Origin of the sequence: Modestobacter sp. VKM Ac-2984, assembly GCF_026967985.1 — a bacterium.
Taxonomy (GTDB): domain Bacteria; phylum Actinomycetota; class Actinomycetes; order Mycobacteriales; family Geodermatophilaceae; genus Modestobacter.
Map to the genome: position 1 here is coordinate 1 of NZ_JAPVBJ010000007.1, position 225975 is coordinate 225975.

A 225975-nucleotide genomic window follows, 5' to 3' on the forward strand; every position below is an offset into this window, starting at 1 on the left:
GGCAACCTCAGCCCCACCGACTACGAGACCATGCACCTGACACAGAACGAGGTGTCCGCCTGACGGGGGTCACTTCAGTTCCGCCAAGGGGATGTGGCCGCGGATCATGCTGGCCTGCTCACGGTGGCAGGCGTGGTCGGTGCCGTCGTGGCCAAGACCGCCCTTGGTGGGCCCCGGGAGTTGTGCTGCTTGTCGACCCGGTTGCGGTTCCGGCGAAAATTCACATCTCGCATGCGGCTGTCAGGACTTCGGCAAGTTTCTCGCCGCGAGCTCCAAGAGCGACGGCAGGTTGGCCGTGATGGTGCTGGATGCCCGGTCAATGTCATGCATCATGTTCGCGACGTGACTGTGGACGGACTGAGCGAAGTCAGCATCCGGCTCCACCAGGCTCTCGAGTCCTAGCCTTGCGTATAGACCCCGGAGCTTGCCCTGGTAGGAGGTCGCGATGGCCGGTGTCGACACCACCGCTGCAAGGATGGCCAGGTGCATGCGGCCGGTGACGACGAACTCCGCCCGGGCGCACAAAGTTCGCACGGCTCCCGGGTTCAAAATGCCGGGCACAACGAGAACCTGCTCAGGTTGCCCGACTCGTTCGCTGATCTGCTGCGCCAGCACTCCGTCGCTCGCCATTGAGCGGGAGTCGTGCGATAGAAGCACGAAGGACACGTCTGGCTGCGACCAGCGCTCTATGACCGATGTGAGTGCCGACACTTGGTCGATACGGTCCTCGAGCAGGTAGTTCGCGTTGAGCAAGATCACCCGGGAGTCGGGCCGCAACGTCAGCCACTCCTCCACCTGCGGCGGGAGCGTCTCTCGTGGTCCCGGCAAGAACGCCAAGTCCGCGACGTCGACCACCTTGCGGCCTCCGTCAGCCTTCAGGCGAGCTGCCGAGTCAGGGTCGCGGGCGCAGAGCGTCGCCGAGCGACACGCGCGCATGGCTGCGACAGCCCTCGGGTGGGGACTGGAGTTCCAGCTGAAACCAAGGACGCGGGAGTCCTTGCCTGCGCGCCCCAGTAGTTCGGCCAGCTGGAAGCGGCGCATGGACGAACGGACGCTGTAGACGCCATCCATCACGTCCGCCCCGATGACGGAGAAGGAGCGCGCCGCGGCGAGGTCGCCAGCAAGGGCTGCAACGGCTCGTACGTGGCGTCTCAACGGCCCGTACAGCAGGTCAGGAGCGACGACGACGCGGGTTCGATCTCGGAGGTCGTCGGGAATCCGCAGGACTGAGGTGGCATCTCGGACGATGACTAGGACCGGACCATCGACATGTCGGCAGAAGCTCTCGAGCATCGCTTGATCACCGACGCTCCCGCCACCGGGAGCAGCGATGAGCACATGCGCACCAGGGCCTTGACCGGCTGGCCTGGCCGTCTTCGCGCGAAGAACCAAGCGATCAACCCACTGCTCCACACTGGAGGCCATCAGCAACCGGGAGCGAGTGACAAGTCTGGACAAATCAGGGGCACGCACAGAACGCCTGCTCTCTCAGCGGCTCCAGGACGCCGTGACCCTAGCTTCCCAACACAGCACGGAGGCGTGCTGGTGCCGAGGGACACATCACGCCCGGGCGTGCTGTGCCGCGGATGGTGTAGGTGACATGATCGAATCCCTCACCTGAACCTGCCGCAGCATCTCGTGTCGGGTTGCCCGCAGCGACCGACGGCGGCCGCTCCGGGGGTGCTTACGGTCAGCGAGCCCCCATCGAGTCGTGAGGCCTCATGCAGAACAACGACATTGGCATCACCGAGGCGCGTCCGATGCCCGCGCCAGGTGATGTCGTCCCGGCGACAGTCGAGCAGGCCCAGTCGATAGGCGGGGCAGTTCGCAAGGGCGTCTTGTGGACGTCGCTCAGTCGGGTGGTCGTACAGCTTCTCCAGGTTGGCGTCACGGTGGCATTGGCGCGCCTCCTAGCCCCAGCGGACTTCGGCGCAGTGACCATCGTGACCAGTATCACGGGATTTGCCGCTCTCTTCGTCGAGCTGGGCCTTGTCTCCGCGCTCGTGCAAAGAAATTCCGTTGATGAAACGGTCCTGTCAACGGCGTTCTGGCTCAACGCGGTACTTGGCGTCGTCCTGGCGGTGCCCGTTGTGGCACTGGCTCCGGTGGCGGCTGCGCTCTTCGACACACCGTCACTCGTGTACCTCATGCCCGTGGCCAGCCTGACCTTCGTCCTGAGCCTCAGCGTCGTTCAGTCGGCCACCCTGCGACGCGCCTTGGACTTCAAGCGGCTCGCCAGGATCGGCATCGTCAACGCCGTTGCCAACGCTGTAGTGGCGGTCGCGTGTGCAGCGGCCGGCCTGGGAGCACTGTCCATAGTCTTGGGGACGGTCGCCGCCACACTGGTCTCCACGATCCAATCGTGGTGCTACGTGCCCTGGCGCCCGAAGGTGAGGCCCACCCGCCAGGCGCTCAGGGAGTTGTGGTCCTATACGCGAGGGCTCGTAGGGTTCGGATCGGTCAATTACTGGTCCCGCAATGCAGACAATCTGCTCATCGGGGGATTCCTCGGGACGACGGCCCTCGGCTACTACGGTCGCGCATATAACCTGATGTTGATGCCAGTCTCGCAACTGAACGCGGTGCTCAACTCGGTACTCTTCTCAACTCTCTCCCGTCTCCAGGCAGACGAGCAACGCTTTCGGCGCGCCTGGCTGTTGAGCGCGAAAGCCAGTTTCATGGCAGGGGCCCCGATCGGTATCGGCATGTCCGTAACTGCACCCGCACTCGTCGAAACCTTCTTCGGGGCGCGCTGGCTACCTATGGCCCCCGTGCTCGCACTCCTAGCGGCATCTGTCCCCCCACAGTTGATCGGGTCCGCGACGGGGTCGGTCTTTCAGGCTAAAGCCAAGAACGATCTACAGTTCCGACTTGGCTTGATAACGAGTTGCATCACCGTGGCCGCAATCCTTGGCGCACTGCCCTTCGGCATCGTCGCCGTGGCGGCGGCCCTTCTGGTCAAAAGTTGGACAAGCGTTCTAATCCCGTTGATTCCGACATTACGATTGGCCGGCATCAGCTTCCTTAATTTCCTGAGGGCGATCAGCTGGACGGGGATGTCGACCGTGGCCATGGGAGCTGCCGCCTGGGCGGCCGGGCATGCCCTTCGAGCGTCTTCGCCGCCACTTGTCCTCGGAGTTCAAGTCGCAACCGGCGTGATCGTCTACGGGGCCCTCATCATTGCCCGTGAACGACCGTTTATCCGTGAGCTGCGCGGCGCTAGGAAGCGCAAACCTTGACTCCAGTCTTTGGACCGTCGCAGGTTTGATGCCGCCCTTGAGCGGGGCGGCGATCATGCCGAGAAGTTGTCCCGCCCCGGGTTCAGTGGGGGCTCGGAACTGAGGCGGCGACGGTAGTCGCCGCGGTGTTGTGTCGGTAGCAGTTGTCCTCATGCTCGGCCGGTGGAATCGGGCCGATCTCGCCGCGCAGGCTCTCCGCGCAGGCACAGCCCAACGTCGACACCGGCATCGCCGTCTACTTCGCCGACCCGCACTCACCCTGGCAGCGCGGCACGAACGAGAACACCAACGGCCTGCTGCGCGAGTACTTACCCAAGGGCACCGACCTCTCCCGCTGGACCCCGGAAGACCTCCTCGCCGTCCAAGGCGCGGTCAACAGCAGACCCCGCAAGGTCCTAGGCTGGAAGACCCTGGCCGAGGTCCTCGACAAGCACCTGCGCTCGCTGCACCAGGCCGGTGCTGCGACGACCGATTAAGACCAGTCAGTACACCTTGCTGCATTCACCGAGCACCTCGCGCTGAGGAGCATCGTCCCCTCGATCGGATCGGTCGGGGACGCCTACGACAACGCCCTCATGAAGTCGATAATCGGGCTATGCAAGGACGAGTGCATCCGCCGCGGACCCTTCCGCCAATGTCCTATAAAGACGATCTTCGAGACACTCCACCCTCGACCACGTACCACCGGCTGAGTTTGAAGCAGTCCACCACGCTGGCATTACCAGGTCCCAACCGGAGCGCAACCCATATGTGGCCGGCAGAGAAACCGTGGCGGTTCACGACCGAGACTGCGGCTTTCCGACCAGTCCGGGTCGCCGAACGAAGTGCTCGACGATGAGCGGCTCCAGTAGATCGCCGAAGTTGTTGATGGGGGCGACGCATCGGTAGCCAGCGGGACTGGGGGCCACGGGGCGGGTGGGGTTCCAGGTGAAGAACTCGACAGTCACTGCTGTCCTCTTGCCGTCCGCAAGCGCAAGAGGGCCGTCGAAACCTTGTTCCGGGCGGATACGCGGCGACCTGCCCGCGCTCTGTCCTTGAGGGCATTGCGGACGGCGTGCCCCAGTTTGTCCCACGTGCGGTCATCGAGCCGTGGCGCATTAGACTTCGGGGCGGTCGCGGAACGGAGGCTGGCCTCTAGGTCGCCGGTGTATAGGTGGACCCAGTCGGCACCGACTTCGGCTTGCAGTTCCCGGAACACCTCTGTGTCGGGCACGATGACGGGGCGGTGCAGCGTTAGCGCCATGAGTGCCGCACCGGAATTCGTGACGCGTTGGTAGAACAGGACGACCACCTCGCTGCGTAGGATGGTCGTCACCAGCTGCTCGTCGCTCAGTCGCTCGTCGCACCACGTGATGCGCGGTGACCCTTGCACGAGACTGTCGAGATCCTTGCTATACGAGTCCTGGCGGCCCCTGCCCGCTATCTGCAAGGTCCAGTCGGGACTGGCCTGCCTAAAAGCCCCACACAGTTCCACGTAGCCGCGGTAGGCGCGCACCTCGCCAAACGAGAGCACTCGTCGGGACTCAGCTTCAACCTCCGGCTGGTCGATCACCGGGTATGCGGGATGCTTCATGTGCCGGACAGCGATGTCAGACTTGCTCCGTTGGCGAAGCTGCAATTCGGTACTCCGCGAAAGCACCCAGAACTCGTCGACCAGTCCCTCGAAGATCCGCAACATCCATCGGCTGGCGAAATCCTTCGACGAGTCGTGTGGCTCGAGGTTGTGCACCGTCCAGAAGATCAAGGCGCCGTGAGATCTGGCTAGAGCCACTGAAGCGAGCTTGACCGAGCATCGAGCGAAGCGCCGAGGGTCACGACCGATCCGCCCGAACAGCTCGTCTGGCCAATGGACGTGGACAGCGTCGAAGTCTCCGAAGGCCGCCCTGCCTGCAGCGAAAGGCTGAACATCCACGCCGACGCCGCGTACCGCTTGGGTCCACAGTGAGGGAAAGGCGTTGGCGTTCGGTGCATTGGTCGTGGACGCGGCAAGCAGCCGAAGCACCCGTCGGTCGGGGACCGGGCCCTGCGCCCGTAAGGCCGGCATTGTCGTGGCCTCGCCGCCCAAGCTCTCAGTCACGGCTCAATCGGCTCCTCAGTGTCGGCCAACCGTCACTACTCAAAGCACCTACCGCGCGACGATGTGGTGTTCCCGCTGGCAGGCTAGTCGGTGTGTCCCAATAGGGGGACGTGACCCTTGTCATGAGGCTAGGCCCGAGCTCTGCGGTCATCCGCAGCGTCCCGGACGCCCGCCTGCCCCAATGCTCGGCGTGCACGCCCGAGTCCGACCGGCCAGCTCCGCGTCAGCCGCGGCACGGCGTTGCTCGGCGTCGGCCCATGCCTCCAGCTGGAGCTCCAAGGTGCGGCAGTCGCATACGGAGACGCGACGGTCCGACGACGGATGCCTTAGAGACATGCTGACCTGACTACGGTGGCCGTGTGGCCGGGAGTGGGCGCTCCCGGGCTGTGCGATCTTCATAGTCCGGGAGGGGCATCTCGGCGTGTCCGACCGGAGCGAGCCGGTCACTGGGTGAGCACTATGCTCCATGCAACTCCGTAGGTGCTGACGTTGTCCTCGAAGAGCACGGAGGCCGGCGAGAGCGCGACGCCGTACCGGGCCTCATCTAGGTAGACATTCTTTCGGAACGTGATGTCGGTCAGGACAGCGTCACCGCGGACATTCACGCTGTAGTTGCCGCCTCCAAACCAGTTGCCCTCGAAGAGGGCACCGTCCAGGCGTTGGCTGCCAGTCTCCGTCCCGAGCATCACAGCGGCGTTGTTGAAGTCGCCGCTCGCGGTGTTCGTCGGGTCGAGGTTGTTGCGCCGGACGGTGATGTTGCCGCCCTCGGTGCTCTGAACAGCGTCACAGTGCAGGGTGCCCTGGCGTACCAGGTCGTGAATCCAGCTGTCCTCGATGAGCACGTTGAAGCTCACCCGGGCTCCGTCGCACGTTCCGTGGATGTCCACCCGGCGCAGGGTGTAGTTCCCCCAGCCGATGCCGATGTCGGCTTGGCCCAGACCATCAATCTCGACGTCCTCGACGACGAGGCCTTTCTTGCCCTTGGCGACGTCGATGACCCGGTTGTAGGTGGGGGTGGCGCAGCGGATCCGCGAGTTGCGGATGGTGACGTTGTCTGCCAGCACGAACACGCAGCCGTCGATGTCCAGGTTGCTGACCACCGCGCCCGGCGTGGTGATCCAAATCGTCCCGCTGGGGGTCAGGACCGTCCCGTCGGGCACGCCAGTGGTGAGCGCGCCCGGGGGCACGGTCACGGGCGCCTCCTCGTCGGCGGGCTGGGCCGGTGCCGGGGCGGGCGCCTCGAGAATGATCGGCTTGCGAACGGTCCACAACTGGGTGCCCGCACTGAACTGCGCGACGAGCGACACCGGGCCGGACCGTCCCGAGAGGTCGACGGGCACGTTCGCGCTCCAGCCTGATCGAGTCTTGACGAACGTCGTCGAGCTGCCGAGGGCTGTGGTGCCGATCGAGAGCACGACGGAGGTCATCGGGACGTCGGTGACGGCCTCGATCGTCACGGGAGCGGCCGGCAGCGTCGCGTTGTTCACCGACACACCCAGGTACTTCATGTACGACTGGGCCCCACCGGCCAGAGCGGGTGACTCCCCGCCGAGCAACATCAAGAGCAAGGTGCTCACGAGGGCCGAGCAGGTCAACACAAAGCGGCTTCTCACGAGGTCCCCTACCGGCCGAGACGACCGACCGTCGGTTCGTCCAGATAACCATCGGCGGGATGGTCTACTGGCTGAAGGCGGAACCGCTCCACTCACCAACTTGCGGTGCGCCGACCATAGTTCGGGTCGTCACACGCCCCGTCGGAACCGAGATCGGTCGGCTCAGCGGAGGTGGAAGGGCGGAGGAGTCGCCTGCGTGACTACCTGCGACGCCGACAGCTCCAGGTCGGTGAACTGCAGTTCGGCCGGCCGGCGCACGACGGCCAGGCCGCGTGCCGCCAGCATGTCGGCGATCTCGTCCTGATGTCCGTCGATGTGCTCTCCGCTGTCGGCGGCGCGAGGGACGATGACCGGGAGTTTGCCGGCCTGCAGACATGAGAGCACCGAGCCGGTGCCCGCATGGCTCACCACGACGTCGGCTGCCCGGATCTCCGCGGCCATGTCGCCCGCCGTCATGGTGCTCACCACTCGGCCGGGGAGGCCGGGTACGTCCGCGTCACCCACCTGCCACAGCACGTTCGCTGACTCCGGGAGGACGCGGCGTACCGCCTCGATCATGCTCGTGAAGGGGAATGACTTGGCGCTCCCCACCGTGACGAGCACACGTTTCGGAGCAGGTCGGCCCGGCCGCTGCTCGACCCCCCAGCCGTCGAAAACGCTCCCGGCGAAGTGCCACCTGCCGTGCGCCCACCCTCGGTGCTGTGTGTACAGGTGCACGCCGGGCACGGCGGACATCAACCGCCCTGTGAAGGACGGGCCGTCCACCCGGGTGGCGCTCTCGACGTAGTGGCTCGGGATGCGAGCGACGCGTGCCGCTGCCAGGAACGGGGGTGCCAGGCTTGACCCGGTGCTCACCGCGATGTCGAACCGCCGCCTGCGCAGGAGACGAGCGGCCTCGACCGTGTGCTCGACCAGCCGGCGTGCGTCCCGCGGGGAGCTGTAGGTGGCCCAGACGACGTCGTGACCCTCCAGCAGCGTCTCCGACTGGGCGGTCGGCACGGTCACCCAAGTTGCGTTGGTTGGGTCGATACCGAACCTAGGTGCGAGCTGCACCAGTTGGGACAGATGACCGCCGGCGGTGGCGATGAGCAGCGCGCTCATCGTTGCTCCGACTTCCTGCGCGGGTGTCGCCGGGACGGCTTGCAGCTCATCACGTGAGCGCCGGCTGGCGGAGTTGGCTGAACACGATGTCGCGGATCCGGGCAGTGAAGGCTTCCTGTGAGAAGGAGTCGGCGTGCTGTCGGATGACCTCTGCATCGAAGTCCGATACGAGGAACCGTCGAACGGCCGAGATGATGGAGTCGGCCGTCGGCTCGTCGATGAACTCTCCGGTGACCCCGGCGATCGTCGTCTCGACGTAGCCGCCCGCCCGCAGCGCCAGCACGGGCGTGCCCTGGGAGAAGGACTCCAGCGGCGTGAGGCCGAAGTCTTCGTAGGCACAGGCGATGAGTGCCTTGGCGTTTGCGTACAGCCAGGTCAACTGTGCGTCCGTCACGCCGGTCAGCCCTCGAAGCCGGTCGGGCCACTGCCCCTCTGGAAGCCCGCCGACGGCTATGAGGCGCTCGTCCGGCATCCGGGTGATGGCCTCGGCGACGACAGTCGTGTTCTTGTACCCCCGAGGCCGCCCGACCGTGAGGAAGTAGCTGCCCGGTTCGATCCCCGGGACCCGGTCCATCTTGGGTCGCACGGACATCGGCGGGTGCACGACCTGAGCCGGACGCCCATAGGTGCGCTCGACGCGCCGTGCGACGACGAGCGAATTGGCCAGGTACAGCTGTGCGGACGCGGCGGCCCTGCGGTCCCACCAGACCAGCGGGCGCCTCAGCAGCGTCGACGCCACTTTCTGCGCGCGGCCGTGCCGCTCGATGTACTCGCTGCTCTGGTAGAGCCAGCGGGCGGGATTGTGGCAGTAGACGATCTTCGGAGCCGTTGTGCGGATGCCGTGCGCCCAACCCGACGAAGAGCAGAGAACGACGTCGGCGTCATTGACCTGGACCGAGGCCCAGGCGGCAGCGAGAAGCGGCAGGGCACGCCGGGGATCGCGCCGGAAGGCGGGTACCGAGGAGAGCGGGGTCACCTCAATGTCGTGTCTCTCAAACTCGGGGTACGTCGATTCTGGCGCGTAGATGCTCGTGACCATCCGAGAACCTGGGAAAGCTTCGAGCAGAGCGAGTGCCACACGTTCGGCGCCCCCGCGTTGTGTCAAGTAATCATGCGCGATGACCACGCGAGGCGTCCGGGTCTCGGATCTCGTGTCGCTCACGGCCTGTTCTCCGCCTTTCAGGACGTCGGGACAGGGCGGCTCACAAGAGTTGCGCCGTTGTCATAGTCAACGGCGAGGCGACGATACCGCAATCGATGTGAGGCAGCTCACGAGCGAGTGCTGACATCCCCTTCTGACTCGTGGAACGACACTGGGCCTCGGCGTGGCTGCTTGCCCAGGTGGCTCGGCTACTACCTCGCTGAGTAGGGCGCGGCCCCCGGCCCGGGGGACGTGTGCAGCCGCGGCCATGGGGGGTCGCTCTCCACGGCCACGAGGAAGTGGTCGAACCCGGCAGCCTCGTTGGCGTGTGCGCTCCGCGCACCAGGCGTGCAACAGGGATTGCGTAGTGTCACTCGACTCGATGAGGAGTTGCGCTCCTGCTTGTGAAGCGACCGCGTAGGCGGGCGGCGGGTTCGAGTTGCGACTGGGTTCACCACGCGAGTGGGTCATGCGGTTCGGTCACTTGGGAGGTTCGTCAGAGCAGGTGAAATGCCCGTCCGTCAGTCGCGTTCCGCCGCGGGTTTGATGGAGGCTCTCAATCCACGTGGTGGTGAGAGTGATGGTGGTACCGGGGAAGTACCCCGACGAGCTGGGGGAGCGAGTGATCCCGGATGGCGGTCGACGCACAACGGAATCCAGCGACCTGCACCGGGGCGTTGCGGCGGGTGTGTGAGCAGCTGGGGGCATTCCGAGACGCTGCGCAACTGGGTCACCCAGACCGAGATCGAAGAAGGCGACCGGGCCGGCACCACGACAGGCGACGCCACTCGGTTGGTGGAGCTGGAACGGGAGAACCGGGAGCTGCGCCGGGCGAATGTGATGTTGAAGAGCGCGTCGGCTCGTCGAGTCGCTAACGCCTTTGGGATACGAATGTCACTTGGTGATGACTGCGCGGTGGCTCACCGCGTTGCGGTCTGGGAAGACTGGCGTGCTGATCGAGCTCGCGGCCGTTCGGCAAGACCTCATGGAACCCAGCCTGTCTGCACGGAACCCAGCCTGTCTGCACGGAACCCAGCCTGTCTGCTTGATTGCTTATGGCGCTGCCAGAGACGGGTCAGCGGGGAGTTTCGGGCAGCGCTTCACCTGCGAACTCTTCCGCATTCTGGCCCAGTGAGTCCGCCTGGAGGTAGCCCCACATCCGCTCGCCGGTGGTCGCGTCGAGGTAGACAACGCTCGCGGCGCCCTCCGTTCCGGTGCCCAGCACCGGTGCGGTGAAGAACTCGACGTCGGCCGGGGTGAGGCCGCGTAGTGAGTAGGCCAGCGACAGCAGGTCACCGTTGCCGAGAGCTGCATCGACGGCCACTGCGTTGGTGACCGACAACAGTGTCGAGTCGAGCTTGCCGGGGGAGGTGAAGACCTCCTGGCTGAACAGCTTGGTGAACATCGCTCGCAGGTAATTCTGCTGTCGCTTCACCCGGTCGAAGTCGCCTCCGGGTAGGTCGTAGCGCTGGCCGACGTACCAGCGGGCCTGGTCGCCGTCGAGGTGGTTGAGGCCTTCGGTGAAGGTGTACGGCCCGTTGCTCGTCGTCTCCGAGACCACGACGTCGACGCCACCGAGGTCGTCGGTCACCTGGATCAGGCCGGCGAAATCGATCGCCGCGTAGTGGTCGATCCGGACCCCGGTCAGCTGTTCGATCGTCTGGATGAGCAGGCTCGGGCCGCCGAGGGCGTAGGCAGCGTTGATCTTGTTCTTGCCGTACCCGGGGATGTCCACCCAGGAGTCGCGGGGGATGGAGATGACTTGGGCGTGCTCCCGGTCGCTTGCGAACCGCGCCAGCATGATCGCGTCGGAGCGGGCATCGGGCAGGTCACCCGGCGCGACCTCGGCACGGGTGTCCGAGCCGACCAGCAGGAACGTCACCGGATCGGCGATCGCTTCGGGCTGGTCGACTGGCGAGGCGGGGGTCGGGCGGGAGTCCTCATCGAGTTCGGCGAAGACGTTGCCGACCCGCGCGATGTTGCCGCCGTACCGGTTGCTGACGAACCACAGGCCGGTACCGATGACCAGGGCCAGCACCAGGGCCAGCGCGCCGAGGCTGATCAGCGTTCGCCGCACCCATCGAGGTCGCGAGCCGGTCTCGACCGTCTCTGCGTTTCCGCCGTCCGCAGCGGGACCGTCGTCTCGGGTTCGCTCGCTCATGCCCACCGCCCTCTCGCTCGATCGGACCCTAAGCGCGGAGGGCGGCGGTGGAGCGGCTACGGGCGGCAACCTCATCCGGGCGAGGGATGACCTCAGGCGCGAGTGTTGTCGGTGACGTTCGTCCCATCGGGCGACCAGTCCGCCGCGCTGGGTGACGACGGGTGGCGTCCGGTCACGTCCGTTGTCTACGGTTCGCGGGGGCTGGGCGCGTCGGGTGTCCGCCGGTAGGGGAGTGACACGCGCATGAAGATCTCGGTCATCGGTTGCGGCTACCTGGGCGCGGTGCACGCGGCCTCGATGGCCGAGCTGGGGCACGACGTCGTCGGCATCGACGTCGACCAGCCGAAGATCGACGCGCTGCAGCGGGCCAAGGCCCCGTTCTACGAGCCCGGGTTCGAGGAACTGCTCGGCACCTCCCTGGCGTCCGGGCGGCTGCGGTTCAGCACCGACATGGCCGACGCCGCCGACGCCGTCATCCACTTCGTCTGCGTCGGCACCCCGCAGAAGCGCGGCGAGTACGCCGCCGACCTACGCTTCGTCGAGTCGGCCGTCGAGGGTCTGCTGACGGCGCTCAAGCCGGGTGACCTCGTCGCCGGTAAGTCGACGGTGCCGGTCGGCACGGCGGCCCGGCTGGCGGAGCTGGTGGCCGACAAGGTGCCCGGGGCGATGTTGGCGTGGAACCCAGAGTTCCTGCGGGAGGGGTTCGCGGTGCAGGACACCCTGCACCCGGACCGGCTGGTCTACGGCCTGCCCGCCGGCCCCGACGGCGAGACCGCCCGGGCGATGCTGGATGAGGTGTACGCCTCGATCGTGGCGGCCGGCACCCCGCAGGTGGTCACCGACTACGCGACGGCGGAGATGGTGAAGACGGCGGCGAACTCGTTCCTGGCCACGAAGATCTCCTTCATCAACGCGATGGCCGAGCTGTGTGAGGCCACCGGCGCGGACGTGAAGCAGCTGGCGGATGCGATCGGGCACGACGACCGGATCGGCCGCAAGTTCCTCAACGCCGGCCTCGGCTTCGGCGGTGGGTGTCTGCCCAAGGACATCCGGGCGTTCATGGCCCGCGCCGGGGAGCTGGGTGCCGATCAGGCGCTGACGTTCCTGCGCGAGGTCGACAACATCAACATGCGCCGCCGGATCCGGATGGTCGAGCTGGCCCGCGAGGTCTGCGACGGGTCGCTGGTCGGCAAGCGGGTCGCGGTGCTGGGCGCGGCGTTCAAGCCCAACAGCGACGACATCCGCGACTCCCCGGCGCTCAACGTCGCCGCTCAGCTGCAGCTGCAGGGTGCCGCCGTACGGGTCACCGACCCGGCCGCCGGGGAGAACATCCGCCGCAGCTGGCCGCAGTTGGACGTTGTGAACACCCCGGAGGAGGCCGCAGACCGGGCCGATGCCGTCCTGATGCTGACCGAGTGGCAGCAGTACCGGGACCTGGACCCGATCGCCTTCGGAAAGGTCGTCGGGCAGAAGCGGATGCTCGACGGGCGCAACGCCCTCGACCGCGACCGCTGGGTGGCCGCCGGCTGGACCTACCGAGCCCTGGGCCGCCGCGCCGGCTGAGCTCGGCGTCTACCGGCGGGCGGTGGCCCGGTCCCGCGACGGGGTCGCCGCCCGTTGCCGGTGCGCGCCCACGCGGCGGACGGGAGCCGGGGCACTGGGTCCGCTGGGCCGCGGTCCCAGAGCCGGCGGCAGGTCGAACAGCCAGTTCGCCCACGGCCGGTCGGCCGTGAACGTCGCGACGGCGAACGGGATGCCGACGCCGGCCAGGACCGCCAGCGTGGCGATGACGTACGGCTGGTCGACCCCGAGCCGCAGGAGCACGACGCGCACCCCGGCGACGACCAGCACGTGGGCCAGGTAGATCGGCAGGGTGCGGCGGCCGATCGCGGCCAGCAGGTCGCGCAGCGGCGGCACCCGGGTCAGCAGCACCGAGACGGCGAGCAGCACGATAGTGCCGGCGACCGCAGCGCCCAGGCTCAGTGCCCGCTCGGCCAGGCCGACCTCGGCCGGCAGCGTCGACGGGACGACGTCGGCCTGCAGCAGAACCCCGAGCGAGCCGGCGCCGAGCAGCCCGGCCGCCGTCCAGACCCAGGGCGGGCCCTGCATCCACGCGCCCAGCCGGGCCAGCCCGACGACGGACCCGGCCGCCGCGAACGCCAGCAGCGAGAGCCCGGTCAGCCCGAACAGGCTCGGGTTCCAGCCCCAGGTGAACAGGCACACCAGCAGCAGCGCACCCCCGCCCAGCAGCCGGCGGGCCGGGTCCTGCCACGGCCGCAGCACCGCCAGCACCACCGCCGTCACGATCAGGAACGGCAGGAACCACAGGTGGGCGAACGGCTCCCACACCCGCCAGGTCGCCCCGGGCTCCCGCGGCACGTTCTTGACCTGGTTCGTCGCCAGCTCGGCCATGCTCTGCACCAGGTACCAGAGCAGGTAGAGCCAGAGCATCAGCGTGGCCCGCTCGCGGACGTAGCCGGCCGCCCCCCGCTTGACCACCGCCCGGGGCACGAACAGCCCGAGCAGGAACGCCAGGGCCGGCATCCGGAACAGGTAGAGCGCGGAGTTGACCACCTCGAGCGGGTGGTCGGTGGGGATCAGGCCGGCGTTGAGAATGCCGTCGATCGAGTGGTTGGCCGCGACCCCGATGATCGCCACGGCCCGCGCGACGTCGATCGCCGCCACCCGCTGCGGGCGGGCGGGGGCCTCGGTCACGCGGCAGAGCCTAGGTGTGGATCTTCCCCTGTCCACCCGGGGTGTGCAGACGTATCCGCAGGTCAGCGGCCCGTCTCCTGTTGTCCACCTGGCGTTCACCCGGAGGGATGACGCGTTCCGGCGTGATCAGCCGGGCCCTATCATCTGGACGCTGTTGCGGTCCGACTCCGCCGATGGCACGAGGGAGGACGCACGCGCATGAGCAGCTCGACAGGCCGGCCGGCCGGCACTGACCCAGGCGACGCAGGCACCCGGGCCGACACGTGGCCCGGGCCGGCGGCACCGCTGGCCTGGCTGTCCCGGCTCGCGCTCGTCGGCGCCCTCCTCGGTGGGCTGCTCGGCCTCCTGGTCGGGGTCTCCGCCGAGGAGCAGGTCACGGCCTCGGCCACCGTCGAGGTCGTCCCCGACGCCCAGGTGCTCAGCGGCCCGCTGCCGACCACCACGCAGACCGGCGCCGACGACTCCCTGGTCGCCGGCCAGCTCGAGGTGCTCGACGCGCTCCGGCTGAGCCAGGAGCCGCAGCCGGACGACGCGGTCACCGTCTCCGTCGCCCAGGTCGGCACCTCCGACGTCCTGCGGATCAGCGCCACCGCCCCCACCGCCGAGGAGGCCCGGCAGGCCGTGACGGCGCTGCTCGACGGCTACGTCGTCGCCCGCCAGGAGGCCGCCGGGACGGCGGTCACCGCCGCGCTGGCCGCGGTGCAGCAGCGGCTGGACGCCCTCGGCGAGCCGGGCGCGGTCAACAGCCCCGTCGCCCAGGAGGTCGAGCGGCTGCTCGCCGAGCAGAGCCAGCTCCAGGGCGCCGCCACCCGGGTCCCCGACCTGGTGCCGGTGCTGCGCGCCCCGACCCTGGACGAGGAGACCGGCGCACCGGCCGCGCTGCTGTCCACCGTGCTGGGCACCGTGCTCGGTGCCGTGCTGCTGCTGGCCGGCGGTGCCGTGTGGCGGGCCACCTCCGACCGGCTGTTCGACGCCCGGCTGCTGGTGGCGGCCGGGGTGCCCGTGCTGCTGCCGCGGCTGCCCGCCGGGCGGGTGCGCCACCGCAGCGCGCAGGTCCCGGCACAGCTGCCCCGGGCCGGCGCGCTCGCGGCCGCCCGGCTGCTCGCCCCGCAGGTGCTCGACGCTGGCATCCGCAGCCTCGTCGTCGTCGGTGCCGACGAGCGCGCCGGGGCCGCCGAGGTCGCCTGGGAGCTGGCCTGGGCGATCTCCTCCACCGGCGCCCCCGTCGTGCTGGTGACCACCGCGGCGCACGCGCACAGCAGCCGCCCGACCGCGTCGGCGGAGTTCCCCGGCGAGCAGGTGCACACCCCGCTGCTGACCGTCGTCGCCCTCCCGCCGCACGACGGCGACGCGGTGCTCGCCGCGACCGTCGCCCGGCACACCGCCGCCGGCCGGCACGTGCTGCTGCACGCCCCGGCGCTCACCTCCGTCGCCCGGTTCGACGAGACCGCCCGGCACGCCGAGCGGGCCGTCGTGGTCGTGGGGGAGGGGGTCTCCTCGCTGGAGGACGCGCTGGCCGCGGTCCGGGACGTGGCGTCGTCCGGCCCGGCGCTGCAGGGCGTCGTCGTCACCACCACCGGGCGGCACCTGGGGCGCGAGCGGCCCCAGCCGTCGTCCCCGCGGGCTGCGGAGGAGACGACGTCCCCTCGGCAGGAGCCCGTCGCCAGCGAGGCCTGACGGTGGCGGTCCAGGCGGGGGAGCAGACCCAGGAGGTCCGCCGGAGCTTCGGCCTGCGCATGGTCGTGGCCGTGCTCGGGCTGGTCGCCACCTTCCTGACGTCGGTGCTGGCCGTCCGCACCCTCGACGCCCGGGCGGCCACCGGCTTCCTGGCCGTGCTCGGCGCACTGATGCTCGGGCCGATGGTCGGCCGGCTGGGCCTGGGCCAGCACGCCATCCGGGCGATCGCCGCGGCCTCGACACCGGCCGAGGTGGCCGCCCAGGTGCTCGCCCACCTGCGGGCGGTCGCGCTGCTGAGCGTGGTCACCGCGCCCGCGGTCGCCTGGGTGGCCACCGCCGTCGTCCGGGACGACCGGGCGCTGGTCGTCGCGCTGGTCGCCGCGCTCATCGTGCTGGAGACGCTGCGGCTCACCATCAGCGACGTGTACGCCGCGGTCGGCCGGATCCGCTGGTCGGTCGCGGCCACCCACCACAGCCGCTCGGTGCTCGCCCTGCTCGCCATGGTCGTCGTCGTCCTGGTCCAGGGCGGCCGGACGACGCTGGTGGCGCTGCTGACCGTCTACGCCGCGACCTCCCTGGTGCTGCTGGCGGTGATGCTGCTCCGGCTGCCGCTGCGGGCCCGGGTGCGCGGCGCCCGCTGGTGGTCGCCGATGGCCGCCGCCGTCGCGGGCGGGGCCTGGCTGTTCACCGTCGAGCTCGGCGCCTTCCTGGTCGGCCGCGGCGACGTCTGGCTCGCCGGCTGGGCCTTCCCCGGCGACCAGGCGCTGCTCTACTCGACCGCCAGCGTGCTCGCCATGCAGGTGACCGTGCTCGAGGGGCTGGCCAACATCGCGATCACCCCGGTCGCCGCCCGGCTGGAGGCCCAGGGGCGGCGGGACCGGGTGCTGGCCCTACTGTCGGCGGCGGCCACCGTGTCCAGCGCGGTCACCGTGGTGCTGGTCGCCGCGGCCTGGCTGCTCGCCCCGCAGGTGCTCACGCTCTACGGCCCCGGCCTGGACGACGCCGCCCCCTACCTGTCCGTGCTCGCCACCGGCGGTCTCGGCATGGCCGTCTTCGGCTCCTGCGCGGTGCTGCTCGTGGTCACCGGCCACGGCCGCACCGCCGCCCGCGCCGTCGGCGTCGCGCTGCTGGTGGTCGTGCCCGCGGCCGTGCTCGCCGCCCAGCTGGGCGGCCCGCTGGCGCTGGCGCTGGTCAGCGCCACGGCGACCGTCGTGCTGTTCGGCTCCTACGCGGTCGTCTGCCGCCGGACCTTCGGGACGGCGCCGCTGCCCGGGCTGCAGCTGCGCCACAGCCTGCGGGTGCTGGCCGGCCGCGAGCCCGACGGCGTGGTCGCCCGATGAGCACCCGGATCACCGCCGTCCGGCCCCGGACGGCGGACCTCGGTGGCCGGCCCGGGGGCGTGTGGTGGCTCTCCCCGATCGCGCTCATCGGCCTGGTCGCGCTGCCCGCCACCTGGTTGAGCCTGGCCATCGCCGACGAGCGGTACCGCGCGCTGTGGGGCACCCCGAAGGCCGTCAACCTGGAGTGGACGCTGTGGTTCACCGCCGGCCTGCTGCTGTTCCTGGGCGGTGCCCTGCTGCCGGTGTTCCGCGGCGTCCGCCGGGTGCCGGGCTGGCCGGCGCTGTCGGCCGGTGACGTGGGCGTCCTCCGGCGCGCGGCGACGGTGCTGTTCTGGCTGACCATGGTCGGCTACGTCGCCTACGGCATCAACGCCGTCCGGGTGGGCCTGGACCCGGTCGTGCTGGTGACCGCACTGATCGACCAGGAGCTCTACGGCCTGGGCATCCGCGAGCAGCTGGGCACCGTGCCCGGGCTGACCACGATGACCCAGTTCGGCGTCGCCTTCGTCGTCCTGACCGGGGTGCTGGTGCTCGCCGAGGGGCGCCGGCCGCAGCACCTGCGCCGGCTGGCGGTGGTCGCCTTCCTGGCGCTGCTGCGCGCCTTCTTCGTCACCGAGCGCCTCGCCCTGCTCGAGCTGCTCGTGCCGCTGCTGGTGCTGGTGGTCGCCGGGATGTCGCGGACCAGCCGGGGCACCCGGCGGGCCGCGTTCCTGCCGGCGGTGCTGGCGCCGGTGGTGGTCGTGGTCTTCGCCGCCTTCGAGTACTCGCGCAGCTGGGTGTTCTACGCCGCGCAGGGCGGCCAGTCCTTCCCCGTCTTCGTGGTCGAGCGCTTCGCCGGCTACTACGTCACCGCCTACAACAACGGCGTGATCCGGCTGCTGCACCAGGAGCCGGCCGGGCTGCCCTACGACCTGTGGTCGGCGTTCTGGACGGCGCCGGGCATCGGCAGCCTGAACCTGTTCCGGTCGCTCACCGGCGTCGACCCCGAGCCGGCGTACACCCTCGCCCTCACCCAGTTCGGCAATCCCGAGTTCAACAACTACGGCGCCGTGGCCAGCCCCTTCGTCGACCTGGGCATCGCCGGCGGGCTGCTGTTCTTCCTCGGCGCCGGGCTGCTCACCGGCACCCTGCACCGCGCCCTGCGGGAGGGCCGGATCTGGGGCCTGCTGCTCTATCCGCTGTTCGTGCTCACCATGCTTGAGCTGCCGCGCTACTTCTACCTCGGCCAGGGCCGGGCCACCCCGGGGCTGGTCGCCCTGGTGGTGGTGGCGCTGCTGGTCAACCGCGGCCGACGCCGCCGCGCCGGAGCCGTGCGCTGATGGCCCGCCCGCTGCGCTACCTGCTGATCGGCACGCACGTCCCGCCGTCGGGCGAGGGCGGGGGGATGGTCCGCTACGTCGTGCAGCTGGCCCGCGCGCTGGCCGCCCGGGACGACGTGGAGCTGCACGTGCTGGCCGGCGCCGGCGCGCAGGGGGCCTTCACGCACCTGGTCGACCGCGACCGGGTGCACACCCCGCCCGGCCGCGGCCCGCTGGTCTCCGCCGTGGAGCGGCTGGCCGGCGCGCGGGTCGGCGGCCGGATGGACGTCGTGCACGGCACCAAGCACCTGCTGCCCCGCGGGGTGGCCGGCGTCGGGGTGCTCACCGTGCACGACATGCTGGCGCTGGACCGCCCGCACGACTTCGGCCGGGCCAAGCGATTGCTGGTCCGCCCGCCGTACCTGGCCTCGCTGCGGGCCGCCGACGCGCTGGTCTGCGTGAGCGCCGCCACCCGGGAGCGGCTGGTCAGCTACCTGCCGTCCACCGCCCCGCGCGCCTCCGTGGTGCACCACCCCGACGGCTCCTCGCTCACCGACGTCGCCGCCGAGGCCGTGCCCGAGCTGGCCGGCCGGCCGTTCGCGCTGGTCGTCGGTGATCCCTCCCCGCGGAAGAACGTCGGCCTGGTCGTCGACGCCTGGGCGCAGGTGCGCGCCGCCGTCCCCGATGCGGTGCTCGTGGTGGTCGGCCCGGACAGCTGGGGGCCCACCGACCGCGGCCGGGCCTTCGCCGAGCTGGCCGCCGACGGGGCGGTCGTCGCCCTCGGCCACGTCCCCGACGCCCGGCTGCGGTGGCTCTACGAGCGCGCCCGGGTCGTGCTGTGCCCCAGCCTCGCCGAGGGCTTCGGGCTGCCCGCAGCGGAGGCGCTCGGGCTGGGGGCGCCGGTGCTGACGTCGGAGGACCCGGCGCTCGCCGAGGCCTCCCCGGCCGGTGCCCAGCGGCTGCCCGGACGCCGTCCCGAGGTGTGGGCCGCCGCGATGGTGGAGCACCTGGGCCGGCCCCGGCCGCCGGTGCTGCTCCGGCCGGCCCGCCGCGGCTGGGACGACGTCGTCGAGGAGACCCTGGCGGCGGTGCGCCGTGTCCGCTGACGTGCGCGCCATCCTCTCCACCCCGGTGTACGGCGAGCCGCTCGGCGTGCTGCACGTCGCCGGCCCCGCCGAGCTGGTGACGGCCCGGGCGGTCGCGGGAGTGCAGACCGCGGCCGGCTGGCGCACCGGCGTGCTGGCGCCCGACGCGCTGCCGGAGGCGGTGCTGGACGACGTCGACGTGGTCGTGCTCTGGGGCCGGCGCGCCGCCGCCGGGCGGGACGTCGTCGCCGGCCGCCGGGCGACCGTCGTCGTCCTCGACGCCCGAGACGTGCGGGCGGTGCTGACCTCGCCGCTGCGCTGGGCCCGCGAGCTGCGCCGGACGGCGCGCACCAACCTGCTGCTGGTGCCCGCCGGCCTGGCCGAGCGCTACACCCGCTGGGGGCCGCCGGTGCCGCTGGCGCACCGCCCCGAGGGGCTGCCGGAGCAGGCCGCGGTCACCGTGCTGTCGGCGTGGACGGCGCGGGCGCACGCGTTCGGGGCGCGGCCCGCCGGCTGAGCCGGCGGGTCACCAGCCGCGGTGCTCGGGGACGGGGGAGCCGTCGTCGGAGACGTCGAACAGCCGCACCGCGGGGGACGCGTTCGTGTGGAACGGCCGCGCCGGGCCGCCGGTGAGCGAGATCCCGGAGAAGGTGACCCGCTGGACGCCCGCGCCCGGATCGGCGAGCACCCCGAGCTCCCAGCTGGCACCGGCCCGGGTGTCGGTGATCGCGAGGTCGCGGATCGTCACGTCGGCGGTCGTGGTGCCGCTGTTGCCGGCGTAGACCAGCACCGCGCCGTGGTCCTTGGCCGGGTTGGTGTTGGCGCCGGTCACCGTGCCGCGCGTGATCCGCACCCGGCGCGAGGGGAACGTGTAGTACGGGTCGCCCTCGCTACCGACGTAGACCGCGGCGGCGTCGGTGTCCCGGATCGCCACGTCGGTGTAGGTGATGTCGTCCCCGCCGACGACGGAGATGCCCCGGCCCCACGTCGTCCCGTCCACCTGCGGGGAGGAGATCTCCACCCGCGCGCACGGCACCCCGTCGGCCCGGTAGGAGACCACGGCGACCCCGTCGTCCCCGGTGTCGGTGGTCACCGGGGAGACGACCCGGCCGTCGTGCGCGCCGCCGGTCACGTGCACGCCGTCGGCGCGGCTGCCGACGACCGTCACCCGGTCCAGCAGGAAGTGCCCGGAGCCGTTGCCGACGTAGAAGCCGGCGGCCGCCGCACCCCGGACGTGCACGTCGCGCAGCACCACCCCGTCGGCGGAGACGCGGACCTTCATCTGCTCGTAGGCGTGGAAGCGCTCGGTCGAGGTGGCGAGTGCGAACGTCACCCCCTCGACGACCACGCGGTCGGCGTCGACGTGGAACGCCGAGCGGGTCTCCTGGGTGGCGGTGACGGTCGCGCCCCGGCCGAGGACGGTGAGACCGGGGGTGCGCACCCGGAGGACGTCGGAGTGCAGGTAGGTCGCGCCCGCGCGCAGCCGCAGGATGCTCCCGGTGGGCACGGTGTCCAGCGCCTGCTGCAGCGCGGCGGTGTCGTCGGTGACGCCGTCGCCGACCGCACCGAACCGCTCGACCGGGATGTCGCCGCGGGCGCCGGCGACCACCACGGCGTCCCTGGCACCGGCCGCCGCGGTGCCGGCCGCTGCGGTAGCGGACGCGCTCGAGCCGGAGGACGGGGCGGCGGTGGCCGGACCGGCAGCGGCAGGCGGCGGCGGAGGTGCGGACCCGGCGGCCGGTGCGGTGTCTGTTCCGGGCGCCGGCGGGGCCGCGCTCGGGTCCGTGGCGGTGGCCCCGCCGGCCGGGGGGACGGCGGTGGGCACGGCACTGGCCGGGCCTCCGGTGCGGGCGCTGGGCCGTGGCTCGGCCACCCCTGTGGACCCGACCAGGCACAGCGCCAGGAGCGCGCTCGCCACCAGCGCCCGGGACACCGTCCGCGGCCGGCGCACCCGCGAGGGGCTCATCGGGACCCCGCCAGGCACAGCAGGTGCTCGGCCACGGCGGTCTGGGAGGTGGCTGCGGCGAACCGGGTGGTCGCCACCGACCGGCCCGTCTCGGCCTCGCGGGCCGCGGTAGCCGGGTCGAGCAGCCGGGCGGTCAGCGCGTCGGTGAGCGCCTCGATCTCGAACGCCGGGACGGCGGCACCCGCACCACCGAGGGACGCAGCGATGCCGGCGACGTCGAAGGCGACCACGCTGCGCTGACCGGCCATCGCCTCCATCGCCACCAGCGGCAGCCCGGCCTCCCAGCGGGAGGGGACCGCGACGACGTCGGCGGCGGCGTACCACTCGGCCAGCCGCTCCCCGGGGGCGAAGCGGACCGAGCCGTCGGCCCGGGCGCGCAGCGCCGCCTCGTCCGGGCCGGCGCCGACGAGCACCAGCTGGGCGTCCGGCACGGCCCGTCGCACCCCGGGCCAGGCGGAGAGCAGCATGTCCTGGCCCTTCTGCCGGGCCAGCCGGCCGACGCACACCACGGTGGGCGCCGCGGGGAGCCCGAGTGCGGCGCGGGCGGCCGCCCGGTCCTGCGGGGCCCACAGCTCGGGCTCGACGCCGTTGGGCACCACCACCGACCGCCCGGTCAGGCCGGCGGCCCGCCCGGTCGCCAGCTCGGCCTCGCTCACGCAGAGGGTCAGGTCGGTCCAGCGCTGGGCGAACCGCTCCCAGCTGCGGGAGGCCGTCTGCACCGGCCCGGTGACCGCCTCGAACGACCAGGCGTGCGGCTGGAAGACCGTCGGACGCCGGCCCCGCACCGCCAGCCGCCCGGCCAGCCCGGCCTTGGCGCTGTGCAGGTGCACCACCTGGGGGTCCGTGGTCGCCACGACCCGGCGGAGCGCCGCCGCCTCGCCGGGCACCGACGGGCCGGGGGAGCGGCTCGCCCGCCACGGCACCAGCTCGGCCCCGGCGGCACGGACGGTGTCGGCGAGCCAACCCTCGCCCGGGCAGGCCACCAGCACCTCCCAGCCGCGGCGACGCTGGTCGGCGACCAGTCCGGCGACCACGCGGGCCACCCCCGCCTCGACCGGCTGGCTGACGTGCAGGACGCGCAGCGTCGGGTTCTCGGATCCGCCCACGGGTCGAGCATGGAGCCCTTGGCAACAGGCTGGCCGGACGACACCACGGACGTCCAGAAGGTGACCGAACTCACGAGGCTGACGGCAGGTGTACGGCAGGAAACGGCGGTATGGAGCCTCCTGCGCGTCGTCACTCTGCGCGAGTGCGGACCGGGTGATCGGTTCGATCGGGTGTGGTGCGCGCCACGGCGGCCGTTCCACCGGTGTCCCGGGCTCCGCTTCGGGGCTGGTCGACCCGAGCAGGCGGACCGTACGTTCCCCCGGGTCGGTCGGCGGGGTCTCCTCCCGACGGGCCGGCGGCGACCAGCTGCCGCGCTGACCAGGGAACCAACGACGTACGGGAGCCGGACCTTGTTGCTGCTGGAAGCGCCCGACGAGTTCGTCGAGCCCCGGACGGAGGTCGTCGCCCGCCGGCGTTTCTGGTCCGTGGCGCGCCTCCGGGGTGAGGGCACCGCCGCCCGCCGGGCCTGGCGGAAGACCTACGTGCGCCGGATCCTGCTGGGTGACGCCCTGGTCGCCGTGCTGGCCGCCCTGGTCGGTCGGCTGCTGCCCGAGCAGGGGCCGCTCGCCGCGCACGGCGCGCCCTGGCCGGTCGTCGTCCTGCCGCTGGTCTGGGTGGCCGCGATGGCGGTCGGGCGCAGCTACGAGGAGCGCTTCCTCTGGGTCGGCCCGGAGGAGTTCCGCCGGGTCTTCTTCTCCGCCGTCCTGCTGCTGGCGTCGGTGGGCACGGTCTCCTGGGCGTTCAAGCTCGAGGTCGCCCGCAGCTTCGTCGTGGTCGCGCTGCCCCTGGCCACGGTGCTCGGCCTGCTGCAGCGCTACGCGCAGCGCGCCTGGCTGCACCACCAGCGCATGCACGGCCGGTTCCAGCAGACCGCGATCCTGGTCGGCCACCGCACCGGCACGGCCGAGCTGCACGCCCAGCTGGTCCGCCAGGCCCAGCACGGCCTCCGGGTGATCGGCGTCTGCCTGCCGTCGGCCCCGCCCGCCGGGACCGTCTTCGACGGGCTGCCGGTGCTGGGCGGCTTCAGCGACATCGCCGACGTCGTCCGCCGGTACGAGGTGGACACCGTCGCCGTGCTGCCCTCACCGGAGCTGGACGGCGCCGCCCTGCGCCGCCTCGGGTGGGATCTGGAGACCACCGAGGCCGAGCTGCTGCTCGCCCCGGCGGTGACCGAGTTCGCCGGCCCGCGGGTGGGCATCCGGCCGGTCAACGGGCTGCCGCTGATGCACCTGGAGCGGCCGGAGTTCCGCGGGCTGCGCCGCGTCACCAAGGACGTCTTCGACCGGTCGGTCGCCCTGGCCGCCGTCGTGGTGCTGCTGCCGGTGCTGCTGGTGCTGGCCGTGGCGGTCGCGACCACCAGCCGGGGCCCGGTGTTCTTCCGGCACGAGCGGATCGGCCGCGCCGGCCAGCCCTTCCACGTGCTGAAGTTCCGCAGCATGGTGCCCGACGCCGACCAGCGGATGGCGGAGCTGATGGCGCAGAACGAGGGCAACGCCGTCCAGTTCAAGATGAAGCGCGACCCGCGGGTCACCCGGGTGGGGGCGGTCATGCGGCGGTGGTCGCTCGACGAGCTGCCGCAGCTGTTCAACGTCGTCGGCGGCACCATGTCGCTGGTCGGCCCGCGGCCGCACGTGACCCGCGAGGTCGAGCAGTACGGCTTGGACATGCGGCGCCGCCTGCTCGTCAAGCCCGGGATCACCGGCCTGTGGCAGGTCAGCGGCCGGTCGGACCTGTCCTGGGACGACTCGGTGCGGATCGACGTCCGGTACGTGGAGAACTGGTCGCTCGCCCTGGACCTGATGATCCTGGGCAAGACCCTCGGTGCGGTCGTCCGCGGCTCCGGGGCCTACTGACGCCGACCCGCCGCGGCGGCGCGGGAGCGGGGGGCCGGAGGATGGGCCCCCACCCCCGCCCGGACGGAGACCGACGTTGACCGGCACCGATCACGACCTCGCCCGCACGCTGGCCACCCAGGCCGGCGAGCTGCTGCTCACCGTGCGCGGGCGGGACTTCGCCGACGCCGCGGCGCGCAAGGCCGCCGGCGACGGGGAGTCCCACCGCTGGCTGGCCGAGCAGCTCGCTGCGCTGCGCCCCGGGGACGCAGTCCTGTCCGAGGAGGGCGCCGACGACGCCCGCCGGCTCACCGCCGACCGGGTCTGGATCGTCGACCCCCTCGACGGCACCCGGGAGTTCTCCGAACTGGAGCGCAGTGACTGGGCGGTGCACGTCGCGCTCTGGGAGCGGGGCGACCTGGTCGCCGGGGCCGTCGCCCTGCCGGCCGAGGGCACCACCCTGAGCACGTCCGCCGTCGACCCGCCGCCGGCCCGCCCGGAGGGCCCGCTGCGCCTGGCGGTGAGCCGCAGCCGCCCGCCGGCCCTGGTCGCCGACCTCGTCGCACAGCTCGCGGCCGAGCCGGTGGCCATGGGGTCGGCCGGGGTCAAGGCGATGTCCGTCGTCCGCGGGGCCACCGACGCCTACGTGCACGGCGGCGGCCAGTACGAGTGGGACTCCGCCGCACCGGTCGCGGTGGCCCGGGCCGCCGGGCTGCACGCCAGCCGGCTCGATGGCTCCCCGCTGCGCTACAACCGGCCCGACCCCTACCTGCCCGACCTGCTCATCTGCCGACCGGAGTTCGCCGACCAGCTGCTGGCCGCCCTGGCGGCGGACGCCCGGGGCTGAACCTCTCGGAATCGGCAGCCCCGACCCGGTCAAGCACCGGTGCGGAGCTGCCGATCACGAGGACATGCCGTGGTGGGGGTGGGTGCTCGTCGGGTGGACGACGCTCGCGATCGTCGTCGCCGTGCCCCTGGGCATGGCCCTGCGGATCGCCGAGCTGCGTTCGCGGGGGCAGACCGGCCCGCTGCTGACCGGCCTCCGCTCCGCCCGGACCCGCCCGCGGCGACGCCGGCTCCCCGTGCCGCCGCTGTCCGCCGCGCTCATCGGCGTCGGGCTCAGCCTGCAGGCCGTCGGCCTCGGGCTGCGGATCGCCGGCAACGACCGGGGCGCCGCCCGCTACCTGTCCATGGACGCCCCGCTGTCGATCCCGCGGATGTGGGTCACCGCCCTGCTCGCCACGGCCGCCGTGGCCGCCTTCGTCGGCGCCGCCCGCGCCACCGAGCGCCGGCCGTGGTGGCTGGGCGTCGGTGTCGTCGCGGCCCTGGTCGCCCAGGTCAAGGGCGGCGGGACCGTGCACGTCGAGGCGCTGCGGACCGCCGGTCTGGCCGGCCGGCCGGTGCTGGCCACCGCCGTCAGCGCCGGCATCGCCGCCGTGACCCTCGCGGTGCTCTGGTGGCTCAGCCGCACCGAGCGGCGCGACCGCCGGCGGGTGATGACCGCCTTCGGCATCTACGCCGGGGCCGCCGTCGTCCTGTCCGGCGTCTCCTCCGTCGTCGGGTCGGCGTCCGGTGGGTTCCCGTGGGCCGCCGTCGCGACGTTCGTCGAGGAGAGCGGCGAGGTCGTCGGCGCGGTGGCCGTGCTCACCGCCGTCCTCGTCGGGGTCGCACCCCGGCTCGTACTCCCGGCCGACTGGGCGCTGCGCCGCCGCGCCGACGCCGAGACGGTCGACGCCCCCGGTCAGCTGCCGGCCTGGCGCACCGGCCCCGAGCGACTGCCCGGCTGGCCCGGCTCCTGACCGTCAGTCCGCGACGAGGTGCTCCAGCACCCGCCGGGCGCTCTCCTCGGGGGTCAGGTCGCGGGTGTCGATGGTCAGCTCCGCGTCCGTCGGCTCCTCGTAGGGGTCGCTGATCCCGGTGAAGCCGGTGATCTCCCCGCGCCGCGCCTTGGCGTACAGCCCCTTGCGGTCGCGCGCCTCGCACTCGGCCAGCGGGGTCGCCACGTGCACCAGCACGAACGAGCCCGGCCCGGCCTGCTCCTCCACCAGCCGGCGGGCGTCGGCACGGGTGGCGGCGTAGGGCGCGATCGGTGCGCACACCGCCAGCCCGCCGTGCTTGGCGATCTGCGCGGCCACCCAGCCGATCCGGCGCACGTTGGTGTCCCGGTCGGCCTGGGAGAAGCCGAGCCCGGCCGACAGGTGGGTGCGCACCACGTCGCCGTCCAGCAGCGTCACCGTCCGGCCGGCCTCCAGCAGCAGCTCCACCAGGCGCCCGGCGATCGTCGACTTCCCGGCACCGGAGAGCCCGGTGAACATGACCACCCGGCCACCGGTGCGCAGCGGCGCCGGGTCGATCCGGTCGCTCAGCAGCTGCGCGCCGTAGGCGGCGGCGACCTCGGCCCAGCCGGCCTCCGGTGCCGCGGCGGTCACCGGCACGGGGACGACGACGAGCTCACGGCCCTCGGCCCACGGCGCCCAGGCCGCCGCGGCCAGCGACAGCGCGGCCGAATCGGGCGAGGTGCCGGCCGCCGGGATCAGCACCAGCAGCCGGTCGGGCAGGTCGGTGCCCTCGGCGGGAGGTCCGCCGACCCAGGCCCGCGGCGTTGGCCAGCCCCGCTGCGCCAGCTCCGCACGGACGGCGGAGGGAGCCCGCCAGCGCGGGATCTCCCGGACGGCCAGCCCACGGTCGTCCCGGGTGGCGACCAGCACGCCCTCGGCGTCCTCCAGCTCGGCGGCCGGGGGCACGGCGGGCGCGCCGACCACGAGGTCGAAGCCGTACCGCGCGAGCGCGGCGAGCTCGGTGTCGGTCAGTCGGGCCCGCGTCTGTGCCATGGCAGGGAGTCTGGCAAGCGCCGGGTCACCGGGCCTGACCCGGCCGGGTGCGGACGTCACATGCCGGGACGGACGACCCCGCAGCGGCAGGCGTAGAGGGAGGCGCCGCTGAACGGGTCGTCCCCGGCGCGGCGGTAGTGGTGCAGGTGCGCCGACGACGGCCGCGTGCGGGCCGGGCGGAGCACCGAACGCAGCCCAACGGCAGAGGTGGGCGGCGGCGATGCGAGGAAGCGCACGGGCCGAGTGTGGAGCCCGTCGGCCCGCCGCGGAAGAGCCCGGGCACCAACAGCAGATGAACTGCATCACCCGGACGAGGTGGCCCGGACGGGTGGTCGACGGGCGGGTGGTCACCGAGCGTGGTCGGCGCCCACCGCCGCTGCGCCCGGTCGGCCGGACGCAGCGGCGGTCGAGGTCAGCGGGGCGCAGGCTCGACCGGGTCGCGCGGGGTGCGCTCATCGGCAGCCCGCCGAGCGGCGAAGTCCGACTGCAGGGCGTCGGCGAGCGCGAGGGCGGAGTCGGCGGGACCAGCGACCGGAGCGTGTGCAGTACGCGTCATGGCAGAAAGCTAGGACGCGGCTGTGGTGCGGGGACGGCGACACACGGTCGGCGTCCGTTGCGAGTTCGTGACGGCGTGCCCGCCCTGTCACACCGGAACGCTCAGCCCCGGTGCGTGCGCGCGAGCAGCTCCTCCGCTGAGCCGGTGTTGATCACCCGGTCGGCCGGTACGCCGCACTCGACCGCCCGGGCGCAACCGGCGTCCTGCCAGTCCAGCTGGCCGGGGGCATGGGCGTCGGTGTCGATGGCGAAGTCGCAGCCCAGCTCCACGGCCTGGCTGAGCAGCCGCCGGGGCGGGTCGAGGCGCTCGGGGCGGGAGTTGATCTCCACCGCCGTCCCGTGCTCGACGCAGGCGCGGAAGACGGCGTCGGCGTCGAACTCGCTCTCCGGCCGGGGGCGCTGGGTGCCGTTGCGCTGCTTGCGGCCGATGACCAGCCGCCCGGTGACGTGCCCGAGGACGTCGGTGTGCGGGTTGGCGACCGCGGCCAGCATCCGCTCGGTCATCTGGGCGCGGGGCGCACGCAGCTCGGAGTGCACGCTGGCGACGACGACGTCCAGCCGGCCCAGCAGTTCGTCGGTCTGGTCCAGGGAGCCGTCGGCGAGGATGTCGCACTCGATGCCGGTGAGGATGCGGAAGGGTGCCAGCTCCTCGTTGAGCGCGGCGACCACGTCCAGCTGCTGCTCCAGCCGTTCGGGGGTGAGCCCGTTGGCGACGGTGAGCCGCGGGGAGTGGTCGGTGAGGGCGAGGTACTCGTGGCCGATGCCGATCGCGGCCTCGGCCATGTCCCGGATGGGGCTGCCGCCGTCGGACCAGTCGGAGTGGGCGTGCAGGTCGCCCTTGAGCGCGGCCCGCAGCGCGGCGGCGTCGTCGGCCAGCGGGGTCAGCTCGGCGTGTGCCTCCTCGAGCTTGGCCAGGTAGGCCGGCAGCTCGCCCCGGTGCGCCTCGACGACGACCGCCGCGGTCTTGTCGCCGATGCCCTTGAGGTCGGTGAGCGTCTTCGTCGCGATCCGGCGGTCGAGTTCCGCGTCGTCCAGGGCGGCGACGACGGTGGCCGCCGTCCGGAAGGCCTGCACCCGGTAGGACGGCTCGCGGGCGCGTTCCAGGAGGAAGGCGATCCTCCGGAGCGCGCCCGCGGGTGTCAGTGCCGTGCTCATGCGGTCAGCTCAGTGCGTGAGCTTCTTCGCCTGCTTGGTGGCCCGCTTCTGCGCCTTGGCGGCCCGCTTGGAGGCCTTCGTGTAGCTGGCCTCGGCCGCCGCGGCGGCGACACCGGCGGTGCGCTTGGCGCGCCAGCCCACCGACGGCTTGCCCTCGGTGTCGACGGCGGCGATGAGCAGGCCGCCCATGATGCCGACGTTCTTGATGAAGTTGCTGGTCTGCCCGAAGCGCTCCTTGGGGTCCTCGTGCTCCCAGAAGCGGTGGCCGGCCAGCGTGGTGGGCACCAGCGAGGTGGCCAGCGCGAGGGCGGAGAAGCGCGGGAACCGGCCGAGGGCCAGCAGCGAGCCGGCGCCCACGTGCACGCCGGCGTTGATCTTGACCCACTGCTCGACGTCGCGAGGGACCTCGACGGGGAGCTGCTTGTCAGCGATCTCGGTGATCTGTTCGACGATCGGTGCTGCACCGGGCACGCGCGACTGCGGGTTCCGGAGGGTGTTGATCCCCCCGTAGATGAACGTGGCGGCGAGCATCGGCCGGGCGATCCGGCGGACCAACATCTGTGACCTCTTCCCATCGGTGACGTCAGCGGTGCGGTGCCCTGGTCGAGACCTGGGCAACCGCTGCATCGGAACCGTAGTGAGAAGTGGCGATCACCGCCGGGCGAGCGACCCCCTGCGGGAGGGGGTCGGAGGTCAGCGGCTGGGCAGCGGGCTGCGCGCGCCCAGGACGTCGGCGACCGTCAGGTCGGCGGGCAGGCCCACCAGGTGGTCGGTGAACGGGGCACGCTCATCGGCCATGCGGACGCACCCGCCGATGACGAGTGCGACGACTCCGGACACGGCGGCCCACGACAGGGCGACGACAGCGACGATCACAGGTACTTCGTACTGCGCACAGGCCGTGGTCAGGCCGGTGTCCGCAGGGCAGAACCTGACCAAGCTGGGTGATCGTCGTTGGGGGATCGCGCACGGGCGGTGCCTGTCGGTCGCCCGGACGGGACGGGTGGGTCGGGAGGATGACGCTGTGACGGGTGAGGTGTCGGGAGCGCAGCCGGCACCGTCGGCCGCACTCCCTCGCTCGGCCCGCTGGGTGCTGGCGCCGGCGGGGATCGGCGTGCTGCTGTTCGCCGTCGGGCTGCTGGTCGAGGTGCGCTGTGCGGTCGACCGGTGCCTGGACGGCGGGTGGTCCCGGTTCTTCGCGTTGGACGCTCCGGGCGCGCTGCCCCGGCTGTTCACGGCCGCGGTGTTCCTCGCGGTCGGCGTGACCGCCGCGCCCGCCGTCGCCAGGTCGGCGGGGCGGGCGCGGTGGTGGTGGGCGGTGGTCCTGGGCGTCGGCGTCGTGCTCGGGACGGCGAAGGGGGCCAGCGCCTCCTCGGCGGCGGAGCAGAGCGGCGGCAGGTACACCACGTTGGTCGTGGGCGTGCTGCTGTCGGCGGTCGGCCTGCCGCTGCTGTGGCGGGCCGGACAGCGCTGGGCGGTGCGCGGGGCGACCCCGGTGACTCTGGCGTTGACCGGTTGCGCGGTCGCGGTGCTGGGGCTGGACCAGGTGACGGCGCTGGTCAGGTGGGTGTCGGGCTCACCGGTGGCCCTGGCGGTGGCGACCTGCCTGGAGGAGGGCGGGGAGGCGGTGGCCGCACTGCTGCTCCTGGCTGCGACGTGGGCCTGGCGACCCGACGTCAGTCGTAGGGGTTGGTGAGCACCGAGCGGGCCTGCCGGACGGTGAAGGTGGTCGGTGCGCCGTCGGTGGTCGTGGTCCCGGGGACGTCGGCGCTGACCCCACCGTCGACCGAGTAGGTCGCGCCCCAGGTGGTGGTGAGAGAGGCCGTGTAGGTGCCCGAGGAGTACTCGTGGGTGATGGTCTGGTCGGGGTACGCGGCGCCCGGATCGGTGGTGGTCAGGGTGGTCCCGTCGCCGGTGCGCCAGGTGTAGCTGATCGCGTTGGCGGTGATCAGGACGTCGAACCCGCGGATGTCGACCGTGAACGTCTGGGTCGTCGGGCTGTCGGTGAAGAAGATGACCGGCAGGCCGACCAGGGCCTCGCCCGGTGGCTGCTGGCGGGTGGTCAGCTGGGGGAGCGGGAGGGTCTGGAAGTAGCGGAAGACCTCCGCCGCCGACGGCGGCGGATTCAGGTCCGTGACATCGACACACCCAGCGAACTGAGTGGCCCACTGGCCGTATGGGTTGCCGGGCGAAACTCCTTCCGGAGGCGGCACCCCATCGACTGGCTGTCCGTCTGACCTAACGAGGCGCTGTGACTGAACGACGTAAAAGTCCACAACCCTATCTGGCGACTGTTCGCACGTCTGAGCGCTGGGCTGGCAGGCGCCCAGCTCCACGTCAGTCACTTGGCATTCTGTTCGAAGGCGCCATCGTTTCTCCGGGGCCTCAGAAAGAGCATTGCTTGCGTAGGCGGTAGTGTCGCGAACTTCGAAGAAGGATGCAGTGAGTGCTCCTTCGCCGACTCCGACAGCCGGTTCGTCTCCACAGGACAGTCGGCAGGACGGTGCGGCCGCTGTAGGTGTAAAGATAGCCAAGGCTGCCATACCCAGTACCGCGACAAGGCTGATGCGTCGCATGTCAGCCGAACGAGATCGACGACACGACCCAGTGGTCGGCGTCCCAAACGGTCGATAGACCGGCAGGTAGGGAACTCAACTGCGGTGATTCCAAATCTTCGATCGGCCGACCATCGCTATCTAGGACTGAGAGAGGCGCCTGGTCGACTACGAACGCCACCTCTCCGCCCTCGGGCGTCAGCACCGCGGGGCCAATCGAAGTGATACTGAGTGCGCCTCCCCGGTAGGCGCGGCCTGCGGCACGGTCCTTATCGGCGTCGGCGGCTATGCGGTCGCACGTCCCGCAGTTTCGGCTGAGTTCTCTGAGGTGTGCTGCATCGAGATCGTTGCCAAGGTGGTTGATTAGGGAGATGTAGTAGGCAGCAAACTCCTCGACTCCCCTAGGTGTCTGTTCGCGGGCTTCCTCGGGCATGGGGAGATCAGGTGGGCCGAGGGGTGGGAGCGCCTCACTGGTCTCGCTCGACGACGGGGCCGCCTCGGGCAGGGTCTCGTTCGCCGTCTCCCCGCGGGAGCAGCCGCCGAGCACGGCGATCGCCACGGCCGCTGCCACAGCTGCCCGAACCGGCCGCATGCGTCGTCCTCCTGCTCCACCCGACTGAGGTCGTGAGGAGAGTACGCAGGTCAGCGGCTCGCCGCGTCGCCCGAAAGGTCGAACTGTGGACGCTCGTGCTCTGGTGCAGCAGTGCAGCCAGAGCACTAGCACCGCCAGGTGCAGTACGCGGTCCGTCGGTCGGCGCGCCGTAGGGGGCCTCGGCCCCGGACTCTCGGTCGCGCCACCCTGGCCACCTGTCCCGGTTCCGGTGGTGACCTGATCCGCCCCTCCATGGCGTGGGGCGCCCCCCGCGCTCGGGGCGGCGCGCGTGGACGGTGGACGTCGAGTACCCGGTCTCGCTGGTGGAGGCAGCCGGGCCGCGGCCGTGGGCGCCGGCTACGTGCTGGCCGGCTCCTCCCGGCGCACGCGCCTCCAGCGCTGACCGGCCAGTGCGACCCCCCAGCCGAACGCCATCCCGGCGACCACGTCCCCCGGGTAGTGCACGCCGACGTGCACCCGGGACCACCCCACTCCGAGCGCCAGCGGCGCGATCAACGCTCCGGTCACCGGGCTCTCCAGCGCGACCCCCGTCGTGAAGGCCGCCGCGGACGCCGAGTGCCCGCTCGGGAAGGACGACGAGTGCGGTGCCCGCCGCAGGGCCCGTTCGACCTGCACGGTCGCCGGCTCCGGCCGGACCCGGCGGAACACCCGCTTGACGACGGCGTTCACCAGCACGCTCGACACGGCCGTCGACCCCAGCCCGCGCAACGCGGCCCGGCGCAGCTGGCCAGGCTGCAGTGCGAGGACGACGCCAATCAACGCCCAGAGCTTGCCGTGGTCCGCTGTGACCGTCAGCCGGCGCAGCCACCGGTCGGCCGGCGTCGTCGGCAGTCGGCCGATGCGCTCGAACAGCGTCGCGTCCCAGTGGCGGGGATGGAGCACCCGGCGTCGTCCCTCAGGTGCGCTGGCGGGCGCGGTACGCGGCGACCGTGGAGCGGCTCGCGCACGTGTTCGAGCAGTACCGCCGGCTGGCGTTGCGGGAGGTGTCGACGTAGACGTGCCCGCAGCCCTCGGCCGAGCAGACGCCCAGGCGCTGCCAGCCGTGTTGCACGACGACCTGGGACAGGCCCATCGCCACGGTCGTGGTCAGCTGCTCGACCACGCCGGCGTCGGGGCGGGCGTAGTGCAGGTGCAGCTCGCCGTCGTGGTCGGTGGCGTACGGCTTCGGCGAGGCCAGCGCCAGCAGGCCGTTCAGCCGCGCCATCACCTCCGGTTCGCTGTCGGCCTCGGCGACGTCGCGCACCAGCGACGACGTCTGCCCGACCGCGGTGGCCTCAGTGGGCCCCAGCTCCAGCGCCGTCCCGGTGGTGAACCACTCCTGGTGGGCGACGAGGAACACCTGCACCCAGTCCGGGGCGTCGCGGTCGGCGTTGGCCAGGTCGATGGCCAGTTCGACGGCGTTCGACCCGTAGGTGTCGTAGTCCATTTGACTCCCTACTCGTTGGTCCATAGCCTTCGGCGCCTGTAGGGGTTCAACAGCTTCTGACCACCTACAGATTCCCTTCTCGCACGTCTCGAAGTGAGCTCAGTCATGCGTTCGTACCTCGCCGTGTGGCGGCTGCCGTCCGCCCCGGTGCTCCTGTTCGCCGGGTTCGCCGGACGACTGCCCTCCTCCATGGTGCCGCTCGCGCTGCTGCTCATGGTGCAGGAGCAGACCGGCTCCTATGCGATCGCCGGCAGCGTCGCGGCCACGTACGGCGTCGCCATCGCGGTGATGGCCCCGGTGCTGGGCAGGCTGGCCGACCGGCGCAGTCCTCGCCAGGTGCTCCTCGTCCAGTCGGCGGCCTACCCGCTGCTGCTGGCGCTCATGGGCGCCGCTGTCCTGGGTGGCGCATCGCTGCCCTGGGTCTTCGCGGCCGCGGCCGCCGTCGGGGCCAGCACCCCGCTCGTCTCCGGCACGGTCCGGGCGCTCTGGTCGCGGGTCGATGCCCGCGTCCGCCCCACGGCCTACGCGCTGGACGCGACCGCCACCGAACTGGTGTTCGTCGCCGGCCCCACGCTGGTCGCGGCGCTGACGTTCCTGACCCGGCCGGCGGTGGCCCTCGGCGTGGCCGGTGTGCTGGGCGTCCTCGGCGCGCTGGGGGTCGCCACGAGCGCACCGATGCGCGCCTGGCGTCCGGTGGTGCCGGAGCGCCGCCCATTGCTGTCGACCGTGACCGCGCCGGGCATGCCGCGCATCCTGCTGAGCGGCACCGCACTGATGTTCGGCGTCGGCGGGCTCGAGGTGGCGGTGCCGGCGTTCGCCGACGACGCCGGCTCGCCCGGCATGTCCGGCCTGCTGCTCGCCGTCTGGGCGCTGGGCTCGGCCGGGGGTGGCCTCTGGTTCGGCGCCCGCGTGGTCAGCGCCTCGCTGCCCCGCCAGTACCGCTGGTGCCTGCTGGGCGTGACGATCGGCCTCGCGCCGCTGGCGGCCATCTCCGACCCGTGGGTGCTGGGCGCCCTGCTCTTCCTGGGCGGGACGGCGATCGCGCCGACCCTCACCGTGCAGAGCTCGCTCGTCGGGTCGATCGCACCGGCGTCGGCGGTCACCGAGGCGTTCACCTGGCTGTCGACCGTGACCTTCGGGGCGTCGGCGATCGGCGCGGCGGTCGGCGGTGCGCTGATCGAGACCTCGGCCGGCGTGGCCGGCGCGCTGGTGATGGCCACCGGTGCCGCGGCGCTGGCCGTGGCGGTCACCCTCGTGCCCGGGCGGCGTCCTGACCTGCCGGTCGTCCCTCAGCGGGACGTCGTCCCGGCCTGAGCGACGGCGGCTCCCGACCCCGGTTGGGAGCCGCCCACACGCGCTGGTAACCTTTCCCCTCGGTGGTTCCGGGGCAACCCGGTCCCCGGGAGGCTTCGCCTAGTCCGGTCTATGGCGCCGCACTGCTAATGCGGTTTGGGTTCATCCCCATCCCGGGTTCAAATCCCGGAGCCTCCGCGCGACAACTGAACACGCACCACGCGCCCGTAGCTCAACGGATAGAGCATCTGACTACGGATCAGAAGGTTAGGGGTTCGAGTCCCTTCGGGCGCACGTCTGGTTGAGACAGCACCACGGCCCCGCACTCCTGGCGAGTGCGGGGCCGCAGTGTGTTCTGGGGTGTTTCAGGCCGGGGTGGCTCCGCCGTGCCGCGCGCCCAGGTCGGCGAAGACGTCGGCGTTGAGCCGGAAGGCCAGCGACACCTCGGCGATCACCCGCTCCTGCTCCGCCGCACTCCACGGTGCGGCGTCGAGCGCGGCCCGGTAGTCGTCCTTGAACGGCTTGGGCTTGGGGATCTGGTCGAACACGTAGAACTGCAGCCCGTCCTGCTCCAGGTCGAAGGTGCGGCCGACCAGCCGGCGGATGATCTGCCCGCCGGACAGGTCGCCGAGGTAGCGCAGGTAGTGGTGGGCCACCAGCCCGGCCGGCCAGTCGAAGGCCACCTCCCGCAACCGGGCCACGTACCGCTCGGTGGCCGGCAGGATCGCCAGCTCGCGCCGCCACTGCGGCCCCAGCAGGAAGGCGAGGTCCGCCTCCAGCGCGGGCAGCCGGACCAGCCCCGGGTGCAGGAACGGGCGCACCTCCGGGGAGTCGGCCTGGGCCTCGGCCGCCTCCTCCAGCACGGCGTAGACCGCGTGGCTCTGGCCGAGGAGGTCGGCGTAGGCGGTGCGGGGCAGCTCACCGGCGAGCAGTGCGGTGACGAACCCCGAGCCCTCCGCCGCGGTGTGGTCGGCCTGGGTCGCCTCCTTGAGCCGGGCGGCGAACCCGGGGGTGGCGGCGAGCGTGCGGGTCATCGGTGGGTCCCTCTGGTCGTCATCACGGGCGTGGAGCCGGCGGGGGAGTGATGGGGGCCTGGTCGGTGCGCGTCCGTCGGCGTCGACGTGGCCTCCACCATGCCGCGCCGACCGCCAGGAACACCAGCACGGACGTCGTCCGGCTGGCCGTGCGGCCCGGTTCAGCGGGGGCGCAGCACCGTCTTGGTCACCTGGCCGGCGGCGACCAGCACCCCGTCGACGCTCGCATCGGCACGCAGGAACGCCACCGACCGGCCCAGCCGCAGCAGCGTGCCGGTCAGCCGTACCTCTGCGCCCGGCTGCACCGCGCGCAGCAGCGAGCTCGTCGCGTCGTGCGTCACCGCGTTCTCACCCGGGCCGAGGTGGGGGAGCAGGTGCACGTAGGCGGCGACGTCCAGCAGGGCGGCCACCAGCCCGCCGTGCAGGACCCCGCCGTTGTTCAGGGCGGGGGGTCCGACCGGCAGCACCAGGCCGGCCGCGGGGTCGGCCGGGTCGGCCAGTCGCAGGCCGAGCCAGGCGTGCAGCGGGACGTCGAGCACGCCCTGGACCCGTTCGGTCAGCAGCTCCTGCGCAGCGGTCACCCGAGCGACCGTACGGCCCGGTTCCGGCGCTCCGCTCCGTGTGGGCGGCGGCATGACGAAGATGACGATCGCATTGAGATGTGCTCAGGGCGTGCATGGACCGGGGATCCGGGAGCACGGTGGAGAGCAACCCACCGTGGCCGGCGGGCAGGAGCCGGCTGCGCACGTCAGGAAGAGGTGCAGGTCATCGCCGGAGCAGGACGGCCCCCCGGTGGCCAGCCCTGGCTGTTGCCCGCTGCGGAACCGGTCTCCACCCGGTCGCGCGGCCGCACTGTCCTCATGCTCCGCCTGGTGGTCGCCCTCGTGCTCGCCGGCGGGCTGGTCGCCGGGGTCGTCGCGCCCTGGATCGGCGGGGCCAGCGCGCTGGCCCAGCGGGGAGCCGACCTCGTCCGTCCCCTCGAGACCGCCGCCGTCGACACCCGGCTGCCCGGCAACACGCGCGTCCTCGCCGCGGACGGCTCGCTGATCACCGAGTTCTACACGCACAACCGGCGCCCCCTCACCGGCGAGCAGATCGCCCCGGTGATGAAGGACGCGCTGATCGCCATCGAGGACGCCCGGTTCCGTGACCACCCGGGCGTGGACTCCCGTGGGCTGCTGCGTGCCCTGGCGCGCAACATCGCCGCCGGCGAGGTCGCCGAGGGCGGCTCGACGATCACCCAGCAGCTGGTCAAGCAGTTGCGGCTGCAGACCGCCGAGGACGCCGACGGGCGGGCCGCCGCCACGGCCGACACGGTCGGGCGCAAGCTGCGGGAGGCGCAGATCGCCCTGGCGGTGGAGGAGCAGTACTCCAAGGAGGAGATCCTCACCCGCTACCTGAACACCGTCTACTTCGGGAACGGCGCCTACGGGGTCGCCGCCGCCGCGCAGCGCTACTTCGCCACCACCGCCGACCAGCTGACCCCCGCCCAGGCCGCGATGCTGGCCGGGCTGGTCCGCAGCCCGGCCTACTACGACCCGGTGACCGCGCCGGAGCCGACGAAGCAGCGCCGGGACCTCGTGCTGCGCCGGATGGCCGAGGTCGGCCTGCTCGACCAGGCCGCCGCGGACGCCGCCCGGGCCGAGCCGCTCGGCGTCGTCGACGGGGGCAGCGCCCCCAACGGGTGCACCGAGGCGACCATCGGCGGCTTCTTCTGCGGCCACCTGCTGAAGGTGCTCGCCGAGCAGTACGGCCTGACCACCGAGCAGCTGCAGGCCGGTGGGCTGACCGTGCAGACCACGCTGGACCCGGCGCTGCAGCGAGCCGGGGACGCCGCCGTGGTGCAGACCCTGGCACCGGAGGACCCGCGCGCCGCCGTCTACGTGAACGTCGAGCCCGGCACCGGCCGGGTGCTGGCCATGTCGGTCAACCGCCGGTACGGGCTCGACCCGGCCGACCCCGCGCAGACCACGTTCGACCTCCCGGCCGCCGCCGGTCAGGGCGCCGGCTCGACGTACAAGGTGTTCACCGCCGCGGCCGCGCTGGAGCAGGGCTTCGGGCTGGACTTCGAGCTGTCGACGCCGGACCCCTACGTCTCCAGCGTCTACCGCGACGGGGACGGTCCCTACGACGTCGAGAACGCCGGCAACTACCCGCGCCGGCTGGACATGGAGCAGGCCCTCTACCGCTCCTCCAACACCTACTTCCTCGCCCTCGAGGACGCCCTGGGCAGCGTCGAGGCGCCGGTCCGGGTCGCCCAGCGGCTGGGGTTGTCCAGCCTCGACCCGATCGCCGACCAGATCGTCGCGGAGAACCGTGGCTCGTTCACCTTCGGCGCCGAGCCGACCAGCCCGCTGGCCCTGGCCAACGCCTACGCCACCCTCGCCGCCCGGGGCACGCACTGCGAGCCGCGGCTGGTCGAGGCCGTTCTCGACCGGTCCGGCGAGCCGCTGACCGGGCCGGACGGCCAGCCGCTGGTCGGTGCGCCGCAGTGCACCCCGGAGGTCATCGCGCCGGGGATCGCCGACACGCTCAACCACGCGCTGCGCAAGGACGTCGAGCCGGGCCACCCGGGGCAGACCGGTCGCCGGGCCTTCGTCCCCGGCCACCAGATCGCCGGCAAGACGGGGACCAGCCAGGGCAACTACTCGGTCACCTTCGTCGGCTACACCCCGCAGTTCGCGGCGAGCGTGATGGTCTACGACCCGGTCCGCAACCAGGACGTCGGCGGGTTCGGTGGCGGCAAGGCGGCCACCATCTGGCACGACGCGCTGGCGCCGGTGCTCACCGGCCGGCCGGTCGCGGCCTTCCCGCCGCCGGACCCGCAGTACGTGCGCAGCGAGCGCGCCACCGTGCCGGGCGGGTGCGTGGGCGCCTGGGCGGACGGGTGCAGCGGGCTGCTGGCCGAGCGCGGCCTGGAGGTCGTCCGGGTGGTCGTGGACGGCGCCCGGCCCGCCGGCCGGGTGGTGGGGCTGACCCCGTCGGGCGGCCGGTCCGTCCCGCCGGGTGGCCAGGTCAGGATGTTCGTCAGCAACGGGGCCGACTACGCGCCGCCCCCGCCGCCGCCACCGGTGCGCACGCCCGCACCCCGCCCCGAGCCGACGCCGGAGCCGGCTCCCGCACCCGTGCCCAGCCCGGCACCGGAGCCGAGCCCTGAGCCCGCCCCGGAGCCGGTTCCCGCGCCGGAGCCGACGCCTGTGCCGGAGCCGACCCCGGTGCCGGAGCCGACCCCCGTGCCGGAGCCGACCCCCGGGCCCGAGCCCACCCCGGTGCCGGAGCCGACCCCCGGGCCCGAGCCAACTCCTGGACCGGACCAGACCCCTGCGCCGGAGCCTGTTCCCGAGCCGACCCCGGACCCTGCTCCGGTGCCTGAGCCGGAACCCGCTCCCGAGCCGGCACCTCAGCCGGAGCCCGCACCGGCCCCTCAGCCGGAGCCCGCACCGGAGCCGGCACCTCAGCCGGAACCCGCACCTCAGCCGGAGCCCGCTCCGGAGCCCGCCCCCCAGTCGGAGCCGGCACCTCAGCCGGAGCCCGCACCGGAACCGGCGCCTCAGCCCTGACCTGCGCACCAGTCGGAGCCGGGCCGGCCGGCTGACGGCGGAGCGACGTGTGGTGGGCGGGAGGCCGGTCCTGACGGTCTGGCCGCGTTGGTCGGTCTCTCCAGCAGTGGAGAGCCAGTAGTAGCCGGCTCTCCCGCCCGCACCAACTGTGACCCACGGCACAATCGGACGTCAAGAGGCTGGCGGTGAGCCCCCGTCGCCACGCGGCACCACCAGCACCGGCACGGTGGCGGCGCGCAGGATCTTCGTCGCCGTCGAGCCGAGGAACACCCGCCCCGCCGGCCCGAGCCGCGAGGACCCGATGACCAGCACGTCGCCGGGGGCCCAGGTCACGGCGGCCACCGCCCCCGCCCAGCCGGCGCCGTGGCCCTGCACGGTCTCCGGGGTGGCGTCGGGCCCGGGCCAGTCCGCGACGACGTCGTCCAGCGAGCCCTGCACCCGACCGGCCCACTCCTCGCTGACCACCTGCTCCAGCGGGAGGCCGGTCTCCGAGGGCAGCAGGGCGGCGCGTTCGGGCACGAAGGTCGCCAGCCGGACCGGCACGCCCCAACGGCCGGCGAGGACGCGGGTGGCCGCGAGCGCGTCGGTGGAGCGGGCGGCGTCGGCCCACGTGCAGGTGAGCCGGGTGGGCTCCGCCGGCGCCGACCACGCCCGCGGGGCCAGCGCCAGGGGCACCGGCGAGCTGTGCAGCAGCGGTTCGGCGACCGAGCCGGCCGCGAACCGACCTTCCGGCGCCTCGGTCGCGGCGCCGAGCACCAGGACCCGTGCCTTGTACCGGTGGGCCGCCTCCACCAGCCCGGCGGGCACCGAGGACGCCGGGACGACGGCGGTGCGGACGTCCTCGACGCCCGCGGCACGCAGCGCGGTGAGCGCCTCCGCGTGCCGGGTGGCGGTCAGGGCGGCCCGCCACTGCCGGTACTCGTGGTCCAGTCGGGAGATGGTCCCGTCCGGCGGGTCGAGCGGCACGACCGTCGTCACGACGACCGGGGAGCCCTCCGCACCGGCCAGCCCAGCGGCCAGCCGGAGTGCGGCGTCGTCCCCGCCGCTGTGCTCGGCGGCCTCCCAGCCCAGCAGGACGGTCATCGGACGCCGGGCTGCGGGGAAGCGGTCACGATCCGCACTGTCCCCCGTGTGCGCCGCCCTGACCACCCCGGACGGTCATCTCGTCCCGGCGGGCGTCAGGGGCGGCGGCGCAGGACCTCCCGGGAGAGCTGGTCGACGGCGGTGTGCCCGGTGAGCCCCAGCGTCAGGTCGAACTCGCCGAGCACGTCCTCGACCACCTGCCGGACGCCGTCCTCGCCGGCCACCCCCAGGCCCCACGCGTAGGGCCGCCCCAGCAGCACCGCCCGCGCGCCCAGGGCGACGGCCACCAGCACGTCGGCGCCGCTGCGCACCCCGCTGTCGAACAGCACCGGCACCCGGTCGGCGACGGCGTCCACGACGTCGGGCAGCGCGTCCAGGGCGGCGATCGAGCGGTCGACCTGCCGCCCGCCGTGGGTGCTGACCACCACCCCGTCGACGCCCTCCTCGACCGCCCGCCGGGCGTCGTCCGGGTGCAGGACGCCCTTGAGCACGATCGGCAGCCGGGTGCGCTCGCGCAGCCAGGCCAGGTCGGCCCAGGTGATCGACGGGCGGGAGTAGATGGACAGGAAGGTCTCGACGGCGGCCCGGGGGAGCGGGGACCGCAGGTTCTCCACCAGCGGGCCGGGCCAGGCGCGGGCCATCCCGACCAGCGCCCGGACCGCGGCGAGATTCGGTCGCGGCTGGGGGTCCCGCGGTGCGCCGGCCGCCGCGGCCCGCTCCTCGACCAGCCGGCGGAACACCGGGTCGGAGGTGTACTGCGCGATGCCCTTGCCCAGCGCGAACGGCAGGTGGCCGAGGTCCAGGTCGCGCGGGCGCCAGCCGAGCATCGTGGTGTCCAGCGTGACCACGACGGCGTCGCAGCCGGTGGCCTCGGCCCGACCCAGCAGGCTCTCCACCAGCTCGTCGGAGGTGGACCAGTACAGCTGCATCCACCGCGGGCTGTCGCCCATCGCCGCTGCGGTGGTCTCCATCGGCACCGAGGCCTGGTTGGAGAAGACCATCGGCACCCCGACCGCCGCCGCGGCCCGGGCGACGGCGAGGTCGCCCTCCGGGTGCACCAGCTCGAGCGCACCCACCGGCCCGAGCAGCACGGGAGCGGGGATCCGGCGTCCGAACAGCTCGACCGAGGTGTCGCGGCGGCTGACGTCGCGCAGCACCCGGGGCACCACGGACCAGTGGTCGAACGCCGTCCGGTCGGCCCGTTGGGTGGCCTCGTCGCCGGCGCCGCCCGCGACGTAGCCGTAGGCCCGGGCGTCCAGCCGGCGCTTCGCCTCCCGGGCCAGCGCCCGGTACACGGTGGGCACCCGGGGGTGCCTGCCGTAGACGCCCGCCCGGTAGACCACGTCCTGCCGCCGCCGCCCGGTCCCTGCCGCTGAGGTCATCAGCTCACCGTAGTGACCGAGGTCTCCCCGCCGGCCCCGGCACCGCCACCGGCGGGACCAGGCGCTGGTGGCGGCCGCGCGCGGGTCGACCCGCCCGGTCGACACGCCCGTGGCGACACGCCAGTGGGACGGGAGTGACGGGTGTGGCGGACTCGCAGCTGGTCAGCGCCGCGGGGCATGGTGGAGGCAGTTGCTGGGCAGGACGACTGCACGTCGCAGAGCAGTCGTCCACCGGGCGCTGGAGAACGGGGGACCGCCGTGCCGCTGACGCGCCCGGTCGCCCGCCCGGCGCTGACCGCCGGCCTCGCGCTCGGCGCGATCCTGGTGGCCGGGGTCGCCGCGGCCGGTCCAGCCGCTGCGCTGGAGGACCCGCGGCGCCCGACCGCGTCGGTCACCCACGGCCCCAGCTGCGGCCCGGCCGTCGTCCGGGTCCAGGTCACCAACGGCACCGAGCCGCACCGGGTCGCCCTGGTCTTCGACGGGGTCGAGCAGCAGGACGTCGCCGACCTCGACCCCGGCGAGCAGGTGGAGCTGACCAGCGAGGACGTCGACTGGGGCGTCACCGTCGAGGTGTCGGTGACGGTCGCGGACCCGGACGGGACGGTGGAGCAGCCGCTGCACTTCCAGACCTACACGCGGCCGAGCGAGGAGGACTGCGCGGCGGTCATGCCGCCGCCCACCCCGGTGACGCCGACCCCGACGTCGGATCCGTCGACGCCGACCGCCACCCCGGGGCCGTCGACGCCACCTCCGTCGAGCCCCCCTCCCTCGACCCCCGAGCCCTCGACCCCTGAGCCCTCGACCCCCGAGCCCTCCACTCCTGAGCCCTCGACGGCCGAGCCGTCGACCCCTGCGCCGTCCAGCACGACGCCCCCTCCCGTGCCGGCCAGCCCGACGCCGGCCCCCGTGTCGTCCAGCACGACGCAGTGGCCCAGGACCCCGTCCCTGCCCGCGACGCCGCTGCCCACCGCAGCGGACCGCACCACGTCGGCACCCACGGCCTCCAGCGGTGCGCCGTCGAGCACGTCCTCGACGGAGGCCGACGCCGGGTCCGGTGGCCCGTCCCGTTCCAGCGGTGACGCGAGCTGGTCCCCGGTGGCGTCGGTGTCGCCGGGCGGGGTGGTGACCGTGCGGGCCAGCGGCTTCCTGCCGGGTGAGCCGGTCGAGGTCCGCCTGGCCGGCGACGGGGAGCTGCTCAGCACCGTCACCGCGGCGGCCGACGGCAGCGTCGAGGCGGTCGTCCAGATCCCGCGCGGTGTCGCGCTGGGTGAGGCCACGCTGGAGTTCGTCGGCGGCGAGTCCGCGGCGACCGCCGAGGTCGACCTGGAGGTGGCCGCCCGCGCCGCGCCGGTGACCGAGCAGACCGGCCAACCGGTGGTGCTCGCCGCCGGGCTGGCCCTGCTCACCGCGGCCGGCGCGATCGGGCTGGTGGGTGTGCGCCGGTCGGGGAGCGGGCACCCCGGGGGGCGACGGTGAGCGGGCAGTCCGGTGGACGGCACCGGGACGAGCGCTGCGAAGGAGACGTGGACCCACCGATGGACCAGCCTGCGGACCGGCTGCACGACGGCGCACCACCGCGGGGGGTGCCCCGGGACGTGCGGGGCCTGGCCGCCGCCGGACCGAGCGCGCCGGAGACCTGGCTGCGGATCGTCCAGGTGCACGACCGGATCACCCGGCGGGTCGACTCGGCGCTGCACCGCCAGCACGGGTTGTCGCTCACCGGATTCGAGGTGCTGCGCCGTGTGGCCGAGTCCCCGGCGGAGCACGCCTCGATGGGCGACCTGGCCGAGGCGGTCGGCCTCTCCCGGCCGGGGATCACCAGCACCGTCAACCGCCTCGTCGAGGACGGGCTGGTCACCCGCGAGCGACTGGACGGCGACCGGCGGCTGCTGCACGCCCGGCTGACCGACACCGGCCGGGACCGCGTCCGCGCGGCCATGTCCACCCACGACGACCTGGTCGCCCACCTGCTGACGATGCTCGGCGACGACGCCGCCGTGGTCACCGATGCGCTCGCCCGGGTGTCCTCCGCGACCCGTCGCCCGCGCTGAACGAGGGCCCCGCCGCCCACCCCGGCCGCCGCCCGTCGTCCCTGCTGCTCACCCTGACCGGGTCCGCCACGTCCGGGTGGACGGCCGGACAACTTAAAGCCCGTAGTGTTTCGGAGACGATCTTCGGGGCACGATTCCGGACATGTCCGGTGCCCTCTGCAACTGCACGGTCGTCGTACCGACGATCGGACGGCCGTCGCTGGGCGTTCTCCTCGACGCCCTGGCCGACGCCACCGGCCCGCGTCCGGCCGAGATCGTGCTGGTCGACGACCGGCCCAGCGGCGAACCGCTGCGCCCGGAACGCCCGGGCCTGCCCCCGGTCCGGGTGGTGCGCACCGGCGGTGGCGGGCCGGCGGTGGCCCGCAACCTGGGCTGGCGCACCGCGCGCACCGAGTGGATCGCCTTCCTGGACGACGACGTCGTCCCCGACCACGACTGGTTCGCCCGGCTCGCCGATGACCTCGCCGCCCTGCCCGCCGACGCGGCCGGCACCCAGGGCCGGGTGCGGGTCCCGCTGCCGGACGACCGCCGCCCCACCGACTGGGAGCGCGGCACCGCGGGGCTGGCCACCAGCAGCTGGATCACCGCAGACCTGGCCTACCGCCGGTCCGCACTGGCCGCGGTCGGCGGGTTCGACGAGCGCTTCCCCCGGGCCTTCCGGGAGGACTCCGACCTGGCGCTGCGGATCATGGACACCGGGTCGGCGCTGACCCGTGGCGAGCGGTGGATCACCCACCCGGTCCGACCGACCGACCGCTGGGTGTCCGCCCGGGTGCAGGCCGGCAACGCCGACGACGTCCTCATGCGCCGGCTGCACGGGCCGACCTGGCGGGCGCGCGCCGACGCCGCCGTCGGCCGCCGTCCCCGCCACCTGGCCGTCACGGCGGCGGCGGTGGCCGCCCTCGGGCTGGCCGCCGCGGGGCGGCCGCGCGCCGCGGCGCTCGCGGCCCTGGGCTGGGCCGCCGGCACCGCCGAGTTCGCCTGGGCGCGGATCGCCCCCGGGCCACGGGACCGCGCCGAGGTCACCACCATGCTCGCCAGCAGCGCGCTGATCCCGCCGCTGGCCAGCTGGCACTTCCTGCGCGGCGCCCTGCAGCACCGCACCGTGATCCCGTGGCGCGGCCTGCCCGACCTGGTCCTCTTCGACCGCGACGGCACGCTGGTGCACGACGTGCCCTACAACGGCGACCCGGCCCAGGTGCGCCCGGTCGACGGCGCCCGCGAGGTGCTGGACGCCCTCCGCGCGCGCGGCGTGCGGATCGGCCTGGTCACCAACCAGTCCGGCGTGGGCCGGGGGCTGATCACCCGGGCGCAGGCCGATGCGGTCAACGCCCGCGTCGCCGAGCTGCTCGGCCCCTTCGACACCGTCCAGGTGTGCGCGCACGCGCCCGAGGACGGCTGCGACTGCCGCAAGCCGGCTCCCGGCATGGTCAAGGCCGCCTGCGCCGAGCTCGACGTCGACCCGTCCCGCGTCGTCGTCATCGGTGACATCGGTGCCGACGTCGAGGCCGCCACCGCGGCCGGTGCCGCCTCGGTCCTGGTGCCGACGACGGTCACCCGCCCCGCCGAGGTCACCGCCGCGGCACACCGGGCGCCCACCCTGGTCGACGCGGTCGAGGACGTGCTGGCAGGCGCCTGGTGACGCGCACCGTCCTGGTCGCCCGGCTGGACAACGCCGGCGACGTGCTGCTGCAGGGCCCGCTGGTGCGCGCCGTGGCCGCCGGCGCCGACCGGGTGGTCTTCCTGGCCAGCCCGCAGGGCACGGCGGCGGCCGAGCTGCTGCCCGGCATCGACGACGTGCTGACCTGGCACTGCCCGTGGATCGACGGCTCGCCGCAGCCGGTGGACGCCGAGGACATCGCCGCGCTCGCCGACCGGGTCCGCGCCCTCGGCGTCGAGGAGGCGGTGGTGAGCACCAGCTTCCACCAGTCGCCGCTGCCGCTGGCCCTGGTGCTGCGCACCGCGGGCGTGCGGCGGATCTCCGCGATCAGCGTCGACTACCCCGGCTCGCTGCTCGACGTCCGGCACCGGGTGGAGGACGACCTGCCGGAGCCGGAACGGGCGCTCTCACTGGCCCGCGCCGCCGGCTTCGAGCTGCCGGCCGGGGACGACGGGAAGCTCGCCGTGCGCCGTCCGCTGCCGGCCACCGGCCAGGAGCCGGGCTACGTCGTCCTGCACCCCGGTGCCTCGGTGCCCGCGCGGGCCTGGCCGGTCGAGCGCTGTGCCGAGGCGGTCGAGGCGCTCACCGACGCCGGCCGGCGGGTGCTGGTCACCGGCGGGCCGGGGGAGCGGGCGCTGACCGCGGCCGTCGCCGGCCGGCGCGGCACCGACCTCGGCGGGGCCACCACGCTGGCCGAGATGGCCGCGCTGCTCGACGGTGCGGCCGCCGTCGTCGTCGGCAACACCGGCCCGGCGCACCTGGCCGCCGCCGTCGGCACGCCCGTCGTCTCCCTCTTCTCCCCGGTCGTCCCGGCCGTGCGGTGGGCGCCCTACGGTGTGCCCACCGTGCTGCTCGGCGACCAGTCCGCCCCGTGCCGCGACACCCGGGCCCGCGAGTGCCCGGTGCCCGGTCATCCCTGTCTGACGTCGGTGAGCCCAGCCGACGTCGTCGCCGCCGTCGACAAGGTGGTCGCACCATGAACGTCCTGCTCTGGCACGTGCACGGCTCCTGGACGACGTCGTTCGTCCAGGGCACCCACGACTACCTGCTCCCGGTGACCCCGGATCGCGGCCCCGACGGCCTGGGCCGCGCCCGCACCTGGGAGTGGCCCGCGTCGGCCCGCGAGGTCACCCCCGACCAGCTGCGCGACGAGGACGTCGACGTCGTCGTGCTGCAGCGCACCCGCGACCTCGAGCTGGTCCGCGAGTGGCTCGGCCGCGAGCCCGGCCGCGACCTCCCGGCCGTCTTCCTGGAGCACAACGCCCCCGACGGGGCGGTGCCGAACACCCGGCACCCGCTGGCCGACCAGCGCGAGATCCCGATCGCCCACGTCACCTTCTTCAACCAGCTCTTCTACGACAACGGCAGCGCCCCGACGACGGTCATCGAGCACGGCATCGTCGACCCGGGCGAGCGGTACACCGGCGAGCTGGCCCGCGCCGGCGTGGTGGTCAACGAGCCGGTCCGCCGGGGCCGGTACACCGGCGGCGACCTGCTGCCGCTGCTGTCCGCGGCCGCGCCGCTGGACGTGTTCGGGATGGGCCTGGCCGGGCTGCACGAGCGCTACGGGCTGGACCCGGACCGGGTGGGCCTGTACGACGACCCGCCGCAGGCCGCCATGCACGACGAGCTCGCCCGCCGCCGGGTCTACGTGCACCCGGTGCGCTGGACCTCCCTGGGACTGTCGCTGCTGGAGGCGATGCACCTGGGCATGCCGGTCGTCGGGCTGGCCACGACCGAGGCCGTCGAGGCGGTGCCGGCCGAGGCCGGGGTGCTCTCCACCCGGCCCGAGCGGCTGGCCGAGGCGGTCCGGCACTTCGTCGCCGAGCCGGACGCCGCCCGGCTGGCCGGCAAGGCCGCCCGCGCCGCGGCGCTGGAGCGGTACGGGCTGGACCGCTTCCTGGCCGACTGGGACACGCTGCTGAGCGAGGTGACCCGATGAGGATCGACCTGGTGAGCGAGCACGCCTCGCCGCTGGCCGCGATCGGCGGCGTCGACGCCGGCGGGCAGAACGTGCACGTGGCGGCGCTCGCCGCCGGCCTGGCCCAGCGTGGGCACCAGGTCACCGTGCACACCCGCCGGGACGACGCCGCGCTGCCCGACCGGGTGACCACGGCGGACGGCTACGACGTCGCGCACGTCGCCGCCGGGCCCGCCCGGGTCGTGCCCAAGGACGAGCTGCTCCAGCACATGGCGACCTTCGCCGACGTGCTGCGCGCCGAGTGGTCGACGACCCGGCCCGACGTCGTGCACGCGCACTTCTGGATGAGCGGCCTGGCCTCGGTGCAGGCCGCGTCCGGCCTCGGCATCCCGGTGCTGCAGACCTTCCACGCGCTCGGCTCGGTCAAGCGCCGGCACCAGGGCGACGCCGACACCTCGCCCGAGCAGCGGATCGACCTGGAACGCGGGCTGTGCGCCGACGTCGACCACGTGGTCGCCACCTGCAGCGACGAGGTGTTCGAGCTGCGCCGGCTCGGGCTGCCCAGCGACCGGGTGTCGATCGTGCCGTGCGGCGTGGACACCGACGAGTTCACGCCGGACGGGCCGGTCGCGCCGCGCTCCGGCCGTCCCCGGCTGCTGGTGCTGGGCCGGCTGGTCGAGCGGAAGGGCCAGGAGGACGCCGTCCGGGCGCTGGCCGCCGTCCCCGACGCCGAGCTGGTCGTCGTGGGCGGCCCGCCGACCGACGAGCTGGACACCGACCCGGAGGTCTGCCGGCTGCGGGCCGTCGCCGCGGAGCTGGGGGTCGCCGACCGGCTGGTCTTCACCGGCGCGGTGTCCCGGGCCGACGTGCCGGGCTGGATCCGCTCGGCCGACGTCGTCCTGGCGGTGCCCTGGTACGAGCCCTTCGGCATCACCCCGCTGGAGGCGATGGCCTGCGGCCGGCCGGTCGTGGCCACCGCCGTCGGCGGGCTGGTCGACACCGTCGCCGACGGCGTGACCGGCGACCTCGTCCCAGCACGTGACCCCGACGCCCTCGGGCAGGCGCTGGCCGCCCTGCTCGCCGACGACGAGCGGCGGGTCGCCTACGGCGCCGCCGGCGTCACCCGGGCCCGGACCCGCTACCGCTGGTCCCGGGTCGTCGCCGACACCGACGCCGTGTACCGGCAGGTGGTTTCCGCCCGGACCCCGGTGGAGGCCGCCCGATGAACCCCCTCGCTGGAAGGACCGTCATGAGCACCGCACCCTCCTCCGACCTCGAGGTCGTCTCGCCCGACACCTGCACGCACCTCACCGGGCACGACCACGTCGCCTCGCTGCGCACCGCGCTGCGCGGCCTCGACGAGCAGGTCGAGACGCTGGACCGCTGGGGCCGGCTGCTCGCCGACGTGCTGACCGGGCCGTCCCGCGGCCGGCTGCTGGCCGCCGGGAACGGCGGCAGCGCGGCGCAGGCGCAGCACCTCACCGCCGAGCTGGTCGGCCGCTACCGCGCCGACCGCCCGCCGTTCTCCGCGATCTGCCTGACCGCCGAGACCTCGTCGCTGACGGCGATCGCCAACGACTACCCGGCCGACGAGCTGTTCGCCCGGCAGGTCGAGGCACACGGCCGGGACGGCGACGTGCTGGTGCTGCTGTCGACCAGCGGCCGCAGCCCCAACGCGGTCGCCGCGGCCCGCCGGGCCCGCGAGTGCGGGATCACCGTGCTGGCGATGACCGGCCCGGCGCCCAACCCGCTGGCCGCCGTCGCCGACGAGACGGTCGCCGTCGACTCGCCGTGGACCGCGACGGTGCAGGAGTGCCACCTCGTCGCGCTGCACCTGCTGTGCGCCGCCTTCGACGCCGCCGTGCTCGCCGACTCGCCCCGGATCTCCACCCGCAGCCACGTCGAGGTGGTCTCGTGACCCGCGGGGTCTCCCGGCCGATCGTCGTGGTCGGTGACGCCCTGCTGGACGTCGACCTCGTCGGGACGGCGTCCCGGTTGACCCCCGACGCCCCGGTGCCGGTGGTCGAGGACGTCGAGACCCGCGAACGCCCGGGCGGGGCCGCACTGGCCGCCGTGCTCGCCGCACGGTCCGCCGGCGGCCGGGAGGTCGTGCTGGTCACCCCGCTCGCCGACGACGAGGGCGCCGCCCGGCTGCGCGCCCTGCTCGACGGCCGGGTCCGGCTGATCGAGATCCCGGCCAGCAGCACCACCCCGGTCAAGCAGCGGATCCGGGTCGGTGACCACTCCGTCGCCCGGCTGGACAGCGGGGGAGCGGTCGCCACCTTCGGCGCGCTCCCGGCCGCCGCCGCGACGGCGATCGGGGACGCCGCCGCCGTGCTGGTCGCCGACTACGGCCGCGGCACGACGTCGGCCCCCGACGTGCGGGCCGCGCTCTCCGCCGCCTCGGGCCCGGTGGTCTGGGACCCGCACCCCCGCGGCGCGGAGCCGGTGCCCTCGACCCGCCTGGTCACCCCCAACGGTGCCGAGGCGACCCGGGCAGCCGGCCTGGACGTGACCGGCGAGGGGCTCGCCGCGGTCGGCGCCCGGGCGGAGGCGCTCATCGCGCACTGGGGGGTCGGCGCCGTCGCGATCACCCTCGGTGCCCGCGGCGCCCTGCTCTCCTACGGCGAGGGCGCGCCGATGGTCGTCCCCGCCACCCCGGTCACCGGCGGTGACCCGTGCGGCGCCGGTGACGCCTTCGCCGCCGCGGTCACCGTGGCCCTGGCCGGTGGCGCGGTCACCGGCGAGGCGGTCACCGCCGCGGTCGCCGCGGCCGGGGCGTTCGTCGCCCGCGGCGGGGCCACCGCCTGGGACGCGGAGCCGGCCGTCGCGGACCCCGACACCGACGCGCCCCGCCCGGCGCCCCGGCTGGCCGCGGTGCTGGACCGGGTGCGCGCGGCCGGGGGCACCGTCGTGGCCACCGGCGGCTGCTTCGACCTGCTGCACGCCGGGCACGTCGCCACCCTGCAGGCCGCCCGCGGGCTCGGCGACTGCCTGGTGGTCTGCATCAACTCCGACGACTCGGTGCGCCGGCTCAAGGGCCCGACCCGCCCGCTGGTCACCGCTCCCGACCGGGCGCGGGTGCTGGAGGCGCTGGAGTTCGTGGACGCCGTCGTCGTCTTCGACGAGGACACCCCGGCGCAGGTGCTCGAGCAGGTGCGCCCGGACGTGTGGGCCAAGGGCGGTGACTACGCCGGCGCGGACCTCCCGGAGGCCGCGGTGCTGCAGACGTGGGGCGGGCAGGCCGTCGTCCTGCCCTACCTGGACGGCCACTCGACCACCGCCCTGGTCGAGCGCTCCCGCGTCTGGTGACCGACCCCACGCCGACAGAGATGGCCATTCCTGTCGACGGGCAGCCGGTGGCGGTGGTGTTGCGGCCGCTGGGGTTGGGGGACCTGCTCACCGGGGTGCCGGCGATCCGCGGCATCCGGGCCGCGGTGCCCGACCACCGGCTGGTGCTGGCCACCACCCGGGCGCTGGAGCCGCTGGCCGCGCTGATCGACGCCGTCGACGAGGTGCTGCCCGCCGTCGAGCTCGAGCCGCTGGACTGGGCCGGCCCGCCGCCGGAGCTCGCCGTCGACCTGCACGGCAAGGGCCCCGCCTCGCACGTCGTGGTGGCCGGCCTGCGCCCGCAGCGGCTGCTCACCTTCGACAGCCCCGGCTACCCCGGGCCGACCTGGTACGCCGACGAGCACGAGGTGCGCCGCTGGTGCCGGCTGGTCTCCGAGGGGCTGGGCGTCGACTGCGATCCGGACGCCCTGGACCTCACCGTCCCGGACGTCGAGCCGCCGGTGCGGGACGTCGCGGTCGTGCACCCGGGGGCGGCGTTCCCGGGCCGGCGCTGGCCGGCGGAGCGGTTCGCCGCCGTGGCCCGGCACCTGGCCGCCCAGGGGCTGCAGGTCGCGATCACGGGCGGCCCGGCCGAGCGGGAGCTCGCCCTGGCCGTGGCCGCGCAGGCCGGGCTGGGGGACGGCGCCGTGCTGGCCGGCCGGACGACGTCCCTCGAACTGGCCGCCGTGGTCGCCGCCGCCCGGGTGGTGGTCTGCGGGGACACCGGGGTGGCCCACCTGGCGACCGCCTACCGCCGTCCGTCCGTGGTGCTCTTCGGCCCGGTGTCACCGGCGCTGTGGGGGCCGCCGCCCCGCGCCCAGCACGTCGTCTGCTGGTACGGCGACGGCACCGGTGACCCCTGGGGGACGACGCTGGACCCCGCCCTGGCCACGGTCACCGTCGACGAGGTCACCACAGCCCTCGACGCCCTCCTCGCCCGCACCTGATCCGGCCCCTCTGCAGGGTGGGGGCAGAGGGGTCCTTCTTCAGCCGCGGCGGCGGATGGCGTCGAACAGCACGCCCTGCAGGTCCTCGGGGTCCAGTGCCTGGTAGGCCGCACCGCCGGTCGCCTCGCCGATCTGCTCCAGCGCGGCGAGGTCGGCGTCGGGGCCCAGCGCGATCCCGATGACCTTCACCGGGCGCTCCGGGTCGGCCTCGGCGCGCAGGGTGTCCAGCAGGGCGGGCAACTCGATGGCCGCCGCGTCGTCGTCGTCGGTCCCGTCGGTGATGAGGACGACGCTGTTCACCGCGTTCGGGTCGTAGGCCTCCCGCGCGGTGCGGACGGCGGCGAGGGTCGTGTCGTACAGCCCGGTGCCGCCGGGGGCGAGCAGGTTGGGCAGGGTGTCGAGCTGCTCGTCGACCAGCTCCCGCTGCGTCCGGCCACCGGCGTCGGCCCCGAGGGCGCGCAGCGGGGCCAGCTCGACCCAGTCGCGCTCGCCGTCGAGCTGGTAGGCGAAGCCCCAGACGCCGCCGGAGTAGGAGTCCGGCAGCAGGGTGAGTGCGCTCTTGGTGGCGTCGCGAGCCAGGGTGGCGCGGGTGCCGTCGCCGGCCGGGGCGTTCATCGAGGTGGAGACGTCGATGACGGTGAGCAGCCGGGACGGGGTGGCCAGGCTGGACAGCCGGCCGAGCAGGGCCTGCACCGCGGCGGCGTCCAGCTCCAGCGCCTCCGGCGCCTCTGCCTGCACACCGGTGCCGGGGCCGGCGCCCTCGGGCGCGGTGCCGGCGGCGTCGCGGAAGCCGGCGGCCCGGGCCTGCTCGCCGGCCGAGGCGGCGGTCAGCGCGTCGACCACGGCGTCCACGGCCGCGGAGTCCTCCTCGGCTGAGGGCAGCCGCAGCACCGGGTAGTCCAGGGACGGAGAGCCCTCGCTCGGGTAGATCGCGACGAGGGAGTCGGAGCCGGCGGCGCGGTTGGCGGCCAGCACCTCCTGCTCGCTGACCGGCACCAGCGGTGCGTCGGCCCCGTTCTCGGTGCCGGTGGCCAGCGCGTCGGCGACGGTCGGCACGTCGCCCCGCCCGGCGGCCAGCACGGCCTCGACGACGGCGTTGTCGGCGTCCTCCCCACCGCCGAGCGACTGCCGGACGGCGGCCAGCACGGACAGCCCCTCGGCGCTGGCGGCCAGGTCGGGCACGGCCAGCGGTCGGCCGGTGGTCAGGGCCTCGCCCCAGCTGGGCGCATCGTCGGTCCAGCCCAGCTCGTCGGCGGCGGCGCGGCTGGTGGCGAGCACCAGCGGTGAGGTGGCCAGCGACCCGGCCACCTCGAGGTCGGCGCTGCTGGCGCGGGCGGCCCACAGCGAGGAGTCGGGCACCCACACCTGAGGGAGTGCGTCGGCGCCGAGGGAGCCCAGGGCGGCCAGCGTCTGCAGCGGCTCGGTGGCCTCGACGTCGGCCACGGCGCACGCGTCGCCGCCCAGCGGCAGCGGCTCGGCCAGCAGCTCCCGGACCAGCGTGTCGAGCTCGGGGGCCACGGTCACCCGGACGGTCTCGGGCTCGTCGCAACCGGCGGCCTCCGCCGTCCCGGTGTCCGGGCCGGTGGCCCACCAGGCGACGCCGGCGATCAGGGCCAGGGCGACCACGACCGCGAGCCCGGTGAGCAGGGCCGGTCGGCTGGCCGTCCCGGAACGGGCGGGAGTACGGGCGTGCCGCCCCATCTGGGTTCTCCGTCGTGTCTGGTTCCGTGCAGGCGCCCTGCGGTGACCGCGGGGCCGACGCGGGCATCGCGTCGTCTCGGCACTCTACCCAGTTCTGGGGGACAGACGGTCGGCGTTCAAGCCCACAGCGTTCGGCCGATCACGCTCCGTCGCCGGTGCGGCAGACCAGGTCAGCCGGCCCGGGCCGCGTCACCGCGCTGGGCGGCGAACCACTCCACCGTGCGCCGGAGCCCCTCCTCGGAGGGCACGCTGGGCTGCCAGCCGAGCACCTCGGTGGCCAGGGTGGTGTCCGGCCGGCGCACCTTGGGGTCGTCGACGGGGAGGTCGACGAAGCCGACCTCGGACGCCGACCCGGTGAGCCGGACGATCCAGCGGGCCAGCTCCAGCATCGACAGCTCGTCGGGGTTCCCGATGTTCATCGGGCCGGTCGCGGAGCTGAAGGCCAGCGCCAGGATGCCGCGCACCGTGTCGTCGACGTAGCAGATGGACCGCGTCTGGGAGCCGTCACCGGCGACGGTCAGCGGCCGCCCGGACAGCGCTTGGCCGACGAACGCGGGGATGGCCCGGCCGTCGTCGGCGCGCATCCGGGGGCCGTAGGTGTTGAAGATCCGCACGATCGCGGTGTCGATGCCCTGGGAGGTGCGGTAGGCGGTGGTGAGCGCCTCGCTGAAGCGCTTCGCCTCGTCGTAGACCCCGCGCGGACCCACCGGGTTGACGTTGCCCCAGTAGTCCTCGCGCTGGGGGTGCTGGAGCGGGTCGCCGTAGACCTCCGATGTGGAGGCCAGCAGGTACCGGGCGCCCTTTTCCTTGGCCAGGCCCAGCGTGTGCAGGGTGCCCAGGCTGCCGACCTTGAGGGTCTCGATCGGCATCTTCAGGTAGTCCAGCGGGCTGGCCGGGGAGGCGAAGTGCAGCACCAGGTCGACCGGTCCCGGCACGTGCACGTAGTCGGTGACGTCGCAGCGGACCAGCCGGAAGCCGGGGCGCTCCATCAGGTGCAGCACGTTCTGCGGGGAGCCGGTCAGGAAGTTGTCCAGGCAGACCACCTCGACGCCCCGGTCGAGCAGCTGCTCGCACAGGTGCGAGCCCAGGAACCCGGCACCCCCGGTCACCACTGCCCGGCGGATCTCCCGCGTGCTCCGCACTGCTCCCTGCACCGCCATCTGCCGCTCCCGTTCTGCCGAGCCCACGCCGTGCCCGGCGGGTCCCCGCGGCCCTACCCGGAGATCAACTCGCCGACACTTCGATGTCGAAGCGTCCTGGTGCCGGACGGCCGACGGGCCGCCGGCCTCCCGTGGGGAGACCGACGGCCCGTCGGTGGGACCCGTCCGCTGGACGAGGTCCGGGATCAGTCCATCACCGACTCCTCGTTCGGGATGCCGTTCTCCGGCACCTCGGCCGGCTCACCGTCGAAGTCCTCGATCGGTGCGTCGCCGATGTCGGTCAGCTGCACCGGCTCGACCTGCTCGGTGGTGTCACCGGTGATCCGGCTGATCGACATGCCGGCGGTGCCCATGTGGCTCTCCTCGGAGTAGCGGAACGGTGCGAGCACCGGCCCCTCCCAGTCGCCGCCGGCGATCTCGATGGCCTCGATCAGGTCGTCGCGCGTCGGGTTCTGGCCGGCCGCCTGCAGGGCCTGCACGGTGGTGTAGGCCTGCGCCATGCCGTAGATCCGGTAGTTGGTCAGCTCACCGTCGCCGCCGCACTCGTCCCAGATCCGCTGGAACTCCTGCACCCACGGGTTGTCCGGCTCGTCGACCGTCGGCAGGTAGTCGGTGGTCAGCGCGCCGTCGAGCAGGCTGGCGTCGCTCACCGTGCCCTGCGAGAAGTTGTTCAGCAGGTTGCCGACCAGCGTCGGGTCAGAGCCCACGTTCGAGTAGAACCACTGCGGGTCGTAGCCCAGCTGCAGCGCGGTCAGCTGCGACAGGGCGGTGTAGCTGGGCACGTTGAAGCCGACGACGAAGTCGGCCCCGGCGGCCTGCAGGGCGGCGATCTGCGGGCCGACGTTGGTGTTGCCCGGGGTGTAGCGCTCGGCGGCCACGATCTGGTCGTCGATGTACTGGCGGATGCCGGCCTCGCCGTCCTCGCCGAAGTCGTCGTCCTGGAGGAAGAGCCCGACCTTCGCGTCCGGGAAGTTCTCGGCGATGTACTCACCGATGATCTTCCCCTCGCTCTCGTAGTCGGTCTGCCAGCCGAAGGTGTAGGGGTTGGTCTCCGGGTCCGCGCCCCACAGCAGGGAGCCGGAGGAGACGAACAGGTCGGGCACGCCCTCGCTGTTCAGGAAGTCCAGGACGGCGCTGTGCGTCGGGGTGCCGAGGCCGCCGACGATGGCGAAGACCTCGTCCTCCAGAACCAGCTGGTTGACCACCTGGCTGGTGGTCGTGGGGTTGTAGGCGTCGTCGCGGTAGATGTAGTCGATCGTCCGGCCGTTCACCCCGCCCGCCTCGTTGAGGCAGTCGAAGTACGCATCGGCCCCGGTCGGGATCTCGCTGTAGCCGGGTGCGGCCACCCCGGTGAGCGGGAAGTGGGCGCCGAGCTTGATCGAGTCCTCGGTGATGCCGATGTCGGAGGCCTCGTTGGCGCTGGCGTCGCCGCCACCGCCACCGCCGCCGTCCCCGCCGCCGTCATCGCTCCCGCCACAGGCGGCGAGGGTGGAGGCGGCGGTGGCTGCGGCGATGGCGGTCATGAGACGTCGAGAGGATCTGGACAACGGTTCTCCTCTGGTGCTGTCCGGGCATCGTTGCCCGGGGGTGTGTGGGGGGTCGTGGGGCCGGGAGCGGCGGTTCGGTCTGGTCGTCCTCACCCCCTGCTCGACTGGGCGGCCGACCGCTTCGCCTGGCGGGTGAGCCAGCGCATGCGGAGGGTGCCGACGACGCCGGCGGGGGCGAAGATCATCGCGACGATGAGCACCACGCCGTAGACGAACGGCGCCAGCTGGGCGGCCTCGGTGTTGTCCAGGCCCCAGCCGGCACCCAGGTCGGTGACGAACGGCGGCAGGAAGACCAGCAGCGCCGAGCCGAGCAGTGCGCCGAGCAGGCTGCCCAGCCCGCCGATCACGATCGCCGTGAGCAGGGCCAGGGAGAGGACCAGAGTGAAGCCGCTGGGGGCGGCCAGTCGGACGACGAGGGCCAGCACGCCGCCGGCCAGCCCGGCAGCCGCCGCGCTCACCACGAAGGCGAGCACCCGCCACGCGCCGAGGTTGATCCCGGCGAGCTCGGCGGCGACCTCCTGGTCGCGCACCGCGCGCCAGGTGCGGCCGATCCGGCTGCGGATCAGGTTGGCCAGCAGGAAGTAGGTGATCAGCAGGCAGATGGCGCCGAGGTAGGCCAGCCACTTCGTGTTGGTCGCCGAGTTGCCGGAGACGGCGCTGATGAAGGACTCGAACGCCTCCGGGGCCCGGGGGGCCCGCACCCGCATGCCCTGCTCGCCGCCGAGGACGTCGTGGAAGTAGATCGCCAGGCCGGGCAGGCCGACGGCGAGGGCGAGGGTGGCGCCGGCCAGGTAGGGGCCGTGCAGCCGGGCGGCCGCCACCCCGACCAGGGCGCCGACGGCGGTGGCCGTCACGATCGCGGCCAGCAGGATCAGCGGCAGCGGCAGCGGCTCGTCGGCGGAGAGGAACAGCGCGGTGGTGTACGCGCCCACCGCCATCAGGGCGCCGTGGCCCAGCGAGATCTGGCCGTTCATCCCGGTCAGCACGGTCAGCCCGCCGGCCGCGATGGCGTAGTAGGTCAGCGTGGCCAGCTGGGAGTTGGTGAACGGGTCGGTGATCTCCAGCAGCACCACCGCGCCGACGGCCGCGAGCAGCAGCACCAGCAGGTGCCGCAGCAGCGTCGACTGGGGGAGCAGGCTGCGCCGCCGGCTGGCCGTGGGCTGGTCGGCTCCGGCGGTCGCCTCGGTGGGGGCCTCCTCGGCGGTCTTGCTGCCGGTCGTCCTGCCCTCGGCGGTCGTGTTCGCGGGGCTCTGCAGGTCGCTCATCGTCATGCCCTCCGGGCCGTGCTGCTGGCGAAGAGGCCACCGGGCCGCACGAGCAGCACGACCATCAGGATGACCAGGGCGGCGACGTTGACCAGGGCGCTGCCCCGCTCGACGTAGCCGCTGACGTAGCTGAGGGCCAGGCCCAGGATCAGCCCGCCGACGATGGCGCCGATGGGGGAGTCCAGCCCACCGAGCACGGCGGCGACGAAGCCGAAGACGATCAGGCTGTCCATGTAGGCGGGGTAGACGAACTCCCCGCCGGCGATGAGCAGCCCGGCCAGCGAGCCGACGACGGCGGCGAGCGCCCAGCCCAGGGTGAGCATCCGGCCGACCCGCACGCCGAGCAGCCGGGCGACCTCCTGGCCGAACGCCGAGGCGCGCATGGCCAGGCCGATCCGGGTGAACCGGAAGAGCACCACCAGCAGCGCCATGGTGACCAGCACCGCGGCGATCACCCAGACGCTGTTCGGGGTGAGGGCGATCCGGTTGTCGCCGACCTGGAAGCCCTCCAGGCCGAACGGGGTCGGGAAGGACTGGAACGCCGAGCCGAAGACGATCGCGATCGCGGCCTGGATGGCGACGAAGAGGCCCAGGGTCACGATGACCGCGTTGAGCTCCGGCCCGCCCTCGACGGGCCGGATGACGACCCGTTCGATGATGGCGCCCAGCAGCAGCCCGGAGAGCAGGGCGACGATCAGCGCGACCCAGTAGGACTGCCCGGCCTGGATCAGCGCGAGCGCGATGAACGTCGTCGCCGCCGCCATCGAGCCCTGCGCGAAGTTGACGATCCGGGTGGACCGCCAGATCAGCACCAGGGCGAGGGCGAAGGCCGAGTAGACCATTCCCTCGGTCAGCCCGGTGAGGGTGACGTTCACGAAGTACTGCACGGAGGAGGTGCCTTCCTGGCGGTGCGGAGCGGACTCGGGGAGAGGTGGGTCAGAAGCCCAGGTACGCGTGCCGGAGGTCCTCGTCGGCCATCAGCGTGCGGGCGGAGTCGGTCACGACCACCCGGCCGAGGTTGAGGACGACGCCGACGTCGGCCACCGACAGGGCGCTCCGGGCGTTCTGCTCGACCAGCAGGACCGACAGCCCCTCGCTGTCGACGAGCCGGCGGAGCAGGCCGAAGATTTGCGCCACGATCCGCGGGGCCAGGCCCAGCGAGGGCTCGTCGAGCAGCAGGATCCGCGGCTGGGCCAGCAGTGCCCGCCCGATCACGAGCATCTGCCGCTCACCCCCGGAGAGCACGTGCGCCGGCTGGTCGCGGCGCTCGGCGATCCGCGGGAACAGGTCGTAGATGCGGTCGTACTCGCTCTTCTCGACCTTGCCGCGGAACAGCGCCCCGACCCGCAGGTTCTCGTGCACCGTGAGCTCGGAGATGACGCCGCGCCCCTCGGGCACGTGGGCCATGCCCCGGCCGACCATCGACTCGACGGAGGCGGTGGTGATGTCCTCCCCGGCGAGGGTGACCCGGCCCGAGGAGGCCCGGACCAGCCCGCTGACGGTGCGCAGCAGGGTGGTCTTGCCGGCGCCGTTGGCACCCAGGACGGCGGTGATCCGGCCGGCGTCGGCGGTCAGCGAGACCCCGTCGAGTGCCCGGACCGCCCCGTAGGAGGAGGTGAGGTCCTCGATCTGCAGCAGGGCGGGAGCGGTGGCGGTGTCCCCGCCGGTCGCGACCGCGGTGCTGCCGTGTGCCCGGGTGTCAGCCATGGTGGCGCCCTCCGTCGGTGGGGGTCGTGCCGGCCGCGTCCTCCTCGGCGGTCACCTCGTCACCGAGGTAGGCCTCGGTGACGGCGGGGTCGGCCTGCACCTCGGCCGGGGTGCCGGCGGCGATCTGCCGGCCGGAGTCCAGGACGGTGATCCGGTCGCAGACCCGCATGACCAGGTCCATGTGGTGCTCCACCAGGAGCACGCTCATCCGGCCGGAGAGCGTGCGGATGAGCTCGCCGAGGTCGTGCATCTCGTCCTCGGCGAGACCGCTGGCGGGCTCGTCGAGCAGCAGCAGGTCCGGTGCGGAGACCAGAGCGCGGGCCAGCGCGACCCGTTTCTGCACCGGGTAGGGGAGCCCACCGGGGTAGCGGCCGGCGTGCTGCTGGGCGCCCAGGTCGCTCAGCGCGGTCATGGCCCGGGCGCGCAGCTCCCGCTCGTCACGGTCGGAGCGCGGCAGGGCGAACAGCGCGGAGCCGAAGCCGGCGCGGGCGTGCCGGTGGGCGCCGATCATGACGTTCTCCAGCACGGTCATGCCGGGGAAGAGGCCCACGCCCTGCAGGGTGCGCGCGATGCCCAGGCCGGCCAGCTGGTGCGGCTTCAGCCGGCGGAGGGGCTGACCGCGCCAGGTCATCTCACCCGCCGTGGGGCGCACGATCCCGCAGGCGACGTTGAACAGCGTCGTCTTGCCTGCGCCGTTCGGGCCGATGAGCCCGTGCACCTGGCCCGGCTCGACCACCAGCGAGACCTCGGAGAGTGCGATCACGCCGCCGAAGGCGACGGTGATCCCGGTCATCTCCAGGCTGGCGGAAGGGGCGCGGTCGGTGTCCGGGGCAGCGGTGCGGTCGATCGCAGTGCTGCCTGCAGTCGGGGTCGGCTGCGCCAACGGGCCCACGGCTCCTTTGCCTCGGGTGCCCCGTCCGCCGGGCATGGCGCGGCGAACAGGTGCCGGATGATCCGACCACCCGAGCGTGCGGTGCGGTGAGTGCGGTCACAATGGGCGCGGAGCACAGCGATCACTCCGATTGCTTGTGCAGTGTGCCGTGTGTCACAGAAGGGGGGCGGGGTGCAACCGTTCCGACCTGAGGTCTCCGCGCGGCTGGCCCAGCTCGCCCCGCCGCTGCTCGGGCAGCTCGACGAGATGACCTCCCGGATGATCAGCATCCTGGAGCGCACCGAGGGTGCGTACACCGAGCAGGGGCCCGTCGTCCGGGCCGAGCTGTTCGAGTCCGGCCGGGCGAACCTCGAGCGGGCGGTGCGCACCCTGATGGGCGACGCCGACGACGGCGGCCGCGGTGCGCTGGCCGCGGCCCGTGAGGTCGGGCGGCGCCGGGCGATCCAGGGCGTGCCGCTGGAGACGGTGCTGCGCGCCTACCGGCTGGGCGGGCAGGTCACCTGGGAGGCGTTGCGGGCGACGGCCCGGGCCGCCGAGGCGCCCGGCGACAGCGACGTCCTGCTCGAGGTGGCGGGGTCGGTCTGGCACGTCAACGACGTGCAGTGTGCGGCGCTGGCCGAGGCCTACCGGACCGAGGAACGCCGGCTGGCCGGCATCGACGACCAGGCCCGGCAGCAGGTGCTGGACGGGCTGCTGGGTGGCCGCGGGGGTGACCCGGTGTTCGTCCGGACGGCCTCGGAGCTGCTGGCCCTGCCGCTGGACGGCCGGCTGGTGTGTGCCGTCGCGCCCCCGGACGAGTCGGGGGGGCCCAACCTCACCGACCCCGGCGCCCGGCTGCTGAAGCGGGGTGTGCGGTCGGTGTGGGGCTGGCGCTCCGGTGCCCAGGTCGGGGTCGTCGCGCTGGGCACCCGTCAGGTCGGCGACGTGGTGACCTGGCTGGCGGAGCTGGCCGCCGGCCCGGTGGGCATCTCCGCCGTGGTGGACGGCGCCGCGGCGGTCGCCTCCGCCTGGCGGCTGGCCGACACCGCGGCCCGCACGCTGCCCCCGGGCCAGCCGCGGGTGGTCACGATCGACGACCGGTTGCCCGAGGCGCTGCTGAGCAGCTCACCGGAGATCGCCCGCCGGCTCGTGGAGCAGTCGCTGGGCCGGCTGCTCGACCTGCCCGCCGACGAACGCGACGTGCTGCTGGACACGCTGACCGCGGTGCTGGCCTCGGACGGATCACCGACCCGGGCCGCCGACCAGCTGTACTGCCACCGCAACACGGTCATGCACCGGCTGCGCCGGATCGAGCAGGTCACCGGCCGGTCGGTGGCCGACCCCCGGTCCCGGCTGCTCTGGCAGCTGGCCCTGCTGGGGGCCGACCACCACCGCTGACGGGCCGGGGGTCGCCGCTACTGGAGGTAGTTCTCGACCTGGGGTTCCGGGCGCGGCTGGGCCTCGTCGGGGTCCTCGCCGTACTGCCGCTTGGCGTCCCGCTGGCGGATCAGGTCCCACAGCTGGTCGCGCTCCTCCTCGATCTGCCGGAGCCGGGCGCGTTGCTCGTCGGTGTGCTCGCTGGCGTCGCGGAGCGCGTGCTCCTCCTCGACCAGCGCCTCGATCTTGCTGCGGATCTCCTTGTCGTCCATGGCGGTCACCTTGCCCGGTCCGGGCGTCTCCCACGCGTGCGGATCACGCCCGATCCGGCACCCAGCCCTCGACGAACGCCGCCAGCCGCCGGGTGACCGCCCCGCCGGCCCGGCCCAGCGCGAGCAGCGCGGCCCGGTCCAGCGGGACCCGGACCGTCCGGCGGCCGGCGTCGGCGACCCGCACCGCGTGCCCGTCCTCGACCAGCTCGGGCCAGGGGCGGTCCAGCTGGGCCCGGACCCGGTCCAGCGCCGCAGCCGCCGGCCCGGCGTTGCCGGTCACCAGCGCGGTCACGAACGCCGGGTCGCTGCCGATCACCCGGGTGGCGTCGCGGAAGCTGCCGGCCGCCAGGGAGAGGGCGAGCGGACCGGCCTGCCCGGCGGCGGCGGCCACCGCCGCGGCCAGCAGGTGCGGGACGGCGCTGATCGCCGCGACCGCGTCGTCGTGCTCGGCGGCGGTCACCGGGACCACCTCGGCGCCGACGGCCAGCGCGATCTCGGCGACCCGCAGCCAGCGCCGCAGATCGGTGTCCGCCTCCAGGCACAGCGCCCACCGGGCGCCGGTGAAGAGCGTGGGGTCGACGGCGGCGTGCCCGGAGCGCTCGGTGCCGCACATCGGGTGCCCGCCGACGTACCGGTCCCCGTGGACGGCGCCCAGCTCGGCCAGCACCGGCGCCTTCACCGAACCGAGGTCGGTGACCGTCGCCCCGGGGTCGATCCGCAGCCCGGTCAGCGCCGTGCCCATCGCCGGGAGCGGGACGGCGAGCACGACGACGCCGGTCAGCTCCTGGCGGATCTCGACCCCGGTGTCCTCCGCCGCCTGCCGGGCGGCCGGGTCGACGTCCCAGCCGGAGACCGGCCGGCCGGCCGCGACCAGTGCCGCGGCCAGCGAACCGCCCAGCTGCCCGAGGCCGACCACCGAGACCGGCGGCGCCGGCATCGTCGGGACCGGGAAGGAGCCGGTCACGGTGCCTGCTCGCCGTCGGTCGCCGGGCCGGTCTCCCACGGGGTGCCCAGCCGGAACACCCGGGCCAGGGCGGTGGCGACCGGCCGACCGTCCGCGGTGGCCGCGTCGATCCGGTAGACGGCGGTGCGGCCGGTCCGGTGCAGCTCGACCCCCTCGGCGACCACGTGGTCGCCGGACCGGCCGGCGGAGAGGAACTCGGTGTGCACGTCCTGGGCGACGGCGATCGTGCCGTGGCTGTTGCTCACCGCGGCGTGCACCACGTCCAGCAGCGCCATCGTCGCGCCGCCGTGGGCGGTGCCGACCGCGTTGAGCAGGCTCGGGCCCACGGTCATCGACGCGCGGGCGTAGCCGGGCCGGACCTCCTCCAACTCGATGCCCAGGTGCGCGGCGAGCGGATCGGCGGCGAGGGCGGCGAACAGCGCCGGGGCGACGGCGGGGACCTCGACCGGCGCGCTGTCGTCGGGGAGGGCGTCGGCCATGATCTACAGGCTATGGCCCCTCCCTCCGACTCCGGCACCTCGCTGCAGGAGAGCTTCACCGTCCGGGTCAGCTCGGCCGCCGGCCGCTGGCAGTGCGAACTCCTCGCCGCCGATGCCGACGACGAGTTGCCGGCCCTGGAGCGGGCTCTCGGCGACCCGGGCGCCGCCGGCTGGCCGGGCCCGTTCGTCCTCGTCGTCGACAGTCGGCTCTACTTCGTCGTGCTGCGACACGGACCGGGCGGCATGGTCCGCGCGCTGATCTCCGACGCGACCTTCCAGGAGCACCTGCTCGCGGCCGAGGTGGTGGAGCGCTACGGCATCCCGGTCGAGACCGGCACCACGATCGACGACGCCTTCGACGCCGACAGCCAAGGCCGGCCCGGCGGTGACCTCGACGTCCTGGCCGACGCCGGGCTCCCGGCCGAGGAGCTCAGCCGGCTGCTGGACTCCGAGGAGCTGTGGGCCGACGAGGTGGTGCTGGCGATCGCCGAACGGCTGGGCTTCGCCGACGAGCTCACGGCGGTGGCGGCGCCGTGAACGCGCGTGCCGGCAGCCACGTCCGTGCCGTCGTCTTCGACCTGGGTGGCGTGCTCACCGAGAGCCCGCTGACCGCCTTCGCCGCCTACGAGCAGGAGGCGGCGCTGCCCGCCGGGTTCATCGTCGGCCTCAACAGCACCGACCCGGACACCAACGCCTGGGCCCGCTACGAGCGCCGGGAGCTCGACGAGCCGGGGTTCCGGCGGGCCTTCGAGGCCGAGGCCGCCGCCGCCGGGCACCCGCTGGACGCCGGCCGGGTGCTCGCCGCCCTGGCGGGGGAGCTGCGCCCGGCGATGGTGACGGCGGTGCGGCGGCTGCGGACGGCGGGACTCCCGCTGGCGCTGCTGTCGAACAACGTCGCGCCGATGCAGCGCACCGGCCGGCTGGGCGAGCTGCTGGGGTTGTTCGACGCCGTCGTCGAGTCCTCGGTCGAGGGGGTGCGCAAGCCCGAACCGGCGATCTACCCGCTCGCGGTCCAGCGCCTGTCGCAGGCGGTCGGCCGGGAGCTCGCGCCGTCCGACTGCGCCTACCTGGACGACCTGGGCATCAACCTGAAGCCGGCCCGCGCGCTGGGGATGCACACGGTCAAGGTCGTCGACCCCGCCGCCGCGCTCGCCGAGCTGTCGGCGTTCACCGGCCTGGACCTGACATGACCTCTCGGCGCAGTCGTGCTCTGGCTGCACCGGTGCGCCAGAGCACGAGCGGCGGCGAGGCACGTCTGCAGGCAGGCCGGCGATGACCGACGACGAGGCGATGCTGCGGGCGCTGGAGCTCGCGGCCGCCGCGCAGGAGTGGGGCGACACGCCGATCGGCGCCGTCGTGCTCGGGCCGGACGGGACGGTGCTGGCCGAGGCGGCCAACGAGCGGGAGAAGCAGGGCGACCCCACCGCGCACGCCGAGGTGCTGGCCCTGCGCACCGCCGCGGCGGTGCACGGTGACGGCTGGCGGCTGACCGGGGCGAGCCTGGTGGTCACGCTGGAGCCCTGCACGATGTGCGCCGGGGCGAGCGTGCTGGCCCGGGTGGCGCGGGTGGTCTACGGCGCCGACGACCCGAAGGCGGGGGCGGCCGGTTCGTTGTGGGACGTCGTCCGGGACCGGCGGCTCAACCACCGGCCCGAGGTGACCGGCGGGGTCCGCGCCGAGGAGTCCGGCGCGTTGCTACGTGCTTTCTTCCGCTCGAAGCGGGGCCTGTAGTCTGTCCGGCGGTGGCGTGTCCGAGCGGCCGAAGGAGCACGCCTCGAAAGCGTGTGAGGTGCAAGCCTCCGTGGGTTCAAATCCCACCGCCACCGCCAGTGTGATGTCGCAGGACATCCCGGACGCCCGGACCCACGGAATGTGGGTTCGGGCGTCTGTCATCTCCGGGTGGGGCCGGGTGGTCGGCCGGTGGGCTGGTAGTCGCGGGCCGGGTCGATGGTGAGCTCGCGGAGGAGTTCGCCGGTGGAGGCGTCGATGACGCGCACGTTCAGGTCCTGGACGAGCAGCAGGACGTGGGTTCCGTAGTGGGTTCGGCCGACGCCGATGTGGTGGAGGCGGCCGGCCAGTCGGAGGGTGACGCAGCCGGTGGAGTCGATGCGGTCGGTGCGTACCCGGTCGTGGGTGTCGCGGCTGCGGTCGGCGCCGGGGCCGGCTTTCGGCCGCGCGGTGTAGGCGGTGGTTGGGGTGGCCCGATGGGGCAGGGATCGGTGCGGGCGGTGGCAGTTGTAGGTGTCGACGAAGACGTCGATCAGGGCTTGTAGGGCGGTGAGGGTGGCCGGCTGGTCGGGTCGGGCGAGCAGCCACTTCTTCAGCGTCTGCTGGAAGCGTTCGACCTTGCCGCAGGTGGTGGGGTGGTTGGGCCGGGAGTTTTTCTGCGTGATGCCCAAACGGCGGAGTTCGTGTTCGAGGTGGTTGCGTCCGCCGCGGCCGCCGGCGAAGCGGGTGGTGTAGACGGTGCCGTTGTCGGTGAGCGTGGAGGCGGGGTAGCCGTGCAAGTCAGTGGCCTGGCGGAAGGTCTTGAGCACGATCGGGCCAGTGATCCGGACATGGGCGGTGACGTGCAGGGCCAGCCGGGAGTGGTCGTCGAGCCAGGTGATGATCTCGATGTCTGCGCCTGGGGTGCCGTCGGGGTTGATCAGCCGGTAGTGGGTGAAGTCCGACTGCCAGGTCTCGTTGGGCTGGTCGGCGGCGAAGCGGATGTAGGAGGACTTGGGCCGCTTGGCCGGTTCGGGGGTGACCGCGCCGGCGCGGGTGAGGATCCGGTGGATCGTGGCCCGGGAGAGGTTGGTCTGGTGGCGGTGGGTCAGGTGCCAGCCGATGGTGTCCGCGCCGGCGTCCAGCCCCGACTCGGCCAGCTCCTTGCGTAGTCGCAGCACCAGTTCCACCGTGGCCGGCGCGGTAGCGGCCGGTGAGCTGCGTGGCCGCCGGGAGCGGGGCTCGAAGGCTGCGTCGCCCTCGGCTCGGTAGCGGGCCAGCAGCTCATAGAGCCAGGACCGGGAGACCCCGTAGGCCTCGATGACCTCGGCCGGGCTCCGGCCCTCCACCTCAACAGCCGTGATGACCAGCCGCGCCTTCGACATGGTCGACCCTCAGCCGAGGGTCCGGCATGACCTGCGACATCAGTCCGGCATGTCGTGAGACACCTGTCCGGTATGTCCTGATCCAGGACACCACCGCCACCGCCAGTCCAGAACGGCGGCGCCCCACTCGGGGCGCCGCCGTTCTGGCGTCCCTGGGGTCCGTCAGACCGGGACGTCGTAGTCGATGAGCAGCCGGCCGTCGTCGCCGCGGACCAGGGTGATCTGGTGCTGCTCGGGTCTGACCGTGCCGTCGCGCTCGGTGAAGGTCACCGGCATCGAGGCGACGAGCGACCCGTCCTGCGCCGACACCGGCCCCCGGGTGACGCCCTGGAAGCGGTTCCAGAAGGCGAGGTAGGCCGACCGGGTGCCGATCTCCGCACGCAGCCGGGGCCCGGTGCGCTCCCAGGCTGCCTCGGGGTCGCCGGGCAGCAGTGCGTAGTAGCTGGTGACTGCCTGCACGACCTCGGCCGCGGAGCCCGGTGCCGGACCCGCGGGCGTCGGCGTCGGCGTCGCGGTGGGGGGCGGGGTGGGCGTCGATGGTGGTGGGGTCACCGACGGCGTCGGGGCGGCGGAGGTCGGCGAGGGCGTCTCTGACGTCACCACCGGTTCCTCGGTCGTCGGCGTCGGGTCGGCGGACGACGGTGCCGGGTCGGCGGACGACGGTGTCGACGGTGCACTGCTGGCCTCGACCGCCGGGGTCCGGCCGTCGTTCCGGGCCTCGAACCAGACCGCTCCCAGCGTGCCGGACAGGGCGAGGAGCACGATCGCGGCGGCGACGACCAGCCGGGGCCGGCGGCGCCCCGGTGGGGGTGTGGGTGGAGGGGGCCGGTCGGCGGCGGGCGGCGCGCCGGCCGCCGCCGCAGCCGGCGGCGTGGCCGCGGCTGCGCCTGGCTGGTCTGTGCTCTCCGGCTGTTCGCCCGTCCCCGGCCGGGCCTGCGTCTCCGGAGCCGGAGGCGCGTCGGCCGGGGGCGCCGGCTGGGCGGCGGCCGCCCCAGCGGGGGTCCCGGTGGTGGGGGTCCCGGTGGTGAGAGGCCCGGCCGTGGCGGATGCGGTGCCGGGGGAGTCGGTGCCGGCGGGTGTGGCCGTCGCGCCGGTGGTCGCCGCGCCGGGCACCGGGCGCAGGTCGGCCAGCGTCGGCAGCAGCGACGTGCGCGCGGCGAGCACCTCGGTGACGTCGCGGTCCCGGCCGGCAGCCAGCTTCGCCAGCTGGTCGCGCGCCTGGGACATCGTCGGCCGCTTCGCCGGGTCGTTGGCCAGCATCCGCATCAGCGGCCGGGTGAGCGGCCCGGCGTTCCTCGGCCGGGCCACGTTGCCCCCGGCGACCCGGTGGAGCATCTCCAGCGGGTTCTCGGTCATCCCGAACGGCGGCGTCCCCTCCAGGCAGGCGTGCAGCGTGGCACCCAGGGAGAAGACGTCGCTGGCCTCCCGGGGTTCCTGCCCGCGGGCGACCTCGGGGGCCAGGTAGGCCGGCGTCCCCTTGACGACGCCGGTCTGGGTGAGCGAGACGTCACCGCGAGCCCGGGAGATGCCGAAGTCGGTGATCTTCACCAGGCCGGCGCTGCGCTGACCCTCGCCGATCAGGATGTTGCCCGGTTTCACGTCCCGGTGGACGACGCCGGCGGCGTGCGTGGCCACCAGCGCATCGGCGACCTGTGCACCGATCTGGGCCACCTGCTGCACGGGCAGCGTGCCCCGTTCGGCCAGCACGCTCGCCAGGCTCTGGGAGGGCAGGTGCTCCATGACCAGCCAGGGCGTCCCGCCGTCGTCGACCATGTCGTAGACCGCGATGGCGTGCGGATGGGTCAGTCGGGCGGCGATCCGGCCTTCGCGCATGGCCGCTTCTCGGTGCCCGGCGGTCGCCTCCGGGTCGCTGCCGACCGGGATGAGCACCTGCTTGACCGCGACGTCCCGGCCCAGCAGCTCGTCCCGAGCGAGCCAGACCGCGCCCATGGCCCCGCCACCGAGTCGGGACCGCAGCAGGTAGCGCCCGGCCACCCGGGCGCCCGGCGCCGTCACCCCAGCCCTGCTCGCACGCCGACCGGGCCGCGGGTCAGGCGGAGACGGGCGCCCCGTACCGGCGCGCGTACTCCGCCTGGGCCCCCTCGGGCAGCGCGTCGTAGAGCTCGCCCAGCTGGTCGACCGAGCTCTGCGGCAGCTCGTCGAACAGCTGGCGCCAGCTCGGCGGCTCGTCGTGGCTGCGGGTCAGCAGCAGCTCCCACGCCCGGGTCTGCCGCTCGCGCTGCGCCCGCCCGGCGACCAGGCTGGAGAGGTACTGGTCCTTGGCGGCGTCCTTCTCGGCGCGGGTGGCGTCGGGCGGGAGGTCGCTGGGGTCGGTCTCCTCCAGCGCGGTGACGATCGCCGCGACCACGTCGGGGCGCACCTGCTCTGTGCTGCTCATGTCGGTCCTCCCGGTGTCCGGTTCCGTTCGGCGGTCGCCGTCCCGTAGATCACTCAACCACTCTCCGGCCCCGCAGGCTGCTCGGGTGGAGGGGAGCGGCTGACTGCCGCTGAGCCGCCCGGTACAGTGGCCCCCGCACTGGAGGATTCGCCTAGTGGCCTATGGCGCTCGCTTGGAAAGCGGGTTGGGTGCAAGCCCTCGGGAGTTCGAATCTCCCATCCTCCGCAGGTAGAGCGCCGTCACGGCGCCGAGCATGAGTGATCCCCCGGCCAGCGCGGTCGGGGTGAGCCGCTCCCCGAGCAGCCCGGCCGCCAGCGCGGTCGCGGTCAGCGGCTCCAGCAGGGTCACGATCGAGGCGACCGCGGCCGGCACGGCCCGCACCCCGGTGAAGAAGAGCCCGTACGCCAGCGCGGTCGGCACGAGCCCCAGGTAGACCAGCAGCGCCAGCCCCAGCGGGTCGGTGGTGAGGTCCAGCCCGGCGGCCAGCGCCACCGGGGTGAGCGCCACGGCCCCCACGGCGAAGCCCACCGTCGTCGTCGGCACGCCCGCCGGCGCACCGGCCGACAGCAGCACGACCGCGGCGTAGGCGACCGCGCAGCCGATCGCGGCCAGCGCACCCAGCAGGACCGCGTCCCCGCCGTCGCCGCCCGCGGAGACCCCCACGAGCAGCACCAGCCCGGCCAGGGCGACGACGAGGGCGACGCCGGTGGCCCGGTCCGGGCGGCCGTGCCCGAGTGCGGCGGCACCGACGGCGACCAGCAGCGGGGCCAGGCCGAGGGCGACCAGCGTCGCGATGCTCACCCCGGCCGTGGCCACGGCGGCGAAGTACGCGCTCTGGTAGGCCGCCAGCCCGGCGCCGACCCCCGCCAGTCGCCAGCGCAGGGCGCGCGACCACGGGACCGCCGGGGCGGCGGCCCCGGAGGAGGTCCGCCGGGCGAGCAGGTGGACGGCGAGCAGGGCGAGCGCGCCGACGGCCATCCGGTGCCAGGCGACGTCGAGCGGGTCGAGGTCGGTGCGGTCGGCGACCAGGTCGCCGGTGATGCCCGCGGTGCCCCAGCACAGCGCGGCCAGGACGACGAGCAGGAAGCCGCGGCTGGACGGCGCCGGCGGGACGGGCTGAGGGGTGCGCCCGGTCATGCGCCGGGAGCGTACGGGGAGGGCGGCTCCGGCCTCGGCGGCGTCCTCTACAGTGGACGGCGACCCCTCGTGCGGCGTCACCCTGTGAACCTCCCCAGGGCCGGAAGGCAGCAAGGATAAGCGGGCTCTGACGGGTGTGCGGGGGGTCCTTTCTCTCTCCCGGCCCGTTCACATGCTCCTCCCAGGTTCGTGCGCTCTGATGCACCCACCTTCGAGCGGGGGAGTGGCCGTGCCCAGTCGTCGTACCTGGTGGATCACCGGCGGGGCAGTGGCGGTGGTCGCCGCAGGGGCCATCGGCGGACCGTTGATCTACGCCGCCCTCGCGGAGGACGCGCCGCCGGCGGAGACGGTGCAGGCGCAGCCGCAGGAGGTCGAGCTCGCCGCGGACACCGACGGCACCTGGACCATCGCGCCGGAGTCCACCGCGGGCTACCGCGTCGACGAGGTGCTCAACGGTGCCGACGTCACCGTGGCCGGCACGACCGACCAGGTGACCGGCACCGTCGTCGTCTCCGGTGGGGACCTCGCCGACGCCGACGTGACCGTCGACGTCGCCTCGATCAGCACCGACAGCGGCCGCCGCGACTCCTACTTCCGGGACAACGTGATGGACGTCGCCGCGAACCCCACCGCGGTCTTCTCCGTCACCGAGGTGGCCGACCTCCCCGAGCTCAGCGGCACCCCGGTCACCGTGCCGGTCACCGGCGAGCTGACCCTGGCCGGGGTGACCCAGCAGGTGCAGACCGAGATGTCCGTGGTCCGCACCGCCGAGGGGATCGACGTCTCCGGCGCCGTGCCGGTGACCTTCGCCGACCACGGCATCGAGCCGCCGGACCTGGGCTTCGTCAGCGTCGAGGACTCCGGCTCCGTCGAGTTCTTCCTGCACCTGGCCCAGTGACATCGCCTCGGCCTCGTCCAGAGGCTCGCCGCGAGCCTGCGAGTGGTGAGGGGGACGAGGTCCTTTGAGTAACCTCGCGGCGTGGCTCTGGCGCTCTACCGCAAGTACCGTCCGGCGACCTTCGCCGAGGTGGTCGGGCAGGAGCACGTCACCGCGCCCCTGATGAACGCGGTGGACGGCGGGCGGATCAACCACGCCTACCTGTTCAGCGGGCCGCGGGGCTGCGGGAAGACGTCGTCGGCGCGGATCCTGGCCCGCTCGCTGAACTGCGAGCAGGGGCCGACCTCCACCCCCTGCGGCGTCTGCGGCTCGTGCATCGCGCTGGCCCCCGACGGCCCCGGCTCGATCGACGTCATGGAGATCGACGCGGCCAGCCACGGTGGTGTCGACGACGCCCGCGACCTGCGCGAGAAGGCGTTCTTCGCCCCGGTGCACAGCCGCTACAAGGTCTACATCGTCGACGAGGCGCACATGGTGAGCTCGCAGGGCTTCAACGCCCTGCTCAAGGTGGTCGAGGAGCCGCCGGAGTTCCTGGTCTTCGTCTTCGCCACGACCGAGCCGGAGAAGGTCCTCCCGACCATCCGCTCGCGCACCCACCACTACCCGTTCCGGCTGGTGCCGCCCAGCACGCTGCGCGGCCTGCTGGAGAGGACGTGCGCGGCCGAGGGCGTCACCGTGGAGCCGACGGTGTTCCCGCTGGTGGTCCGGGCCGGCGGCGGCTCGGTGCGCGACTCGCTGTCGATCCTCGACCAGCTGCTGGCCGGCGCCGGCCCCGAGGGGGTCACCTACCGGTCGGCCGTGGGCCTGCTCGGCGTCACCGACGAGGCGCTGCTCGACGAGGCGGTCGACGCGCTGGCCGCCTCCGACGCGCCGGGCGTCTTCCAGGCCGTCGACCGGGTGGTCGAGGCCGGGCACGACCCCCGCCGGTTCGCCACCGACCTGCTCGACCGGCTGCGTGACCTGATCGTGCTGGACGCCGTGCCCGAGGCCGGCGGCAACGGCCTGCTCGACAGCCCGCCCGACCGGATCGACGTGATGAGCCGGCAGGCCCAGGCGCTGGGCGCCGCCACGCTCTCCCGGCTGGCCGACACCGTGCACGAGGGCCTCACCGAGATGCGCGGGACGACGGCCCCCCGGCTGCTCCTGGAGCTCGTCTGCGCCCGGATGCTGCTGCCCGGGGTCGACGGCTCGGCCGCAGCCACCCTGCAGCGCCTGGAGCGGCTGGAACGGCGGATGTCGATCGCCGGCGAGCACGCCGGCCGCCCGGAGGCCGCCGCCGTCCCGGCGCCGGTGCGCGAGCCCGCCCGCCCGGCCCCGGTCCAGGCACCGCCGCCCGCGGTCCACACCCCGGCGGCCCCGGCGGCTCCGGCGGCTCCGGCCCCGCAGGCTGCGGCCCCGCAGGCCCCGGCGCCGGAACCCGTGGCGCCCCCCGTCGCTGCGCCGACCAGCCGGCCGGCGTACGTCCGTCCCTCGCAGGCCCGGTCCGCGCCGGCCGCCCCCACCCCTGCCCCGGCCTCCCCGCCGGCCCCGGAGGGGGACGACGGCTGGCCGGTGACCGCCCGCCCGGGCACACCCGCCCCGGCGCCGGCGGCTGCCCAGCCGCCCGCCGCCCAGCCGCACGCCGCCGAGCCGCCACGGCCCCGGTCGGAGAGCGCGCCGCCGTCCGACGTCCCGTTGCCGCCGGAGCCCACCGACGACGAGGACTGGCCGCAGCCGGCTCGTCCGGCGGCGGAACCGCCCCGCGCCCCCGCGCCGGCCGCGGACGCCGGCGCTGCCCCGGCACCCCGGGCCGCTGCGGAGTCGGCGCCGGCGCCCCGCGGCGGCGAGCCGACGCCGCTGGTGTCGGCCACCGCTGCCGAGCCGGCCGATGACGGTGCGCTGACCACCGCCGACGTGCGGCGGATCTGGCCGGAGCTGCTCAAGGTGGTGCGCGGGCACAAGCGCACCACCGAGGCCCTGCTCAAGAGCGCCCAGGTCCACGACCTGACCAACGGGGTGCTCACCCTGGCGGCCACCTCGCCGGCGTTGGCCAAGATGCTGGGCGACGACCTCAACAAGGACGTCATCCGGCAGTCGCTGCAGGAGCTGCTCGGCGTCCGCTGGAAGGTGCAGGCCGTCGTCGACGGGGGACCGGGGCAGCCCGGGGCTGCCGGCGGTGGCTCGGGGGGCGGGGCGCCGGTGTCACCGGAGGCGGCGCGGGCCGCCGTGCAGGCCGCGGAGTCCGCCGAGGCCGACGAGCTGATGGCCGAGCGGGCCGCCGACGCGGCCTCCGGCGACACCGCGGACGCCGCGCCGGCGCTGGACCCCGAGGCCGCCGCGCTCCAGCTGCTGCGCACCCAGCTCGGTGCGCGACCGATCGACAGCTGACCGGCGCGCCATTCCCACGGCGAGGGCCGGGGCTTCCTACGGCGAGGACCGGGGCGGCGCGGAACGCTGGGCGAGCCGGCGCACCCACGGGTCGACCAGCCGCGGCATCAGCGGCCCCAGCACGGCCAGGATCAGCACGTAGGCGGCGACCGTCGAGCCGAAGGCCGCCGGCACGCTGCCCAGCACCAGGCCGGCGATGATGATCGAGAACTCCCCGCGTGCGACCAGGGCCGCCCCGGCGCGCACCCGGCCGGGCGGCCCCACGCCGGCCCGGCGGCCGGCGACCCACCCGGTGCCGAACTTGGTCACGATCCCGACCGCGGCCAGTGCCGCTGCGGGCAGCAGCGCGGCGGGCAGCTGCGAGGGGTCGGTCGACAGCCCGAAGAAGACGAAGAAGACCGCGGCGAACAGGTCGCGCAGCGGGGCGAGCACGTCCCCGATCCGCTCGGCGACCTCACCGGAGAGGGCGATCCCGAGCAGGAACGCACCCACCGCCGCCGAGACGTGCACCGCCTCGGCGGCGCCGGCGACCAGCAGCGCCAGACCCAGCACGCGCAGCAGCAGGATCTCGTTGGACCGCGCCCCGACGAACCTGGTCACCGTGTTGCCGTGGCGCACCGCGACGGCCAGCACGGCCGCGAGGGTGGCCAGGGCGACGCTGACCGACAGCAGGGCGTCGCCGGTGGTGGTGGCCGCGACGACGCCGGTGAGCACCGGGAGGTACGCGGCCATCGCCAGGTCCTCGATGACCAGGACGCCGAGCACCGCCGGGGTCTCCCGGTTGCCGAGCCGGCCGAGGTCGGTCAGGAGCTTGGAGACGATCCCCGACGAGCTGATCGCGGTGACGCCGAACAGCGCCAGCGCGGCGGTGGGCCCCCAGCCCAGGAACAACGCCAGGGCGGCCCCGGGCAGGCCGTTGAGCAGCAGGTCGACGACCCCGACCGGCGCCTGGCGGCGCAGGTTCTCGACCAGGTCACCGGCGGTGTACTCCAGCCCGAGGACGAGCAGCAGGAGCACGATGCCGACCTCGGCGCCGGTGGAGAAGAAGCCCTCGGGGGCGTCCAGCGGCAGCAGCCCGCCGGTGCCGAACGCCAGCCCGGCGAGCAGGTACAGCGGGATGGGGGACAGGCCGATCCGGCCGGCCAGCGAGCCGAGCAGCCCCAGCCCGAAGAGGACGGCGCCCAGCTCGAGCAGCAGGACCGCGGTGTGCCCCAGGTCCATCAGCGGGGGTTCAGCAGGTCACCGACCGCTGCGACGCCGTCCGACGTGCCGACCACGACCAGCCGGTCCTCGGCCTGGAACCGGAAGTCCGGGGTGGGCGAGGCGATCATCTCCTCACCCCGGACGACCGCGACGACGGAGGCGCCGGTGCGGGTCCGGATGGCCGCGTCGCCCAGGGTCGCGGCGACGTAGGGGGAGCCGGGCTCGATCGGCACGCCCTCGGTGGCCAGGCTCTCCACCTGCTCACGCAGCCGGGACAACCGCTCGGTGATCCGCGGGGCGCCCAACAGCTCGGCGACGACCTCGCTCTCCTCCGCGGTCAGCTCGATGGTGGCCGCCGTGGCGTCGGGGTCCCGCTCGTCGTAGAGGACGACGTGCCGGGCGCCGTTGCGCTGGGAGATGACGCCGACCCGCCGGCCCTGTGCGGTCACCAGGTCGTGGCGGAGCCCGATCCCGGGCAGTCGTGTCTCCTCGACGTCCATCGGTGTCCTTGCTCCTGTCTCGTCGCGGGCGCAGGTGAGGTCCCCGCCGTCGGCGCTCATCGTGCCCCGCCGGGTGGTCAGCCGGCAGCGGTCCTTGGTCCCCGGTCCAGTGCCCGGAAGCGGGCCAGCGCGGCGACCGAGACCACCGGGCCGGCGGCGAGCAGCACCAGCGTCCACCGCCAGGTGACCAGGTCGGCCAGGTAGGGCAGCGCGCTGATGGTCACCGTGGTGAGCAGGAACCCGGTCGCGGTCTGCACGGTGAGGGCGGTGCCGACCCAGCGCCGGTCGGAGACCTCGCTGAGCAGGGTGGAGAACATCGCCGAGTCGGCGATGACGCTGGCCCCCCAGACGCAGACGAAGACGGCGAGGGCCGTGGTCGGCCAGGACCAGGCCCACGGGGAGAGCAGGCAGCACACGCCGCTGGTGGTCACCGCGACGGTGGCGACCGGCGCCCGCCCCCACCGGCCGGCGAGCCAGCCGGCCAGCACGCAGCCGGCCGCGCCGCAGATCCCGAACGCGACCAGGGCCAGCAGGGCGATCCGGGCGGTCGGCAGGGCGGGGTCGACCACGTCCCGGGAGGCGGTGATCCACACCGCGGCCCAGGTCCAGAGCGCGTAGAGCTCCCACATGTGCCCGAGGTAGGCGAGGTTCACCAGCCGCGGCCGGGCCGACCGGAAGCCGTCGAAGGCCTGGGCGGCCCGCGGGCGGCTGCCCACCGACAGGTGCGGCCCGGCGCGCAGCAGGACCACCGCCAGCAGGGCCGCGACCGCGCCGCTGGCCGCGGCGGCGACCAGCACGGTCCGCCACGAGTCGCCGAGCACGCCGACCAGCAGCTGGGGCAGCAGCGAACCGAGGGTGAGCGCGCCGACCAGCACGCCGAGCGCCAGCCCGCGCCCGCGGGCGCCGAACCACGAGGCCATCAGCTTCATGCCGATCGGGTAGACCAGCGCGAGGCCCATCCCGGTCAGGAAGCGCAGCGCGACGCCGAGCAGCGGCCCGTCGGCCAGGACGGCGACGCCGAGGGTGCACGCGGCGGCGGCCCCGGCCCCGGTGGCGAGCAGCCGCTCGGGGCGGACCCGGTCGGCCAGCCCGGTCGTCGCCGAGGCGAGCGCGCCCACGACGAAGCCCAGCTGCACGGCGACGGTGAGGCCGACCCCACCGGCGGTGCCGAGCTCCCAGTCGCGGCGCAGCACGGGCAGCACGGCGGAGGCGGAGAACCACACGGCCAGGGCCAGCACCTGGGTCAGCGCGATGAGCGCCAGCTGCGACCACGGCCCGGTGCGTGCCCCGCCCACGGTGCCGCGGACCTGCACGCCGTCACCCGTCACGGGGCGACCCTGCCACCGAGCCCGGGCACGCCCCAAGTCGGCTCGCGGGCGCGGTGCGTGCGGCGGACTGTCGGTGCCAGCACCTACGCTCGGACCATGCGACCCGGTGGCCAGCCCGACATGCAGCAGATCATGAAGCAGGCTCAGCAGATGCAGCAGCAGCTCGCTGCTGCGCAGGAGGAGCTGGCCCGCGCCGAGGTGACCGGTTCGGCCGGTGGCGAGCTGGTCACCGTGACCATGACCGGCAGCGGCGACGTCACCGCCGTCACGATCGCCCCGGCCGCCGTCGATCCCGACGACGTCGAGACCCTGCAGGACCTGGTGGTCGCGGCCGTCCGTGACGCCCAGCGCGCCGTCGGCGAGCTCACCGCCTCCACGATGGGCCCGCTGACCGGCGGTCTCGGTGGCGGGCTGGGTCTCCCCGGCCTCTGATCCACCCGGGTGCGCACACCGCCACCCGCAGCGAAGGAGAACCGTGTACGAGGGCGCTGTCCAGGACCTCATCGACGAGCTCGGGCGGCTGCCCGGCGTCGGTCCCAAGAGCGCGCAGCGCATCGCCTTCCACCTGCTGGCCGCCGAGTCGACCGACGTCGGCCGGCTCGTCGCCGCCCTGCAGCGGGTGCAGGCCGAGGTCCGGTTCTGCGTGACCTGCCACAACGTCGCCGAGGCCGAGCAGTGCCGGATCTGCCGTGACCCGCGGCGCACGCTCGACGTCATCTGCGTCGTCGAGGAGCCCAAGGACGTCGTGGCGATCGAGCGGACCCGGGAGTTCAAGGGCCGCTACCACGTGCTCGGCGGGGCGATCAGCCCGATCGAGGGGATCGGCCCCGACGACCTGAAGGTCAAGGAGCTGATGACCCGGCTGATGGACGGCCAGGTCACCGAGCTGATCATCGCCACCGACCCGAACCTGGAGGGCGAGGCGACCGCCGCGTACCTGGCCCGGCTGGTCGGCCCGCTGGGGCTGGCGGTGTCCCGGCTGGCCAGCGGGCTGCCGGTGGGCGGTGACCTGGAGTACGCCGACGAGGTCACCCTGGGCCGGGCGTTCGAGGGCCGCCGCCGCATCGACGCCTGAGGAAGGACCCCGCTGCCCCCCCACCACTCGCAGGCTCGTGGTGGGCCCCTGCAGCGGGGCCGTGCCAGCACGTCAGCGGGGGAGGCCGTCGGCCGACGGATCTCAGGGCGGGGCGGTGGTTGAGCGATCCATCACAACCCTGGGGTCGTGGTTGGCATCCGGAGCGGAGGCAGGCCATCCTCGGGTGGTGGTCGGGCCAGGTTCGTTGACGCGTCGTCGCGCCATCGACCTCATGCGCCTGGCCGGCACGCTCTGTCGGTGAGCCGACACCCCTGACCGGAGGTCCGCGCCGCGCCGTTCGGCGCCGAGCCAGCTGGACCCCGGCAGTGGAGAGCTGTGCCCGCCGTCCGCTCCACCTGCGAGGACCCCCGTGATCGAGCTGTCCGACGTCCGCAAGGTCTTCCCCGCCCGCCGCACCGCCGGCGAGGTGGTCGCCCTCGACGGCGTGAGCCTGTCCGTCGCCCGCGGTGAGTTCGCCGGTGTGGTGGGCCCCAGCGGCTCGGGCAAGAGCACCCTGGCCCGGCTGGTGAACCTGCTCGAGCGGCCCACCTCGGGGACGGTCACCGTGGACGGCCGGGTGCTGACCGACCTCGACGCCGCCGGTGTCCGCGAGGCCCGCCGCAGCATCGGCATGATCTTCCAGCACTTCAACCTGCTGGACTCCCGCACCGCGGCCGGCAACGTCGAGCACCCGCTGGAGCTGGCCGGGGTCGGCCGCACCGAGCGCCGCCGCCGGGTCGCCGAGCTGCTGGACCTGGTCGGCCTCGCCGACCGGCACGACTCCCGGCCGGCCCAGCTCTCCGGTGGGCAGAAGCAGCGGGTCGCGATCGCCCGTGCCCTGGCCGCCCGCCCCTCCGTGCTGCTCTGCGACGAGGCGACCTCGGCCCTGGACCCGGCCAGCACGACCGGCGTGCTGGAGCTGCTGCGCCAGGTGCGCGCCGAGCTGGGGCTGACCGTGCTGCTCATCACCCACGAGATGTCGGTCGTCCGTGCGGTCTGCGACAGCGCGGTGCTGATGAGCGACGGCCGGGTGGTCGACGGCGGTCCGCTGGCCGAGGTCCTGGCCCGGCCGGACTCCGCGCTGGCCGCCCAGCTGGTCCCGGCGCCGGCCGGCCCGGAGACCGGCGACGGCGCGCTGGTGCAGCTCACGGTCACTGACGCCACCCCGCACGGAGCCGTCCTGCAGACCCTGACCGCCGAGCTCGGCCTGTCGGTCGAGGTGGTCGGCGGGTCGGTGGAGACCGTCGCCGGCCGGCGCTTCGGCCGGCTGCTGCTGCGGGTCGAGGGGGACGACGGCCGGCTGGACCCGGCGCTGGTCCGGCTGCGGGCCGGTGGCGCCCTGGTGGAGCGGACCGCCGCCGGTGACCCGCGCCCCCAGCCGGACGCCGACGACGGACCGCGACCGGAACGCGAGCCCGACGTGCAGCGGCTCGCCGACGCCCCGGACGTGCAGCGGTGAACGACTGGTCCCGGATCGCCCCGCAACTGGTCGACGCCACCGGCGAGACGCTCTACATGGTGGGCGTCGCCACCGCGCTGACCGTGCTGCTCGGCGTGCCCCTCGGCGTGCTGCTGACCATCACCGCGCCCGGGGCGCTCGCCCCGCACCCGCTGGTGAACCGGCTGCTCGGCCTGGTGGTCAACCTCGGCCGCTCGCTGCCCTTCATCATCCTGCTGGTCCTGGTCGCCCCGGTCACCCGCGGCATCGTCGGCACCACCATCGGCTCGACGGCGACGATCGTGCCGCTGACCATCGGCGCCGTCCCGTTCCTGGCCCGGCTGGTCGAGACCAGCCTGCGCGAGGTCGCGCACGGCAAGGTCGAGGCGACGCTGGCCATGGGCGCCCGCCGCCGCGACGTCGTCCGCACCGTGCTGCTGCCCGAGGCGCTGCCGTCGCTGGTCGCCGGCGTCACCGTCACCGTCGTGGCGCTGATCAGCTACTCGGCCATGGCCGGCGCGATCGGCGGCGGCGGGCTGGGCGACTTCGCCATCCGCTACGGCTACCAGCAGTTCCGCACCGACATCACGCTCGTGACCGTCGTCCTGCTGCTCGTGGTGGTGCAGCTCCTGCAGTGGGCCGGCGACCGCTGGGCCCGCCGGCTCGCCACCTCCTGACCGTCCGTCCCCGTACCACGAGGAGAGAGAACTGATCATGCGTTCGAAGAACCCCCTGGCCGTTGCGGCCGCCGCTGCGACCGCCCTCGTCCTGAGCGCCTGCGGCGGGGGCAGCGCCGAGCTGTCCGCCGAGGACGAGCCGTTGCAGGTCGGCGCCTCGCCGGTCCCGCACGCGGAGATCCTGCGCTACATCGACGACGAGCTGGCCGACGACGCCGGCCTGGACCTCGAGGTCGTCGAGTTCACCGACTACGTCCAGCCCAACGTCGCCCTGGACGACGGGTCGATCGACGCCAACTACTTCCAGACCATCCCCTACCTGGAGGAGCAGGAGGCCAACGCCGGCTACGACTTCACCGCCCTGGAGCCGGTGCACATCGAGCCGCTGGGCATCTACTCCGACTCGCTGACCGACCTCGCGGCCCTGCCGGACGGCGCGACCGTGGCGATCCCGAACGACCCGACCAATGCCGGTCGAGCGCTCGAGCTGCTGGCCGCCAACGACCTGATCACGCTGGCCGACACCGGTGACGCCGCGCCCACCGCACTGGACATCGAGGGCAACCCGAAGGACCTGCAGATCACCGAGGTCGAGGCGGCGCAGCTGCCCCGGTCGCTCGTCGACGTCGACGCCGCCGTGATCAACGGCAACTACGCGATCGACGCCGACCTGGTGCCGGCCGAGGACGCGCTGGCCCTGGAGGAGGCGGAGGGCAACCCCAACGCCAACCTGCTGGTCGTGCGCGCCGGCACCGAGGACGACGAGCGGATCGGCCAGTTGGAGGACCTGCTGCACTCCGACGAGGTGCGGACCTTCATCGAGGAGAACTACGAGGGCGCGGTCATCCCCGCCTTCTGAGCCGTGCCGGTGGGGTCAGGGCTCGACGACGACGTCCGGGCCCCGCCGGACCGCTCGGCGGACCCGCAGCCGGAACACCTGGCCGAATCGCTTGACCAGTCCGGAGTAGCCCGGCGTGGGCCCGTGCCAGCCGAGGAAGCCGCGCGGCCCGGAGACCATCTCCCCGGTGGAGAGGTCGTAGCGGGCCTGGTGCCACGGGCAGACGAGGCAGCCCTCGGCGTCGATGTGGCCGTCGGCCAGGTCGGCGAGCTGGTGCCGGCAGCGGCGGGAGACCGCGGCCAGCCGGTCGCCGGTGTTGGCCACGGCCCACTGTCCGGCGGGCCGCACGGCGCCGGGGGGCAGGTCGGCGGCGGGGACGCGGTCGGGCACGGGGCCTCCTGATCTCGGGCGGGCTGGTCTCGGGCGGTGCCCGAGCCCCTACCCGCTGCAGCGGCGGGCAGACGTGGCGCGCCGAGCCGGTCGGACTGTCGGTGCCCGGTGGGACGGTCGGCCTCCCGACTCGAGGAGCAGCCATGCCCACTCGCACCACGCCCTGGCCGTCCGGCACGCCGTGCTGGGTCGACCTCGGCACCCCCGACCCGGACGCCGCCCGGTCGTTCTACGCAGCGGTCCTCGACTGGACCTACCGCGACCCTGGCCCCGATGCCGGCGGCTACCTGATGTGCCTGAGCGGCGGGCACGAGGCGGCCGGGCTGGGTCCGCAGCAGGACCCGGCCGACCCGCCCCGCTGGACGACGTACTTCGCCACCGAGGACGCCGACGCGACGGCCGCCGCAGTGACGGCGGCCGGCGGCGGGGTGCTCGCCCCGCCGATGGACGTCGGCCCGGCCGGCCGGATGGCGATCGTCACCGACCCGCAGGGGAGCCCGTTCGGGCTCTGGCAAGCCGGCACCACCACCGGGGTGCAGGTGTTCAACGAACCCGGCGCACTGGTGTGGAACGAGGCCGCCGTCGACGACCCGACCGCGGCGCAGGAGTTCTACACGGCCGTCTTCGGCTTCGCCTGGGAGGAGATCCCGGACGCCGGCGGCTACTGCACGTTCGCGACCGGTGATCGCCCGCTGGGCGGGCTGAGCGGGGTGGTCGAGGGGCTGCCCCGGGGCTGGAGCACCTGCTTCGCGGTGGCCGACACCGATGCGGCGGTCCGGGCGGTGGAGTCCGGCGGCGGGAAGGTGCTCATGCCGGCCGAGGACACCCCGTTCGGTCGGTTCGCCGTCGTCACGGACCCGTGGGGGGCGGTGTTCTCGGTGATGGAGGTCGCCGAGGAGTGAGACGTCGGGTCGGCGTGGCCACCGTCGCGGGGGCCGACCGGGGGTCGGCCGGCGGTGCCGTAGCCCTCGGCCACCCCCAGCACAGCGTGATCGGCGACGATGGACCCATGCGTCTCCTCTCCCGGCTGCTCGTCCCGCTGGTCGTCGGTGTGCCCGCCGTGTTCCTGGGGGCGGCTCCGGCCCTCGCCGCCGAGCCGTTCGCGCCGACCGAGCAGCTCGTCGATGAGGCCGACGTGCTGAGCAGCGCGGAGGAGGACGAGGTCGAGTCGGCGCTCCAGCAGCTGGAGGCCGAGGAGGGCACCGAGCTCTACGTCGTCTACGTCGACTCCTTCGAGGGGGCGGACGCAGAGAACTGGGCCAGTCAGGCCTTCGATGCCGGGCTGGGTGACAACGCCGTGTTGCTCGCCGTCGCCGTGCCCACGGAGACCAGCGAGGGGCAGGTCAGTTTCGATGCCGGTGACGCGGCCGGCCTCGCCGACCGGGCGGAGCTGCAGCAGTTGGTCGACGACGTGGTGCTGCCGGAGCTGCGACAGGAAGACTGGACGGGGGCGGCCACGTCGATGGCCGTGGCCTTGCAGGGCGACGGGGCCGGTACGGCGACCGGGGCCGATGGGGGCGGTGACGGCGGCGGGGGAGCGCTGGCCGTGCTGGTCGGGATCGCTGTCGTCGGCGGTGGCGGGTACGCGCTGATGAAGAGCCGGCGGCGGAAGAAGCAGCAGGCCGCCGCTGCCCGCGCCGCGGAGGAGCGGGCCGCCGCCGAGGCCGCGGCCCGCGACCCGCATCACGGCACCTCCACCGAGCAGCTGACCTTCCGGGCCAGCCAGGAGCTGCTCGACCTCGACGAGGCGGTCAAGACCTCCGAGCTCGACCTGGCCTACGCGCGGTCCCAGTACGGCGAGCAGTCGGTCGCCGGCTTCCAGGACGCCCTGGACCGGTCCAAGGGCGAGCTGTCCCAGGCGTTCGCACTGCGCCAGGAGCTGGACGACGAGTTCCCGGAGGACGAGCCCACCCAGCGCCGGATGCTCACCCAGCTGCTGCAGCTCACCGCGGCGGCCGACGCCCGGCTGGCCGAGCAGGCCGAGGCGTACGCGGAGCTGCGCCACCTGCAGGACTCCGCACCCGAGACGCTGGCGGCGCTCACCCCGGCGATCCAGGGTGTCCGTGACCGGATCCCGGCGGCGGAGCGCACCCTGGAGGACCTGCAGCAGCGCTACGCCCGGACGGCCTGGTCGCCGGTCGCCGACAACGTGATCGAAGCGCGTACCCGCACGGACCTGGCCGAGCAGGCGGTGGCCTCCGGACAGGCGGAGCTCGACGCGGGTCGGCCCGCCGGGGCGGTCCCGGCGATCCGGGCGGCCGAGGACGCGCTGGCGCAGAGCCGCACCCTGCTGGACGCGGTCGGCCGGCTGGCCGACGAGCTGGCCGCCAGCGGCGCGCGGTACGACGAAGTGCGGGCGGAGACCGAGCGGGACATCGCCGAGGCCCAGGCGATGCTGTCCCGCAACGTCGACACACCGGGGCTGCGGGAGCAGCTGGCCCGGGCCGAGCGGGCGCTGGCCAGCAGCGCCGCGCAGCTGCAGCCGCGCGACGGCGAGCTGCCCGACCCGCTGGCCGTGGTCCGGCGGCTGGACGAGGCCGACCTCGCCCTGGAGGCGGCGCTGGAGCCCGCGCGCGACGTCCGGCAGCAGCAGGAGCGGGCCAGGTCCCACCTGCAGCAGGCGATCCGCGCCGCTGACTCGTCGGTCACCGTCGCCGGTGACTTCATCTCCACCCGGCGAGGCGCCGTCGGAAGCCCTGCGCGCACCCGGCTGGCCGAGGCCGAGCGGCACCTGGACGAGGCATCCCGGTCCGCCGCGGCCGACCCGGTCACCGCGCTGCGGGAGGCCCAGCGGGCCGACGGCCTGGCGCGGCAGGCACTGACCGCTGCCCAGCAGGACGTCGAGCAGTACATGGCCGGCGGCTACGGCGGCCGCCCCGGCTACGGCTCGGGTCCCCGGCGCGGCTACGGAGGCGGGGGCTTCGCCGGCGGCGTGGCCGGCGGGGTCGCCGGTGGAGTGCTCGGCAGCATCCTGCTGGGCGGGCTCGGCGGCGGCTACGGCGGTGGCTTCGGCGGCGGCGGCGGGGGCGACTTCGGTGGTGGCGGGGGCTTCGGCGGCGGGGGCGACTTCGGTGGTGGCGGGGACTTCGGCGGCGACTTCGGTGGTGGCGGGGACTTCTGACCGCCCGGTCCCCCGACGGCCACCTCAGCGTCCTGATCCGGTCACAACACGGTCACGCCTTGTCCTCCCGCGTCCCACGTCGTGGGATGGGTGTGTTAGTCATGCATCTCCACAAGCCACCGGCGGCTGCGGTGGCGCATCGTGGCGCCCGCAGACCGCCACCCCATGAGAACGAGGTAGCGGATGAACTCCGTGTCCAGGAGTGGCCGGCGTGCGCTGGTCGCCACAGCGGGCATCACGGCGACGGCCCTGGCGCTGTCGGCGTGCGGCGGCGATGACGGGGACGGCGGTGGCTCCGGCGGCGGCGGCGACTCGCTGATCGTCGGTACCACCGACAAGATCACCACGATCGACCCGGCCGGTTCGTACGACAACGGCTCGTTCGCCGTGATGAACCAGGTCTACCCGTTCCTGATGAACACCCCGCTGGGCAGCCCCGACGTCGAGCCGGACATCGCCGAGTCGGCCGAGTTCACCTCGCCCACCGAGTACACGGTGACGCTGAAGGACGGGCTGACGTTCGCCAACGGCAACGAGCTCACCGCCTCGGACGTCAAGTTCTCCTTCGACCGGATGGTCGCGATCAACGACGAGAACGGCCCGGCGTCGCTGCTCTACAACCTGGACAGCGTCGAGGCCCCGGACGACACCATCGTGGTGTTCAACCTGAAGTCCCCCGACGACCAGGTGTTCCCGCAGATCCTCTCCAGCCCGGCCGGCCCGATCGTCGACGAGGACGTCTTCGCCGCCGATGCGCTGACCACGGACCAGGAGATCGTCGAGGGCAACGCCTTCGCCGGCCCGTACGCGATCACCAACTACGACCAGAACAACCTCGTCTCCTACGAGGCGTTCGACGGCTACCAGGGCCTGCTGGGCGCGCCGGAGACCGAGACGGTCAACGTCCGCTACTACGCCGACTCGTCGAACCTGAAGCTCGACGTCCAGGAGGGCAACGTCGACGTCGCCTTCCGCAGCCTGACGGCGACCGACGTCGAGGACCTGCGCAGCGACGACTCCGTCCAGGTCGTCGACGGTCCGGGCGGGGAGATCCGCTACATCACGTTCAACTTCAACACCCAGCCCTACGGTGCGACGACGCCGGAGGCCGACCCGGCCAAGGCCCTCGCCGTCCGGCAGGCCGCGGCGCACCTGATCGACCGCGAGGAGCTGGCCGAGCAGGTCTACAAGGGCACCTACACGCCGCTGTACTCCTACGTGCCCGAGGGCCTCACCGGCGCCGTCGAGCCGCTGCTGGAGCAGTACGGCGACGGCTCGGGCGCCCCGGACGTCGAGGCGGCCCGGCAGGTGCTGGAGGCGGCCGGTGTGCAGACGCCGGTGGAGCTCGACCTCCAGTACTCCAACGACCACTACGGCCCGTCCTCGGGTGACGAGTACGCGCTGATCAAGGACCAGCTGGAGTCCAGCGGCCTGTTCACGGTGAACCTGCAGACCACCGAGTGGGTGCAGTACTCCAAGGACCGCGTCGCCGACGTCTACCCGGCCTACCAGCTGGGCTGGTTCCCGGACTACTCCGACGCCGACAACTACCTGACGCCGTTCTTCCTGACGGAGAACTTCCTGGCCAACCACTACTCCGACCAGCAGGTCAACGACCTGATCCTGGAGCAGGCCACCACCGTCGACCCGGCCGAGCGGCAGGCCCTGATCGAGCAGATCCAGGCCGAGGTCGCCCAGGACCTGTCGACGCTGCCCTACCTGCAGGGTGCCCAGGTCGCCGTCACCGGGACCGACGTGCAGGGCGCCGAGGACACCCTCGACCCGTCCTTCAAGTTCCGTTACGGCGCCCTCAGCAAGGGCTGATCGAGCCGGATCAGAACGCCCCGGGTGACCCGCCGTCCGCGAGTTACCCGGGGCACCGGCATGTCCGCCGCCACCTCAGGCTGGGAGAGATGACCACCACCACGACCGAACCCACCGGGGGCACCGCCGATCCCGTCGGTGCCCCCGACCCCGCGCCCCGGCGCCGGCGCAAGGGCAGCGGAGGGCTGGGCAGCTACCTGCTGGTCCGGTTCCTGCTGATCTTCCCGACCATCTTCATCCTGGTCACGACCGTCTTCTTCCTGATGCGGGCCACCGGCGACCCGATCACCGCCGCGCTCGGCGGGCGGCTCCCAGCCGACCAGCTGGCCGAGCGGGTCCGGGAGGCCGGGTACGACCGGCCGCTGTTCACCCAGTACCTCGAGTACCTGGGCGCCCTGGTGCAGGGCGACTTCGGCACCACCCTCAGCGACCGGCGGCCGGTCCTGGAGGTGCTGACCACCTTCGGCATCGCCACGCTGGAGCTGACGGTCTACGCGCTCATCGTGGCGTTCATCGTCGGCATCCCGCTGGGCATGCTGGCCGCATACTCCCGGGACCGCTTCCCCGACGCCGTCCTGCGGGTCTTCGCGATCCTCTGCTACGCGACGCCGGTCTTCTTCGCCGGCCTGCTGCTCAAGCTGGTCTTCGCCTCCGGGCTGGGCTGGCTGCCGGTGGCCGGCCGGGCCTCGACCGGTACCGAGATCGAGCTGCAGTTCCTGGACAACCCGACCGGCTTCTACCTGATCGACGCGATCCAGACCGGCGACTGGGACGTCATCTCCGACGTCCTGGAGCACGCCGTCCTGCCCGCCATCGCCCTGGGCCTGCTGACCGCCGGGATCTTCCTGCGGCTGGTGCGCACCAACGTGATCGGCACGCTGGGCACCGGCTACGTGGAGGCCGCCCGCTCGCGCGGCGTCGCGGAGTCCCGGCTGCTGCGCAAGCACGCCTACCGCCCTGCGCTGATCCCGATCATCACCGTCATGGGCCTGCAGATCGCGATCCTGCTCGTCGGCGCCGTGCTCACCGAGACGACGTTCGAGTGGAAGGGCCTGGGCTTCCAGCTGGCCCAGTACCTGCAGGCCCGCGACTTCGTGGCCGTGCAGGGCATCGTCGTCCTGCTGGCGGTCATCGTGGCCGTCACCAACTTCATCGTCGACATCATCGCCGCGCTCATCGACCCCCGGGTGAGGTACTGACATGGCCACGGCGACATCCGTGCCGACCGAGGCCGGCCCGGCCGGCGAGCCCGACGCGACGCCGGCCCGCCGGCGTCGCTCCTGGCGCCAGCTGCCGATCGTCCACCAGCTCGGGCAGAGCGTCGGCCTGCAGCGCGGCATGCTGGTGGCCGGGCTGGTGCTGATGGGCGTCTTCCTGCTCACCGCGCTGTTCGCGCCGCTGCTCGCGCCCTACGAGTACGGGCAGCTGCGCGACGCCGAGGGCCTGTTCGGGGCCCAGCAGTCGCCGTCGGGCGACCACCTGCTCGGTACCACCGTGGGCGGGTACGACGTGCTGTCCCGGGTGATCTGGGGCTCCCGGACGGCGCTGTACGTGATCGTCGTCGCCGTCCTGCTGTCGATCGTCGCCGGTGTGCTGCTCGGGCTGGTCTCCGGCTACTTCGGCGGCTGGCTGGACCGGGTCCTCGTCGTCATCGCCGACGCGATCTACGCCTTCCCGGCGCTGCTGCTGGCGATCATCGTGGCGATCGTGATCAGCGGCGGGCAGTCCAGCCTGTGGGGCGGCATCCTGGCCGCGGCCATCTCGATCACCGTGGTGTTCATCCCGCAGTACTTCCGGGTGGTCCGGGCGGAGACGGTGCGGATCAAGGCCGAGGCCTTCGTCGAGTCCGCCCGGGTCATCGGTGCGAGCAACCGCCGGATCATGCTCCGGCACGTGCTGCGCAACGCCACCCGCACACTGCCGCTGATCCTCACGCTGAACGCGTCCGAGGCGATCCTCACCCTCGCCGGCCTGGGCTTCCTCGGGTTCGGCATCGAGGCCACCGAAGCCGCCGAGTGGGGCTACGACCTGCAGCAGTCGCTGTCCGACGTGACCAGCGGCATCTGGTGGACCTCGCTGTTCCCCGGTCTGGCGATCGTGCTGGTCGTGCTCGGCCTGACGCTGGTCGGCGAGAGCCTCAACGACCTGGCCGACCCCCGGCTGCGCACCCGCCGCCGGGTGGCCGACCAGGAGCCGGCGGAGGAGGGCGAGGTCGCCGCCGTCCCCGGCGGCGCGCTGACCAGGGGGCCGGCGGGCGTCGGTGGCCTGGGGGTCACCGTGGCCGGCGAACGACCCGGGACGCCGGCCTCGGCCGGTGCCACCGGTGCCGAGCCCGCCGACGGGCAGGTGGCCGGGCCGGACGTGACCGGCCAGGACGGAGGAGGGACCCGCTCATGAGCGTCGTCGACATCAAGGACCTGCAGATCTCCTTCGCCACCGATGCCGGCACCGTCACCGCGGTGCAGGACGTCACCCTCGCCGTCCAGGCCGGTGAGGTGCTGGCCATCGTGGGGGAGAGCGGCAGCGGCAAGACCGTCACCGCGCGCAGCATCCTGGGGCTGCTGCCGGAGACCGCGCGGGTGCGCGGTGCGGTGGTGCTGAGCAGCAAGGACGGCACCGACGAGCACGACGTCGTCCCGCTGTCCGGTGCGAAGCTGCGCGAGGTCCGCGGGCAGGACGCCGCGATGGTGTTCCAGGAGCCCTCGACCTCCCTGAACCCGGTCTACCCGATCGGCTGGCAGATCGCCGAGGGGCTGCGGGCGCACGGGGAGTACAGCAAGAAGGAGGCCCGGGCCAAGGCGATCGACGTGCTGCGCCGGGTCGGCATCCCCGACCCCGAGGACCGCGTCGACCACTACCCGCACCAGTTCTCCGGCGGGCAGAAGCAGCGCATCGTCATCGCCCAGGCGCTGGTGCTCGACCCCGGCGTGATCATCGCCGACGAGCCGACGACGGCGCTGGACGTGACGGTGCAGGCCGAGATCCTGGAGCTGCTGCGCCGCTGCCGGGACGACTTCGGTGCCGCCATCGTGCTGATCACTCACAACATGGGCGTGGTCGCCGACCTGGCCGACCGGGTCGCCGTCATGTACCAGGGCCGGATCGTCGAGCAGGCCGACGTGCGCACGCTGTTCAGCGCACCGAAGGACCCCTACACCCGGCAGCTGTTGGCCGCCGTCCCGCGGCTCGGGCAGGGCGTCGAGCGGACCCGGGAGCGGGCCGCCGGGCGCGCGGCCGGCTGGGAGCGCGCCGCCCCCGTCGTCGAGGCGAGGGACCTGCGGATCGTCTACCCCGGCCGGATGCGCCGCCCGGACTTCGTCGCCGTGGACGGCGTCAGCTTCAGCATCCGGCCGGGTGAGGTGCTCGGTCTGGTCGGGGAGTCCGGCAGCGGGAAGACCACCATCGGGCGGGCGATCGCCGGGCTGACCAAGGTCAGCGACGGCTCGCTGGCGGTGCTGGGCACCGAGATGAACGGGATGAAGGAGCGCCCGTTCCGGCCGGTGCGCGAGCGGATCGGGTTCGTCTTCCAGGACCCGGCGTCCAGCTTCAACCCGCTGCTCACCATCGCCGACGCCGTGGCCGAGCCGCTCGTGGTGCACAAGCGGGCCAAGGACCCCCGCGCGGCCCGGCCGCGGGTCGACGAGCTGCTGGAGGCGGTGCAGCTGCCGAAGGCGTTCGGCGACCGGTACCCGCACGAGCTCTCCGGCGGGCAGCGGCAGCGGGCCAGCCTGGCCCGGGCGCTGGCCCTGCAGCCCGAGCTGCTCATCGCCGACGAGCCGACCTCGGCGCTGGACGTGTCGGTGCAGGCCCGGGTGCTGGAGCTCTTCGCCGAGCTGCAGCGGGAGCTGGGGTTCGCCGCGCTGTTCATCAGCCACGACCTGGCCGTCGTCGACCTGCTCGCCGACCGGATCGCGGTGCTCTACCGCGGCCGGCTGGTGGAGGAGGGTACGGGGGCCGAGGTGCTGGGTGCGCCGAAGCACCCGTACACCCAGCGGCTCATCGCCTCCCTGCCGGTGCCCGACCCAGACGAGCAGGCCCGCCGCCGCACCCACTGGAACACCCTCCGCGCCGCCGAGTGAGCTGGAGGGGCCGAAGTCGCGACTTCGGCCCCTCCAGGGCTCGGGCCCCTGTCCGGCACGGAGCTCGCGCCGAGGCGACGGGTAGGTGACCACCGGGGGAACGGTCCCCTGTCGATGGCTGATCCCGGGGCCGGCTGGGCACAGGCCGGGTGTGACCCTGCTCGAGCTGCTGGCTGGACTCGTCCTGCTCACCGCCGGCGGGGAGCTGCTGGTGCGCGGGGGCTCGGCCCTGGGCCGCGCGGTCGGCATCTCACCTCTGGTCATCGGGCTCACCGTCGTCGCCTTCGCCACCGCAGCACCCGAGCTGGCTGTCTCGCTGGGTGCCGCGCTGACCGGTGCCGCAGGGATCGCGGTCGGCAACGTGGTCGGCAGCAACATCGCCAACGTGCTGCTGGTCGGCGGGCTCACCGCGGTCGCCGCGCCGCTGGCCGTCGACCGGAAGCTGCTGCGTGGAGACCTGCCGGCGCTCCTGGGCCTGTCCGTCCTGCTGTTCCTGCTCGCCATCGACGGCACCGTCGCCCTGTGGGAGGGGCTCCTGCTGGTGGTCCTGGCTGTCGCCTACCTCAGCTGGAAGGTGCTGGCCGGTCGGCGCGAGGAGGCCCCGGACGCGACCGAGGACGAACGGCCGCCGCTGCGGCCTCGCACGGTGCTCGTGCCCCTCGGGATGCTGCTGGTCGGCATCGCCCTCCTGGTGGTCGGCGCGCGGATGCTGGTCTCCGCCGCGACCACGATCGCCGCCGCGTTGGGGCTCTCCGACCTGGTCATCGGACTGACCGTGGTCGCTGTCGGCACCTCGTTGCCCGAGTTGGCCACGACGGTGGTGGCTGCGCTGCGCGGTCAGCGGGAGATGGCGCTGGGCAACATCGTGGGCAGCAACGTGCTGAACATCGGGGTGGTGCTCGGGCTCACCGCGGTCGTCGCCCCGGGTGGCCTCCCGGTCGATGCCTCCGCACTGCGTCTGGACCTGCCGGTCATGATCGCCGTCACGCTCGCGTTCGTGCCGCTGCTGCTCACCGGTGCCAGGCTGGTCCGCTGGGAGGGCGGGTTGCTGCTCGCCTGGTACGCGATCTACCTCGCCGTCCTCGTGCTCCCGGCCATGGGATCGGCGGCCGCCCCGGCGTTCACCGCGGTGGCGCAGTGGGGGCTGCTGCCGCTCACCGCCATCGGGCTGGCGGTGCTCACCGTCCGGGAGGTCCGGACACGGCGACGGGCCGCCACCACCGGCTGACCCGCGGGGTCGGTCAGCGGGTGCGGCCGCGGGGCTTGAGGGGGAGCGGGGGCAGGGCGGGGGCGCCGAGCCGCTGGCCGTCGAAGCCGGGGACGTCGGCGAACCGGTCGCCCTCGGCCCACTGCTCGGCGTACTCGGCGATCTCCTCACCCGAGCGGCCGACGAAGTTCCACCACATGACGATCCGCTCCTCGAACGGCTCGCCGCCCAGCAGCAGCAGCTGGGCGGCGTCGTCCGTGCGCAGCCGCACGGTGCGCCGGCCCGAGCCCAGGTAGAGCATCGCGCCGGGGGTGAGCGGCACGCCCTCCACGTCGGCGGTGCCCGACGCGGTGAGCAGCGCGTACTCGAAGTCCGGCTCCAGCGGCAGTTCGACGTCGGCGCCGGCGGAGAGCGCCAGGTCCACCCCGACCAGCGGGGTGTGCGCCGTCCCCGGTGAGGTGGCGCCGGCCATCGCGCCCATCAGCACGGTTGCCTGCACCCCGTCGGAGTCGAAGCCGGGCAGTGCCGTGTGGTGCTCGAACGCCGGGGCGACGTCCCGGACGCCGTCGGGCAGCGCCACCCACAGCTGCGCGCCGTGCAGGTACCGCGGGTGTACCGCCGGCGACTGCTCGGCGTGCGCGATCGCGTGTCCGGCGGTCATCAGCGCCAGCTCCCGCGGCCGGATCAGCACGTCGCTGCCGAGCGAGTCGCGGTGGTGCACCTCGCCGTCCAGCAGCCAGGAGACCGTCTGCAGCCCGGTGTGCGGGTGCGGCAGCACCTGCATCCCCGCGGAGCCGAACACGTCGTCGGGGCCGTAGTGGTCGACGAAGGCCCAGGCGCCGACCAGCCGCCGGCCGAGCGTGGGCAGCAGCCGGCGGACGTGGGTGGCCTCGCCGAGCAGGACCTCCTTGCCCGGCAGCAGGTCCAGCGCCGGCCCGGCCGACGCCTGGGCGCGCCCGCCCAGCTCGTGCGGCGCGGGCCGCGGCTCGAGGTTGCTCATGGCCGCCTTCCTACTCGCTCAGACCGTGCACGTCACCGTGCGCGACCCGGGCGGCCGGGATGGTGCCGAGCCGGCCGGCGGAGGCGTCGGTCATCGCGTCCAGCACCTCCTGCCGGGTGTTCATCACGAACGGCCCGTACATCGCGATCGGCTCCCGGATCGGCAGCCCGCCGAGGACGACGACGTCGAGGTCCGGCGTGCGGGCCTCGGCGTGCCGGTCGCCGGGCCGGGTGCCGTGCACGGTCACCGTGTCGCCGGGGCCGAGGACAGCGAGCTGCCCGGTGTGCACCGGGGCGCCGTCGACGCCCACCGAGCCGGAGCCGGAGAGCACGTAGACGAGCGCGTTGAAGTCCGGCCGCCAGGGCAGGTCCAGCGAGGCACCGGGGGAGACGGTCGCGTGCACCATCGCCATCGGCGTGTAGGTGCTGCCCGGGCCGCGGTGCCCGCCGACGTCGCCGGCGATCACCCGCAGCAGCGCGCCGCCGTCCGGGCTGGTCAGCAGCACCGACTGGCGGGCCCGCAGGTCCTGGTAGCGCGGCTCCACCCACTTCTGCGCCGCGGGCAGGTTCACCCACAGCTGCAGGCCGTGGAACAGCCCGCCGCTGAGCACCAGCGCCTCCGGTGGCCGCTCGATGTGCAGGACGCCGCCGCCGGCGGTCATCCACTGGGTGTCGCCGTCGCTGATCGTGCCGCCGCCACCGTGGCTGTCGGCGTGCTCGAAGGTGCCGTCGAGGAGGTAGGTGACGGTCTCGAAGCCGCGGTGCGGGTGCCACGAGGTGCCCTTGGGCTCCCCGGGCGCGTACTCGACCTCGCCCATCTGGTCCATGTGCAGGAACGGGTCCAGGGCGCGCAGGTCGACCCCGGCGAACGCGCGCCGGACCGGGAAGCCCTCGCCCTCGAAGCCGGACGGCGCAGTGGTCACCGAGCGCACCCGGCGGCGCACCGTGCGGGGTGCGGGCAGGGGGACCCGGGCGAGGGTGGTGGTGTCCTCGACGGTCACGGCGGGCATGGCGGCCTCACTTCTGTTGAGGGCTCAACTACGTGGCCACTGTAAGCCGCCGCGACCGGCCTGTCTTCCCCGTCAGGGTGACCGGCCGGTGCGCCGGCGCCGGTCGGCCGCGTCGGCCAGCAGCAGGAAGGCCTGCGCCTCGGGGGAGTGGCCGGGCCGGTCGAAGTGCGGGGCAGCGCTCGCGCCGGTGACCCGGCCGAGCTCGTCGACCCGGTCGCAGACGGCGGCGAGCAGCGACTCCCCGAGGTCCCCGTACCGGGCGGGCAGCCAGCCCTCGGCCGCGCCGGTCAGCGCCGCGAACGCGAACATCGACGCGACGTTGGTGTCCGCCGGGGTGGCCGGGTCGTCGAGCACGTCGCCGAACAGGCCGTCCGGACGGCGCAGCGGCAGGACGGCGTCCAGCAGCGCGCGCACCTCACCGGCGACCGTGGTGCCGGCGGCCCCCGGCAGCCAGCGCACCGCCCGGGCTGCGCCGGCGGCGACCCAGCCGTTCCCGGTGCCCCAGGCGCGCGGGTCGGCGAACGCCCCGGCGTCCTCGTCCCAGCGGGCCGCCCACAGACCGGAGACCGGATCGCGCAGCCGGGCGCGGTGGCCGGCCAGTTGGGCGACCGCGGCCGCGCCGTCGCCGCGGCAGGCGAGGAACGGCACCACCATGTGGACGGTGTCGGCCCACACCTGGCGGCTGCCGACCAGGTGGAACAGCGTCCCGTCTGCCGCCCGCGGTGCACCGGCACGCAGCCAGCCGTGCTGGCGGGCGGCGGCCGCGGCCAGCGCCGGGTCGCCGAGCCGGTGGGCCAGGGAGTCCACGAACTCACCGAGCGCCGCGCCGTTCACCGCGCAGGCCGGGTCCAGCTCGGCCAGCCGGCCGTCGGGCAGCTGGCGGGCCACCGCGTCGTCGACCAGCGCACGCAGCGCGACCGCCGCGCCCGAGTCGTCGAGCACGGCGGCCGTCAGCCCCTGGTCCCAGGAGTGCCGCTGGACCACGAGCAGGCAGCACAGCACCCGCTCGCGGACCTCGTCGGTCAGCACCGTCAGGTGCCGGTCACACGCCGTCCTTGGCGCTGCGGATGACGTCGGCGTAGGTGAGGGCGCTGTCCTTCGGCGTCCGCACCTGGGTGTCGTAGTCGACGTGCACCAGCCCGAAGCGCTGCGCGTACCCGCGGGCCCACTCGTAGTTGTCCAGCAGCGACCAGGCGAAGTAGCCGCGGACGTCGGCGCCGGCGTCGATCGCCTCGGTCATCGCCGCCAGGTGCCGCAGCAGGTAGTCCACCCGCTCGGGGTCGTGCACCTGACCGTCCGCGGAGACCTCGTCCGGCCAGGCCGAGCCGTTCTCGGTGATGAACATCGGCGTGCCCGGCGCGATCCCGGAGATCCGGGTGAGCAGCGCGGTGAACGCGTCCGGGGAGATGCCCCAGCCCATCGTGGTGGTCGGGCCCTCGGGCGCGAGGTCCTCGACCCGCTCGGCGCCGATGAAGGTCGGGTGCTTGCCGCTGGGCTCGCTGAGCCCGCGGACCGTGGACTCGAAGTAGTAGTTCACGCCCAGCCAGTCCACCGGCGTGGAGATGACCTCCAGGTCGCCGTCCTCGATCGGCAGCGGGGCGCCGGCGGCCGCCAGGTCGGCGACGACGTCGGCCGGGTACTCGCCGGTGGCGATGGGCACCAGGAACATCCGGTTCTGCTGCCCGTCGAGCCGGCGGGCAGCGTCGACGTCGGCGGGGGAGTCGGTCGCCGGCGACATCGGCGTGAAGTTCAGCGTGATGCCCAGGTGGTCGGCGCCCTTGTCGCGCATCACCTGGGTGGCCAGGCCGTGCCCGAGCAGCAGGTGGTGCACCGCGCGGGAGGCCTCGACCGGGTCCTGGTGGCCAGGGGCGTGCTGGCCGGCCATGTGGCCCAGCAGCGAGCTGCACATCGGCTCGTTCAGCGTCGACCAGTGCGGCACCCGGTCGCCCAGGGCGTCGTACACGATGCCGGCGTAGTCGGCGAAGCGCAGGGCGGTGTCCCGGTTCGTCCAGCCGCCCCGGTCCTGCAGCCCCTGCGGCAGGTCCCAGTGGTACAGCGTGAGCCACGGGGCGATGCCGGCCCCGAGCAACTCGTCGACCAGCCGGCGGTAGAAGTCCAGGCCGCGCTGCTCGATCGCACCGGCCCCGGTGGGGAGCACCCGGGACCAGGAGACGGAGAACCGGTAGGCGTCCAGGCCCAGGTCCTTCATCAGCGCGACGTCGGCCGGGTAGCGGACGTAGTGCTCGACGGCGACGTCGCCGGTGTCGCCCTGGAACGTCTTGCCGGGGGTGTGGCTGAAGGTGTCCCAGATCGACGGCCCGCGGCCGTCGACGTCCACCGCACCCTCGATCTGGTAGGCGGCGGTGGCGGCGCCGAAGACGAAGCCGGGCGGGAAGGTCAGCCCGGCAGCGGTCTGCGGGCGCACGTCGGTGGAGGTCATGACAGGTGTGCTCCTTGCGAGGACGTGGGGGACCGCACGGCGAGGTCAGGCCGTGCGGGAGACGTCGTGGTGGCCCCCTGCAGGGGCCCGCCGCGAGCGTGCGAAGGGTGGGGGCAGGGGGCTTCTTCAGTCGACCCGTTGCTGGGTCTGGGCGTCGAACACGTGCACGGCACCCCGGTCCGTGCTCAGCCAGAGCTGCTGTCCGGTGGTGACGCCCGACCGTGGCTCGGTGCGCACCACGAGGTCGGCGGAGTGCAGGACGTCGTCCGGGGCGTCGGCCAGCGAGGTGTAGAGGAAGGCGTCCGAGCCCAGCTGCTCCACCACGTCGACCCGCACCGGCAGGCCCTCGCCGGGGCCGGCCAGGCGCACGGCCTCGGGGCGGAACCCGACGGTCACCTTCCCGTTGCTCGCGGCGGCCCGGGTCAGCTGGTCCCGGGGCACCGGCAGCACCGCGCTGCCGACCTGGACGCCGCCGTCCACGGCGTCCCCGGTGACCAGGTTCATCGCCGGCGAGCCGATGAAGCCGGCGACGAACACGTTGGCCGGCCGGTCGTACAGCTCACCGGGGGTGTCGCACTGCTGCAGGACGCCGTCCTTGAGCACCGCGACCCGGTCGCCCATGGTCATCGCCTCGACCTGGTCGTGGGTGACGTAGACGGTGGTGGTGCCCAGCCGGCGCTGCAGGGCCGCGATCTGGGTGCGGGTCTGCACCCGCAGCTTGGCGTCGAGGTTGGACAACGGCTCGTCCATCAGGAAGACCTGCGGGTTGCGGACGATCGCCCGGCCCATGGCCACCCGCTGGCGCTGGCCACCGGAGAGGGCCTTGGGGCGGCGGGCCAGGTAGGGCTCCAGGTCCAGGATCTTCGCCGCCTCGCGCACCCGGGTGGCCCGCTCGTCCTTGCCGATGCCGGCGAGCTTGAGCGCGAAGCCCATGTTCTCCTCCACCGTCATGTGCGGGTAGAGGGCGTAGTTCTGGAACACCATCGCGATGTCCCGCTCCTTGGGCGGGGAGTCGGTGACGTCCCGGTCGCCGATCACGATCGACCCGGTGTCGACCTCCTCCAGCCCGGCGAGCATCCGCAGCGAGGTGGACTTGCCGCACCCGGAGGGTCCGACCAGGACCAGGAACTCGCCGTCGGCGATCTCCAGGTCCAGGGCGTCGACCGCCGGCCGTTCGGCCTTGGGGTAGATCCGGCTGGCCTGCTGGAAGGACACGGTGGCCATGGTCAGGCACCTCTCGGGAGGGGGGAGGAAGGGGAGGACGGAGCTGTACCGCGGGTCATCCCTTCACCGCGCCCTGCATGATGCCGCCGACGATCTGCTTGCCCAGGATCGTGAAGACGATCAGGACGGGCAGGGTGCCCAGCAGCGTCCCGGCCATGATCACCGAGCGCTGCGGCACGTAACCCGAGCCGAGTCCGGCCAGGGCCACCTGCACCGTCGGGTTGGCGGTGGTCAGCGCGATGAGCGGCCAGAAGAACTCGTTCCAGGCGGTGAGGAACGTGAGCATCGCCAGCACCGCCATCGCCGGCCGGGCGACCGGGACGACGATCGACCAGAAGATCCGGAAGGTCGAGGCGCCGTCGACCCGGCCGGCCTCCAGCAGCTCGTTGGGCAGCGCGGAGATCAGGTACTGCCGCATGAAGAAGACGCCGAAGGCGCTGACCAGCGTGGGCAGGATGACCGCCTGCAGCTGGTTCACCCACTGCAGCTCGGCGATCATCATGAACAGCGGGATCACCGCCAGCTGGGTCGGCACCATCATCGTGCCGATGACCAGGCCCAGGAGCACGCCCTTGCCGCGGAACTGGAGCTTGGCGAAGGCGAACCCGGCCAGCGTGCAGAAGAGCACGGTGCCGACGGTGATGCTGCCGGCGACCAGGACCGAGTTGAGGATCGCCTTGCCGATCGGCGCCTGCTCGAGGGCCGCCTGGAAGTTGTCGAACAGGCTGGCGTTGGGCAGGAACGGCGGCGGGGTCGCGGCGATCTCGGCGTTGGTGTGCGAGCCCGCCACCAGGGTCCAGTAGAGCGGGAAGATCGACACCAGCGCCACCAGGGTCAGCAGCGTGTAGGTGACCGGGCCGGGCTTGCCGGCCTTGCTGCCGCCACGGCGGCCGCGGCGGCGGACCGCGGGGGCCGCCGGGGGTGCGTGCCGGCCGGTCTCGGTGACGGGGGGAGCGAGGGTCGCCATGCCGGTCTCCTACCGGTCTGCCCGGTTGCGGAGGCGGCCGATGACGGCGTTGACCCCCACGATCACCAGGATGATCATGAACATGGCCCAGGCCGTGGTGGCTGCCTGACCGATGTGGAAGTTGCTCCAGCCCTGCTGGTACATCAGCAGGCCGAGCGTCTGGTACTGCCCCGAGGCGCCGCCGGAGGTGGTGCCGTTGCCGGCGAACAGCAGCGGCTCACCGAACAGCTGGACGGCGCCGATGGTCGAGACCACGATCGTGAACAGGATCGTCGGGCGCAGCGACGGGATCGTGACGTGCAGGAACTGCTTCCACTTGCTCGCGCCGTCGATCTCCGCGGCCTCGTACAGCTCACCGGGGATCGACTGCATCGCGGCCAGGTAGATCAGTGCGTTGTAGCCGGTCCAGCGCCAGGTGACGATCACCGCGATGGCGACCTGGCTGCTCACCGTCCCGGCTTCCCAGTCGATCGCCTGCAGGCCGACGGCCTCCAGTGCGGTGTTGATCAGGCCGTAGTCGCGGCCGAAGAGCTGGGAGAAGACGAGCGTCGCTGCGGCGATGCTGGTCGCGTAGGGCATCAGCATCACGGTGCGGAAGAAGGTGCGGCCGCGGAGCTTGTAGTTCAGCAGGTGCGCCAGCCCCAGGGCCATGCACAGCTGCGGCACCGTGGCCAGGATCCCGATGGTGAGGGTGTTGCGGGCGGCGTTCCAGAAGAACTCGCTCTGCAGCAGGTCGCGGTAGTTCTCCAGGCCGACCCAGGTGCCGCCGTTGATGTTCGACAGGCTCGTCTCGTGCAGCGAGACCCAGGCGGTGTACATGAACGGGTAGAGGCTGAACGCCGCGAAGACCAGGAAGAACGGTGCGACGTAGGCGTAGCCCCAGCGGTTGCGGGTCAGCTGCCGGCGCTTGCGCGGGCGGGCGGGGGACGTGGCGGCGGGGGCCGGTGGTGGTGCGGCGATCGCCGCTTCCCGGACGGTGCCACTCGCGATGGTCATGCAGTGTCCTCGACGGTGTGGGTGGGCGCGGATCGGGCCGGGCGGGTCCCGGGGGCGCGAGCGGGCCGGGACGGCGGGGGCCGGTGCAGGTGCCCGGGAGCGGGTGACGCTCCCGGGCACCGCGTCCGGTCGGCGGTGCGCTGTGCTGAGCCGCAGGCTCAGCCGCCGGTTGCCTGCTGCGCGGCCTTCAGTGCGTTGTCCCAGCCCTCGTCGGGGTCCGCACCGCCGGAGGCGATGTCGGTCAGCGCCGTGGTGAACGCCTCCTGGATCTGGGTGTCGTACGGGCCGATCGGGGTGCGCTGGATGTTCGCGGCCGACTCACCGAAGATCTCGCCGGTCGGGGCGTTGTTGAAGTACTCGTTGGTCGCACCGACGACCTCGGGGTCCTCCGCCGCCTGCGGGCTGGAGGGGAAGTGCGCCGCGCGGGTGAACATCTTCACCTGCTGCTCCGGAGCCGTCAGCCACTCGACGAGGTCCTTGGCCGCCTCGGCGTTCGGGCCGTCCTCCGGGACGGCGAGGAAGGAGCCGCCCCAGTTGCTGGCGCTCTCGTCGGCGCCGGGCAGCGGGGCGATGTCCCAGAGGCCGGCCCCGGTCTCACCCATCTGGGAGTTGATGTACCCGAGCATCCACGCCGGGCAGGCGATCGTGGCGAACGCACCGTTGGAGAAGGCGGCGTTCCACTCGTCACCGAACTGGCTGAGGTTGGCGGTCAGCCCCTCGTCGGCGGCCTGGCTGGCGTAGTCCCACGCCTGCTGCACGCCGTCGCTCTCGGCCGGGATCGGGTTGCCCTCCTCGTCGTTGTAGGCCAGGTCGCCCTGGTACACCGAGGAGGAGAAGATGCTGGCCGGGCTGTCGACGAACGCGCTGTCGGCGGGCTTGGTCGGGGAGGCCATGTACTGCTCGGCGACCTCGATGTAGGCGTCCCAGGTCGGCCAGAGCTCGGCGACCTCGGCCCGGTCGGTGGGCAGGCCGGCCTGCTCGAAGAGGTCCTTGCGGTAGCACATGGCCTGCGGGCCGATGTCGGTGCCGAGGGCGATCGTCTCACCGTCGGAGGTGGAGGCCTGGCCCCACTTCCAGTCGTAGAAGTTGCCCTCCAGCTCGTCGGCGTTCTCCTCCGCGGCGAAGTCGACGAAGGCGTCGGCGTGGTTGCGCACCACGTCGGCGATGAAGCCGATCTCCAGGGCCTGGACGTCGTCCAGCCCGGAGTTGGCGGCCAGCCGGGTCTGCAGCGACTTGTAGTACGCGGCGGACTGGGCGACGTTGTTCTGCTTGATCGTGACGTTCGGGTGGAGCTCCATGTACTCGTCGTAGAGCCCCGCGTTGTCCAGGTCCATCGTGCCGAACGTGCCGACGGTCAGGGTCACCGGAGCGTCGGGGTCGTAGTCGGCGGCGTCGGCGCTGGCGTCGTCGGAACCGCCACAGCCGGCGGTCAGCAGGACCGCGGCCAGGGCAGCTCCCCACGCCGCCCTGCTCTTCGTGGAATGGAACATCTGACCTCCTGGGTCGGCCCGGGACGCGTGCTCCGCTGCATCGTCCACCGGGTGCGTGAGAACGCTCTCACGGCCGTGGCGATCAGAGTGGTCTGGGCCACACGAGGCTGTCAAGTAACGGGTGGGTAACGGCTGGGGTCTGTGCGGGAGCGCTCTCACAGTGGCACGATGGCGACCACCCCCGGAGCACTGGAGACCCATGACCGACATCAGCACGCGGCCGGCGTCGCCGACGCTGGACGAGGTCGCCGTGCTCGCGGGCGTGTCCCGCGCCACGGTCTCGCGGGTGGTCAACGACTCCCCGCGGGTGAGCCCGGAGGCCCGGGCGGCGGTGCACTCGGCGATCGCCGAGCTGCGGTACGTGCCCAACCGGATGGCCCGCAGCCTGGTCACCCGGCGCACCGACACCATCGCGCTGGTCCTCAACGAGCCGAACACCCAGGTCTTCTCCGACCCGTTCTTCGCCAGCATCGTGCGCGGCGTCTCCGCGACCCTCGCCGACACCGACCTCAACCTGGTGCTGCTGACCGCCCAGGACGAGCGGGAGCAGCAGAAGATCGGCCGGTACGCGCGCCAGGGCCACGTCGACGGCGTGATCCTGATGTCGGTGCACAGCAACGACCCGCTGCCCGACATCCTCGCCGATGCCGGCATGCCCCTGGTCATGTGCGGGCGGCCCTTCGACGACCGGGCGGTCGCCTACGTCGACGCCGACAACCGCGGCGGCGCCGAGGCGGCCACCGCCCACCTGATCGCCACGGGCCACAGCCGGATCGCCACGATCACCGGGCCGCTGGACATGATCGCCGGGGTCGACCGGCTCGCCGGCCACCGCGCCGCGCTCACCGCCGCCGGGCGGCAGGTGCACCCGGAACTGGAGGCGGAGGGCGACTTCACCGAGGTCGGGGGCGCCCGCGCGATGGAGTCGCTGCTGGCCCGCGACCCCGAACTCGACGCGGTCTTCGTGGCCTCGGACCCCATGGCGGTGGGTGCGCTGCGCGCGCTGCGCGCCGCCGGCCGGCGGGTCCCCGAGGACGTCGCCGTGGTCGGCTTCGACGACGCCGCCGTCGCCGCCCGGTGCGACCCGCCGCTGACCACGATCGCGCAGCCGCTGACCGACATGACACCGCTGCTCACCGAGCTGCTGCTGCGCCAGATCGAGGGCGTGGGCGAGCCGGCGGAGTCCCGGGTGTGCCACACGTCGCTCGTCCGGCGCGCCTCGGCCTGAGGGAGGACCGGCACCTCCGGGCGTCGAAACGCGTGGGACACACGCCCTGTCTAGGTTCGTCCCATGGCGGACCTGTTCGACGGCTACCCGCTCGGGGAGCAGTGGGACGAGATGTTCTCGGCCCCCGGCCAGCCCCGCGCTCCCTACACCGGCCTGTTCAGCTCGCTGCAGCCGATGTCGGGGGAGGAGCTGGCCGCACGGGCCGACGTCCTCTCGCAGACCTACCGCGACGCCGGGGTGACCTTCGCCCACGCCGGGGAGGAGCAGCCCTTCCCGCTGGACATCGTGCCGCGGGTGATCGGCCACCAGGAGTGGTCGGTGATCGAGCGCGGGGTCACCCAGCGGGTGCGTGCCCTCGAGGCCTTCCTGGCCGACGTCTACGGCGCCGGCGAGGTCTTCACCGACCGGGTCGTGCCGCGCAGCGTGGTCACCACCAGCGCGCACTTCCACCGGGCCGCGCACGGGCTGGTCCCGCCCAACGGCGTCCGGGTGCACGTCAGCGGCATCGACCTGGTGCGCGACGAGGCCGGTGACTTCCGGGTGCTGGAGGACAACCTCCGGTCGCCCTCCGGGGTCAGCTACGTGATCACCAACCGGGCGGCGATGACCTCGGTGCTGCCGGAGCTGTTCGGCGACCACCGGATACAGCCGGTCGCGGAGTACCCGGGCCGGCTGCTCGCCGCGCTCAAGGCGTCGGCGCCGTCCGGGGTCGGCGACCCCACCGTGGTGCTGCTGACCCCCGGCGTCTACAACTCCGCCTACTTCGAGCACGCGCTGCTCGCCCGGCAGATGGGCGTCGAGCTGGTCGAGGGCCGCGACCTGGTCTGCTCCGGCGGTCAGGTCAGCATGCGGACGACGGACGGCCAGCAGCGGGTCGACGTCATCTACCGTCGGATCGACGACGAGTTCCTGGACCCGGTGCACTTCCGCTCCGACTCGGTGATCGGCTGCGCCGGCGTGCTCAACGCCGCCCGCGCCGGCCGGGTGACGATCGCCAACGCGGTGGGCAACGGGGTCGCCGACGACAAGCTGCTCTACACCTGGGTGCCCGACCTCATCCGGTACTACCTCGGGGAGGAGCCGGTGCTCGCCAACGCCGAGACCCACCGGCTCGACGACCCGGACACCGTCGAGTGGGTGCTCGCCTCCCTCGACCAGCTGGTGCTCAAGCCGGTCGACGGCTCCGGTGGCAAGGGCATCGTGATCGGGCCCCGGGCCGACGAGCAGACGCTGGCGGAGCTCGCGGTCAAGGTGCGCAGCAGCCCGCGGGACTGGATCGCACAGAAGCCGATCGGCCTCTCGACGTCCCCGACGCTGATCAACGGCCGGATCGCCCCGCGGCACGTGGACCTCCGGCCGTTCGCGGTCAACGACGGCACCGACGTCTGGGTGCTGCCCGGCGGGCTGACCCGGGTGGCGTTGCCCGAGGGGGAGCTGGTGGTCAACTCCAGCCAGGGCGGGGGCTCGAAGGACACCTGGGTGATCACCCCGCCGCGGCCGTCGGTCGAGCCGGCTCCCGAGCACGACGTGACCCGGATCGAGTTCACCACCGAGGACCTGCCCGTCGATCCGCCCGCCCAGGACCCCGGGCCGCCCAACGAGGACGCCCTCGCCCAGTCCCAACAACAACAGCAGGCGGTGACCACCACCAAAATGGCCATTTTGGCGGAACGGGACGGCGGGGGACGGGGGGGTGCGCGGTGCTGAGCCGGATCGCGGAGTCGCTGTTCTGGATCGGCCGCTACGTCGAGCGCGCCGACGACACCGCCCGGATCCTCGACGTGCACACCCAGCGGCTGGTCGAGGACCCGTGGATCGACGAGCAGAAGGCCTGCGCCAACCTGCTGGCGCTGATGGGGGTGCCCTGCCCGCCCGAGGAGGCCGACACCGAGCGGGTGCTGGCCACCCTGGCCTTCGACCGGGCCAGCCCGAGCTCGATCACCGGGGCGCTGTCGGCCGCCCGGGAGAACGCGCGCGGCGCGCGTGAGGTGCTCTCGGCGGAGATCTGGGAGTCGCTCAACGTCACCCACAACGCCCTGCCCCAGCAGCGCACCATGGCCCGCCGGTACGGCCCGCACTCGATGTTCCGGTTCGTCCGGGAGCGCTCGGCGATGGTCTTCGGCCTGGCCGACGCCACGATGAGCCGCGACGAGGGCTGGCTGTTCCTCGTCCTGGGCCGATCGCTGGAGCGGGTCGACATGACCGCCCGGATGCTGTCCACCCGGGTGCTGGCCGGTGACGCCGCGCCGTCCTGGACCCTCGTGCTGCGCTCGACCGGCGCCTACGAGCCCTACCTGCGCACCTACCGGGGCGCGGTGAACTCCAGCCGCGCGGCGGAGTTCCTGCTGCTGGACCGGCTCTTCCCGCGCTCGGTGTTCGCCTCGCTGGAACGGGCGGAGGGGTGCCTGGCCGAGCTGGAGCGGGTGAACGTGCGCGAGGGCCACCGGATCGGCGTCGCCGGCGAGGCGCACCGGATCGTCGGCCGCGCCCGGACCATGCTGGAGTTCATGCAGACCGACGAGATCCTGGCGCGGCTGCCGGCCCGGCTCGACGAGCTGCAGCGCACCTGCTCGGCGGCCAGCGAGGCGGTCACGAACCGGTTCTTCACCGAGCAGGCACCGCAGGTCTGGGTGCCGGAAGGCGTGGGGTGAGCACGGTGCCGCAGCGCCAGAGCCAGTCGCAGTCGCAGGTGCAGTCCGGCCCGGTGCGGGTCCCGGGGGACCGGTGGCGGCTGCAGGTCGTGCATCGCAGCGCGTTCCGCTACGGCGGGCCGGTCCGCTCCTCCTACAACGAGGCGCGGATGACCCCGGAGAACAGCAGCCGGCAGACCACGCTGCGCTCCCGCGTGGAGATCGAGCCGCTGGCCACGGTGCACGCCTACCGCGACTACTGGGGGGCGACGGTCACCGCCTTCGACACCCACGGCCCGCACACCGAGCTCGTCGTGCAGGCCACCTCGGAGGTGGAGGCCGGGCCGGAGCCGCACGTCCCGGACGCGGTCGACTGGGCCGACCTCGCCACCGCGGACCTGCGCGACCGGTACGGGGAGATGCTGCGCCCCACCCCGCTGACCGCGATGGACGACCCGGTGGTCGCCGAGGTCCGGGCCGCCGTCGGGGACGCCGGGCCGCGCGAGGCCGCGCAGCTGGTCTGCGACTTCGTGCACGAGCACATGGCGTACCTGACCGGCTCGACCAACGTGAAGACCAACGCGATGCAGGCGTGGACGCACCGCAAGGGCGTCTGCCAGGACATCTCGCACGTCTCCGTCGGCCTGCTCCGCGCCCTGGGCCTGCCCGCCCGGTACGTCTCCGGGTACCTGCACCCCCAGCCCGCAGCGGAGATCGGTCAGTCGGTCACCGGCGAGAGCCACGCCTGGGTGGAGTGGTGGGACGGCGGGTGGTCCGGCTACGACCCGACGAACTCGGTGGAGATCGGACCCCGGCACGTCACCCTGGCCCGGGGGCGCGACTACTCCGACGTCCCGCCGCTCAAGGGCATCTTCTCCGGCCCCCGGAGCGAGGGCTCGAGCGTGACCGTGGAGGTCACCCGCCTCGCCTGAGCGGGCGGCGATGAGTCCTGCCGTCGTCGGCGGTCTCTCCTGACGACACCCACGTCGGAGGAGTTCACGTGCAGCAGCTGCTCAGGGTCCACAACGTCATGCTGTCCCGTGACGGCTTCGGTGCAGGGGAGCACCAGAGCCTGGAGCGGCCGTTCGGCCACGCCGACCCGGCGGTGCTGGGTGCCTGGGCCTTCGCCACCGCGAGCTGGCCCAACCGCACCGAGCCCGGCGGCACGCGCGGCCTGGACGACCTCTTCATGCGTGAGTTCGGGCGCAACATCGGCGCCGAGATCATGGGCCGCAACAAGTTCGGGCCCCAGCGCGGACCATGGCGCGATCACGAGTGGCGGGGCTGGTGGGGGGACGAGCCGCCGTTCCACACGCCGGTGTTCGTGCTGACCCACCACCCGCGGCCCTCGTTCTCGCTGTCGGACACGACGTTCCACTTCGTCGGCGGCGAGCCGGCCGCGGTCCTCGAGCAGGCGAAGGAGGCGGCCGACGGCCGTGACGTCCGGCTCGGCGGGGGAGCCACCACCATCCGGCAGTTCCTGGACGCCGACCTGGTGGACACCCTCCACGTGGCGGTGTCCCCGGTGGAGCTCGGTGCCGGTTCCCGGCTGTGGACGTCGCCCGACGAGCTGTGCGACCGGTTCCACCTGGAGGTCGTGCCCAGCCCGAGCGGGGTGACCCACCACCTGTTCTGGCGGCGCTGACGGCCCGGCGGTCCCGGGCTGGCGGGAGCCGGCCCGGCGGACCTGGGATGCTGGGTGGTGATGAGCGCACCCCTGAACCTGGTCAACCTCGAACGGGTGCACAAGGCACACGGCACGACGGTCATCCTCGACGACGTCTCCCTCGGGGTCGCGGCCGGTGAGCGGATCGGCGTGGTCGGCCGCAACGGCGGGGGCAAGTCCACCCTGCTCGGCGTCCTCACCGGCACCCAGGAGCCCGACTCCGGCCGGGTCACCCGCCGCAGCGACCTGGCGATGGGCGTCCTCGACCAGACCGGCACGCTCCCGCCCGGGACGACGGTGCGCGACGTCGTGCTCCCGCCCTCCCGGTTCGCCGCCGAGCACGAGTGGGCCGGTGACGCCGCCGTCCGCTCGGTGCTCACCGGCCTGGAGCTGGACCGGATCGGGCTGGACTCCCCGGTCGCCCCGATGTCCGGCGGTGAGCGGCGCCGGGTCGCGCTGGCCGCCCAGCTGATCCGCCCGCTGGACCTGCTCGTGCTCGACGAGCCGACCAACCACCTCGACGTGGAGGGCGTCGCCTGGCTGGCGGAGTACGTGAAGGCCCGCACCGGTGGCCTGATCGTCGTCACCCACGACCGCTGGTTCCTCGACGAGGTCTCCACCACCACGTGGGAGGTCGCCGACGGCAGCGTGCACGCCTACGAGGGCGGCTACTCGGCCTACACGCTGGCCCGCGCCGAGCGGTCCCGGATCGCCAACGTGACCGAGGAGCGCCGGCTCAACCTGGTGCGCAAGGAACTGGCCTGGCTGCGCCGGGGCCCGCCGGCCCGCACCAGCAAGCCGAAGTTCCGGATCGAGGCGGCCCAGGCGCTGATCGCCGACGAGCCGCCCGCCCGCGACACCATGGCGCTGGCCGGCTTCGCAGCCCGGCGGCTGGGCAAGACGGTCTACGACGTCGAGGACGTCACCTACACGGTGCGCGGCCGCGGTGACGACGCCGAGGACCCCGCGGGTCCGGCCGACCCGGGCGGGCCGCGGGAGCGCACGCTCTTCCACGACCTCACCTGGCACGTCGGCCCGGGCGACCGGATCGGCGTCGTCGGCGTCAACGGTGCGGGCAAGACCTCGCTGCTCAAGCTGCTCGTGGGCGAGGCGCAGCCCGACGCCGGGCGCGTCGTCGTCGGCCAGACGGTGTCGGCGGCGTACCTGTCCCAGCACGTCACCGAGCTGGACCCCCGGCAGCGGGTGCTGGAGGCGGTGCAGGACGTCGCCCGGATCGCCAAGATCGGCAACCAGGAGATCTCCGCGTCCACGTTGGCCGAGCGGTTCGGGTTCGCCGCCAACCGGCAGTGGACGCCGGTGGGCGACCTCTCCGGGGGTGAGCGGCGCCGGCTGCAACTGCTGCGGCTGCTGATGGCCGAGCCCAACGTGCTGCTGCTCGACGAGCCGACCAACGACCTGGACATCGACACGCTCACCGCGCTGGAGGACCTGCTCGACAGCTTCCCCGGCACCGTGCTGGTGGTCAGCCACGACCGGTACTTCGTCGACCGGGTCTGCGACTCGGTGGTCGCGCTGATGGGCGACGGGTCGCTGGCCGCGCTGCCCGGCGGGGTGGAGGAGTACCTGCGGCGCCGCGCCGCCGGGGAGGCCGCGCTGCCGGGGTCGGGTGCTGCGGCGCCGGTCGGGAGCACCCCGGCACCCGCGCACAGCGCCGCCGATGCCCGGGCCGCCCGCAAGGAGGCCTCCCGGCTGGAGCGCCGGATGCTCAAGCTGGACGCCGACGAGAAGAAGCTGCACGAGCAGCTCGCCGCAGCGGCCACCGACTACGGCCGGGCGGCCGAGCTCGACGCCCAGCTCAAGGCGCTGCAGGCGGAGAAGGAACAGGTCGAGACCGACTGGCTGGCCGCGGCGGAGGTCGCCGACGCCTGACCGGGCACCACCTCCCGGGCCCCGCCATGAGACAGCTCACGGCGGGCCCCGGAGGTGGCCGTTCGACTCGCCGCGACCGGCGGCGCCCAGGAGGATGGGGCACAACGCTCGAACGCGCTGATCGACGGGCGTGCTCGCTGCCCGCCTGCCTGAGAACCGACCGGAAGGGACCCGTTGGGCCTGCTGCTCCTGCTCCACCTCCTCGCCGCGGTCGGAGCTCCGCTGCTCGTGCGGTGGTGGGGACGACAGGCGTTCCTGGCCCTCGCCCTGGTCCCGGCCGCCGCGTTCGGGTGGGCGCTGACCCAGCTGGGCACCGTCGTCGGTGGGGGAGACGTCCGGGAGACGTTCACCTGGATCCCGGCGCTGGACCTGCAGTTCGCCCTGCGGCTGGACGCCCTGGCGCTGACCTTCGCCGCCCTGGTCACCGGGGTCGGCGCGCTCGTGCTCGTCTACTGCGCGCGCTACTTCGAGCCCGACGAGGAGGGCGTCGGCCGGTTCGCCGGCGTCATGACCGCCTTCGCCGGTTCCATGCTCGGCCTGGTGCTGGCCGACGACGTGCTGCTGCTCTACGTCTTCTGGGAGCTCACCACCGTCTTCTCGTTCCTGCTGATCGGCGGCTCGGGGGCGAAGCTGGCCGGACGGCGGGCGGCCAGCCAGGCGCTGCTGCTCACCACCGCCGGCGGCCTGGCGATGCTCGTCGGGCTGCTGATGATCTCCTCGGCCAGCGGCAGCCGCCTGCTGTCGGAGATCGTCGCCGACCCGGGCAGCGGCACGGTGATGGTGGCCGGCACGATGCTCGTCCTGGCCGGTGCGGTCACCAAGTCGGCGATGGTGCCCTTCCACTTCTGGCTGCCGGCCGCGATGGAGGCGCCGACCCCGGTCAGCGCCTACCTGCACGCCGCGGCGATGGTGAAGGCCGGCATCTACCTGGTCGCGCGGCTGGCACCCGGTCTGGCCGACGTCCCCGGCTGGCGGCCGGTCGTGCTCGGGCTCGGTGTGGCCACCATGCTGATCGGCGGCTGGCGCGCCCTGCGGCAGAACGACCTCAAGCTCCTGCTGGCCTTCAGCACGGTCAGCCAGCTGGGCTTCCTGATCACCATGGTCGGCGCCGGCAGCCAGGAGCTGGCCGCGGCCGGCCTGGCGATGACCATCGCGCACGCGCTGAGCAAGTCGACGTTGTTCCTCTCCGTCGGGGTGATCGACCACGCGACCGGGGTGCGTGACCTGCGGTTGCTCTCCGGCCTCGGACGGCGGATGCCCGTCCTGGCCGGCATCGCCACGCTGGCCGCCGCGAGCCTGGTCGGGTTGCCCCCGTTCCTGGGCTTCGTGGGCAAGGAGGCGGCGTTCACCGCACTGTGGGAGGGCGGGCTGCCCGACCGGGTCAGCGCCGTCGTCGTCCTGGTCGGCCTGGTGCTGGGGTCGGTGTTCACCGCGGCGTACTGCGCCCGGTACCTGTGGGGGGCGTTCGCGCGGAAGCCGGGCCTGCCGGAGACCGCGCCCGCCGAGCTGGAACACCACCCCGGACCGCTGTTCCTCGCCGCACCCGCCGTCCTCGCGCTCGCCGGCCTCGTGGCCGGCCCGGCCAGCCCGGTGCTGGACCACCTGGTGGCCGCCTACGCCGAGACCCTGACGCTGATCGCCCCGGAGGCCGAGCACCTCGCGCTCTGGCACGGCCTCCAGCCGGCGCTCGCACTGTCCGCGGTCACCCTGCTCGGTGGCGCTGCGCTGTTCGCGTTCCGGACACGGTTCATGCGGTTGCAGCACCGGCTCGCCGTGGGCGCGTCCGCCGACGAGGGCTACTGGAACACCCTGCAGGCCCTGGACCGGCTCGCCGTCCTGGTCACCGGGACGACGCAGCGGGGGTCGCTGCCGGCCTACCTGGGCACCATCCTCGTCGTCGTCGTGGCGCTGCCCGGGTCGGTGCTGCTCCTCCAGGCGCCCTGGCCGCAGGAGTGGCGGGCCTGGGACACGCCCCTGCAAGCCCTGGTCGGTGCGGTGGTGGTCACCGCCGCGATCGTGGCGATCCCGTTGCAGCAGCGGCTGTCCGCGGTGCTCGTGGTCGGCGTGACCGGCTACGGCCTCGCCCTGCTCTTCGTGCTGCACGGCGCCCCGGACCTGGCGCTGACCCAGTTCCTGGTCGAGACGCTGAGCCTGGTGGTCTTCGTGCTGGTGCTCCGCAAGCTCCCCGCGGACATCAGCGAGCGGCACCGCCCCGCCGAGCGCACCGGCCGGGCGGCGCTGGCCGTCTGCGTCGGACTGCTCATGGCCGGTGTCGGCGCCGCGGCGCTGGGCGCGCGCACGGCCACCCCGGTCTCCACCGACATCCCCGAGCTCGCACTGGAGGAGGGGCACGGGGAGAACGTCGTCAACGTCATCCTGGTCGACATCCGTGCCTGGGACACCCTCGGTGAGCTCTCCGTGCTGGTCGTGGCGGCCACCGGCGTGGCCAGCCTGGTCTTCCTCCGCAGCCGCACCGGTGGGGTGGACCGGCCGGACGAGGAGGACACCGCCGGGGACGACCCGGGCACGGCCCGGCGGGCGCCCAAGAGCCGGTGGCTCCCGGCGAGTTCGACGCTGGCGCCCCAGCGACGTTCGGTGGTGCTCGAGGTGGCCACCCGGTTCCTGTTCCACCCGATCGTCGTGTTCTCGCTCTTCCTGCTGTTCGCCGGGCACAACCAGCCCGGCGGCGGGTTCGCCGGGGGACTGGTGGCCGGGCTGGCCCTGGTGCTCCGCTACCTGGCCGGTGGCCGCTACGAGCTGGGCGAGGCGGCTCGGGTGTCCCCGGGCGTGCTGCTCGGCGGCGGTCTGCTGCTGGCCGGCGGCACCGGGCTGGCCAGCCTGCTGCTGGGTGGTGCGGTGCTCGAGTCCGCCTACTTCTCGGCCGAGGTGGCGGTGCTCGGCAGCGTGAGCCTGCCCACCGCGCTGTTCTTCGACATCGGCGTCTACCTCATCGTCGTCGGCCTGGTCCTGGACGTGCTGCGCAGCCTCGGTGCGGAGCAGGACCGCCAGGAGGACGAGGAGGACCCGATCACGGCCGATCCTGAGGAGGTGATCGCCCGATGACCCCCACCATCGTGCTGCCGGTCGTGATCGGTGGCCTCTACGCGGCGGGTGTCTACCTGCTGCTGGACCGCAGCCTCACCCGGGTGATCCTGGGCTTCATCCTGCTCGGCAACGCGACGAACCTGCTGCTGCTGTCCGCCAGTGGCCCGGCCGGGCTGGCTCCGCTGTTCGGGTACGCCGAGCCCGAGGAGATGAGCGACCCGCTGCCGCAGGCCCTGGTGCTCACCGCCATCGTCATCACCTTCGGCGTCACCGCGTTCCTGCTGGCGATGGTGCACCGGTCCTGGCGGCTGGTCCGGCAGGAGGTCATCGAGATCGACGAGGAGGACCGGCGGGTCGCGGCCCAGCAGGGCATGGACGCCGACGACATGGACCCCGACCAGCTCGCCGCGGAGGACCGTCCGGCCGGGAAGGGGAACACCCTGCACTCCGACGTCGAGGTCGAGGACCAGTTGGCGCACCGGTACGGCGAGTTCGCCTCCGACGATGTCACCCTGCCACCGACCCGGCGGGGCGAGCAGTGATCGGCGACCTCGCGCCGTTGCCGGTGCTGCTGCCGTTGCTCGGCGCCGCCGCCGCACTGCTGGTCGGCCGGCACCCGCGGATCCAACGCGCGGTCAGCATCGCGGTGCTGGCCGCGGTGGTGGGCGTGTCCGTCGCCCTGCTGCTCATCGCCGACGCCGAGGGGGCGGCTGCGGTCGCTGTGGGTGACTGGCCGGTCCCGGTGGCGATCATGCTGGTGGTCGACCGGCTCTCGGCGCTGATGCTGGTGGTGGCCAGCACCGTGGGCCTCGGCGTGCTCGTCTTCGCCGTGGGCCAGGGCACGGCCGACGGCGACGAGGAGACGCCGCTGTCGATCTTCCACCCGACGTTCCTCGTCCTGATGGCCGGTGTGAGCTACGCCTTCCTGGCCGGGGACCTGTTCAACCTCTACGTGGGCTTCGAGGTCCTGCTGACCTCCAGCTACGTCCTGCTCACCCTGGGGGGCTCCGCACCGCGGATCCGGGCCGGCATCACCTACGTCGTGGTGAGCCTGCTCAGCTCCTTGCTCTTCCTGGCATCGATCGCGCTGGTCTACGCCGCGACGGGCACGGTCAACCTGGCCCAGCTGGCCGGCCGGCTCGGCGAGCTCCCCGACGGCACCCAGCTGATGCTGCAGTCGCTGCTGCTGATCGCCTTCGGCATCAAGGCGGCGGTCTTCCCGCTGTCGGCCTGGTTGCCCGACAGCTACCCGACCGCGCCGGCCCCGGTCACCGCCGTGTTCGCCGGGCTGCTCACCAAGGTCGGCGTCTACGCCATCATCCGCACCCAGACCCTGCTGTTCCCCGGTGGTGCGCTCGACGACGTGCTGATGTGGGCCGCCCTGGCCACCATGCTGGTCGGCATCCTGGGCGCGGTGGCGCAGAGCGACATCCGGCGGATCCTGTCCTTCACGCTGGTCAGCCACATCGGGTACATGATCTTCGGGATTGCGCTGGCGACCACGGCCGGCCTGGCCGGTGCGATCTTCTACGTCGTCCACCACATCGCCATCCAGACGACCCTCTTCCTGGTCGCCGGGCTCATCGAGCGGCGGGGCGGCACCACGTCGACGGCCCGCCTCGGCGGGCTCGCCACGGCGTCCCCCTTGCTGGCCGTGCTCTTCTTCGTGCCGGCGATGAACCTGGCCGGCATCCCGCCGTTCTCCGGCTTCATCGGCAAGGTGGGGCTGCTGGACGCCGGGGTCGCCGTCGGCGGCTGGCAGGTGTACGTGCTGATCGGCGGCGCGGTCGTGACCAGCCTCCTCACCCTGGTGGCCATGTCGCGGGTCTGGACCCGGTCGTTCTGGCGGCCGCCGACGCAGGCTGCCTCGGCGGACACGGCCGCCGCCGCAGCCCAGGACGCCGGACCGGACGACGCCGAGGACGCCCCCGCGGGCGGCGACGAGCCGGCCGACGAGCCCCTGCCCGTGCCCGAGTCGCTGGCCGGTGGGGCGACCTCCACCACCACCGCCCGCCGGACCGGACGCCGTGGCGCCTGGCAGCGGCACGTCGCGGTGGCGACGGCGGATCCGGTCGGGGGAGAGGGGCAGCCGAGTGGCCGCGCGAAGGACTCCCGGCCGTCGACGCGCCCGCTGCCGGCGGTGATGATGGCGGCCACCACCACGATGGTGCTGCTGACCGTCGGCCTCACGGTGATCGCCGGACCGTTGTACGGGATGACCGAACGGGCCGCCGGTGACCTGCGGGAGCGGACGCCCTACATCGAGGCCGTCTACGGCGAGGAGGGGGACGGATGACCATCGACTCCCCGATCCGCCGGCTGCCGCTGCTGGTCTGGTTGGTCCTCATCTGGAACCTGCTCTGGGGCACCTGGTCCTGGGCGAACCTCATCACCGGGGTGCTGGTCGCCCTGGCGGTGACCGTCATCCTCCCGCTGCCTGCCGTCTCCGGTGGCGCCCGGCTGCACCCGGTGGCGGCGCTGTACTTCCTCGGTCACTTCCTGGTGAACCTGAGCGTCTCCAGCGCCCAGGTCGCCTGGCAGACGCTGCGCCCCAGCGGGATCCGGCAGAGCGCGGTCCTGCTGGTGCAGCTGCGCACCGACTCCGACCTGCTGCTCAGCATCATCTCGCAGACCCTCACGCTGGTGCCCGGGTCGATGGTGCTGGACCTGGACCGGCGGCGGATGAGCCTGGGCGTCCACGTGCTGGACGTCGGCAACGAGGACGACGTCGAGCGCCAGCGCGCGGAGGTGCTGGCGACCGAGCGACGGGTGGTGCGCGCCTTCGGGTCGGCGGAGGACATCGCCCGGCTGGACCAGGACCCACCCCAGGGGCGCGCCGCCGCCCCCGCCGACGCGGAGACCGTCCGATGACCGTGGTGGCGGTGCTGATCTACGGGATGCTGGGGCTCGGCGCCGTCCTGGCGATGGTGCGCCTGGCGCTGGGCCCCTCGCTGCTGGACCGGGTGGTGGCCACGGACTCCATCCTGGTCATCGTGGCGGTCGGTCTCGCGGTGCACGCGGCCCTGCAGCGGGACCCCACGGTCGTCCCGGTGCTCGTGGTCGTCGCCCTGCTGGTCTTCGTGGGCGCCATCTCCGTCGTGCGCTACGTCGGCGGCATGCTGCTGCGCACGGGGGCGGACGACGACGAACTGGGCGGCTCACCCGCGGCTGAGCAGGTCGATGGACGCGAACGTGGGGGGAGATCGTGAACGACTTCGACTCGGTGTCCGACTGGATCGCCGCAGCCTGCCTGCTCGCCGGCGCGTTCCTCTGCCTCACCGCCGGGGTCGGCCTGCTGCGTTTCCCCGACGTGCTGTCCCGGATGCACGCCGGCACCAAGCCGCAGGTCATGGGCGTCCTGCTGATCATGGTCGGAGCTGCGATCCGGCTCACCGACTGGTCGGTCACGTGGATGCTGCTGCTCGTCGCGGTGTTCCAGATGATCACCGCACCGGTCAACGCGCACATGGTCAGCCGGATCGCCTACCGGCGCCGGCACGTCGTTGCAGAGCAGCTGTTCGTCGACGAGCTCGGGGTGGCCCCCCGTGGCGGCGAGGTGCAGGCGGGGGAGCGTGGCCGGCGTGGCGATGAGCCCGCGGACGCGCCGGCCGGCCAGGGGTCGGAGACGCAGATCGGCGACGGCGACGGGCTGGACGACCAGTCCGTGGACGAGGCCGGCCCCGGGGCCGTGGACGAGCAGGCCCCGGGACCTCGCCGCTGAGCCGTCCGGGTGCGGGGTCCCCGGCACCCGGACCGCCCGACTCCTACCGCTGGGCCCGGTTCACCGCGGAGACGACCGCGCGCAGGGACGCGGTGACGATGTTGGCGTCGATCCCGACGCCCCACAGCACCCGCTCGCCGACGGCGCACTCGACGTAGGCGGCGGCTCGGGCGTCGCCGCCGGAGGAGAGCGCGTGCTCGGCGTAGTCGAGCACGCGGACGTCGACGCCCACGCTGGAGAGCGCATCGACGAACGCCGCGATCGGGCCGTTGCCGCGGCCGCGGACCGTGTGCGGCACGCCGGCGTCGACGAGCTGTGCGGTGAGCTCGTCGGGGCCGGCGCCGGACGCGGTGTGCTCGTGCCCGCTCAGGGCGAACCGGCCCCAGGGGGCGTCGGCGTCGGGCAGGTACTCGTTGGAGAAGGCCGTCCACATCTGCTCGGCGGTCACCTCGCCGCCCTCGTCCTCGGTGTGCCGCTGGACGACGGCGCTGAACTCGATCTGCAGCCGGCGCGGCAGGTCGAGGTGGTTCTCGGTCTTCATGATGTAGGCGACGCCGCCCTTGCCGGACTGGCTGTTCACCCGGATCACGGCCTCGTAGCTGCGACCGACGTCCTTGGGGTCGATCGGCAGGTAGGGGACCGCCCACGGGATCTCGTCGACGCTCGTGCCGGCCGCCTCGGCGTCGGCCTTCATGACCGCGAAGCCCTTGTTGATCGCGTCCTGGTGCGAGCCGGAGAACGCGGTGTAGACCAGGTCGCCGCCGTAGGGATGCCGCTCGTGCACACCCAGCTGGTTGCAGAACTCGACGGTGCGCCGGATCTCGTCGATGTCGGAGAAGTCGATCTGCGGGTCGATGCCCTGGCTGAACAGGTTCAGGCCCAGGGTCACCAGGTCGACGTTGCCGGTCCGCTCGCCGTTGCCGAACAGGCAGCCCTCGATCCGGTCTGCCCCGGCGCGGTGGCCCAGCTCGGCGGCGGCCACGGCGGTGCCCCGGTCGTTGTGCGGGTGCAGGCTCAGCACGACGGAGTCTCGGCGGCCCAGATTGCGGTGCATCCACTCGATCTGGTCGGCGTAGACCGTCGGCTCGGCCATCTCCACGGTCGCCGGCAGGTTGAGGATGGTCGGCCGGTCGGGGGTCGGCTCCCACACGTCGGTGACGGCGTTGCAGACCTCGACGGCGAAGTCCAGCTCGGTGCCGGTGAACGACTCGGGGGAGTACTGGAAGCGGATCTCGGTGTCCCCGGCCTGCTCGGCCAGCTTGCGCACCAGCTGTGCGCCGTGGACGGCGATCTCGGTGATGCCGGCGCGGTCCTGGCCGAACACGACCCGGCGCTGCAGCGTGGAGGTCGAGTTGTAGAGGTGCACGATCGCCTGCTTGGCACCGCGCAGCGACTCGAAGGTCCGCTCGATCAGCTCGTCGCGAGCCTGGGTCAGCACCTGGACGGTGACGTCGTCGGGGACCAGGTCCTGCTCGACCAGCTCGCGGATGAAGTCGAAGTCGGTCTGGCTGGCCGCCGGGAAGCCGACCTCGATCTCCTTGTAGCCCATCCGCACCAGCAGCTCGAACATCCGCCGCTTGCGCTCGGGGGTCATCGGGTCGATCAGCGCCTGGTTGCCGTCGCGCAGGTCGACGGCGCACCAGCGGGGGGCGGCCGTCGTGGTCGTCTCCGGCCACGTGCGGTCGGGCAGCGGGATGGGGGCGAAGGGCGCGTACTTGCCGATCGGCATCGGCGAGGGGCGCTGGGGGTTGCGGGCGTGCGGGTGGTTCTCGTTCACGGGGGGCTCCTCTGGCGGGCTGCGGACAGCTCCGGGATGCGGTCAGCTGGCGCCCGGGGACGCGCGATCACCGCGGCGAGGGAGCCGACCTAGGAGAGGGCCTCGCCGCGGCTGATAAGAAGGAGGCTGCCGCGCACGGCGTCACGGTAGCAGCGGGTCAGGCCACGTCGCAGCCGCAGGCGCAGGCCGGTGCGTGCCCGAGGTCGGCGTTGGACGCCTCGGCGTACTCGCACCCGGGCGGGCAGGTGCAGCCGGTGGCCCAGTCGGGGCCGCCGAGCTCGCCGGACGCGAGCCACGCCCGCCAGGCGGCCTCCCGCTGTTCCCGCTGGCGGAGGAGTGCCGTCCACCTCCGCGCCGCGGCCCGCTCCGCCAGGGAGTCGCCGGGGCGGGGCACCAGGTGGTCCTCCGGGATGCCCAGCCGTCGACGCCAGGAGTCCCGGCTGCGGCGGTCCCGGTCGAAGGTGACGTCCGGCTGGCGGCGGGTGTGCCGGTGCGGGCCGGACCACCAGGCCTCGTCCCCGTGCCGGGTGTCCAGGTGCGCGGGGAACTGCCGTCCGGCCCGGTCCCGGACGGCGGCGGCGGACATCGGTGCGACCTCCTGCCCCTGGGCGTCCAGCAGGACCAGGCGCAGCCGGGCCAGCGAGACGAGGCGGGCGAACTCGCGCACGCGCAGGTCGCCGCGACCGGCCTCTGCGCGGCCCACGCGGTCCCGGGAGACGCCGCTCGCCCCGGCCAGCTCACGCTGCGACAGGTCGGCCAGCCGGCGCACCCGCCGCAGCATCCCCGCCACGTCGACGTCCACCGGCACGGGCTCTGTCTCTGTCGCTGTCGCTGTCGCTGTCGCTGTCGCTGTCTCGGGCTCGGGCGCGGGCGGGGGTGCTGACACCTGCCGAGCGTGTCGGCTCAGCCGCCCGGTGAGCCCACCCGGGCGAGAGCCGTGGACGGCGGTCACCGTGTGGACGGGGGGAGGCAGGTCGCGGGCAGTTGTGCTCTGGCCGCACTGCTGCACCAGAGCACAACTCGCCCGGGGGTCTGTCGCACGGAGGGGGCCGCTCGCGGAGGACCTGCGGCGCGGACGGGAAGGGGGGGCACCGTCTTCCGGTGGACAGCCGCAGTCTGCGCAGAGCTTGCGGGCGCGGCGGGCGGGGCGAGTGCGGCGCGCCGTGCGGACGTCGGGCCGGCGACGCCACGCCGGTAGCCTGGACCCGTGGCCTTGGTGGTACAGAAGTACGGCGGTTCCTCCGTCGCGAATGCCGAGCGCGTCAAGCGTGTGGCCGAGCGCATCGTCGAGGCGAAGAAGAACGGCGACGACGTGGTCGTCGTCGTGTCCGCCATGGGCGACACGACCGACGAGCTGCTGGACCAGGCCCGTCAGATCACCGCCGACCCGCCGGGTCGCGAGCTGGACATGCTGCTGACCGCGGGCGAGCGGATCTCCATGGCGCTGCTGGCCATCGCGATCTCGACCCACGGGTACGAGGCGCGGTCGTTCACCGGTTCGCAGGCCGGGGTGATCACCACCTCCAGCCACGGCAAGGCGCGGATCATCGACGTCACGCCGGGCCGGCTGCGCGATGCGCTGGACGACGGCTCGATCGTCATCGTCGCCGGCTTCCAGGGCGTCAGCCAGGACACCAAGGACGTCACCACCCTCGGGCGGGGCGGCTCGGACACCACCGCCGTCGCCGTCGCGGCTGCGCTGCAGGCCGACGTCTGCGAGATCTACACCGATGTGGACGGCGTCTTCACCGCCGACCCGCGGATCGTGCCGAACGCCAAGCGGCTGGAGACCATCACCTACGAGGAGATGCTCGAGCTGGCCGCCTCCGGGGCGAAGGTGCTCATGCTCCGCTGCGTCGAGTACGCCCGCCGGTACGGCATCCCGGTGCACGTCCGCAGCTCCTACTCACAGCTCCCCGGCACGATCGTGGCCGGCTCGATGGAGGACCTCACCGTGGAACAGGCGATCATCACCGGCGTCGCGCACGACCGGAGCGAGGGCAAGATCACCGTGTCCGGGGTGCCCGACCGCCCGGGTGAGGCAGCGCAGATCTTCCGCGTGCTCGCCGACGCCGAGGTCAACATCGACATGATCGTGCAGAACGTCTCCACCGAGGCGAAGCTGACCGACATCTCCTTCACGCTGCCGGTCAGCGACGGCCCCACCGCCATCGCCGCCCTGGAGCGGGTCAAGCACACGGTCGGCTACACCGACGTCAGCTTCGACCAGCACATCGGCAAGGTCTCCCTGGTGGGCGCGGGCATGCGCTCGCACCCGGGCGTCTCGGCCAAGTTCTTCGGCGCGCTCGCCGACGCCGGGGTCAACCTGGAGCTGATCAGCACCTCGGAGATCCGCATCTCGGTGGTCTGCCGGGACACCGACGTCGATCTCGCCGTCCGCGCGGTGCACGACGCGTTCGACCTCGGCTCCGAGCAGGGCGAGGCAGTGGTCTACGGAGGTACCGGACGATGAGCCGCCCGCTGCACCTGGGCATCGTCGGCGCGACCGGTCAGGTCGGCGTGGCGATGCGCTCCATCCTGGCCGAACGGGACTTCCCGCTGGCCTCCATCCGGTTCTTCGCCTCCGCCCGCTCGGCCGGCAGCACGCTGCCCTGGGGCGACGGCGAGGTCGTCGTCGAGGACGCCGCCACCGCCGACCCGACCGGGCTGGACGTCGCACTGTTCTCCGCCGGTGCGACGACCTCTCGCGCGCAGGCCCCCCGGTTCGCCGCGGCAGGCGTGACCGTCATCGACAACAGCTCGGCATTCCGTCGGGACCCGGCGATCCCGCTGGTCTGCAGCGAGGTGAACCCCGGGGACATCGCGCTCGCCGCCGAGGGCCGGATCATCGCCAACCCGAACTGCACCACGATGGCCGCGATGCCGGTGCTCAAGCCGCTGCACGACGAGGCGGGGCTGACCCGCATCGTGGCCAGCACCTACCAGGCGGTGTCCGGCTCCGGCGTCGCCGGCGTCCGCGAGCTGCACGGGCAGGCGCTCGCCGTCGTGGAGAAGGCCGACGAACTGGCCTACGACGGGTCGGCCGTGACGTACCCGGCACCGGCCGTGTACGTCGCCCCGATCGCGTTCAACGTGCTCCCGATGGCCGGCTCCGTCGTCGACGACGGCAGCTTCGAGACCGACGAGGAGCAGAAGCTCCGCAACGAGAGCCGCAAGATCCTCGGCATCCCCGACCTGCGGGTCTCCGGCACCTGCGTGCGCGTGCCGGTGTTCACCGGGCACTCGCTGTCGCTGAACGTCGAGTTCGCCCGCGACCTCAGCGTCGCCCGGGCGACCGAGCTGCTGTCGGCCGCACCGGGCGTGCAGCTGGTCGACGTGCCGACCCCCCTGCAGGCAGCCGGCAAGGACCCCAGCTACGTCGGCCGGATCCGGCAGGACGGCGACCGCGGCCTGGCGCTGTTCATCAGCAACGACAACCTGCGCAAGGGCGCTGCCCTCAACACGGTGCAGATCGCGGAGTTGATTGCATCGTCACGCTCCGCGTGACACCGCGGCCAGGAGCCGTGCCCGGGCTGCGATGAGCCGCTGCCCGTCGCACCTCGGGGAGGACTCCGTCCTCCCGTCGGCGCGACCGCGGCACCGGTGCCCGCCCGGCGGGAGCCTCCGGCCCCGCGCCGGGCGGGCACCAGCAGCTGGCGCTGCAGTGCCGCCGAACCGCACTCGCAGGTGGTAGTTCCTGCGGGCTCGACTGCTCCTACGGGCGGCTCGACCGCGCCTACGGCTTGACGTGGCGGAGGGCGAAGCTGAGGGCGACCTCGACCTGGCGGATGGTCTCCTCGATGACCAGGGAGCCGTGGCCGGCGTCGAAGCGGTAGACCTCGTGGTCCTTGCCCCGCTCGGTCAGCGCGGCCAGGTAGTTGTCGATCTGGCGGATGGGGCAGCGCGGGTCGTTCGCACCGGCGACGACGAGGACCGGGGCGGCGACCGCGTCGACGTAGGTGATCGGTGACGAGCGCACGTAGACGTCCCGCACCTCCTCCGGTGAGCCGCCGAACAGCGCGCGGTCGTAGGCGCGCAGCCCCTCCATCTCGTCCTCGTAGGCGGCCAGGTAGTCCGCCACCGGCACCTCGGCGATCCCGGCCGACCAGCGCTCGGGCTGGGTGCCCAGGCCGAGGAGGGTGAGGAAGCCGCCCCACGAGCCGCCCGAGAGGATCGTGCGGGTCGGGTCGACCACGCCCTCGGCGACCAGGGCGTCGTAGACGGCGCCGACGTCCTCCAGCTCGGTGAGCCCCGGTCGCCCGGTGAGCGCGTCACGCCACTCGCTGCCGTAGCCGGTGGAGCCTCGGTAGTTCACGTGCACGACCGCGTAGCCGGCGTCCACGTAGGCCGCCCGGCGCGCGCGGTAGGAGTCGTCGTCCTGGGACTCCGGGCCGCCGTGCACCAGGAAGGCGGTCGCGAACGGACCCTCCCCGGCCGGCCGGACCAACAGCGCGTGCACGTCGCCCCCCGGGCCGGGCACCCAGCGGTCCTCGACCGGGTAGGCGGCCGGCGGTGCCTCGCCCGGCGCGGCCAGCACGACCGGGCCGTCGGCCCGGCGGATGACCGGGGGCAGCTCGGCCGACGACCAGGCCAGCTCCACCGTGCCGTCGGGGCGGGCGGTCGCGCCGCGGACCACGCCGTGCGGGGTGTCCAGCTGCTCCAGCGCCCCCGAGCCCAGGTCGTAGCGGTACAGCTCGCTGCGGGCAGCGTGGTCGTGCCCCACCAGCAGCGCCGAACCGTCCGGGTACCAGCCGGCGGTCACGTCACCCGGCAGGTCCAGGACCAGCTCGGTCTCGGTGCCGGCGGCGACGTCCCAGATCAGCAGCTCCTCGCGGCCGCGGCGTTCGTGGCCGACCAGCAGCTGCTGGTCGCCGGGCACGGGGGAGAAGCTCAGCGCATGCAGGCCCCGGCCCTCGCCGTCCCACCGGTCGGCGACGAGGGAGAGGTCGGCGGTGCGCAGCACGCGCAGCGCGGGGTAGCGCGGGTCGCCGTGCTCGGAGTGCGAGAAGACCAGCAGGGAGTCGTCGCGGGAGAGCGCGTCCACCCCGGCGGTGTCCGGCGAGGAGTAGAAGACCGTGGGCGTCCCGCCGGCGGGGGCGATCCACAGCTCGCTGCCGTCGTCGGTCGAGCGACCCACCGCGGTGACCCTGTGGCCCAGCTCCAGGCCGGCGGGGTAGGCCGGACCCACCTCCGGCAGCGCCACGGCGTCCGGGCCGCCGGCGAAGGGCTGGGTCATCCAGATGCCGAACTCGTCGCCGTCGGTGTCGGCGAACCACCAGATCGTCTCGCCGTCGGAGGTCAGCGTGGCGGCCAGCGTGCCGTTGGCCCGGTCGGTGACCTGCCGGTGGGTGTCGGTGTCCCGGTCCCAGGCGTACTGCTCGACGACGCCGCTGACGTCGGAGGCGTACAGGCTGCGCTGCGGGGCGTCCTCGGCCCAGTCGGGCAGGCTGACCCGGGGGGCACGGAACCGGGCCTGCCAACGCGCGGTGACCTCCTCCGGGAGGGCGGGCGCGGGCGGGTTCTGCGTGGGCTCGGCAGTCACCGGGCCATCTTCCCCCTGTCGGTGGCGCGTCCTCCGGGGGCGTCGCCGGGGCGGTCCCGACGCGGCCGACCCGGACTTGACGGATCAGGTGACGAGCCTCACGCTACCGCCTGGCGGACGAACGTCCGTCAGTCGGACGCGTCACCGTCGACGATCCCCAGGAGTCCCCATGTCCCACTCGACCCTCCCGCCGGCCTCCGGAGCGGAGGCCCCAGCGGCCAGCCGGACGGGCGGTCCTGCCTCGACGGTGGCGGTGGCGGTCGGCTTCGCCGCACTCTGCCTCTCCTACATGCTCAATGCGATGGACCGGCAGGTGTTCTACCCGCTGCTGCCGCAGATCCGCGAGGAGTACGGGTTCTCCCTCGACCAGACCGGCCTGCTGGCCACGGGCTTCACGCTGGGCATCGCACTCACCGGTGTCCCGGCGGGCTACCTGCTGGACCGGCTGTCCCGCAAGCTGATCGTGGTCGTCAGCGTGGTCGTCTACTCCCTCGGCACGCTCGCCATCCCGCTGGCCACCGGCTTCGGCGACATGGCGGTCTACCGGCTGATCTCCGGTGTCGGGGAGGGCGTGCAGGCCACGGCCATCTACGCCATCGTCGGCGCCTACTTCTTCCACCGCCGGGCGGTCGCCGCCGGGTTCATCGGCGTCGCCTTCGGCCTCGGCGTGTTCCTCGGACCGATCGTCGGCCAGCAGCTCGCTCTCGCCGTCGACAGCTGGCGGGCGCCGTTCATCGTCTTCGGTGTCGCCGGCCTGGTCATGGCGGTCGTGCTGCTGTTCACCGTCCCGCGGGCGATGAGCGAGGCGCTGGCCGGGCGGAGCGGCACGGCCGACACCGCCGACTACACGCACGTGCCGGCGAGCCCGTACAACCGCGGCACCCTGGGCATGGGCCTGGCCTCGGCGATCTCCGGCCTGGTGTTCTACGGCTTCCTCGGCCTCTACCCGACCTTCCTGCGGGAGGAGCTCGGGCTGGCGCCCGCGCAGGCGGCGTGGGCGGCCTCGCTGGTCGGTTTCGGCGCCATGATGGCGCTGCCGGTCGGCTGGCTGGCCGACCGCTACGACCAGCGGATGCTGCTCGCGGTCGGCTTCGTGGGCTCCTCGCTCACCGGTCTGGCGATCTACCGTTTCGCCGAGGGCGCGTCCGCGCAGTACGTGCTGGCGTTCCTGATGGGCGCCTTCGCCAGCGGTGTGCTCTTCACCAACTGCACGACGGGCATGCAGCGGGCGGTGCGCCCCGAGCACGTGGGCCGGGGCGCCGGGCTCTTCATGTTCACGTACTACGTGGCGGCAGCCGTCTCCGGGCTGCTGTTCGCCCGGCTGGTCGCCGCCTTCGACTGGTCCGGGGCCGGCCTGGTGCAGGTGACCCTGTTGCCGATCCTCGGGCTGGCCGCGCTGGCCCTGGTCGACGTCCGCCGGATGGTGCTCCCGCCGCGCCGCTGACCGGTCGACCCGGAGGAGTCGGCGCCGGCGGTGTCACCTGCCGCCGGCGCCGACCACGGCCTCCGCAGCGGGCGTCCGGCCGAGGGGTGGGCGGCCGGCGGCGGGGCGTTCGACACCGGCGTCCCGGACGTCGCCGATCAGCTGCTCGAGCACGTCCTCCAGGGCCACCAGGCCGAGCACCCGGTCACCGTCGCGCACCAGCCCCAGGTGCGCACCGGACCGGCGCATCTCCTGCAGCACCTCCGGCAACGGCTCGTCCGGGGTGAGCTCGACGAAGGAGATCACCGCCTGGTCGGGCACCGGCTGGTCCCGGGACGTCGGGCCGCTGCCCAGCACGTCCTTGACGTGCACGTAGCCGACCAGCGAGCCGTCGTCGTCGCGCATCGGGTAGCGGCTGTAGCCGTGCTCGGCCACGACGCCCTCCAGCTGCCGCGGGGTGGCGGAGCGGGGCACGGTGACCAGGGAGTCCGGCGGCAGCAGCACCGAGCTGACGTCGTTCTGCTCGAAGGTCAGCGCACCGGCGGCCAGGACGCTGACCTCGCTGCCCAGCAGCCCCTCCCGCCGCGACTGGGTGATCATCGACTGGATCTCGTCGTGGTCGAAGCTGGCCGCGACCTCGTCGGTGGGGGTGACCCCGAACAGCCGCACGAAGCCGTTGGCGACGGTGTTGAAGAACCAGATGAACGGCTTCAGCACCCGCACGACCAGGGCCAGCGGCGGGCCGAGGGCGATCGCCGCCCGGTCGGGCCCGGCGATCGTGATGTTCTTGGGCACCATCTCGCCCAGCACCATGTGCAGCACGGTGACCACGGACAGGGCGATCACCAGGGCGATCGGGTGCAGCAGCGCCTCGGGCGCCCCGACAGCCGCCAGTGGCACCTCGATCAGGTGCGCGACCGCGGGCTCGCCGATCGCGCCGAGCCCCAGGGAGCACAGCGTGATCCCCAGCTGGGCGCCGGCCATCATCTGGCTGACGTTCCGCATCGCCACCAGGGTCTTCTGGGCGCGCACCGACCCGGCCTCCGCGCGCGGCTCGATCTGGTCGGCGCGGGCGGAGACGAGCGCGAACTCGGCGGCGACGAAGAAGGCGTTGCCCAGCAGCAGGACGACCAGGACCAGGAGTGCGAGACCGTCGCTCATGCCCGGGCCACCTCTCGTTCGGGGCGGACGGCGGTGGCGCCGGCCGGGGAGGGGCTGTCGTCGGTGCCCGCGTCGTCGTCCTCGGCCGGGACGGGCGTGGCCCGCAGCCGGGAGACGCGTCGTCCCTCGACCTCGTCGACGGTGAGCCGCCAGCCCTCGACCTCCACCGACTCACCCTGCTCCGGCAGGTGGGCCAACCGCTCGATGACGAACCCGGCGACCGTCTCGTACCGGCCCTCGGGCACCGAGACACCGGTGCGCTCGCGCAGCTCGTCCGGGCGCAGCAGGCCGGAGAGCACCCAGTCGTCGGCGTCGCGGCGCAGCTGGCGCAGCGGCCGGTCGGTCTCGTCGGCGATCTCGCCGACCAGCTCCTCGACGATGTCCTCCAGCGTCACGATGCCGTGGGTGGCGCCCCACTCGTCGACGACCAGGGCCAGCTGCAGCCCCTGCTCACGCAGCAGGTCCAGCAGCGGGTCCAGGCGCAGCGAGGAGGGGACGGCGAGCACCGGCTCGGCCAGCTCGCCGGCGGTGCGCTCGAGTCGCTCCTCGTCGGGGACGGAGATCGCGTGCTTGACGTGCACCACGCCGGTGACCTCGTCGAGGTCGGCGCCGTACACCGGGAACCGGGAGTTGCCCGAGCGGATGGCGGCGTCGATGACGTCGGCGGCGGTCGCTGCCGAGCTCAGCGTCCACAGCCGCGTCCGCGGCGTCATCACGTCGGTGGCGAACTTCTCGCGCAGGCCGAGGGAGCGGGCCAGCAGCCGGGCGGCGACCGGGGAGAGGTCACCTTCCTCGGCCGATCGCCGAGCGACGGCGGCCAGGCCCTGGGCGTCACGGGTGTCGTCGAGCTCCTCGCGGGGCTCGAAGCCCAGCCGGCGCACGATCGCGTTGGCCAGGCGCTGCAGGGTGCGCACCACCGGACCGGTCACGGTGGTGAACAGCCGCATGCCGGGGGCGACGAGCGCGGCGGTGGGCAGCGGCCGGGCGATCGCCAGGTTCTTGGGCCCCAGCTCGCCGATGATCATCTGCAGGAACGTGGCCAGGAAGATCGCCAGCGCGATCGCGATCGGGGTCGTCGAGCTGTCGGGGAGCCCGATCGCCTCGAGCACCGGCTCCAGCAGTCCGCCCAGGGCGGGTTCGGCGAGGAAGCCGACGACCAGCGTGGTCAGCGTGATGCCCAACTGGGCCGCCGACAGCTGGGTGGACAGCCCCCGCAGGGCCGTGACGACGCCGGCGGCGCGCTCGTCACCTGCCTGCGCGGCCTCGTCGGCCTTGCCGCGGTCGACGGTGGTGAGGGAGAACTCTGCCGCGACGAAGAACCCGGTGAGCGCGGTCAACAGCACGGCCGCCAGCAGGAGCAGCCATTCGGTCACCGTTGGCCCGGTGCCCGCGGGACGGCGGGCGGAAACGGGGCGGGGGAGTGACCTGTGCCCCGAACGCACTCAGGGACCGCCGGATCGGCGGTCCCTGAGTGGGTGGTCGGGGTGACAGGATTTGAACCTGCGGCCTCGTCGTCCCGAACGACGCGCGCTACCAAGCTGCGCCACACCCCGAGGTGCGGTAGCCACTCTAGCTGACCGCTGGAGAGCTCCCGACAGCGGTGTCAGGCAGGTCGTCCGGTGAGGGTCAGCAGCGTCGCCTCCGGCGGGCAGGCGAACCGCAGCGGCGCGTACGGGCTGGTGCCCAGACCGGCGGAGACGTGCAGCCAGGTGCCGTTCGGAGTGCCCTCGCCGGGCTGCGTCCACCGGTGCAGCCAGCGCACGTGCTCCCGGTCGATGCCGCAGTTGGTGACCAGGGCGCCGTGGAAGGGCACCCGCAGCTGCCCGCCGTGCGTGTGCCCGCACAGCAGCAGGTCGTACCCGTCCGCGGCGAACCGGTCGAGCACCCGCGGCTCGGGGGAGTGCACCAGCCCGATCCGCACGTCGGCCGTGGGGTCGGCCGGCCCGGCGACGTCGTCGTACCGGTCCAGCTCCAGGTGCGGGTCGTCGACGCCGGCCAGCGCGATCCGGACCCCGCGCACGTCCAGCGTGCCGGTGCCGTTGGTGAGGTCCAGCCAGCCGCGGGAGGTCATGCCGTCGCGCAGTTCGCGCCACGGCAGCTCGTCCCCGTGCACGCGCTTGTGGTCGGTCTTGAAGTACTTCAACGGGTTCTTCGGCCGGGGCGCGTAGTAGTCGTTGCTGGCCAGCACGAAGGCGCCGGGGAGCTCCATCAGCGGCTCCAGCGCCCGCAGCGTCGGCGGCACGGCGTCCATCCCGGCCAGGTTGTCGCCGGTGGTGACGACGACGTCCGGGTGCAGTGCGGCGAGCCCGGCGACCCAGGCCTGCTTGCTGTGCTGTCCGGCGGTCATGTGCAGGTCCGACAGCTGCAGGACGGTGAGCGGCCGCGAGCCGGGCGGCAGCACCGGGACGTCGAAGCGGCGCAGCGTCCAGTGGGTGCGCTCGACGAGGCCGGCGTAGGCGACGGTGGCGGCGCCGGTGGCCAGCAGGGCGGCAGGGACGGCGGTGGTCGCGCGCATCGCCTGAGCCTAGGGGGCGGGGGAACTGCGTCGTCCGGGTCCGGGGGGAGGTGGCAGGCTCTGCACCGTGCCTGAGCTGAAGGACCGACTGCGCGCCGACCTGACCACCGCCATGAAGAGCCGCGACGAGCTGCGCACCGCGACGCTGCGCATGGTGCTCTCCGCCGTGACCGCCGAGGAGGTCTCCGGCAAGGAGGCCCGTGAGCTGAGCGACGACGAGGTGCAGGCGGTGCTGCGCCGGGAGGCGAAGAAGCGCCGTGAGGCGGCCGACGCCTTCGCCGGTGCCGGCCGCGCCGACCAGGCCGAGCGGGAGAAGGCGGAGGAGGGGGTGCTGGCGACCTACCTGCCCGCCCAGCTCGACGACGCCGACCTGAGCGCGCTCGTCGCCGACGTGATCACCACGACCGGTGCAGCCGGGATGAAGGACATGGGCAAGGCCATGGGGGCCGTGCAGGGCCGGGTGGCCGGTCGCGCGGACGGCGGCCGGGTGGCCGCGGAGGTCCGCCGGCAGCTCGGCTGAGCGGCGCGGACTCAACGTCCGGAAAGGACGAGGGGCCGGGCCCGCAGGCCCGGCCCCTCGTCCGTTCGGTCAGCCCGGCTGTCCGTCCCCGTCCAGATCGGGCTGCGGAGCCGCGGGGTCGACCGGGGGAGCCGCTTCGGTGGACGGCGTCGCGGCGGTCTCCGGGGCCGGCTGGGTCGCCGGGACCGGCGCGGGCGCCGGGCTGCTGTCCCGGCTCGACGTCCGGTTCCGGCGCCGCGAGTCACGGTCGTCGTCCGAGGACGAGGACGAGGACCGGGCGCTCGTGGGCGGTGCGTCCACCCCGCGCCCGGCGTACTTCGGGTCGGCCGCCGGGAACTCCGCGGTGGGCTGCGCCGACAGGATCGGCAGCATCGCGTCGTGCCAGATGGTGGCCGGCCGGCCGCCGCCGTAGCCACCGACGCTGTCGGTGCCGGTCGGGCGGAACACCATGACGCTGGCGGCGTACTCCGGGGTCATGCCGACGAAGGTGACCGAGTCGTTGTTGTTCACCGTGCCGGTCTTGCCGGCGATCTGGTGGCCGGGGATGTAGGCGCGCGAGCCGGTCTGCATCCGGTTGCCCGGCTCGACGTCCTTGCGCAGCATCTGGGCCAGGGTGTTCGCGAGGCCGGGCTCGACCACCTGCTCGCACTGGTCGGCCGGGACCACGGGCTGGCCGTCGTCGTCGGTGACCGGCTCGCCGTTGCGGTCGAGGATCTGCAGCACCGGCTTCGGGGTGCACCTGACGCCGCTCGCGGCGATCGTCGCGTAGGCGTTGGCCAGGTCGAGCGGGCTCACCCCGTCGGTGCCGTAGGCGAACGAGGGACGGTTCTCGGCGATGATCTGCTCGGCCGGGGTCTGGGTCACCGAGTAGTCGAAGTCCATGCCCAGCCGCTCGGCCATCCGGACGGCCGGCTCGATGCGGCCCAGTGCGTCCTCCAGCGCCAGGAAGTAGGTGTTGGAGGACATGTACAGCGCCTGGGTCATGGTCAGCGTGTTCGGGTAGTTGTTGCCCACGTTGCCGACCGAGTAGGGCTCGTACTCCGCGGTGTCGGTGTTGAAGCCCTGGTAGACCCGGCTGGTGTAGGGCTCGCTGGTGGTGATGGTGTGGCTGGCCGGCAGCCCCTGCTCCAGCGCGGCGGCGGCGACGAACGTCTTGAACGTCGACCCCGAGCCCTTGGTCGGGATGGTGGCGAAGTTGACCGACTCGCAGCCCGCTGCCGGGTCGCCACAGCCGAACCGCCGGTTCACGCTCATCGCCAGCACGTGCCCGGTGCCGGGCTCGATCGCGTCGTAGACCCCGACGATCGGGTCCCCCATGCCCTGGGTCTTGAGCACTGCCTGGTCGGCGGCGACCTGCATGTCCGGGCGCAAGGTGGTCTGGATCGTCCAGCCGTTGTCCTTGATGTCGTCCATGCTCAGCCCGAGCGTGCCGGTCAGGTAGCTGGTGACGTAGTCGCAGAAGAAGCCGCCGATCGTGGCGTCGATGCAGCCGTTGGGCGCGTTGCCGCCGGGGGCCAGCGGGATCGGTGCGGCCGAGACGTCGGCGAGCTCCTGGTCGGTGATGTGCCCGAGCTCGTGCATCCGGTTCAGCACCTGGTCGCGCCGGGCGGTCGCCTCCGCCGGGTAGGCGATCGGGTCGAACTTGGGGCTCTGCACCAGCCCGGCGAGCACCGAGGCCTGCGGCAGCGTCAGGTCGGCGGCGTTCACGCTGAAGTACTTCTGCGCGGCCGACTGGATGCCGTAGGCGCCCTGGCCGAAGTAGGCGATGTTCAGGTAGCGGGTGAGGATCTCGTCCTTGGAGTACTCCTCCTCCAGCGCGAGGGCGAGGCGGGCCTCCTTGAGCTTGCGGCCGACCGACTCCTCCGCGGCAGCGGCCCGCTCGTCGGCGTCGTCCGCGGTCTGCAACAGGGTCTGCTTGACCAGCTGCTGGGTCAGCGTCGACCCGCCCTCGAGCACCTCCCCGGCAGCGAGGTTCTTCGCCAGCGCCCGCGTCGTGCCCTCGATGTCCAGCCCGTTGTGCTGGTAGAAGCGCGAGTCCTCGATGTCGACGATCGCCTGCTTCATCACGTCGGAGATCTGGTCGTGCGTCATCGGCGTGCGGTTGTTGTCGTAGAACTGCGTGATCGGCGTCCCGTCGGCGGCCACCATGGTGGCGTTGCCGTTCGGCGTCTCGTCGGTGAGCTCGACCGGGAGGGCGTCGAGCAGGCTGGCGGAGTTCCGGGCGACGAGCCCGGTCCCCCCGACCCAGGGCAGCAACATGGCAGCGACCAGGGCGCCGGCCACGACGATCGTGACGGCCAGCTTGACCAGGGCACCGAGCGGAGAACGCGCAGAGTCGGACATCGCAGGCCAAGGTACCTGCCCGGTGAGCCCGTGTGGGGTGGTCTGCGACGCAACGCGCGGAGCGGCCGCCGACGGTGTCGGGAGGCCGCTCCGCACGGCGGTCAGGAGGTCTGGTAGCGGTTCGCCCGCTTGAACGTGCCCATGTCGTTGAACCGCACCCCGTTGGCGGCCAGCACCGGGTGGATGTCCCGCTCCATCAGCTGCCGCACGTAGAACGGGTCGGCCACGTAGAAGTGGTGGATCGGGTGGGTGCTGCCGAAGTTGAGGCAGAACACCTGGAAGGGCACCAGGTACCAGCGGTTGAACACCTGGGTCTGCTGCAGCACGTTCCCCTGCTCGACGTCCCCCTGGTAGTGCATGTTGCTGCTGATGAAGTGCAGGCAGAAGCCGCGCCAGACGTTGGGGCCGACCCACACGACGGTCAGCACGGTCAGCGCCTGCAGCCAGGTCGCGGGCACCTCGGCGCCCAGCCAGCTCGCCAGGTGCAGCCCGAGGAACGCGTACCAGATGGTGATCGCCACCGGGGTCAGCCCGATGCTGGCCTTGAGGATGGTGCGGCGCCACAGCGCGTCCTCGGCGTCCTTCGGCCGGGTGGTGACGATCCGGACCAGCGCCGGCACGTAGGGGTCCAGGAGGCTGTACAGCCGGACGGCGCCCCACGGCTTGCCGTTCGTGATCGACACCTCCTCGATGTCGTCGGGCAGACCCGAGTACGCGTGGTGCCGCAGGTGCAGCCGGATCCGGTACACGGGGTTGATCGTGTACGGCCGGATCGCCCAGACGCCGAAGAGCAGCGCGTACCGGACGGCCTTGCGACGGCGGAAGTAGAGCGCGTGGATCAGGTCGTGCTCCACCTCGTGCCCGACCGCGGCGAAGGCCGCCGACAGCAGCAGGGTCACGTACCAGGGCAGCACCCCGGTCAGGTAGAGGGCGCCGCTGCCGGTGAAGCCGAGCACTGCGACCGCGAACGCGGTGAGCCCGAGGGCGTCCTGGTGCCGCAGCACGGGGTGGTCGCGCCGCAGCTCCTGCGACCGGCGGCGGATCGCACTGGTGATGACCTTGGTGCGGGCCTTGTCGTCGGGGGAGAGTCCGGCGGTGTCGACCGGGATCTCGACGGGGAGCTCGGCGGCGGGGACGGTGGAGCCGGTGCCGAAGAGCCCGGCCGGCTCCGGCGACGTCGTCGCGGTGGTGCGGTCGAGCTCGGGTGTGGTGCTCATGCCTGGTGTGTCATCCCTCCGACGGAACGGTCGGGCGGACGCTAACGGAGCGTCACGACCGGGACCAGGCTCCGGGATGACGTGGACACGAACGGGGGACGCACCTGTTCCTCCTGCCCCTCCCGCCCCGCGGGAGGGGCGCCGGTCAGCCGGCCTGGGGGCGGACCGGCAGCACCCGACTGCGCGGCGTGCCCGTCCCGGTGTCGCCCTCCGCGGCGAGCAGCGCCTCGCCCATCACCCGCAGCCCGTCCAGGTCGTGGACGTCCCCGGCCGCCGCCGGCACCGTCCGCACCGGCACCTCCGGGTGGGCGCTGGTGAACCGGTCGGCCAGCCGCTGCTCCCGGGTGGCGACCGTCATCCGCTCGGCGTGCACCCGCAGCGCCCCCGCGGCGAGCTCGGCGCCCGGGCCCCCGGCCTCGGCCACCGCCTCGGCGGCGCCCTCCGCGCGGGTGGCCGACAGGGCCGTGGTGGCCGGCGGGTGGGTGCGGTTGAGCACCAGCCCGGCCAGCGGCATCCCCTCGGTGGAGAGCCGGTCGACGAAGTAGGAGGCCTCGCGCAGCGCGTCCGGCTCCGGGGCGGCGACGACGACGAACGACGTCCCCGGCTGGCGGAGCAGCTCGTAGGTCGCGTTCGCCCGCTCCCGGAAGCCCCCGAACATGGTGTCCAGCGCGGAGACGAACGCGGAGATGTCGTTGAGCAGCTGGCCGCCCAGGATCTTGCTGATGATCCGGCTGAACAGCAGGAAGCCGGCGCCCAAGAACCGCACCCCGGCCCGGCCGCCGGCCCGCGCCGGGGCGGTCAGCAGCCGGATCATCGTGCCGTCGAGGAAGCGGCTCATCCGGTTCGGGGCGTCCAGGAAGTCCAGCGCCGACCGGGACGGCGGGGTGTCGACGATGACCAGGTCCCAGCGGTCGCTGGCCCGCAGCTGCCCGAGCTTCTCCATCGCCATGTACTCCTGCGTCCCGGCGAAGGAGGAGGAGAGCGCCTGGTAGAAGGGGTTGTCGAAGATCACCTGCGCCCGCTCGGGCGTCGAGTGCGCGGAGACGACGTCGTCGAACGTCCGCTTCATGTCCAGCATCATCGCGTGCAGCTCGCCCGGGGCACCGGGCGTCTCGACCAGCCGCGGTTCGTTGTCCAGCTCGACCAGGCCCAGCGACTGGGCCAGCCGGCGGGCCGGGTCGATGGTCAGCACCACGACCTCCCGGCCGGCCTCGGCCGCGGCCAGCGCGAGCGCCGCCGAGGTCGTCGTCTTGCCCACGCCACCGGAGCCGCAGCACACGATGATCCGCGTCTCCCGGTCGCTGACCAGCGCGGCCAGGTCCAGCGACGGTGCCGGGGCGGGCCGCCGGGGCGGCTGGGCGGCGGTCACGCGGCCACCTCGCTGCGCAGGTGCCCGTCGAGCCGGTCGGCCAGCTCGAACAGGCAGCCCAGGTCGATCGGCGACGACGACAGCGGCAGCTCCACCACCGGGCGGCCCAGCGCCTCGACGTCACCGCGCAGTGCGTCCTGGGAGATCCAGCGGCGGGCGTGCTCGACCGCCTCGGCCACCAGCCCGTCCGCCAGCCCGTCGGCCCCGGCCAGCTGGGCCGCGCCGAGGGCCGGCTGCAGGTCCTCGCCGGTCAGCCGGCCCTCGGCGATGCGGGCCAGGCTGGACGCGGGCAGGAGCGGCTCGGTCGCCATGTTGACGATCACCGACCCGACCGGCAGCCCGGCCGCGGTCAGCTCGGTGATCGCGTCGGCGGTCTCCTGGACCGGCATGTCCTCCAGCAGGGTCACCACGTGCACCGCCGTCTGCGGCGAACGGAACACCGCCATCACCCCGTCGCTCTGCGCCCTGATCGGGCCCGACCGGGCCAGTCCGGACACCTCGTTGGTCACGTTCAGGAACCGGGTGATCCGGCCGGTCGGTGGTGCGTCCACGACGACGGCGTCGTAGACCGGTCGGCCGTTCTCCCGCCGGGTCACCGCCTCCTTGACCTTCCCGGTGAGCAGCACGTCGCGGAGCCCGGGCGCGATGGCGGTGGCGAAGTCGATCGCACCCATCTTGCGCAGCGCCCGGCCGGCCCGCTTCAGGTTGTAGAACATGTCCAGGTACTCGAGGAAGGCCGCCTCGACGTCGATCGCCAGCGCCTTCACCTCACCGCCCCCTCGGGCCACCGCGACCCGCCGCTCCTCGTAGGGCAGTGGCGGGGTGTCGAACAGCTGGGCGATGCCCTGCCGGCCCTCGGTCTCCACCAGCAGCACGTGGCCGCCGTCGGCGGCCAGCGAGAGGGCGAGGGCCGCGGCGACCGTCGTCTTCCCGGTGCCGCCCTTCCCGGTGACGACATGGCACCGCACCGGCACCGCTCCTGGACGCGACGGTTCCCGGTGCACGGGCTCTGAGCTCACCCGCACCAGCCTACGAGCGGTGGCCGCTCCCGGCGCATCCCGCCTGCGCTAGCGTCGCGGCATGAGTGATTCGGCCCGTCGGACCTGGGAGTACGCGACCATCCCGCTGCTCACCCACAACACCAAGGCGATCCTGGACTCCTGGGGCGTCGACGGCTGGGAGCTGGTGACCGTCGTCCCCGGTCCGGGCGGCGGCGACCAGCTGGTGGCCTACCTCAAGCGCCCGACCAGCTGAGACGACGATGACCAGCCCCGTCTCCTGGCACGCCCGGCTCGCCGAGCTCGGCGTCCGGCTCCCCCCGGTGGCCGCCCCGGTCGCCGCCTACGTGCCGGCCATCCGCACCGGCCAGCTGGTCTTCACCTCCGGTCAGCTGCCGTTCGTCGACGGCGGGCTGCGCCGCACCGGCAAGGTCGGCGGCGCCGTCGACATCGAGGACGCCGCGGGCGACGCCAAGGTGTGCGCGCTCAACGCGCTGGCCGCGATCGACGACCTGGTCGGCCTGGACTCCGTGGCCCGCATCGTGCGGGTCGTCGGCTACGTGGCCAGCGCCGAGGGCTTCTCCGCCCAGCCGCGGGTCGTCAACGGCGCCAGCGAGTTCCTCGGCCGCGTCTTCGGTGAGGCCGGGCAGCACGCCCGCAGCGCCGTCGGCGTCGCCGAGCTCCCGATGAACGCTCCGGTCGAGGTCGAGCTCACCGTCGAGCTGCGGTGAACGGTCCGGCGCCGATCCGGCAGGCGGCGACGGTGTTGTTGCTCCGGGACGGTGCCGCGGGGCCGGAGGTGTACCTGCTGCGGCGGACGCGGGGGATGCCGTTCGCCGGGGGGATGACCGCCTACCCCGGTGGCGGGGTCGACGACCGGGACGGTGACACCGAGCTGGCCTGGGTGGGCCCGCCGCCGGCCCACTGGGCGAGCGCCTTCGGCTGCGACGAGCGACTGGCCCGCGAGCTGGTGTGCGCCGCCGTCCGGGAGACGTTCGAGGAGGCAGGCGTGCTGCTGGCCGGCCCGGCGGACGGCTCCGGCGTCGTGGTGCCCGACGTCTCCGGCGACGACTGGGAGGCGGAGCGGCAGGCCCTCATGGCCCACGAGCTCTCGCTGGCCGAGCTGCTGGCCGGCCGCGGGCTCGCACTGCGGGCCGACCTGCTGCGGCCCTTCGCGCACTGGATCACCCCGCCCCCGGAACGACGGCGTTACGACACCAAGTTCTTCGCCGCGCTGCTGCCCGTCGGCCAGGAGGCGCGCGACGTCTCCGGAGAGGCCGACGAAGCGGTCTGGACGACGCCCGCCGCCGCGCTCGCCGAGCACGCGGCCGGGACCCGGCCGATGCTGCCGCCCACGATCCACACGCTGGGCCAGCTGGCGGCCTTCCCCGACGCCGCGGCGACCCTGGCCGGATCGCCGCCGGCACCCCTCGAGCCGATCAGCCCCACCTTCGAGCAGGGGCCGGACGGCAACTACGCGGTGCTGCCCGACGGGACCCGGATCCGGATGGTCGCGGCTCTGCCTTCGTGATCCTGCCGGATCACAACGCGGCCAGGAGCCGGTGCCGGGTGCGCTGAGCCGTTGGCCGTGTCCCGGGGAGGGACCCTCCGGGCCCCGTCCCCGGGCCACCCCTCGCTCCGCTCGGGTGTAGTACCGCGGCCAGGTGCCGGCGGCGGCTGCGTTGCGTGGTTGGCCGTGTCCCGGTGAGGGACCCTGCGGGCCCCGTCCCCGGGCCACCCTCGCTGCGCTCGGGTTCGCACCACTGGGGCACCTGATTGCCACCACATCGACGAGGGCCCCTCCCGGTGAACCGGGAGGGGCCCTCGTCAGCGCCGTGGGGTCAGCGGGCGCGGCGGCGGAGACGCTCTTCGTCGAGGACGACGACCGACTTGCCCTGCAGCTGGATCCAGCCGCGGTGCACGAAGTCGGCCAGCGCCTTGTTCACCGTCTCGCGGGAGGCGCCCACCAGCTGGGCCAGCTCCTCCTGGGTCAGGTCGTGCTTGACGCGGAGACCGTCGGTCTCCCGGCTGCCGAAGCGGTCGGCCATCTGCAGCAGCGCCTTGGCCACCCGGCCGGGGACGTCGGTGAAGATGAGGTCGGCGACCGAGTCGTTGGTGCGCCGCAGCCGCCGGGCCAGCACCCGCAGCAGCTGCTCGCCGATCTCGGGGTGGGCGGTGATCCACGGCCGCAGCATGGTGTTCGGCATCTTGGCCAGGCGCACGTCGGTGACGGCGGTGGCCGTCGCGGTGCGCGGACCCGGGTCGAAAACCGAGAGCTCACCGAACTGGTCGGAGGGGCCCATCACGGCCAGCACGTTCTCCCGGCCGTCCGGTGCCCGGCGGGAGATCTTCACCTTGCCGGACAGGACGACGTAGAGGCTGTCGCCCGACTCGCCCTCGTTGAAGACGACCCGGCCGCGGGGCAGCACCACCGTCTCCAGTGCGCTCGCCACCGGCTCGGCGGCATCTTCCGACAGCCCCTGGAAGAGACCGGACTGGGCAAGGACCTCGTCCACGTGCACCTCTCGCAACGTCCTCACGGGTGCGATGGCGACCCGCGTTACTCGGAGAGTCTAGGGCCTGTGGCCCGCCTCACCAGTGCACTCCGTCACGAACCTGCCCACTCTGAGTGGCAGCGGGTGGCCACAGCTCCCTGCGGTGCAGGTCGGACGCCCGGAACTCAGTCCTCGTCGACCGGGTCGATGTCGGCGTCGGCCACCGGGTGGGCCCGCTCGGTCAGCACCGGACGGGGGGCGCTGCGGGCCCGGCCGCGGCGGCGCGCCCGCCAGCGGCTCATCGCCCGGCGGATCCCCGAGTTGGCCAACGTGCCCACCTCGCCCGGGGTGGCCGAGCCGAGGAAGTCCTCGACCTCCCGCTGCGAGGTCGGGCGCCGCAGTGGCTCCTCGACCCGCTCCATGACCAGCAGGAACGCGATCAGCAGGGGAGGGAACAAGATGACGATGAGGGCGACCACGAGCACCTCCTCGGGAGGACGACCCCCCGGCGGGGGCGTCGGGCGGGGACCAGGTCGTCGAGCGGTCGTGGGGCGTCTCCGGCCACCGACCGGGTCCGCACCACCACCGAGTATGACGGGCGGTGGCTGTCAGCGGAGACGCCTACCCTCACTCGCGTGTCCCGGCCCGCCACCTCACCCGACGCCCCGCCGGCCTACACGCGGCCGGCGCGCGCCCCCCGCCCCGGACGCGCCGCCCGGTTGGGCGTGTCCCCGTTCGACCCGGAGGAGAGCCCGCTGGCCCGCACCCGCCGGGCCCGGCGGATGGCCCGCGAGCTGACGGTCATCCACCCCGATGCGCACTGCGAGCTGGACTTCACCACGCCGCTGGAGCTGCTGGTCGCCACGGTCCTGTCGGCGCAGACCACCGACAAGACGGTCAACAAGGTCACCCCGGTGCTGTTCGCCCGGTACCCCGATGCCGCGGCCTACGCCGGGGCGGACCGGGCCGAGCTCGAGGAGGTCCTGAAGCCCACCGGCTTCTTCCGGGCCAAGGCCAACTCGGTGATCGGCCTGGGGCAGGCGCTGGTCGAGCGCTTCGACGGCGAGGTGCCCGGCCGGCTGGCCGACCTGGTGACCCTGCCGGGGGTCGGCCGGAAGACCGCCAACGTCGTCCTCGGCAACGCCTTCGGGGTGCCGGGTCTGACCGTCGACACCCACTTCGGCCGGCTGGTCCGCCGGTTCGGCTGGACGGCGGAGGAGGACCCGGTCAAGGTCGAGGCCGAGATCGCGGAGGTCATCCCCAAGAAGGAGTGGACGATGTTCTCCCACCGGGTGATCTTCCACGGCCGGCGCGTCTGTCACGCCAAGAAGCCCGCCTGCGGCGCGTGTGGTCTGGCGGCCTGGTGTCCGTCCTACGGGATCGGCCCGCTCGACCCCGAGGTCGCGGCCAAGCTGGTCAAGTCCCCGGCCGCCTCGGACACCGAGTGAGCCGGGCACTGCGGGCCCTCGGTGCCCTCGGCCTGCTGGCGGGCGTGCTGACCGGGTGCTCGTCGGAGGACGCCGCGCCCGAGGAGACCGTCGCGTCACCGGCGGGCAGCGACGTGGGCTCGGTGGAGACCGACCTCGAACCCTGCCCGGAGCAGGCCGACGTCCCGGCCGCCGACAGCGACCTGCCGGCCACCGTCTTCGACTGCTTCGGCGGCGGCACCCTGGACCTCAGCCGCGCCCCGGGGGTGCCCACGGTGCTCAACCTGTGGGCCAGTTGGTGCGGCCCCTGCCGGGAGGAGCTGCCGCTGGTGCAGCAGCTCGCCGACGCCGCCGGTGACCAGGTGCGGGTGCTGGGCGTGGTCTCCGTGGACCGGGTGCCCGCAGCGGCCTCCTTCGCCGACGACGCCGGGGTGACCTTCCCCAGCGCGTTCGACGCCGACGGTGAGGTGATGGCCGGGATGGGCGTCAACAACCTCCCGTACACCCTCTTCCTGGCCGCCGACGGCTCGGTCGCCCACGTCCAGGTCGGCCCGGTGCACTCCCTGGAGGAGTTCGAGGGGCTCGTGGCCGAGCACCTCGGGGTGCAGCTGTGACGGTCTCCGCCGCAGAGCTCGAGGAGCTCCCCGAACACCTGCAGCGGCTGGTGGCCAACGCCGGGCAGCTGCCGCTGTGGCACCGGCACGGGAAGCCCTCCGGCAGCGCCCGCCGCTCGGCGGTGCTCATCCTCTTCGGCGAAGGGCCGGCCGGACCCGACGTGCTGCTGATCGAGAAGTCGGCGCACCTGCGCAGTCACGCCGGGCAGCCGGCCTTCCCGGGCGGCGGCGCCGACCCGGGCGACGACTACCCGGTGGGGACGGCGCTGCGCGAGGCCCACGAGGAGGCCGGCGTCGACCCGGACGGGGTCCAGGTGCTGGCCACCCTGCCCGCGCTGTTCCTCGGCCCGTCGGACAACCTCGTCGTCCCGGTCCTCGGCTGGTGGGACGACCCCCGCGACGTGACCACCGGTGACCCCCGTGAGGTGGCGCGGGTGGCCCGGGTGCCGCTGAGCGACCTGGTCGACCCGGCCAACCGCTTCCGGGTGCGCCACCCCGCCGGGTACGTCGGCCCGGCGTTCGGGGTGGCCGACATGGTCGTCTGGGGCTTCACCGCGGCCCTCCTCGACGCGGTCCTGGAGGCCGCGGGGCTGGAGCAGCCGTGGGACGACGGTGACGTGCGTCCCCTCGCCGTCCCTCCCGTGCGCCCGGGGGACGTGCGGGACGAGCCGGTCGACTCCGATGTGGCCGACCGCGCCGCGCCGACGGTGGCCGAGGACGCCGGGCGGCCCGGCTCCGCGCGTACCGTTCCAGGGCGATGACCACCCGTTCCAGCGCCATGAGCACGGCCCTCTCCGGTGCCGGCGGCGGACGACGCCGCCTGCCCGCCCGCACGCTGCCCGGCCCGCTGCTGGCCCTCGCCGTCGCCACCGCCCTGCTCGCCGGCTGCAGCTCCGAGCCGGCGCTCCCGGAGGTGGAGCGCACCGCCGCCGCCGAGGCCGGTACGGTGCGCACCGCCTCCGACGGCGTCCAGGAGATCACCCTGGAGACCGGCGACGACTACGTCTTCACCCCGGACACCTTCACCGTGGCCCCCGGCGAGGTGCGGCTCACCCTGCTCAACTCGGGGGAGCAGATGACGCACAACTTCCTGTTCACCGCGGGGGCGGGCCCGGCCGAGATCGCCGAGCAGATCCCGGTGCTCGGCCCGGGCCAGAGCGACACGATCGAGTTCACCGTCACCGAGCCCGGCGAGTACCCCTTCGAGTGCAGCTTCCACGTGGCACTGGGGCAGGTCGGCACGATGACGGTGAGCTCCCCGGGATGACGGTGCAGGGAGCAGCTCGGCTCGCGATCGACCGGGGGTGCTGACCGGTGTCCCTGGTCGACCTGACCCTCATCGTGCTCGCGCTCGTGTTCGCGCTGTCGGGGTTCCGGCAGGGGCTGATCATCTCGGCCACCTCGTTCGTGGGGTTCTTCGGCGGGGCCGTCGTCGGCGCGCAGCTCTCCGGCCCGATCGCCGACGACCTGGCCAACTCCTCGGTGACCCGGGTGTTCATCGCCCTGGTCGTGGTGCTGGCCGGCGCGCTGATCGGCCAGCTGCTGGCGGGCCTGATCGGCCGCGCCGTGCGCAGGTGGATCACCTGGGAGCCGGCCAAGGTCGTCGACTCGGTGGCCGGGGCGGTGGTCTCGGCCCTCGCCGTCCTGCTCGTGGCGTGGATGGTGGCGATCCCGCTGGCCAGCTCGCCGTTCCCCGGCGTGGCCGGTCAGGTGCGGCAGTCCTCGCTCGTCCAGGCCGTCGACCGCACCGTGCCCAACCAGGTGCGCACGCTCTACGACTCGCTGCGTGAGGCGATCGACCGGCAGGGCCTGCCCGACGTCCTGGACCCGCTGACCCCCACCCAGTCACGTGACGTGCCGGCGCCGGACCAGGCCCTGCTGGCCAGCCCGGTGGTCGAGCAGGTCCGAGGATCGGTGGTGCAGATCCGGGGCATCGCGGCGTCGTGCTCCCGGCAGATCGACGGCTCCGGCTTCGTCTTCGCCGACGACCGGGTGATGACCAACGCCCACGTGCTGGCCGGCGTCACCGAGCCGACCGTCATCGCCGAGGGCGAGGCCTACGACGCCGTCACGGTGTACGTCGACGAGGACCTCGACGTCGCCGTGCTGGCCGTCCCGGGGCTCCCGCAGATGCCGCTCGCCTTCTCCGACGCCCCCGTCGACACCGGCGCCGACGCGATCGTCATGGGCTACCCCGGTGGGGGGCCCTTCTACGTCGGACCGGCCCGGGTGCGCGACCGCGGGGACATCAGCGGCCCGGACTTCCGGGCCACCCGCACCGTGCAGCGCGACGTCTACGCCCTCTACGGGCAGGTGCGGGCGGGCAACTCCGGCGGCCCGCTGCTGGCCCCCGACGGGTCGGTGCTCGGCGTGGTCTTCGCCTCGGCGATCGACGACCCCGACACCGGCTATGCGCTCACCGCCGAGGAGGTGTCCGAGGCCGCGACGATCGGCGGCGCTGCGGTCGCCGAGGTCGGCACCGGCGCCTGCGAGTGAAAGGACCCCGTCCCCCTCATCCCTCGCGAGCTCGGGACGAGCCTCTGGACGGGGCCACGGCGCGGGACCTTGCAGCGGGGCCGTTCCATCGGGCTACCTCGCCCAGTCGGCGATGGCGGCGGTGACCTCGTCGGGGGCCTCCTCGTGCGGGAAGTGCCCCACGCCGGGCAGCTCCCGCCACTCGTAGGCGCCGGCCACGTAGCGGCCGGAACCGCGGGCGGTCGCGGGCAGCACCGCGGGGTCCATCGCCCCGTGCAGCTGCAGGGTGGGGGCGGTGACGGGCGCGGCCATCCGCCGGGCGAACCGCCACCCGTCCGGGCGCAGCTGCGAGCGACCGGCCCAGCGGTAGTACTCCATCGCCCCGTAGGCCGCCTGCGGGATGCGACTGGCCGACCGGTACCGGGTCACGGCCTCGGCGAAGTCGGCGGTGTGCACCCAGGAGGGACCGGCCCAGCGGCGCATCAGCTCGGCCACCGGGTCGTCGTCGGGCCGGGTCAGGCGCCGTTCCGGCAGCCGGGGGAGCTGGAAGGGCAGCGCGTAGGCCAGCGCCCGCCGTTGCCGCGGATCGCCGACCGAGCTGCGCAGCCGCCGGGGGTGTGCGGCCGAGACGACGACGAGAGCGCGCACGCTCCGGGGGTGCAGCGCGGCCATCGTCCAGGCGACCAGGCCACCCCAGTCGGAGCCGACGACGACCGCCTCCTCCTCACCGAGCGCGCGGACCACGGCGGCGGCGTCGGCGGCGGCGGTCGGCAGGTCGTACCCGCGCGGTGGCTTGTCGCTGGCGCCGTAGCCCCGCAGGTCGGGGGCGACCACCCGGAACCCGGCGGCGGCCAGGCCGGTCAGCTGGGAACGCCAGGACCACCAGAACTGCGGGAACCCGTGCAGCAGCAGGACCAGCGGACCGCTGCCGGCCTCGGCGGCGTGCAGCCGGACGCCGTTGGCCGAGACGTCCCGGTGCGCCCACGGGCCCGGGAGCAGGACGCTGGTGGCGTCGGGCCGCTCCTCGGGCACCGTCACGGCTGCCCCGGGCCGGGGCTCGTCGGCTCGGGGCGCCCCGCGCCCGGTGAGCCGGCGGGCCCCGTCTCTCAGGTTCAGCGCAGGGGGGCGTGCGCGTCCTGGCGGACGACCTGGCCGTCCCGCACGGTCGGCAGGTCGTGGGTCCGCTTGCCCGGGGCCTCGCGACGCATGACGTCGGGGAGGTCCTGCAGCGTCTCGATGGTGCGCTCGGGCTTCTTGATCTTCTTGACCAGTCGCCAGCCGACCAGGCCGACGATCGCCGCGATCAGGACGAGCAGACCGAAAACGATGAGGAACGCCGCCCACCGGGGGAGCCAGACGGCGAGCAGTTCGGCGAGGAAGAAGAAGAAGAAGAACCCGGCGAAGGCGAGCATGACGCCGGCTGCGGCGAACGCTGCGGCGCCGGCCCCGCCGCGCTTGACCGACGTGCCGATCTCGGCCTTGGCCAGCTCGATCTCGCCGCGCACGAGGGTGGACACATCGGCCATCGCGCTCTTGGCGAGCGTGCCGACCGAGGGCTCGGCAGGCCCGGTGGGACGACCCGCGAGCGGGGTCGCCCCGGCGGGACGACCCGCCGGCGGAGTCGTCGAGACACTGTGGGCCACGGATGGCTCCTCCCTGGTCGGTGCCGATCGGACGACGCGGCACGTGCTGTCCGGGTGATCGTGCCGCATGCCGACGTTCATCGCCGTCCGGGGTCACCCGGGCGGGCCACGGCGCCGCTCAGGCGATGTCGCACCGGCACCGGCATTCGTCCACGTGCGGGACGGCCCGTCGTCTCGCGGAGAGCTCCTCGTCACCGAAGAGGAGCTCGTCGCACGCTGCCGGACAGCTGCAGGTCAGCACCAGGAGGCCGAGGGAGCGCTGCTCGGTGCCGCGGAGGGCTCGTCGCTCCCGCTCCCGCTCCCGCTGTCGGGCGACGGCGGCGAGGCGCCGGGCGCGGGCCCGGTCGTCCGGGCTGTCCCCGGGCCGGGGCAGCTGGTGGTCGGCGGGTGTACCGGTGGCGTCCCGGAACCGGTCGCGCAGCGGCCGCCCCCGGTCGAAGGTGTACCAGGGTGGGGTCCGGCTGTAGCGCTCCGCGCCGTGCCACCAGCCCTCGTCCCCGTGGCGGACGTCCAGGTGAGCCGGGAAGAGGCGACCGCAGCGGTCCCGGACGGCGCCGGGCGTCATGCCGGCCACCTCCCGGCCGGACGCATCGAGGAGCCCCAGCCGGAGCCCGGCCAGCGTCGCTGCCCGGGCCAGCACGCCGGCCGGCAGATCCCGGGCTCCGGTCTCGACCTGGGCGATCATGGAGGCGGCGACGCCGAGCGCCCCGGCGAGCTCCCGTTGGGAGAGGTCGGCGGTGCGGCGGATGCGGCGCAGCAGCGACCCGAGTCGCAGCGGCGCGCCATCGGCCGGCACGTCGGTACCTGGCGCCGGCTCGCCGGGCTCGTCGTCCGTCACCCGGCCGATGGTGCCGTCCCGGCGATGGCGACGCGGGGCGGACAGCGGGCCCTGTGGACGGGCGGGACGCTGGTGGTCGGTGCTGAGCCGGAGCGGGTGACGTGCTGGCGGAGCTTGTGCTCTGCTCACTGGTGGTGAGCAGAGCACAAGCTCCGCCGATGCCCCCCGCAGCCCTGTCCGCCTGCGGCCGGGCGCCCGCCCCGGTCGCCGCGTCGAACCCCGAGGGGTGTGCCCTCAGTCCTCGCTGGGGGCGGCGGGGAGCTTGGAGCTGATCAGGTCCATCACCGAGGAGTCGGTCAGCGTGCTGACGTCACCCAGTTCCCGGTTCTCCGCGATGTCCCGCAGCAGCCGGCGCATGATCTTCCCCGAGCGGGTCTTGGGGAGCTCGGCGACGACCATGATCTGGCGCGGGCTGGCGATCGGCCCGATCTCCTTGCGGACGTGCTGACGTAGCACCTTCACCAGGTCCTCGCCGGAGTCGACGGCGTCCCCGCGCAGGATCACGAACGCGACGATGCCCTGCCCGGTGGTGGGGTCGGTCGCGCCGACGACCGCGGCCTCGGCCACCGTCGGGTGGCTGACCAGCGCGGACTCGACCTCGGTGGTGGAGATCCGGTGCCCGGAGACGTTCATGACGTCGTCGACCCGGCCGAGCAGCCAGATGTCGCCGTCCTCGTCGAGCTTGGCGCCGTCGCCGGCGAAGTAGACGCCCTGGCCGTACCGGCTCCAGTAGGTGTCCTTGTACCGCTCGTCGTCGCCCCAGATCGTGCGCAGCATGGACGGCCAGGGCTCGGTGAGCACCAGGTAGCCGGTGGCGCCGGGCTCGATCGGCTTGCCCTCCTCGTCCACCACGCTGGCCGCGATGCCCGGGAACGGGCGCTGGGCGGAGCCGGGCTTGAGGGTGGTCGTGCCCGGCAGCGGGGTGATCATGTGGGCGCCGGTCTCGGTCTGCCACCAGGTGTCCACGATCGGGCAGCGGCCGCCGCCGATGTTCTTGTGGTACCAGAGCCAGGCCTCGGGGTTGATCGGCTCACCGACCGAGCCGAGCAGCCGCAGCGAGGAGAGGTCGAAGCCGGCCGGGACGTCGTCGCCCCACTTCATGAACGTGCGGATCGTGGTCGGGGCGGTGTACAGGATCGTGACCCCGTACTGCTGCACGATCTCCCACCAGCGGCCCCGGTGCGGGGTCTCCGGGGTGCCCTCGTACATCACCGAGGTGGCCCGGTTGGCCAGCGGCCCGTAGACGATGTAGCTGTGGCCGGTGACCCAGCCGACGTCGGCCGCGGTCCAGAAGACGTCGGTGTCGGGCTTGAGGTCGAAGGTCGCCCAGTGGGTGTAGGAGACCTGGGTGAGGTAACCGCCGGAGGTGTGCAGGATCCCCTTGGGCTTCGCCGTCGTGCCCGAGGTGTACATGATGTAGAGCGGGTGCTCGGCGTCGAAGGCCTGCGCCTCGTGCTCGGCCGACTGCCCGGCGACCAGGTCGTGCCACCAGACGTCGCGACCCTCGGTCCACTCGACGTCGGTCTCGGTGCGCTTGACCACCAGCACGCTGCGCACGCCCTCGGTCTTGGTCAGCGCCTCGTCGACGTTCGGCTTCAGCGGGCTCGGTGCACCCCGCCGGTAGCCGCCGTCGGCGGTGATGACCACCTTGGCGTCGGCGTCGGTGATCCGGCTGGCGAGGGCGTCGGGGGAGAAGCCGCCGAAGACGACCATGTGGACGGCGCCGATGCGCGCGCAGGCCAGCATGGAGATCACCGCCTCCGGGATCATCGGCAGGTAGATGGTGACCCGGTCGCCGGCGGTCACGCCGAGCTCGGTGAGCGCGTTGGCCGCGCGGCAGACCTCGTCCTTGAGCTGGGCGTAGGTGAGCGTGCGGGTGTCGCCGGGCTCACCGACCCAGTGGTAGGCGACCTGGTCGCCGTGGCCGGCTTCGACGTGCCGGTCGACGCAGTTCACCGCGACGTTGAGCTTCCCGCCGACGAACCACTTGGCGAACGGCGGGTTGCTCCAGTCCAGCGCCTGGTCCCAGGGCTCGGCCCAGTCCAGTCGGCGGGCGGCCTCCTCCCAGAAGCCGATCCGGTCGGCGGCCGCGCGCTCGTGGACGTCGGGTCCCGCGTTGGCGGACGCGGCCAGCTCCGGCGGGGGCGGGAAGCCGCCCTCGGGCAGCTGGTCGGACAGGGCCTGATCAGTCGTCTCGCTCATGCGCACCTCCGTGGTCGGGCGCCGCCTGGACTTCGCGGCGCTGCCTCAGTGCACAACCTATGGCCCCCGTCACCCTGTCGTCAGGTCAGTGCCGCACGCGGTCGGCACGAGGTGGGCAGACTGGGCGGGTGAGCGACGACGGGGCCCAGGCGCTGGTGGTCTCCCGGCTGCCCGGCGCCGCGGCACTCGGGCTGCTCGCCCCACCGTCGGCGACCGTCGTCCCGGGGTCGCTGCTGGCCGACCCGGGCTGGACGGCGGAGGTGCTGGCCGCCCGTGCCGTGCGGCAGCGGACCGGCGACCGGCGGGTGCTGGCCACCGTCTGGTGGTACTCGGTGTCCAGCGTGCTCCTCACCCCGGTGCTGGCCGGGCTGGTGACCGGGGTGCCCCTGTCGGCACGGCTGGCGGACACCACCGTGCACGCGCTGGCCGGTGGCGTGCCGGTGGCGGCGACCACCCGCGGGAGAGGTGGTCCGGACGTGGTCGGCGACCTGCGGACGACGATCGGCGCGGTCGTCGCCGCGGTGGCCGAGGCCGGCGGGGTCCGCGAACGGCCGCTGTGGGCGATCGCCACCGACTCCCTCGCCAACCGGCTGCTCGCCCTCGGTCGTGCGGTCGGGGACGAGGGCGCGGTGACCGCGCTGGCCGGGCCGCTGGCCGCCGCGATCGGGGAGCCGTTGCCGGCGCCGCGGTACGTCGACGTCGACCGGCCCGACGGCAGCACGGCCCGGTTCACCCGGCGGGCCTCCTGCTGCCTGCTCTACCGGGTGCCGCACGAGGTGGTCTGCACCTCGTGCCCGCGCCGGGACCCGGCCGAGCGCCGGGTGCTGCTCGAGGACCTCGCTGAACGGATGTGAGTCGAACGGATGTGAGCCGAACGGATGTGACGGCGCGGGGGGCCGCATGCGGCCCCCCGTGCCGGCGATCAGCAGGCGCCGACGTCGTAGGCCCGCAGCGGCACCGTGAAGCGGCAGCCGTACTGCGGGTCGGCGACCACTGCGGCGTCGAGCACGTCGTCGCCGGCCGGCCGCACACCGTCCTCGACCCAGGCGACCAGGTCGGTGAACGCCTGCTGGTACTCCTGCGCGCTGAAGTCGCAGTGCCCGACGGCGCGGATGGCCCGCTGCACGAGCAGGTCGCTGTTGCCGCGGGCGGCGGCGTCCCGGGCGTACTCCTGCTCCATGCTGAACGGCACGAACAGGTCACCCAGGCCGTGCAGCGAGAGCACCGGCACGTCGAAGCGGCCGTCGATGGTGGGCACGCCGGAGAGGCCGCGGCTGCCGCGGTCGGCCCGGACCCGCAGGATCTCCTCGTTCAGCGCCTGCTCCTCGGCCGTCAGCTGCGGGTCGGCGTCCAGCTGGTAGACCGTGTCCGCGTTGCCGCCGACCGCGCCGCGCTCCTCGCCGAGACCCGGGTAGACCGGGTACACGGTGAACAGGAAGTCGGCGAAGGCGGCGAAGCCCGCCTCGAACAGCGGCCGGTCCCCGCCCGTCCGCTGCTCGGTGAGCGCCCGCAGGTCCGCGCCCGCCTCGGTGAGGACGTAGGGGTAGGGAGTCCCGAGCTCGGCCTTCATCTGCGGCACGGTGGTGGTCAGGTAGTCGGCCGGCGCCGGGTAGACCGGCGGGGTGTCGGTGAGCGCCTGCGCGGCGGCGTTGTAGTCCAGGAACGTGTCGAACAGCCGCCGGTCGCCCATCACGCCGCACGCCGGCAGCGCGCCGTCGTAGTCGTTCGGGTACTGCTCGATGCTCACCCCGGTGACGTGCCCGCCCATCGAGACCCCGGACAGGTACGTGAGGTCGGCCTTGCCCACGGTCTTCTCGAAGTACCGGAGCAGCCGGTGGGTGCTCTTCACCCCGGAGACGACGTCGTACCCGTTCTCGGTGTAGCTGGAGGCGGCCCAGGCGTAGCCCTCGTCGACCAGGTGCTGCCGGAGGCCGTCGGGTGGGGCGTCGACGGTCAGGGTCGGGCCGGTGCCGCGGTACCCGTGCGCCCACATGACCAGGTCGCCGTTCCAGTCCGCCGGCACCTCGATCCGGTAGCCGGCGCCCTTCAGCACGCCCCAGGTGCGGGTGGTGGTGGTGCCCGGCAGCGCCTCGAACGGCAGCGCCGCCTCGTCGACGACGTACTCGATCTCGGGCGACTGCGGGTACTGGGGGGCGGGCTGGTGCTTCGGCTGGGCCGTGGCCGGGCCGGTGAACACGGTGCTGACCAGGGCCAGCGCCATCGGCGCGAGCAGCAGTCGGGTGCGGCGGTGCATGGGGTCCTCCGGGACGTCGTCGTTGACGGTGAACGGACGCTAGCCCACGGTGATGTCGATCACTGCCGCGGGCCGGGCGGTCGGCCGGCGGGAGCCGGCGGACGCCGCCCCGGTGCGCGGGTCAGTCGGCCGCGCGCCGGGCCCGGTAGGCGGCCACGTGCTCGCGGTTGGCGCACGTGCTGTCACAGAACCGCCGGCTGGCGTTCTTGGTGAGGTCGACCAGGACGTCGTCGCAGGCGGAGGCGGCACATCGGCGCAACCGGTCGAGCGCACCGGCGCGCACCACGTCGGCCAGGGCCATGGCGGCCTCCACGCCCCACCGGTCGGCGACCGAGGCATCCGGCTCGGTGGCGTGGACGTGGTAGCCCCAGTCGTCGTGCCGGACCAGCTGCGGCAGGGCGTTCCCCTCCCGCAGCAGCCGGTTGACGACAGCCACCACGCCGTCCTCGTCGGCGTCCCAGACCTCGGCCAGCACCGACCGCAGCTCGTGCACCGCGGCCAGCTCGGCGGCGTCGCCGGCCCGGCTGCCGGTGAACTGCCAGTCGTCCAGGAACGCGGCCAACGCCGACGGGTCGGGCAGTCGCTCCTCGCCGTCCCCGGTGGTGTTCACCAGCGCGGCGGCGCTGGCGAGCCCCACCTCGGTGTCATGGGCAAAGAGCATGTGACTCCTGTACTCCTCTGCTAGCGTCCGCTGTACAGGAGCGTACGTCGGTTGACTTCTGACGAGGGGGTGTCTGCCGTGCTCGACCGTCGGACCGGGCTGACCGGACTGCTGCTGGCCGTGGTCTCCGCGGCCGCGTTCGGCACCTCGGGGGTGTTCGCCACCGCGCTGCTGGACGCCGGCTGGACCGCCGGCTCCGCCGTGACCGTGCGGATCGCGGTGGCGTCGCTGGCGCTCGCCGTCCCGGCCCTGGCCCAGCTGCGGGGCAGGTGGTCGCTGCTGCGGGCCAACGCCGGCGCCGTCCTGTCCTTCGGCGCGCTGGCCGTCGCGCTGCCCCAGCTGGCCTACTTCAACGCCGTCTCCCGGCTGTCGGTCGGCGTGGCGCTGCTGCTGGAGTACTCGGGCGTGCTGCTCGTCGTGCTCTGGACCTGGGCGCGGCTCGGGCAACGGCCGAGCCGGCTCACCGGCGCCGGGATCGTGGTGGCCGTCGGCGGTCTGGTGCTGGTCCTCGACGTCCTCAGCGGCGCGCAGATCGACCCGCTGGGCGTGATGTGGGGCCTGATCGCAGCGGTGGGGCTGGCCTCCTACTTCGTCCTCTCCGCCGACTCCGACGACGCGCTGCCGCCGCTGGTCAGTGCCTGGGCCGGCCTCGCGGTGGGTGCCCTGGCGCTCGGCGCGGCAGCTCTCGTCGGCGTCCTCCCGTGGCGCACCACCGCCGTGGACGTCGAGCTGGCCGGCCGGTCGACCAGCTGGCTGGTCCCGGTGCTCGGCGTGGCGTTGGTGTCGGCGGCACTCGCCTACGCCACCGGGATCGCCGCCGTCCGGCGGCTCGGCTCGCGGCTCAGCTCGTTCGTCGGGCTGAGCGAGGTGCTGTTCGCGGTGGTGGCGGCGTGGCTGGCGCTGGGGCAGCAGCCGAGCGTCGTGCAGCTGGTCGGCGGGGTCGTCGTCCTGGTGGGGATCGTGCTGGTCCGGCTGGGGGAGGACCGCCCGCCGGCCGACACGGCCGACGTCGACCCGGTGCCGGCCACCGCAGGACCGCAGGCGCCGACGCCCGGGCGGTGACCCGTCGTCTCCGTCAGCGGCCCCCGGCGGTCAGCTGCCCCGGACCCGGCGGACCCAGCGGGCGATCTGCTCGGCGGTCTCCTCGGTGCGGGTCAGCGCCACCATGTGCCCGGCGCCGGGCAGCTGGACGAGCTCACCGTCGGCCAGCTTCGGCATCAGCTCGTCGATCTCCTCCTGCGGCACCTCCGGGTCGTGCTCGCCGTGCACCACCAGGGTGGGCACGGTCAGCGCCGAGGCGTACTGGACGCCGTTGGTGCTGACGCTGGCCAGCGTGGTCCGGGCCAGCGGGACCCGCCGGCTGCCCATGAAGTCCTCCCGCACCTGGGCGACCGCGTCCTTCGGCGCACCCGGCTCGAAGGCGAACTGCCGCACCAGCCAGTCGGCCAGCGGCACGATCGGCTTGACCCGGTTGGCGACCACGGCCACCAGGCGCAGGACGTAGAGCCAGACCCGGCGGAGCATGCGGCGGGCCACCGGCGGCAGGTCGCGGGCGAGCCCGGGGGCGGTGACCCCCGAGCCGCCCGAGCCGGCGAACACGACCCCGCTGATCCGGTCCAGCCCGAGGTCGCGGGCGTGGACGACGATGATGCCGCCGCCGAGGCTGCTGCCGACCACGACCGCCTGCCCGTCGGGCACGACCTCCTCCAGCACCGCCGCCAGGTCCTGGGCGTGTGCCTCGAGGCTGTAGTCGCCGGCGGGTGCGTTCGCGCTGCGCCCGTGGCCGCGCAGGTCGTACAGCACCACCCGGTGACGGTCGGCGAGCAGCTCGGGCACGCGACCCCAGGAGCCCGTGGTCATGCCCAGGCCGTTGACGAACACGACCACGGGGCCGTCGGCCGGGCCCTGGACCTGCAGGGGGAGGACGGTGGCATCGGAGGAGACGACGTGGCGCACCGGGGCAACCTACGTCCACCGCGCGTCGGTCGCTCGGTGGATCAGCCGGCGCCGAGGGCCACCACGTCGCCGACCACCCACACGGCGGGCGGCCGGACGCCCTCGTCGGCGATGGTCGTCCCCAGTCCCGCCAGGGTGGTGCGCAGGGTCCGCTGCGAGGGGCTGGCGCCGTCGCTGACCACGGCGACCGGCGTCTCCGGCGCCCGGCCGTGCTCGACGAGGGCTGCGGAGATCGCCGGGGCGGTGTCCACGCCCATCAGCACCACGATGGTGCCGCGCAGCCGGCCCAGCGCCGCCCAGTCGACCAGGGACGCCGGGTGTCCCGGTGGCACGTGCCCGGAGACCACGACGAACTCGTGGGTCAGCCCGCGGTGGGTGACCGGGACGCCGGCCAGCCCGGGGACGGCGATCGCACTGGTCACCCCGGGCACGACCTCGACCGGCACGCCGGCCGCGGCGCACGCCTCGAGCTCCTCGTAGCCGCGGCCGAAGACGAACGGGTCGCCGCCCTTGAGGCGCACCACCCGGCGGCCGGCCAGGGCGTGGGAGACCAGCAGCTCGTTGATCTGCTCCTGCGCCATCGAGCGCCCGCGCGGCAGCTTGGAGGCGTCGATGACCAGCACGTCGGCGGGCAGGGAGGCCAGCAGCCCCTGCGGGGCGAGGTGGTCGGCGACGACGACGTCCGCCGTGGCGACCGCCTGCCGGCCGCGCACCGTGACCAGCCCGGGGTCACCCGGACCGCCCCCCACCAGGACGACGCTGCCGGCGGCCACCGACGGCGTGCGGGAGGCGCGGTCGGCGATGGAGCCGTCGGTCAACCCGGTCAGCACCGCGTCCCGCACGCCGATGGCCCGCTGCGGGTCACCGCCCCCGTGCACGCCGATGACGAGGTCGCCCTGCCGGCCGACCGCCGGGGTCCAGACGGTGGAGACCGAACGGTCGTCGGCGCGGGCGCAGAACACCCGGTCGCGCTCGGCCTCGGCGGCGACGGCGGCGTTCACGTCCGGGTCGTCGGTGGCGGCCACGGCGTACCACGCCCCGGCCAGGTCGCCCGCGACCCAGCGGCGCGGGTGCCAGGTGACCGAACCGGGTGCGACCAGGGCCTCGAGGGCCGGCGTGAGCTCGGGGCTGACCACGGTGACCTGCGCGCGGGCCTCGAGGAGCCCGGCGACCCGGCGGTGCGCCACCTGGCCCCCGCCGACGACGACGACGCGGCGACCGGCCAGTCGCAGGCCCACCGGGTAGACGGTGCCCGGATCCGGAGCGGCGGTCACTTCTCGGTCACACCGGCGGAGTCGAAGGTGGCGACGTCGCGCAGCGCACGGGCCGCACTGGCCACCAGGGGCAGGCTCAGCAGCGCCCCGGTGCCCTCGCCGAGGCGCAGGTCGAGCCCGAGCAGCGGGCGCAGGCCCAGCGCGCGCAGGGCGAGGCCGGCGCCGGGCTCGGCCGAGGTGTGCCCGGCCAGGGCGTGCGCCAGGGCCGCGGGGCACAGCGCTGCGGCGACGAGGGCGGCCGAGCCGGCGATCACGCCGTCCAGCAGCACCGGCACCCGGGCGGCTGCGGCACCGAGCACGAAGCCGGCCAGCGCGGCGTGCTCCAGGCCGCCCAGCTCCGCCAGCGCGGCGAGGGCCGCCTCGGGGGTGGCCGGGCGGACCGGCACCCGGGCCACCGCGCGGGTGACCACCGCGATCTTGCGTTCCAGCGTGGGGTCGTCGATGCCGGTGCCGCGGCCGGTCGCCGCGGCCGGGGCAGCGCCGGTGAACGCGCAGACCAGGGCCGCGGCGGCGGTGGTGTTGCCGATCCCCATGTCGCCGGTGACCAGGCACCCGGAGCCGGCGGCGAGCGTCGTCGCCACCTCGATGCCGACCTCGACCGCCTGCCGGGCCTCGGCGAGGGTCATCGCCGGACCGAGCGAGAGGTCGGCGGTGCCGCGGCGGACGTTGCGCTCCAGCAGCCCCGCGGCGGGGCCGACCGGGGTGGCCACGCCGACGTCGACCACGACCACCTCGGCGCCCAGCTGGGCGGCGAAGGCGTTGACCACGGCGCCGCCGGCGGCGAAGTTCGCCACCATCTGCGCGGTGACCTCCTGCGGCCACGGGGTGACGCCCTGGGCGTGCACGCCGTGGTCGCCGGCGAAGACCGCGACCGCGGCCGGTTCGGGCAGTGGGGGTGGGCACACCCCGGCGATGCCGGCCAGCTGCGCCGCGACGTCCTCGAGCACGCCGAGGGAGCCGGGGGGCTTGGTCATCCGGTCCAGCCGCTCCCGAGCGGCCCGCTCGGCGGTGCTGTCCCGCGGGGTGATGGCCGCGATGGTCGCACCCAGCAGCGTGCCGGCGAAGGGGGTCGGGTCGGTGCTCAGCGGACCTCCTCGGTCGTGTCGATCGGGTCAAGGGTCTCAGCCAGCGCCGACGCGAACGCACGGGAGGTCTCCGGGTCCCGGACGGCGACCCGCAGGTGGTCGCTGGTCAGGCCGGGGAACGTGTCGCCCCGGCGCACCGCCCAGCCGCGGTCGCGCAGCCGCTGGCGCACCCGAGCACCGCCGGGCACGCGCAGCAGCAGGAACGACGACCGCGGCTCGGCCACGACGTGCACCCCGGCGGGCAGTGCGGCGACCAGCGCGGCCCGGTGCTCGGTGAGCCGGTGCGCCACCTCCTCGGCCTCGGCCCGGGCGGCCGGGATGGTGCAGGCGGCCAGTGCGGCGAGCGCGGGGGTCGAAACCGGCCAGTGCGGTTGCTGTGCGGCCAGCGCAGCGACCAGGTCGGCCGGTCCCAGCGCGTAGCCGACCCGCAGCCCGGCCAGGCCCCAGGTCTTGGTCAGGCTGCGCACCACCAGCAGCCCGGGCAGGTCGGCGCGGCCGGCCAGCGACTCCGGCTCCCCGGGCACGGTGTCGGCGAACGCCTCGTCCACCAGCAGCACCCGCCCCGGGCGGGTCAGCGCAGCGAGGTCGGCGGCGGGGTGCAGCACCGACGTCGGGTTGGTCGGGTTCCCGACGACGACGAGGTCGGCGTCGGCCGGGACCGCCGCCGGGTCCAGCCGGTACCCCGGTCCGGTCAGCAGCAGCCGCTCCACCGGGTGGCCGGCGGCGCGCAGCGCGGCCTCCGGCTCGGTGAAGGAGGGGTGGACGACGACCGCGCGGCGGGGGCGCAGCGCCCGGGCGACCAGCGTGAACGTCTCGGCCGCGCCGGCGGTGAGCAGCACCTCGGCGGGGTCGCGGTGGTGGGCGGCGGCGACGGCGGCGCGGGCCGGGCGCGGGTCGGGGTAGGCGGCGCTGGCGTCGAGGGCGTCGACCAGGACGGCGCGCAGCCAGGCCGGGAGGGCGTCCGCGCGGACGTTGACCGCGAGGTCGACCAGCCCGGGGGCGACCTCGGCGTCGCCGTGATGACGGAGGTCGACGTCGTGGACGTCGGTGGTGACGGCCACCGCCACCGTGACCCGGCCGTGCACCCTCTTGCTGACGACGAGCCGGCCACCCCCGAGCAGGGCCGCCGCCTCGGCCACCGACGCCGTGCCGACGGCGGCGGCGACCCGCGCCGACGGGGTGGGCACCGGGACGGCGGCCAGGGCGGCGGCCGGGTGCCCGGTCAGCAGCCAGCCGCGGCGCGCCGCCGCCTCGCGCACCCCCGGCTCGGCGGCCCGGACGTCCAGCGTGGCCAGCCGGACCGGGCCCTCCGGGGCCGGCAGCACGGCGTCGACGGCGGCCAGCACCTCCGCGGCGCTCACCCCGGTGGTGACGCCCACGCCGACGGTCGTCCTCGGGCCGGTCACGTGCGCACGCCGGGGCGGTCGGGGAGGGCGGCCAGCAGCGCGTCGGCGTCGCGGGGGAGGGCGCCGTCGGGCAGCAGCCCGAGGGCCTGCAGCCGCGCGCCGACGCTGAGGGCCCACGGGCGGTCCAGCCGGGCGCGGGCCAGCAGCGCGTCGTCGCCCAGGACGACGTCCGGCGCGCCCTGCACCACCCCGCCGTCCACCACGACGGCGACCTCGTCGGCCCAGCGCAGCGCCAGGTCGACGTCGTGGGTGCTCATCACGATCGTCGAGTCGGCCTCCTGCAGCCGGGTCAGTGCGGCCAGGGCCTCGCCGACCGCGGTCGGGTCGAGCCCGGCGGTCGGCTCGTCGAGCATCAGCACGCAGGGCCGCATCGCCACCGCGCCGGCGATCGCCACCCGCTTGCGCTCGCCGTAGGAGAGCTGGTGCGTCGGGCGGCCGGCCAGGTGTGCCACGGCGAGCAGCTCCAGGGCCTCCGCCACCCGGGCACGGACCTCCTCCTCCGGCAGGCCGAGGTTGACCGGGCCGAAGGAGACGTCCTGCGCGACCGAGGCGCTGAACAGCTGGTCGTCGGGGTCCTGCAGCACCAGCTGCACCGCCTGCCGGTGGGCGCGCAGGCCCTTCCGGGTGGCGTGCAGCTCGGCGCCGTCCAGCGTGATCCGGCCGCGGGTGGGCGGCAGCGCCCCGGACAGACAGCGCAGCAGCGTCGTCTTGCCCGAGCCGTTCGCGCCCAGCAGCGCGAGCCGGCGGCCGGGCGGCACGGTCAGCGACGCGCCGTCGAGCACCCGGGCGCCGCGCTCGTACCCGGCGACCAGGCCCTCCGCGGCCAGGGTCAGGTGGCTCACAGCGCCTCCTCGCTGGCGCTCGTCGGCGGTGATCGCCGAGGCGCTGCGCCCATGGACGAGCTCGCGAGCTCGCTCATGCCCCGACCAGGCCCACCGTGACGAGGGCGGCCAGGCCGGCGAGGGTGGTCGCGACGAAGCGGGGGGAGGAGGGCAGCACCTCCGGCAGCACGCGCAGCCCGGTCTCCATGCCGCGCCCGGCCAGCCCGTCGGACAGCCGCCGGGCCCGGTCCCAGGAGCGGGTCAGCACCGCGGCGGCCAGCATCCCCGAGGAGCGGTAGGAGTTGCGGATGCTCGCGTGACCCATCCGGGCGGCCTGCGCCTCGCGGATGGTCGACAGGCTGGTGAGCAGCACGAACAGCATCCGGTAGGTCACCGAGGCCACCTCGACGACGGCGTCGGGCACCCGCAGCCGGTGCAGCGCGGGCAGCAGGTCCGACATCGGCGTCGTCGTCGCCAGCAGCAGCACCGCCGCGCTGCCGGCCACCGCGTGCGCGACCAGCCCACCCGCCTGCGCGGCGGCGTCCGGCGCCCAGCCGAGGCCGCCGTCCCCGACCTGCACGACGGCGGTCAGGGCCCCGATCAGGATGAACGCCAGTGGCAGCCGGACCGCCCGGCCGAACGTGCGCGCCGGTACCCGGGCCGGGCCCAGCGCCAGGACGACGGCGGCCAGCCCGACGAGCACGCTGCCGGGCCAGGCGGGGAGCACCAGCGCGGCGAGCACCAGTCCGCCGCTGAGCAGCAGCTTGTCGGCGGGGGAGCGCAGCCGCCAGGCACTGGCCCAGGCGGCGTCGTCGATCGCCAGCCCGGTCACGGCGTCGTGGGGGGCGTGGCTGCTGTCTCCGCCGTCTGCCGGCCGGTGTGCTCCGCCGTCTGCTGGCCGGTCTGCTCCGCCGTCTGCTGGCCGGTCTGCTCCGCCGTCTGGCGGGCCGTCTTCTCCGCCGTCCGCCGGCCCTTCAGCCGGCCGAGCACGTAGCCCAGCACCCCGCCGCCGAGCGCCGCCTGCACCGCGAACAGGCCGGACTCGATCTCCGAGGAGCCGGGGGAGAAGACCGACTGGAACCAGGGCTCGTAGCCGGCGTCGGACTCCTCGATCAGTTCGGTGGCCTGGCTGTCCGTGCCGGCGTACTCGCTGGCGCCGTCGAGCAGCAGCGGTGTGGCGAACAGGGCGATCACGGCCAGCACCAGCAGGGCGGTGACCAGGTGCCGCCTCATCGCTCGCCACCCGGGGCGGCCTCGGCCACCGGGGCCTCATCCGGTTCGGGCGTGCGGCGGAGGACGCCGAGGCGCTCCAGCTCGGGGCGGGCGCTGACCACGAGCACCCGGAACAGCAGGACGCCGAGCAGGCCCTCGCCGATCGCCAGCGGCACCTGGGTGAACGCGAAGACGGACAGGAACTTGGCCGCCGCCCCGGCGAAGCCGCTGGCCGCGTCGGGGTGCGCCCAGGCCAGCTGCAGCGCCGTCGTCACGTAGGTGGCCAGGTCGGCCACGGCCATCGCGGCGAAGACCCCGGGGAGCAGCCCGCCCCCGCTGCGCCGGACCAGCCGGTAGGCGGCGTAGCCGGCCCAGGGGCCGACGACCGCCATGGAGAAGGCGTTGGCGCCCAGGGTGGTCAGCCCGCCGTGGGCCAGCAGCAGCGCCTGGAACAGCAGCACCACCGTGCCGAGCAGCGCCATCACCGGTGGCCGGAACAGGACGGCGCCCAGCCCGGTGCCGGTCGGGTGGCTGGAGCTGCCGGTGATCGAGGGCAGCTTGATCGCGCTGAGCACGAAGGTGAACGCCCCGGCGGCGCCGAGCAGCAGGGTCGACTCCGGGTTCTCCCGCACCTCCGTGACCACGGCCCGGGCGCCGTGGACGACGAACGGGGCGGCGGCGATCGTCCAGCCGATGGCATGCGCGGGCGGCAGGAACCCCTCAGCGATGTGCACGGCCGACCTCCTGGGGGAGCCGCGCGGCGGCGGCGACGAAGCGGGTGGCCATCCCGGGGGACCCGGCCCAGTTCAGGTGCAGGTAGGAGGCGTGCACGGTGCCGGCCACGAAGCCCTCCGGTCCGTCGGCGTTCCACTGCCAGGCGGGGGTCGCTCCGGCGGCGGGGCCGGCGGAGGTGCGGTGGAACTCGTGCCCACGGACCCGGGTGCCGGCCGGAGCCAGCACGCTGTCGGTGAGCGCCACCGCGGCGCGGTAGCCCAGCGTGAGCTTGGGGTGCATCGCCGTCGTCGTGGGCAGCACACCGCACATCGGCTCGCCGTCCAGCTCCTGGGAGAGGTACAGCAGCCCGGCGCACTCGGCGGCGATCGGACCCCCGCGGGCGGCCAGGTCGGCGATCGCCGTCCGCAGGCCGACGTTCGCGCTCAGCGCGCTGGCGTGCACCTCGGGGAAGCCGCCGCCGACGACCAGCGCCCGGGTCCCCTCGGGGAGGGCGTCGTCCCGGAGCGGGTCGACGGTCACCACCTCGGCGCCGGCGGCGGTGAGCAGCTCGGCGGTCTCGGCGTAGCCGAAGGTGAAGGCCGGGCCGCCGGCGACGGCGACGACCGGCCGGCCCTCGACCCGGGTCACCTCGGCGGCCGGGTCCCACGGCTCACCGGCCAGGTCCGGCGCGGTGCGGGCCAGCCGCAGGACGGCGTCCAGGTCGATGCTCGACTCGACGACCGCGCCCAGCGCGCGCACCGTGCGGACCGCCTCCGCCGACCGCTCGGCCGCCGGCACCAGGCCGAGGTGCCGGGACGGCGTCTGGAGCTCCGCGATCCGGCGCACCGCACCGAGCACCGGCACCCCGGCCGTGCCCAGCGCCTCGCGCAGGATCGCCTCGTGCCGGTCGGAGCCGACCCGGTTGAGCACCACGCCGCCGATCCGCACGGTGGGGTCGAAGGTGGCGAACCCGTGCACCAGCGCGGCCACGCTGCGGGCCTGCGAGGCGGCGTCGACCACGAGCACCACCGGCGTCTGCAGGTGCGCGGCGACCTGGGCGGTGGAGCCGTAGCCGGGTTCGACGCTGGCGTGCGCGGCGCCGTCGAACAGCCCCATCACGCCCTCGACGACCGCGACGTCGGCGCCGCGGGAGCCGTGCAGGAACAGCGGGGTGATCCGGTCGTCGCCGACCAGCCACTTGTCCAGGTTGCGGCCCGGGCGGCCGGCGGCGAGGCCGTGGTAGCCGGGGTCGATGTAGTCCGGCCCGACCTTGTGCGGGCTCACCGTGAGCCCACGGTTGGTGAGCGCGGCGATCAGCCCGGTGGTGATCGACGTCTTCCCGGCGTTCGACGACGGCGCCGCGACCACGATCCGCGGCATCCTCATCGCCCGGCCCCCACCGCAACAGAAATGGCCATTTCTGTCCCCGGGTGGGGACGTGACGGTCGGCAAGGAGCGACAGAAATGGCCATTTCTGTCGGACAGGTCGGGCGGGTCACCACTCGATCCCCCGTTGGCCCTTCTGGCCGGCGTCCATCGGGTGCTTGACCTTGGTCATCTCCACGACCAGGTCGGCGGCCTCGATCAGCGCCGGCGGGGCGTCGCGCCCGGTGATGACGACGTGCTGGTTGCCCGGCCGGTTCGTCAGGGTCTCCACGACGTCCTCGACGTCCACCCAGCCCCACTTCAGCGGGTAGGTGAACTCGTCGAGCACGTAGAACCGGTGCGCCTCGGCGGCCAGGTCGCGCTTGATCTGCGCCCAGCCCTCGGCGGCGTCACCGGCGTGGTCGGTCTCGGTGCCGGCCCGGCGTGACCACGACCAGCCCGAGCCCATCTTGTGCCAGACCACCGGGCCGCCCTGCCCGGTCGTCGCATGGACCTCGCCCAGGGCGGTCAGCGCGTTCTCCTCGCCGACCTTCCACTTGGCGCTCTTGACGAACTGGTAGACCGCGATCGACCAGCCCTGGTTCCACGCCCGCATCGCCATCCCGAAGGCGGCGGTGGACTTGCCCTTCATCTCGCCGGTGTGCACCGCGAGCAGCGGCCTGTTGCGGCGCTGCCGGGTGGTCAGCCCGTCGACCGGGACCGCGGTGACCTGTCCCTGGGGCACTAGTCCTCCTCGCTGGCGCGCGTCGGCCGACTGCCTGGCACTGTGCTCATCGGTGAGCTCGCGAGCTCGCTCACTAGGCCGCCTCTCGCACCGTGCGGACCAGCGACTCCGCGCCCAGCTCCTCGAGCCGCATCGTCTGCGCGCCGAGTGCCGTGCCCAGTGATGCCGCCAGGCCCAGCCGCACCGGCCCGGACTCGCAGTCGACGACGACGCTCGCCGCCCCGGTCGCGGCCAGCAGCCCGGCGGCCCGGCGGGCGTCGGAGAGGTGGTCGCCGCCGCGCGGCCCGGTCGCCCGGCCGTCGGTGACGACGACGAGCAACGGACGGCGCTGCGGATCACGGACCCGTTCCAGCCGCAGCGTCTCGTGCGCCCGCAGCAGCCCGGCGGCCAGCGGGGTGCGGCCGCCGGTGGGCAGGCTGGTCAGCCGGGCGGCGGCCGCCTCCACCGACCAGGTCGGCGGCAGGGTGAGCTCGGCGTCGCCGCCGCGGAAGGTGATCAGGCCGACCTTGTCCCGGCGCTGGTAGGCGTCCATCAGCAACGAGAGGACGGCGCCCTTCACCGCGGCCATCCGCGAGCGGGCGCCCATCGAGCCGCTGGCGTCGACGACGAAGAGGACCAGGTTGCCCTCGCGGCCCTCCAGGGTCGCCTGACGCAGGTCGTCGCGCTCGATCCGCAGGCCGGTGCCGGTACGCCCGCGGGCCCGCTGGTGGGGTGCGGCAGCGAGCACGGTGTCGACCAGGTGCAGCTTGGTGACGCTCCCCTCGGGACGGCGGGAGCCGACCACCCGGCCGCGTTCGCTGCGCGCCTTCGACCGCCGGCCCGGCGCACCCGCACCGATGCCAGGCACCTCCAGCCGCTGCACCCGGAAGGCGGCGTCCGGGGCGACGGCGGCCTTCTCCGGTGCGGGCGCGGCGTCGGTGTGCCCGCCGCCCTCACCCCGCGGCGCCGTCGTCGGTCCCTGAGCCCCGCCGTCCGGGCCGGTGTCGTCGTCCGAGGGGCCAAGATCGCGACTCTGGCCCCCGGGGGTGCCGCCGTCGGTCGGGCCGCCGGGCGGGTCGTTGCCGTCTGGGCCGTCGTCCGTCGGGTCGTCGTCCGTCGGGTCGCCGTCGGTCGGGTCGCTGCCCTCGGGTGGGGTGGGGTCGTCGTCCGGCGGGGAGTCGGGGCGGGAGTCCTCCAGCGCCTGGTCCAGGGTCTCGTCGTCCAGGCCGGGGGCGTCGAAGGGGTTGCGCCGGCGGCGGTGCGGCAGGGCCAGCCGGGCGGCGACCCGGACGTCGTCCTCGGTGACGTCGGTGCGCCCGCACCAGGCCGCGTGCGCGATCGCGGCGCGGGCGGTGACCAGGTCGGCGCGCAGGCCGTCGACGTCGAAGGCGGCGCAGACGCTGGTGACCTGGCGCAGCGCGGCGTCGCTCAGCACCACCCGGGGCAGCAGCGCGCGGGCGGCGGCGATCTGGTCGGCCAGCTCGCGCTCGGACGCGGCCCAGGCGGCGGCGAAGCCGGCCGGGTCGGCGTCGTAGCCGAAGCGGCGGCGGACCACCTCCGCGCGCAGGTCGGCGTCCCGGGGTGCGGCCACCTCGACGGTGAGCCCGAACCGGTCCAGCAGCTGGGGGCGGAGCTCGCCCTCCTCCGGGTTCATGGTGCCGACCAGCAGGAAGCGGGCGGCGTGCCGCACCGAGACGCCCTCGCGCTCCACGTAGGCCCGGCCCAGGGCGGCGGCGTCCAGCAGCAGGTCGACCAGGTGGTCGTGCAGCAGGTTGACCTCGTCGACGTACAGGACGCCGCGGTGCGCCCCGGCCAGCAGCCCGGGCTCGAAGGACTTCACACCCTCGGTCAGCGCCCGCTCCAGGTCCAACGAGCCGACCAGCCGGTCCTCCGAGGCGCCGACCGGCAGCTCGACCAGCTTGGCCGGGCGGGTGACCGGGCGGTCGTCGGCGGAGTGCGGGCCGTCCGGGCACTCCGGGTCGGGGGCGGCGGGGTCGCAGGCGAAGCGGCAGCCGGCGACGACGTCGACCGGGGGCAGGACGGCGGCCAAGGCGCGCACCGTCGTCGACTTCGCCGTGCCCTTCTCGCCGCGCACCAGCACCCCGCCGACAGCGGGGGAGACGGCGTTGAGCAGCAGTGCCAGTCGCATGTCGTCCATGCCGACGACGGCGCCGAAGGGATAGGTCATGAAGAGACCACAGGTCCTCTCCCCGGGTGTCCACGCCCGGAGGTGGCAGGAAGCGACGGCGGGAGTTCCTGACTCCCCGGCCGGGACCGGGTCACAGTGGCGGGACCGCGCCGGAGTTCCACCGGGCTTCCTCCACTGCCGTCGCAGTTGGAGCGCCATTCGACCACGCGCACCCCCGGCAGGGACAGGGGCGTGTCTCTTGACGAAGTGGAAAGTGGTGCGGCACTCTTTCCGGCATGGAAAGCGACGGGATCGACCGGGGGGACGCCGCCGCCCAGCTGGTCGCCCTGCAGGCCGACCGGGCGGCGCTGGCTGATCGCGTGATGCAGCCCTGGTGGCACGACGTGGCGTCGGGGCTGCTGCTCTTCGGCTTCCTCGCCTCCTCCGTGATCGAGACCTCCTGGGTGCGCGCGGTGGCGGTGCTCGTCTTCGCGCTGGGCCTCTGCGCGTTGGCGTGGAGCTACCAGTGGCGCACCGGCGTCTGGGTGTACCCGGACAGCAAGGCCTGGCTCACCTGGGTGCCGCTGGCCCTGGTCGTCTCGGTGCCGGCGATGGTGCTGGCGGAGGACCACGGCCAGCGGTGGGCGATGCCGGTCGCCGGCGCCGTCCTCGGCCTCGCGCTCGCGCTGCTGAGCCGCTGGTGGACCCGTCGTTGGATCGCCGAGCTCCGGGGCGAGCTGTGACCGGCGGCGAGTCCCGGGCGGAGGGACCGGCGGCCGACCGAGAGGCGGCGGCCGCACAGCTCGCGGCGCTGCGGTCGGACCGGGCTGCGCTGGCCGCCCGGGCGATGCAGCCGTGGTGGTACGACGTGACACTCGGACTGCTCACCTTCGGGGTGCTGGCCCAGTCCTCGCTGGACTGGGCTTGGCTCTCGACGCTGTCGTGGTTCGCCTTCCTCGGGGGCTGCCTGGGGCTGATGACCTGGTACCGGCGGCACGCCGGCTTCCAGGTCGGCAGCCTGCGGTCCGGCCGGACGCAGCGGGCGCTGTGGATGTGGCTGGCGGTCGCCGTCGTGGTGTTCCTCGGGGCCATCTGGCTGCAGAACGTGCAGGAGATGCCCGGGGCCATGGTCGTCGCCGGCGCCGTGCTCGGCGTCGGTGCCGCGGTGACCAGCCGCTGGTGGACCCGGCTGTACGTCGCCGAGCTGCGGGGCGAGTGGTGACGGGGCCGATGCCCGCAGAGGGGGAGGCGGTGACCGACCCGCAGGTGGCGGCCGCGCAGCTCGCCGCGCTGCAGGCGGACCGGTCCGCGGTGGCCGACCGCCTGATGCAGCCGTGGTGGTACGACGTCGCTCTGGCACTGCTCCTGTTCGGCTTCTTCAGCAGCTACTCGTCTCACAGCATCTGGGTGATCGCGGTTGCGGTGGTGCTCTTCTTCGCCGGCACCGCGGGCCTGGTGGCGGCGTACCGGCGGATCACCGGGGTCTGGTGGGACGCCCGGAGGGTGGGGCCGGTCCAGGAACGAGTCCAGCGGGCCATGAGCCGGTGGATGATCGGCTACTTCGTGCTGTTCGCCCTCGGTGCCGCGGCCGAGTTCCTGCTCGACCTGCGTGGCGCGATGGCCGTGGCGGGGGCGTTGCTGGGGGTCTCGGCGGGGCTGCTCAGCCGATGGGTGACCCGGATCTACGTCGCTGGCCTGCGGGCCGCGCGGTGACCGCGGTCGAGCCGCGGTTCGACGCGGTCGTGCACGCCCCACCGCGGCTGCAGATCTGCGGGCTGCTGGCCGTGGTCGACACGATGGAGTTCGCCGCCGTCCGGGACGCGGTCTCGGTGAGCGACTCGGTCCTCTCCAAGCACGTCAAGCAGCTGGAGGAGGCCGGCTACGTGCAGGTGCGGAAGGCGACGATCGCCTCCCGCCAGCGCACCAGCCTGGCGCTCACCAAGGCGGGGCGGGCGGCGTTCGACGCCCACGTCGCCGAGCTGCGCCGCATCGCCGGCCTCTGAGGGAGGACCCACCGCCACGAGCTCAGTCGGGCCTCGGGAAGGGGGAGCCGAGGAGGTCGGGCAGAGTGCCCGGCGTGGCACGAGGGCGGCGGTTGCTCGACTGGGGTGCGGTCCTCCTCGTCGGGATAGGCGCCACCCTGGCGCTCGACCTCCTCGCCGTGCCCTCCGCCGCGCTGTTCGGCGGCCTGGTGGCCGGGCTGGGGCGGGCGTTGCTCGGCTCGACACCGCTGGCGCTCCCACGCCCGGCCGGCACCGGCGCGCAGGCGGTCATCGGGGTCTCGATCGGCGCGCTGATCCAGGCTGACACCCTGCGCACGGTCGCCGAGCACTGGCTGCCGGTGCTGCTGATCACGGTCGCCACCCTGGGCGTCAGCCTCCTCGCCGGGCAGCTGATGCGGTTGCAGCCCGGCATCAGCCCGGTCACCGGCGCGTTCGCGATGATCGCCGGCGGCGCCTCGGGGATCACCGCGATGGCGCGGGACCTGGGCGCCGACGCGCAGGTGGTCGCCGTCCTGCAGTACCTGCGGGTGCTGCTCATCGTGACCGCGATGCCGATCGTGGCCACCACCGTCTACGGCGCCTCGGGTGGCGGAGCGGTGGCGCCGGCCGACGACGGCCCCGGCTGGCCGGCCGGGCTGCTGTTCACCGTGGTCTGCGTGGTCATCGGGGTGCTGCTCGGCCGGGTGAGCCGGTTGCCGGTGGGTGCGCTGCTCGGGCCGCTGACGGTGGCCGCCGTCCTGGACGTCACCGGGCTGTCGCAGGGGGCCACCGTGCCCCCGCTGGTGGAGGCGGTCGGCTTCCTGGCGATCGGGCTGCAGGTGGGCCTCGGCTTCACCCGGGCGAACCTGCGGCTGGTCGGCCGGGCGCTGCCCCTGGCCGTCGTGCTCATCGTCGGTGCGGTCGCGGCCTGCGCCGGACTCGGGGTCCTGCTGTCCCGGACCGCCGGGGTGAGCGCGCTCGACGGCTACCTGGCCACCACGCCGGGCGGGCTCTACGCGGTGCTGGCCACGGCGACCGGCAGCGGCGCCGACGCGACGTTCGTGCTCGCGGTCCAGGTGCTGCGACTGTTCGTGATGCTCTTCTCCGCCCCGCTGCTGGCCCGCTGGCTGGGCCGGGGGCAGCAGCCGGCCTGACGGCCCCGGCGGTGCCGATCCACGATCGGCATGTGTCAGGCGGCGCTGCCGTGGCATCACCTGGACATGGCAGCTGACGACCCCCGATCCGACTTCGGACCCCGATCGGACCTCGGACCTGGGTCAGACCCCGCGCCCCGATCCGGCCTGGAGGGCCGGGCGGCCCCCGCCTGGCTGGTGCGCAGCGCCGCCGTCGGCGGGCGGCTGCTGGTGCTCGCCGTCCTCGCCTGGCTGCTCGCCGGCCTGGCCGTGAAGCTCACCCTGGTGCTCGTCGCCGTGCTGACCGCACTGCTGCTCGCCGGGGTGGCGGCACCGGCGGTGCGCTGGGCGAGCAGCAGAGGCGTGCCACGGTGGGTCTCCGCCGGCGCGGCCGTGTTGCTGCTCCTGGTGCTGCTGGTCGGCGCGGGGCTCGGCCTGGCCGCCCGCATCGCCTCCCAGCTGCCCCAGCTCCGCGACGCCCTGGACCGGGTCTCCACCCAGCTCTCCGAGCGGTTCGGCGTCTCGATGCCCTCCCTCGGCGACCTGATGGGCGGCGGGGGGCAGGGCGGCTCCGGCGTCACCGAGCTGATCGGGCCGGCCCGGACCCTCCTCGAGATCGTCCTCGGTGTCTTCCTCGCCCTCGCGCTGGCGTTCCTCTTCCTGACCAGCGGGCCGGGGATGTGGCGCTGGCTGGTCGACAAGTTCGGCGGCACGCTCCGGGAGGACGTCGACGCCGGCGGGCGGGCGGCGTGGGGCACGGTCGGTGCCTACGTGCGGGGGCTGACGATCGTGGCCCTGTTCGATGCGGTCGGCATCGGGCTCGGTCTGCTGTTGCTCGGCGTCCCGCTGGCGCTGACCCTCGCCGCACTGCAGTTCCTCGCCTCCTACATCCCCACCATCGGGGCCTTCGTCGCCGGCGCGGTCGCCGTCCTGGTCGCCTACGGCACCTCGGGGCTGGGCACCGCCGCGCTCGTGCTCGGGCTGGTCGTGCTCGTCCAGCAGCTCGGCAACGACGTGGTCGAGCCCTACGTGATGAAGAACCGGCTGCCGATCAACGCGGCGATGGTGCTGATCGCCGTGACGGCAGGTGGGCTGCTGTGGGGCCTGGCCGGTGCGCTGCTGTTCGTGCCGCTGCTCGCGGCGGTCTCCGCGGCCGGCCACGAGGTCTGGACCCGGCACGGATCACGCCCGATCGCCGGCGGTTGACCGTCGCCGATGCGGGACGAACGGCTCCGCGGTGCCTACCCTGGTCGGGGCCGCCATCCGGCGCGGCACCGGCACCGAGCGAGGAGGACCGCGCTGTCCGAGGACGACACGACCGCCACCGGCACCGCCGAGGACCAGGCTGCCGTGCTGCTGTTCGTGGGCGGGCCGCTGGACGGCCGGGTGGAGGTCCGCGAGGCACGCCACGGTGAGCCGCTGCCGACGATCACCCACACCCACCTGCACGGCGGGCCGAAGGTGGTGCACCGGTACGACCTGCGGTCGCTGACCGACTCGGCCGGCGTCTACCACCTGCGACCCCGGACCTCACGGGACGGCGACGGCGCCACCGGCTGACGGTCCGCCGTCAGCCCCGCAGGCGCCGCACCTCGACGGCGACCTGGTCGAACCGGTCCCGGCCGAGCACAGCGCCCTCGCGCCGGACGTCGTCCGGGTCGATCCGCAGGACCCGGTCGATCCGCACCTCGCTGGCCCGACCCTGCCGGTCCCAGCCGCCGCTGCCCACGTCGACCCAGTGCCGGCCGTGCCGGGCCTCGTCGCCGGCATCCCGGTCGTGGTCCTTGCTGGTCAGCATGAGGCCGAGGAGGGCATCGCCGTCCCGCCCGACGACCAGCACCGGCCGGTCCTTGCCCCGACCGTCGCCCTCGTCGAACGGCACCCAGGTCCAGACGACCTCGCCCGGATCGGGACGGCCGTCGGCCCGTGGCGCGTAGTCCAGGTCCAGCGGGCCGGTGTAGTCGGTCGCCAGGTGGATGCGCCGCGGCGGCGCCGCGGGGGGCAGGGGAGCCCGTGCGGGGGGCGCCGAGCCGGGGGCGGCCCACTCGGGGAGGGACGGCGACTGGGCGCCGGGACGCCTGCGCGTGCGGCTGCTCCGCCGGAGCCTCCGGCTGCCCTCCCGGACGACGACGCCCACCAGCTGCTCGAGTGCTCTCCGCCAGTTGCTGCCCGCCACCCTCGGCACGGTAGGCGATGGCCCCCGCGATGCGCCGGACGAGGACACGCCGGGCTGCGCGTCGGCGGTCCGGCGCGCGCGTCCCCAGGAGAACGACACGCATGTGATCCTCGTGACAGCTGGTGCGTGGAAGTCATCGAATTGGTCACGACATCAGATCGGTCGGGCTCTCCGGGGTCACACTCGTGGCGGCGGTCTGATCGCGGTCGCCACGGGGGAGAGGGTCGCGAGATGACCATGGTCGAGCCGGTCCACCCGGCGGAGGTGCTCGTGCCGCCGGCGGTGCGCGCGAGCGCGCTCGCCGCCTGGCAACTGGTCGAGGACGCCCGCTACCGGACGCCGGACCGGCAGCGTCGCAACGAACGGCGGCGCCTGCTGGCCCAGCGCGCCGTGGCCGACCGCAAGGCCGAGCGAGAACACCCCCTCGACTGATCGGCTCCGGTCCGCAGGCTGCGGGAGCTCAGCGCGGGGCCGCGGTCAGGTGAGGCAGAGCTCGTTGCCCTCGGGGTCGGCGATCGTCACCCAGCGGTGGGGGCCCTGGTGCCCCTCGTGCAGCACGGTGGCGCCGCGTGCGGTCAGCCGTGCCACCTCGGCGTCCACGGCCTCCGCGCCCACCCGCACGTCCAGGTGCACCCGGTTCTTGACCGTCTTGGGCTCGGGGACGAGCTGGAACAGCACTCTCGGTGCACCGCCGGTGGGGTGGTTGATCGCCGCGCCCGCCGTCCAGACGAGCTGGCCGTCGTGCCGCATCGTCTCGGCCTCGGTGGCGTGGCCGGCGTCGACCATGCGGCGGATGAAGGCATCGTCGGTGGGCTCTCGTTCCCAGCCCAGCGCCTCGGCCCACCAGTCGGCGAGCGGGTGAGGGGTGGCGGAGTCGATGGTGACCTGGAAGGTGTGTGCCATGCCGGCACGCTAGGGCCCGCCACCGACAGGACTACAGCTCCCGGGCGAGGTCCGCGCGGATCGTCGCGTCGTCGGGCAGCGGGGTCTCCAGGGCGCAGTGGTCCTTGAGCACCTGGCCGAACGGCGTCATCGTCGAGCGGTCGACCTGGGCCGTGGGGTCCCACAGCCGCGAGCGCATCACCGCCTTGCCGCACTGGAAGTACGCCCGCTCCACGTGGACGACGAGCACGGAGCGGGGCTCGCGGCCGAACTCGGTGAAGTCGATGCCGAGGTCACCGGCGCCGACGAGCGACGTCGTCCCGAAGACCTTCAGCGTCTCCTCGCAGCCGGGCACGAAGAACAGCAGCGCCGCCCGCGGGTTGGCGGCCAGGTTGCGCAGGCCGTCGACCCGGTTGTTGCCCTGCCGGTCGGGCAGCGCCAGTCGGTGCTCGTCCAGCACGTGCACGAAGCCCGGCTCACCGCCGCGCGGGGAGACGTCGGGCCAGCCCTCGGCGTCCGCGGTCGCCAGCGTGGCGAACGGCGACCGGCCGATGAAGGCCCGGCAGTGCTCGTCGACGCGGTCGATGACCTTGTCGAGGACCAGCTGGGAGGGCGCCCGGTAGCCGGCCAGCACCCCGAGGTCATCAGCGGCGGTGTCGGCAGCGGCGGTGTCGGCAGCGGCGGTGTCGGCAGTCACGGCTCCGACGGTAGCGGCCGGGCTGCCGGCCCGGTCGGTAGCCTGCCCCCTCGTGCCTGCGGTGTGGAGTGCTCCGGTCCGGTTCGTCGAGTGCGACCAGCAGGGCGTGGTGTTCAACGCGCACTACCTCACCTGGGCCGACGAGGCGGTGAACGCCTGGTGGGTGGCGGTCGGGGTGCCGTACGGGGCGCTGACGGCCCGGGGCATGGAGTACTACGTCAAGGCCACCGCGCTGGACTGGAGCTCCTCGGCCCGCCACGGCGACACCGTCACGGTCGACGCCGAGCTGGACCGGCTGGGACGCACCAGCCTCACGCTCGCCCTCACCGTGCGGGTGGACGACCGGGTCTGCTGCACCGTGCGGACCACCTACGTCGCGACGGCCGACGGACGCCCGGTGCCCTGGCCGGAGGAGGTGCGGGACCGGGTCAGCGCGCGCTGAACCCGCTGGCCAGCACCGGCAGGCCCACCGGCGGCCCGGTCTCGACCAGCCGCCACAGCGCGTCGGTGTCCGCGTGCTCGGCGACCAGGTCGCCCAGCGCGTCCAGCCGGGCCTCGCGGTGCTGGGCGAAGTCGGTGTCCGGGGCCACGGTGAACCGGCGGCCGGCGATCCGGGCGACCTCGGTGAGGAAGGCCCGGCGGAAACCGTCGGACTCCAGTGCCCCGTGCCACGTCGTCCCGAAGACCGAGCCGGCGCGGGCGCCGTCCAGGAAGGGCTCGGCGCCGTCGTCCAGGTGCACGACGCCGTGGTGGATCTCGTAGCCGCGGACCGGCTGGCCGAGGGCCGAGCCGGTGGGCCGGCCCAGGGTCTTCTCCCGGGCGAAGGTCACCTCGGCGGGCAGCAGGCCGAGCCCGGGGACGACGCCGGCCCGGGACTCGACGTCGTCGCTGATCGTGCGGGCCAGCATCTGGTGGCCGCCGCAGATGCCCAGCACCGGACGGCCCTCGGCGGCCCGCCGGGCGACCGCATCGGCCAGCCCGGTCTCCCGCAGCCACTGGAGGTCGGCGACGGTGGACCGGGTGCCGGGCAGCACCACCAGGTCGGCGTCGGCGAGCTCCTCGGGGCGGGTGGCGTACCGCAGCAGCACCCCGGGCTCGGTGGCCAGTGCGTCGAGGTCGGTGAAGTTGGACAGCCGGGGCAGCCGGGCGACCGACACGCGCAGCACGTCCGCCCCGTGCGGGGGGCCGGCGGGCGCGCGGACGGCGTCGACGCCGAGGGAGTCCTCGACGTCCATCTCCAGCCCGGTGCGCCAGGGGAGCACACCCAGGGTCGGTCGGCCGGTGAGCGCCGTCAGCTGGTCCAGGCCCGGGGCCAGCAGCCGGGCGTCGCCGCGGAACTTGTTGACCAGGAACCCGGCGACCAGCGCCTGGTCGGTGGGGGGCATCAACGCGACGGTGCCGTAGAGAGCGGCGAACACCCCGCCGCGGTCGATGTCGCCCACCACGACCACCGGCAGCCCGGCGGCGGTGGCCAGGCCCATGTTGGCGATGTCGTCGGCGCGCAGGTTGATCTCGGTGGGGGAGCCCGCCCCCTCGCAGACCACCACGTCGAAGCGGGAGCGCAGGTCGGCCAGGCAGGCCAGCGCCTGCTCCAGCAGGGCGGCCTTCATCGGCCGGTAGGACAGCGCGGTGACGTCGGCGACGGCCCGCCCGAGGACGACGACCTGGCTGGCGTTCTCCCCACCCGGCTTGAGCAGCACCGGGTTCATCGCGGCCTCGGGCTCCACCCGCGCGGCCGCGGCCTGCATCACCTGGGCGCGGCCGATCTCGGCGCCGTCGGCGGTGACCATCGAGTTGTTGCTCATGTTCTGCGCCTTGAACGGCGCGACCGACACGCCCTGGCGGACCAGCCAGCGGCAGATGCCGGCGGTGACCACGGACTTGCCGGCGTCGGAGGTGGTGCCGGCGACGAGCAGCGCACCGCTCAGGGCTGTCCTCCCCAGCCGGCCTTCTCCTGACCGGACAGCTCCGCGATCGCCTCCATCACCTGGTCGGTGACCTCGCGCCGCGCCCTGCCCTTGCCCGCCAGACCCCGGTGCTCGGGGAAGGTCAGCGCCTTCCCGAAGGTCACCCGCACCCGGTGCGGTCGGGGCCACCGCGCACCGACCGGCTGGACCTTGTCGGTGCCGTGCACCGCCACCGGCACCACGGGGCAGTCGGCAGTGAGCGCGAGCCACGCCACGCCGGTCTTGCCGCGGGCGAGCCGGCCGTCGCGGGAACGGGTCCCCTCCGGGTAGACGCCGAACGCCTCACCGGCGCTCAGCACCCGCAGTGCGGTGTCCAGGGTCGCCTGCGCGGCCCGGGCCTCCTGCCGCTCGACCGGCAGGGCGCCCAGCGCGGTGAACAGCGTGCGGGTGAGCCACCCGCCGACTCCCGACCCCTGCCAGTACTCGGCCTTGGCCAGGTAGCCGACCTTGCGCGGCGCCATCAGCGGGATGGCGAAGCTGTCGATGAAGGACAGGTGGTTGCTGGCCAGGATGACCGGGCCGGTGAGCGGCACGTTGGCCCGGCCGGTCACCTTGGGCCGGAAGGCGAGGACGAACAGCGGCCGCAGCACGAACCGGACGAGCAGGTAGAACACGCCACCGTCCCCCTTCCTCGTCCCGGCCTGCGTGACACGGGTCCCGGCATCCTCCCCCGTGGCCGCCGGGCCGGGACGAGCGGGGGCGCTCAGACGGAGCGGCCGGGCGGGGACGCGTCGTGCAGGATCTCGCGGACGTCGTCGGGCAGCGGATGGCGGCCGCTGGCCGAGTCGATGATCGCGACCGCCACGTCGCGCACCTTGCGGTGCGTGTGGCTGGAGATGTGCGCCAGGAGGTCGAAGGCGACCTGGTCACCGCAGCTCATCAGCAGCATGAGGATGCCCTTGGCCTGTTCGATCGCCGCGCGGCTCGCCATGGCGTTCCGCAGCTGCTCGACCTCGGTCTCCAGGTGGCGCACGTGCTCGTCGTCCTGGGGCGGGTGCGCCTCGGTGATGTCGACGACCAGGCCGGTGAGCGCCACCACGGTGCCCGAGGCGTCGGTCTCCGGCTCGCAGACCAGCACCGCCGTCCGCTGCTGGCCGTCGGCGCGCACGATCCGGTGCTCACGGGTGACCGCGGTGCCGAGGGCGCCGGCGACGGCGAGGGCCTCCCGGACGGCGGGGCGGTCGGTCTCGTGCACGTGGGCCAGGAGCAGCTGGCCGGAGGGCTCCGTCGAGCCGTCCGGGACCCCGTACAGGGCGTGCAGCTCCGGGGACCACCACCACCGTTCGGTGGTCAGGTCGCCGCGGAAGCGGCCGGCCGGACGGGAGGCGGCGGACTCGACGGCGTGGAGGCTGCGCTCGATCCGGCCGGCTGTCGTGCGCACCGGCGGGGCGTCGGGGCCGGGGTGGCGATGGACTGCGGAAGGCGTGGACATGGACTCAGCCGATTTCTCTGCTGGCGCACCGGGTTTCTTCGGTGGTGACCGCCGAGCCCGTGGTTTGACCCAGCGGTCCATCGAGTACGCAGACTCGACCGCTCCAGTGCTCGCGAAGTTACCGCGTGCGCTGACCCTTCGCAGACCTGCGGCGACGTGGCGGAACGGCCACGGGTGGGTCTGACGGACGGTGATGGACCGATCACTCAGACGACGGTGGGTGCCGGTGTCGCCGGGTGCCCGCCACCCAGGGTCCCGGCGAGGGAGGCGAGCACGTCGACCGCGGCGCGCAGCTCCTCGACCGGCCGGGTGAACGGCAGCCGCAGGTGGTCGTCGAAGGCCCGTCCGGTGCCGAAGACCCGGCCCTCGGCCAGCAGGACGCCCCGCGGGGCCGCCCCGGCGACCAGGGCGGCCGAGCTCAGCTCCGGGGGCAGGGCACACCACAGGGAGAGCCCGCCCGACGGCGGGTGCACCCGCCACTGCGGCAGCCGGCCGGCCAGCGCATCCAGCAGCGCATCCCGCTGGGTGCGGAGCTGGTCGCGGCGCCAGGTCAGCACGGCGTCGAGGTCCTGCACCAGGGTGATGGCCGCCAGCTGGTCCAGCAGGCCGACGGAGAGCTGTCGGCGCCCCAGCACCGCGCTCAGCCGTGCGGCCAGGGCGGCGTCGGTCCGCAGCCAGCCGATCCGCAACCCGCCCCAGACCGGCTTGGCCAGCCCGCCGACGGTCACCGTGGCGGCGTCCGGCAGCCCGGCGGCGTAGGGCGGCAGCGGACCCTCGTCCAGGTGGAGTTCGGCGCACGACTCGTCCACCAGCGTCAGCACCCCCTGCTGCCACAGCGTCGCAGCCAGCCGGCGGCGCCCGGCGGCGGACAGCCGGGCGCCGGTCGGGTTGGTGAAGTCGGGGATGAGCACGGCCATCCGCGCGCCGCTCTGCCCCGCGGCGAGGTGCGCCGCCTCCACGAGGTCGTCGGGGCGGCGCTCGTCGACCGGGACCGGCACCAACCGGGCGCCCACGCTCTCCACCAGGCGCAGGGCGCCGGGGTAGCTGGGGTGCTCGACGAGCACCCGGTCACCCGGCTCGAGCAGGGCCTCGGCGACCACCGCCGAGGCGTCGCCGACGCCGGAGGTGACGACGACCTGGTCGGGGTCGGTCGGCAGGCCGCGGGCGGTGAACCGGTCGGCGATCGCGGCGCGCAGTTCGGGCAGGCCGCCCGGCGCGTACCCGTGGCCGGCGGTGTACGCCGGGAGCCGGCGCAGCGCCTGCTGGTAGGCCGGTTCCAGCTGCGGTGCCGCGGAGGGTGCTGCGTGTGCGAGGTCGATCACGCCAGGGACGTCGCGGGGCAGCCAGCCGGCCGAGGACGCGTCCCCGCCGGGCACCTCGACCACCGTGCCCGACCCCTGCCGGGTGCGCGCCCAGCCCTCCTCCCGCAGCACCCGGTAGGCCGAGGCGATGGTGACCCGGCTGGTGGCCAGGGCCGTGGCGAGGTCGCGCTCGGCGGGCAGCCGGGTGCCCGCCGGGAGCTGACCGGCCAGCACCAGCTCCCGGACCCGTCGGGCCAGCCCGGCGTACCGCGGACCCGGCAGAGCCGTGACCGGCCCGATGAGCGCGGCGACCTCGCGCGCGGAAGTGGTCTGGGAGGCGACGACTGGCATGGGGCCACTGTGCCGGATTGGCCTGCCCCGTGGTGCTGTTTCCGGTGCCAGTCTCGGCCGCATGACACCCGGAACCGGTCTCCTCGTCCTGATCGGACTGCTCCTCACCCTGAGCGCCCTCGCCGGCCACAGCCTGCTGGTGACCCTGCGCGGCGGGCTGGGTCCCGCTGACCCGCCGGCCAGTCACCCGCGGGTCGACCCGGCCGGCTTCCCGACGCCCTCCGTGCCGCGGGGTGCGCTGCGCCGTCCCCGGCCGGCGCGTCAGGCGGAGCGGCCCCGGCGCCGCAGCCGGCTGACCGCGGCGAGGGCGGCGGCCGCCGTCCACACCGCGCGCGAGAGCCGGACCGCCCGGCGGATGTCCCCCCGCGCGGGGGGCTGACCGTCGCCCAGCGTGGGTCGCTCCTCCACCCGGGTGCCGTACACGTTCCGGCCGCCCAGCCGCAGCCCGAGGGCGCCGGCCAGCGCGGCCTCGCACCGGCCGGCGTTCGGGCTCGGGTGGGCGGCGCCGTCCCGCTGCCACGCCCGCCAGGCGCCGGTGGGCGACCCGCCGGCCACCGGCGCGACCGCCACGGTCAGCGCAGCGGTGAGCCGGGCCGGCAGCCAGTTCAGGACGTCGTCGAAGCGGGCCGCGGCCCAGCCGAAGCGGGCGTACCGCGGCGACCGGTACCCGACCATCGCATCGAGGGTGTTGGCCGCGCGGTAGGCCAGCAGCCCCGGCAGGCCGGCGACCGCGCCCCAGAAGAGCGGGGCGACGGCGGCGTCGGAGGTGTTCTCCGCGACCGACTCCACGGTGGCCCGCACCAGCTCCGGCTCGCCGAGACCACTCGGGTCGCGGCCGGCCAGGGTCGGCAGGTGCGCCCGGGCAGCCGGCAGGTCCCCGGCGGCCAGGTGCCCCGCCATGGTGTCCGCCGCCCGGCCGAGCGAGGTGCCGCCCAGCACGGCCCAGGTGGCCCCCGCGGTCACCACCGTCCGGGCGATGGGCCGGCCCGTGGTGCCCCGGTGTAGGACGGCGCCCAGAGCGGCCGCCGCTCCGACGCAGACCGCGGTGTGGCCGGCGCCGGCCACCCGTGAGTCCCGCCAGAGGGAGCGCTCCAGTGCGGCGGCCGCCCGCCCGAAGCCGGCGACCGGGTGCCCCCGGCGCGGATCGGCCAGCAGCAGGTCGGCGAGGGCGCCGAGCGCGAGCCCGGCGGCGGTCGGAGCGGGCCGGGTGCGCATCGCGGTCACTGTAGGCAGCGGGTGAGTCCCTAGGATCGACGGTCATGCGCCTGCCCGGCCGTTACGACGGCGTCGCCCGGCCGATCGTCACCTACGGCAGCAACCCGGTGCTGCACCGGCCGTGCACCCCGGTGACCGAGTTCGACCGGGAGCTGCGGCACCTGCTGCTGGACATGTTCGCGAGCATGTCCGCCGCCGACGGCGTCGGGCTGGCGGCCAACCAGATCGGCGTCGACGCGCGGGTGTTCGTCATCGACTGTCCGGACGCCGACGGGGAGGACGTCGTCGGCTACGTGGTCAACCCGGTGCTCACCGTGCTCGACCCGGTCGGCGACGAGCCGGCGGTCGAGCTGACCGAGGAGGGCTGCCTGTCGGTGCCGGGCCCCTACGCGGAGCTGGAGCGCGCCTTCCGCGCCCGGGTCGACGGCGTCGACGTACACGGTCAGCCCACCGCGATCGAGGCGACCGGCATGGCCGCGCGCTGCCTCCAGCACGAGGTCGACCACCTCGAGGGCACCGTCTACGTCGACCGGCTGCCGGCGGAACTGCGGGAGCGACTGCTGGCGGAGGCAGCGGGGCCCGACGGGGACCTGCCTGCATGATCGCCGTCGCCGTCGCCGTCACCGTCACCGTCGTCGGCGTCGGCGCCGATGGCTGGGACGGCCTCTCCCCGGTCGCCCGCCGGGTGGTCTCGGGGGCCGAGGTGCTGCGCGGCAGCGCCCGCCAGCTGGCCCTGGTGCCCGCGGACGTCGCCGCCGAGCGGGTGCCCTGGCCCTCGCCGATGGCGCCCGCCCTGGCCGCCTTGCCCGAGGCGCACCCGGGCCGGCGGGTGGTCGTGCTCGCCAGCGGTGACCCGATGCTCTCCGGCGTCGGCACCTCGCTGGTCCGGCTGTTCGGCGCCGACGCCGTCCAGGTCGTGCCGCACCCGTCGTCGGTGACCCTGGCCTGCGCCCGGCTGGGCTGGGCGGTGGAGGGGACGACGGTGGTCTCCGTGGTCGGCCGGCCGGTGTCGCTGGTCCTCCCGCACGCCACGCCCGGCCGGCGGCTGCTGGTGCTGGGCTCGGACACCGGGACGCCGGCGGAGCTCGCCGCCCTGCTCGACGGGGCCGGGTACGGCGCCAGCCGGCTCATCGCCCTGGCCGAGCTCGGCGGCCCCGCCGAGCGCCGGTTCGCCGGCACCGCGGCCGACTGGCCCCATCCGGAGACCGACCCGCTGGTGCTCACCGCCGTCGAGGTGGTCGCCGACCCCGGCACGGTGCCGCTGCCGACCGTGCCGGGCCTGCCGGACGACGTCTACTCCTCCGACGGGCAGCTGACCAAGCGCGACGTCCGGGCGGTGACGCTCTCCCGGCTGGCCCCGCTGCCCGGCCGGTTGCTCTGGGACGTCGGCGCGGGCGCCGGCTCGGTCGGCATCGAGTGGATGCGGGTGCACCCCTCCTGCCGGGCGATCGCGGTGGAGTCCGACGCCGTACGGGCCCAGCGGATCGGCCGGAACGCCGGCCGGCTCGGGGTGCCCGACCTCCAGGTGGTCGAGGGGGAGGCGCCCGACGCACTGCTCGGGCTGCCGCAGCCGGACGCCGTCTTCGTCGGGGGCGGGGCGACCACGCCGCTGCTGCTGGACACCGTCTGGGAGGCCCTCGCCCCGGGCGGCCGGCTGGTGGTCAACGCGGTCACGGTGCAGAGCGAGGCCGTGCTCGCCGAGTGGCACGGCCGCTGCGGCGGCACGCTCACCCGGCTGTCGGTCGCCCAGGCCGAACCGGTCGGCGGGTTCACCGGCTGGAAGCCCGCCATGCCCGTGACGATCTGGAGCGTGACCCGATGACCGTCCACTTCATCGGTGCCGGGCCCGGTGCCGCCGATCTCGTCACGGTGCGGGCCGCGCGGTTGATCGCGTCGTCCCCGGTCTGCCTCTACGCCGGCGCGCTGGTGCCCCGTGAGCTGCTGGACACCGCACCGGCGGGCGCCCGGCTGGTCGACACCGCCGACCTGGACCTGGACCAGATCACTGGTGAGCTGGTCGCCGCGCACGAGGCCGGGCTGGACGTCGCCCGGCTGCACTCCGGCGACCCCTCGGTGTACAGCGCGATGGCCGAGCAGATGCGCCGGCTGGACGCCGCGGGGGTGCCCTACGACGTCGTCCCCGGGGTCCCGGCGTTCGCGGCGGCGGCGGCGTCGCTGAAGCGCGAGCTGACCGTGCCGGGGGTGGCGCAGACCGTCGTCCTCACCCGGACGTCGGCGCGGTCGACGCCGATGCCACCGGGGGAGGCCCTCGCCGCCTACGCGGCGACCGGCGCCACCCTGGTGCTGCACCTGGCCGTGCAGCGGATGGACGACCTCGCCCCGGAGCTCGCTGCGCACTACGGCGCGGACTGCCCGGTGGCGGTGGTCGCCAAGGCCAGCCGGGACGACGAGCTGGTGCTGCGCGGCACGCTCGCCGACATCGCCCAGCAGGTCAGCGAGGCCGGGGTGCGGCGGACGGCGGTGGTGGTCGTCGGCCGGGTGCTGGCCGCCGAGCAGTTCCTGGACAGCCACCTCTACTCGACGACGCGATGCCGCTAGGCGCGGCCGACGATGGTGCCGGCGCGGTCGATCACCACGACGTCGACCTCGACCGGGGCGCCGAGCAGCACGCCCTCCGCCGTCCGGCGGGCGCCTGCGGCGACCAGGTCGCCCAGCGGGAAGCCGGCGGCGGTGCTCTGGTGCAGCGCGTCCAGCGCGGTGTTCGCCTCCCGCACCCCCTCGACCAGCGCCGGTGCACCGCCGGCCTCGGCGACCAGGGAGGCCAGCGCGGTGAACGACACCTGCGACCGGGCCGAGTGCAGGTCCAGGTGGCCCTCGGCGAGCTTGGCCAGCTTGCCGATGCCGCCGGCCACGGTCAGCCGCGGCACCGGGTGGCGGCGCAGGTACTTGAGCACCGCGCCGGCGAAGTCGCCCATGTCCAGCAGCGCGTCCTCCGGCAGGCCGTGGAGCTCCTGGGCCACCCGCTCGCTGGTCGACCCGGTGCACCCGGCGACGTGCTCCCGCCCGGCGGCGCGGGCCACGTCGATGCCGCGGCGGATCGAGTCGATCCAGGACGAGCACGAGTAGGGGACGACGACCCCCGTCGTCCCGAGGATCGACAGGCCGCCGAGGATGCCCAGCCGCGGGTTCCAGGTCTTCCGGGCCAGCTCGGCGCCGTTCTCCACCGACACCTCGACGACGACGTCCCCGCTGCCGCCGTGGCGCTGCGCGACCGCGGCCACGTGCTCGCGGATGAACTGGCGCGGCATCGGGTTGATCGCCGGCTCGCCCACGGCAAGCGGCAGGCCGGGCTTGGTCACCGTGCCCACGCCCTCGCCGGCCCGGAAGAGCACTCCGCTGCCCGGTGCGCCGTGGGTGACGAGGGCGGAGACCAGCGCGCCGTGGGTGACGTCGGGGTCGTCACCGGCGTCCTTGACGATGCTGACGGTCGCGGCACCCCCGGCGAGCTCCTCCTTCGCCAGGGCGAAGGACGGGTGCTTGTCGTTGGGCAGGTCGATCGTGACCGGGTCGGGGAACTCGCCGGTCAGCAGCGCGGTGTAGGCGGCGGTGCTGGCCGCGGTCGCGCAGGCGCCCGTCGTCCAGCCGTGCCGCAGCCCTGCGCTGCCGTCCCTGCTCACGGGGCCATCCTCCACGGCGATCGACCGACGACCCGTCGACGCCTCGCTCGCCGGGCAGGCGTGGACGACTCGACACTCGGCGACGGGGGGACGGCGTGACCGGTCAGGTGCTGGTCCTCGGGGGTACCGGGGAGGCCCGGCGGCTGGCCGCGGCGCTGGTCGGGGCGGGTGTCGACGTGCTGTCCTCGTTGGCCGGGCGGGTCGCCGACCCGGTGCTGCCGCCGGGCGCCGTGCGGATCGGCGGGTTCGGCGGCGCCGACGGGCTGACCGCCTGGCTGGCCGAGCACCGGCCGCGGGCGGTGGTCGACGCCACCCATCCGTTCGCCGCCCAGATCACCGCCTCGGCAGCGGCCGCGGCGGCCGCCCACGGCACCCCGCTGCTGCGGCTGCAGCGACCGGGCTGGACGCCGCAGCCGGGGGACACCTGGCGACATGTCGACTCGTTGGCCGCGGCGGCCGAGGCGGTGGCCGGGTACCGCAGCGTCTTCCTCACCACCGGCCGGCAGGGGGTCGGCGCCTTCGCAGCCCTCCCGGGCCGGGTGCTGGTCCGCTCGGTCGACCCGCCGGACGAGCCGCTGCCGGCCGGCGCGACCCTGCTGCTGGACCGCGGGCCGTTCAGCCTGGCCGACGAGCTGGCGCTGCTCGACGAGCACGAGGTGGACGTCGTGGTCACCAAGGACTCCGGCGGCCACCTGACCGAGGCGAAGCTGGTCGCGGCCCGGCAACGGGGCATCCCGGTGGTGCTCGTCCGCCGCCCGCCGCTGCCGCCGGGCGTCGAGACGGTCGCGACGGTGGACGAGGCGCTCGCCTGGGTGCGGGCACGGTGAGGCTCGTCCTCTTCGACCTCGACGGCACGCTGGTCGACTCGACACCCGGGATCTGGGCCTCGATCCGGGTCGCGGCCGCCGAGCTGGGCCTGCCCGAGCCCACGGCCGGTCAGCTGCGGTCGATGGTCGGGCCGCCGCTCTGGGAGGGGTTCGCCGACGCCTTCGGCATCGGTGGGGACGACGTCGACCGGGCGGTGGCCGCCTACCGGGCGCACTACACCGCCGGCGCGATGCTCGCGGCGCCGGTCTACGCGGGGATCGCGGAGCTGCTGGCCGGGCTCCGGGCCGACGGCGCCACGCTGGCCGTGGCGACCAGCAAGCCCGAGCCGTTCGCGCTGCGCATCCTGGCGCACGTGGGGCTGCTGCCCGAGTTCGCCAGCGTGCACGGCGCGACGCTGGACGGCGCCGTCCGGCACAAGGAACAGGTGGTCGCCGCGGCGCTGGCCGCGCACCCGGACGGCGAACGGCCGGTGCTGATCGGCGACCGGTCGCACGACGTGCTGGGCGCCCGGGTGCACGGCCTGCCCTGCATCGGCGCCGGCTGGGGGCCGGCCCCGCCCGGCGAGCTCGCCGGGGCCGGCGCAGCGGCGGTCGCGGCCACCCCGGCCGACGTGCGGACGGCGCTCGCCACGGTCTGACCTCGGGAGGGAGGTGGCGCCCCGGCAGCCGGCCCACCGTCCGCGCAGGACGGTCGCCCCAGGGGTGTGCCCTCGTCCTCGTCGGGCCCGGCACGTCGCGGTTGCATCGTTGTAAAAGAGTGAGCAGACTCACGCCGTCACCAGCGCCGCACAGCGCCGGTGTCCCAGCGTCCCCGATGGGGTGGACGCCCGCCTGAAGAGAGTCCGCCCATGACCCGTTCCCTCCTCCGCCGGGCGTGGGTGCCCGCGCTCACAGCCGCCGTCCTGGTCGGCTCAGCAGCGCTCACCGCCCCGGCCGCCGCCGCGCCGACGCCCGCCGCGCCACCGCTGGTGGCCGGACCCGACCGCCCCGCGGACCCGATCGCGCACGACCCCACCCTGGTCAAGGAGGGGGACTGGTTCTACCTCGCGGTCACCGGCGACGCCGCCACGGGCAGCGACTACATCCCGATGAAGCGGTCGAAGGACCTCCGCACGTGGGAGGAGCTGCCGCCGGTCTTCACCCAGCTGCCCGCCGGTGTCCTCACCGCCATCGGCGCGACCCCGGCCGACGCGCCGCAGGACGCCTGGGCGCCGGACCTCAGCTGGACCGGCAGTGAGTGGCGGCTCTACTACTCCGCCTCCCGCTTCGGCACGACCAACTCCGTCACGGCACTGGCGACGACGGCGTCGCTGGACCCGGCCGACCCCGACTACGGCTGGGTCGACCGCGGCCCGGTGCTGGAGAGCGAGGCCGGCAGCGACGAGTACAACGCGATCGACGCCAACCACGTCACCGACGCCGAGGGTGGCGAGTGGCTGACCTTCGGCTCCTTCTTCGGCGGCCTGAAGATCGTCGCGCTCGACCCGGAGACCGGGAAGATCGCCGCCGGCGCCCCGGTGCTCCCCCTCGTCGACCGGGGGATCCAGTACAACCCCGTCGAGGGGCCCTCGATCATCCGCAACGGCGACCACTACTACCTGTTCGCCGCCTTCGACTACTGCTGCCGCGGCGAGGAGAGCGACTACCGGGTGGTCGTCGGCCGGTCGACGTCCATCACCGGCCCGTACCTGGACCGGGACGGCGTCTCCCTGCTGGAGGGCGGCGGCACCGAGGTGCTGCGCGGCTACAACGAGTTCCAGGGCACCGGCCACCCGGACGTCTACTCCGCCGGCGGTGTCGACTACTTCGTCAACCACTACTACGACGCACTGTCCGACGGCACGCCGCGGCTCAACGTGCGCACGCTGTCCTGGGCCGATGGCTGGCCGACGGTGAGCGACCCGGTGAACCCGAGCCGTTCGGCCGGTCACGGCTCGGCCTACGTGCAGGTGGTCCCGCGGGACGGTGCCGCGGTCGTGTCCAACGTGACCTGCGGCTACGCCGGGGCCAACGTGGCCCTGGCCGACGCCTCGCCGACCGACCCCTGCCAGCAGTGGCAGATCGACGCCCGGGACGCTGCGCAGGTCACCGACGGCAGCGAGACGGGTTCGCGGTTCCAGAACCGGAAGAGCAACATGGCCGCCGACTTCCCCGGCTGCGCGGAGGCGCAGACGAGCGGCGACGTCGGCCAGTTCGACTGGTTGGGCAACTTCTTCTACAACGTCTGCCAGCGCTGGCTGTTCTCGCCTGCGCCGGACGGCTACACGACGATCTCCTCCATCGCGGGGCGCAACCTCGTGTGGACGGCCGAGGGGCGGAGCCCGGGCGCCGACCTCGGCGTGGCCACGCCGACCGGCGCGGCTGACCAGCAGTTCCGGTTCCAGCCGGTCGGTGACGTCCTGCTGGGGAGCGCCACCGACCAGACGCAGACCCTGGGTGTGGCCGGGTGCAAGGCGGCCAAGGGCAACGGCAACGCCAACGGCAACGGCAACGCCAAGGGCAACGGCAACAAGGTGCGGATGGAGACCCGGGTCGCGGGCTCCTGCCAGACCTGGACGGTGACCTCCGCCGGCGGCGCCGGCTACACGGTCACCAACGCCGCCACCGGCTCGGTGCTCGCCTCGACGTCCTGCACCACCGGCAGCGCCCCGGCGCGGCTCCGGCTGCTCCCGGCGGAGAAGGCGGGCAAGGAGGGCAAGGCGGGCGAGTGCGCCACCTGGACGCTCGTCCCGGGCGACGACGGCACGTGGTCGCTGGCCACCGCCGGCACCACCCAGGAGGTCCGGCTGCTCATCCCCTGACCGACCTCTCAGCACCAGCCGGCGGCCGGTGTCCCCTCGCGGGGCGCCGGCCGCCGTCGTCACCCGGTGCCGACGTGCGGACGACGGTGACCACGGAGGGCGGTGACCACGGCGGACGTCCGGGCAGAGCCGGCTCCGGTCCGGCTCCGGAGGGGTGCACGAGAGGCGGCAGCGGGACTACCGTCCGCGCATGGCGGTCGTCCTCGGGTGCGCTCTCGTGCTGGTCGGCATGGCCCTCGCGGTGCACCAGGCTCAGCGGGCGACGAGCGCGGCGGCGCGACCGCTGCGGCTGCGGGAGGCCTCGGCGGAGCTGTCGGACCCCTACCGCCGCTGGTCCAGCATCGCCATCGCCGCGGCGCTCTTCTCCGGCGCCCTGCTCCTCGGGCACGGGCAGCCCTGGTGGCTGCACTACGTGCTCGTGGTGGGGATCGCGGTGCTCACCCTGGTCGTGCAGGCGGTGGCCCTCCGGCTGGCGGCACCGAGCCGCGACCCGGACGGCGTCGCGGGCTGACACCCGGTCCGGCCGTGGCGTTCCGGCCGCGGACCGTCGGACCCACGGTGCACAGTGGGGGACGACGGAGGTGGTGTGCAGTGCTGGGCGAACCGCAGGCGGTCGACCTCGACCCGCTGGACCTGGAGAGCGCGTTGCTGCGTGCGGCGGTGGGTGACTACGCGGCCGAGGCGGCGGTGCTGCTGCTGGCCGATTCCGGCCACTGGCTGCCCCGGCTGCAGGGCGCCGGTCTGATCACCATCGCGCTCGACGCCGATGCAGCCGACGGCGGGCCGTGGGCCGCGGTGCAGTGGGCCGATCTCGACGGCGCGCTCCGTAGAGGTGCCATCGCCGGCAGCGGCGGGCAGCTGCGGCTCCTGCGGGCGGCGGCGAGCCTCGCGGAGGGCCAGCCGCTCGACCTGGCCGACCTGACCGCCGGGCTGGACCGCGAGGAACTGGTCCTCCTGCTGGCGGCGCTGTCCCACGCGGCCGGCAGCCACGAGCACGACGACGGCGAGGGCACCTCGGCCGGCCCGGTCGTGCCCTGGCCGCTGCGCGACTGACCGGGCCTCACCCGGCCGAGGGGTGAGCGGTCGGCGTCCCGGGCAAGATCCCCGGCATGACCTCCCCGCCCGGGCTGCCCGACGCCCTGCAGCAGCTGCGCGACCGGGTCGCCTCCGCACCGCTCGGCCTGGCCGTCCCGGGCCGGGGCGCCGCCGCCCGCACCGCCCGCTCGGTCGTCGACCAGGTCGACGACTACCTGCTGCCCCGGCTGCGCGACCTGGACGCACCGCTGCTCACCGTGGTCGGCGGCTCGACCGGCGCCGGCAAGTCCACGCTGGTCAACAGCCTGCTGGGCGCCCGGGTCACCACCCCCGGCGTGCTCCGCCCGACGACCCGCGCCCCGGTGCTGGTCTGTGCCCCCGCCGACCGGGCCGCGTTCGCCGGTGACCGGGTGCTGCCCGGGCTGACCCGCACCACCGGCGGGGAGGCCGGGCCCGGCGGGCTGCAGCTGGTCGTCTCCGAGGCGCTGCCGGCCGGGCTGGCCCTGGTCGACGCCCCGGACGTCGACTCGGTGGTCGAGGCCAACCGTGACCTGGCCGGGCAGCTGCTGGCCGCCGCCGACCTGTGGGTCTTCGTGACGACGGCGGCCCGCTACGCCGACGCCGTCCCCTGGGACCTGCTGCGCACGGCCCAGGAGCGGGGGACGGCGCTGGCGATCGTGCTGGACCGGGTGCCGCCCGAGGCGGTGGTCGAGGTCGCCGACGACCTGGCCGGGATGCTGCGCCGGGCCCGGCTGGAGAGCGCCCGGCTGTTCGTGGTCGAGGAGCGCCCGCTGACCGACGGGTTCCTGCCCGAGGACCAGGTCGCACCGCTGCGCGACTGGCTGCACGCGCTCGCCGCCGACGCCGAGCAGCGGGCGGCGGTCATCCGGCAGACCCTGGCCGGGGCGCTGGAGAGCCTGCACGACCGGGTCGACGTCGTCGTCGCCGGCGTCGCCGAGCAGGCGGTCGCCGCCGAGGCGCTGCAGGCCGCCGCGGACGCCTCCTACGCCCGGGCGCGGGCGGCTGTCCACGAGGCCGTCGGCAACGGCAGCCTGCTGCGCGGGGAGGTGCTCGCCCGCTGGCAGGAGTTCGTCGGCACCGGCGAGTGGATGCGCAGCCTGCAGGGCCACGTGGGCCGACTGCGCGACCGGGTCGCCGCCGCGTTCTCCGGCCGCAGCAACCCCGCCGACGACCTGGCCGGTGCACTGGAGTCCGGGGTCGAGCTGCTGCTGCGGGCCGAGGCCGACCGGGCCGCGGAGAAGACGGTCACCAACTGGCGGACCCTCCCCGGTGGGATCGACCTGATCGACGGCCGGGAGACCGAGCTGGACGGCGTCTCGCCGTCGTTCGCCGGTGCCTCGGCCGACGAGGTGCGTGCCTGGCAGGGCACGGTGCTGGAGCTGGTGCGCAGCGAGGGGGCGGGCAAGCGGTCCCGGGCCCGGTTGCTGTCCTGGGGCGTCAACGGCGCGGGTGCGGTGGTGATGGTCGCCGTCTTCGCCTCCACCGCCGGGTTGTCGGGTGCAGAGGTGGCCATCGCCGGCGGCACCACCGCGGTCGGCCAGCGGGTGCTGGAGGCGGTGTTCGGGGACGCGGCGGTGCGCGAGCTCGCCGCCCGGGCGCGGGCCGACCTGGACGCCCGCGCCGACCGGCTGCTGCTCACCGAGCAGCGTCGCTTCGACGTGCTGCTCGCTGACGTCGCCCCGGCGCCGGGCGCCGACGCCGAGCTGCGGTCGGCCGCGCAGACGCTGGCTGCCGCCCAGGGAGCGGGCGCGTGAGGCTCGGGCGGCGCAGCGAGCTGTCCCTGACCGACCGGCTGGCCGCGCTGCGCGAGGCGGTCGAGGTGGCCGAGGAGCGGCTGGAGGTGCCGGAGGCGGCCAGCGCGCGCACGCTCCTGGCCAAGGCCGGTGCCCGGGAGGCCCTCGGTGACGCCACCGTCGTGGCGCTCGCCGGGGCGACCGGCAGCGGGAAGTCCACGCTGTTCAACGCGCTCAGCGGCAGCGAGGTGAGCACCCCGGGCGTGCGCCGTCCGACGACCGGCGTGGCGCACGCCAGCGTGTGGGGCCCGGACGGCGCGGACCGGCTGCTCGACTGGCTGCAGGTGCCCCGCCGGCACCGGGTCGAGGCGGGTGATCCCGCGCTCGACGGGCTGGTGCTGCTCGACCTGCCCGACCACGACAGCGTCCGGCTGGAGAACCGGCTGGAGGTCGACCGGCTGGTGGAGCTGGTCGACGTGCTCGTGTGGGTGCTGGACCCGCAGAAGTACGCCGACGCCGCGGTGCACTCGCAGTACCTGGCGCCGCTGGCCGGGCACGCGGGGGTGCTGGTCGTCGTCCTCAACCAGGTCGACCGGCTCGACGAGCCGGCCGCCCGCGCCTGCCTGGCCGACCTCCGGGGGCTGCTGGACCGGGAGGGCCTGGCGGCGACCCCGGTGCTGCCCACCGCGGCCCGCACCGGCGCCGGCCTGCCCGAGCTGCGGGCCGAGCTGGGCCGCCGGGTCGCCGCACGCCGAGCGGCCACCGACCGGCTGGCCGCCGATGCCCGCGCCGCAGCCGGTGCGCTCGCCCAGCACTGCGCCCCCGACGCCGGCCCCGACCGCAGCCGCGACGCCGACGAGTGGGCGGGCCTGACCGAGGCGCTGGCCGACGCCGCCGGCGTGCCGGCCGTGGTCAGCGCCGTGGAACGCTCGGCCCGCCGCAGCGGTGCCGCGCACACCGGGTGGCCGGTGCTGCGCTGGACCGGCAAGCTCCGGGCCGACCCGCTGGGCCGGCTGCACCTGGGCAGCGAGGCGGCGCGCAGCTCGCTGCCCCCGGCCGGCGCCGTGCAGCAGGCGGGGCTGGTCGCGGCGCTGCGCCGGGCACGGGACGCCGCCGGGCAGGGGCTGCCGCAGGCCTGGCGGGACGAGCTGCGCCGCACCGCCGAGTTCTCCGAGGAGCGGCTGGCCGACCGGCTGGACCGGGCGGTCACCGGTACCGACCTCGGCCCGGATCGCACGCCGCTGTGGCAGCGGGCCGTCGGCGGGCTGCAGTGGCTGCTCGTGCTCACTGCGCTGGCCGGCGCGCTGTGGCTGCTCGGCCTCGTCGGCCTGGGGCTGCTCCAGCTGGACGACGTCGTCCCGCTGCCCCGGGTGGAGGGCATCCCGCTGCCGACGCTGCTGCTGGCCGGCGGCCTGCTCGCCGGGCTGTTGCTGGCGTTGCTGGCCCGGCCCCTGGTGCACGCCGGCGCGCGGAGACGGGCCAGACAGGTGCGGCGGCGGTTGCTGGACCGGGTCGGCGAAGTGACCGACGAGGAGGTGGTCGGGCCGCTCACCGAGGCGCGCGAGGACCACTCCCGGTTCTGCGCGGCGGTGACCCGCGCCGGCAGCTGACCCCCGTCTCCCGTGCAGCTCGTGCTCTGCTCACCACGGGTGAGCAGAGCACGAGCACCCGGCGCCAGGCTCAGTCGAGCGCGGCGGCGGGAGACCGGTGCGCGGGCTCCGGGACAGGAGCTGCGGGACGGCGGGCGTGCAGGGCCAGGCCGCCCACCGCCAGCAGGGCCAGCACGATCACGGTCACGCCGTAGACCTGCGCCGTCCGCTCCAGGCCGACGTACCCGGCCGCCACCCCCGCCGCGATCGCCGGGACGCTGAACGCCAGGTAGCTGGCGGTGAAGACCGCGGACAGCAGGGCGGCCCGCTGGCCGGGGGCGACGCCCTGGGTGACGGTGGCCATCGCGCCGAGGAACGCCGCCCCGAACCCGAAGCCGGAGACCACCGCGGCGACGAAGAACAGTGGGAGCGAGCCGGCGGCCAGCGCGGCCACGGTGCCGGCCACCCCGACGGCGAAGACCAGGGCACCGACGACCATCGCCCGGGCCGGCGCCACGGTGCGCATGGAGAGCGAGCCGACCAGGCCGGTGCCGTTGAGCGCGAGGATGACCAGGCTGCCCACGACGTGGTCCTGCACGTCGAAGACGCCGGCCACCAGCGACGGGCCGAGCGAGGCGTAGAGCCCGCCCAGCGCCCAGGTGGCGACCAGGCAGGGCAGGACGACGACGAACGCGCGGCGCTGCGACGCAGGCACCTGCACGCTGGGCCGCAGCGACCGCGCCGCGCCGGGCAGGCGGGGGGAGGACTCCGGCAGGAACACCCACACCCCGGCGGCGGCGGCCAGGCACAGCACGGTGAGCGCGCCGAAGACCCAGCTGGTCGGCGCGGGCAGGAACTCGACCGCCAGGCCGGCGCTCACCGCACCGACCGAGAGCCCCACGGCCGGGGCCGCGGAGTTGACCAGGGCGCCCAGCGGCCGGTCCGGGCGCTGCAGGTCCAGCAGCGCGGCGCCGAACGCGCCGGTCAGCGCGCCGGTGGCCAGCCCCTGGACGATGCGGGCCAGCAGCAGCCACTCCACCCCGTCGGCGGTCAGGAACAGCACCATCGAGACGGCCTCGAGCAGCAGCGCGGCGGCGAGCACCGGGCGGCGACCCACGTGGTCCGACAGCGCCCCGACCACCAGCAGCGACACCAGCAGGGCGAAGGCGTAGACGCCGAAGACGACGGTGATCAGCCCGGAGCCGAAGCCGAACTCCTCCGCGTAGACCCGGTACAGCGGTGAGGGCACCCCGGACGCGGCGAGCATCAGCGTCAGCAGCACCGCCACCGACCAGAAGGCGGCGGGGCGGGCGAGCTCACGGCGCGGCACGAACCGGTGCAAGCCGCAACGAGCCGGTCGTGTTCCCACCGTCACGCGGTGAGCCGGCCGTCCGAGGTCGCCGTGAGCACAGGCAGCACGGTCCACTCGCCGCAGCCGGGCCCGTTCGGCCGGGTCACCTCGGTGTCGACCGGTGCACTGGCCGACCACAGCCTGGTGCCGGCCGGGTCGCGCAGTGTCAGGGAGACCTGCACCGTCTCGACGTCCGGGATCTCCCGTTCCCACCAGACGCCCTGGGACGAGCGCGGGTCCGCGCCGACCTCCACGCCGGTGCACTCGTCGTCCAGGCAGACCTCCGCCGTCGTCCCGGCGGGCAGGTCCAGCGCGCTGGTGTCGACGGCGACGACGGTGAGCGCCGCCATCTCGGTGCACCCCTGCGGCTGGCCGGCGCAGCCGGCGAGCGCCGCCACCAGGAGCATGAGGACGGCGCGCATCAGGTCAGCCGGGGTAGCGGCGGGAGGTGAAGACCTGGCCGGACGGCGTCACCCGGGTCTGGGTGGAGCCGATCATCACCAGGCAGCGCATGTCGACCGTGTCGGGGTCGAACTCACCGAGGGTGGTCACGGTGACCGACTCCTCAGGCCCGCCGACGTCCCGGCCGATGACGACGACCGTCGCGGGGTCCTTCACGTCCAGCAGCACCTTGTGCGCCTCGCCCAGCTGGTGCGGGCGCGCCTTGGAGCGCGGGTTGTAGAGCGCGAGCACCAGGTCGGCGGCGGCCGCGTGCCGCAGCCGGTCCAGCACGACGTCCCACGGCTTGAGGACGTCGGACAGCGAGATGATCGCGAAGTCGTGCCCGAGCGGCGCCCCCACCCGGGAGGCCACCGCCTGCGCCGCCGTGAGCCCGGGCAGCACCCGGACCTCGACGTCGGCGAACTCCGGCTGCGCGGCGACCTCGAGCACCGCGGCGGCCATCGCGAACACGCCGGGATCACCGCTGGAGACGACCGCGACCCGCCGTCCGGACTGCGCCAGCCGCAGCGCCGCCGCGGCCCGCTCGGCCTCCACCCGGTTGTCGCTGGGGTGCCGGGTCTGCCGGGGGTTGACCTCCACCCGGTCCAGGTAGGGGCCGTAGCCGACCAGGTCGTCGGCGCGGGCCAGCGCCTCGGCGGCCTCCGGCGTCGTCCAGCTGCGCTGCCCGGGGCCCAGGCCGACGACCACGACGTCACCGCGCCGGGGTCCGTCGTCCTCGGCCCGTTCGGGGTGGTTGCCCGGCCCGGTGAGCTCGCTGGGCAGCAGGGCGAGGGAGAAGTACGGGACGGTGGCCGGGTCGACGTCGGCGAGCGGCTCGACCCGCTGCCGGTCGGTGGTGGCCCGCTCCACGTACCAGGCGCGGTCGAGCACCCCGGCGGCGTCGAACGCCTCCCGGACTCCTGTGAAGGTGCGGCCCAGCTTCAGCACCGCAGCGGAGTCGGTGGTCGACAGCCACTCGGCGAGCTCGTCGGCGGGCAGCGTGCCGGGCAGCACGGTGAGCACCTCGTCCCGCTCGACCAGCGGCCGGCCGAGCACCGCGGCGGCGCCGCTGACGCTGGTGACGCCCGGGACGACCTCGGTGGGGTACCGGTGGGCCAGCCGCTTGTGCATGTGCATGTACGAGCCGTAGAAGAACGGGTCGCCCTCGGCGAGGACGACGACGTCCCGGCCGGCGTCCAGGTGCGCGGCCAGGCGGGCGGCGGCGGCCTCGTAGAACTCGTCGATCGCCCCCTGGTAACCGCCGGGGTGGTCGGTGGTCTCGGTGGTGACCGGGTAGACCAGCAGCTCCTCGACCTGGCCCTCGCGCAGGTACGGCGCGGCCAGCCCGCGGGCGACCGAGCGGCCGTGCTGGGCGGCGTGGAAGGCGACGACGTCCGCGGCGCCGATCAGCCGGGCGGCCTTGACCGTCACCAGCTCCGGATCGCCCGGCCCCAGCCCGACCCCGTACAGCCGCCCTGTCCCCGCCGAAGGGCCAAAATCGCGACTTTGGCCCCTCATTCGGCGGTGCTCGCCATCGCGTTGACCGCGGCGGCGGTGATGGCGCTGCCGCCGCGCCGGCCGCGGACGGCGAGGAACTCCAGGTCGGCGGCGGCCAGCGCCTCCTTGGACTCCACCGCCCCGATGAAGCCCACCGGGATGCCGATGACGGCGGCCGGCCGCGGGGCCCCGTCACGGATCATCTCCAGCAGGTGGAACAGCGCGGTGGGGGCGTTGCCGATCGCGACGACGGCGCCGTCCAGCCGGTCACCCCACAGGTGCATCGCCGCGGCGGTGCGGGTGGTGCCCATCTCCCGGGCCAGGTCGGGGGTGCGCGGGTCGTTGAGGGTGCAGACGACCTCGTTGAACGCCGGCAGCCGTTTGCGGGTCACCCCGGAGGCGACCATCTGGGAGTCGCACAGCACCGGGGCGCCGGACTCCAGCGCCTTGCGGCCGGCCCGGACGACGTCGGGGGAGAAGGCCACGTCGGCCGCCAGGTCGACCTGACCGCAGGCGTGGATCATCCGGACGGCGACCTGGGCGACGTCCTCGGGCAGCCCGGACAGGTCGGCCTCGGCGCGGATCATGGCGAAGGACTGCCGGTAGATCTCGGCGCCGTCGTGCTCGTAGGAGTACATCAGTCCTCTTCGATCCGGAGTTCGTAGCCGGACGGCGTCGCGACGACGTCGACGACCCCGCCCTGCGGTCGGCCGCAGCGGCGTTCGCAGCCGGCCCAGTGCTGTCGGGCGCCGCCGGCGGGCAGCGTCCGGGTGGAGACGGCGGTGACGGCGTCGGCGCGGACGTCGGCCAGCGACTTGGCGCAGCCCGGGCGGCCGGCGCAGGTGGTCACCTGCAGCCAGGGGCTCGCCTCGTCGAAGACCATGCCGGTGCGGAACAGGTCGACGGCGGCGTCGTCCACGGCGTCCTCGGCCAGGTCGGGCACGACGACGCTGCGCCACGGGGTCAACTGCACGTCGGCGGCGAGCCGGGCGAGGAGATCGGCCTGGTCGGCGGTCAGCCGGCCCAACGGGACGACGCCGATGAGCGCCGTCCGGCCGTCGAGCTGCGTCGCCGCCCCGACCGGCCCCACCACCGGCGCCCCCGGCACCTCGACCGAAGGGCCAAAGTCGCGACTTTGGCCCCTCAGGCGGGTGGCGACGCGGGTGGGGCCGTCGGCGAGCTCGGCCAGCCGCCAGGCGGTCGAGCCCTGGGCGGCGCGCTCGGCGAGGAAGGCGTGGGTGGCGTCCAGGGCCAGCGCGACCGCGTCGTCCGGGGCGCAGCGCAGGCCGGAGTCGACGCCGCCGAGCAGCAGGGCCACCGAGCCGGCGGAGAGCGCCAGCAGGCCGACGTCCCCGCCGAGACCGGCGACGTCGCCCCGCCCGTCGTCCAGGGTCAGCAGGAAACGGCCGGGCAGCTCGGCCAGCGCCGGGTCGGCACGCAGCCCGGCGTCGAAGGCACCGACCCACGGCCGGGCGTCGACGTGCCCGCCCGGAGTGCGCCCGGACAGGGTGCTGGCCAGCACGTTGCGCACCCGCTCGTGCGTGGCGCTGGGCAGCAGGCCGGCGGCGGCCAGCCGGTCGCCCAGCTCGGCCTCCGCACCGGCCGGCAACCCGCGCAGCTGCACGTTGCCCCGGCTGGTCAGCTCCAGGTGCCCGTTCCCGAGCTCCCGGGCCGCGGCCGCCAGCGCCTGCAGCTGCACCGCGCCGATCGCCCCGCCCGGCACCCGGACCCGGGCCAGCCCGCCGTCGGCGGCGGCGTGGGTCTGCAGCGCGCCGGGGCAGGCATCGGCGCGCTCGCGCTGAGCGGGGAGGGAGGTCCCGGGGAAAGACATGGCGCCCGCGAGGCTACTTCCCGCCGCACCCTGGGCAGTCGAGCCCGCCCCTCCCGGTCAGGTCAGCGACGTCCGGTCGAAGGACATCCAGACCCGCCGCCGGTCGGCCCGGGTGCGCACCTTCGCCATCGCGTCCACCCGGCGCTGCTGCTCGGCGGTGGCGCGGTGCTCGACGACGGCGAGCTCGGCCTCCCGCATGTCGTGCTCGGCCGCCGCCTCCGCCGGGGTCTGCGGCAGCTGCGGGTCGAGGTCCTCGGGGGAGACCTCCGGGCCGGGGTCCTCCTTGTACGGGCTGTCGTCCGGCAGGTTGCCGCTGACCCGGCCGTAGGCGCCCAGCGTCAGCAGCACCAGGCCGGCGCCGATGGAGAAGATGACGTTGGCCATCGAGAACGCCAGCAGGTTGAACTCGCTCTCCAGCACCGCGAGGTTGGCCAGCGCCGAGATCAGGAACAGGATGCCGATCAGCAGCATCGTGTTCGACGCGGCGCGGGGCCCGAGGAACGCGGTGACCACCAGCACCAGCGCGGTGACCACCGAGATCGTGGAGAGCAGGCCGTTGGAGGACAGGCCGGCCACCTCGCCGCCGTCGGTGGAGAAGTAGGCCAGCCCGTCGGCGAAGCCGAGCAGGCCGAAGGTGAGCAGGATCAGGCCCACGACCACCGCGCCGACGCGCTGCACGGTGTAGACCACCGACCCGCCACCCTCGTCGGTCTGGTTCGCATCGTCCGAACGGTTCGGCCGACGGTGTCGCAGGTTCTCGCGCACGCTCATGGGTTGCCTCCGTCGTGTGGATGACCAGACACGGGGGCTTCGTCGATGACGGCTCGGACGGATGCGCCGTGTGCACGACACGCCGGGAAGAGCCGTGCGGACGGCGCTGTTACGGGCCGGTGGAAGGAGCGTCATGAACCAGCCGTACGAGATCGACCTGCACTCGGAGTACCTGCGCGCGGACCTCTTCTTCGCGATGGGGCAGCCCGCGGAGGCCGCCCGTGTCCTGGACGGGGTGCTCGCCGCCGAGCCGGACAACCAGGCCGCGCTGGAGCTGCTGGCCCGCAGCTACTTCGGTTCGGCCCAGCTGAGCCGCGCCGAGGAGGCGCTGGCCCGGCTGGTGGAGCTGGCCCCGGCCAACGGGTGGGCCCGCCGCGCACTGGCCCGCACGCTCGAGCGGCAGAACCGCGGGGCGGACGCCGCCGTCCACCACCGCGTCGCCGACGCCCTCGGCGCCGCGTGACCGACGTTCGCTGAGCTCGTCGTCCGGCGGGTGCTCGGAGTCCGGGAGCACCCGCCGGAGCGACAGGTCAGCGGTCCTCGACCGAGGGCGGCGGGTTCGGGGTGGTGCCGTCGACGCCCGTGGTGGCGGCGGTGCTGCCGCCCGTCGGGGAGGGCGTGATGCCCCGCTCGGCGACCGGCAGCAGCGCCCCGTGGGCCAACCGCTCGCGGTAGCCGAAGAGCTCCCGCTTCACCACCCGGCTCAGGATGTAGAGCCCGATGATGTTCGGCAGCGACATCAGGAAGATCATGCTGTCGGAGAAGCCGATCACCGCGTCGAGGGTCGAGGAGGCCCCGATGACCACGAAGATGCAGAAGATCAGCTTCCAGGTCCGGTCCACCACCATCGACTCGCCGAACAGGTAGGTCGACGCCTTCAACCCGTAGTAGCTCCAGGCCAGCATCGTGGAGTAGGCGAACAGGATCACCGCGACCGCCAGCACGATCGGGAACCAGTCCGCCACCGTCTCGAAGGCGGCGGAGGTCGTCTCCACGCCCGGGGCACTGGCCTCGTCCGCCCAGGTGCCGGTGATCACGATGGCCAGCGCGGTCATCGTGCAGATGACGACGGTGTCGATGAAGGGCTCGAGGACGGCGACGTGGCCCTCGGTCGCCGGCTCGTTCGTCTTCACCGCGGAGTGGGCGATCGCGGCCGACCCCAGCCCGGCCTCGTTGCTGAAGGCCGCCCGCCGGAAGCCCTGGATGAGCACGCCGACGACGCCGCCGAACCCGGCCTCGGGGCTGAACGCCGTCCGGAGGATCTCCCAGAGGGCATCGGGGATCTCGGTGAAGTTGGCGAACAGCACGGAGAGGCAGGCGATGACGTAGAAGACGGCCATGAACGGGACGAGCTTGTCGGTGACGCGGGCGATGCTCCGGATCCCGCCGATGATCACCGCACCGACCAGGATCGCGAGCACCAGGCCGAAGACGGCACCGGCCGCCCCGAACCCGAGCCAGCCGTCCTCGCCGCCGGTCACCGACTGGGCCTGGGCGAAGGCCTGGTTGGCCTGGAACATGTTCCCGCCGCCGACGGCGCCGCCCAGGGTGAAGATGCAGAACAGGACCGCGAGGACCTTGCCCAGCGTGCCCTTGCCCTTCTCCTTCAGCCCCTGGCTCAGGTAGTACATGGGCCCACCGGAGACCCGGCCGTCGTCGTAGACCCTGCGGTACTTGACGCCGAGGGTGCACTCGACGCCCTTGGTGCACATGCCGACGAGGCCGGCGATGATCATCCAGAACGTCGCCCCCGGTCCGCCGAGGGAGATGGCCACCGCGACCCCGGCGATGTTCCCGAGGCCCACCGTCCCGGAGACGGCGGTCGCCAGCGCCTGGAAGTGCGTCACCTCCCCGGCGTCGTTCGGGTCGTCGTACTTGCCCTTGATCAGCTGGATCGCGTGACCGAAGGCCCGGAACTGGAAGCCCTTCAGGTAGACCGTGAAGAAGATCCCGGCCAGGACGAGCCAGACCACGATCAGCGGCAGCACGACGCCCTCGTCGATGAAGTCCAGCGGGACGCTGTAGAAGACGATCCCGACGATGAAGTCCGAGATCGGCGCGAAGACGTCGTTGACCTGCTCGTCGAACGTGGCGGCCTGCGGGGAGGGGAGCGACGTGTTCACGGGACCACCAGGACCGGGATCGGGGACAGTTGGATGAGGCTGCTCGGGGTGGACCCGAACAGCAGCGTGCGCACCCGGCTCTGGCCGACCCGGCCGACGATGATCCAGGCGGCGTCCTCCTCGCGGGCGAGGGAGACGAGCGTCTCGGCGGGGTGCCCGTGCCGGACGACGCCCTCGACGGTCAGGTCGCCGGCGGCCGACAGCCGGGCGACCGCGGGGTCGAGCACCCGCTCGCGGGCCGACTTCGCCTCGCGTTCCTTGTCGATCGTGCGGCGTTCGTTCTCCTCCGCCGTGGAGAACGAGTAGGGCGACCAGGGGACGACGCAGGCGAGCACCAGGCGCAGGTCGTGTCTGCGCGCCGCGTCGGCAGCGGCATCAGCCGCTCGCCCGCTCGCCTCGCTCCCGTCGAGCCCCACGATGATCGATGCGGACATTGGGTGACCCCCTGCCGTCGCGGACGTTTCGGGAAAGCTAGTGGCTGGGAACGCCTCACCGCCAGATGGAACAGGGCTTCACTGGCGAAGCTGTGATGTGCTGATGACCGCACGGCCGGCGTCCTGGACCGGCTGGCCGTGCCGAATGCCCGCCTCGACTCGAGCACCTGCTCGGCCAGGAGACCCTTCATGAACCACCGCACCGTCCGCCGCACGCTGCTCGCCGTGCCGCTGTCGCTCGCCCTGTCGCTCCCGCTCGCCGCCTGTGGCGGTGACGAACCGGCCGAACTGGCCGAGGCGCCGGTCGAGGCACCCCTGGAGGAGGAGGCGCCCGCCGTCGACGAGGCACCCGTCGACGAGGCACCCGTCGAGGAGGTGGCGACCGAGGTCTCCACCGACCTGAGCGTGCGGCCGGAGGTGCCGCCGACGGACGCCCCGGCGCCCACCGAACTGGTGACCGAGGACGTCGTCGTCGGCGACGGCGCCGAGGCCACCGTGGGCAGCACCGCGCAGGTCAAGTACGTCGGCGCCTTCTACGGGACCGGCGAGGAGTTCGACGCGTCCTGGGACCGGGGCGAGGACGAGACCCTGCCCGTCCCCCTCGGCGCCGGCCAGGTGATCCCCGGCTTCGAGCAGGGGATCGAGGGCATGCAGGTCGGCGGCCGGCGGGTCATCACCATCCCCAGCGCCCTCGCCTACGGCGACCAGCCCCCGCCGGGCATCCCTCCCGGCTCCGACCTGGTGTTCGTCGTCGACCTCGTCTCGGTGGACTGACCCGGGACCCGGTGGTCGCCGATCCGGACCACCGCCCCGGCCCGGGGCGGTGGTGGGCCCGCGGGCTGCTCGCCGGCTACCTGGCCCTCGGCGCCTTCGTGACGCTGCGGCCCACCCCGATGGGCCGGTTCTCCGGCCCGATCACCCGCACGGTGATCGAGGCCACCGACCTCCCGTGGTCGGTGGCCTTCCCGCTGGTCGAGCGCGGCGGGAACGTGCTGCTGTTCGTCCCGCTGGCGCTGCTGCTGTGCTGGTCGCTGCCCGGGTGGCCCCGGTGGGCGGTCTGGCTGGCGTGCGTGGCCGGGTCGGTGGGCGTCGAGCTCGTCCAGGCGCTGTTCCTGCCGGCGCGCTACCCGTCCCTGGTCGACATCGGGACCAACAGCACCGGCGCCGCGATCGGCGTCGGGCTGCACTGGCTGCTCACCCGCCGCCGCTGACCGCCCGTCCGTGCGTCGGTGCGCTCCGGTGCGGGTACCGGTGGGTGGTCGCCGTCCCCACCTCAGCCCCGGGTGCGCCGGGCGACCGATCCAGGAGCAGACGATGAGCGCACCCACCTGCACCCCGCACCAGGAGCAGCACGAGCACCAGCACGGTCCCAGCTGCGGCCACGAGGCGGTCGAGCACGAGGGCCACGTCGACTACGTGCACGACGGGCACCGGCACGCCGAGCACGACGGCCACTACGACGAGCACTGAGCCCGCGGCTCAGTAGCGGTACCACTCGGGGAGCCGGCTGCGCCGGTCCACCCGCAGGCTGACCAGCCGCCGGCCGTCGGAGGTCAGCGCCTCTGCGGCCGGTGGCTGTTTGCCGCCCCAGACCACCACCAGGTGCCCGTGCCGGGGGACCCGGATCTCCCGCCCGCCGACGACGACCCGGTCGACCGCAGGACCCGCGCGCAGCAGGGCGTGCGAGACGTAGCGGGCACCCCAGGGCATCGACCGCCCGGCGTTCCGCGCCGTCGCGCCACCGCCGGTCCACACCAGGTGACCGCCCAGGACCGCCGCCCCGGGGCGGTCGGTGAGGTCGTCCTCCTCGAGGCCGCCCCCGCCGCCACCGAGCACCGCCCACGCCTGCCCCCGTCGCACGAGGGCCCAGGTCTCCCGGGCCACGTGGCCGACGCTGCGGCGGGCGAAGAGCGTGCACGCGACGTCTCCGTCGACGTCCACCCCCAACGGGACGAACCGTCGGCGTCGACTCAGCCGGGGCGGTGCCTCCGGCACGCCGTGCTCGATGAGCGCGATGCTCTCCGCGAGCGCGTCGTAGGCCACCGCCGCAGGCTGGGGCCCGGCCTCGACCGTCACGCGGCCAGCAGCGCCTCGAGGACGTCCCGGCGCAGGAACGCCAGCCGCGCGCGTTTGGTCGGCAGCTCGACCTCGGGGCCGAGCTCGAAGCCGGTGCGGCGCAGCCGCTCCAGAGCGCCCTCGTTGCCGGCGTCGGGCTCGACGACGACGCGCCGGATGGTCGGGTCCGCGAGCGCAACCGCGCCGAGGGCAGCGGCGAGCCGGAGGGTGAAGCCCGGCTCCGGGGTCGTCGCAGGGGCCAGCAGCACGTGGATGCCGAGGTCGCCGGGCTCGACGTCGTACACCTCGCCCACCGGGTCGGCGGCCGGCTGGTAGGTCTGCAGCAGCCCCACGGGCCGGTCGTCCACGGACACCAGCCAGGCGTGGTGGGTGTCCAGCGAGTCGACGTAGGCGTAGATGTCCCGCACCTGCTCCTCGGTGTGGTCGGTCATCCCCCAGAACCGGGCGCGCTCCTCCCGCACCCAGGAGTGCACGAGCGGGGCGTCGCGGTCGGGGTCCAGGCGGCGCACCTCGAGGGTGCGGCCCTCCCCGAAGGGGTGGGTGCCCTCGGCGAGGCGGGCATCGGTCACGGGATCTCCTCCGGTCGAGCGGGTGGGACGGGGATGAGGTCGGGTGGGTGGGACGGGGATCAGGGAGCCGCGGGCCCAGAGCGCGGTCTGGTCCTCGGCGTGCGGACCGGGCACACCGTCGGCGCCCAGCGGGACCACCCAGCGGCTGGCGTCGCGATCGGCGAGGGCCCAGACGTAGCGGGCCACCGGTCCGCGCAGGCACAGGTCGGTGAGCCCGGGCAGGCTCGCGGTCGCGAGGACGCAGTTGGTGTCACCGGCCAGCGGCAGCCCGTCGGCGGGCCGGACGACGGTCTCCGCCCAGCCGGTGCCGTCGAGGGAGTGCACGGTCCGCAGCCGGTGCGTCGCCCCCCAGTCCGGTGCGGGGGCGGTCGCGGCGTCGGCGAGGGCGTCGCGGACCAGCGCGTCGACGTCGACGCCGTGCCGCGGGAGGACGTCGAGCAGTCGCTCCAGCGCCGTCCCGACCCGCTCCACGGGGGAGAGCCACGGGCCCAGCACCTCCGGGACGCCGGTCGGCTGGTGCAGCGGGGCGAGCAGCGGCAGGTCCAGCACCCGCCGCACCAGGGCGCTGCGCCAGGCGGCGAAGGCCCCGGCGCCGAGGCTGCCGGCGTCCATCCGGCCGTCCCAGGCCAGCAGCTCGGCGCGCAGCCGGGCGGCGGGGGTGCCGGTCTCCGGCCCGGTGTCCCGGCGGAGGGCGTCGAGCAGCCCGGTGGCGGGGGAGGCGGTGTCGACCAGCAGCTCGGCGAGGTCCTCGACCCGCAGGCCGGTGCGGTCGCCGACGAGGGCGCGGAGCCGGGCGGCGCGGTGCGGTGGGGCGAAGACCGTGCCGTACGGGGCGACGTCCGGGCGCGCGTCGTTGGCGGTCACCGCAACGCCGTCCCACGGTGCGCCGTCGGAGACGCGCAGCCCTGCCGGGGGAGGGCAGGTGCCGCGCCAGGCGTGCGCCCGGTCCCACGCCGGCACCGGGTGCCAGCGGTTGTCGGCCGCCCGGTCGGGCACCCGGCCGGCGATCAGCTGGCGCACGTCGCCGGTGGTGTCGGCGACCAGCACGCTGTTCACCGGCTCGACCCACGACGCGAGGGCGGCCTCGACGTCCCCGGCGGTCCGTGCGCGCAGCAGCCGTGGCAGCGCCTCGAACCCGAGCGCGGCGTCCACCCGGCTCGGGGCGCGCAGGCTCAGTGCCTCGGGCTCCTCACCCCCGGACCAGGCCGGCACGACCACCGGTCCGCGGGCGGTCTCCACGGTCTCGACGGTCACCGGCTCGCCGTCGCGGACGGCCAGCCGGACCGTCGCCGTCTCGGCCGGCTCCCAGCCGTCCGGCCCGAGGGCCTGCAGCCGGTCGCCGTCGCGGCGCAGACGCTCCCGGTAGAGGTCCTGGTGCACGGCCATCGCGTTGGTCACCGCCCACGCCACCGTGCCGGTGTGGCCGAAGTGCGCGACCCCCGGGACGCCGGGGAAGGCGAGCCCGACCACGTCGAGGGCCTCGGGCCCGTCCACCACGAGGTGCACCTGCTGGTAGACGCCGGGGCGTTCCAGCAGCCGGTGCGGGTCACCGGCGACGAGCGGCAGCCCGGACGCGGTCCGGGACCCGGTCACCGCGACCGCGTTGCTGCCGTCCGGTGGTCCCAGGCCGAGCGCGGCGGCGAGGTCGGGCCCGAGCCGGGGCCCGAAGGAGCGCAGCAGGTGCCCCCGCCAGACCGTCGTCCCCAGCGAGCCGAACAGCACGTGGTGGACCAGGAAGACCCCCAGCGGGGTCCACGGCTGCCAGCCGCCGTCCCCGCCCCGGGGCAGGCCGAGCGCCTGCAGCTCCGGTGACCGGGCGGCGCCCTCGGCCAGCCCCTCGCGCACGCCCGCCACGTAGGCGGCGACCCAGCGCCGGGTCTCCGGGTCGAGGGCGTCGTGGCAGCGGCGGGCGGTGTCGTCGAGCCGGGCGCGGGCGGCGAAGTCGTCCCAGGACAGCCCGGCGGCGCCGACGTGCGCGGCCAGCGTCGCCTCGCTCCGCCACCGCTCCACCTCCAGCTGCCACGCACGGTCGACGGCGGTGACCCGACCCTGCGCCCAGGCGAGGTCGTCGAGCGAGCCGGCCCGCACGGTCGGCACGCCCCACGGGTCGCGGGTCACCCCGGCCTGTGTCGTCACCGGTGTGCGGCGACCGGGTTGGCCAGCGTCCCGGCGTACAGCAGCGAGGACGCCTGGTCGGCCAGGTCGACCATCTGCGTCGTGTTGCGCAGCTGCAGCCGGTTCAGGCACGAGTGCTGGAACTCCCGCGTGAAGAGGTCGAAGCGCCGGTGCAGGTCCGGGTGGGCGTCCCGGTGCGCCCGCAGGCAGTCGGCGACGCAGCCCCAGACCTCCTCGGCGTCCAGCAGCCCGTCGGCGTCCAGCACGCCGGCGAGGTACCGGAGGAAGCCGTCGAAGACGTCGGTGAAGACCGACAGCAGCCGCACGTCGTCCGGGTAGTCGACCCGCACCCGCTCGACGCCCGCGGGCAGCGGCCGGTCACCGAAGACGGCGACCTCCTCCCCGACGTCCTTCATCAGGACCCGGGTCGGCACCGAGCCCGCCAGCACGAGGATGACGTTCTCCCCGTGCGGCATGAAGGCGAGGTCCTGGGCGAGCAGGCAGTGCACGACCGGGCGGAGGTAGGCGTCGAGGTAGCGCCGCAGCCAGCTGCGCGGGTCCAGGCCCGAGTCGACGACCAGGCCGCCGACCAGCGAGCGGCCCTCGGCGTCCCGGTGCAGCAGCGCCGCCATCGTCATCGCCCGCTCGCCCGGCCCCAGCCGCGGCACCGGGCTCTCCCGCCACAGCGCCGCGACCATCCGCTGGTACGGCGAGCGCAGCCCGCGGGCGGCCATCCGGTGGTAGGCGTCGCCGGTGTAGCCCACCGACGCGAGCTCGCGCAGCACCCCGAACCCGCTGGCCACGAGCTCGGGGTCGCCGGTGACGACCTCGGCGACCCAGTCGTTGATCGCCGGGGTCGCCTGCATGTAGGCCGGCGAGAGCCCGCGCAGGAACCCCATGTTCTGGATCGCCAGCGCGGTCTTGACGTAGTGCCGGTCGGGGCGGTCGAGGTCGAAGAACGTCCGGATCGACTGCTGGGCCTGGTAACGGTCCTCGCTGTGGCCCACCGGCACCAGGTCGCGCCGGCCGACGTCGGCGGCGAAGGTGACCGCCAGCCGGTGCTCCCACTGCCACGGGTGCACGGGCAGGTAGAGGAAGTCGGCCGGGTCCAGCCCCAGCGACCGCAGCCGGTCGGCGAACCGCGCGAGCAGCTCCTCGCCGAGCTGGCTCTCGTACAGCTGTTGCTCGTCGACGCCGGCACCGCAGGCGAGATGGGTGTGCTCGCGGCGGGCCGCCAGCCAGACCAACCGGACCGGGGCCCCGGACTCGGGGGCGTAGGCGGCGGTGTCGGCCAGCCCGAAGCCGATCCGCCCGTTGTTGGCCACGAACGCCGGGTGTCCCTCGGTCATCGAGCGCTCGACGGTCTGCAGGTCGGCGCGGGCCAGCTCCCGGGCGTCGGCGCGGCGGTGGTGCAGCTTCCAGGCCGCCCCGGCGAGGGTCGCGCTGACCTCCTCCAGGTAGGTGCCCAGCAGCTGGTCGGGGATGCCGAGGTCGTGCTGCAGCTCGCCGACGAGGGCGAGGGCGTCCAGCGGTGCGTCGGCGCCGTCGACGGTGCGGGTGACCGAGGCCGGGTCGACGTCCCAGTGCTCGAGCGGCAGCACCCGCGCGGTGAAGCGGTACCGGACCCCGGGGGCGGTGCCCAGCGACCACCAGCTGCGTCCCAGGTCGTCGGCCGGGCCGCCGTCCACCTCGGGGGAGACGAGGCGTTCGTGGCTGAACTCCGACAGCGCCTTGGTGACGACGTGCCGGTGCGCCCGGGCCATCGCCACCGGCTCGAGGTGGTCGGCGCCAAGCGGGACGGCGTCCGCGACCAGCTCGGTCGTGGACGCGGTCATGCCAGCACCCCGCCCAGCTCGCTCGCCGCGAAGGACGCCGGCGTGCAGGTGCTCAGCGCCGCCGTCTTGTGCCCCAGGTCGACCAGGCCGTGCTCGACGAAGCCCGCGGCCCGGTTCTTGGCCCGGATCGCGGCGTTGCGCGCGTCCGGCTCGACGACCACCCGGCGCGCACCGGGGCGGTCCAGGGCGAAGCGCACGACCGTCGCCATCACCGCCGAGGTCAGGCCGCGGACGGGCGGGGCGCCCTCGGCCGGCGGGGCGACGAGGACGTGCATCCCGACGTCGCCGGGCTCGGCCGCCCAGACGCCGACGAGCTCCCGGTGGCGGGGGTCGTAGGTCTCGGCGAGGAACGCCGGGGTCCCGTCGACCCGGCCCAGCCACGCGTCGTGGTGCGGGTCGGCGGTGATCGCGGCGTAGGCGGTGCGCACCGCGGCCGGCTCGGCGTCCTGCATCAGCCAGTAGACCGAGCGCGGGTGGGTGACCCAGGAGTGCAGCAGGTCCAGGTCGCGGTCGACGTCGAGCGGTTCCAGCGTCAGCACCCCGACCGGCGTGCGGACCGACCAGGGGGGCGCGGCGGGAGCGGCGCTCATCGCAGGGCCCCGGTCGCCGTCAGCCCCGCCTCGTCGGGCAGCGCGTCGGTGTCCTCGAGCTCCACCCCGAACTCCTGGTAGGCGATGTGCTGCTCGACCGGGTAGATCTCCCGGCCGCACATCGCGTTGACGATCACCGAGTTCCGGTAGGGGCCCATGCCCAGGTCGGGGGCGGTGAGGCTGTGGGTGTGCTCCTCGGCGTTCTGCACGAAGACCTCCTCGCCGGTGACGTCCACCGCGTAGTCCAGCGCCACGTCGTACCGGCCGCGCGCGTCCCAGCGGATCCGGTCACGCACCGGGTCCAGGAACGCCGGCACCCGGGACCGGTAGCCGGTCGCCAGGACCAGCCCCTGGGTCGGGCGGGTGACCGTGCGCCCCTGCTCGGCGTGGTGCAGCCGCAGCTCGTAGCGCCGCTGCTCGGCGTCCCAGCGGGCACCGACCACCTCGACGCCGGTGTGCAGCGACGAGGGCACCGCACCGCGCCGTCCCGTGCGGTACAGGGTGTCGTAGATGGCGTCCACCAGGGTGCCGCTGATGCCCTTGTAGAGGTGGCGCTGCTCGCGGGCGAGGGCGTCGCGCCGCCCCATCGGCAGGGCGTGGTGGTAGCGGGCGTACTCCGGTGAGGTCATCTCCAGGGTCAGCTTCGTGTACTCCATGGGGAAGAACCGGGGGGAACGGGTGAGCCAGTCGACTCGGTACCCGAGCCGGTCGGCGTCGGTGAGCAGGTCGAGGTACACCTCCGCGGCGCTCTGCCCGCTGCCCACGACGGTCACGTGCCCGAGGGTCTGCAGCTCCTCCTTGTGCTCCAGGTAGCGCGAGCTGTGCCAGGCCGGGCCGGGCAGGTCCCGCACCGGCTCGGGGACCCACGGCGCCGTCCCGACGCCGAGGACCAGCCGCCGGCCCAGGTGCACCTCCGGCTCCCCGGAGCGGACGTCGCGGGCCAGCACCCGGTAGACGCCCGCGGCGGCGTCGTGCTCGACCCGCTCGACGCGCCGGCCCCACCGGAGGCCGGGCACCCGCTCGGCGACCCAGCGGCAGTAGGCGTCGTACTCCGCGCGCAGCGGGTGGAAGTCCTCGCGGATGTAGAAGGGGTAGAGCCGGCCGGTCGCCTTGAGGTGCGCCAGGAAGGAGTACGGCGACGTCGGGTCGGCCATGGTCACCAGGTCGGCCAGGAACGGGACCTGGAGGGTGGTGCCCTCGATCATCATCCCGGGGTGCCAGGAGAACTCCTCGTGCTCGTCGAGGAAGACGCCGGACAGGTCGGGCACCGGGGCGGTGAGCGCGGCCAGGCCGAGGTTGAACGGCCCGATCCCGATGGCGACGAAGTCGTGCACCGGTGCGGCGTCCAGGGGCGTGGTGCTCATGCCCCGACCCGCCCGCCGGCGAGGGCCAGCGCGCTCGGCGCCGCCACGTCCGGGGCCGCGGCGGACTCCGCGAGCAGGTCCTCCCCGGCCGCCCGCACCAGGTCGACCACCGCCCGGACGTCGGCCCGGGTGGTCGCCGGGTTGAGCAGGGTCAGCTTCAGCCACGGACGCCCGTCGATGACGGTGCGCGCGACGACCGCCTCCCCCTCCTCGAACAGCCGCTCGCGGATGCCGGCGACGAGCTGGTCGGCGGCGGCCGGGTCGAGCGGGCCGTCCGGGCCGGTGGGGCGGTGCCGGAACAGGACGGTGCTCAGCGTCGGTTCGCTGTGCACCTCGATGTCCGGGTCGGCGCACAGGTCCTCGTGGACCTGGACGGCCAGGTCCAGGCACGCGTCGAAGGCCGCACCGATCGCGTCGGCCCCCATGGCGCGCAGCGTCACCCACAGCTTGAGCGCGTCGAAGCGCCGGGTGGTCTGCAGGCTGCGGTCGACCTGGTTCGGCGCCCGCTCGCCACGCGGGTTGAGGTAGGCGGCGTGGTGGGTGACGTGCCGCAGCGTGGCGGCGTCGCGCACCAGCACCGCCGAGGACGCCACCGGCTGGAAGAAGGTCTTGTGGAAGTCCACGGTCACCGAGTCGGCGCGCTCGATGCCGTCGAGCAGGTGCCGCCGGCGGCGGGACACCAGCAGCCCACCCCCGTACGCGGCGTCGACGTGCAACCACGCGCCGATCTCCGCGCAGACGTCGGCCACCGCGGGGAGCGGGTCGATCCGGCCGAGGTCGGTGGTGCCGGCGGTGACGGACACCGCCATGACGACGTCACCGGTGGCACGGACCCCCTCGGCGACCTGCCGCAGCGCGGCCGGGTCCATCCGGTGTCGTGCGTCGGTGGCCACCGGCAGCACCGCGTCGGCGCCGAGCCCGAGCAGGCGGGCGGCCTTGCCGACGCTGAAGTGCGCCTGGTCGGTGGCGAGCACCCGCAGCCGGGAGCCCGGGGCCAGGACGCCGCCCGGCAGTGCGGCGAGCGCCTCGTCGCGGGCCAGCAGCAGCGCGTGCAGGTTGGACTGGGTGCCGCCGCTGGTGAACACGCCGTCCGCGTCGGGGCCCAGGCCGGCGCGGCCGGCGGCCCAGGCGATCAGCCGGCGTTCGATGAGGGTGGCCGTCGTCGACTGGTCGTAGGTGTCGACCGAGGTGTTGACGGCGGAGGCGAGCAGGTCGGCCGCCAGGGCCGGGATCGCGACCGGGCAGTTGAGGTGGGCCACGTAGCCGGGCTCGTGGAACCACACCGCGTGCTCGAGGTAGAGCCGGGAGGTCTCCTTGAGGGCGGAGAACGTGTCGCCGAGGGGGACCTCGAGGTCGACGCCGGCCACGAGCTCCTCGAGGTCCTGCTGCGGCGCCCCCGACCGGGGGCGGCGGACCACCCGCACGCGGTCGGTGAGCGCGCCGAGCGCGGCGGTGACGACCGCGGCGTAGTGGTCGACCGTCGATCCCGAGAACAGATGTGCGGTCGGCGTGTGCTCCGTCACGAACGAGCCCTTCCGTAGGTTAGCCTCCCCTAAACACGGCGGACGGTACACGGGGCTGGGACCCGGTGCGCAGGGGTCCTGACCGGTGACGGCGAGAGGGACGAGCGATGCAGCACGGCTGGGAGGGCGTGGTCCTCAAGGCCATGCGCGGCAAGGACTTCGTCCTCACCGTGCGCGGGAGCGAGCAGGTCGGCGAGCAGTACCAGCGGGTCCGGGTCTCCGACGGTGGGCTGCTCGCCGAATGCCCGCCGCACCCGGCGATGTGGGTCCGGCTGTGGTTCTCCCACGACGGGCGCCCCCACCAGCGGGCCTACACGCTCGTCGACCCGGACCCGGCGTCGGGCACCTTCGACCTCGAGTTCGTCCTGCACGACGGTCCGGCCGCGCACTGGTCCCAGGCCGTACAGCCGGGCAGCACCATCGAGGCGACGGTGCAGGGCACCCGCGAGGCCCAGCCGCCCCCGGCGACCCGGGTGGTGCACCTCGTCGGTGACCCGGCGTCCCTGCCGGCGGTGAACTCGCTGTTGGACGCCCACCCGACGACGCCCGCGCGGGTCTGGCTGGAGGCCGGGCACCCGGCCGACCGCGACCTCCCCGTGCGCGCCCGGGGCGGGCACGAGGTGGTGTGGGTCGACCGCGACGGCGCCGCCCCCGGGCAGGCGCTGCAGGCCGCCGTGACGGGTGCCTGGGCCGCGGACGCGGCAGCCGACCCGGCGCAGGACTGGTTCTGGGTGGCGTGCGAGGCCGCCGCCACCCGGGCGCTGACCCGGCACCTGCGCCGCGAGCTCGGGGTCGGCAAGGACCGCGTGTCCTCGCTCGCCTACTGGCGCACGACGTGACCGCCCCGTCCACGCCCACCGTCGCCGAGACGGCCCCGGTGGGTCCGGGCCGTTCGCCGTGGGTGCTGCTCAGCACCCTGTGGGTCACCCAGTACGTCGGCATCGGCTTCCTGACCGTCGGCCTGGTCGCGATCCTGCGGGCCGACGGCGTCTCCCTCGCCGACCTCTCGCTCATCTCGCTGCTCGGCCTCGCCTGGCCGCTCAAGCTGCTCTGGGCGCCACTGCTGGACCGATACGGGTCCCGGCGGCTCGGGCACCACCGCTCCTGGTTGCTGGCCCTGCAGACCGGCATGGTCCTCGCGCTCCTCGGGCTCCTGCCGTTCGAGGACCCGGCCGCCTCGCTCGGCCCGCTCGTCGTCGTCTGCGCCGTCTACGTGCTGCTGTCGGCGACCCAGGACGTGGCGGCCGACGCCCTCGCCGTGCGGCTGCTGCGCCCGCAGGACCGCGGCCTGGGCAACGGCGTGCAGGTGGGCGCCAGCTACCTGGGCACCGTGCTCGGCGGTGGTCTCTGCGTCCTGGTGTACGACCGCGCGGGGTGGACCGCGGCGGTGCTGCTGCTGGCGGCCCTCACCCTGGTCGCGCTCGCGGTGGTGCTCCGGTTCCGTGAGCCCGCCCGCGACCCCCGGCCGCCGGGCAACGCCGCCTGGGGTGCGCTGATCGGCGTGTTCCGCCGCCCCGGCGTGCCGGTGTGGGCGCTGGGCGTCGTGCCGCTGGTCTACGGGGGCGCGGCCGGGGTGTACGCCCTGCCCAGCGCGGCGCTGGTGGACGCCGGGTGGTCGCTCACCCGCATCGGCGTGGTCACCGGCGTCGTCATCAGCGTGCCCGCGGCGCTGGCCGGCCCGCTCGCGGGGTGGCTGGTCCGCCGCTGGGGCCGGGCCGCGGTGCTCGTCGGCGGCGGCGCCGCACTGGCGGTCTCCACGGCCGGGCTGGTCCCGCTGCTCCTCGGCTCGGCGCCGCTGGTCGGCACGGTGGTGGCGCTCAGCGGCTTCCTCGTCGCCTACACCGCGCTCAACGTCGTGGTCTACACGGTGAGCATGGACCTCTCCCGCCCGGCCACGGCGGGCACCGACTTCACCACGCTCACCACGGTCCCGCTGCTCGCCTCGTTCCTCACCGCCTCCGCCGCGCTCGCCACGGCGGCGCTCGTCGGGTACGTCGCCTCGGCGGCCGTGTGGTGCGGGGTGACCCTGCTCGGGGTCGCCCTGGGCGTGCGGTGGCTGCGAGCCGCACCGCTCCGGTGACCACCGCCCCCAACGAGCGGCCTGCCGTCCCGCCCCGGCGGCTGCCGCTGCTCGCGGTCGAGGCGGCGACGCTGCTCTCCGGCACGGCCAACGGGGTGACCGTGGTCGTCCTGCCGTGGCTGGTCCTCGAGCGCGGCGGCGGCGCGGCCGGTGCCGGCCTGGTCGCCGCCGGGACGGCGCTGCCGCTGGTGCTCACCGCGGTGCTCGCGGGCGTCGTCGTCGACCGGGTCGGCCGGCGCCGGGTGTCGGTGGTCTCCGACGTCGTCTCCGCGGCGGCGGTCGCCGCCATCCCGCTGCTGGAGCTGGCCACCGGCGGGCTGGGGCTGGGTGCGGTCGTCGCGCTCGCCGCCCTCGGGGCACTGCTCGACCCGGCGGGGGTGACCGCCCGCGAGGCGATGCTCCCGGAGGCCGCTGCGGCCGCCCGGCTCCCGCTCTCCCGGGTCAACGGCGTCCACGAGGCGGTGTGGGGGTCGGCGTTCTTCATCGGGCCGGCGATCGGTGGCGTGCTGATCGGGCTCGTCGGCGCGGTCCCGGCGCTGTGGGCCACGACCGGCGCCTTCCTGCTGTCGGCCGTCGTCGTCGCCGTCGTCCGGGTCCCCGGCGGCGGGCGGCCGGATCCCCGGGAGGAGACCTCCGGCAGCGCGGTCCGGCGGGTCCTCACCGACACCGCCGAGGGGATCGCGGTGCTCCGCCGGGACCGGCTCGTTCTGTGCTCCGCCGCGGTCGCCGTCCTCGTCTCGGCGACCTACCTGCCGATCTCGGCGGTGCTGCTGCCGGTGCTGTTCGAGCAGCAGGGCGCCCCCGGCCGGCTCGGTCTCCTGCTGCTGGTGATGAGCGGCGGCTGGGTGCTCGGCAGCCTGCTGCAGGGCGCGCTGGGCCACCTGCTGCCCCGCAGCGTCGTGCTCCGGGTCGCCACCGTGGGGGCGTCCCTGGCGCTCGTCCCGTTCGTGGCGCTGCCGCCCTACCCGGTCCTGCTCGGCTGCGGTGCGCTCGCCGGGCTGCTCTTCGGCCCGATCAACCCGCTGGTCAACCTGGCGTTCCAGCGTCGCGTGCCGCCGCACCTGCGTGGACGGGTGCTGGGGATCGTCGCCTCCGGCGCCTACGCCGCGGGACCGGTCGGACACGTCGCGGCCGGTGTGCTGGTCGACACCACCGGGCTGCGCACGGCCTTTGCCGTGTTCGTCGGCGCCGTCGTCCTCGCCGGGCTGTCGGCGCTGGCGATGCGCCCGCTCCGGGAGCTCGACGACCTGCCGGACGGCGAGGACGTCGACGTGCCGGTGACCGCGCCCCCTCCCTCGGTGACCGAACCGGTGCTCCCCGGGTCCCGGGAGCCCGCCGCCCGGTAGCGTCAGCCGCACATCACGGCAGTGCGCGAGGAAGCCGGTGCGAACCCGGCGCGGTCCCGCCACTGTGAGCCTCGGCGTCGTCGCAGATGCAGAGGCGAGCCAGACACTCCGGCTGCCGTGCTCGACGACCCGGGGCGCGGACCCCGAGGGAGGCACCGCCGTGAGCTCACGCACCTTCACCCTGCTCTCCACCTCCGACACCGACCTGCTGTCGGCCCGAGCCAGCGACTCGTCGTGGCGGCTGGGCAACCCCTACCGCGCCGGCGACCTCGCCGAGTTCGCCGCCGGTACCGATCTCGTCGTGGTCCGCATCCTCGGGTCCCGCCGGAAGTACGAGGACATGGTCGCGCCCCTGTTGCGCCTGGGCGTCCCGGTGGTCGTGCTGGGTGGCGAGCAGTTGCCCGACGCCGAGCTGATGGAGCTCTCCACCGTCCCGATGGGCGTGGCCACCGAGGCGCACGCCTACCTGGCGCAGGGCGGTCCGGACAACGTGGTGCAACTGCACCGCTTCCTGGCCGACACGGTGCTGCTGGACGGCGAGGGCTTCGACGCCCCGGCCGTCGCACCGGACTGGGGCCTGCTCGACCGCCCGACCAGCGCCACCGGTCCGCGGGTCGCCGTCCTCTACTACCGGGCGCACCACCTGGCCGGGAACACCGCGTTCGTGCACACGCTGTGCGAGGCGATCGAGACCGCCGGCGGGGTGCCGGTGCCGGTCTACACCGCGTCGCTGCGGTCGGTGGAGCCGGAGATGCTCGACGTGCTGCGCACGGTCGACGCCATGGTCGTCACGGTCCTGGCGGCCGGCGGCTCCAAGCCCGCCACCGCCTCCGCCGGTGGGGACGACGGCGCATGGGACGTCGGCGAGCTGGCCCGCCTCGACGTCCCGGTGATCCAGGGTCTGGTGCTCGGCACCCCGCGGGCGACGTGGGCGGCCAACGACGACGGGCTCTCCCCGCTGGACGTGGGCAACCAGGTCGCGATCCCGGAGTTCGACGGCCGGATCATCAGCGTGCCGTTCTCCTTCAAGGAGGTCGACTCCGACGGCCTGACCTCCTACGTGCCCGACCCGGAGCGGGCTGCCCGGGTGGCCGGCACCGCCGTCGCGCACGCCCGGCTGCGGCACACCGCCCCGGCGGACCGCAAGATCGTGGTGATGCTGTCGGCGTACCCGACGAAGCACGCCCGGATCGGCAACGCGGTCGGCCTGGACACCCCCGCCTCGGTGGTGCGCCTGCTGGCGGCGATGGCCGGGCAGGGCTACGACATCGGCCCGTTCGACGGCGAGGGCTCGTTGCCCGGCGTCGCCGACCTGGACGGCGACCGGCTGGTGCACGCGCTGATCGAGGCCGGCGGGCAGGACCCGGACTGGCTGACCGCCGAGCAGCTGTCCGGCAACCCGGTCCGCATCCCCGCCGCGGAGTACCGCCGGTTCTTCGACACCCTGCCCGCCGAGCTGACCGACCGGATGGTGGAGCACTGGGGGCCGCCGCCCGGCGAGCTGTTCGTGGACCCGACCGACGACTGCATCGTGTTCGCGGCGCTGCGTGCCGGCAACGTCGTGGTGATGGTCCAGCCGCCGCGCGGGTTCGGGGAGAACCCGATCGCGATCTACCACGACCCGGACCTGCCGCCGTCCCACCACTACCTGGCCGCCTACCACTGGCTGCGCTCGTCCTTCGGTGCGCACGCGGTCGTGCACGTGGGCAAGCACGGCAACCTGGAGTGGATGCCCGGCAAGACCGTCGGGCTGTCGGCGTCCTGCGCCCCGGACGCCGCGCTGGGCGACCTGCCGATGGTCTACCCGTTCCTGGTCAACGACCCCGGTGAGGGCTCGCAGGCCAAGCGCCGGGCGCACGCGGTGCTGGTCGACCACATGGTGCCGCCGATGGCCCGCGCCGAGACCTACGGCGACATCGCCCGGCTGGAGCAGCTGCTCGACGAGCACGCCAACATCGCCGCGATGGACCCGCCCAAGCTGCCCGCCGTCCGGCAGCAGATCTGGACGCTGATCCAGGCCGCCAAGCTCGACCACGACCTCGGCCTGGACGACCGGCCACACGACGCCGAGTTCGACGAGATGATCCTGCACGTCGACGGGTGGCTGTGCGCCATCAAGGACAGCCAGATCCGTGACGGGCTGCACGTCTTCGGCTCCCCGCCGGAGGGCGACGCGCGGGTGGGGCTGGTGCTGGCGATCCTGCGGGCCCGGCAGATCTGGGGCGGCTCGGTGGCCATGCCCGGCCTGCGCGAGGCGCTCGGCCTGGTGGAGGACGGCTCGGCGGGGCTGCACGAGACCGACGAGGTCGAGGCCCGGGCGCTGGCCCTGGTCACCGCCATGGAGGCGGCCGGCTGGACCGCCGACGCCGTCGAGCCGACCGTCGCCGAGGTGCTGGGCGGGCCGCACGCCGAGGTCAGCCGGGTGCTGCACTTCGCGGTCGCCGAGGTCGTGCCGCGGCTGGCGAAGACCACCGACGAGATCGACATGGCCCTGCACGCCCTGGACGGCGGGTACGTGCCCGCCGGGCCGTCGGGCTCGCCGCTGCGCGGGCTGGTCAACGTGCTGCCGACCGGGCGCAACTTCTACTCCGTCGACCCGCGCGCGGTGCCCTCCCGGCTGGCCTGGGAGACCGGGCAGGGCCTGGCCGAGTCCCTGGTCGAGCGGTACGTCTCCGAGACCGGGGAGCACCCGCGCTCGGTCGGGCTCTCGGTGTGGGGCACCTCGGCGATGCGCACGTCCGGCGACGACGTCGCCCAGGTGCTCGCGCTGCTCGGGGTCCGGCCGGTCTGGGACGAGGCGTCCCGCCGGGTGACGACGCTGGAGCCGATCCCGCTGGGGGAGCTGGGCCGGCCGCGGATCGACGTCACGGTGCGCATCTCCGGGTTCTTCCGGGACGCCTTCCCGCACGTGGTGACCATGCTCGACGACGCCGTCACCCTGGCCGCGGGGCTGGAGGAGGCACCGGAGCAGAACTACGTGAAGGCGCACGTGGACGCCGACGTCGCCGAGCACGGCGACCGCCGGCGCGCCACCACCCGGGTGTTCGGCTCCAAGCCCGGCGCCTACGGGGCCGGGCTGCTGTCGCTGATCGACAGCCGGGACTGGCGCACCGACGCCGACCTGGCCGAGGTCTACGCGGTGTGGGGCGGCTACGCCTACGGCCGCGACCTGGACGGCGTCGCGGCCCGGGCGGACATGGAGACCTCCTACCGGCGGATCGCGGTGGCGGCCAAGAACATCGACACCCGCGAGCACGACATCGCCGACTCCGACGACTACTTCCAGTACCACGGCGGCATGGTCGCCACGGTGCGCGCGCTGACCGGTTCGTCGCCGAAGGCCTACATCGGCGACTCGACCCGACCCGAGCACGTGCGCACCCGCTCGCTGGTGGAGGAGACCTCGCGGGTGTTCCGCGCCCGGGTGGTCAACCCCAAGTGGCTGGCTGCGATGCGCCGGCACGGCTACAAGGGCGCCTTCGAGATGGCCGCGACGGTGGACTACCTGTTCGGCTACGACGCCACCACCGGCGTCGTCGCCGACTGGATGTACGAGAAGCTCGCGCAGAGCTACGTGCTGGACCCGGAGAACCGGGAGTTCATGGAGAAGTCCAACCCCTGGGCGCTGCACGGCATCGCCGAGCGGCTGCTGGAGGCGGTCGACCGGAAGATGTGGGCCGAGCCGGACCCGGCGCTGCTGGCCGAGCTGCAGCAGGCCTACCTGGACACCGAGGGCGACCTCGAGGGCGGCGAGACCCCGGCGCAGCAGCCGGTCTGAGCGCCGGCCGGCAGGTGGGGAGCCAGGAGGCTTGTGCTCTGCTCACCCCCAGTGAGCAGAGCACCAGCTCCCCGAGGTACCACCCGGCGGCCCGACTCCGATGAGTTCCGCCGGGTCGCGGAGTCCTCTGCTGCATGGCGACGACTCTGCTGGCGATCGGCACGCGCAAGGGGCTCTGGCTCGCGACGAGTGAGGACCGGCGCGACTGGTCGCTGTCCGCACCGCACTTCCTGATGACCGAGGTGCCGAGCATCGGCATCGACACCCGCGACCGGCGCCGCCGGCTGATGGTCGGGGTGCGGTCGGAGCACTTCGGGCCCACCGTCCTGCACTCCGACGACCTGGGCCAGACCTGGGACGAACCGGCCGGCGGCGCGATCGGCTTCCCGGACGACACCGGTGCCGCCGTCGAGCGGATCTGGCAGCTGCAGCCGGACTCCGCCGACCGGTCCGGGGTGGTCTGGGCCGGGTGCGAACCGATCTCGGTGTGGCGTTCGGACGACGGCGGGGAGTCCTTCGCGCTGTGCCGCGGGCTCTGGGACCACCCGCACCGCAGCGAGTGGGGGGCCGGCTACGGCGGCGCGGCGGCGCACTCCGTCGTCCCCGGGCCCGAGGGCACGGTGCACGTGGCGATGAGCACCGGCGGCGTCTACCGGACGCGGGACGGCGGGGCCTCGTGGCAGCCGCGCAACTCCGGCATCTCGGCGTACTTCCTGCCCGGGCCGGCGCCGGAGTTCGGGCAGTGCGTGCACAAGATCGCCCGGGACGCCGCCGACCCGCGGCGGCTGTACGCGCAGAACCACCACGGCGTGTACCGGTCCGACGACGACGGCGACTCGTGGACGTCGATCGCCGATGGGCTGCCGTCGGACTTCGGGTTCGCGATGCTCGCCGACCCGCGCCGCGGCGGACGGATCTGGGTCGTCCCGCTGGTCGCCGACGGCGAACGGATCCCGCCGGGCGGCGAGCTGGCCGTGCACCGCAGCGACGACGCCGGTGCGACCTGGCGCCGGCTGGCCACCGGGCTGCCCACCCACGAGTACAACGCCGTGTTGCGGGACGCCGCCGCGGTCGACGCCGGGGACCCGGTGGGCGTCTACGTCGGGACCCGCAGGGGCGAGGTGTACGCCAGCGCGGACGAGGGGGAGTCGTTCCGCACCGTCGCCTCGCACCTGCCCGACGTGCTGTGCGTGCGGGCTGCGGTGCTGCCGTGACCGTCCGGGTGGTGCTGCCGCGGTTGCTGGCCGACTGCACCGGCGGCCGGACGTCGATGTCGCTGGACCTGCCCGAGGACGGGACCGTCCGCGCGCTGCTGGACGCCCTCGCCGCCGAGCACCCGGTGTTCGACCGCCGGGTGCGGGACGAGACCGGTGCCCTGCGCCGGCACGTCAACGTCTACGTCGACGGGGAGGAGGTCCGGAGGCTGGCCGGACTGGTCACCCCCGTGCCGGCGGGGGCCGAGGTGATGGTCGTGCAGTCCGTCGCCGGTGGCTGACCTCAGCCGAGCAGGACGGCGGCGGCCAGCAGGACGACCGCCGCCGTCACCTCGCCCATGGCGCCCATGACGTCGCCGTTCACCCCGCCCAGCCGGGTGCGGGCCCGGGAGAACAGGGCCTCCGACGACCCCAGCCCGGCGGCGACGGCGGCGACCACCCCGAGGGCGGCGACCAGGCCGTCCTGGGCGACGAGCACTGCACCTGCGGCGGCGAGCGCGGCCGTGACCAGCGCCGCACCGGCCAGCCAGCCCCGCGAGACGGTGCCGGCCACCGCCTGGCCCAGCGACGACCCCTGCGCGATCGGCACCCCCGGCAGGCCGGTGCGCGCCATCGCCACCCGGGCGGCGACGGTCGCCGCCGGCAGGGCGAGCCAGCCGCCGTCCAGCGTGAGCAGGTGCGCCAGGCAGCCGACCTGCAGCAGCAGGGTCAGGACCAGCGTGACGACGCCGAAGGGGCCGACGTCCCCGGCGCGCATCACCGCCAGCGCCTTCTCCCGGCCACGCAGCGGACCCAACCCGTCGGCGGTGTCGGCCAGCCCGTCCAGGTGCAGCCCGCGGGTCAGCGCGGCCAGGACGGCGACGCCCAGCACCCCGCCGACCAGCGGGCTCACCGCTCGGCCGCCGGCCCAGGCGACAACCGTCGCCACGCCGCCGAGCACCAGGCCGACCAGCGGCGCCCAGGGCAGCACTCCCTGGGCCGAGGTCGCGGCCGGCACCCGCAGGCTGGTCAGCAGGGCGAACGACTCCGCCGGCCCGGTCCAGGGGCGGCGGGTCGCCGACTGGTCCGGGGAGCTCATCGCAACCGCTGGGGGAGCCCGGCGACCACGAACCACACCTCGTCGGCGGTCGCGGCCAGCCGCTGGTTCACCGTGCCCAGGGTGTCCCGGAACAGCCGGCCGGCCCGGGTCTCCGGCACGACGCCGAGCCCGACCTCGTCGCTGACCGCCACCACGTGCGCCGGCGTCATCACCCAGCTGTCGACCAGTGCGTCGCAGCGCCGGGCGAGCCGGTCCCGGGCCGCGGCGGCGTCCGTGGGAGAGCCGGCGGCATGGGCACCGGTCGCGTCGACGGCGTCCCAGATGCCGGTCTGGTCCATCAGCGCGGCCACCCAGGTGGTGACGCTGTCGACCAGCACCGCGCCCGAGCGCAGCAGCTCCGAGGGCGCCGTGGTCTCCACCGTCGTCCACCCGGCCGGGCGGCGGGCGCGGTGGGCGGCGACCCGGGCCGACCACTCGGCGTCGGCCTCGTCGACGACGGAGGTCGCCAGGTAGGTGACCTCCGCCCGGTCCGCCAGCAGCTGCTCGGCGTGCGCCGACTTGCCCGAGCGGGAGCCGCCGAGGACCAGCACCCTGCTCACGTCAGCACCAGCTCCGTGACCGTGCCGTTGTGCGGGGTGACCGCCGGCATCCGGTCCGGGCCGAGACCGGCCACCACCGCCTGGAGGGCCCGGATGGTGTCCCCGTGGGTGACCAGGGCGACGACCGGGGCCGGCGGGGCCGCACGCAGTTGGTCGAGGTAGCCGGCGACCCGGGCGTGCAGCTGGGCGAGGCTCTCCCCGCCCTCGGCCGACCAGTGCGGGTCGGTCCAGTCGACGACGTCCCACAGCTCGCGGGAGGGCCGCCCCTCGAGCACCCCGTAGCCCTGTTCGCGCAGCGCCGGGGTGGTGGTGAGCGGCAGCCCCGTGGCGGCGGCGCAGTGCTCGGCGGTCTGCACGGCGCGGTGCAGGTCGCTGGAGACGAGGGCGCCGGGGCCACCGCCGTCCCGGGTGAGCACGGCGAGCTCGGCGGCGGCCTGCGCGGCCTGTTGGTGGCCGAGCTCGGTCAGCGGCACGTGGGCGGTCTGTCCCTGCATCAGGCCGGCGGCGTTCCACTCGCTCTGACCGTGGCGGACGAGGAGCAGGGTCAGGGGAGCGGCCATGGTGGGTCGGAGCGTATGCGCCGGGAGGGGCGGGGCGGCGTGGGCCCTGCGGCCCCGGGCTCGTACCGTCGCGGTCGTGACGATCCCGCTCCGCCCCGGCGCCGGCCCCGCCCCCCGGCCCGCCGCTCGCCCGACCGGCCCCGACCCGCTCGCCCCGCTGCTGGAGCTGCCCGGCGTCGCCGCGGCGGCCGAGGACGCGCGCGCCGCGGTGGACCGGCTGCTCGGCCACAAGGTGCTCCGCCGCGAGTCCGCCGGGGTGAGCACGGAGTCGGCGCTGCGCGGTGCCCGGGCGTCCGCTGCCCTGGAGGGCGTGGACCGGCCACTGGCGGACCTGCGCGCCGGTGAGGTCACCGACCCGGTCGTGCAGGGTGCGCTGCGGGTCTCGGTGGGCCTCGGCTCGATGGTGGAGACCTGGGAGCGGGCGCCCGGGCAGGTGCTCGCCCGGCTGCACGTCCTCGCCGCCACCGACCTCGCCGAGCCGGCCGACCTGGGCCGCCCCAGCGGTTCGGCCGGTCCGCGGCTGGGCGGGCTGTTCTCGCTCATCACCGGCGCGACCACGGTGCCGGCGGTCGTGGTGGCCGGGGTGGTGCACGGCGAGCTGGCCGCACTCGCCCCCTTCGGCGTGCAGGACGGCGTGGTCGCCCGCGCCGCCGCCCGGCTGGTCATCATCAGCCGGGGCCTGGACCGCAAGGCGGTCTCGGTGCCCGAGGTCGGGTTCGCCGAACTCGGCCGGGACGCCTACGAGGCCGCCCTGGCGGGCTACCGCACCGGCGGACCGGCGGGGGTGGCCGGCTGGCTCGTGCACTGCTGCCGCGCCACCGAGCACGGCGCCACCGAGGGCCTGGCGATCTGCGAGAGCCTGCTCCGCGGCTGAGCGCGGCGGCGCCGCCCTGCGCCGCCGCGGCAGCGCGACCAGACTGGGCGGATGCGCTTCCTCGAGGTCGATGGTCTGGGACAGGTCAGCCGGGTCGGACTGGGCACCTGGCAGTTCGGGTCCCGCGAGTGGGGCTACGGCGACGAGTACGCCGTGGGCGCGGCGCGGGACATCGTCCGGCGGGCCCGGGAGCTCGGGGTCACGCTCTTCGACACCGCCGAGGTGTACGGCTTCGGCCGCAGCGAGAAGATCCTGGCCGAGGCGCTCGGTGCCGACCGGGCCGAGGTGGTCGTCGCCAGCAAGGTCTTCCCCGTCGCGCCCTTCCCCGCGGTGGTCCGCAACCGCGCGACCGCGAGCGCCCGCCGGCTGCAGCTCGACCGGATCCCGCTCTACCAGGTGCACCAGGCCAACCCGCTCGTGCCGGACTCGGTAATCATGCCGGGCATGCGCGTCCTCCTCGACGAGGGCGTGATCGGCGCCGTCGGGGTCTCCAACTACTCGCTGGACCGCTGGCAGGCGGCCGACCGCGCGCTCGGCAGCCCGGTGGTGAGCAACCAGGTGCAGTTCTCCCTGGCCCACGCCGGGCCGCTGGCCGACCTGGTGCCCTTCGCCGAACGCGAGGACCGGGTGGTCATCGCCTACAGCCCGCTCGCCCAGGGCCTGCTGGGCGGCAAGTACTCGGCCGAGAACCGCCCCGGGGGCGTCCGGGCGATGAACCCGCTCTTCGGCACCGAGAACCTGCGCCGGGCGGAGCCGCTGCTCCAGCTGCTCCGGGACGTGGCCGCCGCGCACCAGGCGAAGCCGGCCCAGGTGGCGCTGGCCTGGCTCCTCGGCCTGCCGCAGGTGGTGGTGATCCCGGGGGCGTCCAGCGTCGAGCAGCTGGAGTCCAACGTGGCGGCCGCCGAGCTGGAGCTGACGCCCGAGGAGCAGCAGGCGCTGACCACCGCGGCACAGGACTTCCAGCCGGTCTCCACCGGCCGCACGGTCCTGGACCAGGTGCGCGAGAAGGTCGCCGAGGTGCGCAGCCGCGTCAGCGGCTGAGTGGCCGGCGCCGGCTGAGCCGGCGCTCAGGCGCCGCGGCGCCGACGGCGACCGGCGGGGGGCACCACGACCGGGGTGGCGAGCCCGCTGCCGGCAGCCGGGAGGGCGCGCAGCGTGCGCCGCCGGGCGTACCAGGCCAGCCCGGCCATGGCGGCCCCGACGCCGACGGCGGCACTGGTCACCACCGGCGTCCGGGCGCCGGAGAACCGCGAGCGCAGGGTGACCGGGCGGGTGAACTCCAGCACCGGCCAGCCGCGCTCGACGGCGGCCTTGCGCAGTCCCTTGTCGGGGTTGACGGCGGTGGGGTGCCCGACCGCCGCCAGCATCGGCAGGTCGGTGATCGAGTCGCTGTAGGCCCAGCAGTCGGCCAGGTCCCAGCCCTTCTCGGCGGCCACCTCGCGCATCGCGGCGGCCTTGTTCTCGCCGTAGGCGTAGAAGTCGATCTCGCCGGTGTACTTCCCGTCGACGGTGACCATCCGGGTGGCGACGACCCGGTCCACCCCGAGCATCTCGCCGATCGGCTCGACCATCTCCGCGCCGCTGCTGGAAACGATCACGATCTCCCGGCCGGCCGCCTGGTGCGCCTCGATCAGGTCCGCGGCCTCGGCGTAGACCAGCGGGTCGACGATGCCGTGCAGGGTCTCCCGGACGATCTCGTGCACGACGGCGACGTCCCACCCCGTGGTCATCGCGGTGATCTGGCTCCGCATCCGCTCCATCTGGTCGGCGTCCGCGCCGGCCAGGGAGAAGACGAACTGCGCGTAGGCGCCCTTGAGGACGGCTCGCCGGTTGATCAGCCCACCCTGGAAGAACGGTCGTCCGAAGGCCAGCGTGCTGGACTTCGCGATGACCGTCTTGTCCAGGTCGAAGAACGCCGCGGCGCGGGTCACATCGCACACGGTAAGGGGATCGGCAGTCCGGGTGGTCGAGCACACCGTCGTCCACACCCGGACGGGTCGTCCACAGATGCCCGCCGGGGGTGGGCCGAGGCCGGCCGGCCCGCTGGGCTGGGCAGGTGTCTGCTGCCTCGCGCGCCCTCGGTTCCGCGCCTCCCGTCCCCGCCCACCCACTGGTCCTGAGCACCGACCCCGACCTGCTCGACGACCTGCTCCGGCTGCTCGCCGCCGCCGGTGCGACCGCCGAGCTGGCCACCGGGGGAGGTGCGCTCCGCCGCGCCCACCGGGACGCGCCGCTGGTGCTCCTCGGCGCCGAGGTGCTGGGCAGCGCGCCGGTGCGGGCGCTGCCACGGCGCCCCGGAGTGCTGGTCGTCGCGACCGGTGAACCCGTGCCCGAGGTGTGGCCCGCGGCCGTCGAGCTCGGTGCCGAACGGGTGGTGGTGCTGCCCCGGGACGAGGCCTGGCTGGTGGAGCGGGTGGCCGCGGCGGTGCAGGCGCCCGCCCGGCCCGGGTGGCTGACCGTGGTCGGCGGCGCCTGCGGTGGTGCCGGGGCGAGCACCCTGGCGACGGCGCTCGCGGTGGCCGCGGGCGGTGCCGCCGACGGCGGGGTGCTGCTGGTGGACGGCGACGGCTGGGGTGCCGGGCTGGACCTGCTGCTCGGAGCCGAACGGGAGCCCGGTCTGCGCTGGCCCGAGCTGGTCGGGGTGAGCGGACGGGTGGCCGGCCCGGCGCTCGCCGCGGCGCTGCCCGAGGCCGCCGGGGTGGCCGTGCTGTCCGCCTCCCGGGAGGACCCGCAGGAGCTGCCGGCCGAGGCGCTGCTCGCCGTCTGCGCGGGTGCCCGGGCCAGTGGGTGCGGCGTCGTGCTGGACCTGCCCGTCCGCAGCCCCGCCGCCGAGGTGCTGCTCGCCGAGGCCGACCTCGGCATCCTGCTCGTCCCGGCCCGGCTGCGGGCGGGGGCTGCCGCCCGCGCCCTGCTGGAGGGCGACCCGCGGCCCTGGTCGGCGGCGCGCGTGGTCAGCCGGCCGGTCCCCGGTGGTCTCACCCGCGCCCAGGTGGCCGACGTGGTCGGCCGACCGGTCTTCGCCGAGCTCGCCGCCGACCGGTCGGCAGCGCCCCGCAGCGAGCGAGGGGAACCGCCGTCCGTGGCCGCCCGGTCCCCGCTCGGTGGGCTCAGCCGACTGATCCTCGCCGAGCTGGCCGGGCGGGCGGCGTGACCGCGGGGTCGGCGCCACCGCTGGTGGAGCGGGTGCGCGCCCGGCTCGCCACCGGCGTCGGCGCCCCCAGCCCGGCGGCCGTGGCGGCCCTGGTCCGGGAGGAGTCCGGTGGGCTGCTGGGCGACCGCGGGGTGCTCGACGCCGTCCGGGCCGCCACCGACGAACTCGCCGGGGCCGGCGTCCTGGAGCCGCTGCTGCGCACGCCCGGGGTCACCGACGTGCTGGTCAACGGGCCGGACGAGGTGTGGGTCGACCGCGGCGAGGGCCTGGAGCCGGTCGACGTGCGGTTCCCCGACGAGGCCGCCGTCCGCCGGCTCGCGGTGCGGCTGGCCGCCGCTGCCGGCCGCCGGCTCGACGACGCCGCGCCGTGGGTCGACGCCGGCCTGCCCGACGGCACCCGGCTGCACGCCGTCCTGCCGCCAGTGTCGGGCACGGGGACGTGCCTGTCCCTGCGGGTGCTGCGCCGGGCGGTGCTCTCCTTCGCCGACCTCTCCGCCCGGGGTGCCCTGCCCGGCGCCAGCGCCGACCTGCTCGCCGCCGCCCTCCGGGCGCGGCTGGCGTTCCTGGTCACCGGCGGCACGGGCACCGGGAAGACGACGGTGCTCTCCGCGCTGCTCGGGCTGGTCGACCCCGGGGAGCGCCTGGTGCTCTGCGAGGACGCACCGGAGCTGACCCCGCAGCACCCGCACGTCGTCCGGCTGCTCACCCGACCGCCCAACGTCGAGGCCGCCGGTGCGGTCACGCTGCGGGACCTGGTGCGGCAGGCCCTGCGGATGCGCCCGGACCGGCTGGTCGTCGGGGAGGTCCGCGGCGCCGAGGTGGTCGACCTGCTCGCCGCGCTGAACACCGGCCACGACGGCGGCTGCGGCACCGTGCACGTCAACCGGGCAGCGGACCTGCCGGCCCGGCTGGAGGCCCTCGGCGGTGCGGCCGGCCTGGGCCGGGCCGCGGTGCACAGCCAGGCAGCGGCCGCGCTCGCGCTCGTCGTGCACCTGCGGCGCAGCCCGGCGGGGCGGGGCGTGGCCGAGCTGGGCATCGTCCGGCGACAGGGGGAGCTGATCGAGGTGACCGCCGGGTGGCGGGCCGACGGCGGGCCCACCCCGGCGCGCGGGGAACTGGCCGACCTGCTCGGGGTGCGGGTGCCCGGATGAGCCCGGTGCTGCTGCTCCTGGGGGCCGCACTGCTGGCCTGGCCCTCCGGCGCCGCCGCCCGGTCACGTCGGCTCACGGCGCCGGGGCAGAACAGGGCGCGGCCAGACCTCCGCGCCCTGGCCGGGGGCCCCGGGGGGCCGTGGGCGTGCGCGCTGGCGAGCGGGGGAGCGGCGGTGCTGCTGTCCACCCCGGTCGTGGCCGCACTTGCGGCCGTCTGCGGTGCCGTCGCCGGCCGGGCCCTGCAGATGCGAGGCCGGACGGCCGCCGCTGACCGGCGGACCCGGGCCCTCGTGGAGGCCCTCGGCGTGCTGGCCGCGGAGGTGCGCGCCGGGCGGCCGCTCCGGGAGGCGGCCGAGGCCGCGGTCGGCGGTTGCCCGGACCCCGGCACCGCCCGGGCGCTCGAGCCGGTGCTGCGGCTGGCCGCGCCGCCGGCGGTGCCGGCCGACGACGAGTCGAGTCACGCCCTCGTGCGGATCGCGGCCGCGGTGCGGCTGAGCACCCGCACCGGGTGCTCACTGGCCGGCGTGGTCGCCGCCGTCGAGGACGACCTGCGGGCCCGGCTGCGGGCCGGGGAGGAGCTGCGCTCGGCGGTCGCCGGACCGCGGGCCAGCGCCACCGTGCTCGCCGGGCTGCCCCTGCTCGGCCTGCTGATGGGCAGCGGGGTGGGCGCCGATCCGTGGCGGGTGCTCACCACCACCGCCGCCGGGACGGCGCTGCTGGTGCTGGGCGTGGCCCTGGAACTGGCCGGGCTGACCTGGTCGGCCCGGCTGGTCCGGCGGGCGGTGGCACGGTGAGCGGGAGCGGGGTGGACGCTGCGCTGCCGGTGCTGGTCCTGGCCGGTGCGGTGCTGCTGTGGGCGCCGCCCGGGGCCGGCCGCCGGGATCGGGTGCGGTCCGTGCTGACCGCTCCCGGGGCGGCCGGCCGGTCCTGGCCGAGCCGCCGGACGACCGGCCCGCCGGGGACGGTGCGACGCCGGGTGGAGGCGGGCCTGGGTGGGCTGGCGGCCTTCCTGGTGCTCGGGGCCGGGCTGCCGGCCGCGCTCGTCGGACTGGGCCTGGCCGCCGGGCTGGACCGGCTGCTGCGGCGGTCCGGTGCGCCGCCGCCCGAGGCCGACTCCCTCGCCCGGGACCTGCCGGTGGCCTGCGACCTGCTTGCCGTCTGCCTGGCGGCCGGCACCCCGGTCGGCGCCGCCGTCGCGGCCGTCGGGGAGTCGGTCCCGGGGCCGCTCGGCGACCGGCTGGTCGAGGTGGGGGCGCTGTACCGGCTGGGCGCCGCCCCTCGCCGGGCCTGGGCCGGTGCGCCGCCGCCGGTCGACGCGCTGGCCCGCACGGTGGTGCGGGCCGGGGAGTCGGGGTCGGCCGTCGTCCCGGCCCTGCAGCGGCTGGCCGCCGACCTGCGCAGCGCCGGCCGCAGCCGGACCGAGGCCGCGGTGCAGCGGGCGGGGGTCTGGGTGCTGGCGCCGCTCGGGCTCTGCTTCCTGCCGGCGTTCCTGTGCCTGGGCGTCGTCCCGATGGTGCTGGGCATCGCCGGCGACGTCTTCGGCTGAGCAACGACCTCGGGGCTCGGTGCCGGTCGGTGTCCACAACCGCGGTCGATCTCCACAACCTGGCCGCGGTGGCCGGCGAGCGGCGCCGCCGGCAGCAGGCTCGGGTCGACGGACCGGCAGGCGGTCCGGCGGAGGAGGGGACATGGACCAGCAGTCGCAGGTCGAGGAGCGACCCGGCCGGCGGGCCGCACGGGCCCGGAGGTGGGCTGAGGCCCACGCGGCGGACGAGGCGGGGATGAGCACCGCGGAGTACGCCGTCGGCACGGTGGCCGCCTGCGCGTTCGCCGCCGTGCTCTACCAGGTGGTGACCGGTGGGTCGGTGGTCGCGGCGCTGGGCGAGCTCGTCCAGACCGCTCTCGCCACGCTCGCCTGAGTCGACGTGTCGACACCCGGCCGCGGCCGGCGGGCCGGTGCGGCCCGGGAGGCCGGGATGGTGACCGCGGAGACGGCCGTGGTGCTGCCCGTGCTCCTGCTGGTGCTGGCCGCTGCCGTGTCGGCGGTCGTCGTGGTCGGTGCCCAGCTGCGCTGCGTGGACGCCGCCCGGGAGGGGGCTCGGGCGGCGGCGCGCGGTGAGCCGGTGGCTGCGGTGCACGAGCTGGCGGCGCAGGCCGCCCCCGACGGGGCGACGACGGACCTGGAGGTGGGGGAGACGGTGCGCGTGACCGTCGCGGCGACGGTCGCACCGCTCGGGCCCCTGCCCTGGCGCGTCGAGGTCTCGGCGACGGCGACGGGCGTGCGCGAACCGGCAGCGGGCGGCTCGTCGTGACCGGCCGCCAGCCAGACGACGGTGAGCGCGGTTCCGCGACCGTGTGGACGGTCGCGCTGGCGGGACTGCTCGCCCTGGTCGGTGCGGCCACGCTCCTCGTCGGCACCGCCGTCGTGGCCCGGCACCGCGCCACCTCGGCGGCCGACCTCGCGGCCCTGGCCGCCGCCGGCCGGGCCGTGCTGGGCGACCCGGCGGCCTGTGCGGTCGCCGAGGAGGTCGCCGCGGCGAACAGCGCGACGCTCGACTCCTGTCAGGTCGGCGCGGGTGCCGTGGTCGAGCTGCACCTCCACGTCCCGGTCCGGCTGGGCCCCCTCGGCGTCCTCGACGCCCCGGCCCGGGCCCGCGCCGGCCCGGCCCCGCCGGGGACCGGGTCAGAAGACGAGGTCGTCGGGGTCGGCACCGGCCGCGTCGGCCTCGGTGGCGGGGTCGGCCTCCGTCGCGGCCGGGGCGCTGGCGCCGAAGAGGCCGGGCCGCGGCGCCGGCCGCCGGGTCACCTCCGTCTCCTCGGCCGTCAGCTCCGGGGCGTGCGCGAGTTCGTCGAGGACGACGTCGAGCACCCGCACCGCGCCGGCCTTGTCCAGCGGGTCGTTGCCGTTGCCGCACTTGGGCGACTGCACGCACGACGGGCAGCCGGACTCGCACTCGCAGCTGGCCACCGTCGCCCGGGTCGCCTGCAGCCAGTCCCGGAGCACCGCGTACCCGCGCTCGGCGAAGCCGGCGCCACCCGGGTGGCCGTCGTAGACCACGATCGTGGCCGCACCGGTGTCCGGGTGCAGGGCGGTGGAGACCCCGCCGAGGTCCCAGCGGTCGCAGGTGGCCAGCAGCGGCAGCAGCCCGATCGCGGCGTGCTCGGCGGCGTGCAGCGAGCCGGGGAGGGCGGCGTCGTCGACGTCGGCGCGGTCGATCGCCCGCTCGTCCAGCGTCAGCCACACCGCCCGGGTGCGCAGCTGGCGGGGCGGCAGGTCCAGCGGGAACTCGGCGAGCACCTCGCCGGTGCCCAGCCGCCGCCGCTGGTAGGCGACGACCTGGTTGGTGACGTCCACGACGCCGGTGTGCGCGGTGACGGCGCCCAGCGGGCGGGTGCGGTCGGTGGAGACGATCGACAGGTCGACGGTGTCGCGGGCCACCGTCGTCCACTCCGGGCTCTCCGGGTGCACCACGGCGCAGGCGTCCTCGACGTCGAGCTCGTCGACCACGTAGGTCTCGCCGCGGTGCACGTAGAGCGCGCCGGTGTGCACGGTCGCGTGCGAGGCGTCGCCGTCGACGGTGCCCAGCAGCCGGCCGGTCGCGCCCTCGACGATCGACACCGGGGCGGCGCCGCTGCCGCGGATGTCCACGTCCGGCCGGCCCCGTCCGGCCCAGTACCAGCCGGTGGGGCGGGTGCGCAGCAGCCCCTCGGCGACCAGCTCCCCGACCTGAGCCTCGGCCACCTCGCCGCCGAAGTCGGCCAGGTCGGCGTGGGTCAGGGGCAGCTCGGCGGCGGCGCAGCACAACTGCGGCCCCAGGACGTAGGGGTTGGCCGGGTCGGTGACGGTCGCCTCGACGGGCCGCCCGAACACCGCGCGCGGGTGGTGCGCCAGGTAGTGGTCCAGCGGGTCGTCCCGGGCGACGAACACGACGAGCGACTCGCGCTGGGCCCGCCCGGCTCGCCCGGCCTGCTGCCACATCGAGGCCAGGGTGCCCGGGTAGCCGGCGAGCACGACGGCATCGAGCCCGGCGATGTCGATCCCGAGCTCCAGGGCGTTCGTGGTCGCCACGCCCAGCAGGTCGCCGGTCGACAGGGACCGTTCCAGCTCCCGCCGCTCCTCGGGCAGGTAGCCCCCGCGGTAGGAGTCGACCCGGGAGACCAGGTCCGCCCGGCCGCGGGACCGCAGGATCGCGCGCGCCTGCTCGGCGACGGACTCCGCGCCGCGGCGGGAGCGCACGAACGCCAGCGTGCGGGCGTTCTGCTCGACCAGGTCGGCCAGCAGCCCGGCGGCGTCCGCCGCGGCCGAGCGGCGCAGCGGCGCACCGTGCTCGCCGGTCCGCTCGGTCAGCGGCGGCTCCCACAGCGCGAAGGTCGCGCCCGGACGCGGCGAGCCGTCCTCGGTCACCGCCGTCACCGGGGCACCGACCAGCCGGCCGGCGGCCAGCGCGGGGTCCGCCACGGTCGCCGACGCCAGGACGAACACCGGGTCGGCGCCGTAGCGGCGGCAGATCCGCCGCAGCCGGCGCAGCACGTGCCCGACGTGCGAGCCGAACACGCCTCGATAGGCGTGGCACTCGTCCACGACCACGTAGGCCACCCGGCGCAGCGTGCTCGACCACTTCTGGTGGGCCGGGAGCACCCCCCGGTGCAGCATGTCGGGGTTGGTCACGATCCAGCGCGAGTGCCGCCGCACCCACTCGCGCTCCTCCATGGGGGTGTCGCCGTCGTAGGCCGCCGGCCGCACCGAGGGGTCGGCGAGCGCAGCGACGGAGGCCAGCTGGTCCCGGGCGAGGGCCTTGGTGGGGGCGAGGTAGAGCACGCAGGCGCGGGGGTCGTCGGCGAGCGCGGTCAGCGCGGGCAGCTGGTAGGCCAGGGACTTCCCCGACGCCGTCCCGGTGGCGACGACGACGTGGCTGCCGGCCCGGGCCAGCTCGGCCGCCTCGACCTGGTGGCTGAACGGCGCCGGCACCCCGCGCTCGGCCAGCCGGTCGCGCAGCGGCGCCCCGACCCAGTCCGGCCACTCCGCCAGCCGGCTGGGGCGGGCCGGCAGCCGGTGGACGTGGGTCACGGGGTCGTCGTCGGCGTCCGTGCCCGACAGCAGGGCCTCGAGCAGCTCGGTGCCCGGCAGCGAGCCACCGGTCAGGTCGGGCACCGGCTCCGGCGGCACGTCCGCGGATCGCCGGACGGAGCGCAGGGACGTCACCACCCCACTGTCACACCGGCGCGCAAGCCGCTGCCCGGGCCGGCGGGCCGAATGATGCTGAGTGTGAACGGGATCACATCAAACCCTGGCGGCGGGCCCACCTCCTGCGGCACAGTGCGTCCCACGCCGGGCCCTCCCGAGCGAGAGCCCGGGGGCGGCTGGCCGGTGCGCGCCCCGCCTCGCCTCGGAGGAACACATGCCCGACACCGACCTGTCCGGAGGACACCTCGCCCTGGTGGCGATCGCGCTCCTCATCTCCCTCTCCGCCCTCGGCTTCGCCGCCTGGCTGGTCCGTGCGGTCCTGGCCGCAGATCAGGGCACGGCGTCGATGCAGGAGATCGCGAAGGCGATCCAGGAGGGCGCCGGGGCCTACCTGAGACGGCAGTACCGGACGCTCGCGGTGTTCGCCGTCATCGTCTTCGGGTTGCTGCTCCTGCTCCCGGTGGCCGAGGGAGGGCTGGGCACCCGGCTGGGCCGCGCGGCCTTCTTCCTCGTCGGTGCCGGGTTCTCCGCCGCGGTCGGGTTCATCGGGATGACCCTGGCCACCCGCGGCAACGTCCGGGTGGCGGCCGCCGCGGCCGCCGGCGGGCACCGGCCGGCCTTCCGCATCGCGTTCCGCACCGGCGGCGTCTGCGGGATGATCACCGTCGGCCTGGGGCTGTTCGGGGCCTCGCTGGCCCTGCTGCTCTTCCAGGAGACCGCCCCGATCGTGCTGGAGGGCTTCGGCTTCGGCGGGGCGCTGCTGGCGATGTTCATGCGCGTCGGTGGCGGCATCTTCACCAAGGCCGCCGACGTCGGCGCCGACCTCGTCGGCAAGGTCGAGGCCGGCATCCCGGAGGACGACCCGCGCAACGCCGCGACGATCGCGGACAACGTCGGCGACAACGTCGGCGACTGCGCCGGCATGGCCGCGGACCTCTTCGAGTCCTACGCGGTGACGCTGGTGGCCGCGCTGATCCTCGGCCAGATCTTCTTCGGGCCTGTGGGGATGGTGTTCCCGCTGGTGGTGGCTGCGATCGGGGTGATCGCCTCCGTGGTCGGGATCCTGGCGAGCAACCCCAGCAGCAACGACCGGAACTGGATGGCCCCGATCAACCGCGGCTTCTTCCTCTCCGCCGCCGTCTCCCTGGTGCTGGTCGCGGTGGCGGCGTTCACCATCCTGCCGACGATCTCCGACGGTCTGGACATCGCGGTCAGCCCGCAGGTGCTCGGTTTCCTCTCCGTGCTCATCGGCATCGTGCTGGCCGCCGCGATCCAGCAGCTCACCGGCTACTTCACCGAGACCTCCCGCCGGCCCGTCCGTGACGTGACCCGCAGCTCGCTCACCGGCCCGGCCACGGTGATCCTCTCCGGCATCTCCCTGGGCCTGGAGTCGGCCGTCTACGCGGCCCTGCTCATCGGCACCGCCGTCTACGGCGCCTTCCTCATCGGCGGCGCCGCGGCGCTCTACGCGGTCGCGCTGGCCGGCTGCGGGCTGCTCACCACCGCCGGGGTGATCGTTTCGATGGACACCTTCGGCCCGGTGAGCGACAACGCGCAGGGCATCGCGGAG

Annotated in this window: 208 protein-coding genes, 5 tRNA genes, 1 other RNA gene, 4 pseudogenes and 2 riboswitches (1 of these 220 only partly in view); of the genes and pseudogenes, 112 read left to right on the forward strand and 106 right to left on the reverse strand. The window is 74.4% G+C overall.

The features are described 5' to 3' along the window. Positions 1 to 240: 240 nt before the first annotated feature. Positions 241 to 1293 carry a polysaccharide pyruvyl transferase family protein gene (locus O2W16_RS14665; RefSeq protein WP_269159555.1) on the reverse strand — a complete coding sequence of 351 codons (1053 nt, stop codon included), beginning with the start codon at positions 1291 to 1293 and terminating at the stop codon, positions 241 to 243. Positions 1294 to 1721: 428 nt separating this feature from the next. Between O2W16_RS14665 and O2W16_RS14670 the strand changes: the two genes are divergently transcribed. Both O2W16_RS14670 and O2W16_RS14675 read left to right on the forward strand, forming a co-directional pair. Then, positions 1722 to 3239 (forward strand): lipopolysaccharide biosynthesis protein, encoded by a 1518-nt coding sequence (locus O2W16_RS14670; RefSeq protein ID WP_269159556.1) that lies wholly within the window; start codon positions 1722 to 1724, stop codon positions 3237 to 3239. Between the two features lie 185 nt (positions 3240 to 3424). Beyond that, positions 3425 to 3715: pseudogene (locus O2W16_RS14675) on the forward strand (IS30 family transposase); the annotation flags it as partial. A gap of 467 nt (positions 3716 to 4182) precedes the next feature. On the opposite strand, the gene O2W16_RS14685 reads toward O2W16_RS14675, so the two are convergent. From O2W16_RS14685 to O2W16_RS14700, 4 genes are all read right to left on the reverse strand, one after another. Continuing rightward, positions 4183 to 5316 carry a hypothetical protein gene (locus O2W16_RS14685; protein WP_269159557.1) on the reverse strand — a complete coding sequence of 378 codons (1134 nt, stop codon included), beginning with the start codon at positions 5314 to 5316 and terminating at the stop codon, positions 4183 to 4185. A 443-nt stretch (positions 5317 to 5759) separates the two neighbouring features. Then, on the reverse strand, positions 5760 to 6893 hold the full coding sequence (locus O2W16_RS14690; protein ID WP_269159558.1) for a hypothetical protein: 1134 nt from the start codon (positions 6891 to 6893) through the stop codon (positions 5760 to 5762). Positions 6894 to 7091: 198 nt separating this feature from the next. Beyond that, on the reverse strand, positions 7092 to 8030 hold the full coding sequence (locus O2W16_RS14695; protein WP_269159559.1) for a glycosyltransferase: 939 nt from the start codon (positions 8028 to 8030) through the stop codon (positions 7092 to 7094). Positions 8031 to 8079: 49 nt separating this feature from the next. Further along, positions 8080 to 9192, reverse strand: coding sequence for a glycosyltransferase (locus O2W16_RS14700; protein WP_331253758.1), 1113 nt, complete (start codon positions 9190 to 9192; stop codon positions 8080 to 8082). Between the two features lie 690 nt (positions 9193 to 9882). Between O2W16_RS14700 and O2W16_RS14705 the strand changes: the two are divergent. Beyond that, positions 9883 to 10032: pseudogene (locus O2W16_RS14705) on the forward strand (transposase); the annotation flags it as partial. 214 nt (positions 10033 to 10246) lie between these two features. Here O2W16_RS14705 and O2W16_RS14710 read toward each other — a convergent pair. Beyond that, the gene (locus O2W16_RS14710; protein WP_269159560.1) at positions 10247 to 11407 is read right to left on the reverse strand and encodes an LCP family protein; all 1161 of its coding nucleotides are present in this window, start codon (positions 11405 to 11407) and stop codon (positions 10247 to 10249) included. A gap of 168 nt (positions 11408 to 11575) precedes the next feature. Between O2W16_RS14710 and O2W16_RS14715 the strand changes: the two genes are divergently transcribed. Next, a complete protein-coding gene (locus O2W16_RS14715) occupies positions 11576 to 12895 on the forward strand; it encodes a UDP-glucose dehydrogenase family protein (protein WP_269159561.1) in 1320 nt (439 codons plus the stop codon). 9 nt (positions 12896 to 12904) lie between these two features. Here the strand turns inward: O2W16_RS14715 and O2W16_RS14720 are convergent, their stop codons facing one another. After that, entirely contained in the window at positions 12905 to 14047 is a 1143-nt protein-coding gene (locus O2W16_RS14720; protein WP_269159562.1) for an acyltransferase family protein, read from the reverse strand. A 198-nt stretch (positions 14048 to 14245) separates the two neighbouring features. Here O2W16_RS14720 and O2W16_RS14725 point away from each other — a divergent pair, with 198 nt between their 5' ends. From O2W16_RS14725 to O2W16_RS14745, 5 genes are read left to right on the forward strand one after another with little or no spacing between them, the layout of a single operon-like run. Further along, the gene (locus O2W16_RS14725) at positions 14246 to 15724 is read left to right on the forward strand and encodes a hypothetical protein (RefSeq protein WP_269159563.1); all 1479 of its coding nucleotides are present in this window, start codon (positions 14246 to 14248) and stop codon (positions 15722 to 15724) included. 2 nt (positions 15725 to 15726) lie between these two features. Then, entirely contained in the window at positions 15727 to 17064 is a 1338-nt protein-coding gene (locus O2W16_RS14730; RefSeq protein ID WP_269159564.1) for a lipopolysaccharide biosynthesis protein, read from the forward strand. After that, positions 17061 to 18383 carry an oligosaccharide repeat unit polymerase gene (locus O2W16_RS14735; RefSeq protein WP_269159565.1) on the forward strand — a complete coding sequence of 441 codons (1323 nt, stop codon included), beginning with the start codon at positions 17061 to 17063 and terminating at the stop codon, positions 18381 to 18383. The genes O2W16_RS14730 and O2W16_RS14735 overlap by 4 nt, the downstream gene beginning before the upstream one ends. Next, positions 18383 to 19468 (forward strand): glycosyltransferase family 4 protein, encoded by a 1086-nt coding sequence (locus O2W16_RS14740; protein WP_269159566.1) that lies wholly within the window; start codon positions 18383 to 18385, stop codon positions 19466 to 19468. The genes O2W16_RS14735 and O2W16_RS14740 overlap by 1 nt, the downstream gene beginning before the upstream one ends. Further along, a complete protein-coding gene (locus tag O2W16_RS14745) occupies positions 19458 to 19964 on the forward strand; it encodes a hypothetical protein (RefSeq protein ID WP_269159567.1) in 507 nt (168 codons plus the stop codon). The genes O2W16_RS14740 and O2W16_RS14745 overlap by 11 nt, the downstream gene beginning before the upstream one ends. A gap of 9 nt (positions 19965 to 19973) precedes the next feature. Here O2W16_RS14745 and O2W16_RS14750 read toward each other — a convergent pair whose 3' ends face one another. Together O2W16_RS14750 and O2W16_RS14755 are read right to left on the reverse strand one after the other, a co-directional pair. Further along, positions 19974 to 21056, reverse strand: a complete 1083-nt coding sequence (locus O2W16_RS14750; protein WP_269159568.1) for a glycosyl hydrolase family 28-related protein — start codon at positions 21054 to 21056, stop codon at positions 19974 to 19976. A 353-nt stretch (positions 21057 to 21409) separates the two neighbouring features. After that, positions 21410 to 22519, reverse strand: coding sequence for a glycosyltransferase (locus O2W16_RS14755; protein WP_269159569.1), 1110 nt, complete (start codon positions 22517 to 22519; stop codon positions 21410 to 21412). A 351-nt stretch (positions 22520 to 22870) separates the two neighbouring features. Between O2W16_RS14755 and O2W16_RS14760 the strand changes: the two genes are divergently transcribed. The 3 genes from O2W16_RS14760 (at position 22871) to O2W16_RS14770 (ending at position 26151) form a co-directional block, all read left to right on the forward strand. Continuing rightward, entirely contained in the window at positions 22871 to 24373 is a 1503-nt protein-coding gene (locus tag O2W16_RS14760; protein ID WP_269159570.1) for a sugar transferase, read from the forward strand. Positions 24374 to 24449: 76 nt separating this feature from the next. Continuing rightward, on the forward strand, positions 24450 to 25199 hold the full coding sequence (locus tag O2W16_RS14765) for a 3'(2'),5'-bisphosphate nucleotidase CysQ (RefSeq protein WP_269159571.1): 750 nt from the start codon (positions 24450 to 24452) through the stop codon (positions 25197 to 25199). Between the two features lie 64 nt (positions 25200 to 25263). Continuing rightward, on the forward strand, positions 25264 to 26151 hold the full coding sequence (locus tag O2W16_RS14770) for a hypothetical protein (RefSeq protein WP_269159572.1): 888 nt from the start codon (positions 25264 to 25266) through the stop codon (positions 26149 to 26151). 3 nt (positions 26152 to 26154) lie between these two features. On the opposite strand, the gene cysC is transcribed toward O2W16_RS14770, so the two are convergent. The 5 genes from cysC to O2W16_RS14795 form a co-directional block, all read right to left on the reverse strand. Further along, on the reverse strand, positions 26155 to 27183 hold the full coding sequence (gene cysC / locus O2W16_RS14775; protein ID WP_269159573.1) for an adenylyl-sulfate kinase: 1029 nt from the start codon (positions 27181 to 27183) through the stop codon (positions 26155 to 26157). Between the two features lie 56 nt (positions 27184 to 27239). Beyond that, positions 27240 to 27419: a hypothetical protein gene (locus tag O2W16_RS14780; protein ID WP_269159574.1), complete on the reverse strand. Its 180-nt coding sequence runs from the start codon at positions 27417 to 27419 to the stop codon at positions 27240 to 27242. A gap of 176 nt (positions 27420 to 27595) precedes the next feature. After that, positions 27596 to 27739: a hypothetical protein gene (locus O2W16_RS14785; protein ID WP_269159575.1), complete on the reverse strand. Its 144-nt coding sequence runs from the start codon at positions 27737 to 27739 to the stop codon at positions 27596 to 27598. A 101-nt stretch (positions 27740 to 27840) separates the two neighbouring features. After that, entirely contained in the window at positions 27841 to 28893 is a 1053-nt protein-coding gene (locus tag O2W16_RS14790; protein WP_269159576.1) for a PHP domain-containing protein, read from the reverse strand. A gap of 9 nt (positions 28894 to 28902) precedes the next feature. Continuing rightward, positions 28903 to 29451: a DoxX family protein gene (locus O2W16_RS14795; protein ID WP_269159577.1), complete on the reverse strand. Its 549-nt coding sequence runs from the start codon at positions 29449 to 29451 to the stop codon at positions 28903 to 28905. 466 nt (positions 29452 to 29917) lie between these two features. Here O2W16_RS14795 and O2W16_RS14800 point away from each other — a divergent pair, with 466 nt between their 5' ends. After that, entirely contained in the window at positions 29918 to 30589 is a 672-nt protein-coding gene (locus tag O2W16_RS14800; protein WP_269159578.1) for a hypothetical protein, read from the forward strand. Here O2W16_RS14800 and O2W16_RS14805 read toward each other — a convergent pair. From O2W16_RS14805 to O2W16_RS14820, 4 genes are all read right to left on the reverse strand, one after another. Continuing rightward, positions 30570 to 31106, reverse strand: a complete 537-nt coding sequence (locus O2W16_RS14805; protein ID WP_269159579.1) for a hypothetical protein — start codon at positions 31104 to 31106, stop codon at positions 30570 to 30572. The genes O2W16_RS14800 and O2W16_RS14805 overlap by 20 nt on opposite strands. Before the next feature lie 364 nt (positions 31107 to 31470). Further along, positions 31471 to 32007 carry a DUF6318 family protein gene (locus O2W16_RS14810; protein WP_269159580.1) on the reverse strand — a complete coding sequence of 179 codons (537 nt, stop codon included), beginning with the start codon at positions 32005 to 32007 and terminating at the stop codon, positions 31471 to 31473. A gap of 390 nt (positions 32008 to 32397) precedes the next feature. Further along, positions 32398 to 32943: a phosphatase PAP2 family protein gene (locus O2W16_RS14815; RefSeq protein WP_269159581.1), complete on the reverse strand. Its 546-nt coding sequence runs from the start codon at positions 32941 to 32943 to the stop codon at positions 32398 to 32400. A 13-nt stretch (positions 32944 to 32956) separates the two neighbouring features. Then, the gene (locus O2W16_RS14820; RefSeq protein WP_269159582.1) at positions 32957 to 33487 is read right to left on the reverse strand and encodes a CGNR zinc finger domain-containing protein; all 531 of its coding nucleotides are present in this window, start codon (positions 33485 to 33487) and stop codon (positions 32957 to 32959) included. Positions 33488 to 33592: 105 nt separating this feature from the next. On the opposite strand from O2W16_RS14820, the gene O2W16_RS14825 reads away from it, so the two are divergent. The 3 genes from O2W16_RS14825 to O2W16_RS14835 all read left to right on the forward strand — a co-directional run bounded on the left by O2W16_RS14825 (position 33593) and on the right by O2W16_RS14835 (position 35074). Next, positions 33593 to 34801 (forward strand): MFS transporter, encoded by a 1209-nt coding sequence (locus O2W16_RS14825; RefSeq protein WP_269159583.1) that lies wholly within the window; start codon positions 33593 to 33595, stop codon positions 34799 to 34801. Between the two features lie 88 nt (positions 34802 to 34889). Beyond that, positions 34890 to 34978: transfer RNA gene (locus tag O2W16_RS14830), tRNA-Ser, on the forward strand. A 23-nt stretch (positions 34979 to 35001) separates the two neighbouring features. Further along, positions 35002 to 35074: transfer RNA gene (locus tag O2W16_RS14835), tRNA-Arg, on the forward strand. A gap of 71 nt (positions 35075 to 35145) precedes the next feature. Here the strand turns inward: O2W16_RS14835 and O2W16_RS14840 are convergent. Next, the gene (locus O2W16_RS14840) at positions 35146 to 35814 is read right to left on the reverse strand and encodes a biliverdin-producing heme oxygenase (protein ID WP_269159584.1); all 669 of its coding nucleotides are present in this window, start codon (positions 35812 to 35814) and stop codon (positions 35146 to 35148) included. A 161-nt stretch (positions 35815 to 35975) separates the two neighbouring features. Then, entirely contained in the window at positions 35976 to 36395 is a 420-nt protein-coding gene (locus tag O2W16_RS14845) for a PaaI family thioesterase (protein ID WP_269159585.1), read from the reverse strand. A 279-nt stretch (positions 36396 to 36674) separates the two neighbouring features. Here O2W16_RS14845 and O2W16_RS14850 point away from each other — a divergent pair, with 279 nt between their 5' ends. Then, on the forward strand, positions 36675 to 39374 hold the full coding sequence (locus O2W16_RS14850; RefSeq protein ID WP_269159586.1) for a penicillin-binding protein: 2700 nt from the start codon (positions 36675 to 36677) through the stop codon (positions 39372 to 39374). A 171-nt stretch (positions 39375 to 39545) separates the two neighbouring features. Here O2W16_RS14850 and O2W16_RS14855 read toward each other — a convergent pair whose 3' ends face one another. Together O2W16_RS14855 and O2W16_RS14860 are read right to left on the reverse strand one after the other, a co-directional pair. Beyond that, positions 39546 to 40457, reverse strand: a complete 912-nt coding sequence (locus O2W16_RS14855; RefSeq protein ID WP_269159587.1) for a universal stress protein — start codon at positions 40455 to 40457, stop codon at positions 39546 to 39548. Positions 40458 to 40552: 95 nt separating this feature from the next. Beyond that, a complete protein-coding gene (locus O2W16_RS14860) occupies positions 40553 to 41839 on the reverse strand; it encodes an alpha-hydroxy-acid oxidizing protein (RefSeq protein WP_269159588.1) in 1287 nt (428 codons plus the stop codon). A gap of 258 nt (positions 41840 to 42097) precedes the next feature. On the opposite strand from O2W16_RS14860, the gene O2W16_RS14865 reads away from it, so the two are divergent. The 9 genes from O2W16_RS14865 to O2W16_RS14905 all read left to right on the forward strand — a co-directional run bounded on the left by O2W16_RS14865 (position 42098) and on the right by O2W16_RS14905 (position 51748). Continuing rightward, positions 42098 to 43315 carry a hypothetical protein gene (locus O2W16_RS14865; RefSeq protein WP_269159589.1) on the forward strand — a complete coding sequence of 406 codons (1218 nt, stop codon included), beginning with the start codon at positions 42098 to 42100 and terminating at the stop codon, positions 43313 to 43315. 59 nt (positions 43316 to 43374) lie between these two features. Then, entirely contained in the window at positions 43375 to 43890 is a 516-nt protein-coding gene (locus O2W16_RS14870; protein ID WP_269159590.1) for a MarR family winged helix-turn-helix transcriptional regulator, read from the forward strand. 142 nt (positions 43891 to 44032) lie between these two features. Beyond that, positions 44033 to 45532, forward strand: coding sequence for an HAD-IIIA family hydrolase (locus tag O2W16_RS14875; protein WP_269159591.1), 1500 nt, complete (start codon positions 44033 to 44035; stop codon positions 45530 to 45532). After that, on the forward strand, positions 45529 to 46530 hold the full coding sequence (locus O2W16_RS14880; protein WP_269159592.1) for a glycosyltransferase family 9 protein: 1002 nt from the start codon (positions 45529 to 45531) through the stop codon (positions 46528 to 46530). The genes O2W16_RS14875 and O2W16_RS14880 overlap by 4 nt, the downstream gene beginning before the upstream one ends. Then, positions 46527 to 47492 carry a glycosyltransferase gene (locus O2W16_RS14885; protein WP_269159593.1) on the forward strand — a complete coding sequence of 322 codons (966 nt, stop codon included), beginning with the start codon at positions 46527 to 46529 and terminating at the stop codon, positions 47490 to 47492. Before O2W16_RS14880 ends, O2W16_RS14885 begins: the two co-directional genes overlap by 4 nt. Continuing rightward, a complete protein-coding gene (locus O2W16_RS14890) occupies positions 47489 to 48697 on the forward strand; it encodes a glycosyltransferase (protein WP_269159594.1) in 1209 nt (402 codons plus the stop codon). Before O2W16_RS14885 ends, O2W16_RS14890 begins: the two co-directional genes overlap by 4 nt. 23 nt (positions 48698 to 48720) lie before the next feature. Continuing rightward, positions 48721 to 49389: a D-sedoheptulose-7-phosphate isomerase gene (locus O2W16_RS14895; protein ID WP_269159595.1), complete on the forward strand. Its 669-nt coding sequence runs from the start codon at positions 48721 to 48723 to the stop codon at positions 49387 to 49389. Continuing rightward, positions 49386 to 50783, forward strand: coding sequence for a D-glycero-beta-D-manno-heptose 1-phosphate adenylyltransferase (gene rfaE2, locus O2W16_RS14900; protein ID WP_269159596.1), 1398 nt, complete (start codon positions 49386 to 49388; stop codon positions 50781 to 50783). Before O2W16_RS14895 ends, rfaE2 begins: the two co-directional genes overlap by 4 nt. Positions 50784 to 50803: 20 nt before the next feature. After that, positions 50804 to 51748 (forward strand): glycosyltransferase family 9 protein, encoded by a 945-nt coding sequence (locus tag O2W16_RS14905; protein ID WP_269159597.1) that lies wholly within the window; start codon positions 50804 to 50806, stop codon positions 51746 to 51748. 39 nt (positions 51749 to 51787) lie between these two features. On the opposite strand, the gene O2W16_RS14910 is transcribed toward O2W16_RS14905, so the two are convergent. The 7 genes from O2W16_RS14910 to O2W16_RS14940 all read right to left on the reverse strand — a co-directional run bounded on the left by O2W16_RS14910 (position 51788) and on the right by O2W16_RS14940 (position 60020). Continuing rightward, positions 51788 to 53449 carry a VWA domain-containing protein gene (locus O2W16_RS14910; protein WP_269159598.1) on the reverse strand — a complete coding sequence of 554 codons (1662 nt, stop codon included), beginning with the start codon at positions 53447 to 53449 and terminating at the stop codon, positions 51788 to 51790. 170 nt (positions 53450 to 53619) lie between these two features. Beyond that, positions 53620 to 54591, reverse strand: coding sequence for a UDP-glucuronic acid decarboxylase family protein (locus O2W16_RS14915; protein ID WP_269159599.1), 972 nt, complete (start codon positions 54589 to 54591; stop codon positions 53620 to 53622). A gap of 203 nt (positions 54592 to 54794) precedes the next feature. Then, positions 54795 to 56132: an ABC transporter substrate-binding protein gene (locus O2W16_RS14920; RefSeq protein ID WP_269159600.1), complete on the reverse strand. Its 1338-nt coding sequence runs from the start codon at positions 56130 to 56132 to the stop codon at positions 54795 to 54797. A 113-nt stretch (positions 56133 to 56245) separates the two neighbouring features. Then, positions 56246 to 57421 carry a branched-chain amino acid ABC transporter permease gene (locus O2W16_RS14925; protein ID WP_269159601.1) on the reverse strand — a complete coding sequence of 392 codons (1176 nt, stop codon included), beginning with the start codon at positions 57419 to 57421 and terminating at the stop codon, positions 56246 to 56248. A gap of 2 nt (positions 57422 to 57423) precedes the next feature. Beyond that, positions 57424 to 58308: a branched-chain amino acid ABC transporter permease gene (locus O2W16_RS14930; protein ID WP_269159602.1), complete on the reverse strand. Its 885-nt coding sequence runs from the start codon at positions 58306 to 58308 to the stop codon at positions 57424 to 57426. Between the two features lie 49 nt (positions 58309 to 58357). Continuing rightward, complete coding sequence (locus O2W16_RS14935) at positions 58358 to 59128, reverse strand: ABC transporter ATP-binding protein (RefSeq protein ID WP_269159603.1); 771 nt, start codon at positions 59126 to 59128, stop codon at positions 58358 to 58360. Then, complete coding sequence (locus O2W16_RS14940; protein ID WP_269159604.1) at positions 59121 to 60020, reverse strand: ABC transporter ATP-binding protein; 900 nt, start codon at positions 60018 to 60020, stop codon at positions 59121 to 59123. The genes O2W16_RS14935 and O2W16_RS14940 overlap by 8 nt, the downstream gene beginning before the upstream one ends. Positions 60021 to 60191: 171 nt before the next feature. Here O2W16_RS14940 and O2W16_RS14945 point away from each other — a divergent pair, with 171 nt between their 5' ends. Beyond that, a complete protein-coding gene (locus tag O2W16_RS14945) occupies positions 60192 to 61397 on the forward strand; it encodes a helix-turn-helix domain-containing protein (RefSeq protein WP_269159605.1) in 1206 nt (401 codons plus the stop codon). Positions 61398 to 61414: 17 nt separating this feature from the next. On the opposite strand, the gene O2W16_RS14950 is transcribed toward O2W16_RS14945, so the two are convergent. Genes O2W16_RS14950 through O2W16_RS14960 form a run of 3 tightly spaced genes read right to left on the reverse strand, consistent with a single transcriptional unit; the run spans position 61415 to position 63091 of the window. Next, positions 61415 to 61648, reverse strand: coding sequence for a DUF2630 family protein (locus tag O2W16_RS14950; protein WP_269159606.1), 234 nt, complete (start codon positions 61646 to 61648; stop codon positions 61415 to 61417). A gap of 43 nt (positions 61649 to 61691) precedes the next feature. Beyond that, positions 61692 to 62612: a prephenate dehydrogenase gene (locus tag O2W16_RS14955; protein WP_269159607.1), complete on the reverse strand. Its 921-nt coding sequence runs from the start codon at positions 62610 to 62612 to the stop codon at positions 61692 to 61694. Then, positions 62609 to 63091, reverse strand: coding sequence for a PaaI family thioesterase (locus O2W16_RS14960; RefSeq protein ID WP_269159608.1), 483 nt, complete (start codon positions 63089 to 63091; stop codon positions 62609 to 62611). The genes O2W16_RS14955 and O2W16_RS14960 overlap by 4 nt, the downstream gene beginning before the upstream one ends. A gap of 12 nt (positions 63092 to 63103) precedes the next feature. Between O2W16_RS14960 and O2W16_RS14965 the strand changes: the two genes are divergently transcribed. The 4 genes from O2W16_RS14965 to O2W16_RS14980 all read left to right on the forward strand — a co-directional run bounded on the left by O2W16_RS14965 (position 63104) and on the right by O2W16_RS14980 (position 64920). Next, a complete protein-coding gene (locus O2W16_RS14965; protein ID WP_269159609.1) occupies positions 63104 to 63628 on the forward strand; it encodes a tRNA adenosine deaminase-associated protein in 525 nt (174 codons plus the stop codon). Next, positions 63625 to 64281 carry an HAD-IA family hydrolase gene (locus O2W16_RS14970; protein ID WP_269159610.1) on the forward strand — a complete coding sequence of 219 codons (657 nt, stop codon included), beginning with the start codon at positions 63625 to 63627 and terminating at the stop codon, positions 64279 to 64281. The genes O2W16_RS14965 and O2W16_RS14970 overlap by 4 nt, the downstream gene beginning before the upstream one ends. 82 nt (positions 64282 to 64363) lie before the next feature. Further along, the gene (locus O2W16_RS14975; RefSeq protein WP_269159611.1) at positions 64364 to 64822 is read left to right on the forward strand and encodes a nucleoside deaminase; all 459 of its coding nucleotides are present in this window, start codon (positions 64364 to 64366) and stop codon (positions 64820 to 64822) included. Between the two features lie 10 nt (positions 64823 to 64832). After that, positions 64833 to 64920, forward strand: a tRNA-Ser gene (locus O2W16_RS14980). A 60-nt stretch (positions 64921 to 64980) separates the two neighbouring features. Here the strand turns inward: O2W16_RS14980 and O2W16_RS14985 are convergent. The 3 genes from O2W16_RS14985 to O2W16_RS14995 form a co-directional block, all read right to left on the reverse strand. Next, positions 64981 to 66183 (reverse strand): IS481 family transposase, encoded by a 1203-nt coding sequence (locus tag O2W16_RS14985; RefSeq protein WP_269159612.1) that lies wholly within the window; start codon positions 66181 to 66183, stop codon positions 64981 to 64983. Positions 66184 to 66345: 162 nt separating this feature from the next. Then, entirely contained in the window at positions 66346 to 68199 is a 1854-nt protein-coding gene (locus O2W16_RS14990; protein WP_269159613.1) for a serine/threonine-protein kinase, read from the reverse strand. A 34-nt stretch (positions 68200 to 68233) separates the two neighbouring features. Continuing rightward, positions 68234 to 68581, reverse strand: coding sequence for a hypothetical protein (locus tag O2W16_RS14995; RefSeq protein WP_269159614.1), 348 nt, complete (start codon positions 68579 to 68581; stop codon positions 68234 to 68236). A 140-nt stretch (positions 68582 to 68721) separates the two neighbouring features. Between O2W16_RS14995 and O2W16_RS15000 the strand changes: the two genes are divergently transcribed. After that, positions 68722 to 68806: transfer RNA gene (locus O2W16_RS15000), tRNA-Ser, on the forward strand. 66 nt (positions 68807 to 68872) lie between these two features. Here the strand turns inward: O2W16_RS15000 and O2W16_RS15005 are convergent. After that, a pseudogene (locus O2W16_RS15005) lies at positions 68873 to 69718 on the reverse strand (DMT family transporter); the annotation flags it as partial. Positions 69719 to 69776: 58 nt separating this feature from the next. On the opposite strand from O2W16_RS15005, the gene ffs reads away from it, so the two are divergent. From ffs to O2W16_RS15020, 3 genes are all read left to right on the forward strand, one after another. After that, an RNA gene (gene ffs, locus O2W16_RS15010) (signal recognition particle sRNA small type) lies at positions 69777 to 69872 on the forward strand. 75 nt (positions 69873 to 69947) lie between these two features. After that, positions 69948 to 70616, forward strand: coding sequence for a YceI family protein (locus O2W16_RS15015; protein WP_269159615.1), 669 nt, complete (start codon positions 69948 to 69950; stop codon positions 70614 to 70616). Between the two features lie 81 nt (positions 70617 to 70697). After that, a complete protein-coding gene (locus O2W16_RS15020; protein WP_269159616.1) occupies positions 70698 to 72983 on the forward strand; it encodes a DNA polymerase III subunit gamma and tau in 2286 nt (761 codons plus the stop codon). Positions 72984 to 73019: 36 nt separating this feature from the next. On the opposite strand, the gene O2W16_RS15025 is transcribed toward O2W16_RS15020, so the two are convergent. From O2W16_RS15025 to O2W16_RS15035, 3 genes are read right to left on the reverse strand one after another with little or no spacing between them, the layout of a single operon-like run. Then, positions 73020 to 74204 carry a cation:proton antiporter gene (locus O2W16_RS15025; protein ID WP_269159617.1) on the reverse strand — a complete coding sequence of 395 codons (1185 nt, stop codon included), beginning with the start codon at positions 74202 to 74204 and terminating at the stop codon, positions 73020 to 73022. Next, a complete protein-coding gene (locus O2W16_RS15030) occupies positions 74204 to 74746 on the reverse strand; it encodes a cation:proton antiporter regulatory subunit (RefSeq protein ID WP_269159618.1) in 543 nt (180 codons plus the stop codon). Before O2W16_RS15030 ends, O2W16_RS15025 begins: the two co-directional genes overlap by 1 nt. Before the next feature lie 17 nt (positions 74747 to 74763). After that, entirely contained in the window at positions 74764 to 76014 is a 1251-nt protein-coding gene (locus tag O2W16_RS15035; protein ID WP_269159619.1) for an MFS transporter, read from the reverse strand. A 96-nt stretch (positions 76015 to 76110) separates the two neighbouring features. Between O2W16_RS15035 and O2W16_RS15040 the strand changes: the two genes are divergently transcribed. The 5 genes from O2W16_RS15040 to O2W16_RS15060 all read left to right on the forward strand — a co-directional run bounded on the left by O2W16_RS15040 (position 76111) and on the right by O2W16_RS15060 (position 80063). Next, positions 76111 to 76446, forward strand: a complete 336-nt coding sequence (locus O2W16_RS15040) for a YbaB/EbfC family nucleoid-associated protein (protein ID WP_164702720.1) — start codon at positions 76111 to 76113, stop codon at positions 76444 to 76446. Positions 76447 to 76489: 43 nt separating this feature from the next. After that, a complete protein-coding gene (gene recR / locus O2W16_RS15045; protein WP_269159620.1) occupies positions 76490 to 77089 on the forward strand; it encodes a recombination mediator RecR in 600 nt (199 codons plus the stop codon). Positions 77090 to 77459: 370 nt separating this feature from the next. Beyond that, positions 77460 to 78548: a methionine ABC transporter ATP-binding protein gene (locus O2W16_RS15050; RefSeq protein ID WP_269159621.1), complete on the forward strand. Its 1089-nt coding sequence runs from the start codon at positions 77460 to 77462 to the stop codon at positions 78546 to 78548. Further along, positions 78545 to 79204, forward strand: a complete 660-nt coding sequence (locus tag O2W16_RS15055) for a methionine ABC transporter permease (RefSeq protein WP_269159622.1) — start codon at positions 78545 to 78547, stop codon at positions 79202 to 79204. Before O2W16_RS15050 ends, O2W16_RS15055 begins: the two co-directional genes overlap by 4 nt. Before the next feature lie 37 nt (positions 79205 to 79241). Continuing rightward, complete coding sequence (locus O2W16_RS15060) at positions 79242 to 80063, forward strand: MetQ/NlpA family ABC transporter substrate-binding protein (RefSeq protein WP_269159623.1); 822 nt, start codon at positions 79242 to 79244, stop codon at positions 80061 to 80063. A 15-nt stretch (positions 80064 to 80078) separates the two neighbouring features. Here the strand turns inward: O2W16_RS15060 and O2W16_RS15065 are convergent, their stop codons facing one another. Next, complete coding sequence (locus O2W16_RS15065) at positions 80079 to 80432, reverse strand: Rieske (2Fe-2S) protein (RefSeq protein WP_269159624.1); 354 nt, start codon at positions 80430 to 80432, stop codon at positions 80079 to 80081. A 143-nt stretch (positions 80433 to 80575) separates the two neighbouring features. On the opposite strand from O2W16_RS15065, the gene O2W16_RS15070 reads away from it, so the two are divergent. From O2W16_RS15070 to O2W16_RS15100, 7 genes are all read left to right on the forward strand, one after another. Next, positions 80576 to 81334, forward strand: coding sequence for a VOC family protein (locus O2W16_RS15070; protein ID WP_269159625.1), 759 nt, complete (start codon positions 80576 to 80578; stop codon positions 81332 to 81334). A gap of 107 nt (positions 81335 to 81441) precedes the next feature. Next, on the forward strand, positions 81442 to 83553 hold the full coding sequence (locus O2W16_RS15075) for a TPM domain-containing protein (RefSeq protein ID WP_269159626.1): 2112 nt from the start codon (positions 81442 to 81444) through the stop codon (positions 83551 to 83553). A gap of 183 nt (positions 83554 to 83736) precedes the next feature. Continuing rightward, a complete protein-coding gene (locus O2W16_RS15080; protein ID WP_269159627.1) occupies positions 83737 to 85377 on the forward strand; it encodes an ABC transporter substrate-binding protein in 1641 nt (546 codons plus the stop codon). Between the two features lie 89 nt (positions 85378 to 85466). Continuing rightward, positions 85467 to 86576, forward strand: coding sequence for an ABC transporter permease (locus tag O2W16_RS15085; protein WP_269159628.1), 1110 nt, complete (start codon positions 85467 to 85469; stop codon positions 86574 to 86576). A gap of 1 nt (position 86577) precedes the next feature. Continuing rightward, positions 86578 to 87774, forward strand: coding sequence for an ABC transporter permease (locus O2W16_RS15090; protein WP_269159629.1), 1197 nt, complete (start codon positions 86578 to 86580; stop codon positions 87772 to 87774). Next, the gene (locus tag O2W16_RS15095; RefSeq protein ID WP_269159630.1) at positions 87771 to 89456 is read left to right on the forward strand and encodes an ABC transporter ATP-binding protein; all 1686 of its coding nucleotides are present in this window, start codon (positions 87771 to 87773) and stop codon (positions 89454 to 89456) included. The genes O2W16_RS15090 and O2W16_RS15095 overlap by 4 nt, the downstream gene beginning before the upstream one ends. Positions 89457 to 89607: 151 nt before the next feature. Beyond that, positions 89608 to 90684, forward strand: coding sequence for a calcium/sodium antiporter (locus O2W16_RS15100; protein WP_269159631.1), 1077 nt, complete (start codon positions 89608 to 89610; stop codon positions 90682 to 90684). 13 nt (positions 90685 to 90697) lie between these two features. Here O2W16_RS15100 and O2W16_RS15105 read toward each other — a convergent pair whose 3' ends face one another. The 8 genes from O2W16_RS15105 to O2W16_RS15140 all read right to left on the reverse strand — a co-directional run bounded on the left by O2W16_RS15105 (position 90698) and on the right by O2W16_RS15140 (position 99789). Next, positions 90698 to 91663 (reverse strand): pirin family protein, encoded by a 966-nt coding sequence (locus O2W16_RS15105; protein WP_269159632.1) that lies wholly within the window; start codon positions 91661 to 91663, stop codon positions 90698 to 90700. A gap of 10 nt (positions 91664 to 91673) precedes the next feature. Next, positions 91674 to 92672, reverse strand: coding sequence for a pirin family protein (locus O2W16_RS15110; protein ID WP_269159633.1), 999 nt, complete (start codon positions 92670 to 92672; stop codon positions 91674 to 91676). Positions 92673 to 92744: 72 nt separating this feature from the next. Continuing rightward, the gene (locus O2W16_RS15115) at positions 92745 to 93701 is read right to left on the reverse strand and encodes a glycoside hydrolase family 88 protein (protein ID WP_269159634.1); all 957 of its coding nucleotides are present in this window, start codon (positions 93699 to 93701) and stop codon (positions 92745 to 92747) included. A 13-nt stretch (positions 93702 to 93714) separates the two neighbouring features. Next, entirely contained in the window at positions 93715 to 95112 is a 1398-nt protein-coding gene (locus O2W16_RS15120; RefSeq protein WP_269159635.1) for a GH1 family beta-glucosidase, read from the reverse strand. 126 nt (positions 95113 to 95238) lie between these two features. Continuing rightward, positions 95239 to 96336: an ABC transporter ATP-binding protein gene (locus O2W16_RS15125; RefSeq protein ID WP_269159636.1), complete on the reverse strand. Its 1098-nt coding sequence runs from the start codon at positions 96334 to 96336 to the stop codon at positions 95239 to 95241. 55 nt (positions 96337 to 96391) lie between these two features. Then, complete coding sequence (locus O2W16_RS15130) at positions 96392 to 97303, reverse strand: carbohydrate ABC transporter permease (RefSeq protein ID WP_269159637.1); 912 nt, start codon at positions 97301 to 97303, stop codon at positions 96392 to 96394. 9 nt (positions 97304 to 97312) lie between these two features. Continuing rightward, a complete protein-coding gene (locus tag O2W16_RS15135) occupies positions 97313 to 98299 on the reverse strand; it encodes a carbohydrate ABC transporter permease (protein ID WP_269159638.1) in 987 nt (328 codons plus the stop codon). A 158-nt stretch (positions 98300 to 98457) separates the two neighbouring features. After that, positions 98458 to 99789, reverse strand: coding sequence for an ABC transporter substrate-binding protein (locus O2W16_RS15140; RefSeq protein WP_269159639.1), 1332 nt, complete (start codon positions 99787 to 99789; stop codon positions 98458 to 98460). Positions 99790 to 99988: 199 nt separating this feature from the next. Here O2W16_RS15140 and O2W16_RS15145 point away from each other — a divergent pair, with 199 nt between their 5' ends. The 12 genes from O2W16_RS15145 (at position 99989) to mnhG (ending at position 113969) form a co-directional block, all read left to right on the forward strand. Then, entirely contained in the window at positions 99989 to 101017 is a 1029-nt protein-coding gene (locus O2W16_RS15145; RefSeq protein ID WP_269159640.1) for a LacI family DNA-binding transcriptional regulator, read from the forward strand. A gap of 63 nt (positions 101018 to 101080) precedes the next feature. Then, on the forward strand, positions 101081 to 102724 hold the full coding sequence (locus O2W16_RS15150; RefSeq protein WP_269159641.1) for a circularly permuted type 2 ATP-grasp protein: 1644 nt from the start codon (positions 101081 to 101083) through the stop codon (positions 102722 to 102724). After that, positions 102718 to 103668 carry an alpha-E domain-containing protein gene (locus tag O2W16_RS15155; protein ID WP_269159642.1) on the forward strand — a complete coding sequence of 317 codons (951 nt, stop codon included), beginning with the start codon at positions 102718 to 102720 and terminating at the stop codon, positions 103666 to 103668. The genes O2W16_RS15150 and O2W16_RS15155 overlap by 7 nt, the downstream gene beginning before the upstream one ends. Before the next feature lie 5 nt (positions 103669 to 103673). Next, positions 103674 to 104579, forward strand: coding sequence for a transglutaminase family protein (locus O2W16_RS15160; protein WP_269159643.1), 906 nt, complete (start codon positions 103674 to 103676; stop codon positions 104577 to 104579). Positions 104580 to 104647: 68 nt separating this feature from the next. Further along, entirely contained in the window at positions 104648 to 105292 is a 645-nt protein-coding gene (locus tag O2W16_RS15165; RefSeq protein WP_269159644.1) for a dihydrofolate reductase family protein, read from the forward strand. A gap of 60 nt (positions 105293 to 105352) precedes the next feature. Then, positions 105353 to 107203: an ABC-F family ATP-binding cassette domain-containing protein gene (locus O2W16_RS15170; RefSeq protein WP_269159645.1), complete on the forward strand. Its 1851-nt coding sequence runs from the start codon at positions 105353 to 105355 to the stop codon at positions 107201 to 107203. Between the two features lie 174 nt (positions 107204 to 107377). Further along, a complete protein-coding gene (locus O2W16_RS15175) occupies positions 107378 to 110266 on the forward strand; it encodes a Na+/H+ antiporter subunit A (RefSeq protein WP_269159646.1) in 2889 nt (962 codons plus the stop codon). Beyond that, positions 110263 to 110790, forward strand: a complete 528-nt coding sequence (locus tag O2W16_RS15180; protein WP_269159647.1) for a Na(+)/H(+) antiporter subunit C — start codon at positions 110263 to 110265, stop codon at positions 110788 to 110790. The genes O2W16_RS15175 and O2W16_RS15180 overlap by 4 nt, the downstream gene beginning before the upstream one ends. Further along, positions 110787 to 112544, forward strand: a complete 1758-nt coding sequence (locus tag O2W16_RS15185; protein ID WP_269159648.1) for a Na+/H+ antiporter subunit D — start codon at positions 110787 to 110789, stop codon at positions 112542 to 112544. The genes O2W16_RS15180 and O2W16_RS15185 overlap by 4 nt, the downstream gene beginning before the upstream one ends. After that, the gene (locus O2W16_RS15190; protein ID WP_269159649.1) at positions 112541 to 113119 is read left to right on the forward strand and encodes a Na+/H+ antiporter subunit E; all 579 of its coding nucleotides are present in this window, start codon (positions 112541 to 112543) and stop codon (positions 113117 to 113119) included. The genes O2W16_RS15185 and O2W16_RS15190 overlap by 4 nt, the downstream gene beginning before the upstream one ends. After that, on the forward strand, positions 113116 to 113457 hold the full coding sequence (locus O2W16_RS15195; RefSeq protein WP_269159650.1) for a monovalent cation/H+ antiporter complex subunit F: 342 nt from the start codon (positions 113116 to 113118) through the stop codon (positions 113455 to 113457). The genes O2W16_RS15190 and O2W16_RS15195 overlap by 4 nt, the downstream gene beginning before the upstream one ends. Continuing rightward, a complete protein-coding gene (mnhG, locus tag O2W16_RS15200) occupies positions 113454 to 113969 on the forward strand; it encodes a monovalent cation/H(+) antiporter subunit G (RefSeq protein WP_269159651.1) in 516 nt (171 codons plus the stop codon). The genes O2W16_RS15195 and mnhG overlap by 4 nt, the downstream gene beginning before the upstream one ends. 43 nt (positions 113970 to 114012) lie before the next feature. Here mnhG and leuA read toward each other — a convergent pair whose 3' ends face one another. Together leuA and O2W16_RS15210 are read right to left on the reverse strand one after the other, a co-directional pair. Then, the gene (gene leuA, locus O2W16_RS15205; RefSeq protein ID WP_269159652.1) at positions 114013 to 115746 is read right to left on the reverse strand and encodes a 2-isopropylmalate synthase; all 1734 of its coding nucleotides are present in this window, start codon (positions 115744 to 115746) and stop codon (positions 114013 to 114015) included. Positions 115747 to 115903: 157 nt separating this feature from the next. Continuing rightward, the gene (locus O2W16_RS15210; protein WP_269159653.1) at positions 115904 to 116554 is read right to left on the reverse strand and encodes a helix-turn-helix domain-containing protein; all 651 of its coding nucleotides are present in this window, start codon (positions 116552 to 116554) and stop codon (positions 115904 to 115906) included. A gap of 399 nt (positions 116555 to 116953) precedes the next feature. On the opposite strand from O2W16_RS15210, the gene O2W16_RS15215 reads away from it, so the two are divergent. Beyond that, positions 116954 to 118219, forward strand: a complete 1266-nt coding sequence (locus tag O2W16_RS15215) for an aspartate kinase (RefSeq protein ID WP_269159654.1) — start codon at positions 116954 to 116956, stop codon at positions 118217 to 118219. After that, the gene (locus tag O2W16_RS15220; RefSeq protein ID WP_269159655.1) at positions 118216 to 119253 is read left to right on the forward strand and encodes an aspartate-semialdehyde dehydrogenase; all 1038 of its coding nucleotides are present in this window, start codon (positions 118216 to 118218) and stop codon (positions 119251 to 119253) included. Before O2W16_RS15215 ends, O2W16_RS15220 begins: the two co-directional genes overlap by 4 nt. A 229-nt stretch (positions 119254 to 119482) precedes the next feature. On the opposite strand, the gene O2W16_RS15225 is transcribed toward O2W16_RS15220, so the two are convergent. Beyond that, positions 119483 to 121288 (reverse strand): S9 family peptidase, encoded by a 1806-nt coding sequence (locus tag O2W16_RS15225; RefSeq protein WP_269159656.1) that lies wholly within the window; start codon positions 121286 to 121288, stop codon positions 119483 to 119485. A 169-nt stretch (positions 121289 to 121457) separates the two neighbouring features. Between O2W16_RS15225 and O2W16_RS15230 the strand changes: the two genes are divergently transcribed. Then, on the forward strand, positions 121458 to 122732 hold the full coding sequence (locus O2W16_RS15230; protein WP_269159657.1) for an MFS transporter: 1275 nt from the start codon (positions 121458 to 121460) through the stop codon (positions 122730 to 122732). A 33-nt stretch (positions 122733 to 122765) separates the two neighbouring features. Here O2W16_RS15230 and O2W16_RS15235 read toward each other — a convergent pair whose 3' ends face one another. From O2W16_RS15235 to O2W16_RS15250, 4 genes are all read right to left on the reverse strand, one after another. After that, on the reverse strand, positions 122766 to 123872 hold the full coding sequence (locus O2W16_RS15235; RefSeq protein ID WP_269159658.1) for a hemolysin family protein: 1107 nt from the start codon (positions 123870 to 123872) through the stop codon (positions 122766 to 122768). Next, positions 123869 to 125245 carry a hemolysin family protein gene (locus O2W16_RS15240; RefSeq protein ID WP_269159659.1) on the reverse strand — a complete coding sequence of 459 codons (1377 nt, stop codon included), beginning with the start codon at positions 125243 to 125245 and terminating at the stop codon, positions 123869 to 123871. Before O2W16_RS15240 ends, O2W16_RS15235 begins: the two co-directional genes overlap by 4 nt. 103 nt (positions 125246 to 125348) lie before the next feature. Further along, positions 125349 to 125425, reverse strand: a tRNA-Pro gene (locus tag O2W16_RS15245). Positions 125426 to 125475: 50 nt separating this feature from the next. Continuing rightward, positions 125476 to 126387, reverse strand: coding sequence for a metallophosphoesterase (locus O2W16_RS15250; RefSeq protein WP_269159660.1), 912 nt, complete (start codon positions 126385 to 126387; stop codon positions 125476 to 125478). A 67-nt stretch (positions 126388 to 126454) separates the two neighbouring features. Here O2W16_RS15250 and O2W16_RS15255 point away from each other — a divergent pair, with 67 nt between their 5' ends. Then, positions 126455 to 126907: a GatB/YqeY domain-containing protein gene (locus O2W16_RS15255; protein ID WP_269159661.1), complete on the forward strand. Its 453-nt coding sequence runs from the start codon at positions 126455 to 126457 to the stop codon at positions 126905 to 126907. Between the two features lie 69 nt (positions 126908 to 126976). On the opposite strand, the gene O2W16_RS15260 is transcribed toward O2W16_RS15255, so the two are convergent. The 4 genes from O2W16_RS15260 to O2W16_RS15275 form a co-directional block, all read right to left on the reverse strand. Further along, positions 126977 to 129250: a transglycosylase domain-containing protein gene (locus O2W16_RS15260; protein ID WP_269159662.1), complete on the reverse strand. Its 2274-nt coding sequence runs from the start codon at positions 129248 to 129250 to the stop codon at positions 126977 to 126979. Between the two features lie 101 nt (positions 129251 to 129351). Beyond that, the gene (locus O2W16_RS15265) at positions 129352 to 130467 is read right to left on the reverse strand and encodes a fatty acid desaturase (protein ID WP_269159663.1); all 1116 of its coding nucleotides are present in this window, start codon (positions 130465 to 130467) and stop codon (positions 129352 to 129354) included. A 145-nt stretch (positions 130468 to 130612) separates the two neighbouring features. After that, positions 130613 to 131836, reverse strand: a complete 1224-nt coding sequence (locus O2W16_RS15270) for an ArsA family ATPase (RefSeq protein ID WP_269159664.1) — start codon at positions 131834 to 131836, stop codon at positions 130613 to 130615. Next, the gene (locus tag O2W16_RS15275; RefSeq protein WP_269159665.1) at positions 131833 to 132855 is read right to left on the reverse strand and encodes an ArsA-related P-loop ATPase; all 1023 of its coding nucleotides are present in this window, start codon (positions 132853 to 132855) and stop codon (positions 131833 to 131835) included. The genes O2W16_RS15270 and O2W16_RS15275 overlap by 4 nt, the downstream gene beginning before the upstream one ends. A 61-nt stretch (positions 132856 to 132916) precedes the next feature. Here O2W16_RS15275 and O2W16_RS15280 point away from each other — a divergent pair, with 61 nt between their 5' ends. From O2W16_RS15280 to O2W16_RS15290, 3 genes are read left to right on the forward strand one after another with little or no spacing between them, the layout of a single operon-like run. Then, positions 132917 to 133090, forward strand: a complete 174-nt coding sequence (locus O2W16_RS15280) for a hypothetical protein (RefSeq protein WP_269159666.1) — start codon at positions 132917 to 132919, stop codon at positions 133088 to 133090. A gap of 7 nt (positions 133091 to 133097) precedes the next feature. Continuing rightward, positions 133098 to 133565: a RidA family protein gene (locus O2W16_RS15285; RefSeq protein ID WP_269159667.1), complete on the forward strand. Its 468-nt coding sequence runs from the start codon at positions 133098 to 133100 to the stop codon at positions 133563 to 133565. After that, on the forward strand, positions 133562 to 134365 hold the full coding sequence (locus tag O2W16_RS15290; RefSeq protein WP_269159668.1) for an NUDIX hydrolase: 804 nt from the start codon (positions 133562 to 133564) through the stop codon (positions 134363 to 134365). Before O2W16_RS15285 ends, O2W16_RS15290 begins: the two co-directional genes overlap by 4 nt. A 310-nt stretch (positions 134366 to 134675) precedes the next feature. On the opposite strand, the gene O2W16_RS15295 is transcribed toward O2W16_RS15290, so the two are convergent. Further along, positions 134676 to 135374 (reverse strand): Crp/Fnr family transcriptional regulator, encoded by a 699-nt coding sequence (locus O2W16_RS15295; RefSeq protein ID WP_269159669.1) that lies wholly within the window; start codon positions 135372 to 135374, stop codon positions 134676 to 134678. A gap of 140 nt (positions 135375 to 135514) precedes the next feature. Beyond that, the gene (locus O2W16_RS15300; RefSeq protein ID WP_269159670.1) at positions 135515 to 135808 is read right to left on the reverse strand and encodes a hypothetical protein; all 294 of its coding nucleotides are present in this window, start codon (positions 135806 to 135808) and stop codon (positions 135515 to 135517) included. 156 nt (positions 135809 to 135964) lie between these two features. Between O2W16_RS15300 and nth the strand changes: the two genes are divergently transcribed. Genes nth through O2W16_RS15325 form a run of 5 tightly spaced genes read left to right on the forward strand, consistent with a single transcriptional unit; the run spans position 135965 to position 139866 of the window. Then, the gene (gene nth, locus O2W16_RS15305) at positions 135965 to 136777 is read left to right on the forward strand and encodes an endonuclease III (protein WP_269159671.1); all 813 of its coding nucleotides are present in this window, start codon (positions 135965 to 135967) and stop codon (positions 136775 to 136777) included. Then, entirely contained in the window at positions 136774 to 137370 is a 597-nt protein-coding gene (locus O2W16_RS15310; RefSeq protein ID WP_269159672.1) for a TlpA family protein disulfide reductase, read from the forward strand. The genes nth and O2W16_RS15310 overlap by 4 nt, the downstream gene beginning before the upstream one ends. Then, on the forward strand, positions 137367 to 138131 hold the full coding sequence (locus O2W16_RS15315) for an NUDIX hydrolase (protein ID WP_269159673.1): 765 nt from the start codon (positions 137367 to 137369) through the stop codon (positions 138129 to 138131). Before O2W16_RS15310 ends, O2W16_RS15315 begins: the two co-directional genes overlap by 4 nt. Next, the gene (locus O2W16_RS15320; RefSeq protein WP_269159674.1) at positions 138128 to 138637 is read left to right on the forward strand and encodes a plastocyanin/azurin family copper-binding protein; all 510 of its coding nucleotides are present in this window, start codon (positions 138128 to 138130) and stop codon (positions 138635 to 138637) included. The genes O2W16_RS15315 and O2W16_RS15320 overlap by 4 nt, the downstream gene beginning before the upstream one ends. A gap of 47 nt (positions 138638 to 138684) precedes the next feature. Continuing rightward, positions 138685 to 139866, forward strand: coding sequence for a MarP family serine protease (locus O2W16_RS15325; RefSeq protein ID WP_269159675.1), 1182 nt, complete (start codon positions 138685 to 138687; stop codon positions 139864 to 139866). Between the two features lie 93 nt (positions 139867 to 139959). Here O2W16_RS15325 and O2W16_RS15330 read toward each other — a convergent pair whose 3' ends face one another. From O2W16_RS15330 to acs, 4 genes are all read right to left on the reverse strand, one after another. Next, the gene (locus O2W16_RS15330; protein ID WP_269159676.1) at positions 139960 to 140883 is read right to left on the reverse strand and encodes an alpha/beta fold hydrolase; all 924 of its coding nucleotides are present in this window, start codon (positions 140881 to 140883) and stop codon (positions 139960 to 139962) included. 74 nt (positions 140884 to 140957) lie between these two features. After that, positions 140958 to 141488 carry a phage holin family protein gene (locus O2W16_RS15335; RefSeq protein ID WP_269159677.1) on the reverse strand — a complete coding sequence of 177 codons (531 nt, stop codon included), beginning with the start codon at positions 141486 to 141488 and terminating at the stop codon, positions 140958 to 140960. A 118-nt stretch (positions 141489 to 141606) separates the two neighbouring features. Beyond that, positions 141607 to 142326: a helix-turn-helix domain-containing protein gene (locus tag O2W16_RS15340; protein ID WP_269159678.1), complete on the reverse strand. Its 720-nt coding sequence runs from the start codon at positions 142324 to 142326 to the stop codon at positions 141607 to 141609. A 234-nt stretch (positions 142327 to 142560) separates the two neighbouring features. Next, a complete protein-coding gene (acs, locus tag O2W16_RS15345) occupies positions 142561 to 144528 on the reverse strand; it encodes an acetate--CoA ligase (protein ID WP_269159679.1) in 1968 nt (655 codons plus the stop codon). 128 nt (positions 144529 to 144656) lie between these two features. Between acs and O2W16_RS15350 the strand changes: the two genes are divergently transcribed. Continuing rightward, on the forward strand, positions 144657 to 145382 hold the full coding sequence (locus O2W16_RS15350; RefSeq protein ID WP_269159680.1) for a (2Fe-2S)-binding protein: 726 nt from the start codon (positions 144657 to 144659) through the stop codon (positions 145380 to 145382). A gap of 68 nt (positions 145383 to 145450) precedes the next feature. Here O2W16_RS15350 and O2W16_RS15355 read toward each other — a convergent pair whose 3' ends face one another. After that, positions 145451 to 146782 (reverse strand): esterase, encoded by a 1332-nt coding sequence (locus O2W16_RS15355; protein WP_269159681.1) that lies wholly within the window; start codon positions 146780 to 146782, stop codon positions 145451 to 145453. A 121-nt stretch (positions 146783 to 146903) separates the two neighbouring features. Beyond that, positions 146904 to 147443, reverse strand: a complete 540-nt coding sequence (locus O2W16_RS15360) for a CGNR zinc finger domain-containing protein (RefSeq protein ID WP_269159682.1) — start codon at positions 147441 to 147443, stop codon at positions 146904 to 146906. A gap of 78 nt (positions 147444 to 147521) precedes the next feature. On the opposite strand from O2W16_RS15360, the gene O2W16_RS15365 reads away from it, so the two are divergent. After that, a complete protein-coding gene (locus O2W16_RS15365) occupies positions 147522 to 148505 on the forward strand; it encodes an EamA family transporter (protein WP_269159683.1) in 984 nt (327 codons plus the stop codon). A gap of 30 nt (positions 148506 to 148535) precedes the next feature. On the opposite strand, the gene O2W16_RS15370 is transcribed toward O2W16_RS15365, so the two are convergent. From O2W16_RS15370 to O2W16_RS15420, 11 genes are all read right to left on the reverse strand, one after another. Further along, complete coding sequence (locus O2W16_RS15370; protein ID WP_269159684.1) at positions 148536 to 149399, reverse strand: alpha/beta fold hydrolase; 864 nt, start codon at positions 149397 to 149399, stop codon at positions 148536 to 148538. A 41-nt stretch (positions 149400 to 149440) separates the two neighbouring features. Then, positions 149441 to 150637, reverse strand: coding sequence for a uroporphyrinogen-III C-methyltransferase (cobA, locus tag O2W16_RS15375; protein WP_269159685.1), 1197 nt, complete (start codon positions 150635 to 150637; stop codon positions 149441 to 149443). 32 nt (positions 150638 to 150669) lie between these two features. Next, complete coding sequence (gene cobT / locus O2W16_RS15380) at positions 150670 to 151758, reverse strand: nicotinate-nucleotide--dimethylbenzimidazole phosphoribosyltransferase (RefSeq protein ID WP_269159806.1); 1089 nt, start codon at positions 151756 to 151758, stop codon at positions 150670 to 150672. After that, positions 151755 to 153164, reverse strand: a complete 1410-nt coding sequence (gene cobC, locus O2W16_RS15385) for an Rv2231c family pyridoxal phosphate-dependent protein CobC (protein ID WP_269159686.1) — start codon at positions 153162 to 153164, stop codon at positions 151755 to 151757. The genes cobT and cobC overlap by 4 nt, the downstream gene beginning before the upstream one ends. Then, entirely contained in the window at positions 153161 to 154006 is an 846-nt protein-coding gene (locus O2W16_RS15390; RefSeq protein WP_269159687.1) for an energy-coupling factor ABC transporter ATP-binding protein, read from the reverse strand. Before O2W16_RS15390 ends, cobC begins: the two co-directional genes overlap by 4 nt. Before the next feature lie 73 nt (positions 154007 to 154079). Then, positions 154080 to 154817, reverse strand: coding sequence for a cobalt ECF transporter T component CbiQ (gene cbiQ / locus O2W16_RS15395; RefSeq protein WP_269159688.1), 738 nt, complete (start codon positions 154815 to 154817; stop codon positions 154080 to 154082). Continuing rightward, a complete protein-coding gene (locus O2W16_RS15400; RefSeq protein WP_269159689.1) occupies positions 154814 to 155218 on the reverse strand; it encodes an energy-coupling factor ABC transporter substrate-binding protein in 405 nt (134 codons plus the stop codon). Before O2W16_RS15400 ends, cbiQ begins: the two co-directional genes overlap by 4 nt. Continuing rightward, on the reverse strand, positions 155215 to 155931 hold the full coding sequence (locus tag O2W16_RS15405; RefSeq protein WP_269159690.1) for an energy-coupling factor ABC transporter permease: 717 nt from the start codon (positions 155929 to 155931) through the stop codon (positions 155215 to 155217). The genes O2W16_RS15400 and O2W16_RS15405 overlap by 4 nt, the downstream gene beginning before the upstream one ends. Beyond that, positions 155918 to 157297: a cobyrinate a,c-diamide synthase gene (locus O2W16_RS15410; RefSeq protein WP_269159691.1), complete on the reverse strand. Its 1380-nt coding sequence runs from the start codon at positions 157295 to 157297 to the stop codon at positions 155918 to 155920. The genes O2W16_RS15405 and O2W16_RS15410 overlap by 14 nt, the downstream gene beginning before the upstream one ends. A 109-nt stretch (positions 157298 to 157406) precedes the next feature. Next, a complete protein-coding gene (gene cobO, locus O2W16_RS15415) occupies positions 157407 to 158021 on the reverse strand; it encodes a cob(I)yrinic acid a,c-diamide adenosyltransferase (protein ID WP_269159692.1) in 615 nt (204 codons plus the stop codon). Positions 158022 to 158094: 73 nt separating this feature from the next. Continuing rightward, positions 158095 to 160188 (reverse strand): putative cobaltochelatase, encoded by a 2094-nt coding sequence (locus tag O2W16_RS15420; RefSeq protein WP_269159693.1) that lies wholly within the window; start codon positions 160186 to 160188, stop codon positions 158095 to 158097. A gap of 46 nt (positions 160189 to 160234) precedes the next feature. Continuing rightward, positions 160235 to 160346, reverse strand: a riboswitch (adenosylcobalamin (AdoCbl) riboswitch). Positions 160347 to 160424: 78 nt separating this feature from the next. Here O2W16_RS15420 and O2W16_RS15425 point away from each other — a divergent pair. The 7 genes from O2W16_RS15425 (at position 160425) to O2W16_RS15455 (ending at position 164803) form a co-directional block, all read left to right on the forward strand. Beyond that, the gene (locus O2W16_RS15425) at positions 160425 to 160871 is read left to right on the forward strand and encodes a hypothetical protein (protein ID WP_269159694.1); all 447 of its coding nucleotides are present in this window, start codon (positions 160425 to 160427) and stop codon (positions 160869 to 160871) included. After that, positions 160868 to 161350, forward strand: coding sequence for a hypothetical protein (locus tag O2W16_RS15430; protein WP_269159695.1), 483 nt, complete (start codon positions 160868 to 160870; stop codon positions 161348 to 161350). Before O2W16_RS15425 ends, O2W16_RS15430 begins: the two co-directional genes overlap by 4 nt. A gap of 8 nt (positions 161351 to 161358) precedes the next feature. Beyond that, positions 161359 to 161841, forward strand: a complete 483-nt coding sequence (locus O2W16_RS15435) for a hypothetical protein (protein WP_269159696.1) — start codon at positions 161359 to 161361, stop codon at positions 161839 to 161841. Then, positions 161838 to 162131: a transcriptional regulator gene (locus tag O2W16_RS15440; RefSeq protein WP_269159697.1), complete on the forward strand. Its 294-nt coding sequence runs from the start codon at positions 161838 to 161840 to the stop codon at positions 162129 to 162131. The genes O2W16_RS15435 and O2W16_RS15440 overlap by 4 nt, the downstream gene beginning before the upstream one ends. A 74-nt stretch (positions 162132 to 162205) precedes the next feature. After that, positions 162206 to 163264, forward strand: coding sequence for an AbrB family transcriptional regulator (locus O2W16_RS15445; RefSeq protein ID WP_269159698.1), 1059 nt, complete (start codon positions 162206 to 162208; stop codon positions 163262 to 163264). A gap of 177 nt (positions 163265 to 163441) precedes the next feature. Next, on the forward strand, positions 163442 to 164449 hold the full coding sequence (locus tag O2W16_RS15450; protein ID WP_269159699.1) for an AI-2E family transporter: 1008 nt from the start codon (positions 163442 to 163444) through the stop codon (positions 164447 to 164449). A gap of 144 nt (positions 164450 to 164593) precedes the next feature. Further along, positions 164594 to 164803, forward strand: a complete 210-nt coding sequence (locus O2W16_RS15455; protein ID WP_269159700.1) for a hypothetical protein — start codon at positions 164594 to 164596, stop codon at positions 164801 to 164803. Between the two features lie 10 nt (positions 164804 to 164813). On the opposite strand, the gene O2W16_RS15460 is transcribed toward O2W16_RS15455, so the two are convergent. Beyond that, positions 164814 to 165419, reverse strand: coding sequence for a type II toxin-antitoxin system PemK/MazF family toxin (locus O2W16_RS15460; protein WP_269159701.1), 606 nt, complete (start codon positions 165417 to 165419; stop codon positions 164814 to 164816). Positions 165420 to 165650: 231 nt separating this feature from the next. Between O2W16_RS15460 and O2W16_RS15465 the strand changes: the two genes are divergently transcribed. After that, a complete protein-coding gene (locus tag O2W16_RS15465; RefSeq protein WP_269159702.1) occupies positions 165651 to 165851 on the forward strand; it encodes a hypothetical protein in 201 nt (66 codons plus the stop codon). A gap of 45 nt (positions 165852 to 165896) precedes the next feature. On the opposite strand, the gene O2W16_RS15470 is transcribed toward O2W16_RS15465, so the two are convergent. Together O2W16_RS15470 and O2W16_RS15475 are read right to left on the reverse strand one after the other, a co-directional pair. Beyond that, positions 165897 to 166322 carry a VOC family protein gene (locus O2W16_RS15470; RefSeq protein ID WP_269159703.1) on the reverse strand — a complete coding sequence of 142 codons (426 nt, stop codon included), beginning with the start codon at positions 166320 to 166322 and terminating at the stop codon, positions 165897 to 165899. A 31-nt stretch (positions 166323 to 166353) separates the two neighbouring features. Next, positions 166354 to 166998, reverse strand: coding sequence for an MSMEG_1061 family FMN-dependent PPOX-type flavoprotein (locus O2W16_RS15475; RefSeq protein WP_269159704.1), 645 nt, complete (start codon positions 166996 to 166998; stop codon positions 166354 to 166356). A gap of 52 nt (positions 166999 to 167050) precedes the next feature. Here O2W16_RS15475 and O2W16_RS15480 point away from each other — a divergent pair, with 52 nt between their 5' ends. After that, positions 167051 to 167440 carry an acyl-CoA thioesterase gene (locus tag O2W16_RS15480; protein WP_269159705.1) on the forward strand — a complete coding sequence of 130 codons (390 nt, stop codon included), beginning with the start codon at positions 167051 to 167053 and terminating at the stop codon, positions 167438 to 167440. Here the strand turns inward: O2W16_RS15480 and O2W16_RS15485 are convergent. From O2W16_RS15485 to O2W16_RS15505, 5 genes are all read right to left on the reverse strand, one after another. After that, positions 167427 to 168941: a cobyric acid synthase gene (locus O2W16_RS15485; RefSeq protein WP_331253761.1), complete on the reverse strand. Its 1515-nt coding sequence runs from the start codon at positions 168939 to 168941 to the stop codon at positions 167427 to 167429. The genes O2W16_RS15480 and O2W16_RS15485 overlap by 14 nt on opposite strands. Further along, on the reverse strand, positions 168923 to 169579 hold the full coding sequence (locus O2W16_RS15490; protein WP_269159706.1) for a lysophospholipid acyltransferase family protein: 657 nt from the start codon (positions 169577 to 169579) through the stop codon (positions 168923 to 168925). Before O2W16_RS15490 ends, O2W16_RS15485 begins: the two co-directional genes overlap by 19 nt. Positions 169580 to 169668: 89 nt before the next feature. After that, positions 169669 to 170346: a PAS and ANTAR domain-containing protein gene (locus O2W16_RS15495; RefSeq protein WP_269159707.1), complete on the reverse strand. Its 678-nt coding sequence runs from the start codon at positions 170344 to 170346 to the stop codon at positions 169669 to 169671. Between the two features lie 257 nt (positions 170347 to 170603). Next, positions 170604 to 172049: a MocR-like transcription factor YczR gene (gene yczR / locus O2W16_RS15500; RefSeq protein ID WP_269159708.1), complete on the reverse strand. Its 1446-nt coding sequence runs from the start codon at positions 172047 to 172049 to the stop codon at positions 170604 to 170606. A gap of 261 nt (positions 172050 to 172310) precedes the next feature. Then, on the reverse strand, positions 172311 to 173264 hold the full coding sequence (locus O2W16_RS15505) for a cobalamin biosynthesis protein (protein ID WP_269159709.1): 954 nt from the start codon (positions 173262 to 173264) through the stop codon (positions 172311 to 172313). A gap of 44 nt (positions 173265 to 173308) precedes the next feature. On the opposite strand from O2W16_RS15505, the gene def reads away from it, so the two are divergent. From def to cobM, 3 genes are read left to right on the forward strand one after another with little or no spacing between them, the layout of a single operon-like run. Beyond that, complete coding sequence (gene def, locus O2W16_RS15510) at positions 173309 to 173866, forward strand: peptide deformylase (protein WP_269159710.1); 558 nt, start codon at positions 173309 to 173311, stop codon at positions 173864 to 173866. Next, positions 173863 to 175086, forward strand: a complete 1224-nt coding sequence (cbiE, locus tag O2W16_RS15515) for a precorrin-6y C5,15-methyltransferase (decarboxylating) subunit CbiE (protein WP_269159711.1) — start codon at positions 173863 to 173865, stop codon at positions 175084 to 175086. Before def ends, cbiE begins: the two co-directional genes overlap by 4 nt. Next, complete coding sequence (gene cobM / locus O2W16_RS15520; RefSeq protein WP_269159712.1) at positions 175083 to 175823, forward strand: precorrin-4 C(11)-methyltransferase; 741 nt, start codon at positions 175083 to 175085, stop codon at positions 175821 to 175823. Before cbiE ends, cobM begins: the two co-directional genes overlap by 4 nt. Here cobM and O2W16_RS15525 read toward each other — a convergent pair. Then, positions 175820 to 176902, reverse strand: coding sequence for a cobalt-precorrin-5B (C(1))-methyltransferase (locus O2W16_RS15525; protein ID WP_269159713.1), 1083 nt, complete (start codon positions 176900 to 176902; stop codon positions 175820 to 175822). The genes cobM and O2W16_RS15525 overlap by 4 nt on opposite strands. 95 nt (positions 176903 to 176997) lie before the next feature. Between O2W16_RS15525 and O2W16_RS15530 the strand changes: the two genes are divergently transcribed. From O2W16_RS15530 to O2W16_RS15560, 7 genes are all read left to right on the forward strand, one after another. Beyond that, positions 176998 to 177729, forward strand: a complete 732-nt coding sequence (locus O2W16_RS15530) for a cobalt-precorrin-6A reductase (protein ID WP_269159714.1) — start codon at positions 176998 to 177000, stop codon at positions 177727 to 177729. Next, positions 177726 to 178367: an HAD hydrolase-like protein gene (locus O2W16_RS15535; RefSeq protein ID WP_269159715.1), complete on the forward strand. Its 642-nt coding sequence runs from the start codon at positions 177726 to 177728 to the stop codon at positions 178365 to 178367. Before O2W16_RS15530 ends, O2W16_RS15535 begins: the two co-directional genes overlap by 4 nt. 210 nt (positions 178368 to 178577) lie before the next feature. Next, on the forward strand, positions 178578 to 180530 hold the full coding sequence (locus tag O2W16_RS15540) for a family 43 glycosylhydrolase (RefSeq protein WP_269159716.1): 1953 nt from the start codon (positions 178578 to 178580) through the stop codon (positions 180528 to 180530). Positions 180531 to 180720: 190 nt separating this feature from the next. Further along, a complete protein-coding gene (locus O2W16_RS15545) occupies positions 180721 to 181041 on the forward strand; it encodes a hypothetical protein (RefSeq protein WP_269159717.1) in 321 nt (106 codons plus the stop codon). 80 nt (positions 181042 to 181121) lie between these two features. Next, entirely contained in the window at positions 181122 to 181583 is a 462-nt protein-coding gene (locus O2W16_RS15550; RefSeq protein ID WP_269159718.1) for a hypothetical protein, read from the forward strand. Between the two features lie 56 nt (positions 181584 to 181639). Next, the gene (locus O2W16_RS15555; protein WP_269159719.1) at positions 181640 to 183340 is read left to right on the forward strand and encodes an ABC transporter; all 1701 of its coding nucleotides are present in this window, start codon (positions 181640 to 181642) and stop codon (positions 183338 to 183340) included. Next, positions 183337 to 184929 (forward strand): YfjP family GTPase, encoded by a 1593-nt coding sequence (locus O2W16_RS15560; RefSeq protein ID WP_269159720.1) that lies wholly within the window; start codon positions 183337 to 183339, stop codon positions 184927 to 184929. The genes O2W16_RS15555 and O2W16_RS15560 overlap by 4 nt, the downstream gene beginning before the upstream one ends. A 70-nt stretch (positions 184930 to 184999) precedes the next feature. Here the strand turns inward: O2W16_RS15560 and O2W16_RS15565 are convergent, their stop codons facing one another. Genes O2W16_RS15565 through O2W16_RS15590 form a run of 6 tightly spaced genes read right to left on the reverse strand, consistent with a single transcriptional unit; the run spans position 185000 to position 190799 of the window. Continuing rightward, positions 185000 to 186250, reverse strand: a complete 1251-nt coding sequence (locus O2W16_RS15565; RefSeq protein WP_269159721.1) for an MFS transporter — start codon at positions 186248 to 186250, stop codon at positions 185000 to 185002. Positions 186251 to 186279: 29 nt separating this feature from the next. Further along, positions 186280 to 186681, reverse strand: a complete 402-nt coding sequence (locus O2W16_RS15570) for a hypothetical protein (RefSeq protein WP_269159722.1) — start codon at positions 186679 to 186681, stop codon at positions 186280 to 186282. A gap of 4 nt (positions 186682 to 186685) precedes the next feature. Beyond that, positions 186686 to 188218, reverse strand: coding sequence for a precorrin-2 C(20)-methyltransferase (locus O2W16_RS15575; protein WP_269159723.1), 1533 nt, complete (start codon positions 188216 to 188218; stop codon positions 186686 to 186688). After that, on the reverse strand, positions 188215 to 188835 hold the full coding sequence (locus tag O2W16_RS15580; RefSeq protein WP_269159724.1) for a precorrin-8X methylmutase: 621 nt from the start codon (positions 188833 to 188835) through the stop codon (positions 188215 to 188217). Before O2W16_RS15580 ends, O2W16_RS15575 begins: the two co-directional genes overlap by 4 nt. After that, on the reverse strand, positions 188835 to 190028 hold the full coding sequence (gene cobG, locus O2W16_RS15585; protein WP_269159725.1) for a precorrin-3B synthase: 1194 nt from the start codon (positions 190026 to 190028) through the stop codon (positions 188835 to 188837). The genes O2W16_RS15580 and cobG overlap by 1 nt, the downstream gene beginning before the upstream one ends. 57 nt (positions 190029 to 190085) lie before the next feature. Continuing rightward, complete coding sequence (locus O2W16_RS15590) at positions 190086 to 190799, reverse strand: DUF4383 domain-containing protein (protein ID WP_269159726.1); 714 nt, start codon at positions 190797 to 190799, stop codon at positions 190086 to 190088. Positions 190800 to 190932: 133 nt separating this feature from the next. Between O2W16_RS15590 and O2W16_RS15595 the strand changes: the two genes are divergently transcribed. After that, positions 190933 to 191262, forward strand: coding sequence for a tetratricopeptide repeat protein (locus O2W16_RS15595; RefSeq protein WP_269159727.1), 330 nt, complete (start codon positions 190933 to 190935; stop codon positions 191260 to 191262). Between the two features lie 67 nt (positions 191263 to 191329). Here the strand turns inward: O2W16_RS15595 and O2W16_RS15600 are convergent, their stop codons facing one another. Continuing rightward, the gene (locus O2W16_RS15600; RefSeq protein ID WP_269159728.1) at positions 191330 to 192922 is read right to left on the reverse strand and encodes an alanine/glycine:cation symporter family protein; all 1593 of its coding nucleotides are present in this window, start codon (positions 192920 to 192922) and stop codon (positions 191330 to 191332) included. Further along, positions 192919 to 193356, reverse strand: a complete 438-nt coding sequence (locus O2W16_RS15605) for a universal stress protein (RefSeq protein WP_269159729.1) — start codon at positions 193354 to 193356, stop codon at positions 192919 to 192921. The genes O2W16_RS15600 and O2W16_RS15605 overlap by 4 nt, the downstream gene beginning before the upstream one ends. A 189-nt stretch (positions 193357 to 193545) precedes the next feature. Between O2W16_RS15605 and O2W16_RS15610 the strand changes: the two genes are divergently transcribed. The 3 genes from O2W16_RS15610 to O2W16_RS15620 all read left to right on the forward strand — a co-directional run bounded on the left by O2W16_RS15610 (position 193546) and on the right by O2W16_RS15620 (position 194826). Continuing rightward, entirely contained in the window at positions 193546 to 194130 is a 585-nt protein-coding gene (locus O2W16_RS15610) for an FKBP-type peptidyl-prolyl cis-trans isomerase (protein ID WP_269159730.1), read from the forward strand. Between the two features lie 11 nt (positions 194131 to 194141). Then, on the forward strand, positions 194142 to 194567 hold the full coding sequence (locus O2W16_RS15615) for a VanZ family protein (protein ID WP_269159731.1): 426 nt from the start codon (positions 194142 to 194144) through the stop codon (positions 194565 to 194567). A 103-nt stretch (positions 194568 to 194670) separates the two neighbouring features. After that, positions 194671 to 194826, forward strand: coding sequence for a hypothetical protein (locus O2W16_RS15620; protein WP_269159732.1), 156 nt, complete (start codon positions 194671 to 194673; stop codon positions 194824 to 194826). Between the two features lie 9 nt (positions 194827 to 194835). On the opposite strand, the gene O2W16_RS15625 is transcribed toward O2W16_RS15620, so the two are convergent. From O2W16_RS15625 to O2W16_RS15650, 6 genes are read right to left on the reverse strand one after another with little or no spacing between them, the layout of a single operon-like run. Further along, positions 194836 to 195399 carry a hypothetical protein gene (locus O2W16_RS15625; RefSeq protein WP_269159733.1) on the reverse strand — a complete coding sequence of 188 codons (564 nt, stop codon included), beginning with the start codon at positions 195397 to 195399 and terminating at the stop codon, positions 194836 to 194838. 29 nt (positions 195400 to 195428) lie between these two features. Next, positions 195429 to 198119 carry a GNAT family N-acetyltransferase gene (locus O2W16_RS15630; protein WP_269159734.1) on the reverse strand — a complete coding sequence of 897 codons (2691 nt, stop codon included), beginning with the start codon at positions 198117 to 198119 and terminating at the stop codon, positions 195429 to 195431. A gap of 14 nt (positions 198120 to 198133) precedes the next feature. Beyond that, on the reverse strand, positions 198134 to 199951 hold the full coding sequence (locus O2W16_RS15635) for an IucA/IucC family protein (RefSeq protein WP_269159735.1): 1818 nt from the start codon (positions 199949 to 199951) through the stop codon (positions 198134 to 198136). Further along, the gene (locus tag O2W16_RS15640; protein WP_269159736.1) at positions 199948 to 200541 is read right to left on the reverse strand and encodes a GNAT family N-acetyltransferase; all 594 of its coding nucleotides are present in this window, start codon (positions 200539 to 200541) and stop codon (positions 199948 to 199950) included. Before O2W16_RS15640 ends, O2W16_RS15635 begins: the two co-directional genes overlap by 4 nt. Then, positions 200538 to 201905, reverse strand: coding sequence for a lysine N(6)-hydroxylase/L-ornithine N(5)-oxygenase family protein (locus O2W16_RS15645; RefSeq protein ID WP_269159737.1), 1368 nt, complete (start codon positions 201903 to 201905; stop codon positions 200538 to 200540). Before O2W16_RS15645 ends, O2W16_RS15640 begins: the two co-directional genes overlap by 4 nt. After that, positions 201902 to 203428, reverse strand: a complete 1527-nt coding sequence (locus tag O2W16_RS15650; RefSeq protein WP_269159738.1) for a pyridoxal phosphate-dependent decarboxylase family protein — start codon at positions 203426 to 203428, stop codon at positions 201902 to 201904. Before O2W16_RS15650 ends, O2W16_RS15645 begins: the two co-directional genes overlap by 4 nt. A 107-nt stretch (positions 203429 to 203535) precedes the next feature. Between O2W16_RS15650 and O2W16_RS15655 the strand changes: the two genes are divergently transcribed. The 6 genes from O2W16_RS15655 (at position 203536) to O2W16_RS15680 (ending at position 212127) form a co-directional block, all read left to right on the forward strand. Continuing rightward, complete coding sequence (locus O2W16_RS15655; RefSeq protein ID WP_269159739.1) at positions 203536 to 204267, forward strand: siderophore-interacting protein; 732 nt, start codon at positions 203536 to 203538, stop codon at positions 204265 to 204267. After that, the gene (locus O2W16_RS15660) at positions 204264 to 205508 is read left to right on the forward strand and encodes an MFS transporter (protein WP_269159740.1); all 1245 of its coding nucleotides are present in this window, start codon (positions 204264 to 204266) and stop codon (positions 205506 to 205508) included. Before O2W16_RS15655 ends, O2W16_RS15660 begins: the two co-directional genes overlap by 4 nt. After that, entirely contained in the window at positions 205505 to 206854 is a 1350-nt protein-coding gene (locus O2W16_RS15665) for an MFS transporter (protein ID WP_269159741.1), read from the forward strand. Before O2W16_RS15660 ends, O2W16_RS15665 begins: the two co-directional genes overlap by 4 nt. 27 nt (positions 206855 to 206881) lie before the next feature. Beyond that, a riboswitch (cobalamin riboswitch) is annotated at positions 206882 to 206963 on the forward strand. Between the two features lie 51 nt (positions 206964 to 207014). Then, positions 207015 to 210632, forward strand: coding sequence for a cobaltochelatase subunit CobN (gene cobN, locus O2W16_RS15670; RefSeq protein WP_269159742.1), 3618 nt, complete (start codon positions 207015 to 207017; stop codon positions 210630 to 210632). A gap of 134 nt (positions 210633 to 210766) precedes the next feature. Further along, the gene (locus tag O2W16_RS15675) at positions 210767 to 211846 is read left to right on the forward strand and encodes a WD40/YVTN/BNR-like repeat-containing protein (protein ID WP_269159743.1); all 1080 of its coding nucleotides are present in this window, start codon (positions 210767 to 210769) and stop codon (positions 211844 to 211846) included. Further along, positions 211843 to 212127 carry a MoaD/ThiS family protein gene (locus O2W16_RS15680; RefSeq protein WP_269159744.1) on the forward strand — a complete coding sequence of 95 codons (285 nt, stop codon included), beginning with the start codon at positions 211843 to 211845 and terminating at the stop codon, positions 212125 to 212127. The genes O2W16_RS15675 and O2W16_RS15680 overlap by 4 nt, the downstream gene beginning before the upstream one ends. Positions 212128 to 212129: 2 nt before the next feature. Here the strand turns inward: O2W16_RS15680 and O2W16_RS15685 are convergent, their stop codons facing one another. The 3 genes from O2W16_RS15685 to O2W16_RS15695 are packed head-to-tail and all read right to left on the reverse strand — an operon-like array spanning position 212130 to position 214044. After that, entirely contained in the window at positions 212130 to 212924 is a 795-nt protein-coding gene (locus O2W16_RS15685; protein ID WP_269159745.1) for an adenosylcobinamide-GDP ribazoletransferase, read from the reverse strand. Continuing rightward, complete coding sequence (gene cobU / locus O2W16_RS15690; RefSeq protein ID WP_269159746.1) at positions 212921 to 213484, reverse strand: bifunctional adenosylcobinamide kinase/adenosylcobinamide-phosphate guanylyltransferase; 564 nt, start codon at positions 213482 to 213484, stop codon at positions 212921 to 212923. The genes O2W16_RS15685 and cobU overlap by 4 nt, the downstream gene beginning before the upstream one ends. Next, on the reverse strand, positions 213481 to 214044 hold the full coding sequence (locus O2W16_RS15695; RefSeq protein ID WP_269159747.1) for a histidine phosphatase family protein: 564 nt from the start codon (positions 214042 to 214044) through the stop codon (positions 213481 to 213483). The genes cobU and O2W16_RS15695 overlap by 4 nt, the downstream gene beginning before the upstream one ends. Positions 214045 to 214120: 76 nt before the next feature. On the opposite strand from O2W16_RS15695, the gene O2W16_RS15700 reads away from it, so the two are divergent. Continuing rightward, on the forward strand, positions 214121 to 214918 hold the full coding sequence (locus tag O2W16_RS15700; RefSeq protein ID WP_269159748.1) for an oxidoreductase: 798 nt from the start codon (positions 214121 to 214123) through the stop codon (positions 214916 to 214918). Positions 214919 to 214969: 51 nt separating this feature from the next. Further along, positions 214970 to 215959 carry an aldo/keto reductase gene (locus O2W16_RS15705; protein WP_269159749.1) on the forward strand — a complete coding sequence of 330 codons (990 nt, stop codon included), beginning with the start codon at positions 214970 to 214972 and terminating at the stop codon, positions 215957 to 215959. 26 nt (positions 215960 to 215985) lie between these two features. Here the strand turns inward: O2W16_RS15705 and O2W16_RS15710 are convergent, their stop codons facing one another. Then, positions 215986 to 216849 (reverse strand): HAD family hydrolase, encoded by an 864-nt coding sequence (locus tag O2W16_RS15710; protein ID WP_269159750.1) that lies wholly within the window; start codon positions 216847 to 216849, stop codon positions 215986 to 215988. 125 nt (positions 216850 to 216974) lie between these two features. Between O2W16_RS15710 and ssd the strand changes: the two genes are divergently transcribed. From ssd to O2W16_RS21710, 7 genes and pseudogenes are all read left to right on the forward strand, one after another. Continuing rightward, positions 216975 to 218069: a septum site-determining protein Ssd gene (ssd, locus tag O2W16_RS15715; protein WP_269159751.1), complete on the forward strand. Its 1095-nt coding sequence runs from the start codon at positions 216975 to 216977 to the stop codon at positions 218067 to 218069. After that, entirely contained in the window at positions 218066 to 219220 is a 1155-nt protein-coding gene (locus O2W16_RS15720) for a TadA family conjugal transfer-associated ATPase (protein WP_269159752.1), read from the forward strand. The genes ssd and O2W16_RS15720 overlap by 4 nt, the downstream gene beginning before the upstream one ends. Then, positions 219217 to 220014: a type II secretion system F family protein gene (locus O2W16_RS15725; RefSeq protein WP_269159753.1), complete on the forward strand. Its 798-nt coding sequence runs from the start codon at positions 219217 to 219219 to the stop codon at positions 220012 to 220014. Before O2W16_RS15720 ends, O2W16_RS15725 begins: the two co-directional genes overlap by 4 nt. Then, a complete protein-coding gene (locus O2W16_RS15730; RefSeq protein WP_269159754.1) occupies positions 220011 to 220766 on the forward strand; it encodes a type II secretion system F family protein in 756 nt (251 codons plus the stop codon). Before O2W16_RS15725 ends, O2W16_RS15730 begins: the two co-directional genes overlap by 4 nt. A gap of 142 nt (positions 220767 to 220908) precedes the next feature. Continuing rightward, positions 220909 to 221139 carry a DUF4244 domain-containing protein gene (locus tag O2W16_RS15735; RefSeq protein ID WP_269159755.1) on the forward strand — a complete coding sequence of 77 codons (231 nt, stop codon included), beginning with the start codon at positions 220909 to 220911 and terminating at the stop codon, positions 221137 to 221139. 6 nt (positions 221140 to 221145) lie between these two features. Continuing rightward, complete coding sequence (locus O2W16_RS15740) at positions 221146 to 221532, forward strand: TadE family type IV pilus minor pilin (protein ID WP_269159756.1); 387 nt, start codon at positions 221146 to 221148, stop codon at positions 221530 to 221532. Continuing rightward, positions 221529 to 221873 (forward strand): annotated as a pseudogene (locus O2W16_RS21710) (Rv3654c family TadE-like protein); the annotation flags it as partial. The gene O2W16_RS15740 and the pseudogene O2W16_RS21710, both read left to right, overlap by 4 nt. A 30-nt stretch (positions 221874 to 221903) precedes the next feature. Here the strand turns inward: O2W16_RS21710 and O2W16_RS15745 are convergent. Further along, entirely contained in the window at positions 221904 to 224423 is a 2520-nt protein-coding gene (locus tag O2W16_RS15745) for a DEAD/DEAH box helicase (RefSeq protein ID WP_269159757.1), read from the reverse strand. Between the two features lie 196 nt (positions 224424 to 224619). On the opposite strand from O2W16_RS15745, the gene O2W16_RS15750 reads away from it, so the two are divergent. After that, positions 224620 to 225975, forward strand: the 5' portion of a protein-coding gene (locus tag O2W16_RS15750; RefSeq protein WP_269159758.1) for a sodium-translocating pyrophosphatase. 906 nt of this gene lie beyond the right edge of the window; 1356 of the gene's 2262 nt are visible here — the first part of the coding sequence; it begins with the start codon at positions 224620 to 224622; its stop codon lies off the right edge, out of view.

Bases quoted from the DNA above. Each gene is read 5' to 3' on its own strand.
- O2W16_RS15725 (WP_269159753.1), top strand. From the start codon at position 219,217: ATGAGCCCGGTGCTGCTGCTCCTGGGGGCCGCACTGCTGGCCTGGCCC.
- O2W16_RS14960 (WP_269159608.1), bottom strand. From the start codon at position 63,091: ATGGCCGACGCCCTCCCCGACGACAGCGCGCCGGTCGAGGTCCCCGCC.
- O2W16_RS15105 (WP_269159632.1), bottom strand. From the start codon at position 91,663: ATGAGCAACCTCGAGCCGCGGCCCGCGCCGCACGAGCTGGGCGGGCGC.
- O2W16_RS14875 (WP_269159591.1), top strand. From the start codon at position 44,033: ATGTCCGGTGCCCTCTGCAACTGCACGGTCGTCGTACCGACGATCGGA.
- O2W16_RS14790 (WP_269159576.1), bottom strand. From the start codon at position 28,893: ATGAGCACGGCACTGACACCCGCGGGCGCGCTCCGGAGGATCGCCTTC.
- cobG (WP_269159725.1), bottom strand. From the start codon at position 190,028: ATGTCTTTCCCCGGGACCTCCCTCCCCGCTCAGCGCGAGCGCGCCGAT.
- O2W16_RS15230 (WP_269159657.1), top strand. From the start codon at position 121,458: ATGTCCCACTCGACCCTCCCGCCGGCCTCCGGAGCGGAGGCCCCAGCG.
- O2W16_RS15555 (WP_269159719.1), top strand. From the start codon at position 181,640: ATGACCTCCCCGCCCGGGCTGCCCGACGCCCTGCAGCAGCTGCGCGAC.
- O2W16_RS15125 (WP_269159636.1), bottom strand. From the start codon at position 96,336: ATGGCCACCGTGTCCTTCCAGCAGGCCAGCCGGATCTACCCCAAGGCC.
- O2W16_RS15620 (WP_269159732.1), top strand. From the start codon at position 194,671: ATGAGCGCACCCACCTGCACCCCGCACCAGGAGCAGCACGAGCACCAG.
- O2W16_RS15265 (WP_269159663.1), bottom strand. From the start codon at position 130,467: ATGAGCACCACACCCGAGCTCGACCGCACCACCGCGACGACGTCGCCG.
- O2W16_RS14950 (WP_269159606.1), bottom strand. From the start codon at position 61,648: ATGGACGACAAGGAGATCCGCAGCAAGATCGAGGCGCTGGTCGAGGAG.
- O2W16_RS15070 (WP_269159625.1), top strand. From the start codon at position 80,576: ATGCCCACTCGCACCACGCCCTGGCCGTCCGGCACGCCGTGCTGGGTC.
- O2W16_RS15465 (WP_269159702.1), top strand. From the start codon at position 165,651: ATGACCATGGTCGAGCCGGTCCACCCGGCGGAGGTGCTCGTGCCGCCG.
- O2W16_RS15545 (WP_269159717.1), top strand. From the start codon at position 180,721: ATGGCGGTCGTCCTCGGGTGCGCTCTCGTGCTGGTCGGCATGGCCCTC.
- O2W16_RS15195 (WP_269159650.1), top strand. From the start codon at position 113,116: ATGACCGTGGTGGCGGTGCTGATCTACGGGATGCTGGGGCTCGGCGCC.
- O2W16_RS15075 (WP_269159626.1), top strand. From the start codon at position 81,442: ATGCGTCTCCTCTCCCGGCTGCTCGTCCCGCTGGTCGTCGGTGTGCCC.
- yczR (WP_269159708.1), bottom strand. From the start codon at position 172,049: ATGCCAGTCGTCGCCTCCCAGACCACTTCCGCGCGCGAGGTCGCCGCG.
- O2W16_RS14910 (WP_269159598.1), bottom strand. From the start codon at position 53,449: ATGGGGCGGCACGCCCGTACTCCCGCCCGTTCCGGGACGGCCAGCCGA.
- O2W16_RS14850 (WP_269159586.1), top strand. From the start codon at position 36,675: ATGCTCCGCCTGGTGGTCGCCCTCGTGCTCGCCGGCGGGCTGGTCGCC.
- O2W16_RS14795 (WP_269159577.1), bottom strand. From the start codon at position 29,451: ATGTTGGTCCGCCGGATCGCCCGGCCGATGCTCGCCGCCACGTTCATC.
- O2W16_RS15235 (WP_269159658.1), bottom strand. From the start codon at position 123,872: ATGAGCGACGGTCTCGCACTCCTGGTCCTGGTCGTCCTGCTGCTGGGC.
- O2W16_RS14985 (WP_269159612.1), bottom strand. From the start codon at position 66,183: ATGTCGAAGGCGCGGCTGGTCATCACGGCTGTTGAGGTGGAGGGCCGG.
- O2W16_RS14965 (WP_269159609.1), top strand. From the start codon at position 63,104: ATGGCCCCTCCCTCCGACTCCGGCACCTCGCTGCAGGAGAGCTTCACC.
- O2W16_RS15320 (WP_269159674.1), top strand. From the start codon at position 138,128: ATGACCACCCGTTCCAGCGCCATGAGCACGGCCCTCTCCGGTGCCGGC.
- O2W16_RS15400 (WP_269159689.1), bottom strand. From the start codon at position 155,218: ATGAGGCGGCACCTGGTCACCGCCCTGCTGGTGCTGGCCGTGATCGCC.
- O2W16_RS15220 (WP_269159655.1), top strand. From the start codon at position 118,216: ATGAGCCGCCCGCTGCACCTGGGCATCGTCGGCGCGACCGGTCAGGTC.
- O2W16_RS15355 (WP_269159681.1), bottom strand. From the start codon at position 146,782: ATGCACCGCCGCACCCGACTGCTGCTCGCGCCGATGGCGCTGGCCCTG.
- O2W16_RS14895 (WP_269159595.1), top strand. From the start codon at position 48,721: ATGAGCACCGCACCCTCCTCCGACCTCGAGGTCGTCTCGCCCGACACC.
- O2W16_RS14785 (WP_269159575.1), bottom strand. From the start codon at position 27,739: ATGACGCGTACTGCACACGCTCCGGTCGCTGGTCCCGCCGACTCCGCC.
- O2W16_RS15085 (WP_269159628.1), top strand. From the start codon at position 85,467: ATGACCACCACCACGACCGAACCCACCGGGGGCACCGCCGATCCCGTC.
- cbiE (WP_269159711.1), top strand. From the start codon at position 173,863: ATGATCGCCGTCGCCGTCGCCGTCACCGTCACCGTCGTCGGCGTCGGC.
- O2W16_RS14920 (WP_269159600.1), bottom strand. From the start codon at position 56,132: ATGACCGCCATCGCCGCAGCCACCGCCGCCTCCACCCTCGCCGCCTGT.
- O2W16_RS15145 (WP_269159640.1), top strand. From the start codon at position 99,989: ATGACCGACATCAGCACGCGGCCGGCGTCGCCGACGCTGGACGAGGTC.
- O2W16_RS15120 (WP_269159635.1), bottom strand. From the start codon at position 95,112: ATGACCTCCACCGACGTGCGCCCGCAGACCGCTGCCGGGCTGACCTTC.
- O2W16_RS15420 (WP_269159693.1), bottom strand. From the start codon at position 160,188: ATGACCTATCCCTTCGGCGCCGTCGTCGGCATGGACGACATGCGACTG.
- O2W16_RS15040 (WP_164702720.1), top strand. From the start codon at position 76,111: ATGCGACCCGGTGGCCAGCCCGACATGCAGCAGATCATGAAGCAGGCT.
- O2W16_RS15135 (WP_269159638.1), bottom strand. From the start codon at position 98,299: ATGACCATCGCGAGTGGCACCGTCCGGGAAGCGGCGATCGCCGCACCA.
- O2W16_RS14725 (WP_269159563.1), top strand. From the start codon at position 14,246: ATGAGCAGCTCGACAGGCCGGCCGGCCGGCACTGACCCAGGCGACGCA.
- O2W16_RS14710 (WP_269159560.1), bottom strand. From the start codon at position 11,407: ATGAGGTTGCCGCCCGTAGCCGCTCCACCGCCGCCCTCCGCGCTTAGG.
- O2W16_RS15285 (WP_269159667.1), top strand. From the start codon at position 133,098: ATGACCAGCCCCGTCTCCTGGCACGCCCGGCTCGCCGAGCTCGGCGTC.
- cobM (WP_269159712.1), top strand. From the start codon at position 175,083: ATGACCGTCCACTTCATCGGTGCCGGGCCCGGTGCCGCCGATCTCGTC.
- O2W16_RS15410 (WP_269159691.1), bottom strand. From the start codon at position 157,297: ATGAGGATGCCGCGGATCGTGGTCGCGGCGCCGTCGTCGAACGCCGGG.
- O2W16_RS15140 (WP_269159639.1), bottom strand. From the start codon at position 99,789: ATGTTCCATTCCACGAAGAGCAGGGCGGCGTGGGGAGCTGCCCTGGCC.
- O2W16_RS14820 (WP_269159582.1), bottom strand. From the start codon at position 33,487: ATGGACTACGACACCTACGGGTCGAACGCCGTCGAACTGGCCATCGAC.
- O2W16_RS15685 (WP_269159745.1), bottom strand. From the start codon at position 212,924: ATGAGCTCCCCGGACCAGTCGGCGACCCGCCGCCCCTGGACCGGGCCG.
- O2W16_RS15435 (WP_269159696.1), top strand. From the start codon at position 161,359: ATGCCCGCAGAGGGGGAGGCGGTGACCGACCCGCAGGTGGCGGCCGCG.
- O2W16_RS15425 (WP_269159694.1), top strand. From the start codon at position 160,425: ATGGAAAGCGACGGGATCGACCGGGGGGACGCCGCCGCCCAGCTGGTC.
- O2W16_RS15540 (WP_269159716.1), top strand. From the start codon at position 178,578: ATGACCCGTTCCCTCCTCCGCCGGGCGTGGGTGCCCGCGCTCACAGCC.
- O2W16_RS15735 (WP_269159755.1), top strand. From the start codon at position 220,909: ATGGACCAGCAGTCGCAGGTCGAGGAGCGACCCGGCCGGCGGGCCGCA.
- O2W16_RS15110 (WP_269159633.1), bottom strand. From the start codon at position 92,672: ATGCCCGCCGTGACCGTCGAGGACACCACCACCCTCGCCCGGGTCCCC.
- O2W16_RS15640 (WP_269159736.1), bottom strand. From the start codon at position 200,541: ATGAGCGCCGCTCCCGCCGCGCCCCCCTGGTCGGTCCGCACGCCGGTC.
- O2W16_RS15025 (WP_269159617.1), bottom strand. From the start codon at position 74,204: ATGGACCTGGGGCACACCGCGGTCCTGCTGCTCGAGCTGGGCGCCGTC.
- O2W16_RS15590 (WP_269159726.1), bottom strand. From the start codon at position 190,799: ATGAGCGTGCGCGAGAACCTGCGACACCGTCGGCCGAACCGTTCGGAC.
- O2W16_RS15580 (WP_269159724.1), bottom strand. From the start codon at position 188,835: ATGTACTCCTACGAGCACGACGGCGCCGAGATCTACCGGCAGTCCTTC.
- O2W16_RS15695 (WP_269159747.1), bottom strand. From the start codon at position 214,044: ATGGCCGCTCCCCTGACCCTGCTCCTCGTCCGCCACGGTCAGAGCGAG.
- acs (WP_269159679.1), bottom strand. From the start codon at position 144,528: ATGAGCGAGACGACTGATCAGGCCCTGTCCGACCAGCTGCCCGAGGGC.
- O2W16_RS14925 (WP_269159601.1), bottom strand. From the start codon at position 57,421: ATGAGCGACCTGCAGAGCCCCGCGAACACGACCGCCGAGGGCAGGACG.
- O2W16_RS15060 (WP_269159623.1), top strand. From the start codon at position 79,242: ATGCGTTCGAAGAACCCCCTGGCCGTTGCGGCCGCCGCTGCGACCGCC.
- O2W16_RS15705 (WP_269159749.1), top strand. From the start codon at position 214,970: ATGCGCTTCCTCGAGGTCGATGGTCTGGGACAGGTCAGCCGGGTCGGA.
- O2W16_RS14825 (WP_269159583.1), top strand. From the start codon at position 33,593: ATGCGTTCGTACCTCGCCGTGTGGCGGCTGCCGTCCGCCCCGGTGCTC.
- O2W16_RS15280 (WP_269159666.1), top strand. From the start codon at position 132,917: ATGAGTGATTCGGCCCGTCGGACCTGGGAGTACGCGACCATCCCGCTG.
- O2W16_RS14885 (WP_269159593.1), top strand. From the start codon at position 46,527: ATGAACGTCCTGCTCTGGCACGTGCACGGCTCCTGGACGACGTCGTTC.
- O2W16_RS15080 (WP_269159627.1), top strand. From the start codon at position 83,737: ATGAACTCCGTGTCCAGGAGTGGCCGGCGTGCGCTGGTCGCCACAGCG.
- O2W16_RS14890 (WP_269159594.1), top strand. From the start codon at position 47,489: ATGAGGATCGACCTGGTGAGCGAGCACGCCTCGCCGCTGGCCGCGATC.
- O2W16_RS14870 (WP_269159590.1), top strand. From the start codon at position 43,375: ATGGACCAGCCTGCGGACCGGCTGCACGACGGCGCACCACCGCGGGGG.
- O2W16_RS14770 (WP_269159572.1), top strand. From the start codon at position 25,264: ATGCCGTGGTGGGGGTGGGTGCTCGTCGGGTGGACGACGCTCGCGATC.
- O2W16_RS15250 (WP_269159660.1), bottom strand. From the start codon at position 126,387: ATGCGCGCGACCACCGCCGTCCCTGCCGCCCTGCTGGCCACCGGCGCC.
- O2W16_RS15675 (WP_269159743.1), top strand. From the start codon at position 210,767: ATGGCGACGACTCTGCTGGCGATCGGCACGCGCAAGGGGCTCTGGCTC.
- def (WP_269159710.1), top strand. From the start codon at position 173,309: ATGCGCCTGCCCGGCCGTTACGACGGCGTCGCCCGGCCGATCGTCACC.
- O2W16_RS15190 (WP_269159649.1), top strand. From the start codon at position 112,541: ATGACCATCGACTCCCCGATCCGCCGGCTGCCGCTGCTGGTCTGGTTG.
- O2W16_RS15170 (WP_269159645.1), top strand. From the start codon at position 105,353: ATGAGCGCACCCCTGAACCTGGTCAACCTCGAACGGGTGCACAAGGCA.
- O2W16_RS14995 (WP_269159614.1), bottom strand. From the start codon at position 68,581: ATGAGCAGCACAGAGCAGGTGCGCCCCGACGTGGTCGCGGCGATCGTC.
- O2W16_RS14905 (WP_269159597.1), top strand. From the start codon at position 50,804: ATGGCCATTCCTGTCGACGGGCAGCCGGTGGCGGTGGTGTTGCGGCCG.
- O2W16_RS15095 (WP_269159630.1), top strand. From the start codon at position 87,771: ATGAGCGTCGTCGACATCAAGGACCTGCAGATCTCCTTCGCCACCGAT.
- O2W16_RS15360 (WP_269159682.1), bottom strand. From the start codon at position 147,443: ATGCTCTTTGCCCATGACACCGAGGTGGGGCTCGCCAGCGCCGCCGCG.
- O2W16_RS15470 (WP_269159703.1), bottom strand. From the start codon at position 166,322: ATGGCACACACCTTCCAGGTCACCATCGACTCCGCCACCCCTCACCCG.
- O2W16_RS14840 (WP_269159584.1), bottom strand. From the start codon at position 35,814: ATGACCCGCACGCTCGCCGCCACCCCCGGGTTCGCCGCCCGGCTCAAG.
- O2W16_RS14855 (WP_269159587.1), bottom strand. From the start codon at position 40,457: ATGACCGTCCTGCTGGGCTGGGAGGCCGCCGAGCACAGCGGCGGGGAC.
- O2W16_RS14975 (WP_269159611.1), top strand. From the start codon at position 64,364: ATGACCGACGACGAGGCGATGCTGCGGGCGCTGGAGCTCGCGGCCGCC.
- O2W16_RS14860 (WP_269159588.1), bottom strand. From the start codon at position 41,839: ATGACCTCAGCGGCAGGGACCGGGCGGCGGCGGCAGGACGTGGTCTAC.
- O2W16_RS14715 (WP_269159561.1), top strand. From the start codon at position 11,576: ATGAAGATCTCGGTCATCGGTTGCGGCTACCTGGGCGCGGTGCACGCG.
- O2W16_RS14695 (WP_269159559.1), bottom strand. From the start codon at position 8,030: ATGAGCGCGCTGCTCATCGCCACCGCCGGCGGTCATCTGTCCCAACTG.
- O2W16_RS15260 (WP_269159662.1), bottom strand. From the start codon at position 129,250: ATGTCCGACTCTGCGCGTTCTCCGCTCGGTGCCCTGGTCAAGCTGGCC.
- O2W16_RS15150 (WP_269159641.1), top strand. From the start codon at position 101,081: ATGGCGGACCTGTTCGACGGCTACCCGCTCGGGGAGCAGTGGGACGAG.
- O2W16_RS14735 (WP_269159565.1), top strand. From the start codon at position 17,061: ATGAGCACCCGGATCACCGCCGTCCGGCCCCGGACGGCGGACCTCGGT.
- O2W16_RS14665 (WP_269159555.1), bottom strand. From the start codon at position 1,293: ATGCTCGAGAGCTTCTGCCGACATGTCGATGGTCCGGTCCTAGTCATC.
- O2W16_RS15605 (WP_269159729.1), bottom strand. From the start codon at position 193,356: ATGTCCGCATCGATCATCGTGGGGCTCGACGGGAGCGAGGCGAGCGGG.
- O2W16_RS15570 (WP_269159722.1), bottom strand. From the start codon at position 186,681: ATGCGCGCCGTCCTCATGCTCCTGGTGGCGGCGCTCGCCGGCTGCGCC.
- O2W16_RS15655 (WP_269159739.1), top strand. From the start codon at position 203,536: ATGCAGCACGGCTGGGAGGGCGTGGTCCTCAAGGCCATGCGCGGCAAG.
- cysC (WP_269159573.1), bottom strand. From the start codon at position 27,183: ATGGCACAGACGCGGGCCCGACTGACCGACACCGAGCTCGCCGCGCTC.
- O2W16_RS15595 (WP_269159727.1), top strand. From the start codon at position 190,933: ATGAACCAGCCGTACGAGATCGACCTGCACTCGGAGTACCTGCGCGCG.
- O2W16_RS15090 (WP_269159629.1), top strand. From the start codon at position 86,578: ATGGCCACGGCGACATCCGTGCCGACCGAGGCCGGCCCGGCCGGCGAG.
- O2W16_RS15575 (WP_269159723.1), bottom strand. From the start codon at position 188,218: ATGAGGGGCCAAAGTCGCGATTTTGGCCCTTCGGCGGGGACAGGGCGG.
- O2W16_RS15635 (WP_269159735.1), bottom strand. From the start codon at position 199,951: ATGACCGCGTCCACGACCGAGCTGGTCGCGGACGCCGTCCCGCTTGGC.
- O2W16_RS15645 (WP_269159737.1), bottom strand. From the start codon at position 201,905: ATGAGCACCACGCCCCTGGACGCCGCACCGGTGCACGACTTCGTCGCC.
- O2W16_RS14670 (WP_269159556.1), top strand. From the start codon at position 1,722: ATGCAGAACAACGACATTGGCATCACCGAGGCGCGTCCGATGCCCGCG.
- O2W16_RS15130 (WP_269159637.1), bottom strand. From the start codon at position 97,303: ATGGCGACCCTCGCTCCCCCCGTCACCGAGACCGGCCGGCACGCACCC.
- O2W16_RS15505 (WP_269159709.1), bottom strand. From the start codon at position 173,264: ATGCGCACCCGGCCCGCTCCGACCGCCGCCGGGCTCGCGCTCGGCGCC.
- O2W16_RS14935 (WP_269159603.1), bottom strand. From the start codon at position 59,128: ATGGCTGACACCCGGGCACACGGCAGCACCGCGGTCGCGACCGGCGGG.
- O2W16_RS15610 (WP_269159730.1), top strand. From the start codon at position 193,546: ATGAACCACCGCACCGTCCGCCGCACGCTGCTCGCCGTGCCGCTGTCG.
- O2W16_RS15180 (WP_269159647.1), top strand. From the start codon at position 110,263: ATGACCCCCACCATCGTGCTGCCGGTCGTGATCGGTGGCCTCTACGCG.
- O2W16_RS15030 (WP_269159618.1), bottom strand. From the start codon at position 74,746: ATGAGCGCCGACGGCGGGGACCTCACCTGCGCCCGCGACGAGACAGGA.
- O2W16_RS14740 (WP_269159566.1), top strand. From the start codon at position 18,383: ATGGCCCGCCCGCTGCGCTACCTGCTGATCGGCACGCACGTCCCGCCG.